At 28.9% G+C, this 230,686-nt stretch carries 189 protein-coding genes (2 of these 189 running past the window's edge); 81 read left to right on the plus strand and 108 right to left on the minus strand.

Features of this window, described 5'->3' with window-relative positions; translation table 11 throughout:
* On the plus strand, positions 1 to 418 hold the 3' portion of the coding sequence (locus tag ACSIGC_RS02760; RefSeq protein ID WP_442266632.1) for a sugar MFS transporter. 893 nt of this gene lie to the left of the window's left edge; 418 of the gene's 1,311 nt are visible here — the last part of the coding sequence; its start codon lies off the left edge, out of view; it ends in the stop codon at positions 416 to 418.
* A gap of 251 nt (positions 419 to 669) precedes the next feature.
* On the opposite strand, the gene blaOXA is transcribed toward ACSIGC_RS02760, so the two are convergent.
* The 3 genes from blaOXA to ACSIGC_RS02775 all read right to left on the minus strand — a co-directional run bounded on the left by blaOXA (position 670) and on the right by ACSIGC_RS02775 (position 4,193).
* Positions 670 to 1,521: a class D beta-lactamase gene (gene blaOXA, locus ACSIGC_RS02765; protein WP_442266633.1), complete on the minus strand. Its 852-nt coding sequence runs from the start codon at positions 1,519 to 1,521 to the stop codon at positions 670 to 672.
* Positions 1,522 to 1,583: 62 nt separating this feature from the next.
* Positions 1,584 to 3,047: an AAA family ATPase gene (locus ACSIGC_RS02770; RefSeq protein ID WP_442266634.1), complete on the minus strand. Its 1,464-nt coding sequence runs from the start codon at positions 3,045 to 3,047 to the stop codon at positions 1,584 to 1,586.
* A gap of 3 nt (positions 3,048 to 3,050) precedes the next feature.
* Positions 3,051 to 4,193 carry a vWA domain-containing protein gene (locus ACSIGC_RS02775; protein ID WP_442266635.1) on the minus strand — a complete coding sequence of 381 codons (1,143 nt, stop codon included), beginning with the start codon at positions 4,191 to 4,193 and terminating at the stop codon, positions 3,051 to 3,053.
* An 80-nt stretch (positions 4,194 to 4,273) separates the two neighbouring features.
* On the opposite strand from ACSIGC_RS02775, the gene ACSIGC_RS02780 reads away from it, so the two are divergent.
* Positions 4,274 to 5,089 (plus strand): DUF1853 family protein, encoded by an 816-nt coding sequence (locus ACSIGC_RS02780; RefSeq protein WP_442266636.1) that lies wholly within the window; start codon positions 4,274 to 4,276, stop codon positions 5,087 to 5,089.
* Positions 5,090 to 5,314: 225 nt separating this feature from the next.
* On the opposite strand, the gene ACSIGC_RS02785 is transcribed toward ACSIGC_RS02780, so the two are convergent.
* Both ACSIGC_RS02785 and ACSIGC_RS02790 read right to left on the minus strand, forming a co-directional pair.
* Positions 5,315 to 6,235, minus strand: coding sequence for an EamA family transporter (locus ACSIGC_RS02785; protein ID WP_442266637.1), 921 nt, complete (start codon positions 6,233 to 6,235; stop codon positions 5,315 to 5,317).
* A 41-nt stretch (positions 6,236 to 6,276) separates the two neighbouring features.
* A complete protein-coding gene (locus tag ACSIGC_RS02790) occupies positions 6,277 to 7,506 on the minus strand; it encodes a class I SAM-dependent rRNA methyltransferase (protein WP_442266638.1) in 1,230 nt (409 codons plus the stop codon).
* Positions 7,507 to 7,649: 143 nt separating this feature from the next.
* On the opposite strand from ACSIGC_RS02790, the gene ACSIGC_RS02795 reads away from it, so the two are divergent.
* On the plus strand, positions 7,650 to 8,867 hold the full coding sequence (locus ACSIGC_RS02795; protein ID WP_442266639.1) for an NADH:flavin oxidoreductase/NADH oxidase family protein: 1,218 nt from the start codon (positions 7,650 to 7,652) through the stop codon (positions 8,865 to 8,867).
* 211 nt (positions 8,868 to 9,078) lie between these two features.
* On the opposite strand, the gene hisIE is transcribed toward ACSIGC_RS02795, so the two are convergent.
* The 12 genes from hisIE to hisG form a co-directional block, all read right to left on the minus strand.
* Complete coding sequence (gene hisIE, locus ACSIGC_RS02800; protein ID WP_442266640.1) at positions 9,079 to 9,666, minus strand: bifunctional phosphoribosyl-AMP cyclohydrolase/phosphoribosyl-ATP diphosphatase HisIE; 588 nt, start codon at positions 9,664 to 9,666, stop codon at positions 9,079 to 9,081.
* A 91-nt stretch (positions 9,667 to 9,757) separates the two neighbouring features.
* Positions 9,758 to 10,099 (minus strand): cyclic-phosphate processing receiver domain-containing protein, encoded by a 342-nt coding sequence (locus ACSIGC_RS02805; RefSeq protein WP_442266641.1) that lies wholly within the window; start codon positions 10,097 to 10,099, stop codon positions 9,758 to 9,760.
* A gap of 198 nt (positions 10,100 to 10,297) precedes the next feature.
* Complete coding sequence (gene hisF / locus ACSIGC_RS02810) at positions 10,298 to 11,053, minus strand: imidazole glycerol phosphate synthase subunit HisF (RefSeq protein ID WP_442266642.1); 756 nt, start codon at positions 11,051 to 11,053, stop codon at positions 10,298 to 10,300.
* Position 11,054: 1 nt separating this feature from the next.
* A complete protein-coding gene (locus ACSIGC_RS02815; protein WP_442266643.1) occupies positions 11,055 to 11,567 on the minus strand; it encodes a DinB family protein in 513 nt (170 codons plus the stop codon).
* 4 nt (positions 11,568 to 11,571) lie between these two features.
* A complete protein-coding gene (hisA, locus tag ACSIGC_RS02820; RefSeq protein ID WP_442266644.1) occupies positions 11,572 to 12,297 on the minus strand; it encodes a 1-(5-phosphoribosyl)-5-[(5-phosphoribosylamino)methylideneamino]imidazole-4-carboxamide isomerase in 726 nt (241 codons plus the stop codon).
* 134 nt (positions 12,298 to 12,431) lie between these two features.
* On the minus strand, positions 12,432 to 12,608 hold the full coding sequence (locus ACSIGC_RS02825) for a hypothetical protein (RefSeq protein ID WP_442266645.1): 177 nt from the start codon (positions 12,606 to 12,608) through the stop codon (positions 12,432 to 12,434).
* A complete protein-coding gene (locus ACSIGC_RS02830) occupies positions 12,609 to 12,884 on the minus strand; it encodes a hypothetical protein (protein ID WP_442266646.1) in 276 nt (91 codons plus the stop codon).
* An 11-nt stretch (positions 12,885 to 12,895) separates the two neighbouring features.
* On the minus strand, positions 12,896 to 13,477 hold the full coding sequence (gene hisH / locus ACSIGC_RS02835) for an imidazole glycerol phosphate synthase subunit HisH (RefSeq protein ID WP_442266647.1): 582 nt from the start codon (positions 13,475 to 13,477) through the stop codon (positions 12,896 to 12,898).
* An 82-nt stretch (positions 13,478 to 13,559) separates the two neighbouring features.
* Positions 13,560 to 14,699, minus strand: a complete 1,140-nt coding sequence (gene hisB, locus ACSIGC_RS02840) for a bifunctional histidinol-phosphatase/imidazoleglycerol-phosphate dehydratase HisB (RefSeq protein WP_442266648.1) — start codon at positions 14,697 to 14,699, stop codon at positions 13,560 to 13,562.
* A gap of 76 nt (positions 14,700 to 14,775) precedes the next feature.
* Complete coding sequence (gene hisC, locus ACSIGC_RS02845; protein ID WP_442266649.1) at positions 14,776 to 15,810, minus strand: histidinol-phosphate transaminase; 1,035 nt, start codon at positions 15,808 to 15,810, stop codon at positions 14,776 to 14,778.
* A gap of 72 nt (positions 15,811 to 15,882) precedes the next feature.
* A complete protein-coding gene (gene hisD / locus ACSIGC_RS02850; protein WP_442266650.1) occupies positions 15,883 to 17,169 on the minus strand; it encodes a histidinol dehydrogenase in 1,287 nt (428 codons plus the stop codon).
* A 196-nt stretch (positions 17,170 to 17,365) separates the two neighbouring features.
* Positions 17,366 to 18,223, minus strand: coding sequence for an ATP phosphoribosyltransferase (gene hisG / locus ACSIGC_RS02855; RefSeq protein WP_442266651.1), 858 nt, complete (start codon positions 18,221 to 18,223; stop codon positions 17,366 to 17,368).
* Between the two features lie 600 nt (positions 18,224 to 18,823).
* Between hisG and ACSIGC_RS02860 the strand changes: the two genes are divergently transcribed.
* The 4 genes from ACSIGC_RS02860 to ACSIGC_RS02875 all read left to right on the plus strand — a co-directional run bounded on the left by ACSIGC_RS02860 (position 18,824) and on the right by ACSIGC_RS02875 (position 25,097).
* Positions 18,824 to 20,455: an ABC-F family ATP-binding cassette domain-containing protein gene (locus ACSIGC_RS02860; RefSeq protein WP_442266652.1), complete on the plus strand. Its 1,632-nt coding sequence runs from the start codon at positions 18,824 to 18,826 to the stop codon at positions 20,453 to 20,455.
* Between the two features lie 745 nt (positions 20,456 to 21,200).
* Positions 21,201 to 21,617, plus strand: coding sequence for a hypothetical protein (locus ACSIGC_RS02865; protein WP_442266653.1), 417 nt, complete (start codon positions 21,201 to 21,203; stop codon positions 21,615 to 21,617).
* A 201-nt stretch (positions 21,618 to 21,818) separates the two neighbouring features.
* Complete coding sequence (locus ACSIGC_RS02870) at positions 21,819 to 22,451, plus strand: hypothetical protein (protein ID WP_442266654.1); 633 nt, start codon at positions 21,819 to 21,821, stop codon at positions 22,449 to 22,451.
* A 195-nt stretch (positions 22,452 to 22,646) separates the two neighbouring features.
* The gene (locus tag ACSIGC_RS02875) at positions 22,647 to 25,097 is read left to right on the plus strand and encodes a T9SS type A sorting domain-containing protein (RefSeq protein ID WP_442266655.1); all 2,451 of its coding nucleotides are present in this window, start codon (positions 22,647 to 22,649) and stop codon (positions 25,095 to 25,097) included.
* A gap of 1,117 nt (positions 25,098 to 26,214) precedes the next feature.
* Here ACSIGC_RS02875 and ACSIGC_RS02880 read toward each other — a convergent pair.
* A complete protein-coding gene (locus ACSIGC_RS02880; RefSeq protein ID WP_442266656.1) occupies positions 26,215 to 26,442 on the minus strand; it encodes a hypothetical protein in 228 nt (75 codons plus the stop codon).
* Positions 26,443 to 27,203: 761 nt separating this feature from the next.
* On the opposite strand from ACSIGC_RS02880, the gene ACSIGC_RS02885 reads away from it, so the two are divergent.
* The 3 genes from ACSIGC_RS02885 to ACSIGC_RS02895 all read left to right on the plus strand — a co-directional run bounded on the left by ACSIGC_RS02885 (position 27,204) and on the right by ACSIGC_RS02895 (position 29,550).
* Positions 27,204 to 27,620: a hypothetical protein gene (locus tag ACSIGC_RS02885; RefSeq protein WP_442266657.1), complete on the plus strand. Its 417-nt coding sequence runs from the start codon at positions 27,204 to 27,206 to the stop codon at positions 27,618 to 27,620.
* A 242-nt stretch (positions 27,621 to 27,862) separates the two neighbouring features.
* Entirely contained in the window at positions 27,863 to 28,897 is a 1,035-nt protein-coding gene (locus tag ACSIGC_RS02890) for a hypothetical protein (RefSeq protein WP_442266658.1), read from the plus strand.
* 152 nt (positions 28,898 to 29,049) lie between these two features.
* Positions 29,050 to 29,550, plus strand: coding sequence for a hypothetical protein (locus tag ACSIGC_RS02895; protein WP_442266659.1), 501 nt, complete (start codon positions 29,050 to 29,052; stop codon positions 29,548 to 29,550).
* 415 nt (positions 29,551 to 29,965) lie between these two features.
* Here ACSIGC_RS02895 and ACSIGC_RS02900 read toward each other — a convergent pair whose 3' ends face one another.
* The 3 genes from ACSIGC_RS02900 to typA form a co-directional block, all read right to left on the minus strand.
* On the minus strand, positions 29,966 to 30,370 hold the full coding sequence (locus tag ACSIGC_RS02900) for a hypothetical protein (protein ID WP_442266660.1): 405 nt from the start codon (positions 30,368 to 30,370) through the stop codon (positions 29,966 to 29,968).
* A gap of 265 nt (positions 30,371 to 30,635) precedes the next feature.
* Complete coding sequence (locus tag ACSIGC_RS02905) at positions 30,636 to 31,790, minus strand: class I SAM-dependent methyltransferase (RefSeq protein WP_442266661.1); 1,155 nt, start codon at positions 31,788 to 31,790, stop codon at positions 30,636 to 30,638.
* 70 nt (positions 31,791 to 31,860) lie between these two features.
* Entirely contained in the window at positions 31,861 to 33,630 is a 1,770-nt protein-coding gene (gene typA, locus ACSIGC_RS02910) for a translational GTPase TypA (RefSeq protein ID WP_442266662.1), read from the minus strand.
* A gap of 176 nt (positions 33,631 to 33,806) precedes the next feature.
* Here typA and fahA point away from each other — a divergent pair, with 176 nt between their 5' ends.
* A complete protein-coding gene (fahA, locus tag ACSIGC_RS02915; RefSeq protein WP_442266663.1) occupies positions 33,807 to 35,096 on the plus strand; it encodes a fumarylacetoacetase in 1,290 nt (429 codons plus the stop codon).
* Positions 35,097 to 35,168: 72 nt separating this feature from the next.
* On the opposite strand, the gene ACSIGC_RS02920 is transcribed toward fahA, so the two are convergent.
* Positions 35,169 to 36,722, minus strand: a complete 1,554-nt coding sequence (locus ACSIGC_RS02920; protein ID WP_442266664.1) for a DEAD/DEAH box helicase — start codon at positions 36,720 to 36,722, stop codon at positions 35,169 to 35,171.
* 55 nt (positions 36,723 to 36,777) lie between these two features.
* On the minus strand, positions 36,778 to 37,182 hold the full coding sequence (gene ytxJ / locus ACSIGC_RS02925; protein ID WP_442266665.1) for a bacillithiol system redox-active protein YtxJ: 405 nt from the start codon (positions 37,180 to 37,182) through the stop codon (positions 36,778 to 36,780).
* A gap of 229 nt (positions 37,183 to 37,411) precedes the next feature.
* On the opposite strand from ytxJ, the gene clpB reads away from it, so the two are divergent.
* Both clpB and ACSIGC_RS02935 read left to right on the plus strand, forming a co-directional pair.
* The gene (gene clpB / locus ACSIGC_RS02930; protein ID WP_442266666.1) at positions 37,412 to 40,015 is read left to right on the plus strand and encodes an ATP-dependent chaperone ClpB; all 2,604 of its coding nucleotides are present in this window, start codon (positions 37,412 to 37,414) and stop codon (positions 40,013 to 40,015) included.
* Between the two features lie 84 nt (positions 40,016 to 40,099).
* Positions 40,100 to 41,394, plus strand: a protein-coding gene (locus tag ACSIGC_RS02935; RefSeq protein WP_442265571.1) for an IS3 family transposase whose coding sequence is annotated in 2 segments (ribosomal slippage) — positions 40,100 to 40,466 and positions 40,466 to 41,394 — 1,296 coding nt in all. Because the reading frame shifts where the segments join, the coding sequence is not laid out codon by codon here.
* Between the two features lie 43 nt (positions 41,395 to 41,437).
* Here ACSIGC_RS02935 and ACSIGC_RS02940 read toward each other — a convergent pair.
* The 4 genes from ACSIGC_RS02940 to ACSIGC_RS02955 all read right to left on the minus strand — a co-directional run bounded on the left by ACSIGC_RS02940 (position 41,438) and on the right by ACSIGC_RS02955 (position 44,999).
* Entirely contained in the window at positions 41,438 to 42,133 is a 696-nt protein-coding gene (locus ACSIGC_RS02940; RefSeq protein WP_442266667.1) for a hypothetical protein, read from the minus strand.
* Between the two features lie 6 nt (positions 42,134 to 42,139).
* The gene (locus ACSIGC_RS02945) at positions 42,140 to 43,285 is read right to left on the minus strand and encodes a serine hydrolase domain-containing protein (protein ID WP_442266668.1); all 1,146 of its coding nucleotides are present in this window, start codon (positions 43,283 to 43,285) and stop codon (positions 42,140 to 42,142) included.
* A 101-nt stretch (positions 43,286 to 43,386) separates the two neighbouring features.
* Positions 43,387 to 44,169, minus strand: a complete 783-nt coding sequence (locus tag ACSIGC_RS02950) for a LytTR family transcriptional regulator DNA-binding domain-containing protein (RefSeq protein WP_442266669.1) — start codon at positions 44,167 to 44,169, stop codon at positions 43,387 to 43,389.
* 14 nt (positions 44,170 to 44,183) lie between these two features.
* On the minus strand, positions 44,184 to 44,999 hold the full coding sequence (locus tag ACSIGC_RS02955) for an RDD family protein (protein WP_442266670.1): 816 nt from the start codon (positions 44,997 to 44,999) through the stop codon (positions 44,184 to 44,186).
* A gap of 21 nt (positions 45,000 to 45,020) precedes the next feature.
* Between ACSIGC_RS02955 and ACSIGC_RS02960 the strand changes: the two genes are divergently transcribed.
* The 11 genes from ACSIGC_RS02960 (at position 45,021) to ACSIGC_RS03010 (ending at position 55,628) form a co-directional block, all read left to right on the plus strand.
* The gene (locus ACSIGC_RS02960) at positions 45,021 to 45,986 is read left to right on the plus strand and encodes a stage II sporulation protein M (RefSeq protein ID WP_442266671.1); all 966 of its coding nucleotides are present in this window, start codon (positions 45,021 to 45,023) and stop codon (positions 45,984 to 45,986) included.
* Entirely contained in the window at positions 45,983 to 46,684 is a 702-nt protein-coding gene (locus tag ACSIGC_RS02965) for a hypothetical protein (RefSeq protein ID WP_442266672.1), read from the plus strand. The genes ACSIGC_RS02960 and ACSIGC_RS02965 overlap by 4 nt, the downstream gene beginning before the upstream one ends.
* Positions 46,684 to 47,892 (plus strand): DUF4350 domain-containing protein, encoded by a 1,209-nt coding sequence (locus tag ACSIGC_RS02970; RefSeq protein ID WP_442266673.1) that lies wholly within the window; start codon positions 46,684 to 46,686, stop codon positions 47,890 to 47,892. Before ACSIGC_RS02965 ends, ACSIGC_RS02970 begins: the two co-directional genes overlap by 1 nt.
* Position 47,893: 1 nt before the next feature.
* A complete protein-coding gene (locus ACSIGC_RS02975) occupies positions 47,894 to 48,892 on the plus strand; it encodes an AAA family ATPase (protein WP_442266674.1) in 999 nt (332 codons plus the stop codon).
* A 6-nt stretch (positions 48,893 to 48,898) separates the two neighbouring features.
* A complete protein-coding gene (locus tag ACSIGC_RS02980; RefSeq protein WP_442266675.1) occupies positions 48,899 to 50,233 on the plus strand; it encodes a DUF58 domain-containing protein in 1,335 nt (444 codons plus the stop codon).
* Positions 50,234 to 50,276: 43 nt separating this feature from the next.
* Positions 50,277 to 50,660, plus strand: a complete 384-nt coding sequence (locus ACSIGC_RS02985; protein ID WP_442266676.1) for a DUF805 domain-containing protein — start codon at positions 50,277 to 50,279, stop codon at positions 50,658 to 50,660.
* 109 nt (positions 50,661 to 50,769) lie between these two features.
* Positions 50,770 to 51,981, plus strand: a complete 1,212-nt coding sequence (locus ACSIGC_RS02990) for a peroxiredoxin family protein (protein ID WP_442266677.1) — start codon at positions 50,770 to 50,772, stop codon at positions 51,979 to 51,981.
* A gap of 21 nt (positions 51,982 to 52,002) precedes the next feature.
* A complete protein-coding gene (locus ACSIGC_RS02995) occupies positions 52,003 to 52,539 on the plus strand; it encodes a hypothetical protein (protein ID WP_442266678.1) in 537 nt (178 codons plus the stop codon).
* Between the two features lie 253 nt (positions 52,540 to 52,792).
* The gene (locus ACSIGC_RS03000; RefSeq protein ID WP_442266679.1) at positions 52,793 to 53,452 is read left to right on the plus strand and encodes a hypothetical protein; all 660 of its coding nucleotides are present in this window, start codon (positions 52,793 to 52,795) and stop codon (positions 53,450 to 53,452) included.
* Positions 53,453 to 53,471: 19 nt separating this feature from the next.
* Positions 53,472 to 54,008, plus strand: coding sequence for a helix-turn-helix domain-containing protein (locus tag ACSIGC_RS03005; RefSeq protein ID WP_442266680.1), 537 nt, complete (start codon positions 53,472 to 53,474; stop codon positions 54,006 to 54,008).
* A gap of 108 nt (positions 54,009 to 54,116) precedes the next feature.
* Positions 54,117 to 55,628, plus strand: a complete 1,512-nt coding sequence (locus ACSIGC_RS03010) for a serine hydrolase (protein ID WP_442266681.1) — start codon at positions 54,117 to 54,119, stop codon at positions 55,626 to 55,628.
* A gap of 109 nt (positions 55,629 to 55,737) precedes the next feature.
* On the opposite strand, the gene ACSIGC_RS03015 is transcribed toward ACSIGC_RS03010, so the two are convergent.
* The 11 genes from ACSIGC_RS03015 to guaB form a co-directional block, all read right to left on the minus strand.
* On the minus strand, positions 55,738 to 56,574 hold the full coding sequence (locus ACSIGC_RS03015) for a mechanosensitive ion channel family protein (protein WP_442266682.1): 837 nt from the start codon (positions 56,572 to 56,574) through the stop codon (positions 55,738 to 55,740).
* On the minus strand, positions 56,567 to 56,902 hold the full coding sequence (locus ACSIGC_RS03020) for a DUF2834 domain-containing protein (RefSeq protein ID WP_442266683.1): 336 nt from the start codon (positions 56,900 to 56,902) through the stop codon (positions 56,567 to 56,569). Before ACSIGC_RS03020 ends, ACSIGC_RS03015 begins: the two co-directional genes overlap by 8 nt.
* Positions 56,903 to 59,593 carry a DNA gyrase/topoisomerase IV subunit A gene (locus ACSIGC_RS03025; protein ID WP_442266684.1) on the minus strand — a complete coding sequence of 897 codons (2,691 nt, stop codon included), beginning with the start codon at positions 59,591 to 59,593 and terminating at the stop codon, positions 56,903 to 56,905. It lies immediately after the preceding gene.
* Positions 59,594 to 59,785: 192 nt separating this feature from the next.
* Positions 59,786 to 61,642, minus strand: coding sequence for a DNA topoisomerase IV subunit B (locus tag ACSIGC_RS03030; RefSeq protein ID WP_442266685.1), 1,857 nt, complete (start codon positions 61,640 to 61,642; stop codon positions 59,786 to 59,788).
* A gap of 193 nt (positions 61,643 to 61,835) precedes the next feature.
* Positions 61,836 to 73,541, minus strand: a complete 11,706-nt coding sequence (locus tag ACSIGC_RS03035) for a T9SS type A sorting domain-containing protein (protein ID WP_442266686.1) — start codon at positions 73,539 to 73,541, stop codon at positions 61,836 to 61,838.
* Positions 73,542 to 73,543: 2 nt separating this feature from the next.
* Positions 73,544 to 75,634, minus strand: coding sequence for a hypothetical protein (locus ACSIGC_RS03040; protein WP_442266687.1), 2,091 nt, complete (start codon positions 75,632 to 75,634; stop codon positions 73,544 to 73,546).
* A 4-nt stretch (positions 75,635 to 75,638) separates the two neighbouring features.
* Entirely contained in the window at positions 75,639 to 80,255 is a 4,617-nt protein-coding gene (locus ACSIGC_RS03045; protein WP_442266688.1) for a hypothetical protein, read from the minus strand.
* Between the two features lie 326 nt (positions 80,256 to 80,581).
* Positions 80,582 to 81,379, minus strand: coding sequence for a hypothetical protein (locus ACSIGC_RS03050; RefSeq protein WP_442266689.1), 798 nt, complete (start codon positions 81,377 to 81,379; stop codon positions 80,582 to 80,584).
* A gap of 10 nt (positions 81,380 to 81,389) precedes the next feature.
* A complete protein-coding gene (locus tag ACSIGC_RS03055; RefSeq protein ID WP_442266690.1) occupies positions 81,390 to 87,836 on the minus strand; it encodes a fibronectin type III domain-containing protein in 6,447 nt (2,148 codons plus the stop codon).
* An 18-nt stretch (positions 87,837 to 87,854) separates the two neighbouring features.
* Positions 87,855 to 90,356: a hypothetical protein gene (locus tag ACSIGC_RS03060; RefSeq protein ID WP_442266691.1), complete on the minus strand. Its 2,502-nt coding sequence runs from the start codon at positions 90,354 to 90,356 to the stop codon at positions 87,855 to 87,857.
* A 207-nt stretch (positions 90,357 to 90,563) separates the two neighbouring features.
* On the minus strand, positions 90,564 to 92,039 hold the full coding sequence (gene guaB / locus ACSIGC_RS03065) for an IMP dehydrogenase (protein WP_442267741.1): 1,476 nt from the start codon (positions 92,037 to 92,039) through the stop codon (positions 90,564 to 90,566).
* A 261-nt stretch (positions 92,040 to 92,300) separates the two neighbouring features.
* On the opposite strand from guaB, the gene ACSIGC_RS03070 reads away from it, so the two are divergent.
* A complete protein-coding gene (locus ACSIGC_RS03070) occupies positions 92,301 to 92,705 on the plus strand; it encodes a DUF1842 domain-containing protein (RefSeq protein WP_442266692.1) in 405 nt (134 codons plus the stop codon).
* Positions 92,706 to 92,779: 74 nt separating this feature from the next.
* Here ACSIGC_RS03070 and ACSIGC_RS03075 read toward each other — a convergent pair whose 3' ends face one another.
* The 11 genes from ACSIGC_RS03075 to ACSIGC_RS03125 form a co-directional block, all read right to left on the minus strand.
* Entirely contained in the window at positions 92,780 to 93,523 is a 744-nt protein-coding gene (locus tag ACSIGC_RS03075; RefSeq protein WP_442266693.1) for a LytR/AlgR family response regulator transcription factor, read from the minus strand.
* Between the two features lie 82 nt (positions 93,524 to 93,605).
* Positions 93,606 to 95,333 carry a tetratricopeptide repeat-containing sensor histidine kinase gene (locus tag ACSIGC_RS03080; protein ID WP_442266694.1) on the minus strand — a complete coding sequence of 576 codons (1,728 nt, stop codon included), beginning with the start codon at positions 95,331 to 95,333 and terminating at the stop codon, positions 93,606 to 93,608.
* Positions 95,333 to 95,851, minus strand: coding sequence for a hypothetical protein (locus tag ACSIGC_RS03085; protein ID WP_442266695.1), 519 nt, complete (start codon positions 95,849 to 95,851; stop codon positions 95,333 to 95,335). The genes ACSIGC_RS03080 and ACSIGC_RS03085 overlap by 1 nt, the downstream gene beginning before the upstream one ends.
* 127 nt (positions 95,852 to 95,978) lie before the next feature.
* Complete coding sequence (locus tag ACSIGC_RS03090; RefSeq protein ID WP_442266696.1) at positions 95,979 to 96,701, minus strand: hypothetical protein; 723 nt, start codon at positions 96,699 to 96,701, stop codon at positions 95,979 to 95,981.
* A 95-nt stretch (positions 96,702 to 96,796) separates the two neighbouring features.
* Positions 96,797 to 99,226 carry a TonB-dependent receptor family protein gene (locus tag ACSIGC_RS03095; RefSeq protein WP_442266697.1) on the minus strand — a complete coding sequence of 810 codons (2,430 nt, stop codon included), beginning with the start codon at positions 99,224 to 99,226 and terminating at the stop codon, positions 96,797 to 96,799.
* Positions 99,201 to 100,568 carry an HTTM domain-containing protein gene (locus ACSIGC_RS03100; RefSeq protein ID WP_442266698.1) on the minus strand — a complete coding sequence of 456 codons (1,368 nt, stop codon included), beginning with the start codon at positions 100,566 to 100,568 and terminating at the stop codon, positions 99,201 to 99,203. The genes ACSIGC_RS03095 and ACSIGC_RS03100 overlap by 26 nt, the downstream gene beginning before the upstream one ends.
* Before the next feature lie 57 nt (positions 100,569 to 100,625).
* The gene (locus ACSIGC_RS03105; RefSeq protein ID WP_442266699.1) at positions 100,626 to 101,732 is read right to left on the minus strand and encodes an imelysin family protein; all 1,107 of its coding nucleotides are present in this window, start codon (positions 101,730 to 101,732) and stop codon (positions 100,626 to 100,628) included.
* 107 nt (positions 101,733 to 101,839) lie between these two features.
* A complete protein-coding gene (locus ACSIGC_RS03110; RefSeq protein WP_442266700.1) occupies positions 101,840 to 103,066 on the minus strand; it encodes a DUF4856 domain-containing protein in 1,227 nt (408 codons plus the stop codon).
* Positions 103,067 to 103,154: 88 nt separating this feature from the next.
* A complete protein-coding gene (locus ACSIGC_RS03115) occupies positions 103,155 to 104,714 on the minus strand; it encodes a bifunctional metallophosphatase/5'-nucleotidase (protein WP_442266701.1) in 1,560 nt (519 codons plus the stop codon).
* 16 nt (positions 104,715 to 104,730) lie between these two features.
* Positions 104,731 to 105,549 carry a hypothetical protein gene (locus ACSIGC_RS03120; protein ID WP_442266702.1) on the minus strand — a complete coding sequence of 273 codons (819 nt, stop codon included), beginning with the start codon at positions 105,547 to 105,549 and terminating at the stop codon, positions 104,731 to 104,733.
* A 9-nt stretch (positions 105,550 to 105,558) separates the two neighbouring features.
* Positions 105,559 to 106,428 carry a hydroxymethylglutaryl-CoA lyase gene (locus ACSIGC_RS03125; RefSeq protein ID WP_442266703.1) on the minus strand — a complete coding sequence of 290 codons (870 nt, stop codon included), beginning with the start codon at positions 106,426 to 106,428 and terminating at the stop codon, positions 105,559 to 105,561.
* A gap of 150 nt (positions 106,429 to 106,578) precedes the next feature.
* On the opposite strand from ACSIGC_RS03125, the gene ACSIGC_RS03130 reads away from it, so the two are divergent.
* From ACSIGC_RS03130 to ACSIGC_RS03140, 3 genes are read left to right on the plus strand one after another with little or no spacing between them, the layout of a single operon-like run.
* A complete protein-coding gene (locus ACSIGC_RS03130) occupies positions 106,579 to 107,139 on the plus strand; it encodes an RNA polymerase sigma factor (RefSeq protein WP_442266704.1) in 561 nt (186 codons plus the stop codon).
* A complete protein-coding gene (locus ACSIGC_RS03135; RefSeq protein ID WP_442266705.1) occupies positions 107,136 to 107,666 on the plus strand; it encodes a hypothetical protein in 531 nt (176 codons plus the stop codon). The genes ACSIGC_RS03130 and ACSIGC_RS03135 overlap by 4 nt, the downstream gene beginning before the upstream one ends.
* Positions 107,653 to 108,732 carry a hypothetical protein gene (locus ACSIGC_RS03140; RefSeq protein WP_442266706.1) on the plus strand — a complete coding sequence of 360 codons (1,080 nt, stop codon included), beginning with the start codon at positions 107,653 to 107,655 and terminating at the stop codon, positions 108,730 to 108,732. Before ACSIGC_RS03135 ends, ACSIGC_RS03140 begins: the two co-directional genes overlap by 14 nt.
* A gap of 3 nt (positions 108,733 to 108,735) precedes the next feature.
* Here ACSIGC_RS03140 and ACSIGC_RS03145 read toward each other — a convergent pair whose 3' ends face one another.
* Complete coding sequence (locus tag ACSIGC_RS03145) at positions 108,736 to 109,401, minus strand: lysoplasmalogenase family protein (protein ID WP_442266707.1); 666 nt, start codon at positions 109,399 to 109,401, stop codon at positions 108,736 to 108,738.
* 34 nt (positions 109,402 to 109,435) lie between these two features.
* Here ACSIGC_RS03145 and ACSIGC_RS03150 point away from each other — a divergent pair, with 34 nt between their 5' ends.
* Positions 109,436 to 110,164, plus strand: a complete 729-nt coding sequence (locus ACSIGC_RS03150) for a head GIN domain-containing protein (protein WP_442266708.1) — start codon at positions 109,436 to 109,438, stop codon at positions 110,162 to 110,164.
* Here the strand turns inward: ACSIGC_RS03150 and ACSIGC_RS03155 are convergent, their stop codons facing one another.
* The 7 genes from ACSIGC_RS03155 to ACSIGC_RS03185 all read right to left on the minus strand — a co-directional run bounded on the left by ACSIGC_RS03155 (position 110,165) and on the right by ACSIGC_RS03185 (position 116,822).
* Positions 110,165 to 110,770: an alpha-ketoglutarate-dependent dioxygenase AlkB family protein gene (locus ACSIGC_RS03155; protein WP_442266709.1), complete on the minus strand. Its 606-nt coding sequence runs from the start codon at positions 110,768 to 110,770 to the stop codon at positions 110,165 to 110,167.
* A gap of 7 nt (positions 110,771 to 110,777) precedes the next feature.
* A complete protein-coding gene (locus tag ACSIGC_RS03160; RefSeq protein WP_442266710.1) occupies positions 110,778 to 111,977 on the minus strand; it encodes a hypothetical protein in 1,200 nt (399 codons plus the stop codon).
* A gap of 62 nt (positions 111,978 to 112,039) precedes the next feature.
* Positions 112,040 to 114,490: a M1 family aminopeptidase gene (locus tag ACSIGC_RS03165; RefSeq protein ID WP_442266711.1), complete on the minus strand. Its 2,451-nt coding sequence runs from the start codon at positions 114,488 to 114,490 to the stop codon at positions 112,040 to 112,042.
* 127 nt (positions 114,491 to 114,617) lie between these two features.
* The gene (locus ACSIGC_RS03170) at positions 114,618 to 115,193 is read right to left on the minus strand and encodes a DUF4252 domain-containing protein (protein WP_442266712.1); all 576 of its coding nucleotides are present in this window, start codon (positions 115,191 to 115,193) and stop codon (positions 114,618 to 114,620) included.
* 83 nt (positions 115,194 to 115,276) lie between these two features.
* Positions 115,277 to 115,801 carry a DUF4252 domain-containing protein gene (locus ACSIGC_RS03175; protein ID WP_442266713.1) on the minus strand — a complete coding sequence of 175 codons (525 nt, stop codon included), beginning with the start codon at positions 115,799 to 115,801 and terminating at the stop codon, positions 115,277 to 115,279.
* Positions 115,802 to 115,846: 45 nt separating this feature from the next.
* Positions 115,847 to 116,326, minus strand: coding sequence for a hypothetical protein (locus ACSIGC_RS03180; protein ID WP_442266714.1), 480 nt, complete (start codon positions 116,324 to 116,326; stop codon positions 115,847 to 115,849).
* The gene (locus ACSIGC_RS03185) at positions 116,313 to 116,822 is read right to left on the minus strand and encodes an RNA polymerase sigma factor (RefSeq protein ID WP_442266715.1); all 510 of its coding nucleotides are present in this window, start codon (positions 116,820 to 116,822) and stop codon (positions 116,313 to 116,315) included. The genes ACSIGC_RS03180 and ACSIGC_RS03185 overlap by 14 nt, the downstream gene beginning before the upstream one ends.
* A 171-nt stretch (positions 116,823 to 116,993) precedes the next feature.
* Here ACSIGC_RS03185 and ACSIGC_RS03190 point away from each other — a divergent pair, with 171 nt between their 5' ends.
* Positions 116,994 to 118,439, plus strand: a complete 1,446-nt coding sequence (locus ACSIGC_RS03190; RefSeq protein ID WP_442266716.1) for a S41 family peptidase — start codon at positions 116,994 to 116,996, stop codon at positions 118,437 to 118,439.
* Positions 118,440 to 118,511: 72 nt separating this feature from the next.
* Here ACSIGC_RS03190 and ACSIGC_RS03195 read toward each other — a convergent pair whose 3' ends face one another.
* From ACSIGC_RS03195 to ACSIGC_RS03210, 4 genes are all read right to left on the minus strand, one after another.
* Positions 118,512 to 119,489 carry a T9SS type A sorting domain-containing protein gene (locus tag ACSIGC_RS03195; protein ID WP_442266717.1) on the minus strand — a complete coding sequence of 326 codons (978 nt, stop codon included), beginning with the start codon at positions 119,487 to 119,489 and terminating at the stop codon, positions 118,512 to 118,514.
* 111 nt (positions 119,490 to 119,600) lie between these two features.
* A complete protein-coding gene (locus ACSIGC_RS03200; protein ID WP_442266718.1) occupies positions 119,601 to 120,896 on the minus strand; it encodes an amidohydrolase family protein in 1,296 nt (431 codons plus the stop codon).
* A gap of 19 nt (positions 120,897 to 120,915) precedes the next feature.
* Entirely contained in the window at positions 120,916 to 123,864 is a 2,949-nt protein-coding gene (locus ACSIGC_RS03205; RefSeq protein ID WP_442266719.1) for an amidohydrolase family protein, read from the minus strand.
* Positions 123,865 to 123,940: 76 nt separating this feature from the next.
* Positions 123,941 to 124,981 (minus strand): VPS10 domain-containing protein, encoded by a 1,041-nt coding sequence (locus ACSIGC_RS03210; protein ID WP_442266720.1) that lies wholly within the window; start codon positions 124,979 to 124,981, stop codon positions 123,941 to 123,943.
* 49 nt (positions 124,982 to 125,030) lie between these two features.
* On the opposite strand from ACSIGC_RS03210, the gene ACSIGC_RS03215 reads away from it, so the two are divergent.
* From ACSIGC_RS03215 to ACSIGC_RS03240, 6 genes are all read left to right on the plus strand, one after another.
* Positions 125,031 to 125,984 (plus strand): patatin-like phospholipase family protein, encoded by a 954-nt coding sequence (locus tag ACSIGC_RS03215; protein ID WP_442266721.1) that lies wholly within the window; start codon positions 125,031 to 125,033, stop codon positions 125,982 to 125,984.
* On the plus strand, positions 125,981 to 126,874 hold the full coding sequence (locus ACSIGC_RS03220) for a DUF72 domain-containing protein (RefSeq protein WP_442266722.1): 894 nt from the start codon (positions 125,981 to 125,983) through the stop codon (positions 126,872 to 126,874). The genes ACSIGC_RS03215 and ACSIGC_RS03220 overlap by 4 nt, the downstream gene beginning before the upstream one ends.
* Before the next feature lie 127 nt (positions 126,875 to 127,001).
* Positions 127,002 to 127,799, plus strand: coding sequence for a TrmH family RNA methyltransferase (locus tag ACSIGC_RS03225; protein WP_442266723.1), 798 nt, complete (start codon positions 127,002 to 127,004; stop codon positions 127,797 to 127,799).
* Between the two features lie 131 nt (positions 127,800 to 127,930).
* The gene (locus ACSIGC_RS03230; RefSeq protein WP_442266724.1) at positions 127,931 to 130,147 is read left to right on the plus strand and encodes a RelA/SpoT family protein; all 2,217 of its coding nucleotides are present in this window, start codon (positions 127,931 to 127,933) and stop codon (positions 130,145 to 130,147) included.
* 75 nt (positions 130,148 to 130,222) lie between these two features.
* Positions 130,223 to 130,672 carry a Fur family transcriptional regulator gene (locus ACSIGC_RS03235; RefSeq protein ID WP_442266725.1) on the plus strand — a complete coding sequence of 150 codons (450 nt, stop codon included), beginning with the start codon at positions 130,223 to 130,225 and terminating at the stop codon, positions 130,670 to 130,672.
* Between the two features lie 34 nt (positions 130,673 to 130,706).
* Positions 130,707 to 131,978, plus strand: a complete 1,272-nt coding sequence (locus ACSIGC_RS03240) for an adenylosuccinate synthase (protein WP_442266726.1) — start codon at positions 130,707 to 130,709, stop codon at positions 131,976 to 131,978.
* A 34-nt stretch (positions 131,979 to 132,012) separates the two neighbouring features.
* On the opposite strand, the gene ACSIGC_RS03245 is transcribed toward ACSIGC_RS03240, so the two are convergent.
* Positions 132,013 to 133,446 (minus strand): pyridoxal phosphate-dependent decarboxylase family protein, encoded by a 1,434-nt coding sequence (locus ACSIGC_RS03245; protein WP_442266727.1) that lies wholly within the window; start codon positions 133,444 to 133,446, stop codon positions 132,013 to 132,015.
* Positions 133,447 to 133,579: 133 nt separating this feature from the next.
* On the opposite strand from ACSIGC_RS03245, the gene ACSIGC_RS03250 reads away from it, so the two are divergent.
* From ACSIGC_RS03250 to ACSIGC_RS03265, 4 genes are all read left to right on the plus strand, one after another.
* On the plus strand, positions 133,580 to 135,205 hold the full coding sequence (locus ACSIGC_RS03250) for an OstA-like protein (protein ID WP_442266728.1): 1,626 nt from the start codon (positions 133,580 to 133,582) through the stop codon (positions 135,203 to 135,205).
* Entirely contained in the window at positions 135,202 to 136,398 is a 1,197-nt protein-coding gene (locus tag ACSIGC_RS03255) for an aspartate aminotransferase family protein (protein WP_442266729.1), read from the plus strand. Before ACSIGC_RS03250 ends, ACSIGC_RS03255 begins: the two co-directional genes overlap by 4 nt.
* Before the next feature lie 178 nt (positions 136,399 to 136,576).
* The gene (locus tag ACSIGC_RS03260) at positions 136,577 to 138,070 is read left to right on the plus strand and encodes a hypothetical protein (protein WP_442266730.1); all 1,494 of its coding nucleotides are present in this window, start codon (positions 136,577 to 136,579) and stop codon (positions 138,068 to 138,070) included.
* Between the two features lie 225 nt (positions 138,071 to 138,295).
* Positions 138,296 to 140,068 (plus strand): AMP-dependent synthetase/ligase, encoded by a 1,773-nt coding sequence (locus ACSIGC_RS03265; RefSeq protein ID WP_442266731.1) that lies wholly within the window; start codon positions 138,296 to 138,298, stop codon positions 140,066 to 140,068.
* 82 nt (positions 140,069 to 140,150) lie between these two features.
* On the opposite strand, the gene ACSIGC_RS03270 is transcribed toward ACSIGC_RS03265, so the two are convergent.
* Complete coding sequence (locus tag ACSIGC_RS03270; RefSeq protein ID WP_442266732.1) at positions 140,151 to 140,489, minus strand: DUF4870 domain-containing protein; 339 nt, start codon at positions 140,487 to 140,489, stop codon at positions 140,151 to 140,153.
* Between the two features lie 250 nt (positions 140,490 to 140,739).
* Here ACSIGC_RS03270 and mnmE point away from each other — a divergent pair, with 250 nt between their 5' ends.
* Positions 140,740 to 142,140 carry a tRNA uridine-5-carboxymethylaminomethyl(34) synthesis GTPase MnmE gene (mnmE, locus tag ACSIGC_RS03275; RefSeq protein WP_442266733.1) on the plus strand — a complete coding sequence of 467 codons (1,401 nt, stop codon included), beginning with the start codon at positions 140,740 to 140,742 and terminating at the stop codon, positions 142,138 to 142,140.
* Positions 142,141 to 142,282: 142 nt separating this feature from the next.
* Here the strand turns inward: mnmE and kbl are convergent, their stop codons facing one another.
* Both kbl and ACSIGC_RS03285 read right to left on the minus strand, forming a co-directional pair.
* Entirely contained in the window at positions 142,283 to 143,479 is a 1,197-nt protein-coding gene (gene kbl, locus ACSIGC_RS03280; RefSeq protein ID WP_442266734.1) for a glycine C-acetyltransferase, read from the minus strand.
* A 10-nt stretch (positions 143,480 to 143,489) separates the two neighbouring features.
* Positions 143,490 to 144,446 carry an NAD-dependent epimerase/dehydratase family protein gene (locus ACSIGC_RS03285; RefSeq protein WP_442266735.1) on the minus strand — a complete coding sequence of 319 codons (957 nt, stop codon included), beginning with the start codon at positions 144,444 to 144,446 and terminating at the stop codon, positions 143,490 to 143,492.
* Between the two features lie 171 nt (positions 144,447 to 144,617).
* On the opposite strand from ACSIGC_RS03285, the gene ACSIGC_RS03290 reads away from it, so the two are divergent.
* Entirely contained in the window at positions 144,618 to 145,079 is a 462-nt protein-coding gene (locus ACSIGC_RS03290; RefSeq protein ID WP_442266736.1) for an Lrp/AsnC family transcriptional regulator, read from the plus strand.
* Positions 145,080 to 145,423: 344 nt separating this feature from the next.
* Here ACSIGC_RS03290 and ACSIGC_RS03295 read toward each other — a convergent pair whose 3' ends face one another.
* The 5 genes from ACSIGC_RS03295 to ACSIGC_RS03315 all read right to left on the minus strand — a co-directional run bounded on the left by ACSIGC_RS03295 (position 145,424) and on the right by ACSIGC_RS03315 (position 156,039).
* Positions 145,424 to 145,615, minus strand: a complete 192-nt coding sequence (locus tag ACSIGC_RS03295) for a YgaP family membrane protein (protein ID WP_442266737.1) — start codon at positions 145,613 to 145,615, stop codon at positions 145,424 to 145,426.
* A 1-nt stretch (position 145,616) separates the two neighbouring features.
* Positions 145,617 to 148,817, minus strand: coding sequence for an efflux RND transporter permease subunit (locus ACSIGC_RS03300; RefSeq protein WP_442266738.1), 3,201 nt, complete (start codon positions 148,815 to 148,817; stop codon positions 145,617 to 145,619).
* 18 nt (positions 148,818 to 148,835) lie between these two features.
* Entirely contained in the window at positions 148,836 to 149,909 is a 1,074-nt protein-coding gene (locus tag ACSIGC_RS03305) for an efflux RND transporter periplasmic adaptor subunit (protein ID WP_442266739.1), read from the minus strand.
* An 8-nt stretch (positions 149,910 to 149,917) separates the two neighbouring features.
* Positions 149,918 to 151,225 (minus strand): TolC family protein, encoded by a 1,308-nt coding sequence (locus tag ACSIGC_RS03310; protein ID WP_442266740.1) that lies wholly within the window; start codon positions 151,223 to 151,225, stop codon positions 149,918 to 149,920.
* Between the two features lie 182 nt (positions 151,226 to 151,407).
* Positions 151,408 to 156,039 (minus strand): fibronectin type III domain-containing protein, encoded by a 4,632-nt coding sequence (locus ACSIGC_RS03315; protein WP_442266741.1) that lies wholly within the window; start codon positions 156,037 to 156,039, stop codon positions 151,408 to 151,410.
* Between the two features lie 671 nt (positions 156,040 to 156,710).
* Between ACSIGC_RS03315 and ACSIGC_RS03320 the strand changes: the two genes are divergently transcribed.
* Together ACSIGC_RS03320 and ACSIGC_RS03325 are read left to right on the plus strand one after the other, a co-directional pair.
* On the plus strand, positions 156,711 to 157,097 hold the full coding sequence (locus tag ACSIGC_RS03320) for a hypothetical protein (protein ID WP_442266742.1): 387 nt from the start codon (positions 156,711 to 156,713) through the stop codon (positions 157,095 to 157,097).
* A gap of 21 nt (positions 157,098 to 157,118) precedes the next feature.
* Entirely contained in the window at positions 157,119 to 158,069 is a 951-nt protein-coding gene (locus ACSIGC_RS03325) for a hypothetical protein (RefSeq protein WP_442266743.1), read from the plus strand.
* A gap of 104 nt (positions 158,070 to 158,173) precedes the next feature.
* On the opposite strand, the gene ACSIGC_RS03330 is transcribed toward ACSIGC_RS03325, so the two are convergent.
* Positions 158,174 to 158,773, minus strand: a complete 600-nt coding sequence (locus tag ACSIGC_RS03330) for an outer membrane beta-barrel protein (RefSeq protein WP_442266744.1) — start codon at positions 158,771 to 158,773, stop codon at positions 158,174 to 158,176.
* 84 nt (positions 158,774 to 158,857) lie between these two features.
* Between ACSIGC_RS03330 and ACSIGC_RS03335 the strand changes: the two genes are divergently transcribed.
* On the plus strand, positions 158,858 to 159,232 hold the full coding sequence (locus ACSIGC_RS03335) for a LysM peptidoglycan-binding domain-containing protein (protein ID WP_442266745.1): 375 nt from the start codon (positions 158,858 to 158,860) through the stop codon (positions 159,230 to 159,232).
* A gap of 60 nt (positions 159,233 to 159,292) precedes the next feature.
* Here the strand turns inward: ACSIGC_RS03335 and ACSIGC_RS03340 are convergent, their stop codons facing one another.
* Together ACSIGC_RS03340 and ACSIGC_RS03345 are read right to left on the minus strand one after the other, a co-directional pair.
* Positions 159,293 to 160,135: a DUF5694 domain-containing protein gene (locus ACSIGC_RS03340; RefSeq protein WP_442266746.1), complete on the minus strand. Its 843-nt coding sequence runs from the start codon at positions 160,133 to 160,135 to the stop codon at positions 159,293 to 159,295.
* 14 nt (positions 160,136 to 160,149) lie between these two features.
* On the minus strand, positions 160,150 to 161,025 hold the full coding sequence (locus ACSIGC_RS03345; protein WP_442266747.1) for a DUF5694 domain-containing protein: 876 nt from the start codon (positions 161,023 to 161,025) through the stop codon (positions 160,150 to 160,152).
* A gap of 210 nt (positions 161,026 to 161,235) precedes the next feature.
* Here ACSIGC_RS03345 and ACSIGC_RS03350 point away from each other — a divergent pair, with 210 nt between their 5' ends.
* A complete protein-coding gene (locus ACSIGC_RS03350; protein WP_442266748.1) occupies positions 161,236 to 162,279 on the plus strand; it encodes a sensor histidine kinase in 1,044 nt (347 codons plus the stop codon).
* A gap of 5 nt (positions 162,280 to 162,284) precedes the next feature.
* Positions 162,285 to 162,992 carry a LytR/AlgR family response regulator transcription factor gene (locus ACSIGC_RS03355; RefSeq protein WP_442266749.1) on the plus strand — a complete coding sequence of 236 codons (708 nt, stop codon included), beginning with the start codon at positions 162,285 to 162,287 and terminating at the stop codon, positions 162,990 to 162,992.
* Between the two features lie 72 nt (positions 162,993 to 163,064).
* Here ACSIGC_RS03355 and ACSIGC_RS03360 read toward each other — a convergent pair whose 3' ends face one another.
* The 6 genes from ACSIGC_RS03360 to ACSIGC_RS03385 form a co-directional block, all read right to left on the minus strand.
* Complete coding sequence (locus tag ACSIGC_RS03360) at positions 163,065 to 163,598, minus strand: hypothetical protein (RefSeq protein ID WP_442266750.1); 534 nt, start codon at positions 163,596 to 163,598, stop codon at positions 163,065 to 163,067.
* A gap of 410 nt (positions 163,599 to 164,008) precedes the next feature.
* Positions 164,009 to 165,184, minus strand: coding sequence for a hypothetical protein (locus ACSIGC_RS03365; RefSeq protein ID WP_442266751.1), 1,176 nt, complete (start codon positions 165,182 to 165,184; stop codon positions 164,009 to 164,011).
* A 203-nt stretch (positions 165,185 to 165,387) separates the two neighbouring features.
* The gene (locus ACSIGC_RS03370; RefSeq protein ID WP_442266752.1) at positions 165,388 to 165,756 is read right to left on the minus strand and encodes a hypothetical protein; all 369 of its coding nucleotides are present in this window, start codon (positions 165,754 to 165,756) and stop codon (positions 165,388 to 165,390) included.
* A 30-nt stretch (positions 165,757 to 165,786) separates the two neighbouring features.
* Positions 165,787 to 166,962 carry a GlmU family protein gene (locus tag ACSIGC_RS03375; RefSeq protein ID WP_442266753.1) on the minus strand — a complete coding sequence of 392 codons (1,176 nt, stop codon included), beginning with the start codon at positions 166,960 to 166,962 and terminating at the stop codon, positions 165,787 to 165,789.
* 89 nt (positions 166,963 to 167,051) lie between these two features.
* On the minus strand, positions 167,052 to 167,801 hold the full coding sequence (locus ACSIGC_RS03380) for a T9SS type A sorting domain-containing protein (RefSeq protein ID WP_442266754.1): 750 nt from the start codon (positions 167,799 to 167,801) through the stop codon (positions 167,052 to 167,054).
* Positions 167,802 to 167,804: 3 nt separating this feature from the next.
* Complete coding sequence (locus tag ACSIGC_RS03385) at positions 167,805 to 168,338, minus strand: ankyrin repeat domain-containing protein (RefSeq protein ID WP_442266755.1); 534 nt, start codon at positions 168,336 to 168,338, stop codon at positions 167,805 to 167,807.
* Positions 168,339 to 168,551: 213 nt separating this feature from the next.
* Here ACSIGC_RS03385 and ACSIGC_RS03390 point away from each other — a divergent pair, with 213 nt between their 5' ends.
* The 3 genes from ACSIGC_RS03390 to ACSIGC_RS03400 are packed head-to-tail and all read left to right on the plus strand — an operon-like array spanning position 168,552 to position 170,170.
* Complete coding sequence (locus ACSIGC_RS03390; protein ID WP_442266756.1) at positions 168,552 to 168,938, plus strand: 6-phosphogluconate dehydrogenase; 387 nt, start codon at positions 168,552 to 168,554, stop codon at positions 168,936 to 168,938.
* Positions 168,931 to 169,482, plus strand: coding sequence for an acyl-CoA thioesterase (locus ACSIGC_RS03395; RefSeq protein WP_442266757.1), 552 nt, complete (start codon positions 168,931 to 168,933; stop codon positions 169,480 to 169,482). Before ACSIGC_RS03390 ends, ACSIGC_RS03395 begins: the two co-directional genes overlap by 8 nt.
* A complete protein-coding gene (locus ACSIGC_RS03400; RefSeq protein ID WP_442266758.1) occupies positions 169,475 to 170,170 on the plus strand; it encodes a cyclase family protein in 696 nt (231 codons plus the stop codon). The genes ACSIGC_RS03395 and ACSIGC_RS03400 overlap by 8 nt, the downstream gene beginning before the upstream one ends.
* A 53-nt stretch (positions 170,171 to 170,223) precedes the next feature.
* Here the strand turns inward: ACSIGC_RS03400 and ACSIGC_RS03405 are convergent, their stop codons facing one another.
* Positions 170,224 to 171,231: a 3-oxoacyl-ACP synthase III family protein gene (locus ACSIGC_RS03405; protein ID WP_442266759.1), complete on the minus strand. Its 1,008-nt coding sequence runs from the start codon at positions 171,229 to 171,231 to the stop codon at positions 170,224 to 170,226.
* 234 nt (positions 171,232 to 171,465) lie between these two features.
* On the opposite strand from ACSIGC_RS03405, the gene ACSIGC_RS03410 reads away from it, so the two are divergent.
* The 6 genes from ACSIGC_RS03410 to ACSIGC_RS03435 all read left to right on the plus strand — a co-directional run bounded on the left by ACSIGC_RS03410 (position 171,466) and on the right by ACSIGC_RS03435 (position 179,995).
* A complete protein-coding gene (locus ACSIGC_RS03410; RefSeq protein WP_442266760.1) occupies positions 171,466 to 172,713 on the plus strand; it encodes an MFS transporter in 1,248 nt (415 codons plus the stop codon).
* Positions 172,714 to 172,790: 77 nt separating this feature from the next.
* Positions 172,791 to 174,677 (plus strand): molecular chaperone HtpG, encoded by a 1,887-nt coding sequence (htpG, locus tag ACSIGC_RS03415; RefSeq protein WP_442266761.1) that lies wholly within the window; start codon positions 172,791 to 172,793, stop codon positions 174,675 to 174,677.
* Between the two features lie 303 nt (positions 174,678 to 174,980).
* Entirely contained in the window at positions 174,981 to 176,300 is a 1,320-nt protein-coding gene (locus tag ACSIGC_RS03420) for a hypothetical protein (protein ID WP_442266762.1), read from the plus strand.
* 115 nt (positions 176,301 to 176,415) lie between these two features.
* Positions 176,416 to 177,120 carry a carboxypeptidase-like regulatory domain-containing protein gene (locus ACSIGC_RS03425; protein ID WP_442266763.1) on the plus strand — a complete coding sequence of 235 codons (705 nt, stop codon included), beginning with the start codon at positions 176,416 to 176,418 and terminating at the stop codon, positions 177,118 to 177,120.
* A complete protein-coding gene (locus ACSIGC_RS03430) occupies positions 177,120 to 178,124 on the plus strand; it encodes a transglutaminase domain-containing protein (protein ID WP_442266764.1) in 1,005 nt (334 codons plus the stop codon). Before ACSIGC_RS03425 ends, ACSIGC_RS03430 begins: the two co-directional genes overlap by 1 nt.
* Positions 178,125 to 178,204: 80 nt before the next feature.
* Complete coding sequence (locus tag ACSIGC_RS03435; protein WP_442266765.1) at positions 178,205 to 179,995, plus strand: DUF885 domain-containing protein; 1,791 nt, start codon at positions 178,205 to 178,207, stop codon at positions 179,993 to 179,995.
* A gap of 94 nt (positions 179,996 to 180,089) precedes the next feature.
* Here ACSIGC_RS03435 and ACSIGC_RS03440 read toward each other — a convergent pair whose 3' ends face one another.
* Together ACSIGC_RS03440 and ACSIGC_RS03445 are read right to left on the minus strand one after the other, a co-directional pair.
* Positions 180,090 to 180,314 carry a hypothetical protein gene (locus tag ACSIGC_RS03440; RefSeq protein WP_442266766.1) on the minus strand — a complete coding sequence of 75 codons (225 nt, stop codon included), beginning with the start codon at positions 180,312 to 180,314 and terminating at the stop codon, positions 180,090 to 180,092.
* Between the two features lie 24 nt (positions 180,315 to 180,338).
* Positions 180,339 to 180,533, minus strand: a complete 195-nt coding sequence (locus tag ACSIGC_RS03445) for a hypothetical protein (protein WP_442266767.1) — start codon at positions 180,531 to 180,533, stop codon at positions 180,339 to 180,341.
* A gap of 330 nt (positions 180,534 to 180,863) precedes the next feature.
* Between ACSIGC_RS03445 and ACSIGC_RS03450 the strand changes: the two genes are divergently transcribed.
* Positions 180,864 to 182,504, plus strand: coding sequence for a helix-turn-helix domain-containing protein (locus ACSIGC_RS03450; protein WP_442266768.1), 1,641 nt, complete (start codon positions 180,864 to 180,866; stop codon positions 182,502 to 182,504).
* On the opposite strand, the gene ACSIGC_RS03455 is transcribed toward ACSIGC_RS03450, so the two are convergent.
* Positions 182,501 to 183,415 carry a glycerophosphodiester phosphodiesterase family protein gene (locus ACSIGC_RS03455; RefSeq protein ID WP_442266769.1) on the minus strand — a complete coding sequence of 305 codons (915 nt, stop codon included), beginning with the start codon at positions 183,413 to 183,415 and terminating at the stop codon, positions 182,501 to 182,503. The two genes, ACSIGC_RS03450 and ACSIGC_RS03455, sit on opposite strands and share 4 nt — an antisense overlap.
* Positions 183,416 to 183,592: 177 nt before the next feature.
* Here ACSIGC_RS03455 and ACSIGC_RS03460 point away from each other — a divergent pair, with 177 nt between their 5' ends.
* Complete coding sequence (locus ACSIGC_RS03460) at positions 183,593 to 184,765, plus strand: nuclear transport factor 2 family protein (RefSeq protein ID WP_442266770.1); 1,173 nt, start codon at positions 183,593 to 183,595, stop codon at positions 184,763 to 184,765.
* Between the two features lie 49 nt (positions 184,766 to 184,814).
* Here ACSIGC_RS03460 and ACSIGC_RS03465 read toward each other — a convergent pair whose 3' ends face one another.
* From ACSIGC_RS03465 to ACSIGC_RS03480, 4 genes are all read right to left on the minus strand, one after another.
* Positions 184,815 to 185,501, minus strand: a complete 687-nt coding sequence (locus ACSIGC_RS03465; protein ID WP_442266771.1) for a hypothetical protein — start codon at positions 185,499 to 185,501, stop codon at positions 184,815 to 184,817.
* Between the two features lie 10 nt (positions 185,502 to 185,511).
* The gene (locus ACSIGC_RS03470) at positions 185,512 to 185,718 is read right to left on the minus strand and encodes a hypothetical protein (protein WP_442266772.1); all 207 of its coding nucleotides are present in this window, start codon (positions 185,716 to 185,718) and stop codon (positions 185,512 to 185,514) included.
* A 112-nt stretch (positions 185,719 to 185,830) separates the two neighbouring features.
* Positions 185,831 to 186,235: a hypothetical protein gene (locus ACSIGC_RS03475; RefSeq protein ID WP_442266773.1), complete on the minus strand. Its 405-nt coding sequence runs from the start codon at positions 186,233 to 186,235 to the stop codon at positions 185,831 to 185,833.
* On the minus strand, positions 186,225 to 186,803 hold the full coding sequence (locus ACSIGC_RS03480; RefSeq protein WP_442266774.1) for an RNA polymerase sigma factor: 579 nt from the start codon (positions 186,801 to 186,803) through the stop codon (positions 186,225 to 186,227). The genes ACSIGC_RS03475 and ACSIGC_RS03480 overlap by 11 nt, the downstream gene beginning before the upstream one ends.
* 135 nt (positions 186,804 to 186,938) lie before the next feature.
* On the opposite strand from ACSIGC_RS03480, the gene ACSIGC_RS03485 reads away from it, so the two are divergent.
* From ACSIGC_RS03485 to ACSIGC_RS03510, 6 genes are all read left to right on the plus strand, one after another.
* Complete coding sequence (locus ACSIGC_RS03485; protein WP_299682153.1) at positions 186,939 to 187,334, plus strand: DUF6249 domain-containing protein; 396 nt, start codon at positions 186,939 to 186,941, stop codon at positions 187,332 to 187,334.
* Between the two features lie 95 nt (positions 187,335 to 187,429).
* Entirely contained in the window at positions 187,430 to 188,761 is a 1,332-nt protein-coding gene (locus ACSIGC_RS03490) for a M28 family peptidase (RefSeq protein ID WP_442266775.1), read from the plus strand.
* On the plus strand, positions 188,761 to 189,330 hold the full coding sequence (locus ACSIGC_RS03495; RefSeq protein ID WP_442266776.1) for a YdeI/OmpD-associated family protein: 570 nt from the start codon (positions 188,761 to 188,763) through the stop codon (positions 189,328 to 189,330). The genes ACSIGC_RS03490 and ACSIGC_RS03495 overlap by 1 nt, the downstream gene beginning before the upstream one ends.
* An 86-nt stretch (positions 189,331 to 189,416) precedes the next feature.
* On the plus strand, positions 189,417 to 192,023 hold the full coding sequence (locus ACSIGC_RS03500; RefSeq protein ID WP_442266777.1) for a zinc-dependent metalloprotease: 2,607 nt from the start codon (positions 189,417 to 189,419) through the stop codon (positions 192,021 to 192,023).
* Positions 192,024 to 192,092: 69 nt separating this feature from the next.
* Positions 192,093 to 192,977 (plus strand): TIGR01777 family oxidoreductase, encoded by an 885-nt coding sequence (locus tag ACSIGC_RS03505; RefSeq protein WP_442266778.1) that lies wholly within the window; start codon positions 192,093 to 192,095, stop codon positions 192,975 to 192,977.
* 83 nt (positions 192,978 to 193,060) lie between these two features.
* Positions 193,061 to 194,355, plus strand: a protein-coding gene (locus ACSIGC_RS03510; RefSeq protein WP_442266462.1) for an IS3 family transposase whose coding sequence is annotated in 2 segments (ribosomal slippage) — positions 193,061 to 193,427 and positions 193,427 to 194,355 — 1,296 coding nt in all. Because the reading frame shifts where the segments join, the coding sequence is not laid out codon by codon here.
* A gap of 59 nt (positions 194,356 to 194,414) precedes the next feature.
* On the opposite strand, the gene ACSIGC_RS03515 is transcribed toward ACSIGC_RS03510, so the two are convergent.
* The 6 genes from ACSIGC_RS03515 to ACSIGC_RS03540 all read right to left on the minus strand — a co-directional run bounded on the left by ACSIGC_RS03515 (position 194,415) and on the right by ACSIGC_RS03540 (position 200,645).
* Positions 194,415 to 195,149, minus strand: a complete 735-nt coding sequence (locus tag ACSIGC_RS03515) for a hypothetical protein (RefSeq protein ID WP_442266779.1) — start codon at positions 195,147 to 195,149, stop codon at positions 194,415 to 194,417.
* A gap of 197 nt (positions 195,150 to 195,346) precedes the next feature.
* The gene (locus ACSIGC_RS03520) at positions 195,347 to 196,654 is read right to left on the minus strand and encodes a dihydrolipoamide acetyltransferase family protein (RefSeq protein WP_442266780.1); all 1,308 of its coding nucleotides are present in this window, start codon (positions 196,652 to 196,654) and stop codon (positions 195,347 to 195,349) included.
* Positions 196,655 to 196,880: 226 nt separating this feature from the next.
* Positions 196,881 to 197,846 (minus strand): dienelactone hydrolase family protein, encoded by a 966-nt coding sequence (locus ACSIGC_RS03525; protein ID WP_442266781.1) that lies wholly within the window; start codon positions 197,844 to 197,846, stop codon positions 196,881 to 196,883.
* A 25-nt stretch (positions 197,847 to 197,871) separates the two neighbouring features.
* On the minus strand, positions 197,872 to 198,462 hold the full coding sequence (locus ACSIGC_RS03530; protein ID WP_442266782.1) for a hypothetical protein: 591 nt from the start codon (positions 198,460 to 198,462) through the stop codon (positions 197,872 to 197,874).
* Between the two features lie 102 nt (positions 198,463 to 198,564).
* Positions 198,565 to 199,263, minus strand: a complete 699-nt coding sequence (locus tag ACSIGC_RS03535) for a response regulator transcription factor (protein WP_442266783.1) — start codon at positions 199,261 to 199,263, stop codon at positions 198,565 to 198,567.
* A complete protein-coding gene (locus ACSIGC_RS03540) occupies positions 199,263 to 200,645 on the minus strand; it encodes a sensor histidine kinase (protein WP_442266784.1) in 1,383 nt (460 codons plus the stop codon). Before ACSIGC_RS03540 ends, ACSIGC_RS03535 begins: the two co-directional genes overlap by 1 nt.
* Positions 200,646 to 200,790: 145 nt before the next feature.
* Between ACSIGC_RS03540 and ACSIGC_RS03545 the strand changes: the two genes are divergently transcribed.
* Entirely contained in the window at positions 200,791 to 203,409 is a 2,619-nt protein-coding gene (locus ACSIGC_RS03545; RefSeq protein ID WP_442266785.1) for a DEAD/DEAH box helicase family protein, read from the plus strand.
* A 53-nt stretch (positions 203,410 to 203,462) separates the two neighbouring features.
* On the opposite strand, the gene ACSIGC_RS03550 is transcribed toward ACSIGC_RS03545, so the two are convergent.
* The 10 genes from ACSIGC_RS03550 to hemA all read right to left on the minus strand — a co-directional run bounded on the left by ACSIGC_RS03550 (position 203,463) and on the right by hemA (position 213,429).
* Entirely contained in the window at positions 203,463 to 204,146 is a 684-nt protein-coding gene (locus ACSIGC_RS03550) for a hypothetical protein (protein WP_442266786.1), read from the minus strand.
* Positions 204,147 to 204,225: 79 nt separating this feature from the next.
* On the minus strand, positions 204,226 to 205,128 hold the full coding sequence (gene hemF / locus ACSIGC_RS03555) for an oxygen-dependent coproporphyrinogen oxidase (RefSeq protein WP_442266787.1): 903 nt from the start codon (positions 205,126 to 205,128) through the stop codon (positions 204,226 to 204,228).
* A 48-nt stretch (positions 205,129 to 205,176) separates the two neighbouring features.
* Positions 205,177 to 205,905, minus strand: a complete 729-nt coding sequence (locus ACSIGC_RS03560) for an EI24 domain-containing protein (RefSeq protein ID WP_442266788.1) — start codon at positions 205,903 to 205,905, stop codon at positions 205,177 to 205,179.
* Between the two features lie 68 nt (positions 205,906 to 205,973).
* Positions 205,974 to 206,573 (minus strand): TlpA family protein disulfide reductase, encoded by a 600-nt coding sequence (locus ACSIGC_RS03565; RefSeq protein ID WP_442266789.1) that lies wholly within the window; start codon positions 206,571 to 206,573, stop codon positions 205,974 to 205,976.
* Between the two features lie 26 nt (positions 206,574 to 206,599).
* Positions 206,600 to 207,625 carry a uroporphyrinogen decarboxylase gene (gene hemE, locus ACSIGC_RS03570; protein ID WP_442266790.1) on the minus strand — a complete coding sequence of 342 codons (1,026 nt, stop codon included), beginning with the start codon at positions 207,623 to 207,625 and terminating at the stop codon, positions 206,600 to 206,602.
* Between the two features lies 1 nt (position 207,626).
* Positions 207,627 to 208,091 (minus strand): protease complex subunit PrcB family protein, encoded by a 465-nt coding sequence (locus ACSIGC_RS03575; RefSeq protein WP_442266791.1) that lies wholly within the window; start codon positions 208,089 to 208,091, stop codon positions 207,627 to 207,629.
* Between the two features lie 11 nt (positions 208,092 to 208,102).
* The gene (gene hemL / locus ACSIGC_RS03580) at positions 208,103 to 209,392 is read right to left on the minus strand and encodes a glutamate-1-semialdehyde 2,1-aminomutase (protein ID WP_442266792.1); all 1,290 of its coding nucleotides are present in this window, start codon (positions 209,390 to 209,392) and stop codon (positions 208,103 to 208,105) included.
* A 211-nt stretch (positions 209,393 to 209,603) separates the two neighbouring features.
* Positions 209,604 to 210,587 carry a porphobilinogen synthase gene (hemB, locus tag ACSIGC_RS03585; RefSeq protein WP_442266793.1) on the minus strand — a complete coding sequence of 328 codons (984 nt, stop codon included), beginning with the start codon at positions 210,585 to 210,587 and terminating at the stop codon, positions 209,604 to 209,606.
* 3 nt (positions 210,588 to 210,590) lie between these two features.
* Positions 210,591 to 212,177, minus strand: coding sequence for a hydroxymethylbilane synthase (gene hemC / locus ACSIGC_RS03590; protein WP_442266794.1), 1,587 nt, complete (start codon positions 212,175 to 212,177; stop codon positions 210,591 to 210,593).
* Positions 212,161 to 213,429 carry a glutamyl-tRNA reductase gene (hemA, locus tag ACSIGC_RS03595; RefSeq protein ID WP_442266795.1) on the minus strand — a complete coding sequence of 423 codons (1,269 nt, stop codon included), beginning with the start codon at positions 213,427 to 213,429 and terminating at the stop codon, positions 212,161 to 212,163. Before hemA ends, hemC begins: the two co-directional genes overlap by 17 nt.
* 212 nt (positions 213,430 to 213,641) lie before the next feature.
* Between hemA and ACSIGC_RS03600 the strand changes: the two genes are divergently transcribed.
* From ACSIGC_RS03600 to ACSIGC_RS03650, 11 genes are all read left to right on the plus strand, one after another.
* A complete protein-coding gene (locus tag ACSIGC_RS03600) occupies positions 213,642 to 214,523 on the plus strand; it encodes a helix-turn-helix transcriptional regulator (RefSeq protein ID WP_299627932.1) in 882 nt (293 codons plus the stop codon).
* Between the two features lie 2 nt (positions 214,524 to 214,525).
* Entirely contained in the window at positions 214,526 to 215,368 is an 843-nt protein-coding gene (locus ACSIGC_RS03605) for an alpha/beta hydrolase family protein (RefSeq protein ID WP_442266796.1), read from the plus strand.
* Complete coding sequence (locus ACSIGC_RS03610; RefSeq protein ID WP_442266797.1) at positions 215,369 to 215,872, plus strand: TrmH family RNA methyltransferase; 504 nt, start codon at positions 215,369 to 215,371, stop codon at positions 215,870 to 215,872.
* Positions 215,869 to 216,507, plus strand: a complete 639-nt coding sequence (locus ACSIGC_RS03615) for a hypothetical protein (RefSeq protein ID WP_442266798.1) — start codon at positions 215,869 to 215,871, stop codon at positions 216,505 to 216,507. Before ACSIGC_RS03610 ends, ACSIGC_RS03615 begins: the two co-directional genes overlap by 4 nt.
* A 10-nt stretch (positions 216,508 to 216,517) precedes the next feature.
* Positions 216,518 to 217,537, plus strand: coding sequence for a ferrochelatase (hemH, locus tag ACSIGC_RS03620; RefSeq protein ID WP_442266799.1), 1,020 nt, complete (start codon positions 216,518 to 216,520; stop codon positions 217,535 to 217,537).
* A gap of 3 nt (positions 217,538 to 217,540) precedes the next feature.
* Positions 217,541 to 218,137, plus strand: coding sequence for a CopD family protein (locus ACSIGC_RS03625; RefSeq protein WP_442266800.1), 597 nt, complete (start codon positions 217,541 to 217,543; stop codon positions 218,135 to 218,137).
* Between the two features lie 46 nt (positions 218,138 to 218,183).
* Positions 218,184 to 218,618, plus strand: a complete 435-nt coding sequence (locus ACSIGC_RS03630; RefSeq protein WP_442266801.1) for a lipocalin family protein — start codon at positions 218,184 to 218,186, stop codon at positions 218,616 to 218,618.
* Between the two features lie 12 nt (positions 218,619 to 218,630).
* Complete coding sequence (locus ACSIGC_RS03635; RefSeq protein WP_442266802.1) at positions 218,631 to 218,993, plus strand: lipocalin family protein; 363 nt, start codon at positions 218,631 to 218,633, stop codon at positions 218,991 to 218,993.
* A 91-nt stretch (positions 218,994 to 219,084) separates the two neighbouring features.
* Positions 219,085 to 219,657, plus strand: coding sequence for a Crp/Fnr family transcriptional regulator (locus ACSIGC_RS03640; RefSeq protein WP_442266803.1), 573 nt, complete (start codon positions 219,085 to 219,087; stop codon positions 219,655 to 219,657).
* Between the two features lie 153 nt (positions 219,658 to 219,810).
* The gene (locus ACSIGC_RS03645; RefSeq protein ID WP_442266804.1) at positions 219,811 to 220,173 is read left to right on the plus strand and encodes a DUF4440 domain-containing protein; all 363 of its coding nucleotides are present in this window, start codon (positions 219,811 to 219,813) and stop codon (positions 220,171 to 220,173) included.
* 237 nt (positions 220,174 to 220,410) lie between these two features.
* On the plus strand, positions 220,411 to 220,806 hold the full coding sequence (locus tag ACSIGC_RS03650; protein ID WP_442266805.1) for a lipocalin family protein: 396 nt from the start codon (positions 220,411 to 220,413) through the stop codon (positions 220,804 to 220,806).
* A gap of 46 nt (positions 220,807 to 220,852) precedes the next feature.
* Here the strand turns inward: ACSIGC_RS03650 and recR are convergent, their stop codons facing one another.
* Positions 220,853 to 221,470: a recombination mediator RecR gene (gene recR / locus ACSIGC_RS03655; protein WP_442266806.1), complete on the minus strand. Its 618-nt coding sequence runs from the start codon at positions 221,468 to 221,470 to the stop codon at positions 220,853 to 220,855.
* 124 nt (positions 221,471 to 221,594) lie between these two features.
* Between recR and ACSIGC_RS03660 the strand changes: the two genes are divergently transcribed.
* From ACSIGC_RS03660 to ACSIGC_RS03680, 5 genes are all read left to right on the plus strand, one after another.
* The gene (locus tag ACSIGC_RS03660) at positions 221,595 to 223,058 is read left to right on the plus strand and encodes an aminoacyl-histidine dipeptidase (protein ID WP_442266807.1); all 1,464 of its coding nucleotides are present in this window, start codon (positions 221,595 to 221,597) and stop codon (positions 223,056 to 223,058) included.
* A gap of 54 nt (positions 223,059 to 223,112) precedes the next feature.
* The gene (locus tag ACSIGC_RS03665; protein ID WP_442266808.1) at positions 223,113 to 223,700 is read left to right on the plus strand and encodes an ACP phosphodiesterase; all 588 of its coding nucleotides are present in this window, start codon (positions 223,113 to 223,115) and stop codon (positions 223,698 to 223,700) included.
* Between the two features lie 31 nt (positions 223,701 to 223,731).
* A complete protein-coding gene (ggt, locus tag ACSIGC_RS03670) occupies positions 223,732 to 225,411 on the plus strand; it encodes a gamma-glutamyltransferase (RefSeq protein WP_442266809.1) in 1,680 nt (559 codons plus the stop codon).
* Positions 225,412 to 225,465: 54 nt separating this feature from the next.
* Positions 225,466 to 225,795, plus strand: coding sequence for a YbjQ family protein (locus ACSIGC_RS03675; RefSeq protein ID WP_442266810.1), 330 nt, complete (start codon positions 225,466 to 225,468; stop codon positions 225,793 to 225,795).
* Positions 225,796 to 226,240: 445 nt separating this feature from the next.
* On the plus strand, positions 226,241 to 226,804 hold the full coding sequence (locus tag ACSIGC_RS03680) for a TVP38/TMEM64 family protein (RefSeq protein ID WP_442266811.1): 564 nt from the start codon (positions 226,241 to 226,243) through the stop codon (positions 226,802 to 226,804).
* A 391-nt stretch (positions 226,805 to 227,195) separates the two neighbouring features.
* Here ACSIGC_RS03680 and ACSIGC_RS03685 read toward each other — a convergent pair whose 3' ends face one another.
* The 4 genes in view from ACSIGC_RS03685 to ACSIGC_RS03700 are tightly spaced (at most 57 nt apart) and all read right to left on the minus strand, a layout consistent with a single transcriptional unit that may run on beyond the window.
* On the minus strand, positions 227,196 to 228,368 hold the full coding sequence (locus ACSIGC_RS03685) for a hypothetical protein (RefSeq protein WP_442266812.1): 1,173 nt from the start codon (positions 228,366 to 228,368) through the stop codon (positions 227,196 to 227,198).
* A gap of 6 nt (positions 228,369 to 228,374) precedes the next feature.
* Positions 228,375 to 229,679 carry an eCIS core domain-containing protein gene (locus ACSIGC_RS03690; RefSeq protein WP_442266813.1) on the minus strand — a complete coding sequence of 435 codons (1,305 nt, stop codon included), beginning with the start codon at positions 229,677 to 229,679 and terminating at the stop codon, positions 228,375 to 228,377.
* Between the two features lie 57 nt (positions 229,680 to 229,736).
* Positions 229,737 to 230,207 (minus strand): SET domain-containing protein, encoded by a 471-nt coding sequence (locus ACSIGC_RS03695; protein WP_442266814.1) that lies wholly within the window; start codon positions 230,205 to 230,207, stop codon positions 229,737 to 229,739.
* 6 nt (positions 230,208 to 230,213) lie between these two features.
* Positions 230,214 to 230,686 carry the 3' portion of a hypothetical protein gene (locus ACSIGC_RS03700; protein ID WP_442266815.1) on the minus strand. The gene runs 208 nt beyond the window's last position, so the window shows 473 of its 681 coding nt (coding positions 209-681); its start codon lies beyond the right edge, outside the window; the stop codon is at positions 230,214 to 230,216.

The following is a 230,686-nucleotide window of genomic DNA, read 5'->3' on the forward strand; positions in this document are numbered from 1 at the left end:
ACTAATTCCTAAATATTTAAGTCAAGGCTTAGCTTTAAAAATAAGTGCCGTTTTAGGCTTAATTTTTACATTCTTAATTATAAATACAACAGGATTTACTTCTATATTATTTGTTGCTGCTTTAGGTATTGCTAACGCTTTAGTTTGGCCAGCAATATGGCCTCTAGCTTTAAAAGGTTTAGGTAAATTTACAAAGACAGCTTCTGCCCTGTTAATTATGGCTATAGCTGGTGGAGCCATAATACCTCCTCTATATGGAAGAATAGTTGATGTGAATAAAAAAGATTTAATTTCTGAAGGAATTAATCAAGTAGAAGCTTTAGCTAGCGCTTCTACGAGTAGTTATTGGGTTCTATTTCCTTGCTACGCAATAATACTTTATTATGCTATTTGGGGACATAAACTAGATTCAAAATAAAAATCCTACATAAATAAAAATTACATATAACTAATTATAACATTATATACACCTGATAAAAAAACACTTACACTCAATATAAGTTGTAAAAAAGATACACTTGAGGTATTTTTGATTTGAAAAAGGAAAATGAATTAGTTAATTAAAAATGAATTAGAAATTAAAAAAAGCTAAAAAGAAAGATATAATTTTAAGTTTGTTTACAAATCGCAAAAAAACTCATCAATAAAGCTATGATTTTGGTGAGTTTTTTATTTTTTATCCAAATAGTTCAAACTCTTTAAAGCTTCCATCGTTATTTTTTTTCTCGATTTTGGAAATAAACTCATATCAAATTCTGGGGAAGGTTCAACATTTGTAGCGAAAAAAATTACATTGTCTTTCTGTTCTACAAAACCTACAAACCACCCATTACTTTTTTCATCTACGATAGACCAACCTGTTTTACCGCTTAACTTATAAACTTCATTATCATTTATAACCATCATTTTTTTCATAATACTATTTGTTCTCTTATTTATTGGTAGTTCAGTATTATAAAAACGACGTAAGAAATTAATTTGTTCATATTGTGTGATTTTTGAGTTTCCTTGAAGCCAAAAATTATCTATTGTAGTAGAATCAAATTTTATATCACCGTAATCTAACTTAGCCAGATAATTTTGCATTCGCTTTACTCCTATTTTCCTAGCAATCTCTTGATAACATGGTACGCAAGAATAATGAAATGCCTTTTTAAATGTTAAATCTTGCTGCCATAACTTGAATCTTCTAGGATTACCATTCCATTTTAAAAGTGTACTATCATTATCTACAATACCTAATTCTAAAGCAATTATAGAGTTTGGTATTTTATAAGTTGATGCTGGTAATTTCCCTGTTTTTGCCCAATTAAAATCATTAGAAAAATATCTTTTCTTATGCACATCGTAAACAAGAATTGAGCCCTTTAATTTTTCTCTATCTAATATTTTCTGAAAAGAAATTACTATACTATCTCTATTAGATTCTTTTTCAGTAATACTTGTTTTTATATTTGTCTTTATTGTCTCTTTACACGATATAATTAGTGAGACAATCATTAAAATTTTAAATACTTTCATCTCAAAATTTAAAAAATAGCTCAGCATAAAAACTGAGCCATTAAAATTTTATATTTCTAGTTTTAGATTCCTCTAATATAATTTGCTAATGGATCATTGAATTGAAAACCTGTAGTAAAACGTTCTTTATTTAAAATTTTATATTCAGACAAAGCCCAAAGAATAAACTCTTTTAAGAAATACAAATCTTCTTTAGGAAATTCAGGTTGATGTGTACTTATTAAAGTATTTAAAGGCGTTATACTATCTAACTGTTCTTTAAAATAAGTATCATCCATATCATCTAATAATTCAATCGCATCTTTTGAATAGAACCATTGAGAAATTCCATCATAAGGAGTTTCCTCATCTTCTCTCTTTAGCTTTTTGATTTCTGGGAAAAGTTCAACAAAAATTGTTTTTACAGCACTGCTAATTAAAGATTGCGCTACAACATCTGCTCCTTCTTGTTCACCTTCGTATACCAATTCTATTTTTCCAGTAATTGCAGGAATTGTACCAAAGAAATCTAATAATCGAATTGATGTTTTATCATCTTCAGTTAACAAACTTCTGCGTTCAGCTGTACTCAATAAATTTTCAAATATAGAAATACTCATACGAGCACTTACACCACTTTTTACATCTACATATTCACTTTCTCTGGCTTCAAAACTAATTTGTTCAACTAATCTTTTAGCTAATTTAGGCACGTAAACAGTGTCTTTTTGTCCTTGTAAAATTTTAGCTTCTTGCTCTGTAATTTTCTCTGCAATATCCACTGATTTCGGATAATGTGTTAAAATCTGTGATCCTATTCTATCTTTTAATGGCGTAACAATACTACCTCTATTTGTATAATCTTCTGGATTTGCAGTAAAAACAAACTGAATATCTAACGGTAAACGTAGTTTAAAACCACGTATTTGGATATCTCCTTCTTGAAGTATATTGAATAGAGAAACTTGAATTCGAGCCTGTAAATCGGGAATTTCGTTAATTACAAAAATACAGCGATTAGCTCTCGGGATCATTCCGAAGTGAATTACACGATCATCTGCATAATTCAATTTTAAATTCATGGCTTTTATCGGATCAATATCTCCAATTAAATCTGCTACAGTTACGTCTGGAGTTGCTAACTTTTCAAAGAAACGTTCATCTCTATGCAACCAAGTAATTGGTGTATCGTCTCCGCGCTCTGCTATTAATTCTTTAGCAAAACGAGACAAAGGATTGAAAGGATCGTCATTAATTTCCGAACCTCCAACAACAGGAATATACTCATCTAACAAATTAACCATTAAACGAGCTAATCTAGTTTTAGCTTGTCCTCTTAATCCTAAAAGATTGATGTTGTGTTTAGATAATATTGCTGTTTCTAGCTCTGGAATTACAGAATTTTCATAGCCCCATACACCTTCAAAAACAGTTTCTTGATTCTTTAGTTTTTTAATTAAATTATTCCTTAATTCATCTTTAATAGAAATCGATTCATAACCTGCTTCTTTTAAAGCTCCAAATGTTTTTATTTCAGTATACTTCATAATTTATATTCCTCGTATTCTTTTTTTTCTATTTTGTTCGTAATCTTCAAAAATCATTTCTCCTAAACCTTTAAGTCCTGTGTAAAATGCTTTTCCTTGATTTGCTTGTGTAAAATGACGGATAAATTGCATTAAATATGGATCTTGAGCGATCATAAATGTAGTAATTGGAATGTGTAATTTTCTTGCTTGAGAAGCCATATTATAGCATTTCTCAACAATGTATTTATCTAAACCATTACTATTTTTATAATATGTTCCATCTGGTAGACGCAAACAACTTGGTTTACCATCGGTAATCATAAAAATTTGTTTATTGGTATTACGTTTTCTTCGTAAAATATCCATAGCCAATTGTAAACCTGCTACAGTGTTTGTGTGATACGGACCGACTTTTAAATACGGAAGTTCTTTTACAGAAATTGGCCAAGCATCGTTTCCGAAAACTAAAATATCGATAGTGTCTTTCGGATAACGTGTTTTTATTAACTCCGTTAAAGCCATTGCTACCTTTTTTGCCGGTGTTATTCTATCTTCACCATACAATATCATACTATGACTGATATCAATCATTAAAACCGTACTCATTTGAGCTTTAAAATTGGTTTCTTCTACAACTAAGTCTTGTTCAGTTAGTGAAAAATTACCTATTCCGTTATTAATTTGAGCATTTTTAATACTCTCTGTCATAGAAATTCGATCTAAAGCATCACCAAAATGAAAGTTTCTCAGTTCTCCTGTGCGTTCATCACCTTGACCTGTGGTTTTCGTTTTATGGTTTCCTAAACGGCTTTTTTTAAGTTTACCGAAAATTTGATCTAAAGCATTCTGACGAATAGCTTGTTCTGTTTTAGAAGTGATTTTTAATTTCCCATCACCATTTCCTGTTCCATCTTTTGGATCATCAAACTCTTCTCGGATGTAACCTTTGTTTTTTAAGTCTTCAAGAAAATCGTCTAAAGTATATTCAGGCGTGGTTAATTTATATTCTTTGTCTAATTGTTTTAACCATTCGAATGCTTCATCGAAATCACCAGAAGTGTATGTGATCAACTCTTTGAAAATATCAAAAAGCTTGTCGAATGGCGGAATCTGCTTTTCTTCAAATTTTTCAAAACGCAGTCCTTTTTTAAACTGATTAATCATACTATAAAAATACGGCTATTTGTATTTTTACACCAAGTTTGAAAATCATAAGTAATATTATTTAGAATTATTTAACATTAATGCATTTTAAAAACAAAGAAATACAATTACAATATCAAGGTTATTTAGAAACAAAACCTTTATGGACAAAAACTTTAAATAATCTTCATCAATTCACTGGTTATCAATTAAATTATATTGATTTATTTAAATTAAAAATTAATGACAATCCTAGACTAGGAAAACTAGTAGAACAATTTGTTTTTAATGAACTTAATGAAAACGAAAGCATTAATATTATTACTGAAAATCTACAAATACAGAATCATAAAATAACTGTAGGAGAACTTGATTGTATACTTTTACAAAACAATATACCTCATCATTTAGAAATCATTTATAAGTTTTACTTATATGATTCTTCTGTGGGAAATTCTGAAATTGAACATTGGATTGGACCCAATAGAAATGATAGTTTTTATCAAAAATATAAAAAGTTAATTCATAAACAACTTCCATTATTATATCACGAAAAAACTATTGAAGCCTTAAAAAAATATAATTTAAATGTAAAAGATATTCATCAGAAAGTACTTTTTAAAGCTCAATTATTTCCTCATATAAATGATTTAGAAAAAGATTTTCCTGTTATTAATAACGAATGTATTGAAGGATTTTATATTTATGAAAAAGAGTTAAATTTATTTGAAGATTGTAAGTTTTTTATCCCAACAAAACACAATTGGTTAGTAAAACCACATTACAATGTAGATTGGTTATCATTTGAAGATTTTAAAGAAAAATTAGCACTGTTTTTAAATAAAAAAAACTCTCCATTATCCTGGTTGAAAAAAAATAATGGCGAGCTATACAAAGTTTTCATAGTTTGGTGGTAAAATCACCACACAGCAATTAAAATATATACTTTTAAATAATAGGTAAATTTTTAAAGTGTTGTACCATTAAAAAAAATGTTCCCCATAATACTGTAACAGTAATTGCAGTATACATTACATAATTCAAAACTTTTTTCGTGTTCATATCAATAAAAAATTTAGTGGATTATATATATACTACAATTCACATTTAAAAATTCCTACCCTACACGAATTATTTTTTTCTTATGTTTTTTGAGAAGGTCGAACTTTTTGTTTAGTAATTCTTTTTCTTGAAGTAATAAAATATACTCCTGTTAATAAAACACAAGAAGCTATTATTGACTGATTTGTAAGTTTTTCTCCTAGAAAATACCATCCTAATAACAAAGCAATTACTGGGTTAACATATGCTGAAGTAGACACTTTCTCTGGTGATACAACTTTCAATAAATAATTAAATGAAGTGAATGCAATAATACTTCCAAACACAATTAACATTACAATCGACCATTGTACTTTATTACTTATTGAATAAATTGAAGTGATATCTTCTCCAAAAACCTGACTCCAAAAAAATAATAAAACACTTCCTATTGTCATTTGATATCCAGTACTTACAAAGAAGTTTTTGGGAAGATTAGCTTTAGAAACAAATACACTACCGTAACTCCAACTTAACACACAAGAAAGAATCATAAAAATTCCTAAAATCATACCTTCTGAAGTAGCAATTGTTTTCTGACTTACTAAAAGATACATTCCTAAAATTCCTAAACAAACACCAATAATCGATTTTTGTTGCATTCTCTTCCCGTCTATTAAACGTAATAAAAACAATACAAATAGTGGTTGAGTAGAAGCTAATAAAGCTGCGAAACCACTATCTACATATTTTAAAGCCCATACAAAAACTCCATTTCCATACACCAAAAATAAAAAACCTGCTATTGTTAAATTTAATAATTGCTTTTTAGTAACTTTTAATGACTTTTTTAAAAGTTTAGCGATAATTAGAATCAATATTCCTGCTACACCAAAACGAATAGATGCTAAAAATAAAGGTGGTAATTCTGCAACTGCAATTTTATTTAATAAATAGGTGGAACCCCAGATAAAATAAATTGAAAAAAAAGATAATAGAATAAGTAATTGTTGTCTGTTCATTGGTCTAAGGTAATGCTTATTCTATTATCAAATTGTATAAATTAATCTAAAAATTGATAATAGCCACATTTTAAATATGCTCCCTCTGGAAAACCAATAGGATGATCGATATCATGGTAAGTTTTAGCATCTATTTTAAATCTTCTTTTTGATGCTTTTAATGTTTCTTCATTAATACTAAAAAAAGTCTCAGCAACAACTCTAGATGAACAAGAAGCCAAAACTAGCAATCCGTTTTTAGCTGTAAGTTGTACACCTAATTTCGCTAATTGTTTATATTTTTTCTCTGCTAAATCAATTTCTGAAGCTTGTTTTGCAAAACTTGGTGGATCTATAACAACAACATCAAATTTCACATTCTGCTGAATTAACTTTCGTAATTCTTCAAAAGCATCACCAGCTATAGTTTTATGAACTCCAGAATAATCATTCAATTTTCCGTTTTCAATAGCAATCTGTAAAGCCTGTTTACTAATATCTAAACTGGTTACTTCTTTTGCTTGATTATACAATGCATGAACTGAAAATCCGCCAGCATAAGAAAACACATCTAAAACACGTTTTCCTTTACTCAACTCTCCTACTCGTTTTCTATTTGCTCTATGATCTAAAAAATACCCTGTTTTATGTCCTTTAATCACATTTGCGGAAAAGTTTACACTGTGTTCTACGAATTGTACCACCTCATCTTCTAAAACCCCATAAATTACTTCTCCGTCTTTCAGATTATGATTTGGAGATTTCTCAACATTTCTACTTAAACGAATCACAACAGTTTCCGCTTTAGAAACTTGCTGTAAACTTTGTAATATATCTTGTAAAAAAGGTAACCAAATTTCAGAATACAATTTCACCACCAAGACATTAGCATATACATCAGCGATTAAAGATGGAAACCCATCATTTTCACCAAAAATAAGTCGGTAACTATTGGTATTTGTTTCTAATAATTTTTGGCGTTTGTTGTAAGCTGTTTCAATTTTAGTCTTAAAAAACTCAGCATTTATAGTAGCTTTTTCATTTTCATTATGAATAACTTTTATTCGAATTGGTGAATCTGCATCATACAAACCAATTCCAACAACCTTATTTCTTTTCTTACTAAAAATAATAGCTAAATCTCCAGTTTTAGGTTCATTGCTAATCTTTTCAATACTGTTTGAAAATACCCAAGGATGCTTTTTTATTACATGCTGTTCTCCTTTACTAGAAAGTTTTACAGCTAGGTTTTTAGGTTTATAGTTAGATACAATGTGTTCACTAAACTTCATAAATCATTCACTAAAAAATGAACTGCAAAAATAGGTATTCATGAAAACTATTCTCTAAACTTTTTCATTTTATATCTGAGTAATTTAGATGTATTAAGTATTTTTAAGAATTAAGTAAATTACATACTTTTTTAATCGACCCAATGACTATACTACAAGATGCGTTAATACTTCCAAACGGAACCACATTAGCTAATAGAATCGCTAAATCTGCAATGAGTGAAAACTTATCTAATAAAACTCACGAACCAACGCCAATTTTAATAAATGCTTATAAAAAATGGGCAAAAAGCGGTTCTGGATTATTAATTACGGGTAATGTAATGATTGATAGCAAAGCTCTTGGTGAACCTATGAATGTAGTTGTAGAAGACAAACGTCATTTCGAAAAATTACAAAAATGGGCAAATTCTGTACAAGGAACAAACACTCAACTTTGGGTACAAATTAATCATCCTGGGCGACAAGCAATGAATCAAATTAATAGTGTTTTAAAAGCTCCATCTGCAATTCCATTAAAATCTAAAGGAAGGAAAAAAGCAACAACTAAAATTCCAAAAGCCTTAACCCACAATGAAATCCTTGATATTGTTAAACGTTTCGGAACTACTTCAAGAATTTTAAAAGAAGCTGGTTTTGGAGGAGTTCAAATTCATGGTGCACATGGATATTTAGTAAGTCAGTTTTTATCACCTTATGCAAATGTTCGAGAAGATGAATGGGGAGGAAGTTTTGAAAAGAGAGCTAAGTTTGTTTTAGAAGTTTATAAAGAAATTAGAAAACAAGTAGGTGCAGATTTTCCGATTGGAATTAAGTTAAACTCTGCTGATTTTCAAAAAGGCGGATTCAATGAAGAAGATTCAATGAAGGTTATTGAGTTGCTTTCTGAAGCTGGAATTGATTTAATTGAAATTTCTGGAGGAACTTACGAAGCCCCTGCAATGATGATGGGAAATCGTAAGCAAAGTACCAAAGAAAGAGAAGCTTATTTTATTGATTATATCGAAAAAGCAAGAGCTATTACTAAAACTCCATTAATGTTAACTGGAGGATTTAGAACCGTTTCTGTAATGCAAGATGCAATTGCTTCTGAAAAATTAGATGTTGTTGGACTTGCGCGTCCATACTGCTTATTTCCAAATATTGGAAATGAAATTTTAAATGAATCTCGATCAACATTTCCTGTAAATATTAATAAAACAGGAGTAAAAGGAATTGATGGAATGATGAATATTATTTGGTATGAAGCACAAATAAAACGCCTAGGTTTAGGAAAATTACCTAAATTAAAACTAAGCGCTTGGTCTGTATTTTTTAATTACCTCTTTTTAATATTCAAGTTTAAGTTAACGAAGAAGTAAGACAATGATTACGTTACTATTAACCTTTTTAACTTTTACTTGCATTGCTATAGTTTATGCAATAATTGATACTATCTATAGAAAAATAATCCAAGTAAAAAACAGACAAAGGAATTCACCGATATATTGTCTTATTTATTTTTGCTGTCGTAACATCTGTTTTTAGAGATTACTTTTTTCTTTGATTATAGTACTAAATAAATAAAAACTATTAATGCCTGCTTTTTAAAACAGCTTCAATGTCTTTTAAAGTAAATCCTTTAGCTTTTAGTAAAATAATGTAATGGTACATTAAATCTGCAGCTTCATTCGTAAATAACTCATCGTTATTGTCTTTAGCTTCAATTACAACTTCTACGGCTTCTTCACCTACTTTTTGAGCTACTTTATTAATTCCTCTTTTATATAATTTGTTCGTGTAAGAAGATTCAACATTGTTATCAATTCTATCGTGGATAATTTGTTCTAACTCATATAAGAAACCTTTAGGAGTTTCTTCAGCAAAACAAGAGGTATTACCTTTATGACAAGTTGGGCCTTTAGGATCTGCTTTGATTAATACCGTATCATTATCGCAATCGATTTGAATATCTTTTACATGTAAAAAATTCCCACTCGATTCACCTTTGGTCCATAATCTGTTTTTACTTCTACTAAAAAAGGTAACTACTTGTTCTTTTTCAGTTTTTTCAAATGCTTCTTGGTTCATGTATCCTAACATTAAAACTTGTAAAGTATTATTGTTTTGAACCACAACAGGTACTAACCCATCACTGCTTTTAGTAAAATCTATTTTCATTTTTATGTTTTTGCTGTCAGGTCAAGCACAGTTGAGACCTACTGATATATTTATTTAAAATACTACCTCTCGACTGCGCTCGAGTTGACATTTATTTTCTATTTAAAAAATTGATATAATTATTTAATAATCCTCTTATTTGTTCTGCTGCTACTGGATTTGCAGAATGTACTTTATATTTTAATTCTGATAAATCTAATCCAGATTCATATACTAACCACTTTGCAGCAGCATATCCATCTAGAGCAACCTCACCATTTTTATCTAATCCAAGATCATTATCAAAACTGATAAACTTTGGTAATCCTTTTTCTTTTATGTAAGTAACAAACGTTTCGTAAGTTCTTACAATATCATAGTCTTTTTCTTCTGACACATCATAAACCATATCTATGGTTCTAATATCATCTAGAAATAATTTTTTCCTTTTCATTTTTATACTTTTAGTATCTATTTTGTCTTGATACAAAACGAATCAAAAAATCAAGACTTATGATAAAAATTTAAGAAAATACTACGGTATTACCTACCACAGATGAAAAGAACTCACTTCGTTCAAACAGCTTTTCATCTTTTAGTCCACTCTGTTACCTTGATTTTCAAAACTTTTATCAAATGTCATTTTTGTACCTCACAAACGAACTGGAATATTCTGATTTTTTAATTCTTGTTTTAACTCAGGAATTGGAATTTCTCCGAAGTGAAAAACACTAGCTGCTAATGCTGCATCTGACTTTCCTTCTATAAACGTATCTACAAAATGTTGCACAGAACCTGCACCACCAGAAGCGATAATTGGAATATTTAGTTCTTCTGATAACCTTGCTAAGGCTTTATTAGCAAAACCTGCTTTAGTTCCGTCATTATCCATAGAAGTAAATAAGATTTCTCCTGCACCTCTTTCTTCTACTTCTTTAGCCCAATCGAAAAGATTTAATTCTGTAGGAATCGTTCCTCCAGCTAAATGTACTTTCCATTCTCCATCAATTTGTTTTGCATCTATTGCTACAACTACACATTGACTTCCGAACTTTTGAGATAATTCATTTACCAGCTCTGGTCTTTTTACTGCTGATGAATTGATAGAAACTTTATCTGCTCCACATTTTAACAATGCATCTACATGTTCTACAGAAGAAATTCCTCCTCCAACTGTAAATGGAATGTTTACTTGTGCGGCAACTTTTTCTACCATTTCTAAAGTTGTTCCCCTATTTTCTAATGTAGCTGCAATATCTAAAAACACCAATTCGTCTGCTCCTATTTCTGCATATTGTTTAGCTAATACAACTGGATCACCAGCATCTATTAAATTAACGAAATTGACACCTTTTACAGTTCTTCCGTTTTTTATATCTAAACAAGGAATAATTCTTTTTGTTAACATGTTACTGTTTATTTTTTACTGTTAAATCGATACCATCATAAAATCCAAGATCTTTATTTTTTAATTGCTTAATCCAAAATGCAATTTGACCAGTATGATAAGAATAATGTTCTGTAACATGTATTGCTATTCCTATTCCTGAAAAATTAAAACCCTGTACTTTTCTCTTTCTCAAATACTCTTCTTGAGAAGTTTCTAAAATGGTACGTTTTGCTTCTTGTACTGTTGCTGAAAGTTTACTCAATAATTCTGCTTTTGTATATCCTTTTTCTGTAGAAAACTCTAAATCTCTATTTCTTTGATCTTCTTTATTCCCTAGAGAAGCAATGGCATACTGAGTTATATTTCCGCAAAGGTGTAAAATCAAATTACCAATACTATTTGATGATTGATTAAAACGTTTCCATACATCTTCTTCAGAAATTAAAGCCAGAGATTTCATATTCATTCTTGAACTTTCGTCAAGTCTAAAAATGATTTGCTCTTTAAATTCATTAAGTAATTCTTCATTCATAACATTAACTATTTGAAACTATAAAATTTTCTAATTCTTTTAAACTAACTCTATTCTCATAGATAGCCTTACCGATAATTACTCCTTCGCAACCTAGTTCTTTAACCTTATATAAATCATCAATTACTGCAACTCCTCCACTAGCTATTAAATTTACTCTAGTTGTATCAAGGATTTCTTTATAAAGTTTGTTTGATGTACCTGATAACATCCCATCTTTAGCTACATCTGTACAAATTACATTTGTAATGCCTATTTCTACATAATCAACAATAAATTCTACTACGTCAACTACAGAGGTTTCCATCCATCCATGTGTAGCTATTTTACGATTTTTACAATCTGCTCCAAGAATTATTTTGTCAGCGCCATATTCTTTAATCCAATTAATAAACACATCAGGATTTTTAACCGCAATACTTCCTCCTGTTATTTGATTTGCTCCACTTTCAAAAGCTATTTTAGCATCTTCATCAGATTTAAGGCCTCCTCCAAAATCTATTTTTAAATTAGTTTTTACAGCAATTTGTTCTAAGATATTGTAATTAACTATGTGTTTTGATTTAGCTCCATCTAAATCTACTACGTGTAAATATTCGATTCCAGCATCTTGAAATTCCTTAGCAACTTCAACTGGACTTTCATTATATATTTTTTTTGTATCGTAATCGCCTTTTGTTAAACGGACACATTTTCCGTCTATAATATCTATAGCTGGTATAATTCTCATTTTGTTAGTTGTTCTTTAGTTTTAGATTTTTGGCTTTTGGCAGTTAGCTACAAGCCTTCATTTTTATAATTACATGTATTATCTGAATAATATCAAACGATAAATGAAATAAATTAACTCCATCAAATTAGTAATTATAATTCCTTTACTACTTCTCTAATTTTATCAATCAAAAAATTGGTCTCTTCTAAATGATGTTTTTCTAATCTTTTATAACGCTCTTCCCTAGATAGAGATTGATCATCTACATACTTTTTAACTTTAATCCATTTATATGTTTCTAAAATGATTTGTTTCTCTTCTTGTGTCATTTATTTAATTATAAAGGTTATTAAAACGAATAATATTATTAAAATAGGATAACCTGTAATTGAAAAATAATACTGATAATCTTTCTCTTCTTTATTCTTAATTGATGCAATAGTTAGTGAAATACCTGCCAGAAATAATATATCTGCTATAATTGATAAAACCAAGATATTTAAACTATGCGTAAAAAAAGGTAAAAAAGCCACACATATATTGATAATAATGATGTACAATAACAGTTTAAAAGCCCACTTTTTATAATTCATTCTACTTTCCATTCTATTTTAAGTTATAAAGCTAAAAAGTTCTTTAAAATCTTTTCTCCTTCTACTCCACTTTTTTCAGGATGAAATTGCGTTCCGTAGAAATTATCTTTATGTAAAGCTGTTGCATATTTTACTCCGTATTCTGTAGAAGCTATGGCGTATTCACAATCTTCAGCATAAAAACTATGTACTAAGTACATATATTCATCTTCTTTTATGCCTTTGAATAATTCAGATTTTAAATCTGTTATCGTGTTCCATCCCATTTGTGGAACTTTAACTTCGTTAGAAAAACGTTTTATATCGACTTCGAAAATACCTAGACCTTTTGTATCTCCTTCTTCTGAAGAATTACACATTAACTGCATTCCTAAACAAATTCCTAAAACAGGTTGTTTTAAAGTTGGAATCACTTTATCTAATCCGCTTTCTCTTAGTTTTTGCATTGCAGAACTTGCTTCTCCTACACCTGGAAAAATCACTTTGTCTGCATTCTGAATTTCAGCTACGTTATTGGTTAACACAGCATCTACTCCCAAACGTTTAAAAGCAAATTGAATACTTTTTATATTTCCTGCTCCGTAATCTATTATTACTAATTTCATTCTTTTTTAGTATTGAGTAATTAGTATTAAGTATTAAGTTTTCAAAATAGTAAACTTTGTACTCAAAACTTAATACTAGCCACTAAAGTAGCCCTTTAGTACTTGGTAAAAACATTTTATTTGCATCACGCTTAACAGCCATTTTCATCGCCTTAGCAAAAGCTTTAAAAATACCTTCTATCTTGTGATGTTCGTTTACACCTTCGGCTTTAATATTTAAATTACATTTCGCTCCGTCTGTAAATGATTTAAATAAGTGGAAGAACATTTCTGTTGGCATATCTCCTATTTTCTCACGCTTAAACTCAGCATCCCATTCTAACCAGTTTCTTCCTCCAAAATCAACAGCAACTTGCGCCAAACAATCATCCATTGGTAAACAGAAACCGTAACGTTCTATACCTAATTTATTTCCTAAAGCTTTATTGAATAATTCTCCGAAAGCAATCATCGTGTCTTCAATAGTATGATGTTCATCTACTTCTAAATCTCCGTCTACTTTGATGGTTAAATCCATTGCTCCATGACGACCAATTTGATCTAACATGTGATCGAAAAACTTTAATCCTGTATCAATATCATTTTTACCAGAACCATCTAAATTCAGTTTGATATAAATTTTAGTTTCGTTCGTATTTCTTGTAATCTCTGCAACACGATCTTCTAACTTTAAGAACTCGTAAATGGCTGCCCAATCTGTACTTGTTAAAGCAATACAACCGACAATTTCTTGTTTAGAAGCTTCGATTTCATCTGCTCCTAATTCTGGATTCTCAGATAAGTAAATTCCCTTTGCTCCTAAATTTTTCGCTAATTCCATATCCGTAATACGATCACCTAAGACGAAAGAATTCTCTAAATCATATTCTTCAGAAAAATAATGTGTTAATAATCCGGTTCTTGGCTTACGAGTCGGTGCATTTTCATGAGCAAAAGTTTTATCAATTACTACTTCAGAAAATACAACTCCTTCTCTTTCAAAAGCTGTAATCACTTTATTTTGTGCAGGCCAAAATGTATCTTCAGGAAAAGAATCTGTTCCTAATCCATCTTGATTGGTTACCATTACTAATTCGTAATCTAGCTCTTCAGCTATTTTAGCCATGTAACGAAATACTTTAGGATAAAACTCTAATTTTTCTAAACTATCTAATTGATAATCGATTGGTGGTTCTATTACTAAAGTTCCGTCTCTATCTATAAATAATACTTTTTTGCTCACTTTATTTTCGTTTTAAAATGTCAGGTCGAGCAGAGTCGAGATCTTAATAACTTCTCGACTCCGCTCGAAGTGACAATTAACTTAATTCGTTTAATGCTTTAATTAATTTATCGTTTTCCTCAGGTGTTCCTACAGTGATTCTAATACAGTTATGAACTACTTTGTTACGGTTTCTAATAATTACCTTTTTTTGTATTAAAAAATCATACGTTTTATCTGCATTATCTACATTCACTAATAAAAAGTTAGCATCTGTAGGATAAATTTTATTTACAATTTTCAATCCAGCTAATTTCTCTCTCAAATTATCTCGTTCTTGTAAAATTGCTTTAATATTTGCTTGAACTAACTCATATGTGTTTAACGATTCTAAAACAGCTTCTTGATTTAAAACACTTACATTATATGGCGGTTTTACACGTTTGTATAAATCCATTAGTTTTTCATTCATATAAGCCGCTCCAACACGAACTCCTGCTAATCCCCAAGCTTTACTGAATGTCTGACTAACAATTAAATTTTCATAATCGTTAATTTTACTAATAAATGATGCTTGTTCACTAAAATCGATATACGCTTCATCTATAATAACAATGCCATCAAAATTATCTAGAATGTATTCTACATCTTCTATATTGAAAGAATTTCCTGTAGGATTGTTCGGTGAACATACAAAAATGATTTTCACTTTCGGGTCATCTAAATACGGTTGTAACTGATTTAAATTAATCTGATAATCATTAATTAATGGTTGTTTGATTAATTCTACATTATTGATTCCTGCAGAAACATCGTACATTCCGTAAGTTGGTGAGAATGTTAATGCTTTATCAACTCCGGGTTTACAAAAGATTCTGTAAGCTAAATCGATAATTTCATCGCTTCCGTTTCCTATAAAAACTTGACTCGATTCAACGTTTTTGATTTTCGCTAACTTTTCCTTGATTTCCCTTTGATGTGGATCTGGATAACGATTTAATGTTCCGTAAGGATTTTCATTCGCATCTAAAAATACATCTGCAGTTCCTTTAAATTCGTCTCTTGCTGATGAATATGGCGTTAGATTTAAAATGTTTTCTCTAACTATATTTTCTAAATTGATTGTTTTCATTATTTACTTGATATGTCAGATCGAGCGGAGTCGAGATCTAAATAACCTCTCGACTTCGCTCGAGGTGACAATTTAACTTTTAATAGAATTTAATCGTAACGCTACTGCATTTTTGTGCGCTTGTAAACCTTCTGCTTCCGCCATTAATTCAATCGCATTACCAATATTGTTTATTCCTTCTTTAGATAACTTTTGAAAGGTAATTTTCTTTACAAAACTATCTAACGAAACTCCACTATAATTCTTCGCATAACCGTAAGTCGGTAGCGTGTGATTTGTTCCTGAAGCATAATCTCCTGCACTTTCACAACTATAGTTTCCTAAGAACACAGAACCAGCGTTAGTTATTTTATCAATGAAATTATCAGCTTTTTCTGAAGCTATAATTAAGTGTTCTGGGGCGTATTCATTACTAAATTCAATACAGGTATTCATATCAGAAAAATATAATGATCTACTATTTTCTAAAGCTTTTTGAGCAATCTCATTTCTTGGTAATTCTGCTAATTGCTTTCCTACTTCTTTGTTCACTTCTGAAATTATAGTCTCACTATCTGATAATAAAATCACTTGACTGTCTACTCCGTGTTCAGCTTGCGATAATAAATCTGCCGCAACAAAACTAGGATTACAAGTTTCATCTGCTATTACTAAAACTTCACTCGGTCCGGCTGGCATATCTATAGCCACTCCAGATTGTTGCACTAATTCTTTCGCTTTAGTAACATATTGATTTCCTGGTCCGAAAATTTTATATACTTGCGGAATAGTTTCCGTCCCATACGTCATAGCTCCAACTGCTTGTGCTCCTCCAACTTTAAAAATTTGAGTTACACCAACTAAATTCGCTGTGTATAAAATTGCTGGATTAACTTTTCCTTCCTTATTTGATGGTGTACATAACACGATCTCTTTACAACCTGCAACTTTAGCTGGAATAGCTAACATTAAAATCGTTGAGAATAATGGTGCTGTTCCACCAGGAATGTATAAACCAACTTTTTCTATTCCTACAGATTTTCTCCAACATGATACGCCTTTGGTAGTTTCAATTTTTTGTGGAGCTTCCTTCTGAGATTCGTGAAACTTTTCAATATTATTTTTTGCTAAAATAATCGCTTGTTTTAAGTCTTCAGATACTTCATTTACTGCTTCTTTAATTTCTTCTTGATTTACAGTTAAAGAAGTTAATTTCACACCATCAAAACGTTCAGCATATTTGAATAAAGCTGTGTCTTTATTTTCTTTTACATCTTCCAAAATATTAGTCACAACTTCATCTAATGTAGATTTATCAAACTGTGCTCTTTTACACAAGTCTAACCATTCTTTCTGATCTGGATTGTCGTATTGTTTCATGATATTACAATTTGTTAAATTATAATTATATATCTACTCTAAATGTCACTTCGAGTGAAATTATTTGTAATGTAATGAAGAATAATTTTTTATCGAGAAGTTTTCGTTAATCGAATTGTTCTCGATACATATTTTATTACGATAACTCTTCATAAAAAACACTCGAACTGACATCTACTTTTTGTTATTAATATTTTTATTGTACCATATTTTCAATCGGACAAACTAGAATTCCTTCAGCTCCTGCTTCACGTAATTCATCAATTACATCCCAAAAATCGTTCTTATTAATTACTGAGTGAACAGAACTCCATCCTTCTTGTGCTAATGGTAAAATAGTAGGACTACGCATTCCTGGTAAAATCTTAGTAATAGTTTCTAACTTATCGTTCGGTGCATTTAATAACACGTACTTATTCTCTCTACCTTTTAAAACTGATTGTAATCTGAACTGAATTTTTTTTAAAATTGCTTCATTTTCTTCAGAAAGTTTTGGCGACTTTACTAAAACAGCTTCCGATTTTAATAAAACTTCAATCTCTTTTAAATTGTTTTTGAATAATGTGCTTCCACTAGATACAATATCACAAATCGCATCTGCTAAACCAATATTTGGTGCAATTTCAACAGATCCGTTAATAATGTGTAAATTAGCTGTAATTCCTTCTTTTTCTAAGAATTTCTCTACAGTTTTTGGATATGAAGTAGCAATACGTTTACCAGCTAATTCCTTTAAACTAGAAATTTCTGATGTTTTAGGTACTGCTATAGAAACTTTACATTTCGAAAAACCTAATTTTTCAACTACTTCGATACTTTCTCCTTTCTCTAGAATTAAATTTTCTCCAATAATAGCAATATCTACAACGCCATCTCTTAAATATTGCGGAATATCACCATTGCGTAAAAAGAATACCTCTAAAGGAAAATTTCTAGCTGATGCTTTTAGTTGATCTTTCCCATTATCGATAGAAATACCTATTGCCTTTAAAAGTTTAAGGGATTCTTCATTTAATCTACCTGATTTTTGAACTGCTAATCTTAATTTACTCATTGTTATTTTGTGTTGCTGTTTGAGTAAATCTTTAGACTCTTGAAAGTTTTATAAACTAAAAAAATCCGTTTGACTTACTCAAACGGATTTTAATTTTATGATTGTTATTACATACATATCACTATCAATTCGCCTGAGTGCAAATATGATGATGATGATGATGTAATTGAATAAAAGTCATTATAATTATTTTTCTGTTGCAAATTTATAAGATATTTTTTAAATCAACCAAAAAAAAGTTCGTAATGTTTTTTATTAAACAATTTACATCGAAATGTTTGATTTTATAACCTAAAAAATTAATTAAAAAATAAACAGTACGATTTTTAATCTCTATTTATGTTGGGTTCAATATGATTAAAAGATGTTAGTTCGAGTATCCCGATGGATATTGAGATGTATCGAGAACTAACTTAGAACCAAAATTGCCTTTCTCGATACGATTTTCTATCGAAAATCACTAGAACTGACAATTTTGACACCATATATTCTTATACAGAACTCACCTTATTTATAGAAATAATTAGTCATATTTTCTACTAAAATTAAAAGATCTACAATTCTAAAATCATTATTTTCGCGACATTATAAAATAACACTATGATATCAGTAGATCAATTAACAGTTGAATTTAACGGAAGTGCTTTATTTAGCGATGTTTCTTTTGTGATTAATGAAAATGACAAAATCGCTTTAATGGGTAAAAATGGAGCAGGAAAATCTACCATGATGAAGATTATTGCAGGATTAACTTCTCCTACAAAAGGAGGAATTCGTTGTTCTAAAGATACAGTGATTGCTTACCTTCCTCAGCATTTATTGATTGAAGATAATTGTACTGTAAAAGAAGAAACTTCAAAAGCATTTAAATCAGTTTTTGATATGAAAGCTGAAATGGATGATTTAAATAAGCAATTAGAAACGCGTACCGATTACGAATCTGAAGCGTATATGAAAATCATAGAACGTGTTTCGGATTTAGGTGAGAAATACTATGCTTTAGAAGAGATTAATTATGAAGCTGAAGTTGAAAAAGCTTTAAAAGGTTTAGGTTTTAAACCTGAAGATTTCGACAGAGCAACTTCTGAGTTTAGTGGTGGTTGGCGAATGCGTATTGAATTGGCTAAAATCTTATTACAAAAACCTGATTTAATTCTACTAGATGAGCCTACTAACCATGTTGATATTGAATCTGTAATTTGGTTAGAAAACTTCTTATTAAACAAAGCTAAAGCTGTTGTAGTCATTTCTCACGACAAAGCGTTTATTGATAATATTACTAATCGTACTATAGAAGTTACAATGGGAACAATTCACGATTATAAAGCAAATTATTCTCATTATTTAGAATTACGAAAAGAACGTAGAGCACATCAATTAAAGGCTTACGAAGAACAACAAAAGTTTATTGCAGAAACCAAAGCATTTATTGAGCGATTTAAAGGAACCTACTCTAAAACCAATCAGGTGGCTTCTCGTGAGCGAATGTTAGAAAAATTAGTTCCTGTAGAGATTGATGAAGTAGATACTTCTGCTTTAAAATTACGCTTTCCTCCTTCTCCAAGATCTGGTGATTATCCGGTTAAAGTTAGTGAATTGACAAAAGCGTATGGTGATCATGTCGTTTTTAAAGAAGCTAGTTTTGCCATTGCTCGTGGTGAAAAAGTATCTTTTGTGGGTAGAAATGGTGAAGGAAAATCTACCATGATTAAAGCTATAATGGGCGAAATTGATTTTGAAGGTGAAGGTGGATTAGGTCATAATGCTAAAGTTGGCTATTTTGCTCAGAATCAAGCTTCGTTATTAGATCCTGAATTAACGATTTTCCAAACGGTTGATGAAGTTGCCGAAGGTGATATTCGTACGCAGATTAAAAATATTTTAGGTCGTTTTATGTTTAGCGGAGACGATTTAGAAAAGAAAGTAAAAGTACTTTCTGGGGGTGAAAGAACGCGTTTGGCGATGGTTAAATTATTATTGGAGCCTGTGAACTTATTAATTTTAGATGAGCCTACAAATCACTTAGATTTAAAATCGAAAGATGTGATTAAAGAAGCCTTATTGGATTACGACGGAACTTTAATTTTGGTTTCTCACGATCGTGATTTCCTACAAGGTTTATCTCAAAAAGTTTTTGAATTTAAAGATCAACGTGTGATTGAGCATTTTGAAACTATTGATGCTTTCTTAGAGCGTAATAACATCAAGGCTTTAAAAGAGATTGATTTGTAAAAATGAATCTCTTTTCTGTGATTTCGACAGTCTAAATCACCATACTTAAAACTAATTTAAGTTTTCTTTTAGTAAAAGCGAAGGGAAACGTAAAAATCTATTAATATAACTTTCGAACATTTTGAATAAAATTCTGTCAATTCGAGTGGTTTTTCGCAATTAAATGAAGAAAAAATGTATCGAGAATAAGAATTTTAACTTCGAAATTGTTCTCGAAACGCTTTTTATATCTCAAAAGCACTACCATCGACATTTTTTAAAACACTAAAAAATAATAATTTATATCAATATGTAAATAACCTATATTTCCTCTCCTTTTCCTTGATGCAAAGGAGTAAAAATCAAGACTGAAAATGATAAGAATTTAAAAATACTAAGGTATCAACAACCACAGATGAAAAGAACTCCCTAAAGCTCATACAGCTTTTCATCTTTCGGCTAACCTTCTACCTTGATTTTTTTAAAATTCTTATCAATAGGTTAAGCTTTAATCTCAGTTAGAGAATTAATTTTTTTCGATCACTATAAATCGAACATTTATTTTACAGTGAAGTAATCTATATACCTGCGAATAAATTATTTCTTTCCATAGATTTTGCGCAGGAAACACAATAAAAAAGATTTGAAAAAAAACTTATTTTTAATTGCTTTTGTATTGTTCTCAATTAATTAATGTCATTAAATGTGTCTGGTCGAGCGCAGTCGAGACCTTTTTATTATTTTTATTGGTATAATTTAAAAACTAATGCTCATAAGTCTTTATTTACGAATCTGGTTTTGGATAACATTTATTAGATATCGTAATAGTTTGCCTACAACTTCTGATATTGAAAATCCTAAAATGGAAATTGAAGGATTTTCTCAGTCTTTTACATATGAAGACGAAGGTCTTGGGGAGGCAAAATGGCCTTTACCTGAAGCTTTTAAATATGTAATTTCTTATCGTACATATTTAGTCATTGGTATAGAAAATGATAAAAATTTCATGCGTTCTAAGCGTTTTGATAGAAGTATTTACACTATGGCTAAGCGTTATTTTCCTAATTGGATTGGCTTTGATCCTCCTCGATGTACTTATAATGCTGAATTATCAGATCGAATGCAAAGAATACGAAAAGTATCTTTATGGAAATTTGAAAAAATGTTCGATGAAGAAATTTAATTTTCCTTTTTAACCATAATTAAATTTAGGTTTTTTTTCACTTTATCACTTATTTACAGATATTCTATTGTTTATTATAAAAAATTTCTTTTCTTTAACTTGTTGAAAAATGAAAAAGTGATAGATACTTCCTCCTATTCCTTTATTTTTCTGAGTTATTTTTTAATAAAAAGTAAGTATATAAGGCTTTAATCGTTTCGTATGCTTAATAAAATTGAATATATAATCAGTTGTGGTGCATTTAAGAGAAACATTGTGAATTTAAATAAAGTACTTTTTCTACCGATTTTATTTTTGTTGTTTTACTGTAATCAGAAACAGGAAAAAACTGAAAACGGACCCCACTCTGAATCTGAATTGAAAACTCAATCGGAATTGGAAACTCGAAACTATAAGAAAGATGTTTCTGAATTTGCTCTGAATTTCTCACCCAAAGGTTCATCTGCTTTAGACTCAATTCCCAAAAACATCATCAAAAGATTTAGAGAATTAAGAACTATTGACAAAAATGCTCACGAAAAATATGTGACTCTGCTTTTCACCAAACTTTATGCTGAACATTTACAATGTTGTCATCAGTCATATGTCATTGAAAATTTCCCAGCAGATAAATCGGAATATGATTTTGATAAATTGACTATGGTAAATGAATTTGCTTTTATGTCAAACTATCTGGACGATGAAAAGTTACCTGAAATTTGGACTTCAGGAATTATAGAAAAATGGTTGACTGAAAACCCTGAATTGTTGGAATTTGAGCCAATTGAAAAATATAACCAATTCATCAAAACAGTATCTGAAAAGATTAAAAATGACGATTATTGGGACAATTAAAAATAAAAAAACGACACCACAACAAGGTGTATAATTAATTGCGGCTGAATTTCCTTTGCGGAAATTTAATCTTATTAATTATCTTTCCGAAACAACGGAAAATGACTCGCGTCTTTTTCCCGCAAAAAATCATACACAAATACGTTGTACATAATATACTCGATAGTAAAAAAAACAAAACCATATTACATAATTATGAAAAACAAATTGCTTATACTATTGTTCATGTCTCAGCTTGGCTTTGGCCAGATAACTTTTGATGAAAAAATTATTGTTGATGAATTTCCTCAAACCAAAAATGCTAAAAACGTATATGTTTCTGATATTGATGGTGATGGAGATAAAGACGTGATTTCCATTTCAGAATCAATATCAACATTTGAGAGAAAATTAACTTGGTTTGAAAATATTGATGGTTTAGGTACTTATTTTAGCCCACACGTTATCACTACATCTGGCAAAATTCACGCTATATATATTACCGATTTAGATGGTGATGGTGATGAAGATATACTTACCACTTCTCTTTTTGAAGGCACAATAAGTTGGTATGAAAACGAAGACGGTTTTGGTACTTTTTCTAATCCGCAAATTATTACTACATCTGGCAATAGTCATTTTATATATGCAACCGATATAGATTTTGATGGGGATATGGATGTACTAGCTATTTCTTATGCTTATAATATGATTACTTGGTACGAAAATACAAATGGACAAGGTGTTTTTGGGAGTCGACAAGTAATGTTAATATCTACTAGTCAAGATATTTCTTCAGCTTATATAGCAGATATAGATAGTGATGGAGATATGGATGCTATTCTAGCCTCTAATTCTGATGATGTAATATCATGGTCGGAAAACATTAATGGTTCTACTTATGGGAACCCACAAGTTATAGATAATTTTGAGGGAATATCTACAAAATATGCAACTGATTTAGATGGGGATGGTGATATGGATATAATTGCTTATTCATATAATCAAGGTAAATTAGTTTGGTATGAAAATACAGATGGGCAAGGCGCTTTTGGAAATCAACAAATTATTGCAAATATTACAGAAGATATAGATATATATGCAGCAGATGTAGATAATGATGGAGATATGGATGTTTTAGTATCATTGTTTTTTGCAGACAAAATAGTTTGGTATGAAAACATAAATGGACAAGGCGCTTTTGGAAGTCAACAAATAATTACCAATAATACTAATACAGCTTTATCTGTATTAGCATCTGATATAAATAATGATGGTAATATAGATGTGTTTTCTGCTTCTAGTACAGATGATAAGATAGCTTGGTACGAAAATTTAGATGGACAAGGCACTTTTGGAAACCAACAAACTATTGGAGCATCTGCTGATGGTGTAAAATCAGTATATTCTACAGATGTAGATGGAGATGGTGATATGGATATAATTTCTGCTTCAGAAAATGATAATAGAATAGCTTGGTATGAAAATATAAATGGTGAATTTAATTATGGGAATCAGCATATTATTACCACAGATGCAATTGGCGCAAAATCTGTACATGCAACTGATTTAGATGGCGATGGTGATAATGATGTGCTTTGCGCTTTTTATACAGGTATAGCATGGTATAGAAATATAGATGGTTTAGGTAATTTTGAAACCATTCAATATACTGGGTATTCTAGTAATGGATATACTTCAATATATTCTTCTGATATTGATGCAGATGGAGATATGGATATTATTACAGCTTCTTATTTTGATAATAAAATAGTTTGGCATGAGAATAATGGCTTTGGAATAATGGTTTCTCAGCAAAATATAACAACAATTGCGGAAGGAGCTAGTTCTGTTTATTCTACTGATATAGATGGAGATGGAGATATGGATGTACTTTCTGCTTCTGAGAATGATAACAAAATAGCTTGGTACGAAAATTTAGATGGACAAGGTACATTTGGCGCACAGCAAATAATTACCACCAATGCATATGGAGCAAGTTCCATTTATTCTATTGATATAGATGGAGATGGAGATATGGATATACTTTCTGCTTCTAGGGATGATGACAAAATAGCTTGGTATGAAAACACAAATGGACAAGGTGTATTTGGTACACAGCAAATAATTACTACCATTGCAGATGGAGCTAGTTCTGTTTATGCCATAGATATTGACAATGATGGTGATAAAGATGTAATTTCTGCTTCTGGAAATGATGACAAAATAGCTTGGTATGAAAATACAAATGGACAAGGTGTGTTTGGCGCACAACAGATTATAACTACTAATGTAGATAATCCATCATCAGTTTATGCTATAGATATAGACAATGATAATAATATAGATGTTTTATCTGCTTCATTTGATGATGATAAAATTATTTGGTATAAGAACACACAAGGAAGTCTTAGTATTGAGGAATATTCTAAAAAAAGTGTTTTAATATACCCTAACCCAACACATAAAATGTTAAATATTAAAACGTTTTCGACTATAAAGGCTATTTCTATTTATGATCTTAATGGAAGGTTATTAAACTCTATACAACTATCTCTTTTGACATTGGATTATCAACTAAATGTAAATGATTTACCCAATTCAATTTATTTTTTAGAAGTAGAATTTGATAATTCAAAACAAGTTATAAAGTTTATAAAGAAATAAAATACTGTGCACAACAAAGTGTATAATTAATTTCTTTTTGTTACTTATTTAGAAAATACTTATAGGCTTATAGGCACTTTATTATTTATTAAATTTATAGCTTAAACCACGCCAACTAACCATACACAAAACCGTTACCCAAAATTAAAACCAAATTTGTGACAGAAGGAAATTAAAAAGAACAAATATTCCTGAGACAAATCAGTGAAAATATATTATTATCAAAGGTTTCATCTGAAATCACTTTCCCTGAAATCAAACCGTATTCTTTTAGTTACTTCTTCTTTATTTCCAATGAATAGGGAGAATTTATTGGTGTTATAGAGGATAGAGGTATAAATGATCTGCATTGTTATATAACAAAAGAATCAAGAAAAAAGGGATATTTAACAAAATCCTTAAAAGAGCCTATTATTCCATATATCTTCTAAGACAACAAAAAGGATTATGATAGACAAAAAATTACAATTGATAAAAATAATCTTAGTGAAACTAATTATTTAAACTCTAAAAAAGTCGCTACAAGTTTAGGGTTTAAACCACTCAATGAAGATGAAACACATTTCGAACTAATTAAAAAGCATTTTGATTGGTCAAATGAAAATATAACAGAGAAAAATAAACTTATAACAAAAGAAAGAACAGAATCATTAAAAGACAAAATCTCAAACCTTTGCTATGAATTTGAAAAGATTTGTTGTGAGTTAGAAATGTCTTATGGAAATAATGATATACTGTTAGAACAGCTTTTAGATATTTCAAAGAATATTGAATATTCAAAAATGAAAGTTGATGATTTAATATTTACGCAAAACAAAAAAATAAATAACGTTAACTAATAACGTGTATGAAGCAAAACTTATAAGTACTTAAGCGAAAGGTTTATGTTTATACATGAAGTACAACAAATTTTAATTTAACTCTTAAAAAGAGAATATAAAATTAGACCTATATGTAACTGAAAAGCTAGTGCGTGAATATCAGTTGCTATTCATAAACAAAACCATTAAACCATTCTATAACCACTATACATTCTAAGCGTTTTAATCATATCTCCTAAAACAAATAAATATTTAGCCCTAGACATATACACGTCAATAAACGAATTGTTTTTGGTTTATATTCGAACTTTTCCAATTAAAAATGTAAGTTCAAACTTATTCTTTAATTTATGAAATAAAGATTTTTGTCGAAGTTCTAAAACATTTTCATGAGGTAGATATTTATAATCATCTAAATCTTTAGCATCTATTTTAGTTACTACAGATTTTTTAATATGATATAACGCTCGAATAGTAATTAGAATTTGTTCAGAATTCTTGAGTTTTAGTAATACAATAGGCACATCATCTTCATTAATTTGTATTTGAAGATTTGTCTGTTTAAAATCAACTTCATCAAAAAAGATCTACTTACGACTATTTCTATAGTCTTTTAATCGTCTAAAAAACGTTTAGATAACTGCTCTTTGGTTAAAGTTTTCTTTTCCATAAATCTCTATAATAATAGAATATTAATTTATACATTTTTGTCAGTTCGAGTGTTTTTTATAGAGTGTTAACGTAGTAAAAAATATATCGAGAACAATTTGTATAAATATAACTTCACGATAGCTCCACTGAGCAATAGTAATATTATAAAATTATTTTTATTAAAATTCTAAATAACCTATATTTCCTCTCCTTTTCCTTGATACAAAGGAGCAAAAATCAAGACTGAAATGATAAGAATTTAAAAATACTAAGGTATCAACAACCACAGATGAAAAGAACTCCCTAAAGCTCATACAGCTTTTCATCTTTCGGCTAACCTTCTACCTTGATTTTTTAAAATTCTTATCAATAGGTTAAGCTTTAATCTCAGTTAGAGAATTAATTTTTTTCGATCACTATAAATCGAACATTTTACAGTGAAGTAATCTATATACCTGTGAATAAATTATTTCTTTCCATAGATTTTGCGCAGGAAACACAATAAAAAAGATTTGAAAAAAAACTTATTTTTAATCGCTTTTGTATTGTTCTCAATTAATTAATGTCATTAAATGTGTCTGGTCGAGCGCAGTCGAGACCTTTTTATTTTTTTATTGGTATAATTTAAAAACTAATGCTCATAAGTCTTTATTTACGAATCTGGTTTTGGATAACATTTATTAGATATCGTAATAGTTTGCCTACAACTTCTGATATTGAAAATCCTAAAATGGAAATTGAAGGATTTTCTCAGTCTTTTACATATGAAGACGAAGGTCTTTGGGAGGCAAAATGGCCTTTACCTGAAGCTTTTAAATATGTAATTTCTTATCTTACATATTTAGTCATTGGTATAGAAAATGATAAAAATTTCATGCGTTCTAAGCGTTTTGATAGAAGTATTTACACTATGGCTAAGCGTTATTTTCCTAATTGGATTGGCTTTCATCCTCCTCGATGTACTTATAATGCTGAATTATCAGATCGAATGCAAAGAATACGAAAAGTATCTTTATGGAAATTTGAAAAAATGTTCGATGAAGAAATTTAATTTTCCTTTTTAACCATAATTAAATTTAGGTTTTTTTTTCACTTTATCACTTATTTACAGATATTCTATTGTTTATTATAAAAAATTTCTTTTCTTTAACTTGTTGAAAAATGAAAAAGTGATAGATACTTCCTCCTATTCCTTATTTTTCTGAGTTATTTTTTAATAAAAAGTAAGTATATACAGCTTTAATGGTTCTGTATATTGAATGAAAATAAATATAAAAATAGTTAGTAATAATTATGAAAACAACAAAAATAATATCACTTCTTATTATAGCTATCCTATTAGGATGTGGTAAAGATGAAACTGAAGATAAAATTAGTAATTGGAATACATATACAGGAGATGTTTGTTTTATTAATCAAAAACAAATTGATAGTTTTGCACAATTTGGATATTACAGAGTAACTGGTTCTGTAAAGATTGGAGAACGTAATTCTTATAATAACCTGATAACAAACACAAAAGGATTAAGTAATCTAAAATACATCTTCGGGGAATTAGAAATTTACAATAACAATTTACTTGAAAATTTAGATGGATTAAATAATATAAAACAAGTAAAATCCATATCAATTCAGTCAAATAATTCTTTAGTTAAAATTGATGGATTTAATGAAATTTATGATGATGTTACATCTTTATATATCACTGACAATTCAAATCTTCAAAGTATTAACGGTTTTCAAAATTTATTTTCATCAAATATATTTATCTCAAACAATGATTCATTGAAGACAGTAAATGGATTTAATGAAATTGATTATATTAGACACTTGCATCTAGAAAATAATGATAACCTTTATGAAATAAGTAAATTAGGTAAACTTAGAGTAATTGGATCTATAAGTATATTAGACCATGAAAACTTATTAAATTTGGATTTTTTATCTGCCCCTTATTCACAAATTGGAAATTTGAAAATAAAAAATAACAAATCTTTAATAAATATTAATGGATTAAATAATATAACACAATCTTATAGTATTACAATATCTAACAATAATTCATTAGAAAATATCGATGGCCTTTCAAATATAAATAAAGTAGGGGAAAAAATTAAGATAACAAGTAATTCATCATTATCAAATCTAAATGGATTAGCTAATCTAACGTACATACATGAGGGTATTACTATTTCCGATAATGAAAATCTTTCAGATTTTTGTGGTTTAGTATCACTAGTAAGTGAAGGAAATTCATCTTTAAATATCCAAAATAACTTATATAACCCGACTATAAATCAAATTTTAAACAATCAGTGTTCTCAATAAATAACTATTGTAACATACTGCATAAATAACAGTAGTAAGAGTTATAAGCAAAAGGTAAAACAAAAGTCAGTTTAAAATCGAAAAAGTCATGAGTAGAATTTCGCTATCCCTCATATCCAAGATCATTATTTTTCAACAATAACGAAACGCATATGAAAAGAATAATTTTTATTTTTATTTTAGTTTTTTCGAATATCTATTCCCAAAATCATTATGTAAAACTACCTTTAACCAAAAACAACTGCCCTACATTCATTATCGAAAAAGAAATTATTGCAAACGAAAATGTAATCGCAACAGCAAAGGAATCAATTGATGAAATAAGCGTTCTAAAAGATAAATCAAATCGTAAAAAACATAAATTCTTCAATCTGACTGAAAATGGAATTATTTTTATTCGTTTAAAACAAAAAATTGCTTTTAAAACACAATCTGAATTGAATGATTTTTTTGGATTAAAAAAAAATAACGAAGTCTATGTGAATGGATATTTAATAGAAAAATCTAATTACAAAATCGCGACTGATTGTATAGTAGAAATTGAATTGGTAGAACCCGATTTAGAAAATAAACTTAAACACAAAGTAGTTAATGTTTGGACTCTAACAAAAGAAAAAAGAATTAATGGTTGTGATAAACATAATGTAAATTAAAAATAACAACTTTACGAAAATTTATAAATGAAATTAAGACAGGGTAGCTGCATTCATTTTTACTCAGAATTACAAAATCCTATATTAAACTTAAAATTATTGTATAATAATTTTAACTTCTAACTAACAGTTATGAGATTTTTTCACTACAAAAACAGAGATCATAAAAACATATAAACCAAATTTATAGTGAAAATATTAATAAAAGGAATTTTTAAAAGATAACATAGAATTCTAATTACTAAAAACCATATGTTATGACAAAAAAATCAAATAACTAACCTTTTAACTATATTTGATTTAAAACATAAAAACAAAGGTAAATTCTATAATTAAAGTTAGAATACAAAAAAACACCTATCATTGTTACATTGAATCGTTACGCATAATAAACTTTACAAAGTTAATAAAAACTTCAAACTATCTCATAACCACTATACATTCTAAGCGTTTTAATCATATCTGTTAAAACAAATAAATATTTAGCTCTGGTCATATACAAATCAATAAACGAATTGTTTTTGATTTGTATTCGAATTATTCCAATTAAAAATGTAAGTTCAAACTTATTCTTTAATTTATGAAATAGCGATTTTTGTCGAAGTTCTAGAGCATTTTCATGAGGTAGATATTTATAATCATCTAAATCTTTAGCATCTATTTTAGTTACTACAGATTTTTTAATGTGATATAAAGCTCGAATAGTTATTAGAATTTGTTCAGAATTCTTGAGTTTTAATAATACAACAGACACATCATCTTCATTGATTTGGATTTGAAGATTTGTCTGTTTAAAATCAACTTCATCAAAAAAGATCAACTTTCGATTATTTCTATAATCTTTTAATCGTCTAAAAAAAACGTTTAGATAACTGCTCTTTTGTTAAAGTTTTCTTTTCCATAAATCTCTATAATAATACAATATTAATTTACACATATGTCAGTTCGAGTGTTTTTATGGAGTGTTAACGTAGTAAAAATATATCGAGAACAATTTGTGTAACTAGAACTTCTCGATACAAAATTATTCTTCATTACATTACAAATAATTTTACTCGAAGTGACAATAGATTATAAATAACTTACTACAGCAACGTCTCTAAATAATGATGATCGATATGATACAGCTCTTTTAAGCTTTCTATCTTTTTATCGATACCTTCTATATCTTTCTTTTTGCTAGACTTACTACCAATCAACATTACATTTTTGTGTGTATGTTCACTGCTAATAAATTCGAAAACTTTAGTATTGTAGTTGAATTTTTCTAAAATTAATGCTCGAATGGTATCGGTAATCATTTCAAATTGACGCTCTTTAAAGATTCCGTATTTTAATAACGGACTCTCCTGCTCTCTACCTTTTACTTGCTGACGTACTTGTTTATGGCAACACGGCGCACAAATAATTAATTCAGATTTTGCCATTAAACCTTTGTAAATCGCATCATCTGTAGCTGTATCACACGCATGTAAAGCTATTAAAATATCTATTTTATCGTTGTCGTATTCTTGTATACGTTGCGCAATAAAGTTCAACTGATCAAAACCACTTTTTTTAGCAATATCGTTACAATAATCTACCAAGTATTCTCTTAGTTCTATTCCTGTTATAGATACATTATACCCTTTTAAATTGACTAGGTAATCGTATAAAGCAAAAGTTAAATACCCTTTACCAGAACCCATATCTACAATTTGTAGTTTTTTGTTCATATCTAAAGAAGCAATTAAACTTTCAATTACTTCTAAATATTTGTTAATCTGGCGATATTTATCAGCCATTTTAGGAATTACTTTATTGTTCTTATCTGTAATTCCTAAAAATTGCAAATAACTACTTGAAAGGTTTATTCTCTTTTCCTTAGGCTTATCATGAATTTCGGGAAGTTTATTTTTAAAACTTGGTGCAGTAGTTCTATAACTTACTTTTTTCTTTTTAGAAATCATAACTAACAAGTCAGATTCCAAAGTAAATAAAGTAGCTGCTTTGAATTTTTCTAATAACAATGTTTCTAACTCTTCAAAGGCTTCTTCTACACTATAATTCTTTGTTTGATCGTTTGTGTTATATCGATACGTGAACTGCAATTGTTTTTGATTTTTGATATTCACCAATCGTACATAAACATTAGGTAAATTAAAGCTTTTACTTATAGGTTTACTCAATGTTAACTTTACAAAATTATCGTTTAAAATTGCTTCTTTTAAAGCTTGAAAAAGTTGTCCAAATTCATTCATTCGGTAAAGGTATTAAAATAAAAAGGTCGCTCAAAAGAACGACCTTTATTACTAATATAATAATTTAGTTTTATCTAAAGTTTATCTTTCTCATTCGTAAACTTTCAGGAGTAACTTCTAAATACTCATCATCTTTGATGTATTCCATACATTCTTCTAAAGACATATCAATTTTAGGAGCAATTTTAACTCCATCATCAGATCCAGAAGCACGAACATTTGTTAACTTCTTTCCTTTAATTAAGTTTACAGCTAAATCATCTTGTTTAGCATTTTCACCTACAACCTGACCTTTATAAATCTCTTGGTTAGGATCGATAAAGAATTTACCTCTATCCTGTAATCTATCGATAGCATAAGCTGTAGCTTTTCCACTTTCTGAAGAAACAATAGCTCCATTTACCAAATCAGAGAACTCACCTTTATAAGCATCGTAACCTCTTAAACGGTGATTTATAATTGCTTCACCTTGAGTTGCTGTTAGTAATTTATTTCGTAAACCTATTAAACCTCTTGAAGGAATATCAAACTCTAAATGTTGTAAATCTCCTTTAGGTTCCATAACTAATAAATCACCTTTACGCATTGTAACTAAGTTAATTGCCTTTGAAGCTAATTCTTCAGGTACATCAATAACTAATGTTTCATAAGGTTCACATTTTACACCATCAACATCCTTCAAAATTACTTGTGGACGACCTACTTGTAATTCATATCCTTCTCTACGCATTGTTTCAATTAAAACAGATAAATGAAGAATTCCACGTCCAAAAACATTAAACTTATCCTCAGTATCAGTATCCTCAATTCGTAAAGCTAAGTTTTTTTCAGTTTCTTTATATAAACGATCACGTAAGTGACGAGATGTAACATATTTACCTTCTTTTCCGTAGAAAGGTGAATTATTAATTGTAAATAACATACTCATTGTAGGTTTATCTACTTCAATACGATCTAAAGCTTCTGGATTTTCAAGATCTGCAATTGTATCACCAATTTCAAAATCATCTATTCCGGTTACAGCACAAATATCACCACTACGAACTTTATCTGTTTCAGCTTTACCCATTCCTTCGAAAACATGTAATTCTTTGATACGAACTTTTTTAGTTGTACCATCTGCTTTACATAACATGTAATCTTTATTTTTTTCTAGATCTCCTCTATAAACTCTACCAATTGCTATTCTTCCTTTAAATGAAGAATAATCTAATGACGTAATTTGCATTTGAGGTGTTCCTTCTCTGTATGGTGCTTCTGGAATAGTTTCTAAAACAGCGTCTAATAAAGGAATAATATTTTCAGTTGGTTTTTCCCAATCTGTACTCATCCATCCATTTTTAGCTGAACCATAAATAGTCGTAAAATCTAACTGCTCTTCCGTAGCTTCTAAAGCAAACATTAAATCGAATACTTTTTCGTGAACTAAATCTGGAGTACAGTTTTCTTTATCTACTTTATTAACTACAACTATTGGAGTTAATCCTAACTCTAATGCTTTACCTAATACAAAACGTGTTTGTGGCATTGGTCCTTCAAAGGCATCAACTAACAATAATACACCATCAGCCATTTTTAATACACGTTCTACTTCTCCACCAAAATCAGCGTGACCAGGAGTGTCTATTACATTAATTTTAACTCCTTTATAATTTACAGAAACGTTTTTAGATAAAATCGTAATTCCTCGTTCTCTTTCTAAATCATTATTATCTAATAATAAATCTGTACGTTCTTTACGCTCATCTAATATTTTAGCCTGGTCTATGATTTTATCAACCAAAGTAGTTTTTCCATGATCTACGTGGGCTATAATTGCTATATTTCTTATGGATTGCATAATGCTACATTAATTTGCCGCAAAAGTAATGTTTCACATTGAATTGCACTAATAATGAAGAACATATTTATTCTTAACATATTTATAGGAAAAATATCTGTATTTTTTAGCCTTTAAAGTTTGTTGTGAATTGAAAAAATATGTAGGTTTGGTGAAACAATTAACTAAAAAACGAAATGGAAATAACAGCCAATAACCCAAATCGTAAATCGTGGTTGAAAGTTGAAGAAACTTCAGATTTCCCAATTCAAAATATTCCTTTTGGAGTTTTCTTAACTCGTGATGATATTATTACCATTGGAACAAGAATTGGTAATTTTGCAATTGATTTAGGTGCTTTACATCAATTAGGGTATTTTGAAGGAATTCCATTAACTGATGATATTTTTTTACAAGATACTTTAAATGACTTTATTGCTGATGGTAGAAAAACTTGGCGATTAGTTAGAAATAGAATCGCTGATATATTTGATGTTAAAAATGGTAAACTTCGTGATAATGCTGATCACAAAGATAAAATCATTTTTAGAATGGATGAGGTTGAAATGCTTTTACCTGTACAAGTTGGAGATTATACAGATTTTTATGCTAGTAAAGAACACGCTACAAATGTAGGTAGTTTATTTAGAGACCCTAAAAATGCTTTATTACCAAATTGGTTACACATTCCTATTGGATATCATGGTAGAAGTTCGTCTATTATCCCTTCAGGAACACCAATTCATAGACCTGTAGGACAATCTAAACCTACTGAAGAAGGTGGTTCTCCAAATTTTGGTCCTTCAAAATTATTAGATTTTGAATTAGAGATGGCATTTATTACAACTGTATCTAATGACCTAGGAGATCGTATTTCAGTTGAAGAAGCTGAAGATTATATTTTTGGTTTAGTTTTATTTAACGATTGGTCTGCTAGAGATATTCAAGCATGGGAATACCAACCTCTAGGACCTTTCTTAGGAAAAAACTTTGCTTCTACAATTTCTCCTTGGATTGTTACTTTAGATGCTTTAGAACCTTTTAGAGTTGACAATCCTAAACAAGATCCACAACCTTTACCATATTTACAACATGAAGGTAAACACAGTTTCGACATCAACTTACAAATGGCTATTCAACCAGAAAATGAGAAAGAAACTGTAGTTTGTAATTCAAATTTTAAATACATGTATTGGACTATGGCACAACAATTAGCGCACCATACTATAAATGGATGTCCTGTTGAAGCTGGAGACATGATGGGTAGTGGTACAATTTCTGGGCCTACTCAAGATAGTTTTGGATCAATGTTGGAATTAACATGGAGAGGTCAGAACCCTATTAAAATGAATGACGGTAGTGAACGTAAATTTATTAACGATAATGATACTGTAATTATGAGAGGATATTCTAAAAATGATACCGTAAGAATCGGATTTGGAGAATGTACTGGTAAAATTTTACCTGCAAAGCCTTTTAAAAAATAAATAACACATTATTTTTAATAACATAAAAAAACCATTTCTAAATAGAAATGGTTTTTTTTATATTTTATTTTTTTACTCTTCTGGGGGTGGATGACCAAAAACTTCCTCATATACATCATCAAAATTAGCTCTAATGTGTGAGTTTAATTTTTTTCTATAATCATCTTGTAACCAATCAATAAAATTATGAGTTGATTTACAAATACATTTAGAATACCTATGAATTCTATCATCTATATCTCCACCTAACTTTTTTGCTAAAATTAAAGCATCAAAAACATCTTCACTATTTTCAACACACATTTTAGTATGATGAATTATAGACTTCTCTAGTACTTTTTTAGAACTTTGACCAGCTTGTATAGTATCAACATAAACTCGTTTTACATCGAAATACAAATCTTCTTCTTTAGTATTAGCAAACTCCTTTTTAACGTCTTCTGGTAATTCATACTTAAAAGTACTTTCAATATCTTCGTCAGTCAATAAATTATCCAAATAGAAATTAGGTGCTCTAAACATTTTTTGCCAATCTAAATCAGCTCCCCAAGGTCCAAATCTGTGAAAGTTATTACCTAAATCTATTACATTAAAATGAGATTTACCAGGAATAATTCTAGAACCACGACCAATCATTTGATAATATAATGTTAATGATTTAGTTGCCCTGTTTAATATTATAGATTGAACAGAAGGTTCATCAAACCCTGTTGTTAAAATACTTACAGAAGTAATAATTGCATTAGGAGTTTGATTAAACCATTTTAAGATAGCATCTCTTTCCTTTTTTGTATTTGTGTTATCTAAATGTGCAATTGGATAACCTGCCCTTTTAAAAGTATCATATACATAAAGTGATGTATTAATACCGTTATTAAAAATTAATGTTTTTGTCCCTTTTGCTCTTTCTTCATAAGCTTGTAAAAGCTTAGATAACATGTTGGAATTAGTATATAAATCTTCAGATGATTTAACTGTATAATCTCCATTAGCTCCAACTTCTAAAGAAGTTAAACCTACATTATACGAATATATATTTGCTTTAGCTAAATATTCATTTTCTATAAGAGTAGCAATACTTTCTCCAACAATTAATTGATCATAATTATCTTTCATAGGCATTTTTATGTTAGAACTCAGTGGAGTTGCCGTAACACCTAATATAAAAGACTTATTAAAAAACTTAAAAAGCTTTGTAAATGAGTTATAGTGTGCCTCATCTATAATTACTAATCCTACATCTGATATATCTAAAATATCATCATTCAAACGATTATTTAAGGTTTCTACCATTGCTACAAAACAATCGTAATCACCTTGATCATCTAATTCCGCCTTACTATCAATAATTTTATTTACTACACCGAATTCTCCTAGCATTCTTGCTGTTTGCTTACACAACTCAATACGATGCGTCATTATTAAAACCTTTTTTTGATAATGCTTTAAATACTGACGAGTAATTTCAGAGAAAATAACAGTTTTACCTCCACCTGTTGGTAATTGGTATAACAAATGATAATTTTCTGGAGCATTTTCAAAACTTTTAAAAATATTGAATAATGCTTCTTTCTGATAGTTATATAGGCTCTTCCCTACTTTATTTTTTGACTCTGTGACGCTCAAAAGGTTAATTTTTTTTGAAAGTTCAAAAATACAACCTATTTGTAAAACCTACATGTTATTTCAGGATTTTTTCTAAATCAATTTGAGTAATATCGTAATGAGAAGCGTGTAAAATAACTTCTCCTTTATTAATTAAAAGAAACTGAGGTGATTGATGCAACACCTGATATTCATAACCTATTTCGTTAGAAACATCTCTATAGTTTAATAAATCTACATAAAAAACATCAATCTTATCATTTAACTCCTTTGAAAAACCTTGATCGAAGTTTTTAATTACAGTTTTACTAATGGCACAACGTGTTGAATGCTTAAAAATCCCTACAGGTTTATTGTGCGATCTTTTAGTAACAGCTTTAATTTGATCAACTGTTTTTAAAGGAATCCAGTTAATATTATTTTGTTTAGTTTCTTTCTTTTGTTCAGATGATTTTTTAAAAAAATTTCCAAAAACTCCCATATCTTACTTTTAAAATAAATTACTTTTAGCGTAGTCTTACTTTTTTTCGATTACTTACAAAGTTACTTTTTTATAAGCTCATGAGTAAAATCTTCAATAATATTCTATTAAAAAACATCTAATAACGACATAATTTCAGTACAAACCAAAAAAACACGACAAAACGACACTATTAACACATTGGAATGTATTTTGACTATTACTGTGTGAAATAAAAAAAGTTGAGAAAATGAATTTTAATAACTATACAATAAAATCACAAGAGACTGTTCAACTTGCGCAACAAATCACGCAAGAATACAATCACAATCAAATTGAGAATGAGCATTTTTTCAAAGCTTTATTACAAGTTGATAAAAATGTATTACCCTACATATTGAAAAAACTAAATGTAAATATCGATTTAGTTTCTCAAGTATTAGAAAAACAGTTAGAAAGTTTTTCTAAAGTTAATGGAGTTGACATTATGCTATCAAGAGAGGCAAATAAAACCTTAAATGAAGCTAGTATTATTGCTAAAAAAATGAATGATGAATATGTATCTGTAGAACATTTAGTTTTAGCTATTTTTAAATCAAAAAGTCAAATTGCTCAGTTTTTAAAAGATCAAGGTGTAAATGAGAAAAATTTAAAAGCAGCTATAGAAGAACTTCGCAAAGGAAATAGAGTAACCTCTCAAAGTGCAGAAGAATCTTATAATGCCCTTAATAAATATGCTAAAAATTTAAATCAATTAGCACAAGATGGAAAATTAGACCCGGTTATTGGTAGAGATGAAGAAATTAGACGTTTACTTCAAATTCTTTCAAGAAGAACTAAAAACAATCCTATTTTAGTTGGTGAACCTGGTACAGGTAAAACAGCTATTGCTGAAGGATTAGCTCACCGAATCATTAAAGGAGATGTTCCTGAAAATTTAAAAGACAAGCAAATTTATTCTTTAGATATGGGTGCTTTAATCGCTGGAGCTAAATTTAAAGGAGAGTTTGAAGAACGATTAAAAGCAGTTGTAAAAGAAGTTACTTCTTCTGAAGGTGACATTGTATTATTTATTGATGAAATTCACACTTTAGTTGGTGCTGGTGGCGGACAAGGAGCAATGGATGCTGCAAATATTTTAAAGCCTGCATTAGCTCGTGGAGAACTTAGAGCAATTGGTGCTACTACTTTAGACGAATATCAGAAATACTTTGAAAAAGACAAAGCTTTAGAACGTCGTTTTCAAAAAGTAATGGTTGATGAACCAGATACAGAAAGTGCAATCTCTATATTACGTGGAATAAAAGAAAAATACGAAACACATCATAAAGTTCGAATTAAAGATGAAGCAATTATTGGAGCTGTAGAACTTTCACAACGTTATATTACGAGTCGATTTTTACCAGATAAAGCTATCGATTTAATGGATGAAGCAGCAGCTAAACTTCGAATGGAAATCAACTCTAAACCTGAAGAATTAGATGTTTTAGATCGTAAAATAATGCAATTAGAAATTGAAATTGAAGCGATAAAACGTGAAAATGACGATTTAAAATTGAAATCATTAAATGCAGATCTTGCTAATTTAAAAGAAGAACGTAATGATATTAATGCGAAATGGCAATCTGAAAAAAGTGTTGTAGATACAATTCAAAAGTTAAAAACTGATATTGAAGATTATAAATTAGAAGCTGAAAAAGCAGAACGTAATGGAGATTATGGTCGTGTTGCCGAACTGAGATATGGTAAAATAAAAGAAGCTCAAGAAGCATTAGAACAACAACAAGAAACTTTAATTAACGAAAGTGATAATGCTTTAATTAAAGAAGAGGTTACTTACGATGATATTGCTGAAGTTGTTGCCAAATGGACTGGGATTCCTGTTACGAAAATGTTACAGTCTGAACGTGAAAAGTTACTTCGCTTAGAGGATGAATTACATAAACGTGTTGTTGGACAAGAAGAAGCTATTGAAGCAGTTTCTGATGCGGTACGACGTTCTAGAGCTGGATTACAAAATCCGAACAAACCAATTGGTTCTTTCCTTTTCTTAGGAACAACTGGGGTTGGTAAAACAGAATTAGCAAAAGCTTTAGCTTCCTATTTATTCGATGATGAAAATGCAATGACAAGAATAGATATGAGTGAATATCAAGAACGTCATTCAGTAAGTCGATTAGTAGGAGCGCCTCCAGGTTATGTTGGTTACGATGAAGGCGGACAATTAACTGAAGCTGTTCGAAGAAAACCATATTCTGTAGTTTTATTAGATGAAATAGAAAAAGCACATCCTGATACTTTTAATATTCTTTTACAAGTATTAGATGAAGGTAGATTAACCGATAATAAAGGCCGTGTTGCTGATTTTAAGAACACCATTATTATCATGACATCTAATATGGGAAGTCATATCATTCAAGAGAAATATGAAACTATGAATGGAGCTATTGAAGCCTCTATGGATTTAGCTAAAGAAGAAGTTTTAGGGCTTTTAAAACAAAGTGTTAGGCCAGAATTTTTAAATCGTATTGATGATATTATCATGTTTACACCACTTTCGAAAGACAATATAAAATCAATTGTTCGATTACAGTTAAATCATATTAAAAAAATGATTTCTGCTCAGAACATAACTTTAGACGCTACAGAGCAAGCTATAACGCATTTAGCCGAAAAAGGATTTCAACCTGAGTTTGGCGCAAGACCTGTAAAAAGAGTTATACAGAAACAAGTGTTAAACTTATTGTCGAAAGAAATTTTAGCTGGAAAAATATCTAATGATAGTCTTATACTTCTAGATGAATTTGATGGAACTTTAGTGTTTCGAAATCCAATTCATGATGAAGAAGAATAAAAAAAGAGGAAGTTTTAACTTCCTCTTTTTTTTATATATTAAAATGTCTCGTCCTGAAATAGCGTTACACAAATTTGTAACCTTATGAACGACAACATTTACCGCAAACGTACTCAGAAAGATTATACGATGAGTTTTAAACTTTCGGTTGTATCGGAAGTAGAAAAAGGCGAATTAACCTACAAACAAGCTCAACTTAAATATGGGATTCAAGGAAGAAGTACTGTTTTAGTATGGTTGAGAAAATATGGTAACTTTGATTGGACTGATCAAACACCATCTAATATGCCAAAATCACCAGAACAAAAATTATTAGAGTTAGAGCAAAAATTACGTCAATTAGAAAAGCAAAACAATCGTTTAAAAGCTCAAGCAGCAGCATCAGAGAAGAAAGCGATACTGTTTGATATGATGATTGATTTAGCTGAGAAAGAGTATAATATTCCTATTAGAAAAAACTCCAAAACCGAGTAATTGATATGTTTGTTTTACAAAAGAAAGAAAGTATTTCTTCTACCTGTAAATTACTTGGGTTTAGCAGACAGGTCTATTATCGAGCTAACTATAGAGTTAAGAAATCTCAATCAATAGCCAATAAGGTTGTTGAATTGGTTAAGCGTGTAAGAATGGAACAACCAAGTATTGGGACAAGAAAACTGTATTATCTTCTTTCGGAGGAATTAAGCAGTTTAGCTGTTGGAAGAGATCGATTATTTGATATTTTACGAGCTAATAAACTATTGATAAAACGACAAAAGAGTTATCACATTACAACCAACTCTCATCATCGTTTTAGAAAACATACTAATCTTATTGAAAATCTGGAAATAAATAGACCAGAACAAGTATGGGTAGCAGATATTACATATTTAGGCAATCGTAAGAACCCTATGTATTTATCATTAATTACAGATGCATATTCTAAGAAAATCATAGGATATCATTTGGATAAAACTTTAGAAGTAAGCTCAACGGTAAAAGCCTTGGAGATAGCTATGAAAAATAGAGTATATCCAGAGAAGGAACTTATCCATCATTCAGATAGAGGATTGCAGTACTGTAGTAACATCTATCAAAATATTTTATCAAAACATAATATTAAATGTAGTATGACAGAATCATACGATCCATATCAAAATGCGATAGCTGAACGGGTTAATGGAATCTTAAAACAAGAGTTCTTTATTGCTACCACAAATCTAGATATTAAGATAATGAAGAAAATAGTAAAGCAATCAATAACTATTTATAACTCTAAAAGACCGCATTGGTCATGTCATTTTAAAACTCCTAACCAGGCACATCAACAAAATAAAATGAAGATAAAATCATATCGAAAAAAAACATCATCTAAAGCTATAGCTTTAGATGATGTTTAATATATTTAATCAATAAATAACTGTAACGGTTATTTAGGACTAGTCAAAATGTATTCTTTCGTATATACTCTATTGTAATTCCTTTATTGTTTTCTGAAATCCCTATCATTTTTAATTCTTTTTCATTTGTTGAAATTTTCCATTTTTCTCTGTTTAGATTCAAATTATGTGGAATAAAAGTAACCTCTGATCTGTGGCCATGAATATGCCAAAACCCCGTTTCTTTATTACCTTTTTCGTCGTATTTCTCATAGATTCTATCCCATCGAATTAACAATTTATTGTATTTCCTTTGTGTTTTTGAATTTGAAACACTCGTTTGTTCCCACATACCTTTAAAATAATCTGCCGGAGACATTGGCTTTTCTGTAATTGGTATTAAAGTAACTTTTACTTCCATCCCATCTTCATTCCTTTTCCAGATCATATTTTCTTTATCAAAAGAAACCAAAAAAGATCCGAATTCATCTGCTAGATTTAACGGGTCTAAAGCTTCATAAGTTTTAGTTTCATTATTATAACTCCATTGTCCTTTAGAATTTTGCAACCACCCATTTCCTGATTCGTAAGATTTATCAGAATTAATTTTCATCCATTTTGCTACAGGTGTTTTACTTCTATTTCCTACCGAAACACTTTCTACTTTCCAAAAACCAATTACCTTTTCTTTTTGCGCATAAAGACTAGTTATAACTATTAAAAATAACAAGACTACTAGTCTATTTTGATATAATTTCATTATTTATTAAATTAAAATTTGAACAATTTTTTGTGCTAAAGCCATTTCATTAGTGTTATTTCCAAGGTTACTTAGAAAACTAATCACATATTCTTGCTTATTTATATTAATGAGTATTGATTTGTAACCATCTGTACTTCCACCATGAATGATATAAGGCTTATTTATTTTTAAATCTCCAATCTTACTTTTTGTATTTGAATCAAAAACGACCCAACCATAACCGTAACTAATATTTTCTGTTTTATTCTGATGATTTTTAATTAACAAACTCAATGATTCCTTAGATAACCAACCGGGATTATCTATTACTTGAGCCCATTTATTTAAATCTAATGGTGTAGAAAATATTCTTCTTCCTAAACTTAAATCTATAAAAGGTGTTTGTAACCATGCTTTACTTTTTTCATCATAACAATAAGCTTTGGCTAACTTTTCTATAACATGATTGTTTTTATCAACTGATATTGTGTTTTTCAACCCTAATGGAATTGTCAATTTTTCTTTTAAAATCTTTTCAAAAGGCATTTTGTAAGTAACTTCTAAAAGAATAGCTAAAAGATGATAAGCAAAATTGCTATAGTAAAACCTTTCATTTGGTGAATGTAGTTGAGGTAATTTGCTGATAAAATTTACATACTCATCATTTGAAAATTGAGAACGTTTAAATTTCAAAAAATTATCCTTTTTCAATTCATTTGAAACACTATTGTAATCTCCTATGCCTGAACGGTGACATAATAAATGATGAAGCGTAATTTCAGAATGAAAATCACCTTGATAATCAAAGTCAATTAAAAGATCTACTAATTTATCTTCTAAATGAAGTAAATTATCCTCAACCGCTTTTAAAACTAAGGCAGCTATCATCGATTTATTCACAGAAGCAATATCAAACTTAGTATTTTTATCCACAGCAATTCCCCAAGTTCTATCTGCTATTCCTAAATAATTTTCATAGATAATTTTTCCCTTTTCTGATATTACAATTCCACCTTGAAATCTATCTTGTGCATATTCATTTGTAAATAACGAATCTATTCGATTTGTAATAATTGAACTATCTCTATTTTTTATTTTTTCAGCTTTTTCTTGACAAGAAAAAAAGGAATAAACACAAGTAATTATGATTATCAAATAAGTCTTTCTCATTTGTTTTTTGTTTTATACAAATATGAAGACTTCTATTTATATTAAGTTATTAAAAAGTAACTTAGGGATTAAAAACGCGTATTTGTGATGAAAGATAGAAGTTAAATAAACGTTCTTTGATATTGTTTAGAGATAGGTATCATTAACTCTAATATTTCAAGATAAAATTTACCTTTTATTTGCTTTACTAATTGAATATTTGATGTGTTTACTAAATAACTTCTATGGCTTCTTTTAATTGTAGGATAATTTTTTAACTCCTCTTCTAAGTTTTTTAACGTTTTTCGTATAAGATGTTCCTTTACTATTCCATTAGATTTATATGTAATCGTTATATAATTACCTGAAGACATTGCACATAAAAAATCTTCCATTTTCACTTTTAACTGATCCTTATCGTTGTCCGATTTTAAGAATAAATATGTAGATAATTTTATCTCTTTTTCTTTAGAAAAAACTTGAATTATTAAATAAAAAGAAAGTGGAAAAAACATCATTAAAGGAAATTCTTTCTGAATTAAAAGATAAGCGTCTATATTCCATTCTTGCCAATTCCAAAAGAAATTAAAAAGTAAGAAAATCAACTGATTCCCTATAACTATTAAACTTAAGTACCAATAAAATTGTTTGCTAAGAGTAATAACTTGAAATCTAGGCTTCACATACGACTCTAAAAAAAATAGATAGGTAAAAGTTAAAACCCCAAAACTTATACTTCTAAATAAATGTGAATGACCTGAATAAGAAACACCTTTCTGAATCCCATACGCTTCAAAAAAATACAAAAAATAAAAAACTGCAATTCCAGAAATTAAACCAAAAGAAATTGGTAATAAACCGAGTAGCTTATCTTTCTTGTAAAATGATTTATCTAAAAGCAACATCAATATAGTAATATTTAATCTTGAGTATAATAATTGAAATCTTTTAAGACCACATCTATAAATTGAATATCTGTAAGTTCTGTTGGTTTTTTAATACTTGTAACTTCCTCTATTTTAGATCGTAATTTAATTAAAGTATTATAATCTTTGCTTCTTCTAGCTTTTACATAAGTATCTTTTATGATTCTGACATCATTATCTGAAAGTTTAATTACATTAGAAAACCTAGGTTTATAATCTTCCTTGATTTCTTCTAAAATAGTTCGAGAAAAACTAGCTTTATCTTTTAAATAAACAACAACTGTATTAGCAGCGAAATCTCCTACTCTTTGATTGTTCTTTGTGAAAATAATTAAAAGAAAACCAGCCATTTTGCCTGCTAAAAAAATAAGATACAACATTACAAAAAACTCTTCTCTCGCTAAATTATCGTAAAAGAACACAAAAATTAAAATGAAAAAATTAAAGTCTACTACACGCATAAACCAACGAATAGTATAATCTAAAAATGATGGTTTAAAACCTTCAAAGTTTATTACTCTTATATTCATTACTTTTTTTCCTAAGGTTTGTCCATTCATTAATACTTCTGAGTATAAAGAATAAAATGTAATAGGCAGAAAAAACAATACTTGTACAGCTATTTTCGACCAACGATCTTGATCTATATTTGAAATTACTGTATCGAAATCTACGAACTTAGCTAAAACGTAGATGTAAGCAATTTTTACGATATTATCTATCACAAAAGCTAATAAACGTTGACCGACATTTGCCATCTCAAAATTTATTTTAACATTTTGTGTAGTATTTACTTGTAGTGTGTTCATACAATTTTTACATTTGTCTCTATGAGAGAGATCGCTTTTATAAAGCAAAATAAAGAAAAATGGCTTGAATTCGAAGAAGTAATTTCAAATAAAATTGAAAAAACTCCTGATGAAATCGCGCACCTTCACATTCAAATAATGAATGACTTGTCGTATGCGCAATCATTTTATCCCAAAAGTAATGTTGTTCCTTATTTAAATAAACTTGCAAAGAGTAGTTACAGCAAAATATATCATACTAAAAAACAAAGTAAGAACACATTTTTCTCTTTCTTTTTAGAAACAGTTCCTTTATTATTGTTTAAGCATAAAAAATACATGTATATTTCTTTTGCTGTATTTTTCACATTCTTTTTTATAGGTTTACTTTCTACATTTAATGATGAAAATTTTGCTCGTGAAATTCTAGGAAACAGTTATGTAGATCATACTTTAGAAAATATAGAAAGTGGTGATGCACTTGCCATTTATAAAGGTGGTAGTACTTGGGGAAGTTTCATAGGAATTTTTAATAATAATCTTAGAGTTGGTTTAAACATGTTTTTATCTGGACTTTTTATTGGAATTGGTTCTGGATATTATATTATGGTTAATGGAATTATGGTAGCTGTTTTTCAGGCTTTCTTTTACCAACACAATTCTTTAGTTGATAGTTTATTAGGTATTTGGATTCATGGTACCTATGAAATATTTGCTATGATCATTGAAGCAGGTTGTGGATATATTATTGGTGCAAGCATCTTATTTCCAGGAGCTTTAAAACGTTTTGAATCTTTTAAAAAAGGCTTACGAGAAGCTTTTTTTATCTTTTTAAGTACAATTCCTTTTACTTTTGCAGCCGCATTTTTAGAAGGGTATGTAACACGACATTATAACAGAATGCCTGCATTCTTCTGTGTATTAATAATTTTATTCTGTTTGGTTACAATTTCATATTACTATTTAATATTTCCATATAAAGTAGCTAAAAAACAACAAGCTATATGATTAAAAAGCTACTCTATTTTATATTCCTATTTATAGGAAGTTTACAACTATTTGCTCAAGAAGAAGATATCTCTTACGAAAGTTTTCCTCCTGAAAATAGTATAGAAAAGCAACGTAATTTTAACGATGATTTATCTTCTAAATATAATTCTGATGATTTTAAATATAAAGATGATGTAGAAAAAAAGCCTAAGAAAACTGGACCAAATTTCCCGTCTACTTTTCTTAGTAAGGTGGTGCATTTTTTTGTAACGATATTTCCTTATTTACTTGCTTTAATTATCATTTTTATTGTTGTAAAAGCTTTAATAGGTGAGGATTTTAAATGGTTCAATGCATCTAGAAACAAAAAAGTCGAACGTGTTTCCATACTTTCTTCTGAAGAAGAATCGTACTTAGAAAATGAAGATTATATCAAACTAATTGCTTTATCTAAACAAAAAGGAGATTATAGAAATGCGACACGTTATTACTATTTGTTATTATTAAAAAGTATGTCTAATAAAGGATTAATTACTTTTGATAAGGATAAAACAAACACAGAATATATTTTCGATTTACAAAAGAAGGAATTAAGAAAATCTTTTTCTTACTTATTATACATTTACGATTACGTCTGGTATGGAGAATTTAATGTTAATCAGACTAATTTTGAGGTAATAGAATCTAATTATGAATCTTTTTTAAAACAATTATAATGCTAAAAAGGACTAAATTATACATAATAGGATTCGTATTATTTTCTATAATTGGTTGTAAAAAAACCAACTGGAGAGAAAACTATCAAGAGCGTTCTAAAGAACCTTTTGGAACATACATTTTTGCCAATGAACTTGAAACCTTATTTAATTATAATGAGTTTACAGTTTTAGATGAGCATATTTACGATTATTTATTAATCAATCCAGTTACTACCAAAGATCAGGCGAACTATGTTTGTATTAAATCTTATGCTTATCAATTAGATAAAAAAACTACCAAAAAACTTTTAGATTTTGTAGCTGTTGGTAACGATATATTTCTATCCTTAAATAGTTTTAATGATACTTTTGAAAAAGAATTAAACTTTAAAACTGAAAATTTAGATAGTACTGTTTATGATATTAAGTTTTTAAAAGAACTTGACGGTACTTTTTATCTCAATAATCAAGAATTTAAAGTTGATAAATTTTATTTTGACAGAAATATTAGAAAGAATTATTTTAAATCTTTAGACAGTACAAAGACTATTGTTTTAGGATCACAAAATGTACCTTCCGAAGGTAAAAAACCAAACTTTATAAAAGTTAGTCACGGAGAAGGAAATGTATATTTACATACACAACCTATTGTTTTTACAAATTATTATCTACTAAAAGATACTGCTCCAAAATATGTAGAAAATGTATTCTCTTATCTTCCAGACAGATCAGTTTTACTAGATACACAAACAAAACGTAGCAAATACAACTATAGTGATGAGCAAAAATCCGCATTACAATTTTTCTACAAGCACCCAACTTTAAAATGGGCGTTATATGTTGGATTTATAGGCTTACTTTTATTTTTATTCTTAAATGCCAGAAGAAAACAACGCGCAATACCTGAATTAAAACCTTTAAAAAATTCAACTCAAGATTTTACACACACTATTGCAAACTTATATTTAAGAGAAGACAATCATAAAGATTTAGTGAATAAAAAAATCACATATTTCTTAGAAAAAGTACGTTCGAAATACCATTTAGACACACAAAATTTAAATTCAACATTTATTGAAAAATTAGCAGCTAAATCTGGTAACACAGAACATACTACAAAATATTTAATTAATACAATTACAACAATTAATAAAAGATCGCAATGCTCACAAGAGGAGTTAGTACAGCTAAACTCTCTTATCGAGAATTTTATAAAAAACAAATAATATGGAAGAAACAACAACTCCAAAAGACGGTTTAGAATTTGAAAACAGAATAGATCTTTCTGAATTACAAGAAAGTGTATATAAGATTAAAAATCAACTTCATAAAGTAATTGTAGGTCAGAAAAATATGATCGATCTATTAATTGTTGCTATATTTTCTGACGGACATGCTTTAATTGAAGGAGTTCCTGGAGTTGCAAAAACAATTACTACAAAATTATTATCTAGGGCAATGGATATTGATTTTAGTAGAATTCAATTTACACCAGATTTAATGCCATCTGATATTTTAGGAACATCTGTTTTTAATGTAAAAACTTCTGAATTTGAATTTAAAAAAGGTCCAGTTTTTTCTAATATGGTTTTAATTGATGAAATTAACAGAGCTCCTGCTAAAACTCAAGCTGCATTGTTTGAAGTAATGGAAGAAAAGCAAATTACAATGGATGGAAAACGTTATCCTATGAGTGCTCCGTTTATTGTATTAGCTACTCAAAACCCTATTGAACAAGAAGGAACTTATCGTTTACCTGAAGCTCAATTAGATCGTTTTTTATTCAAAATTAATGTAGATTATCCTACTGCTACTGAAGAACTAGAAATTGTTACCAGAGAACAAGCCTTACTAAAAGATAAAAAATTAGATAAAGTAGAAAAAGTAATTACTGGTGAAGAGATTCTTAAGTTTAGAGACTTAATTACAAATATCAAAGTAGAAAAAAACTTATTACAATACATTGCTAATATTGTAGTTAACACAAGATCTAACTCATTTTTATTTTTAGGAGCTTCACCAAGAGCAACAATTTCTATTTTAAAAGCTTCTAAAGCATTTGCTGCAGTAGCAGGAAGAGATTTTGTTACTCCAGAAGATATTAAAAACGCTGCTATTCCAGTTTTAGAACACAGAGTAATTGTAACTCCTGAACGTGAAATGGAAGGTGTTACAAGTAAACAAATCATTGAGCAAATAATTGAAGCTGTAGAAATTCCTAGGTAATTGTAAATGAAAACGTTTTTTAACTCTTTATTTTTAAATAATCGCTTTTTTTACGCCTTAGGATTAGTAGTTGCATTATTTATAGTTGGTTTTTTCGTTCCTGTATTTTTTGATGTAGCTAAAATACTACTATTCAGTATCTGTATTTTTACTTGTATAGATATTATACTACTATTTTCTAAAAATAAAGGTATTACTGGAGAACGCTTTTTACCTGAAAAACTCTCTAACGGTGATCAAAATAAGATTACGATCACATTAAAGAACAACTACAGCATAAAAATGAATGCCGTAATCTTAGAAGAACTACCATATCAATTACAATTACGATATTTTAAACTTAATGAACGTTTAAAAAAACAAGAAGAACGAAAAAGTAATTATACAGTAAATCCAAATATTAGAGGTGATTACGATTTTGGTAACATGAATGTTTATGTATCTTCACCATTGCAATTTGCTACTAGAAAATATGTTTTAGGAGAACCAAAAATTATTAAATGTTATCCTTCATTTTTAAAGTTAAATGATTTTTCAATCAAAGCAATTTCCAACGACATCACAAGTCAAGGAAATAAAAAGATTCGAAGAATTGGTAACTCAATGGAATTTGAACAAATAAAAGAATATGTTACTGGTGATGATATCAGAACTTTAAATTGGAAAGCTACAGCGAAGCGAAACCAATTAATGGTAAATCAATATGTAGAAGAGAAATCACAACCTGTATATTCTATTATTGATACAGGTAGACCAATGCAAATGCACTTTGATAATTTAACGCTTTTAGATTATTCTATAAATGCTTCTTTAGCTGTAAGTAACGCTATTTTAAAGAAACATGATAAAGCGGGTATGTTCTCTTTTTCACAAAAAATAGACAATCTTATTGTTGCAGAACAACGTAACTCTCAAATGAATCTGATCTCTGATGCATTGTATAACATTAAAACCAACTTTTTAGAATCTGATTATAGTTTATTATATGCGTCTATCAAGCGAAAAATAACAAGTAGAAGTTTATTAATACTATATACTAATTTCGAAACTTTAGATGCTTTAAAACGTCAATTACCTTATTTAAGAGCTATTGCAAAAAACCATTTATTATTAGTTGTATTTTTTCAAAATACTGAACTGAATAAAATTATAGATCAAAAATCGAAAAAAGTAAGTGATGTATATGATACTATTATAGCTGAAAAATTCATTTACGAAAAAAAACAAATTGCTAACGAATTAAGAAAATATGGTATTCAGTCGGTTTTAACAAAACCTAAAGAATTAACCGGAAACACAATTAATAAATACTTAGAATTAAAATCAAGAGGATTATTTTAATTTTTATCTTAATCAAAAAATTAACTCAAAAACAATAATTATTATGAATTGGTACTTAAAAGTGCTTAAAGATTATGCTAATTTTTCAGGAAGAGCAAGAAGAGAAGAATTTTGGATGTTTACATTAATTAGTTTTTTAATTAACATAGGATTAAGTTTAATTATAGCTGTTATCCCTGAATTATTTATTTTATCTACTTTGTATAGTTTAATTATTTTAATTCCTACTTTAGCTGTAACAGCTAGAAGACTACATGATATCGGAAAAAGTGGATGGACTTTCTTGATTATTTTAATACCTGTTATTGGAATTATCTTATTATTAGTTTGGTGGGCTCAAGATAGTCAACATGGACCAAATAGTTGGGGAGACAACCCTAAAGGAATAGGTAATACTAGAGAAATTGATCAAATAGGAAGATATTAAAATCAAATATTATAAATAGAAATGAGATCGTCCAATTTGGGCGATTTCTTTTTTAACTAGCATTATGTAAGATTTTTTTGTTACTTCGTACTAATACCAAATTTATCTTATGAAATCTTACTTAGCTTTACTCATAGCTGTTATTTTAACTTCTTGTGCTTCTGAAACTAAAATAACCAAGTTAGAAAAAGGAACTTACAGAGCTGCATTACAAATCCAAGATCAAAAAGAACTCCCTTTTATTTTTGAGGTAATTAATGAAAACGAGTTACATGTTTTTAATGCTGAAGAAAAAATAAAAGTTCATGAAATCACTTACAAAAATGATTCTGTAAAAATACAAATGCCATTTTTTGAAGGTTATCTTGTAGCAAAAATTAAAGAGAATAAACTTGAAGGTGAATTTGTAAAATCTAGCTTAGATCGTATTGTTCCGTTTACAGCTCAAAAAAACACCAACCGATTCGCTAATACTTCTAAAAGCGTATTTAATATTTCAGGAAACTGGGAAACAGTTTTTAGTCCTAATTCAGAAGAAGATAAATATATAGCTAAAGGTATATTTAAACAAGAAGGAGATAAAGTTACAGGTACATTTAGAACTACTACAGGAGATTATCGTTTTTTAGAAGGTAATATCAATAATGATATTTTACAACTTTCTACTTTTGATGGCGCTCATGCATTTTTATTCACAGCAAAAGTCACTGACTCTACTATGAATGGACATTTCTATTCTGGTAATCATTGGAAAGAGCCTTTTACAGCAAAACTGAACAACAGCTATGAATTACCTGATGCTGAATCATTAACCTATTTGAAAGAAGGTTATGAAACGATTTCATTTTCATTTCCTGATAAATATGACACTATGGTTTCTTTAACAGATGACCGTTTTAAAGATAAAGTAACTGTGGTTCAAATTATGGGATCTTGGTGTCCTAACTGTTTAGATGAAAGTAAATACTACTCAGAATATTACACAAAAAACAAATCGAAAGGAATTGAATTTGTTGCCTTAGCTTTTGAAGTTGCTAAAACTAAAGAAGAAGCTTTTGAATATTTGAATCGTTTAGAAGAACAAACCAACATCACCTACCCTATTTTGTTAGCTCAATTTGGTTCATCTAATAAAATTTCTGCTCAGGAAAAATTACCAATGTTAAACCACGTTTTATCATATCCAACTACAATTATACTTGATAAAAAAGGAAAAGTGAGAAAAATTCATACTGGATTTAATGGTCCTGCTACTGGTAAATTATATACCGATTTCACAAAAAACTTCGACTCTTTTTTAAACGAATTAGTTAACGAATAATCTGTTAAAAAATAAATGATTATGAAAAAAGAAAATATAACTTATATAACTCATTTAAAAACAGTAATTACTGCGTTAATGTTATTTATCTTTAGCGTTAATACAGTATTTGCTCAAAAAAGTAATGATGATATTTTAAATGAAGTTTACAATAAGGGAAAATCTTTTTCTATTCATATCAAAAATGGAGATTTTGAGCACTTATCTAATAAAAAACCACCAAAAGGCACTTGGACTTATTCCAAATTGATAGAATATAAAAAGAATATAGGGTCTAAAGATATATTTTACGGAAGTATTATTATACCTACCAATGATGAAACAATGTATTCTTATAATTTATTTGCTTATGATTTAAAAAAAGAATTTTATTATTTTGTTGCTATTGTTAGCTATAAAATAGATAATAAATCTATAAAATTTGATAATGGTTTTTTATTTACTGAAAAAGAAATAATAACAAATTGGTGGAAAAATATTGCTGAATTTTATAGAAGTAAAAAAATAGAAAAAATACCTGAATCTTATAAATTAAGGTTTTGTCCTCCACCTCCTTAAAACAAAAAATCAATTTTAGAGTTCTTATAATATGATTAATATAAGTTAATTTTCATAAATATATAACTTTTATAAATTTCTAAATTAATCAGCTTATTTAGTTTATAGCTTATGAGAAAAAAAATTACTTCAATAATATTAAATTACCTTATTACTATGTTGTAAAAGGAAAAATCAACTAAAAATAAACGATTTAAACTTCTCTAAGATTGATGAAAAATCAATTCAAAAAAATAATATTAAAGAAACTTATTTGATTGCTGCATCAGATTTTGGGCAGTATCAAAAGAATGATACCATAAGTGTTTTAAAATATAATAAACACGGAAAACTAATAAATGAATATATAAGAACTAAAGCTTTCCATAACTATAATGTTTCTTATCAATATGGTTCATTAAACTTAATTACTAAAAAAATTCATTCATCAGATTTTACTAATGAATTTGATTTTGTTTATGAGTTAAAACCTGATAGTCTTTTATTATATCAAAAATATAAGAATCAAATCTATAAAAATATAACTGGTAAAATTCCTGTTATTTCAGGAACTTTTAAATTCAATAAACAAGGATATTTAATTGAAAAGTCTCAGTATGAAAATAATGATTTTAATGCAGGAAGAAAGTATATAACTCAATATACTTATGACTCTTTACATCAATTACTGTCTGAGAAAAAGTTTTTAGACTTAAGTATTATTAGTGATTCTGCAAACTATAACTATTATACATCTTATAAAAACATTTTAAAATACTATTATACCGACCGAAAAATAGATTCAGTTATACAGTTTTTTTATTATAAAAATAAAACAAATGAAACCTATAGAATTCTTTATGATAAAAATGGTTTAATAAAGGAAAAAATAAGAGATAGTATTCATATCTTTTACCAACATAATACATTTTAACACCAATTAAATTTCAATAATGTCTAAACTTTTAGCTTACAGAAAAGAATTTAATCTTACACAAGAAGAACTAGCTGAAAAATCTGGAATATCTGTTAGAACTATTCAAAGAATAGAAGCTGGTGCCCCTTTAAAAGGTCATACTTTAAATGCTATCTCAAAAGCTTTAAACATAGACATAGAAAGCTTAAATGGTCAAAAAAATGAAAAAAGTATAAATATCAAACTTATTAAATTAATTAATTTATCTTCTTTACCTTTTATTGCTATTCCTCTAGTAAATATTCTTATTCCATTTGCCATTGTTTATTATAAAAAAGAATACAATCGTTTAACAAAAGAGATTATCTCACTTCAGATATTTTGGACAATTATTTCTACTATTTTAATTCTTTTAAGTCCATTTGCTAATAGACTTTTTTCTTCAGAAATCAGACTAACATTACCAATAATGATTCTTTTAATCTTAATAAACATCACTATCATCTTAGTAAATACAGCAGGATTGGACAAACATCAAAAAAACTATATAAAGCTAAAATTCAACTTTTTATAATGCTTGTCGTGACTTTGTCAGGTTATTTTCGGGCTATTTTCAGGTTTCTTTTATTCTGAATTATAGAATATTGCCTCATCATTTAAATTTTTAATTACAAACAAAATCATGAAGCAATTTTATACTCTTATACTAATTTTTATAGTTCTTTTTTCAACAAAAATAGGAGCACAAGTTTCTAAAAAATCAAAACTATTTAATGAACTAAAACAAATTGATAGTTTATTTTTTGAAGAAGGTTTTAATAAATGTAATTTTTCTCTGTTAGAAAAATATATTGCTACTGATTTTGAGTTTTATCATGATGAAAACGGAATTCAAAATAGAACACAATTTTTCAAAGGATTTAAAGAAAGTATTTGCACTAACACGAATAAAAAACCTATTAGAAAAGTCGTAGATGAAAGTTTAGAAGTTTTCAGATTAAAAAATAATGGTGAAACTTATGGTGCTATTCAAAAAGGAATTCATTTGTTCTACATAAAAGAAACAAACAAAGAACCGTATCTTACCAATATAGCCAAATTTACTTCTCTTTGGAAGAGAGAAAATAAACAATGGAAATTAGCTAGAGTTTTGAGTTATGATCATAAAGAACCTAAAACTAATTATGGTCCGAAATTTACAATTAACTATCCTTCTCCTCTATTTGAAAATGATAAGCTTATAGAAAAACTTCTTAAAAAGCATCAAATTACATCACTATCAATTGGTTATATAGAACAAGCTAAAATTAGACAATTGAGAGCTTTTGGCTATCAAAAAGACCTTGTAAAGACTGATTTAAACAGTATTTATAAAGTTGCCTCTTTAACCAAACCTATAGTTGCAAATGTTATACTTAAACTTGTTGATTCAGGACAAATTGATTTAGATGAACCTCTATCGAAATATTATATTGATTCAGATATAAAAGATCATGAATTTTTACAAAAACTTACAGTTCGTAATATATTATCACACCAATCAGGATTACCAAATTGGAGATATTTAACACCAAACCGAAAATTAAGTTTTATAAGAGAACCTGGAACAAAATGGGAATATTCTGGCGAAGGATTTGAGTATATGAGAAAAGCTATAGAGAATAAATTACAAAAGCCTTTTGAACGTATTGCAGAAGTATTATTATTTAATCCTTTGAGAATGGAAAACACATCTTTTAATTGGAATTCGAAAATCAATGAAAATAATTATGCTATAGAACATAACGAAAAGAATAAAGCAATAACTTTTGAAAAATACACTTCGGTTAACGCTGCTGCCAATTTATTAACTACAACAAAAGATTACTCTAAATTTTTAGTTCATCTGTTAAACGGTGCAGGAATTTCTAAGTCCTTATATCAAGAGTTTATAAAACCACAGTCAAGAGAAAAGGAAGGAATATTCTGGGGTTTAGGTATGCAAATCCTACCTAATTTAAAAAACAATGAAACTGTTTTAATGCATACTGGTGGAGATTATGGAACTAAAACCATAGCTTTAATTTCTTTACAGTCTAAAAAAGGAATTGTAATACTATCTAATTCTGAAAACGGAATGAAAATATGGCAAAAACTATTACAAGAATATTTTTCTGATTTTGGTAATGAAATTATGGATAGAAATATGAAGTAAAGATAAAAAGCAGAGAAGTTTTAAATTTCTCTGCTTTTTGATTTACTACTTTGGTAATTCTACCTCTTCATTCCATATATATTTTAAAAACCATTGCCAAATTGACTTTTTAATCGATTCTCTCTACTTTATTAATTGGGATAGGTAAATCAACTCCTTCTTTAATAAAACGCTTATGAACAGCTTCTTTTAAAGCACATTTCCCTCTAAATTCTTGAAATGGTTCGTTCATCCAAACATAAGCTCTCATATGAATATAGGTTTCATGAATATCAATTACACGAACATCAATGCTATCACTAGATTCAGTTTCCATAACCATTGGAAGTTTTACTGCTTCTTCTTGAATAATCTTACGAGCTAAATCTATATTCGCTCGCAATCCTATTTTAAAATTATTGAAGCTTAGCACGTGAGAATCCTCTATAGTATGATTTAATACAGAATCGGTACTAATTACAGAATTTGGAATGATTAAACGTTTATTTTCAAAATTGTTAATTACTGTGTGACGTAGAGTTATATCTTCAACAATACCAACTCTAGCCTCATCTAGTTTAATATAATCACCAACTCTAAAAGGTTTAAAAATTACGATAAAAGCTCCGGCTATTAAATTCGATAAAGCTGCTTGTGCAGCGAAACCGATGATTGCAGCAATAATACCAGCTCCTGAGAAAATTAGTGTTGCCTTACTTCGTAAAGTAGGTACGGTCATTACAATAAAAAACAAGGTAAATATTCCTACAAAAAATTTTACTGAATTGCGTAAAAATTGAATACTTGTTCTACCAAAACGTTCAGTTTTTTTTGATTTTATAACTATTAAAATTATCTGTCGTATTATTCTGGAAATACCCCAAGAAATTAACAAAACAACAAAAATGTATATAGTTATACCTAAAGGGCTTTTTAAGTCAAAATCGTATGTGAGAAGTTTATCCAATTAAATTTTTCTTTTCAATAGTATTTGTTCTTATATACAAATATAAAGGAAATGTAAATGCTACCGCTACGATGAAGGTTAATGGTATTAAAACCCACCAGTATTTAACTTTCAATTTGATTGCATCTGGTATGTAAAAGGCAAAAAAAGTTAAAACAACTACTAATAAATCTGCACTTAACGACTTACCCGCAAAATTGACTTTTGCATCTGCAAAAAAGTTCAAAAATGATGGATCAGCTGCTGTTTGAAAATATTGGATATTGTAATACCATGTGTAACACATACCCAATATTGCCAAGAATAAGTACAAATACTTTAGTTTCATTTAAAATAATGCTGTTTGACTTTCATTATCACCTTCTTTCTTCTTTTTAATTGCTACTTCTAATGCTTTACGTGCTTTTTCTTTTTTATCTAAAGATTCATCTGCTTCTGTGACATTAGTATCTTCAACTAACTCTTCTTCATTTACCTCTATATTTTCAACCTTTTCTTCTTCAGGTTCTTCATAAGGTAATGATTCTAGAGTTTTAATCGTTCTAATTTTAGCCGCTGTTAATTGATTTCCAATTGCTTTTATACCTTTTACAGAAATAAATTCTTCGAAATTTACTTTCATACTTGGTAAAGCTCTCTTAGAAAAAATCACTTCTACCATAGGGCGATAATCTGTTACTACAATCTGTAATTGTGACTTTTCGTGATCTGTGATAAATATTTCTTCTTTATCTGTGCTTTCTAACAAGAAACGCTTCACATAATAACGCTCTTTATGTCCGTCGTAGTAAATAGCAGAAATTGGTTTATTAGGTTTCCATTTTTCTAAAACAATCATGTCGTTATCAAAATGCATTGCTAAGTCTGGTGTTACAGCTTTAGCTTTACCCGATTGCTTTACAATTAAGATTTTATCTTCAGCTTTAAACTCTCCTAATAATTCACCTCTTTCGTCAACATTCAAACGTCTAACAGTATCATCAAACCAAATCTTACGCGGTTTTAATGTTGATACACCAGCCTCTTTAAATTCTACTTTTTTAACGCTATGTTTAGTAACTAAATTACCTCTAACACTTCTACCTTTAATTGCCAAATCGGCAAAATCTAAATCCCATTTTAGCTTTTTAACACTTCCAACGGCTCGTAATAAAATAGTAACAACTTCTGCTTCTCCATTTGGATTTGCAGAGAAATACAATACTTGAGAACCTTTATTTCCGTTCGTTAAATCGTATTCACGATCTCTAGTTATAGAAGTTACATTAAAACGTTTCATATAACTTGGTCCACGAGTACCATCTTTATAAATCAAATTATAAACTGTACGTTTATCTTTTTTCTTGAAAACTGCTACATGGATAATTCCTTTACCAACAAACGTTTTAGAATCTACTTTGGTAACTTGCATGACACCATCTTCGCGGAAAACAATAATATCATCGATATCTGCACAATCTGCAACAAATTCATCTTTCTTTAAAGATGTCCCGATAAAACCTTCTTCTCTATTCACATAAAGTTTTGCATTGCGCATTACCACTTTTGTAGCGACAATGTCATCGAAGATTCTGATTTCAGTTTTACGCTCTTTACCTTTTCCGTATTTATCTTTTAGTTCTTTGAAGTAATCAATAGCGAATTCGATAAGATTATCTAAATATTCTTTTACCTCTGCTATTTTCTCTTCTAAACTTTCTATGAATTGTTTCGCTTTATCAATATCAAACTTAGATATTTTCTTAATTCGAATTTCAGTAAGTTTTACAATATCATCTACAGTAACTTCACGTTTTAAATGCTTAGTATGAGGTTTTAAACCTAAGTCAATTGCTTCAATTACGCCTTCCCAAGTTTCTTGTTCCTCAATATCACGATAAATTCTATTTTCAATAAAAATTCTTTCTAATGAAGAAAAATGCCATTGCTCTTCTAACTCATTTAATTGAATTTCTAACTCTTGTTTTAATAAATCAACAGTGAAATCTGTAGAACGTTTCAATACATCAGAAACACCAATAAAAATAGGTTTGTTATCTTCAATAATACAACACAATGGAGAAATTGAGTTCTCACAATTTGTAAAAGCGTATAATGCATCTATCGTTTTATCTGGAGATACATTTGGTGGTAGATGCACCAATATTTCTACATTAGCAGCTGTATTGTCTTCAATCTTCTTGATTTTGATTTTCCCTTTATCATTTGCTTTTAAAACACTATCAATAAGCGAAGAAGTTGTTGTTCCGAAAGGAACTTCTGTAATTACTAACGTTTTTTTATCTAACTGAGAAATTTTTGCTCTTACACGAACTTTTCCTCCACGCTTACCATCATTATAATTGGAAACATCCGCAATTCCTCCAGTTAAAAAATCTGGAACTATAGTAAAGTTTCTTCCTCTAAGATATTTAATCGAAGCATCGATTAACTCATTAAAATTATGTGGTAAAATTTTTGTAGATAAACCTACTGCAATACCTTCTGCTCCTTGAGCTAATAATAATGGGAACTTTACAGGAAGATTTACAGGTTCTTTTTTACGACCATCGTAAGACGATTGCCATTCGGTAGTTTTAGCATTGAAAACAACATCTAAAGCGAATTTAGATAAACGTGCTTCGATATAACGTGAAGCTGCAGCTCTATCTCCTGTTAAGATATTACCCCAGTTTCCTTGCATATCTATAAGCAACTCTTTTTGTCCCATTTGCACCATGGCATCTGCAATAGAAGCATCACCGTGTGGGTGATACTGCATGGTATGACCAACAATATTAGCTACTTTATTATAACGTCCATCATCTAAATCTTTCATAGAATGCATGATACGACGCTGTACAGGTTTAAATCCGTCTTCTATAGATGGAACAGCACGTTCTAAGATTACATACGAAGCATAATCTAAAAACCAATCTTTATACATTCCCGTAACCTTAGTTATGGTCTCTGTGTTTTCTACTTGGTTTTCGTTTGTTAATTCTTCGTCGTGTTCGTAATTATTGTTTTCTTCGCTCATGTATTATAAACGTTTGTACATTTTTGATTTTTTTACTTTTTTGATCTTAACAATATAAAAATAGCTAGACCTATTATTGTTATAAAAGCTGCATAGTTACCGTCATCAGTAATCTCGTTGAAATTTATTGAAAATAACATTAGAAAAATAAAAAAAAGAGCTATTAATATTAAGCCTCTATTTAATTTCATTTTAACTTTCTTCTATTAAATCTTGTTCAACTTTTAGATTCTCTATAATAAACTTTTGACGATCTGGTGTGTTTTTTCCCATGTAAAATTGTAACATTTGATCGATAGACATTTCTTTATCTAACATCACTGGATCTAAACGAATATCTTCCCCAATAAAGTGTACAAATTCATTCGGAGAAATTTCTCCTAATCCTTTAAATCGTGTGATCTCTGGTTTTCCTCTTAACTTGGCAATAGCAGCTTGTTTTTCTGTTTCAGAATAACAATAATGCGTTTCCTTTTTATTACGAACTCTAAAAAGTGGTGTTTCTAAAATATATAAATGTCCTTCTTTTATTACTTCTGGGAAGAATTGTAAGAAAAATGTAATTAGTAATAGTCTAATGTGCATTCCATCGACATCGGCATCAGTTGCGATTACAATGTTGTTGTAACGTAAACCTTCTAATCCGTCTTCTATGTTTAATGCCGCTTGAAGTAAGTTAAATTCCTCGTTTTCATACACGATTTTCTTTGTTAAACCATATGAATTTAAAGGTTTTCCTTTTAAGCTGAAAACCGCTTGAGTATTTACATTTCTAGATTTTGTAATAGATCCAGATGCAGAATCTCCCTCGGTGATAAATAACGTTGTATTTAAATAATCTTCTTTCTTAGTATCTCCAAAGTGAATTCTACAGTCTCTTAATTTTTTATTGTGAAGATTTGCTTTTTTAGCTCGATCTCTTGCTAACTTTCGGATTCCTGATAATTCTTTACGCTCTTTTTCAGCTTGTAAAATCTTCTTTTGAAGCGTTTCTGCAATAACAGTATTCTTGTGTAAGAAATTATCTAATTTTGTTTTTACAAAATCATTAATGTAAGTCCTTACAGTTGGTAATCCGTCTCCCATTTCGGTAGAACCTAATTTTGTTTTCGTTTGACTTTCGAAAACAGGCTCCATGACTTTAATGGATATTGCTCCAATGATCGATTTTCGAACATCTGATGCTTCAAAGTTTTTTCCGTAGAACTCACGAATCGTTTTTACAACAGCTTCTCTAAATGCAGCTTGGTGCGTACCACCTTGAGTTGTATTTTGTCCGTTTACAAACGAATGATATTCTTCTGAATATTGAGTTTTGCTATGTGTCATAGCAATTTCTATATCATCTCCTTTCAAATGGATGATCGGATATAACATATCCTCAACATTGTTATTATCTTCTAAAAGGTCTTTTAATCCATTTTCTGAATAATATTTTTCTCCGTTAAAAACTATAGTCAATCCAGGATTCAGATATACATAGTTTTTCAATAAACGAATTACATATTCTGGACGATATTTATAGTTTTTAAAGATAGCATCATCTGCAATAAAAGTAACCTTCGTTCCTCTTCTTCTCGTTGTTTCCTCTAAAAGATCTTGATTGGTAAGATTTCCTTTTTCAAATTCAGCAGAAGCTGATTTTCCATCACGCGTACTTTCTACACGGAAATATGTAGATAATGCATTAACAGCTTTGGTACCAACTCCGTTTAATCCTACAGATTTTTTAAAGGCTCTACTGTCGTATTTTCCTCCGGTATTCATCTTAGAAACTACATCGACGACTTTTCCTAACGGAATACCACGACCGTAATCTCGAACAATAACTTTATTACCTTGGATAGATACTTCGATTGTTTTTCCTGTACCCATAACAAACTCATCAATAGAGTTATCGAGTACCTCTTTTACTAAAATGTATATTCCATCATCAGGAGAAGAACCATCTCCTAATTTACCAATATACATACCTGGACGCATACGGATATGCTCTTTCCAGTCGAGTGATCGTATATTATCTTCGGTATATTTAGTTTCTTGCGCCATAAAATCTGAGAAAAATGAAGTGTATGCTAAAATAAGATTTACCTAGAAAAAATAAAAAACTCTGTCAACATAGTTATTAACAGAGTTTTTAATCCTTTGATTATTAATATAAAAGAAATAAAGTATTTTAAAATAAAAACTCTGTTAACATGTCCACTAACAGAGTTTTTTATTTAAAAATTTATATAATTTATTATCTAATGATAATCTTTTTAACCATTTTTTCGTTTTGAGTTTCAATTAATACAAAGTATAAACCTGGTACCATACTTAAATTATAATCGATCTTGTATTCTTTTTCATTCTCAACTTTCTTATAATCGATCATATCGTTACTTAGTAAACTATAAATCTTAACACTTACATCACTCTGTTCTTTTAACTCTAAATCTAAAGCAAATACTCCAGAAGAAGGATTTGGATAGATATTAAAATTAGTGATTAATGGAGTTTGTCCATTTGTTCCCTCAGAATCTGTACCATCACCTATTTCTTTTTCAGTAATTATTACAGTTTTTGTTTGGAATGCTTCACAATCTCCTTTTTTAGTGTATAAAGTTATTTCATACTCTCCTACTTCTTCAAAATAAAACTCAACAAATTCGTCTGTTTTTTCATTAAGTTTAACATTTAATGGTAAAATCCACTCTGAATCATCTGGAGCCGGATCACTTACATTTACAGCCACAATTGGCTCATTTACAAAAGCAATTGAAGAAACTAAGAAATTTGATGAAATATCATCTTTAGAGCGTTTAATTTCAATTTCGTCTGTAATAATACAACCATCTTCATTAGTTATCACAACAGAATATATTCCTTCTTCAGATACTTCTATTACACGTTCTGTGCTAGATAATCCGTTAGTAGAAGACCATTCATAAGAAACACCATTATCTATTGTAGCATTTAAAACATAAGTTTGATCTTTACATAAAGTAACATCCTCTCCTAAAGAAAATTCAATCTCATCTGGATTTGCTAAAACATAAGCCTTAGAAATTTTACAACCTTTACTATCTGTTATAATTACTTCATAAGTTCCTGAAGTTAAATTATTATTAGTATTAGTTGAATTTCCATTGTTCCATTCATAAATATATGGAGGCAATCCTCCTGATACTTCTATTTTAATATTACCATTACTTCCATTAAAACATTTTGGATCATTTATTTGTTCTGTACTGATAATTAACTCTGGTGGTGTTAATAATTCAATTTCTTTAGTCACAGAACATCCATTTATATCTACAACTGTTACTTCATATAATCCTGAAACTATATTATTTAAATCTGCTGTCGTTTCTCCATTGTTCCAAATATATCGGTAAGGAGCTGTTCCTCCTTTAACTGTACTTGTTATTGTCCAGTCATTTCCTATTCCACATGATACATATGATGACGCTAATGTTAACTCAAGAATTTCTGGTTCTGTAAATTTAATCGTTGAACTTCGAACTGTATTTCCGTTAGCATCTTCGATTTCTACATAATAATTACCTGGTGATAAATCTGAAAGAATATTTGCTGTACCTATTACAGTAGACGATGATTCTTCATACCATCTATATGTATAATCTTTAATTCCTCCTCTTACATTAGCCTCTACTGAACCATTGGATGAACCTTTACAGCTGATAATTGATAATTGAGTTAATGATACTTCTAATAAATCTGGTTGCGTTACTTCATAATCTCGAACTAAACGACATCCTTTTGTATCTTCTACAATTAATTGATATTTCCCTGATGGAATATTTTCTAAAACAGTAGTGTTCCCTCCAATTGAAACTCCATTTCCATCAAACCATTGATAAACATATCCTGGAGTTCCTCCTGTTAACTCAACTCTAATTGATCCATTTGATAATCCGAATCCACTTACATTTTCTATAGATTCATTTGTGAAATTAAACTCTGGTGGAGAAACTAAACTAACATCGTCTTTAATACTACAGCCATTAGCATCTACAACTGTTACTTCATATAATCCTGAAACTATATTATTTAAATCTGCTGTTGTTTCTCCATTATTCCAAATATATCGGTAAGGAGCTGTTCCTCCTGTAACTGTACTTGTTATTGTCCAGTCATTTCCTATTCCACATGATACATATGATGACGCTAATGTTAACTCAAGAATTTCTGGTTCTGTAAATTTAATAGTTGAACTTCGAACTGTATTTCCGTTAGCATCTTCGATTTCTACATAATAATTACCTGGTGATAAATCTGAAAGAATATTTGCTGTACCTATTACAGTAGACGATGATTCTTCATACCATTTATATGTATAATCTTTAATTCCTCCTCTTACATTAGCCTCTACAGAACCATTGGATGAACCTTTACAGCTGATAATTGATAATTGAGTTAATGATACTTCTAATAAATCTGGTTGCGTTACTTCATAATCTCGAACTAAACGACATCCTTTTGTATCTTCTACAATTAATTGATATTTCCCTGATGGAATATTTTCTAAAACAGTAGTGTTCCCTCCAATTGAAACTCCATTTCCATCAAACCATTGATAAACATATCCTGGAGTTCCTCCTGTTAACTCAACTCTAATTGATCCATTTGATAATCCGAATCCACTTACATTTTCTATAGATTCATTTGTGAAATTAAACTCTGGTGGAGAAACTAAACGAACATCATCTTTAATACTACAGCCATTAGCATCTACAACTGTTACTTCATATAATCCTGAAACTATATTATTTAAATCTGCTGTCGTTTCTCCATTGTTCCAAATATATCGGTAAGGAGCTGTTCCTCCTGTAACTGTACTTATTATTGTCCAGTCATTTCCTATTCCACATGATACATATGATGACGCTAATGTTAACTCAAGAATTTCTGGTTCTGTAAATTTAATAGTTGAACTTCGAACTGTATTTCCGTTAGCATCTTCGATTTCTACATAATAATTACCTGGTGATAAATCTGATAATTGATCTGTAGAACCTATAATTGTAGACGATGATTCTTCATACCATCTATATGTATAATCTTTAATTCCTCCTCTTACATTAGCCTCTACTGAACCATTGGATGAACCTTTACAACTGATAATTGATAATTGAGTTAATGATACTTCTAATAAATCTGGTTGCGTTACTTCATAATCTCGAACTAAACGACATCCTTTTGTATCTTCTACAATTAATTGATATTTCCCTGATGGAATATTTTCTAAAACAGTAGTGTTCCCTCCTATTGAAACTCCATTTCCATCAAACCATTGATAAACATATCCTGGAGTTCCTCCTGTTAACTCAACTCTAATTGATCCATTTGATAATCCGAATCCACTTACATTTTCTATAGATTCATTTGTGAAATTAAACTCTGGTGGAGAAACTAAACGAACATCATCTTTAATACTACAGCCATTAGCATCTACAACTGTTACTTCATATAATCCTGAAACTATATTATTTAAATCTGCTGTTGTTTCTCCATTATTCCAAATATATCGGTAAGGTGCTGTTCCTCCTGTAACTGTACTTGTTATTGTCCAGTCATTTCCTATTCCACATGATACATATGATGACGCTAATGTTAACTCAAGAATTTCTGGTTCTGTAAATTTAATAGCTGAACTTCGAACTGTATTTCCGTTAGCATCTTCGATTTCTACATAATAATTACCTGGTGATAAATCTGATAATTGATCTGTAGAACCTATAATTGTAGACAATGATTCTTCATACCATCTATACGTATAATCTTTAATTCCTCCTCTTACATTAGCCTCTACTGAACCATTGGATGAACCTTTACAGCTGATAATTGATAATTGAGTTAATGATACTTCTAATAAATCTGGTTGCGTTACTTCATAATCTCGAACTAAACGACATCCTTTTGTATCTTCTACAATTAATTGATATTTCCCTGATGGAATATTTTCTAAAACAGTAGTGTTCCCTCCAATTGAAACTCCATTTCCATCAAACCATTGATAAACATATCCTGGAGTTCCTCCTGTTAACTCAACTCTAATTGATCCATTTGATAATCCGAATCCACTTACATTTTCTATAGATTCATTTGTGAATTCTAATTTAGTAGGCTGAGTAATATTAATTTCATACTCAGAATTTCCAGCTGCATCAGTAGCTAAACAGTTATTTACATCTCTTACTTGAACTTTATAATCTCCTTTAACAAGATTTTCTATTGTAATAGAGTTTCCAGTAATTGAAGTCCAAGTAGTATACCCTGAAGTATTGGTGTATCTATACTCATAAACTCCTGTTCCTCCTGTAACGTCAACCTTAAAACTAGCATTACTTGATTCAAAACAAGATGCATTAACTTGACTAATCGATACTTCTACTTTTTCTGGCTGAGTAACTGTAAATATTGAACTCTTTTCTTCAATACCTTCTGCATTACTCACAATTACATAGTAATTACCAGCTGGAATATTTTTTAACTCTTTATCTGATCCGATTTCAGAATTTGTTGTTGCATCAAACCATTGGAATCTATTTCCTCCTGCTCCTCCAATAGTAATTACATCTAAAATAGCATTACTTTCTCCGTAACAGAAAATCTCTTGTGTTTGTTGGATAGAAACTAATAACTCTCCTGGATTTGCTAAATTATAAGTCTCTGAAAGGACACAATTCTTAGCATCAGTAATTGTAATTGTATATATACCTTCAGATAAACTCTCTATTTTACTTGTTTTATCATTAGTTGACTCGTCTAATATAGTTGAACCAGATTCATTTTCCCAAACATATTTGTATGGTGCTTCGCCTCCAACTATTATAACTTCTATATCACCATTATTTACAGTATCAGAAGTTGGACGCGCTAATTTTACTTTATCAATCGCATACTCCTCTGGTTGATTTATTATAATTTCTCTTTCAACAGAACAACCATTTGCATCAGTAATAATGACATTATAAATATCTGATTGAATATCATTTAATATATGAGAATCTATACTAGAATGAGCCCACTTATAAGAATATGGTCTAACACCACCTGCTACTGTTATTTCTATAGCCCCATCGGAACCTTTGTAACAAGTAACATCTGTTGTTTTTACATTTGTAATTTCTAAAATTGGTGGCTCTACAATAGTAACTTCTTGTGCTACTTTATTTCCGTTTTTATCTTCAACACCACTAATATTCAATAATTCTGATGTAGCACTTAACTCTAAAGTCTCTCCTTTTTCAATCCATGAATATGTATAAGGTTCAACTCCTCCTGTGACATTAGCTATTGCTGTTCCATTTTGACCAAAACAAGGAATATCATTTTTATTAATTCTAACTTCTAATTCTTCTGGTTGGTCAATTGTATAAGTAGGATTTGGCGTAATTTCACATCCTTTTGCATCAGTGACTTTAACTGTATATACTCCAGCTTTAACTCCCGTTAAATTAGCAGAAGGGTTTGATAAAGTAGCATTAGAAGCATCAGTCCATTCATAAGTGTAAGGTGAAGTTCCGCCTTCTACTTCAATAGAAATACCTCCATTAGATAAATCGAAGCCACTTACATCTGTGATAGTATAATCTTTTATACTTAAAGCTGCTAGTGGTTCAGTTATAACTATCTTCTTTTCAAACTCACAAACTAAATTCTTGTCGATTACTTTTACTATATATTCTCCTGCTTTTAGTCCATTAAGCTCATTTCCTGATGATCCATTACTCCAACTATATGAGTAATCTCCAACTCCTCCTGTTGCTTCAACTTTAATAGATCCGTCTTCTCCTCCAAAACATGAAACATGAGAAACTGTAGTATTTGACTCTGTAATTTCTAAAACTGGTGGCTCTACAATAGTAACTTCTTGTGCTACTTTATTTCCGTTTTTATCTTCAACTTGAATGATATAAACTCCACCACTAATATTCAATAATTCTGATGTAGCACTTAACTCTAAAGTCTCTCCTTTTTCAATCCATGAATATGTATAAGGTTCAACTCCTCCTGTGACATTAGCTATTGCTGTTCCTTTTTGACCAAAACAAGGAATACCATTTTTATTAATTCTAACTTCTAATTCTTCTGGTTGGTCAATTGTATAAGTAGGATTTGGCGTAATTTCACATCCTTTTGCATCAGTGACTTTAACTGTATATACTCCAGCTTTAACTCCTGTTAAATTAGCAGAAGGGTTTGATAAAGTAGCATTAGAAGCATCAATCCATTCATAAGTGTAAGGTGAAGTTCCGCCTTCTACTTCAATAGAAATACCTCCATTAGATAAATCGAAGCCACTTACATCTGTGATAGTATAATCTTTTATACTTAAAGCTGCTAGTGGTTCAGTTATAACTATCTTCTTTTCAAACTCACAAACTAAATTCTTGTCGATTACTTTTACTATATATTCTCCTGCTTTTAGTCCATTAAGCTCATTTCCTGATGATCCATTACTCCAACTATATGAGTAATCTCCAACTCCTCCTGTTGCTTCAACTTTAATAGATCCGTCTTCTCCTCCAAAACATGAAACATGAGAAACTGTAGTATTTGACTCTATAATTTCTAAAACTGGTGGCTCTACAATAGTAACTTCTTGTGCTACTTTATTTCCGTTTTTATCTTCAACTTGAATGACATAAACTCCACCACTAATATTCAATAATTCTGATGTAGCACTTAACTCTAAAGTCTCTCCTTTTTCAATCCATGAATATGTATAAGGTTTAACTCCTCCTGTGACATTAGCTATTGCTGTTCCTTTTTGACCAAAACAAGGAATATCATTTTTATTAATTCTAACTTCTAATTCTTCTGGTTGGTCAATTGTATAAGTAGGATTTGGCGTAATTTCACATCCTTTTGCATCAGTGACTTTAACTGTATATACTCCAGCTTTAACTCCTGTTAAATTAGCAGAAGGGTTTGATAAAGTAGCATTAGAAGCATCAGTCCATTCATAAGTGTAAGGTGAAGTTCCGCCTTCTACTTCAATAGAAATACCTCCATTAGATAAATCGAAGCCACTTACATCTGTGATAGTATAATCTTTTATACTTAAAGCTGCTAGTGGTTCAGTTATAACTATCTTCTTTTCAAACTCACAAACTAAATTCTTGTCGATTACTTTTACTATATATTCTCCTGCTTTTAGTCCATTAAGCTCATTTCCTGATAATCCATTACTCCAACTATATGAGTAATCTCCAACTCCTCCTGTTGCTTCAACTTTAATAGATCCGTCTTCTCCTCCAAAACATGAAACATGAGAAACTGTAGTATTTGACTCTGTAATTTCTAAAACTGGTGGCTCTACAATAGTAACTTTTTTATATGCTACATTTTCATTCTTATCTTTAACTGTAAGTACATAATTACCAGCTCCTCTATTTAAAAGTTCAAAAGTATTACTCAACTCTGTTGATTCACCCTCTTTTTTCCATGAATATACATATTCAAATACATCGAACTTAACACCTCCTGAAACTTTTGCTGACAAACCAACTGATTCATCACCATTACATTTTATTTCTCCTGTCTTAACTATTTCATCAATAACTAACTTTTGAGGTTGATTTATTGTATAAAGCTCAGAAAGTACAGTACATTTTTCATTTGTTAATGTTAATTGGTAAGTTCCAACTTGAACATTTTCAAGATTCTTTTCTGTACTTATAATGTTGGTTTGGTCTTTTAACCTCCATTCATATTTATAATTAGTAGTAGTTCCTCCATCAACTTCAATTACAATACTACCATCTCCTTTTTCAAAACCAGTTAAATCTTTTATCTCTGCTTTTGTTACTTTTAATGCTTTAGCAGGCTCGGTAATTATGAATGTTGAAGAAGCCTTAGTACAAATATTTTTGTCTGTAACTTCAACAAAATATTCTCCTGCTTTAAGATTATTAATGTTTTGATCTGTATTTGTGTAATTCGTATCTCCTTTTTTAATCCATTTAAAAGAATAAGGTTCAGTTCCTCCAGATGTATCAAAAGGCATACCTCCTACGACATCTATTTTAATTTCTCCATTACTTCCGTTAAAACAGAAAACATCTATTTTTTCTTTTAAAGAAATTTTAATTTCTGAAGGCTGATTTATACTTATTGTTTTAAATGTGGTTATTCCTTTAGCATCTTTAATATCGATTCTATAATCTCCAGCTTCTAAACCTGATAATCGATCTAATTTTAAATTACTAGAATTTAGTAAAGTGTATGTACTTCCATCTAATTTATACCATTTATACTCAAAATCTGAAGGTGAAGAATTAATTGGATATCCACCTTCAACTTTAGCAAATAATTCTGCTGAAGCTTCTCCATTACATTGAATAAATTTTGTTTGAGTTAATGTAACACTAAGAGGTAATGGCTCTTTTACCTCATAATTAGCCGTAACAAAACAATTATTATTAATCTTATCTTTAACTTTTACTGTATAAATTGCAGCAGGTAAATTAGAAATGATAGCAGAATTTGCTCCGGTAAATGCCCCATCTTTATTGCTAATCCATTCATAATTATAGTTACCACTTCCTCCTGTTACGTTTACAGAAATAGAACCATTACTTTGATTAATAATATCGTTATGGATAATACTTGGAGAACCAAGTACTAATTGTGAAGGTCTATTTATCGTTACAGATTTTGGAGCGCTTATACAGTTTAAATTATCTTTAATAAAAATTTGAAAAGTTCCATTACTTCTATTAACAATAGTGTTATTATTTAAACTAGAAACTGGTTGAAAATTAGTTGTATTACCTATTGAAAATTCATAAGGTGCTTTTCCTCCTGTAATTAATAATTCTATTTTACCATCATTTAAATTATAACAACTTATATCTGTCTTTTTTAATGTGAAACTTATTAATGAAGGCTCTCCTAAATTTACACTAGTACTAGATTTAGAAATATATGAATCATAAACTTTAACATAATAATCTCCAGATTTTCCTTCGAAAGTAATTGTATTTGATCCAGAAATTAGGTTATTATTTTTATACCATTCAAACCTGTATGTACCTTTTCCTCCTGTAGGATTTGCTTTTAAAATTCCTTTTTCTCCATTACAAGTTATTGGTTTTTGTATAGTAACAGAAACTTTTAGCTCTTGAGGTTGTGTAACAATAATCTTTTTAGTTACTATAGTACAGTTATTTCTATCTTTAATTGTAGCTATATAATCACCAGCATATAACCCAGTAATTGTTGCTCCTTCTTTAGATATACTAACACCATCTTTTATCCAAGTTATTGTATAACTATTAGTTCCTCCACTAACATTTAAACTAATACTTCCCAAGTTTTGATTATAAACATTATTATGAGTTACACTAGGGTTTGGATCTACATATAATTCAGGGTTTTGATCTATTTTTTTAGATTCAAAAAGTTGTGATGTACAACTAGGTATATTTTTATTTCTAACTTTAAACTTATATCCAACAGAAGAGGCTTTTACTGAAAAAGAGTTTTCATCTTGCCATTTTATAGTTCCTGATTCGTAAATTCCATATTCGTAAATTATTCCGGATTTTCCACCCTCAGCTACTACTTTAAGTGTAGCATTTTCTCCATAACATTTTATAGGAGATACGATTACTACATCTTTAATAACAATTTCAGACGCTTCTTGGACAGTAATACTTTTTGTTCTTTCTCCATTTCTTGAGTCTTTAATAATTACTGTATAAGTACCTTTCTTTAAATTTTCAGTAATTGTAGATGATCTAACTACATTATTTATAGTTTTTAATGTTGTTGTTCCTCTTTTTATAATTACCGTATATTTTTCATAACCTCCTGAAATATTTGAAATAGTTAATTTACCATTTCCTTCAAAACAATCTGCTTTAATTTGAGTTAAAGAAAAATCAACAGGATCTGGTTTTATTATTGTAGGTAATGTAAACTCTTTAGAACAATTGTTAGCATCTGTATATTTTATGATGTGTGTACCTGCTGGTAAATCTGTTATTGTGAAACCACTTGCAGCTCCTAATTTCTCAGTTGTTACCGTAGAAGTATTACCATTTAATATAATTATATATTTATATTTATTACCACTTAATCTTGTACCTCCAGTTACACTACTTATATATATAGTTCCGTCATTATTATTTACAGCAGAAGGATGAGTAACCGCTGAAGATGGTACTGCGCTTTGTACTATTTGAGTTGCGGCATTAATCGTAACATTCTTTACAATTTCAATATTACTATCATTTCTAGCTTGACAATTTTTAGAGTCTAGTATAGTAACCCTTTTGTTTCCTGGAGATAAATTTTCTATAATAGTTTCTGCTACTCCTCCTACAGAAGAAGTTGAAAATGTTTTTTTGTAAGTTCCGTCAACATAAACTTTATAAGTATCTGAGCCTCCTGAAGCTTTTACTTTTATTTGACCATCATTTTTCCCAGGACATGTTTCATTTTGATTTAAAGTTACCGAAAGAAAAAGTACGGGTTTAGGTGTTCTTATTTCGTAAAATGAATTTCCGTTATTTGGAAATTTTAAAGCCTCACAATTCTGCACTAAGTTTCCAAAACTATTTCTTCTATAACCAGTTACTTCTATATAATAATCACCATCAACAATTAAATTACCTAACCTATCAGGATGAGTATCCCTTTGCCATGAATAACTATATGTACCATCACTTTCTTCATTTAAAGTAGTTATATTGGTATTTACATTCCATGTAACAATTGAGTTATCTTGAAGTTTCTTCTTTAATGAGATATTTATTTCTTCACTATCAAATAGTTTTCTAGCAAAAAATAAAGTAAAGTTTTTTACTTCATCATAAGAACAGCTAGGCGAATCAAAAGTTGGTGGTTTTGCTGCTTTTGGAGGCTCAGGTAAAAATTGAAGTGTTAATATATTTGAAATATCATTATCTCCATTACATGAGGGATTCATTCTTACTCTTATTTTTTTATTATTAAGAGCTTTATTTTGATCTACTTCACTAGAGTAAAAATCAGATAAACCTAGAGAAACACTACTTTGTCCAGTGATAGAACTTAAGCTTCGCCATATTGATCTAGGATAGTATTTTTCTCCTGTATAATTATTATAAGCATTTAAAGCTTGAATATATCTATCGTACCACCTTCTACAACCTGGACTTGGTTGTCCTCCTCCTAAAATAGGTACGCGATTTACTAACTCTTTTTCAGCATCTTTTTGATTCGGAGGAGCACTTCCTGTTCTTGGTAATATTGGATTTCCTGAATCATTATTAAGGGTTTCACATTCAGCATAAACTTCGAAAGCAGTTTCCATAGCTATTTGTAAAGCTTCATACTCATCCGTTTTAGTTAATACAGTATTAACATTATCTTCAAACTCCCATCTATAAATATTATTTTTATGAATATTATCAAAGCCAGGTATTGAATTTATTGCTATTTTATCATTTTCACATACTAGTTTTGTTATATTAGGAGAAGAACTATCTGCATATGAAAGTTTAGTTACAGGTGTTATTGTATACTTAAAATAACTATGGATAGTTCTTAAGTTTTTCCTCATAAACCCTGATCTTGATCCTTCAAAACACGGATAATTAGTTATATCAAATCTAACATCAGAATAATCTCCGGAGTGGCATCCTCCCCAACTATTTTCATCATTAACATATGATGTAAATCTTACATAACTAATCTTGTCATTATTTTGAAATGTTATATCTTTAGTTACATCTATATTAGAAAAATAACTTTTAGGCCCAAATTTTTCTAAAACTACTTTTTGTCCACTATTTAAATATGCTGCTAATTCATAATTGTTTCTACTAGTACAAATATCTTGAAGTTGTGTATGTTCTAATCTAAACCTATACGTCAATTTATACTCTTGCGAGAATATTTCCAATATGGAAAACAACAATAAAATTAATAGTAAATTTCTTTTCATAATCAATAGTTTAATTCAATTTTTTTAATAGGTGATTTAGCTCCAGATGTAAAAACAGCCTGAAGCAAATATTCATAGTTAGTATTGATTAACAGCTCTTTATCTTTAAACTTAGTAGTGTTTTTATCAAAAATTTTATACATAGTAGGTTGTTTTCCTTCTTCTCCTTTGTATAAAATAAACTCTTCGATATTTTCAACAGAATATTTCCAATTCAGATTGATAAATTTTTCTTCTCTATTAGCAAAAGCCTCGAATTTATTAATCTCTGGTTTAGGCAAATTATCTGAAATTTTCACTTTCAATGGAGTAACTGGTTCAGATTCTAACCCTGAATCATCAACAGTTAAAATTGTATATAAATAATTTTTACCAACTTCTGTTTTAGTGTCTGTAAATTTATTATTAGGTAACATAATTGTTGCTAAAAGTTGCCATGGTAATTCAGTACCTCTTTCTTTTCGGTAAACTAAAGTACTTACAGCATCTTGACTAGAACTCGTTACCCATGTTAATATTACTTTACTATTATCTACATTAAACGAAGAAAAAACGGGTTGTGAAGGAGGAACAATATCTGGTCTTTTCAATTCTAAAACTTCAGAAAAATTTGAAGGATTATACCTTTTATCTAAAGCCTGTATTTTGTAATATATCTTCTTATTTAATGTTTTAATATTGATAGTATCTACAATTTGATTATTTTTTATGGGTTTAAAAGTGATTTGAGTAAACTCATCGTCTTTTAAATTTGCTCTAAAAACTCTATACCCAAGAAAATCTAATTCTGTATTTTGCTTCCAGTTTAATGTAACAATACCTAGCGTATCTATTTTTCCAACGATCTCAATTGGAATTGCAGGTGGTGTACTATCATCTGGCTGAATCATTTTAGGGAAAGATTCTCTTCTAGTTCCATCTGTACCAACAGCTACAACTTTATAGTAATTAATTGGCTTTAAATTTGCTAATTTTATACTTCTTGTTCCCTTACTTATCTGATTATTAACTAAGAAATAATTTCCTTTAGGCTTATCTGATCTTAATAATTCAAATTGTTTTAAAGTTTGTAAACCTTCTTTAGGAAATTCCCATTGTAAAACTACCGTTCCGTCTTCTAAAAATTTATTTTCAGTAATAAAAGGATTATGAATTAATGGAGTTATTCCTTTTCCTGAAACAATATTAGAATAAGGACTTTCGATACCAAATGGAGATATTCCTTTAATTCTATATTGATATGTCTTATCATTTTGAAACAAACTATCAACATACATCATTCTATTAGAAGGTTTTACTTCTCTTTCTCCTAAATTAGTTATAGGTGTATTTGATAATGGTACAAATGTTTTTCCTAAATCTTCAGATTTTTCAATAATATAATTGGTAAAAAATCTCTTAACTATAGCATAATTCCATGTTAAAATTGCTGTTTTATCTTTAAAAACTCCAACAAATTCTTTTGGCTTTGGTAACGGTCTTTGATCTGATAATCCTAAATAAACCCCGCCATGTTTAATGCTTACCTTTACTTTTGGTTCAGCTACCTTTATTGTATATAAATATCGTTCACCTTCTTTAACTGTGCTATCAACAAAAGCTAAACCTGAAAATTTAGCTACTTCATAATCTTGATCAGCAGCATACATAGCAAAAATAAAACGTTGTTCTAATACTTGTGCTTGATTTAAAATACTAATAATACCATTACCTCCATTATTCATTTCAACATCAAAATTATCTCCATATAATGCTTGAGCAGCAATAGCGGCATTTGTGTTTTTTTGAGTAAATTCTTTCCACTCCATCATTGGTTTAGGTTTTAATGGAGTTGAAGTAAGTTTTTTTAATATAGGATTGTCTAAAATCTCATTATTGGACACTATAGTTTTCCTTTCAATAGTAAAACCATATTTGTTTGCTTTTTTCCATGCTGAAGGAGTATTGACTCCCCAACGAAGCATTATCGAATTTTCGTTTACAGTTGCAATAGCTTTTACACCTGGTTCTTCTGCTACGATTTCTTTTTGTGAAAAAACATTATTAATTTTAAATATTATTAATAATAATGTTAACAACCTATACATCTTCATTCCTCTAGTCGTTAATAGGATTTACATATTTAATTACTCTTTCTTTTCCTTCTTGTATACCTCCTGGTAAAACATATTTAAAAGTAGTTTTATACTTACCTTTTCTCATATAAGGAAATGCTTCAGAAAGCATTTTTCTATATCTTGGATTACTTCTCCATGCTATATTTGAATTCAATAATTGATATGATAAATCTTCATAATCATACCAATAATAGTTTGTTAAATTATAACTGTAAGGAAAATATAAACTTGTTTCACCTGTATACTCATTTTCTAAATATGTAATATACCAAGCAAGTGGTTGCAAGGCTTCTACTGGTGGAACTCCAATTTCTTCCGTCTTTCTTGTTACTGAAATTTCTCCTTCAAGAGGATAATTAGCATACAATAATGGATAAATTGTTTTTTTATAATATGAATCATCTAAAACTGCAGTCGCTACAACAACTGGTTTGCCTGCAGTGTACTCATTCCCCACTAATTCAACCAGATCAAATGGTTCATTTTGTTTAATACTTGCAAGCAAGCTAATACCATAAGGATATATAACATGATCATATAAATCTTTTGTAATATTAATGGAGTTCATCTTTTTATTGAATGTATCGTAATTACTAGTTTCAAATTCATACACTAATAATTCTCGTTCTCCATCTTTTGTAACATCTCCATCTGCTTGTTTAGATTTAACTTCTACAGAATTTTCTGAACTATCATCTAAATCTTTTTTGTTATATGTTTCTGATATATTATCTCCTACTGAACTTCCTTCAGAAATTAACTTTATACTAGTAGTATAAGCTGTACTATTGTTCATTCCTTCAGGCAATTGGAATACAATCTGTTTTTTTGCAGAACTATAGGTAAATGATTTTTTTAAAACATTTCCAGTTTCAGAAGACATGAGCATTGTTTTATCCCAATCTGGAACTGCATCAAATAAATAACTTTGACCTCTTTTTAAATTAATATATCCTTTATTATACTCTTCAATAAAGAAGTTTTTTTGACCTAAAATTGGATACATATATTCTATGTTTGTTAAAGGAATTGTTTTAGGAGCTTCTCCAGTAGTAAAGTTTACTTCTTTAGTTTCAAGTGCTCTTTTTCCACCAGATTGCATCACTTCCCAACGACCATTTTTAAACTCCTCAAAGTGTAATTGTATAAATGCTTTTAAATCTGAATTAGGTGGTAAAATTTCATGAGAATAAAAAGCTGCAGCATCATTATTATTACTCCATTTTACTTCTCCTTCAATTTTTTGTCCATCTTTAGTTATGGAAAATTCATCCATTAATATTTTGTACTTTCTATCTCCTGTTTCATCTGGTAATTCAAAAACTTTATTTACCTGTAAATTAAACACAGCTTGAGGAGCAGCAAAAACATCAACATCAACGCTTCCATCTTTAGGTTTTAAATCACTGATTACTACAATATCATCAATAGGACTTCCTCCAACAATTTCACATTTTTCCCCAAGTTCTACTTTAAATCGGAAACTACCTTTAATCAGTCCTCCTAATAAATTGAATTTCCCTCCTAAATATCCTCTAAACCAAGATGGGTTCGGAAGTTTTGCTTGTAATAATACAGCTCCTCCTCCACTAATAATTGGAATTTTAGTTTTAAACCCAAATAATCTAAATGTTAATCCTAATTCTCCTTGGAGATATGCATATGCCTGACCATTTGCATACCAACCATTCATACCTATAGGCTCTGAAGATCCTTTACAATGAGCATCCCCATAATCTTTTACCATAATATCGAATCCTACACCTGCATCAAACCTTGCATAAAAAATTAAAAATGTTAAATCTCCTGTTGTTACACTTAAACTTGCTCCAAACGCTAATCCTTTTCCAGATTCAAGATTATTAAGCTCTCTCATGTAATCTAAATCGGCTATATCTAAACCTAAAATATCAGCTACTTGTGGTGGTGGTGGTGGACTTCCTGGTAAATTATCTCCAGTCATAAAATAAGCCCCCATTTTCATCTCTAACAATACTAGATCGATAGTAATACCTATTCGATCTTGAGGTGTACCAATTAATAAATGCCATTCATCTGGAGACGCATAAAAATCTAACCAACCTGCTCTACCGTAATTTCCGACTCCTCTAACAATACCTAAGTTAATATAAACTTCTGCAGTAGTTTGAAAGATATCATTTACAAAATCGTAACCTATATATAAGCTAGCTGCAATTGCTGCTGATGTTTCCTGTGCAGGTAAATAAGGATTTTCAATATCTTGAGAAACTTTATCTAAGTTTCCTATAACATCATCATAAAAGCTATCTGGTAATGGAGATACTAACTCTCCTTTTCCTTTTAGGTATACTTCTTGTAATCCTCCTCGACGATTAAATGCCATTCCAAATTCAACAGTAGCGTGAAATAAATCTTCAGAATTTTGTGTAATAATACCTACTGATGCTTTCATTCCGAAAGCATTATCTTCATAAGGTTCGTAAATTACACCAGAAGTTGATGCTCCAATTTGTTCGTAAGCAGCGTTATTTTGATTACTTACACCAGCCATCTTCATTCTGTTATATAACCCTCCTCCGAAGGTATTTAATGCGAATCCTGTAAAAATTGGAACCCCTGAAGGAATAGTTACTTGACCATCTGCAAACCAATATCTAAATTTTTCTGTTCGTCCAAATAATGCTTTTACGTCAACTTGGAAACCTTCTAAACCTTTATTAAATGTAGCTCCTACCGCCCCAGCAAATCCAGTTCCATAGGTAGGATCGTCATCAAAAATAAATATAGCTCCTCTTAATTGTGTACCAGCCACATCCATTTGAATGAATAATTTTTCTAAAGTAACTCCATCAAATTTCCATTTTCTATCTTCTTGTTTTGCTTTAATTACAAGTTTACTTGATCCTCCATTTCCACCGTCAGACTCTGAGGTTAAATTAACAGAAAGATCTATAATTAAATCTGCTCGAGTATCAGTTGGGGTTCGTAAGCCTATTTCATTAATCGTAACCGGGAAACCGGCGAGTCCGAGTTTCCCTTTGGTTCCAAAATATTCGACGGAAAACATGGGGGATTCAGTTTGAATCACCATTTTTTCAAATACTATTCCCTCAAAACTGATCGAACTATCTTTTTTATCTTTGTTCGGCTTATTAGGTTTTTTCTTCCCTGGTGATGTTCTAATTGTTACAGATCCATTTAATGAAGCTTTAGGTCTGAAATCACCATTTTTGACATGCATCTCTATAAAAGAATCTTTAGTTAAGTGAACATCTGCCGCATCCCAAAGATCAAAATTGATTTCTTTCTCAGTTTCAACTCTTAATTTATATTCTCCTGGTTGAAAAACAGCACTATATTTTAAGCTATCTAGTTCTGAAACAGGTAAAACTAACTTTCCATTAAAAGCTCCAGCCTTTAAATTATTAGTTTCAATATCTAACATAAAATAATCCAAAGAAAAATCCCAACCGGAAGCATCACCTTCATTTAAACTTAAAATATTTTCACCAATAAATTTACCGGTTATTCCTTGTCCGTCGATAATAAGATCTGTGGCACCAAATCCAATTCTATCTTTACCGCCACCTTTAATTTTAAATTCTGGCGGTAAAATTACTTTCAAAGATTTTACATAAACTCCCCTCCATAAAGTAGGTTCTTCTTTGTAATATTTATTTAAATATGCTGCTGGTGTTGCTTCGTCATTTCGCAAATCACTAAAATCGAATACAGCTGTATTTAATTGAAAAGTAGTTCCTTCTAACCCTTTAACTCCAAACTCAGGTAATGAAATGTTAACAACCATATCATTCCAATCTGAAATTGAAGTTTTAAAATCGGCTTCTACATAACCTATCTTTTTCTTTCCATTTTTGTCTACAGGGTGTAATAAACCATTTGCAAATTTGATATTCGCATCTAAACCTAATTCCTTAAAACCAGAACAGTCAATAATTGCGTATGTTCCAGGTTGTTCAAAACTTCCTTTTAATGTAAGTAATATTGAACCTTTATTAAAATTTGTCGTAAACTGTGAAATTAAATGAAGTTTCGCATCCCCTATAATACCTCCTTCGTGTGATAATTTTACATTTGAAGCACCAAGAATTAATTCTTGCTTTCCTCTTTTTTCATTTTTACTAGGAAATTCTATTTTTAAGAATACTGTTAACTCCGTAAATGCAGGTTTGAAAACAGCTTTTGCAATTCCCATGGTATATTTTACATTACTAATATTCATAGGTTTTGTTGCCACTGGTAACTGTGCTAAACCATCTTTAGTAATGACATCAATAAAATTCCCTGTTTCTTCAATTACATCGAAGGTGTTCACAGCCATATCTAACCATTTCTTATTTTTTGTAGAATCGTTAGATATAAATTGATAACCTTCATCAGTAAAACGTTGCTCTTTTACAGGAGTAAAGTTATCTTCTAATTTATCGAATTTGGATAAAGATTTAAAGCTACGAAATTGTTTATTAGAATTAAGTTTTGTCGCTTTTAACTTAGGTGTTACTTCAGTTTTCTTAACAACTTTTAAACTATCGATGTAACTTTTACTATACTTTGTTGTAGCAAAAAGATTTGCACCTACAATAAGTAATAGCAAAAAAAATAGGGGTAATTTTTTTTTCATATACTTTTAAAAAACTTAAAATTTTCTTCTTATATCAATTAATAATCTTACAATTATTGCAACATATACTTTATTAAAATGCCTTTATCGAATTCCCCGTTTTGAATTGGACTTGGTTTTTAAATGATTACAATAGCGTTTTAATGCTATTATTAAAGTTCTAAATAAATTTATTTAGAACTATGTTAAACTACGACCATGCTGTTTAGTCGATTTTAACAAGGTGCAAATAAAGTTAAAAAAAACTGAAAATCATAATTTTATGTTAAAACGATGTGATTAAGACTTAAAAAGTTACTTTAAATAATTCCATCATTTTTCATCTGTTCATATTCAAATGAGCGGATTATATTATGATTAATCTCTGAGAAAATTATGTTTTTGACATTCAAATTTTCTATATCCTTTTTTATTTCTTCACTTACAATTATAGTATCTGGTACTCCCCATAAAACATCATAATCATATTTATAAACTTCATTTTCAAATTCAAAATAATTTTTCAATTCAAAACCATTTTTAGACAAATAACTTCCTATAGTTATTTTTTTACTATTGTTTCTTTTAACTTCATTATACTCTACTCTATTTTCAATAATCCCCTCAGTATATTTCTCTATAGTAACTCTATCTCCATTGTCATTTCTTGTCTGTTGTATGAATGTACATTTAGAAAAATCTACTATCTCATTTTTTGAAAAGTTATCTCCTATCATTTGTAACAAAAAATAATCATAATTAATTTCCTTTACATAATCACATTTTAAGTCTATTGGATAAAATCGGTGTGGTGGTAAATTATAATTTTCAAGAACCTTTTTAATTGATTTACTTATTATCATTACTGCTCCAACTTCTGGATTATTACCTCCTAAAGTAAAATCATCAGACCAAGTAATCGCATCTACAAAAATAGTATCTCCCTTCCATAATTTTTTGTTTTCATAACTATCTATCATGTCCATTTTCAATGGAAGCATTTTTTCATTAATAAACTCTTCTTTACTTTTAATTGTAGCTAAAACATCGTTAATTTTATTACCTTTTAGAATAGCTTTCCATTGAAAAGTATTAGGTGATAACATATAAAATTTCATTATTGATTTTTTAATTATTTAACATTTCTCTTAGAGTTGGAATATCAATTATATTATTAACTTTTGTTCTTATCCAATTTTCACTGAGCTTTTCACCCGAACCTATAACACTCTCTTTTACAAGTTTTTCCTTAACCTTCTCTACTATTGTTATTATATCTCTATCAATTTGGTTTATTGCATCATCTACGGATCCTTCTCTTTTATAAAATCTCCATCTTTCATTAATAACAAAAATCAATGCATCATTGTAATCTTTATGAGAAGCATGTACACCCCAATCATTCTCAAACTTTTCTAACATTATTACATTTAATAGCGAATCTTCACCATTTAAAGCTATTCTAGTATTACCTAATTTTTCATACCATTTTCTAAAGCCTTTTGATTTTAATAACTCTATTACAAGTATATGATGAGACTCAAAACCATTGAATTTTTTACTTTTCTTTAATGCATCAAAAAATTTCTTTGCTTTTTTACTACCTCCTTTAGTTTCTTTAAGATATGTTTCTAGTGTAAATATTTTACCATCTATTTTTACTTCATAAGCTTTAATCAAATCATCAAAAGAATTACCAAATGCAAAATCAGGTTTCCCTTCACTAAAATATTTTAACAACTGCTTAAATGTATTACCAGCTACATTTTTTGCTCCATCAGCATATTTTGCGCAAATTACATATCCAAATTTGTCTAATAACTTATGTAAATTATAATCACGTAATCCATAATTAATAACTACGTCTTCTATTTCTAATTTTTTCTTTGAAATAGCAGCAATATCCTTGAAATTATACTGTGAATTTACTTCCTTTTTATATTTTTTTAATTCTAACCAAATATCAATAATATCTTCACTGTTATCAATTTCTTTAAAGTTTTTAATGTTATTAATCAATAAGTCATCATTATAAACCTTCCCACTAGGTCCTGATTTAACTTTCTTGCTTGCTACACTTAATTTAGTAGTGCTTATAGCTTTTAAAAATTCGTTTTGTAAATCTTTCTCTAATTTATTAAACCTTTCTAAAACGACTGAAAATCCTTCTAAATTTGACAAACTTTTACCTAAATCTGGGTTTGACTTTTGTAATACTTTCCAAGAATCAATATGAATTTCAGAAACTTTATCCAAATTTTGTTGTAAAAGTTCTTCTTTTTTTATTCTTGGGCTTTGTAATACCTTTTTATGTAATAAATCAGCAACAAACTTTCCTCTTTCTTCTATATTATCAAACTTATCTTCTACTTTTTTAGCTAAATCTGGGTAATTTTGTAATAATTCTGCCCAATTAATTTCATCAATTGTTCTTGTAGATAGTTCTAAAAAATCATCTGCATAGACTACATCATCTAACTTATCAGCATCTGGTCCTCTTGGCCTAGCATTTTCTGGTAGAACTTTTTCTTGTCTATTCGCTCCTAATTCATACCATTGGGTACTTCCATTTGGTTGCCTTGGTACTACAGTAACTAAACCATCATTATGTACTCTTATATATCCATCAGTAGCTTGTACTGTAAACTTATCACCTAATTTATTGGCAAAATCTTGAGCACCTTCAAGGTTTGTACATGATAATAATCTTACTTTATCTGCATTTGGATGATTGTCTTCTAACCACTTTTTAATATTTACAATATCAGTTACTTCATTACCATCTACAATAATTTTATTATCAGCACCATGTACAACTATATCAATTACATTATCTACAGTTTGAGATTCAATTGCTTGAAGTCTTTCTGTAGTTTTTCCTAGATCACCTCCTAAAACTAACATATGATTAGCTGCAGAAATTTCACCTACTCCATCAATTATATCAGCAACAAAACCTTCTGATCGTAATCTATTTCTAGCATCTTGTACACTTTTTCCAGCTATTTCAGTTAATAATTCTTCTCCTTCCGCTAACTCTTCTTCTGCTCTCTTTATTATATATTCATATGATTCATCTGCTTTTTTGAGCTTTGCTAACTTATATGATTTAATTAGCTTTGTTCCATATTGAGCATAACCGAACATTGCTACACCAAATGAATATTCAAGGACTCTTCCTGTGTCTTTATTATATGTTGCAAAAGCTAACCCTACAAAATCAAAAACAGTATCTAATCCTACAGGTGCAAAGAATAATGAAGCTGCATCTATCATACCGTAGATAACTTCATTCGGATTTATTTCTCCATCATAAAAATGCTTCTTTGTATCTAACTTGCCATAAGAGTCAAAAGTATAAGCTATACTAACTAAGAAATCGAAATTTTCATCTTTATCAAAATGAAAATTTGCATATTTCATTTGTAAACCATTATCAAATGTTTCATTGGTTATGTATACTTCTCTTAATTGTATTTCTCCATTAACTTTCTCGAAATAATCTTTATTATTATTTTCTATGGCCTCAGCATCTTTATCTTCAGCTTCTAAAATTAGAGTATCATACTCTTTCTTCCATTTTATAAACTTTCTTTCATACTCTAATTTTTTTGGTATTGATGCATCTTCTTTAGGTTTATCTCCTACTTCTGTCTTTTTATCTCTTAACTTTTTCTCTATTAATTTTAAGTATGGTGACTTTAATGTAGATAATGCATTAATTAAAGGAAAGCCTCTTACATTATTTCTTGACTTTCTTTGAAGTGTATGAACAGAAAAATCAGATTTTATTACAGTCGCATATAAATTTAAAGGCTTTTCGATCGTTTTGAATACATTTATAATATCGGTAAATGGGGAATCACCTTTTTCTACTTCGCTTGGTAAAACTATATTAGATGAATTTTGTCCATAACCTATATTGTAACATACATCATTATTAAAAAGGCCAACTCCAAAAATTGATTCATAATTAGATGATGATAATACTAAATGAACTACTTTCTTTCCATTAATAAACGCTTGGTTTTCAACAATACTTTTTTCTGCCATATCACTTAATAAAGCAGTTGGAATACTAGTATTAGTTGACTCTAATTGTAAAAAACTTACTACAAAATAAGTATCGGTATAATGAGCTAATAAATGTAATTTATCTTCTAAAATTTCATAATTTTTAGCAGCTTCTAAAGCATTAATATCCTTACCGTTGATAAATTGTAAATGACTGAAATTACCCTTATCTCTAGTCTCTATACTAGATGTGTTCTCTATTTGTGCTAGAGCTGTACTTAAAGATTCATTTAATTTAGCTTGATACTTATCTAATGAAGACACATCTTCTTCTTTATCATAAGATAGAGCTACAAAACTATTACAATTACTAGTTTGTTGAGTTTGTGAACTACATTTTATTAGTGTTATTTTAGATCTTAAATTTTCTGCTACTATTGGATTTTTTCCTTTTTGTCCTTTAACATTTTCCCATTTAGCTTTATAATAAGAATTTTTACCACAAACTCCGTTAAAATTAAAGACTGCAATTGAATCGTTGTCACTTAAAATAGAAGTTTTTAAATCATAGAATTTTTTCTCTTTATTAGAATAATATCCTTCAAAAGATCCTTGAGCATTAAATTTAGCGTAATAATATATACTATTATCTTTATCCTTTGTGATTTTAAAGCCAGGTACAGAACCTTTTACATACTTATCTCCTTCTACTTTATTTGCTATAGACTTAGTGTTTGGAACTGTAAATGCTTTCCAGTCAGGAGTTAACCAATACAAACCACCTAATTCCCCATCTTCATCATCTTGGAACCAGTAAATTTGAATTCCAGGAGCATGCATTTTCTTCCAATCTAAATGATTTAATACTGTTCCATCAGCATTATCCATTAAAAAATCTGTAGCTCCTTCTGGTGTACCAAACTCTTCCCATGGATGTTCTAAACCAAAAATACCGTGACCTAATTCATGAGCCAATGTTTTAGCACGCATCTTATCATCGCTAACATTAGCATCAAACACGAAACCAAATTGACGCTTTAAAGGCATAAACCCTTTAACATCAATTTTGTTTGTTGAAATATCAGTAACTAAAACATAATATGACTTCTTATTATAAAATGTTTGTCGTTTAATATAGTTATTGAAAAACTTCTCACTACTAGTGTAATTAGACAACATATTACTATCACCAACTTCTATTTGACTGTTTTTATCCCAGTCATAAATTTGATCAAGTGATATATTCTCAACAAACTGGATGTTTAATCTTACACCCGATTTACTATATATTTCTGTAACCTCATTTTTTAACTTACTTAATTTATCTTTTATTTCTGATTCTGAACCGCCCTTAAAAACAGGAACCAATGTTACATTAATAGGCTCTAACTTATCTGAAGCCAAATGTGTCACTAATAAACTTCCTGCAATATCAAATTTCTTTGGATCTTCTTTAGAACGAATTACCGCAACAATTTCTTCATCTGCATAATCGAACTTACGTTCTAATTCTAAATCTGCAGTATTAGTAGCATCATCCCAACGAAGAATATTTACCTTAGCTCCTTCTTTAGTTTTGAAAATAATACTATCTCGTTTAATAGAACTATCTGTGATTTCAACTTTAGCTTGAATAATATCCTTCCCTTTATTATCGGAAATTGCTTTATAACCAATATGATATTTACCACCATTATGTGCTAAAGATTTATAATGCTCATTTAACTTTTCATAAGAACCTTCTGGTTTTTTATCGAAGTAATAAAATCCAGATCTTTTAAAATATACAACTACTCCTTTAGCTGTAATTGCATTATATTCTCCGTCTGAATCAACTCCATTAGTTGTTTCATTAGTTACAGCTCCTCCTTCTGCAGCTTCACCTTTTGTTATTTTTCCATCTTCACCATAAGACCAAACATCTCCATTGGCATCTGTAACTGTAACATCTGTATTACCAGGTATAACAGCTTGATCTGGTTTCCCATCTTTATCTACTCCTGTGACAACTAATGCTCCATTTTCATCAATGGTAATTTCTGTAATTACAAAATCAACTTTAACTCCATCTTTATCAGTAGAATCTCCACTAATAGCTTCAGCAATATCAATATTAACATCTACCGTCATAGAAGCTCCTTCTCCAAATTTAGGATCATAAAGCGTTACAATTTCTCCTTCTGCTAATTGATTAGAAGAATTGACTAAAATTCCATTGAAAGTAACTGCAAACTTTGCAAAATTTAAATATGGAATAGAAACAAAACCATTTCCTGAAATTACTCCACTAGATTGACTCGTAATATTTGTTAGAGTCACTTTAAAATCTCCAGCAGTAATTTGATCTCCAATATATAAACCTGGGTGTGGTTCTCTATTTGAAATTGCAATCGCATCTGGGACAATACCACAATTGTAATTCGCATCTTCATTAGTCACCATATCTGTGGTGATATACTGAGGTTCTGAATAGTTACTGTATTGATACGTACATTTACCTTTTATTTTATACTCATATGTAACACCAGCTTTTAAATTCCAAATTGTTGCCCAACTACTATTTGTTTTCTTTGTAAACCAATGTGCTTCTGGATTATCTGCTTCTCGGTATGCAATAATATATTCTGAATGTATTGTAGGATCTTGATCCCAGAACACATTTATCTTTGAGGTTCCTTTTGCTTCTGCACTTACATTCTCGGGAACTAAACAAGGAGCTGTTCTTGAAAACCAAAAAATTTCACTAAATCCTTGGTTTTTAAACAACCCTATTTCTTCTAATCCTTGTAAAGCTTTAGCTTTAACTCGCCAAGCATATTTTTTACCAGGTAATAATTGCGGTTTGTCTGGACCGTAAATTAAGGTTGTTCTTCTTGTGGTTTCTTCATAGATAGGTGCTTGAGATAAAAAAGCTGTTTGCGGATTTACATTATTATCCCAAATCTCTACTAAACTAAATTCATATTCAACATTACTAACGTTAATGTGACGTGGTGTCCACTGAAAAGCAATATTTTCAAAATCAGTTGGTTCTATATTAGTCCCGTTCTGAGGAAAATTTAAAATAGGTGGTTCATTTTTGAATATGAACACTGTAGCACATTGTTTTGCGGAAAGTTTTGCTCCTGAAGCAAAATCGTAAACTTCAAAACAGAACTTATAACTTCCTTCAGGAATTGGTCTTCCATAAACTACAGAACTAATCCCTTGAATATTCTCTAGTTTATAATAAGGTGCTAATTGTGTATTTGTTAATGTTAATGGAATTCCTCCTTCAATAAAAAGAGGTTCAGATCCAAGAACAAAATCTTTGCTAGTGAAATTTATATTTCCACCTTCAAAATATGTTTTCAAACGAATTTGACGACTTGCAACAGTTAAATCATTTAAAAATATTTGAACTGTTACTGGGCTGTTTAAACTTGTTTCATCTGCATAGTTATAAAAGTTAACTGGTGCAGGAGCGCTTACTCTTGGTACAATTCTTACAGGAAATTGTTGAGCAAATGTTAGTTCTAACAGAAAAAATAAGGCAAATAAAAAGCGTAGCTCTTTTTTCATACAATTAAGGGATTACTATTAATTTGTGTCCATATACTTTAACTCATATTGATCTTTATCAATATGACTTTCTGATTCCTTAGCAAAAAAATCGACAATTAATGCTTCCAAATATAATTTTATTTTTTGTTTTTTTTCTTTCATTTTTAACATTTTAAAAATTTTGGATGCGTGTTTATTTCTGAAGTCTTTGATTAAGTTTTTATTTTCTTCTAAAGTTTTAAATGAATCAATTTGTCCTAATTCCGATAAAATCCATCGGTGTACTAGGAGTTTTTTATGAGACTTATTTAAAACTTTATCCATGTGTTTATATTCTTTTTGAATTTCTTTAGGATAAGAAGCTATATCTTTTTCACTTTTATTCCATAACATATGCTTCACTATCTCTTTTTTATTCTGAACAAATTGTTTTTCTATAGCATAATCTGTTCGTTCTGCACTTCTATATACATCTCCAATAGCTAAGAATAACAGCTTATTGAACTCGCGCATATTTTCTTTAGTATTATATAAATCACTTAGCAATTGTATTGCTTTAATTTTATAAGCTTTATTGTTTTCTTCTTGTGCTATTTCTGCTTTTTCTTTTTTCAACTCTTCCATTATATTATCTGGAGTTGTTTCGAAAAGTGGTGAATTTATTAATGTTGTTATTTGATAATCTACTTCAGGAATAGTTCCGTTATATAAAGAATCTCTAAACTTAAATCGAATTGGTTTTTTAATTCTTTTCTTCTTTGCTTTTTTCTCCTTTTTAGCTTTTACTTTGTTCGTTTTTGGCTTTCTTTTTCTCTTTCTAAACCTAATATCTTTAGAATTAAATAAACCAAAACTATAATTGTAACCGAATGTTAATGTGAAATTTTTACTAGAAGCACTTGAAATGCTATTTCTGAATTGAAATAAAGCATTTAAGCTAAAATTATGTTGCTTTTTATACACATATCTTCCACCTAATCTTAGGTTAGCTACCTGACCTTGACGCTCTCCATCGGTTAATGTTTCGTTATAACTAACTGCACTATTTATTTTTAATGTCTTTTCAAAAAATCCTTTTGTAGCACTTACAGTAGGCCCAAGAATTAAAGTATTAGATTCTGCTAATTGACTTAAACTAGTATTAATTGCTCCAGATATCGATAAATCTGTTTCTGGATAAGTTAAAGTATAAGCTGTGTTAGCATTATAAAAAGCAGAATTATCTTCTTCTCTTATTTCATCTGCTATTTTATTTACCGCATCTTGATACGATAAATTAAAGTTTAAATTTTGTTTGATATTTGGTGTATCTTCTAAATTGTAATTTACATTCAAGTTTGCATTCTGAGAGATCTGTGTAATATTATCTTGATCGAGCTGTTCTTCTATTTGATTTACGCCATTAATAAAATCGAATTGATCTTTAATATTTGTAAATGACTGAAAATTCGAATAACTACCTGTTAAGTTTAATTTATCACTAGCATTATATGCTGCATTAAAAGACATTACTAGCCGATTTAACTGACTAGCTTTAGTATCATGTAAATCATCTTTTTGTAAACCAGCATTCATATTTAAAGCTAGTCGATCGTTAAAAATCGTTTGTGAAGCGTTAACCGTAATATTTTCTAAATCGTTATTAAAAAAATATCCTCCAAGTGTTTTATAATTAGGATCGATACGTTCATATCCTAATCCGATTGCGCCTTTTCCAACTTGATAATTAAAGTTTAAATTAAAGGCTTTGTAATATTGTGTAGTTGGATTACTATTTACCAAAAAAGAAGCAAAATGATCACTTTCACCTACTACTCTAGTATCTTCTGTTAGTGCAGATAAAGCTACTTCTGCTTTAAAATTAATTTGTTTATTAATATTAAAATCTCCATTAAAACTAATAACTGTATTGTCTTTAGGTAATATTTCTGTTTCAATAGGAATAGGATTTACTAAAGAATTTACATCATCCCTTGCTTTAAAGAATATAAATCCTAGTGTTGCAAAATCAAATTTATATGAAGTATTAAGGCCATAACCCATTCTCTTGTAATTAGCTTCGCCATTAATGTTTTCTTCATTAAATTCTCGTTCTTTTAGTAAGCGACCATACATTACACTTACTTTGAATTTATCTTTTGGGGATAAATCTAAACCTAAACCAGTAAATTGATGTCCGTTTAATGTATAAGGAGAAAACGTCATACTTACATCACCAATATGAGCAGTTATCCACTTGTAACTTGGGTGTAGACTTAACCTGTTAAATGTAAAGGGATTGTTCGTTTGGAATTTACTATTAGAATACGAAAAAGAGAATGGAACATTATACACATCGCTAATATTCAGGTTTACATTTCCTGATAAAAAATATGTAAATGGTTCTCTATTTGCGTCCCCTGCGTAATAAACCGAATTTACTGCTACCCCCCCAGATAACTTAAAAAGTGGTGACTTTCCTATTTTTTCTAGGTTTTGGGATGATGAAAAAAGAGAAAAGAAAACAACTTTTAAAAATACTATTTTCTTAAAATTCAATAGACAACTAATTTCGCGCAAAAAAAAAGATTTTTTTGCTAACAAAAAAATCTTTTCTGAAGTTTCTTAAATATATGTTAAATCAATTTTGATTATAATTTTAAGATTCTTTAGTAATCGTAAGATATTGAGAGTGAATTCTATTAAAATAAAAAACCATTGAAAAATTATGTTTTCAATGGTTTTCAAGTTTATATGTTTAGTTTATTACCTTCTACTATAATTTGGTGCTTCTTTTGTAATTGTAACATCATGTGGATGACTTTCATTAATACCACTTGACGTAATTCTTACAAACTTTCCATTTTCCTTCAAAGTATCAATATCTTTAGCTCCACTATATCCCATTCCTGCACGTAGACCTCCAACAAATTGGTGAATACTTTCATATAACTCTCCTTTATAAGGAACTCGTCCTACAATTCCTTCTGGAACTAATTTTTTAATATCGTCTTCAACATCTTGAAAATAACGATCTTTAGAACCTTTTTTCATAGCTTCTACAGATCCCATTCCTCTATATGTTTTAAACTTTCTCCCATCGAAAATTATAGTTTCACCTGGGCTTTCTTTAGTTCCTGCTAATAAAGAACCTAACATAACACAGTCAGCACCAGCTGCAATAGCTTTTGGAATATCACCTGTATAACGAATTCCTCCATCAGCAATTACTGGCACTCCAGAACCTTTTATTGCTGCAGCAACTTCTAATACTGCAGAAAATTGAGGAAAACCTACACCAGCTACAACTCTTGTTGTACAAATAGAACCTGGGCCAATACCAACTTTAACCGCATCAGCTCCTGCTTCAACTAAATATTTAGCTGCTTCAGGAGTAGCAATATTACCAACTACAACGTCTAAATTAGGAAACTTAGCTTTTACTTCTTTTAATACAGACACTACTCCTTTTGTATGTCCATGAGCTGTGTCAATTATTACAGCATCGACTCCAGCATTTACCAATGCTTCTGCTCTATCTACAGCATCTGCTGTAACACCTAAAGCAGCCGCTACACGTAACCTTCCTAAACTATCTTTATTGGCAATTGGTTTTTGAGTCGTTTTTGTAATATCTCTAAAAGTAATTAAACCAACTAAAACATCATTATCATTTACAACTGGTAACTTTTCAATCTTATTTTCCTGTAAAATAATTTCTGCTTCTTGAAGTGAAGTTCCTTCAGCTACAGTTATTAAATTTTCAGAAGTCATTACTTCTGTAATTGACCTATTATTATTCTTTTCAAAACGCAAATCTCTATTCGTAACAATACCAACTAACTTTTTCCCCTCATCAATAACTGGAATTCCTCCAATCTTATGCTCTTTCATTGCAGATTTAGCATCTAAAACAATTGCATCTAAAGTTAGAGTAATAGGATCTATAATCATTCCACTTTCTGCTCTCTTCACCTTTCTTACTTCTTTTGCCTGCTTTTCTATAGTCATGTTTTTATGTAAAACACCTATACCTCCTTCTCTTGCCATAGCAATAGCCATATCACTCTCTGTAACTGTATCCATAGCAGCGGAAACTATAGGTACATTTATTGTAATATTTTTTGTGAATTTTGTTTGGATGTTTACTTCTCTAGGAAGTACTTCTGAATATGCAGGTACTAATAAAACATCATCGTATGTTAAACCTTCGCCTACAAATTTATTTTGGTGAGCATTCATATTGCAATCAATAATTATCTTGTCAATTAATTGCATGCAAATATACTACTTTTATTGTAACTTTTAGTTTACCTTAATGTTAATGATTAAGATTTCCTTTTATGAACTAATTCTAAAGCGCTCATTCTCGATATTTATACACTTAAGGAAAAAACAAATTTTAAAGTCGAATTTAAAAATAACTTCGTTGTTGTTAAATAACTGGATTATCTATTTCAGATTATAATTTTAAATTAACTAACCCGAAAACCAAAACTTAATATGGCTACTTTAAAAGAACCAAAATCATTACTCGACACTTCTTATCTTGCTAAAGGAACTATTGGAAATGTAGGAATGCCTGGAGCTCCAATAGCTCAATACTCCTTAGTTGTTTCTACTGAACAAGAAACCGTATCTGGAATTGTAGAAATTACTCAAGCTATTGATAGCCCTACAATTAAAGTTAATGTAGCTGGGAGATTACGACATACTGGCTATGGTAACATTACACAAATTATAGATTTAAAAGGTGAATATGTTGTTTCTATGACTCCTCCTGCAATAGGTAGTTATTTGGAAAAATTTGAAGCGTACTTAGATGTTGATAATGATTGGAATGGAACAGGTGGTTTTTCCTTTGGTTTTCAGAAAGTGAATAACGTTCCTGTAAAATCAGTAAAGTAAAAATAATTTAGGGGATTATAAATTTTAAGGTAATACTTGGAGATACTTATTTTCCTTGTATTACCTTATTTTTTTTATCTAAAAATTGTATTATCTCTAATAAATGCGTTTTTGTACCGTTCACTAAAAGGAATTTTTTCTAAATTATTTAGAATAATCAAATTATCTTCTAAATAAATTTCTTTAATACTTCTAATGTTAACTAAATAATTTCTGTGTACTTGTCTGAAATTATCATTATTCAACATTTCCTTCAATTTCACTAAAGATAACTTTACCAAATACCTTCCTTCACTACATTGTAAATTACAATATTTTTCTTTTACATCAATAAAGTTGATTGAATCTACATCTACTTTAACAACACTTCTTTTATGTTTAATAAACAAGTATTTTGGACTTAACACTCCATTATCATCTCCAAAGCTTATACTATTATTTTGATGATAACAAGATTCTATAGCTAATTCTAAAGAATACAACAATTCTAATTTATTGTATGGCTTTAAAAGATACACCAATGGATTTGTCAATTTAGCTTCATCAAATATTGCTCGACTTTGCATACTTGTTAAAAATAAAAAAGGAACATCTATTCCTTCTTTATTTAAACGTTGAGCAAATTCAATTCCTTCTGGTTTACCATCGATCATAATATCTAGAATGATAACATCAAAGAAACGATTTTTAATTTCACTTTCAGCTTCAGCAAGATTTCTAGCTCTTGTAATATTATATTCATGCTGATGTAAAAAATCGACTAATTCTTGTGCTTCTTTATCTAAATCTTCTAATAATAATAATCGAAGGTTTTTCATGTAATAATGATTTATACTATAAAAGTATAAAAAAGTTGATAAACTCTAGTTTGTTAATCACAAATAAAAGAAAGTTATTTATTTATTCGTTTACAATTGGCAATTGAATCGTTACTTTTGTTCCTTTACCAACTTCACTATCAAAAGATAAAATTCCTTTATTCTTTTTAACTAAAGTTTGACATAAGATTAATCCAAGTCCCACACCTTCAGAACGATCTATCTTATCGATACTTACACCTTTTAAAGCATTAATTTTCTCTAATCGATCTTTAGGAATTCCAATTCCTGTATCTTGAATAGATACATAACTGTAATTTTCATTATCTACACCAATTTCTACGGTGATTTTACCTTCTCCGTTCATGTATTTTACTGCATTATCTAAAAGATTACGCAATACGATCTTTATAGATTCTCTATCAGCATTTACAATTGAATTTTGAATATAATTTGTGGAGATTTCTATAGCATTAGCTTCGATAAGATTTTCGTAATCATATAAAACATGTTCAACAATTGGTTTTAAAGGATACGCTTTTTGCGCGAAAACCATTTGATTACTTTGCTCTAAAGACCAATGCAATACATTGTTTAATAAATGACTAGTGCTTTCTGTAACTGTAATAGCTGTATTATTTGCTTCTTCAATCGCTTCTAAATTATTATCAGCGATATGTTTTTTTAATTGTTCATGCTGATATTTAATCGTATTCATTGGAGAGCGTAAATCGTGAGAAACTACAGAAAAAAGATAGTTCTTGGTTTTGTTTGCAATAGCTAAATCTTCTTTTTGCTTAGTAATTAAAACATTTTGTTTTCTTAGTTTAGAATAGAAAAAACCTAAAGCTCCAATAAATAACATCAAGCCAGAAGCTCCAAAAAGCAGTCCACGTTGAACTGCTTCTTTTTGCTTTATTTCAGCTTCTTGCACTGCTATTTCTTTATCTTTTTGAGCTACCGTTAGTTTTTTATCTCTATCGGCTAATTCTATAATTCGATCGCGATTCCAAATAGAATCTTTCCATTTATTATATTCCTGATAATATTCTACACTTTCTTTATAGCGTTTACGATTACGTTCAATAACCGCCATATTTTGTGCTGTTAATTGTTTTAGGTCCAAATCAGAAAATGATTTTGCCATTTTGTAAGCATCTTCAAACAATGGTATTGCCTCATTATCTAGATATTGTTGGTAATAAATGTTAGCTAAATCAATTTTGGTTCGAATAAGAGAGCTCTTATCTTTTTTATCTAATAGAAATATCTCTTTATCAAAATATTTTTTTGCTTTATTATAATCTTTCATGTGGATATAACAAACTCCTATATCATGAAAAGCATTACTCCTTATTATACTATCAGTTGTAGATTCAATATTATTTTCCCAATCCAAATAGTATTCAATAGATTTCTTATAATCTTTTAAATTTAGATGTAACCAACCTAATTTTAAATTTTTTAGATTTTTAAAATCTGATTGATTTGATATATTATCAAAGTTATTTAAAGCTTTCTTAAATATTTTTTTGTTAATTGCACTAACACCTTGTATATAATTTAGAATATCCTTTTCTTTTTGTGAATCAGCTGTGAGTATTGCTTTTGAGCTAAAAATATAACATGAATCATAATTTGATTTAGTATAATAATCAAAAGCTTTACAAAAAACTTTCTTTTTAGGGGAATTACATAAAACTTTAGAACTATTTAGTAACTTATTATACTCCCCTATTTTTTTTGAAACATTCTGAGAATTGACTACATTAATGGATATAAAAAAGAATAAAAAAAATGAAAATTTCATTATTTTTTTGGAATTGAAGGGGCAGTTACTGTTCCTCTACTTAATTCTGGATCTAAATCACCTTGGGCTAAGAATAATACTTCAAAATTACTATCATCATTTACTGTATAATTAAATTCTAATGCATAAACTTCACATTCGTATGAAGAAGCTCCTTGAGCATCAAAATCATAACAAACTGCAAAAGCACGAGTTGTAAATTCTGTATTAGTTGATTGCACCATATCCGCATTAGTAATATCCTCAAAATTAGCTAAAACAACAGTAGCACTTTCTGTTGTTCCTTTTAAAGGCACTGCTTGTGCTGGTGTAAAACCTGAATAATTTCCTTGACAAAAATCTGTTACTGACTTTGGAACTAAGGTTCCTGTTGGAATATAACATAAAGCGTAAACAGAGTAATTGTTGTTACCGTTACTAAAAACTGTTACTGCAGGATAGTTTGAATTTGGATTGTAATTTACTGTTGTGTTTAATTTAGTTAACACTGGGTTTGCTCCTATTGTAATAGATGCCATAGTTTTTAAAATTGTTTGATTAGAAAGACTAAATCTACAATAAAAATTGAAAAAAAAGTAATTTTTTCATCAATCTAACCTAAAGAAAACAATATTGTAACGTAAATTAAAGAATCACAACAAATTATTAAGATACCTTATCGTATTTACTTTGCCAAATATACTTGTTGAAATTCTTACCTAAAGAAACTCCCCATAATAAACTTAAACCTACGGCTCCTTTGAAATAGAATAGAAATAAAACTATAAAATAACTGATAGAGGAATGTTCTCTGAAGAAAAAAGTGTGTGTTGCTATTGAAAACAAAAAGCATAAAGCTAATAATGTAAATATGAAATTATCTAAATCTTTTATAAACCAAAATTTAAGCTTTCTGAGTGGATGTAAATCATTACCCCATTTATGAATTAAATAGTAATAACCATTTCCCATAGGTGCAAAAAGCATTGGATCATCTGCCTTTTTTAATCGAAATAATATTGAAGGTGCAATTATTTTAAAACCTTGAAAATTTGTATTATGAGTTCTCTCTAATTCGTGTATTTTGGTAATTGTCTCTTCAGGAAAGTCTCCTTTAAAAAAACTCGTATCAAGAAAACGAAGTCGATAATCAATACATATTTTTCGTATTTGTTCTATGTGAAAAATAGCATTAGAATCAACAAAATCAATATCAAAACGATTTGTGTTTTCTATATCACTTTCTTCTTTTAATTTATCTTTTGTAGCTGTTCTGGCTGCATCTAAATCAGAGAAAATTTCTTCTATCCAAAAATCTATAGAAGAATTCTTAAGTTCTTTATTTCTTAATTTAAGTAATTTTTCTTTTAAATTAACCGGATGTAACATGATAACTATCTATTTACCATAAAAATACAACAAAAAAACCAGCGTAAGATCACACTGGTTTTTTCGGTTTTATTTAGAAATATTCTAAAGAATTTTTAGAATTTAAATTGTAATGTTGTGTACCAATTTCTTGGTGCAGAAGGAATAATTCCTGGCCCTGGATATCCTGTTGCTCTTCTTGTAAAATACACTTCATTTAAAGCGTTATTTACACCTACTTCTAATTTTAAGAATTTATATGTGTATGAAGCTGAAAAATCTAAAATACTATATGCAGGAATTGGCCCACGAACAGCATTAGAATTATCTGGTGTAGCAGAATTATTAGCATCGTTGAATTGTTCTGATAAATATGAATATTGAACACTTGTAGTAAAATCCTTATATCCAAATTTTAATCCTGTTTTTAAATTTACATCTGGTACAAATTCTACTTTGTTACCTTCAATATTATTTTCTCTTGAAGAAGTGTATTCAGAGTTAATAAAAGAAGTATTTATAAATGTATTTAAACTATAATCGTTTGATAAACTAAATACTTTTTTAAGATTAACATCTAATAAAGATTCCACACCTATAATTCTTGCTTCACCAACATTTGTTCTTAATTGACCAACAGTATTTAAAGGTGGAATTGTAGTTGTAAAGTCTCCTATTCTATTATTATAAAATAAAGCGAAACTGCTTAAGTCGTAAGAAATGAATCGGTTTAAGTTTCCGCGAACACCTAAATCTATTGTAAAACCTTTTTCGTCTTCTAAATTTGGATCTACTGCGTTAGATGGATTTACAATGTTTACATCGGAAAACGTAATAGAACGATAGTTTTGTGAAACATTACCGTAAACTTCTAAAACATCATTCGGTTTATAACTTAAACCTAATCCTAATAAAACAAATGAGCGGCTTTTAGTAAGATTATCTGACTCTTCTACTGTTCCGATCGGATTTCCAGCAGCATCTGTATTTACACGTCTTCTAAAACCATTACTTCCTGTATTAATGTATTCGAAACGAAAACCTGGGGTAATAGAAAATTGATCACTTACATAAAAAATATTCTCTCCGAAAACAGCTATATTTTCATTCGGATTCTCAAAGTTTGATTGAAATGTGAAGTTCGGAAATTGATCTAAAGCTGAACTAAAATTCGCATCACTTCCATCTGTCCCTGGACCTTGAATAGATGTATTATCTGCTTTATAATATTTAGATCCTAATAAGTAAGTTGCTTTCTTTCCAAATAAAGTATATCGATCTAGAAAGCGAGCTTCAAAACCAAAATTATTAAAATCACTACTTAGTAATTCTCTAGCTCCTAAATTGTCAGGTAAATCAACTCTCCTATCTCTAAAACCTATAGCTTTTCTCGAAGCATTTAAACCAAAGAAACTGAATGTAAGTTTTGTGTTTGTAGAAAAATCATGAGTATATTTTAGGTTATATAAAAACCAATCTACATTAAACCAATTTCTTTCTCTATTACTTTGAAAAGGATCTTCAGCAAACATTCTGTCCGTTAAACCACCAGCTTGTTGTGATAAATAAGTTAAATAGGTTACTTCACCTTCTATCTTAGATTTATCGGAAATTTGATATCCTAAATGAGTGAAAATGTTTTTTGAATTAAATCCTGAATTTGGTCTGAATCCATCTCCTTGTTTGTAATTATAAAAAGCATAATAACTTAATTTGTCTGATGTACCTCCAACACTGGTAAAATTTGTAAATAAATTAAAACTCCCTAGTGTACTTCTTGAAACAATTTCGAAAGGTTTATTTGGATTTGGCTTCTTCATAACGAAGTTGATTAATCCACCAAATTGAGTTCCATATTGTAAAGAAGCAGCTCCACGAATAACTTGTATTTCTTGAACTCCTTCTGCTGCTGGTGAATAATAACTTTCTGGATATCCTAAAACGTCTGCACTAATATCATAACCATTCTGACGTGTATTAAAGTTTGAAGTTCTATTTGGATCTAAACCACGACCACCAACATTTAATTGTAAACCAGCATCATCATTTTCAAAAATATTTAAACCAGCGACTTGATTATACAATTGTCTGGCATTATTTGCTGCCAAATTTGCTGTTGATTCTGTAACTAAAATAACTTCTGTCTTTTTTCCTGCATAAATAGCTGTACCTTCAACATCTTTAAGTCTTTTTAGTTCGAAAGCTTTTCTCTTTTTAGCTGTTATTTCTACTTCTGATAATTCTTCAGAAAAAGAAGCTAGAATGATATTTACATTCTCGTTTGCTATTAATTTTTTCTCTAAAAGCTCATATTCGTCTAAATAGAAAATAACTTGAATTTGCGTTTTATTTGATGTAAACTCAAACTCCCCTTTGTTATTAGTTTCTGTTAGTACGTTTCCTGAACTATCTAAAAGCTGTACTTTTTGTAAAGCTTTTTTATTCTCATTTGTAACCGTTCCTTTGTAGCGCTGTTGCCCAAATGCGCATACTGAAACTAGAAATACTATAATAAAACAACTATAATCCTTTAATCTTAATCTCATTTGTAAAAGGTAAAATCCAATATTTATGTTTGAAACTGTTTTTTTCTTTATATAAATCAACTTTAGCATCTATAAAACGTTCGCTAGAACGTCCGTTTAATGCCACATAAGAGTCTGCATATACTTCAACATTCTTGTGCCCTTGTTGCGTAAAATGATCTCCTAAAAAGTGAGCATATTCTATAATAAAATCAGGTTGAAAACTCATTTGTTTTTCCTGAAAAGAGGTTAAAAAATCTGTATTGTCAACGTAAAAGAATTGTTTGGTTTTTCCATCAACAATTTTAAATGTGGTGTATCCTGCTTTTTCCATTAACATTACACGCCAAGAGAATCGATATCCTTGTTCTGTCCAAAATAATTCCCCAGGATACAATAAATATCTCCATGGCAATAAAAGTTGTAAAACTAGAAACACACTAACAATCTTTAAAGTAAATGTTCTTCTAAATTGAAAAATTTCAATTTCTTCTATGTTATTTGTTTTTAATCTTAGCTTACTTTTTATGAAAGCAATTATTTTTTCATGAAAAGATGCGCTAAAAAATATTAGCGTAGCAACGATCATGATATAAGGAAACATTCCTATCGGAAATAAAATCCTTGTAAATACATGAAAAAGAACAACTAGGAAAAACCCAATAGTTCTTGTTCTTTTAAATAATAATAAAAAAGGTATAGATAAATCATAAATAGCTCCACTCCAACTCATAGCAAAATGAAACCATTCTTGTTGCATTAGATTATTTCCAATTAAAGGCAGGTCGTATTTAGAAGGTAGCCATATTTTTAAAGGTTGTGCCCTAAACAACCAATCGGAATTTAATTTGGCTAAACCAGCATAAAAATAAACAATTCCTAAAAGGAGTTTAATACTATCGATTGTCCAATTCGGTATCGTTTTGTATGATTTTTTATTGAAATAGTTATCTAATGAAAAAGTTGCATTTGCAGGTAAAAAAATAAGTAGAAAACTAAGAATACTTATAAAATAATAATGATTAAGATAAGTTGTCTTATCCATTAATTCGATATAAGTAAAACTTAAAAAGAAAGTAATTATTGACAATCTATACTTATAACCTACAGCAACTAATAATGCTGAAATTCCGCAAAGAATAAAGAGAAAGTAAGTATAATTCCCTAACGGTTTAATCCAGCTGAAGCCATAAAAAGAAAAGAAAAACTTAGGTTGAATATATAATTTCTCTATCCATCCGTTGTACCAAAACCTAATGATACTGATACACATTAACAACCCGAAAAACAAACGGAAAGTTGCCAAAGGAGCTGCACTAGTCTTTTTTAATATGTAATTATTTAAAGTCAATCTCTTATACACAAAAAACTGCCTGAGTTAACAGACAGCTTTTAATATTATACTTAGTAATTTATATTTTTAATCTCCATCAGCATCAACAAAGTCAACACTTACATTAAATACCTGTAACATATCTACTTTTAACAGTACAACTGCTTTTTGTAATTCGTCATATGCTTTTAACATTTCTGTATTATTAGAACTTACTTGATTGAAAAAATTATCATCTAAAGTTTCAATTTGTGTTTTTGCTAAATTCAACTGATTTTCTATATCTGTTGCTAATGTTGATTTATTCAAGCTAACTAAATAAGATTTAAAACTAGCTCCATTTGTACCAATATAACCGTGTCCAGTGAAAACATCTTGTACAGATTTTAATCCTTGTAATGCTAATTTTTTAGAAATATCTTTCTTATAAAAAGCTTCAACTTTTTCTGGTAAAGCTGTATTAGAAAAAACTCCTCCAGGTATCCCAAATTTATTTGCTCTTAATCTTTTTTCGTAGTAAAAAATAAAGTCATTTACTAATTTATTAAGTGCACTAGTTGCAGTATTAGAAGTACTTGAAATAAACTGAGTTCTATAACTTCCTTTCCAATCTGATACAATATCGCTAGCTATAGTACTCATTTTTTCTACAATATCATTTACATATTTTTTATATCCTGCAGCATTTACATCAGTAGTAAATTTTTCAAGTATTGCTGTATCATCTGCTCCTATAGCGTTAAATAAATAATCTAAAGCTGGTAAACCTTGAGCATCGTGATTATTTGGACTATTAAAATCGTAAGTTCCATTTGTAATGTTGCTTTCAATATCTGCAACAGTTACTGGAAAAATATTAAAATGGTTTACAAACTGTAATTCTTCAGCCTTACCAATATCGAACATTGAAACACTTTGCCAAATCATATATGTTGACTCCCAACTTGATCTAACCTGATTTAATGTAGTGACATTTGGAGTTGCAGTAAAACTAATAGCATCTGTTTTTAATTGAGCTAACCTAGTTTCTAAGGTTTCAAAAGCAGGAATAATTGTGTTATCTGCTAGAAAGGTTAACAAAGCTCCTCTATCGAAATTATCTGTATTATTATTATCCCCAGGATCTTGTGAATTATCAGAACAAGATAAGATTAACAAGAATGAAATGAATAGTATGGAATATTTTTTAAACATATAAAAAGTTATTTCTATTTATTCTAAATAAAACTCCCGCAAAGATAAAAAGTAGCTATGAATCTAGCTACTTTTTATAAATTTATTTTTATTTAGAATAATTTTAATTAACTACCTGCTTGAGCAACAGTAAAATCAAATTTATCTGCAATTGCATCAGAAATTTCATCAAGAGTAGCGTTAGTTACATCCCAAAAACCATTTCCTTCTAATAATTTGTTTGTGAAACCAGTAATTTCAGTAGTTGTAAAATAAGGAGCATTAGTAGAAGTATTACGTGTAAAACGTAAAGACTCTATAAAACCGAAGCCTTCAGATAAATCATGGAAAGCAGAAGCTTTATCTGTTGCTAAAGTTAATTTAGCTTGTTGTAAATAATATACAGCTCTAATTGCTATGATTTTAGAAACTTCATCTCTAATGATTTTAGCTTGTGCTTCTCTTTCTGTATAATTTTTTACAACAATAGCTTGTCTTCCTTTTTTGAATGCATCATATATTTTCTTAGATATACCAGTAAAGTCTGTGTCTCCTTCTACTCTAGAAACATACTTACTTAAAAAGCTATCTGCATTATATTGTGGGTTTTCAGCATTATCTGTTCCATATAAATAACCAAAAGCTTCATCCCATTTATGTTCCATATTAGTGTAATTCTTATCTGTAGCTAAAACTTGATTATCATTATCTGCTACATTAGTTCCTTCATCTAAAACAAGAATACCTAAATAATTGTTTAACATTTGGTCTACCATTAAGGCTCCAATTAAAGTTTTATTAATTGCCTGATTTAATTCTAAACCTTTTCCGTTTACTAAACGATTAGATCCACCACCTGCTTCTTGAATTCTTCCAGCAACACCTTCAGCTGCGTTAGTATTCCAGTTAGGAAAAACTACGTCAACTTGCTCTTTAATCCATCCATCAAATTTTTCTTTGATTGCAGTTCCTTCTACAACATTTGAAAAGAAATAATCTCTAGAAGCTGCTGTTTTACTTCTAATACTTTTTGAAGAAGCATTTAAATCAGTATTAGAAAAATCTGCATTTCCTTCTACATGAGCAAACATACCATCTAACATTGCTTCAGTAGTTGTAGGAATTGCTGTACTTGAAGGGTCATTTTTTAATGCACTGATAAATTCTTCAGCCATTTTAATTCTAGTAGTTTGTCCTGAGTAACTTACTGAAGTACTACCATTTCTTTCGAACTTATATGTATCTGGAGCGACTACTTCTGCATCAGGATTATCAGGAATATTATTGTTATCATCTGAACAAGAAACAAACAATAAACTTGAAACTGTTAAAGCAGATAAAAAAACTTTCTTCATTTTATTAAGACTTATTTTAAATAATTTAACGCAAATATAAGATACGTTTTCATCTAAACAAATTTTATTTAGATTTATTTAAAATAAATTATTTTGACTTTAAAAACTCAATAACAGCTTTTCTAACATCAATAGCAGTTTCGTTAGATTTAGGTTCGTAAACATCTAATACTTGAGGGTTAGAATTCTTTAAAAAAGGAATATCGAAACCTTTTAATAAATAATCGGAAGTAGCAATAGTGTAATCTTTATTAGGGTCTATCTTTTGTTCTTTAACTAACCAAAAACCACTATCATTTCTAGTTACATTAAAACGTTGTAAATAAGCACCTGTACCCGAAGCTTTATCACCAAATTCTAATACTTTTTCTAGTAAATCTCCCTTTAACTTAACTTTTAATACTGGACCTCCGTAAGGAAGAACTCTAAATATATCTACAGCATTAATATTTCCTTCTAAAACATCGTCTATTCGAATAGATCCTCCATTTACAAAAGCACAATCAATATTCTCATTTCCATAAGATTTACTCATAGATTCTGCAATAATTTTACCCATATTAGTTTGTATTGATCTTATGGGTGTATCTCGTGCATCAAGAGGAACTTTGGTTTTATATATAATTTCTTCAGGATTGGCTATAACATCCTTAATTTTTATATTTAATAGATTTTGCCATTTTTTAACAACAGAGTTCACGTCTTCGTCAACAGGAAAATTATCGTCTATAATTTTTAATTCAGACTTAAAATTTAATTCTTTAGTATCTGTATTAAATTCAAAACGATGTATATATACTGTTTTTGCATTAGCATCTGCTTTAGCAATATATGTATTTCCTTCTTTAACATACATATTGTTATGCTCGTGCCCGCCCATTATCAAAGGAATATTAGGTAATAATTTTGCTATTTCTTTATCTTCTTCAAGCTTTACATGAGTTAAACCTAAAATAAAATCGACCTCATCTTTTAATTCATTATAAGTTCTTTCAGCTTCAACATACATATCTGAATAAGAAACATAATTTCTTGGATTAGAAGGAATACAAACACTAATAAAACCTATTTTAACTGACTTCTCTCCTATTCTAAACTCTTGAATATAAGTTTCATTTACTGCTTCTTTTTTTCCCTCTATAACTTTATGAAAAAAGTGATTTTTTCCATTTTCTTTATGAAAAACATTTGCACTTATCCATTCAAAATGGCTTTCATTTAATCTATTTTGTAGATCATTATAACTTAAATCAAACTCATGATTTCCAAACGCTACTAAATCAAAATTCATAGCATTCATAACTTCCACCATTTGCTTACCACGAACACGTTCACCATCTACTTTCATTGTTCCTAAAAGAGAAGGGTTTAAAAAATCACCAGCTAAAACTAACATTGAGTTTGGATTTTCTTTTTGAAGTTGTCTGTAAAGAGCAGAAACTCTTGCCATTCCTCCATATTTATTTCCTTGAATTGGCGCTATTTCGTAAACATCATTCAACTGTAAAATTGTAAAATAAATATTATTATCTTTCTTTATAAACTTAAAATCCTGAGAAGAAGTCAAAGGATTTGATATAGATTTACATGAATTTAGAAATACAATACAAACGATACTGAATTTCAAATAAAAAGTAATACGCTTCACAGCAATTGATTAAAAATTATTCGTATTTTTTTATGTTTTTTCTAATCACTTTTCTGTAGTATACAAGTTCTTCAAACTGATAGAAAAAATTAATTTTAAGTTCTGAAACTGTTTGAGGATTTTCAATTTTTTTTCCTAAAACAAAAGCAGTCCAACTTTCGGCAATATCTTCCTCTGGACTCTCTGCTGCATAATCTGTAATAAAGTCATTATAATTATCTTTATATAAACCATACAATTTCTCTAAACAACTTTTTTGTTCTGTATAACAAAAATTTCTTTGAATATAATCCCATTCTTTAAGTAATGTCCCATCCCAAAATTCTTCAACAAATTTATTAAGATAACTTCTTTTATTTGTTATACCTTCAATAGTTACATAAGGTTCATTTGGTCTTTGATTAGTTTTTTTTCCTGGTGTAATTTGTGTGTGATTTAAAGTAAGTAAATGGCCAAACTCATGAACTAATGTATAAATTGATTGATTGATTCTTGTTTTATCTTTACTTGTAAAATCTACATCGATAGGATCTATAACTAGTTGCCATTCCGTATTTTTATCATTTAATGCACCTAAAGCACCTGTTTTTTCATCTTCACCATCTGTCATTAAAACAAGTCTTTTTATATATTTTTGTGTAATTCTTTTAGGAAAAATACTATAAAAAACACTCCAGTTGTAACGTGCTATACTTGTTTCCTCATCATTGCTTTCAATAAAAATTCCATTTCTAATTTCCCAAGAGCCTAGAGTCTGACTGTCTCTATCTGAGGGATCAGCAATATGCGGCGTTAAAAAACCAATTAAGAATGTTATTAAAAAACTAAATTTCATTTATCTAGACTAATAATTATGATTAAAAACGTCTAACACTTTATTATAAGAACTTTCAAAGCTCATTGGTTTAATATTAGTTTCAATCTTATTGGCAGTAAAATAAGAAAGCATTTTCTCTGTGGGCATATTTCCAGTTAAATCATCTTTTGCCATTGGACAACCTCCATAACCTTTAATAGCGCCATCGAATCTTCTACAACCTGCTTTGTAAGCGCTATCAATTTTTTCAAACCAAGTAGTAGGTGTGGTATGAAGATGAGCTCCAAACTCTATATTTGGGTAACTTGGGGTTAGATTTGAAAATAGATAGTCAATAACATTTGGGGTTGAACTACCGATCGTGTCAGACAAAGATACGATTTTAACTCCCATATTTGCAAGTTTTTCTGTCCACTTTGCGACAATTTCTACATCCCATGGATCTCCATAAGGATTTCCAAACCCCATAGATAAATATGCCACTACTTTTTTATCATTTTTTTGCGCGATATTTAAGATATCTTTTAAAACATCTATAGATTCAGCTATGGTTTTATGTGTATTTCGCATTTGAAAGTTTTCTGAAATAGAAAAAGGATATCCTAAATAATCTATTTCTTGAAAAACAGAAGCATCATTAGCTCCTCTTACATTAGCAACTATAGCTAACAACTTGCTTCTAGTAGAAGATAAATCTAACAAATTCAACACATCTGCTGTATCCTTCATTTGGGGTATTGCTTTTGGAGAAACAAAACTTCCAAAATCTATAGTATCAAAACCTACTTTTAACAATGAGTTTATATATTTTGCTTTAACCTCTGTAGGAATAAAATGACTTTTTATTCCTTGCATGGCATCCCTTGGACATTCTATGATTTTTACTTCTTCAATCATTATGCCAAATATAAATATATTTTAATATTAATTCTTTAATCTAGAATGTTAAATAGTAATGAAAAACATTAATTATTTAATTTTATAAAAATTTTTAAAAAAAGTGTAACAATGAAAATACAACTAAGTCTTTGAAGTATAATTTAGAAATTGAAAACACCAGATCTACATATTAATCAACTACTAAAACGCTGTCAGAAAAACGATTCATCTGCTCAAAAGGAAATATACAAATTGTATTATAAAGCGATGTATAACTCAGCATTTAGAATCTTAAAAGATGAATTTGAAGCAGAAGATTTGATGCAAGAAGCTTTTTTAACAGCATTTACTAAACTAAATAGTTTTAAAGGAGAAGTAACATTTGGTGCTTGGTTAAAACGAATTGTTATTAATAAGAGCTTAACTCAATTGAAAAAAAACAATAGATATCAAGAGGTTAAACTTGAAGTAATACCAAATCAACCTGAAGAAAATGATAATTTGAATTATGATAATTTAAATATTAAAGATGTTTTAAGTGCTATTCAAAAATTAAAAGATAATTATAGAGTTATTCTTACATTAAATTTGATTGAAGGATATGACAACGAAGAAATCATGCAGATCTTAAATTATAGTAATGAAAATGTTAGAACAACAATTTCTAGAGCAAAAAAGAAATTAAAGGAAGTTTTAAGTAAAGATATTAATAGAATTAATGTAGTATGAAAGATAAATTCGATGATTTTTTTCTTAATAACGATTTCGATATAAATGAACCTCATTCGGGACATGAAGATCGTTTTTTAAGAAAATTAAGTAGACAGCAGAAAAGTAGAAGAAGAATTTCTTGGACATGGATGAGCGCCGCAGCTTCTATTCTACTATTAGTTAGCTTTTTTCTAGGAAAATATACAACGCAAGAAAATCAAGTGCATTCTATTTTTCCTGAAATGGCAGAAACAGAAACATTTTTTGTAAACACTATAGCACAAGAATTAACGGAAATAGAGAAATATAGGAATATTGAAACTGAATCTATTATTGAAGATGCTTTAGATCAAATTGAAGAATTAGAAGATCAATTTCAAAATTTTAAAAAAGATTTAAAAGTAATTGGTAACGAAAAACAGGTTATTAAAAGAATGATAAATAATTATCAACAGCGTTTACAAATTTTAGAACACCTTTTATTTCAATTAGAATATATAAAAAACCCTAACAAACAAAACGATAACAACAATGAATTTATATAAAAATATACTAATCTTATTTTATTTGGTTCCTTCCTTAGTATTTGCCAACTCTATTAAGAAACACGAAAAAACAAAAACTATTAGTAAAAAATTCTCGGTTAATAGTAATGCTACTTTATATGTAAAAAATAAATATGGTAATGTGAATGTTACTACCTGGGATAAAAATACTATTGAAATTGATGTTAAAATCACTGTTAAAGGGAATGATATAGATAAAATTGAAGATAAACTTGATGCTATTCGAATAAATTTTGAAGCTTCAGAAAACTTAGTTGAAGCTAGAACAATTATTGAAAACACAAAATCTAGCTGGAGTTTTTGGGGTAAAAGCAACAACATAAATTATAAAATTAATTATTTTATAAAAATGCCTTTAACTAATAACGCTGATCTAAATAATAAATATGGAAATATTGAATTAGACATCATTAAAGGTAAAACAAATATTAATTGTGATTATGGTTCTATTCAAATTGAAAAGTTATTAAACTCATCAAATTCAATCTCTCTTGATTACTGTGAAAGCTCTATCATACAATACATGAAATCGGGAAGTTTAAATGCTGATTATTCAAAAATTACTATTCAAGAATCAGAATACATAAAAGTTAACGCAGATTACACTTCTGTAAATATTGGTAAAGTAAATGATGTAGTTTTTAATTGTGATTATGGTAGTATTTCTATTGATGAAGCTGAAAATATCGATGGAAATTCAGATTATGCTAGTATGCGCATAGGAACTCTAAGAAAAAATTTAAAAATAAACACAGATTACGGTGGCTTAAAAGTAAAAAATTTAATGTCTGGTTTTGAAAACTTTACTGTAAATGGAAATTATGCTGGAATTAAAATAGGAACCTCAAGTAATAACAATTTTAGCTTTATCATTAATTTAAGTTACTCTGGTTTTAAATACCCAGAGAAATATGTAGAAACACATAAAGTTGTAAGAAAAACTACAAATAAATATTACGAAGGAGTTTTCGGTAAAAGAAAATCAAACTCTAAAATAAATATCAAATCAGATTACGGAAGCGTTTCTATACGATTAAACGATTAATTGTTACCTCTTTAAAATCATTGATCTAAAAATTAAATATCTACCAACATAGTACATCAAATGATAAATCACTATGTAATATGGACTAGGGCTTATATAATTAGAAATAGCTGTAAGCACATCTGCTACGGGAAAAATTAACACACCTAAAAAAAAATATAAAGCTTTAGAATTATTTTTAGTCAATAAATTTAAAAAAGCAAATAAAACAAGAGATATAGATACAATTCCCATAGTAAAAACTAATAATTGTACATCGTTTACATATTCATAAAGTATCAGATAAATCATTGAAAATATAAACAAAAAAGGAATTGCATAAAGCAAAAGCGTTTTTAAAGAATGTTTTAAAATAGAATGATATATTATGATAATATATAAAAATCTATTTAACACTAATAGAAATAAAGCTTCATGATAAAAGTGAGCTTCAAAAACAAAAAGTGAATCAGAAACTATAGAAAATAATAAAATTACGACATACCAATAATTAACTTTTGGAGTAGTTTCTAAATACAAAAAAGATAAAGACAATAAGGCTGCGAGTTTTACAGCAAACTCAAAATTCAAATCTTCTATAGTTACAACGTATAAAACTAAAAGAGAAGCTAAAATATATAACGTTGTAAAAAGTGTAACATTTTTCTTATTTGTATGTCTTTTTCTCAAATGGAAGTATTAATTGTTTAAAAATAAAAAAAAAATGAAAAAATTACTATTAACCTTATTTATTTTAACTGTAACAACAAACCTTACTGCTCAAAGTTGGTGGAACTCAAAAAAAATTAGAGGAAATGGAAAAATTACAACAGAGAAACGATCTGTAGGAAACTTTGACGATATTAATGTTGGGGGTTCTTTTGATGTTGTTCTTGTTGATGGTCGTGAAGGAGAAATTACTATTGAAGGAGAAGAAAACATCATTCCCTATATTATTACTGAAGTTAGAGGGAATACATTAAAAATAAAAACAAAAAAAAATACGAATTTAAGATTCAATAGAAAATTAACAGTTACTGTAGCTTTTGAAAAGATTGATGGAATAGGACTTGGAGGATCGGGTAATGTTCGTTCAGAAAAAACTGTTACTGGAGAAAAAGTTAGTTTATCTATTGGGGGATCTGGTAATATTAAAGCAAAAATTAAAGCAAGTACTTTATCAACATCTATTGGTGGATCTGGTAACATTAGAGTATCTGGTTCAACTAACAATTTTAAATGCTCTATTGGTGGGTCTGGTAATATTAAAGCTTACAATGTAACAACCAAAACTTTAAAAGTGAATGTTGCTGGTTCTGGAGATATAGAAGCTACAGTTAAAGAAAAAATTAAAGCTACTGTTGTTGGTTCTGGTAGTGTTTATTACAAAGGAAATCCAAAATATATTGATACACATTCAATGGGATCAGGAGACGTAATAAAAAGGGATTAACTATCTTATTATTGTTCTAAAAGTTAAGTTTATTCTTGGACGGTGAACTTTTTTAGTTGGTGGAAGACGATGTAACCAATGTGTTTGTGTTTCATCTTTCATCACCAATAACGAACCATGTTGAAGTATTTTAGAAACTACTTCCTTGGTTCGTTTATGTTTAAATGCAAATTTTCTTTCAGCACCAAAAGTAACTGATGCTATTGCCCCATTCTTTTTTAAATCTTTTTCTCCGTCACTATGCCAAGCCATTCCTTCTGAACCATCATGATATAAGTTCAATAAACAAGAATTAAATGTTTCTTTAGTAATAGATTCTATAATCTTTTTTATTTCTAATAATTCGTTCGTAAAAGGCAATGCTACTTTGGTAATATTCGAATAAGAATATTCAAATTCCTTTTCACCAAACCATGCCACTTTTCTTTTAGTTGTGATTAATTTTCCAAATATTATAGCTTGATCTTGTTTCCAAGGAATCCTATTCAATAAATAATCATAATAAATATCTGCTTCTTTTTTCTTAAAAGCATGCCCATAATAATGAACTGTACCTCCTTCTGGAAGTAAATTTACTAATTGATTCGTCTGTGAAAAGAGATCCATATTTAATTTAGTCTCTAAATTTATTCCTTTTAAGTATATTCTTTAATCTCAATTTAATATCACTACCTGTGTCATATATCATTTGTTCGTTAGAAGGAAAGTTTACATGTTCTTTTTTTGTTAAATTAAAAAAATCCTCTTCTAAAGCACGTTTATCTCCATCATAATCTGCATAAAAGTGTTCAAAAACAAATTCACTATTTAAAGGAAATTCATCAAGTAATTGTTTATTTATATTATCAATATATCGAACTACACCTACTACTCTACTAGTTTTATATTGTTGATATTCATAAAATGTACAGCGAACAGTTTTATATACATCTTTTTTAATTTTTCTACCAGAACTATCTTTTACATAATTTCCTTTATCATCTTTTACATATATATACCCGGTCTTTATTTCTCTTTCTTTAATTAACTCTTTCTCTTTTATTTGTTCAGGAGATACTTCAATTCTTATAAAACTTAATTCTAAATCAAAATCATAGGAAATGTTTCTTATTTTTTTTGCATGGTAGGTTGTCCAAAAATCATTTAGTCCATATGTATCAATAGCTAATAAGTCATCTTCTAATCTTCTTGGAATTACTTGATCTGTTTCATTAAATACCTTTATAAAAATATAATCTATCCCTTTTCTATGTGCTTCCTCCATATAAGAATTTAACTCCTTATAATTAGGATACATTCGATTAATATTTTCAAATTCTTGATATGCCTCCCTATATTTCAATTTATTATTCTTTCCTTTATCAAAAACAGAAACAGCATTTACATATAAATACTCAGTATATTTTTCTTTAACTTTTATAATTTGATCATCATAATTAACTAAGTTAAAAACAACATTTTTATTCGTATTTAAATTTTTTAATGGTAATAGTGGTTTTATCCTTTCTTGCCTATCATTTAACGATAAATAAAGATTATAAATTGTTCTTAAATTACTAGGTCTGTTTTCTTTATTTAAAAATGAAATCTTAGCTAAATCTTTATCAACAGCTTTCTTATATGCTTCTTGTAGCATAATTATATAAGGTTGATTTTTCTCTTTTGCTTTATCTTTTTTTAACTTATTAATTGATAGAGAAATTGCTTTTTCATAATCTCCTGAATTAATGGCTTTTTGAGTAGATTTTATGCTATTACAAGAAGTAAGTAAAAGAAGTAAAAATGCAATTAAAATGAGTAGTATTTTGTTCATAAACTAAATTTAATTCTGACTTATTTCCCAAAAGTAATGCCAAAAAACAAATATTACTCAACTTATTTTACTAACCTAGTTAAAGCTTCTTTAATAATACCTATATTTTTTTGTTCATTAGGTTTATTAGCCGCTTTTTGAGTTTGAACCATATTGCGCATTAACTCTATACCTACATTATTAAAGCCATATTGTTCATATTGTTTTCCTTTAGAAACAATATCATTTACTAAATTTTGAATAGCTTTTGAATTATTACTTTTTGTAATTTTCTCATATGCTTTAGTATACAAACTTTTAATATTTTTATCCTGACTTAAATACATTCCTGTAATTACATTACCAGCTATAAAAGTTAATTCACTCTCGTCATTTTCTTCTAAATAAATACGAGTTAAAGGTGTTGCAATTACCTTTTTAACTCCTTCAGAAAGTTCTTTAGATTTGGTGTAAGCTAGTTTTTTATCTATATAATACAATGCAACCAAAGCATTACCAACCACTGAATATGATGGGCTATTTAATGCATTTTCAAAAATAGGTTTTAATTCAGGTTCTGTTAATTTTCCTAAAGTTTCAATAGCAGCTGCCTGAACAAGTGTTTTTGAGTCATTCACAGCCATTTGTTTGATTTTATCGATAACCTTACGCTTACTATATTTATTAATTAAATTAATATTTTGAAGTGCTAAAATTCTCAATTTATAGAAAGGATCATTTAAAACACCTGCTATTGCATTAAAAGATTTATTATCGATATGTTGAGACTTTGCAACTTCTAATAATGCTTCTCTTTTGTGTCTATAGTTTTTTGCATTTTTCAACTGAAAGATATAATCACTTAAAATTTTGTTTTCACTAATATCACATAACAAAACACCATCTGCATTAATTTGAACTAACTTTGGTTGTGTTGTATAAGATAAATTAAAAGATGTCTCTTTTCCATTTACAAAAACAGTATGACGTTTTACTTTATTTTTTTCAAAAACATCTATAGTTAAAGGAAATTGAAATTCTTGATCTTGGGTTTGATACACATTAACAGTAACCGTTTTTCTTAAATCATTGTAATCGTAAGAAATATCTAATTTAGGGTGTCCTTTTCCGAAATACCATTGATTAAAAAACCAATTTAAATCTTTACCTGTAATGCTTTCTAAAGCTAATCGTAACTCATGAGCTTCACCTGTTCCGTATTTATTATCTGTTAAATATTTATTTAAACCTTCAAAAAAAGCTTTATCTCCTAGATAGTTTCTTAGCATATGTAAAATTGCTCCACCTTTATTATAACTAACAGCATCAAACATATCTTCTTTATCATCATAATAAAAACGAACCAAATGTTTATCTGGATTATCTCCTAATTTATATGCTTGAATATCTTCAAATAAATGTGCCTCAGCCTCATCTTTACCGTATTTATAATCTAGCCATAAATATTCACTATAATTCGCAAAACTTTCATTAACTGTTAAATTACTCCAACTTTCTGCAGTTACTAAATCACCAAACCAATGATGAAACGCTTCATGTGCAATTGTAAGTTCTTGTACATTTTGATCTATTAATTGCCCTGGAGTTTGATATGCTTTTTCTCCATGAATAACAGCTGTAGTGTTTTCCATAGCACCACTTACATAATCTCTACCTACGATTTGCGAGTATTTATCCCACGGATATTCAATTCCTGTAATTTTAGAAAAGAATGCCAACATCTCTGGTGTGTTTCCAAAAATATCTTTTGCATAGGGAACATATTCTTTTTCTACATAATAATCTACTGGAATATTTTTGTAAGCATCTTTTATGATTTCATACTCTCCCACTCCTATAAAGAATAAATAAGGAGCATGTTTTTGAGTAAAATTCCAATAATCTGTTCTTGTTCCGTTACTATTTTGAGTTTGATTTTCCAATTTTCCATTGGAAAGAGTTTTATATTTTTTTGGAACTGTAATATAAATCTCTTGTGAAGTTTTTTGATTAGGAGCATCTATAGTAGGAAACCAACAACTACTTGCTTCGGTTTCTCCTTGTGTCCAAATTTGAGTTGGTTTATTTTCATCTTCTCCTTTAGGATTAATAAAATATAAACCTTTTACCGATGTTATTGCCTTACTTCCTTTTTGTTTTACTCTTTCTGGTTGTGCAGTATATTTAATATAAACCGTTAGTTTTTCATCTCTTACATAAACTTTAGGTAAACTTATTTTTAAATTATAACCATCATACTTATATTTTAAATCTACATTATTTAATGTAACCTTATGAATCAACATTGCTTTGGCATCTAACTCTAACTCATTAGAACTATAAAAATGAGGCTTTACTGTAATCCAAGCTTCACCATTCATTGTTTGTTTCTGAAAATTAAAATCAACTTTTAATTTCGTATGTTCTAAGTTGAAAATCTTATCTCTCTCGCTCCTATATTCAGATAAACTTTGTGAAAATCCTTGATAAATAAAAGAACTACATAGTATAAGCACCCAAAAAATATTCCTCATAAAACTTTATGTATTTGATCAAAAGTACTAATTAAATATTGTATTGCTGTTAATGGCTAGTTAAAACAAAACACCACAACATTTTCAAAAAAGTTGTGGTGTTTCTAAAATCATTTTATAAGAAAGTTTACTCAATAGGATCTACTCTTAATTTTTCTGTTTGAAATTCTCCTCCGAACATATCTTTTATCATTTCTAATTCTTGTCCTTCTTCACTCTTTTTGATATTTTGGATCATACTTATTATTTTATTTGGATTCATATCTTCTCCTAAAACTCTAGCGACTCCAAATCCAAAATTCTTTGCATAAACTACAGCAACAATCTCATCAATTGCATCTGTATCTCCAGAATAATACACGGTAGCTCTCCCTCTTTTATCATTAGCTCTAAATAAAGATTTATAATCTGTATTTTTCATGATTGTTTTCAACCTCTTATTCTCTAATTTTAGTTCTTCCTCCGTAGCATTCTTCTCTGGTAAAAAAGCTAAGTTTAACTTTTTTATACTCTGAAAAGTTTTTTGATCTTCTTCTGAAGTATCTTCAAAAAAAGAACCTAGCATACTTGTAGAAACATCTAATCTTGTATAACTCGTATTATCTTGAGATTTAATCAAATACGTTTGTAAACTTTCTTCATTCTTACAGGAAACAATGGTAAATACAATAGATAAAACTGTAAACAATAATATTTTTTTCATAGTATACTTCTTATAAATTAATTGATAAAAACATAGCCTAATTAAAGGCTATGCTATGTTTTATTTGTAACAAACTGAAAAAATTATTCAGCTTTTTTTTGATAGTCGTTAGCTATTTTAGATAACTCATTCATATTAATTTCTCCTGTTAAAGAAATGATTGTTGAAGATGGTAAATTTTCTTTACCTCCTTTAATTCTATCATTTTTATCTAAATCTTTTACAAACATTAATACTTCACTAACAATATCTTTATTTTTTGTAGCTTTTATATAAATCTTTACTCTAGATCCTTTATCCTTAATTCTCATTAACTGAGTTAAATTAGAATTTTTTATAGCCTTATTTACCATTTTTTCCATGTCTGCAGCAATACTTGCATTTTCTGTAGAAAACACCTTTAACTCCTGAAGGCCTTTAGCTGTATTAAAAAATTCCATTTCTTCAGATTGAGAATCTGGAAACTTACGAATTAGATCGAATAAATCTTTAGTTACAACTACTACAGATACATCTTCTAAATCTTCTAACTTATCAAACATAGAAGATTGACTAAATCCTATATTAGATACAAAAGCTAATGCTAATAATATGATTACTTTTTTCATGATATTTACTTTTTTGACTTGGTTTTACTTTGTTTACTTTTCGAATTAATTATTTATTTTTTTTATAGCTGTTTTTACAGCTTTATCGTAAGTGTCTAACTTTGCTATCGCTTCTGTACCTTTTTTATAATTATTAGACACAGAATATAATGCTTCGTTACCTTTATTTAAGTTATACGATACCATTTTTAACGCCTTTTTCACTTCTGCTATTTGCATTTCGGTTTTACGTTTTTCTACAATATCATAACCTGTATACACACTCACTAACAAAGCGATTGATGCTGCTACTGATAACCATTTAAAGTTCTTACGTTTCTGTTTCTCAGGTTTTAACTCAATGGTTTTAGTAAAAGTTTCATTCCGACTTTGTTTAAAATACCCAAATAACATACCATACTCTTCAAGATGCGCTGGTATTTCATCTCTTTTGGTAAAATAATTTCTTAAAACAGTTTCTTCTTGAAGTGTTGTTTCTGCATTTAAGTATTTTTCTAATAACTTTTCTATGTTAGCTAACTCCATAGTTATGTTGTTTAATTAATGCTTCTCTTATTGTTTTTCGTGCTCTTGATAAAGCTACCCTTACTGCGGTTGGTTTCATATTCACCATTTCGCAAATTTCATCAAAATCATATTGTTCAATATCTCTTAACTGAATAATGATTTTTTGTTGTTCAGGTAAGTTTTCAATGAGCTTGTGTACTTGGTTTACACTATCTTTATATTCTATTTTCTTATCTAACGTTGTATCTTTTTCTTTATAATTACTATGTACTAAAGTTAAATTACTAGCTTGTTTAGATTTTAATCTATCAAAACAATAATTTTTTGTCATAGTCATTGCAAAGGCTTCAACATTTCTGTAATCAGCTAATTTATCTTTACTTCTCCATAACTTAAAATAAAGTTCTTGAGTAGCATCTTCAGCTTCTTCCGTCGACACAAGCAATCGTTTTGCTAAACGAAAAACTTTATCTTTAAATGGTAATACAACTTTTAAAAAGTCTGATTGGTTCATTGTCTGGTTACTTAAATTTAATAAAGCTGTAAATCTGTATTAATTTCTACGACAAATTTATCAACTTTACACCTTTACGACGACACAGTATTTTATTTGTTACAGAAAAAGTTAAAATAAATACTAAGTTTTATTTAAATTGCGTTAATACTAAGGATTAAACTTATTATAATGAAGAAATATTTTACATCAAAACTCTTTTTGCTTTTATTAATTTCTATAACAATAAGCTGTAGTAAGTCTGAAGACATACCACAAGATATTAAAATTAATGATTTTGTATGGGGAGGACTAAACGCTTATTACAAATGGCAAGGTGAAGTTCCTGATTTAGCTGATAATAAATTTTCAACTCGTGAGCAGTTAAACAACTACTTAGCTGGTTTTAATGCTCCTGATCAATTGTTTAATAGTTTACTCCACAGACCAGGTGACGTAGATCGTTTTTCATGGATTGTTGATGATTATGTTGCTTTAGAAAATTCTTTTCAAGGAATAAGATTAACAAGTGGGATGAAATTAATTGGTGTTCGATACAGTGATAACCCTGATAATATTTTTGTTGTAGTAAGGGATGTCGTTTCAGGCTCTGATGCAGACACTAAAGGAATTACCAGAGGAATGATTATTAACGAAGTTAATGGTACTCAATTAACTTCTTCAAATGTTAATGATTTATTTGCCCCTGATTCTTTCACTATTTCTTTAGCAGATTATAATGGAGGAAATCCTATTACTAATGGAATCACTTTTGATATTGTAAAAGGACAAATACAAGAAAATGCTGTGAAAATTGCTAAAGTAATTACACAAGGGGCTAACAAAATGGGTTACTTAATGTATAATCAATTTTCTGTTCCTTATGATGGCGATTTAAACAATGCCTTCGCCACTTTTAAAAATGAAGGCATCACAGATTTAATTGTAGATTTAAGATATAATGGTGGCGGTTCAGTTAGAACTGCAACTTATTTAGCTAGTATGATTAGTGGACAACCGAACACTAATATTTTTTCCCAACAAATTTGGAATGATAAAGTAATGAATTCCATAGATAGAGATGTTTTTCTTAACTATTTTACAAATCGTATCCAAAATAAAAATAGTAACGGGCAAGTTATTTTAGATGAACCGATTAACACTGTTAATATGTCTTCTGTATATTTCATTGTTACAGATAGAACAGCTTCTGCTTCAGAACTTGTTATTAATGGTTTATTACCTTATATGGATGTTAACTTAGTTGGAACTAAAACAGTCGGCAAACAAGTAGGATCCATTACTTTATATGATTCAGACGATTATACTAAAACTGGTCCAAATTTCAATAACAATCATACTTGGGCAATGCAGCCAATAGTGTTAGAAATTCAAAATAAAAATGGGCAAAATGAACCTAACGGTTATACACCAGAAGTAATTATAGAAGAAGATGTTGCTAATTTAGGAGTACTTGGAGATCCAACAGAACCTTTATTAGCTAGAACTATTGAATATATCACAACTGGATCTAGAGGAAGTTCTATATTCTCTAGAAATTCTTCCTTACAAAAACCTGTATGGAATTCTGAATTGAAAAATCTAGATTATAACAATATGTATATTAACTTAAAATAAAATACAGGTAATTCATTATAGAAAAAATCCAGCTATTAGGCTGGATTTTTTTATTACAATGTTTTGTTATTTTTATTTGATTAAAATCTTTTTAGTTCCTGCTGTAGATTTTAAAATATAAAGTCCTTTACCTAATCCTTCAGTTTTAATTTCATTCATAGAATTAGCTTTGTATTCTTTTACTTTTTTTCCTAACATATTGAAAACAACGATTTGTATCGGAGTACTAGTAATTTCACTATTAGTTAAGTCATTCGTGCTAATTCTACAAGAATAAGGACCAACTAAATTGCTTACAAATAAATCATCATCGGCGTCTTGATCTTGAAAGTCTGAACTGCTAATTACTTTATAATATGTTCCATTAATTCTATAACTTTTACCTACAGTTAATTTAGAAGAAAGATTTTCTAAATTCAATTTATAAGTTCTAGAAATATAATTACTACAAGGAGAACTTACTCTACCTAATTTATGAAATCTTTTACAGGCGAAATTAATAGCAGAAGAATGATGAGTTCCAAACCAGTTTTCATCAGCATCCTGATTCGATGTATTCGAGATGCTAGTTACTTTGTAATATTCATTATCAATAATATAAACATTTCCAACAGAAAGAGTTCCTGTCCAATAGTAATTAGCTTTTATATTTTCTAAAACTCTATTCGTACAAAAGTTTCTATTTGCTTCTGTATAAGTACTTCCTAATCTAGCAACTCGAATGTATTTTTTACATTGGTAACTTGTAATTGGAGTTGGTTGAGCAGACACGGTCCAATCGTCATCTGCGTCTTGTTCATAAACATCTGTTGCTTGAGTTACGATGTAATATTTTGAGTTTGTGTAGTACAATGAACCAACATTTAATTTAGATGATAATCCGTAAAAGTTAATTTTTCTTGTACCACTAACAACTAAGCTACCAGAATAATAATCACAAACTGATTTAGCCGTGGTTCCCAAAATTTTTACTCGATGATATTTAGCTTGAGCCAAAGAGGTTAACGCAACAAATAATGCAAAAAAGAGTGTAAGTGTAGTTTTTTTCATAATAAATAATTTCCTACTAAAATAGAAGCTAAGATTTAGCATTGGATTAATTATATATTATGTAAAAGTTATAAAAGAATAAAGCTCGGAAATTTCCGAGCTTTATAGTAATTATTGGTTTTTATATTTGTTGGAATAACGTTTCCAGAGTTTAGTTTGATGAGTTTCTAAACTAATTTTTCTTCCTTGAATAAAAGCTTCAGAAATGATATTAGTTCTCATATCTAAAGCATCACCTTCAGAGATAAATAAAGTAGCATCTTTACCAACTTCTAATGTTCCTGCTATAGCATCAATACCTAATATTTTAGCATTATTACTTGTTATAAGCTGAACAGCTTGCTCTTTATCTAAACCATAAGCTGCATAAGTTCCTGCATAAAAAGGTAAGTTTCTTGCGCTCATACGTTCCATATCACCTTCCATTCCTAAACCAACTAAAATACCTTTTTCAGATAAAATTTTAGCCATTCTATATGGTAAGTCATAATCTTGATCTTCACTATCAGGTAATCTATGAGATCTTTCAAGAATTACAGGAATGTTATTGTTTTTAATTAAATCTGCAACTTTATGTGCTCCATGAGCTTTCACTAAAACTACATTTTTAATGTTTAATTCATTAAAATCATTAATAACATCAACAATTGCTTTTTCTCCATTAACATGAACAAAAACTTTTTGAGTACCATTAAAAACATTCTTTAAAGCTTCATAAGGAAGGTTTTTAGGAGTTTTATTTCCAGAAAGATAAATTTTAGCTTTTTTAAAGAAGTTTTTAATTCTATCTGTTGCTTCTTTATAATTTTTATTAGGTTTTAAACCTCTGTCTTCTCCTAACCACCAACGTCCAAAGCTAAAAGTAGAAGGCCAATTAATATGAATCCCGTCATCTAACTTTATAGCAGCATCTTCCCAGTTCCAAGCATCTAACTGTACAACAGTTGAAGTTCCAGAAATAGTTCCTCCTCTTGGAGCAACTTGAGCCATTAATACTCCATTTGGACGCATTGTTTCAATAACTCTACTTTCTGCATTATAAGCAATAATACTTCTAATGTGAGGTAAAAAATTACCAACTTCATCAAAATCTCGAGTAGCTCTTACGGCATCAATTTCAGCTAAACCTAGAGAAGTATTGGCCGCAATAAATCCTGGATAAACGTGTTTTCCATTCGCTTTAATCACTTCTCCTTTTTGTTCAGAAGCATTATTGTTTCCTACATATGTAAGTTTTCCATTAGAAAAAACTAACAAAGAGTTTTCGATAACTTTTCCATTACCGATATGTGCTGTAGCACCTACAATAGAATAATCTTTTGTTTGTTTAGATGCTGGTGTTTGTTGTGCATTAATATTTCCTAGAATAAAGAAACTTAATACAATAAGTATAAATTGATTTTTCATTTTTTTACTATTTAAGTTCTTATTCGGTATCACAGTGGAATAAAATTTTGTGCTTTCTTGATGGTTTTTGAGTTGGAGCTCCTCCAATTTTCTCTTTTAACATCATCGAAATTAATTTAGCGCGTTCTGCTTTTAAAGCTTTACGTTTTTGTTTGTCTGAATTAATATCAAAATATATAGCACCTTCTACAATAGTTTGTTCTGCTTTGGCATAAATAGATAACGGGTTATCACTCCAAACTACAATATCAGCATCTTTACCAACTTTAATACTTCCTGTTCTTTCATCTAAGTGTAATAACTTAGCAGGATTAATGGTAACTGTTCTCCAAGCTTCTTGTTCTGTTAAACCACCATATTTAACTGTTTTTGCAGCTTCTTGATTTAATCTTCTAGACATTTCTGCATCATCTGAATTAATTGCTACAGTAACACCTTGTCTGTGCATAATAGCAGAGTTATAAGGAATTGCATCATTTACTTCATATTTATATGCCCACCAATCGGCAAAAGTAGAACCACCAACTCCGTGTTCTTTCATTTTATCTGCAACTTTATATCCTTCTAAAATGTGTGTAAAAGTATTTACATTGAAGTTGAATTGCTCAGCAACTTTCATTAACATGTTTATTTCAGATTGTACATAAGAGTGACAAGAAATGAAACGTTCTTTATTAATGATTTCAGCAATAGTCTCTAACTCAATATCTTTACGATAAGGTTGTCCGCTTTTCTTTTTAGCGTCGTATTCTTTAGCGCGTTGAAAATAATCGATAAATACTTGTTCAACACCCATTCTTGTTTGTGGGAAACGAATAGTTTGACGATCACCCCAGTTAGATTGTTTTACATTTTCTCCTAAAGCAAACTTGATGAATTTTGGAGAATTTTTATAAATCATATTTTCTGCATTTTCACCCCACTTTAGCTTTATGATTGCAGATCGTCCTCCAATTGGGTTAGCAGAACCATGTAAAATCTGAATAGAAGTAACACCACCAGCTAAGTTTCTATAGATATTAATATCATCAGGATCAACAACATCTTCAATAGTAACTTCAGCAGTAGAATTATGTCCAGCTTCATTTACTGCAGATGTAGCAATATGTGAATGTTCATCAATAATTCCTGCAGTTACAAACTTTCCAGTTCCATCGATAGTTTTAGCACCACGTGCAGATAAGTTTTTACCAATCTGAGAAATTTTTCCTTCTTTAATTAATATATCAGTATTATTTAAAACCTGATCGTTTTCACTAGTCCAAACGGTAGCATTTTTAATTAAAATAGTTTGTTGGTTAGGTTTTACTGAGTTTCCTAAACCAACATTCGGATAGCTAACAGCAACAACTTCAGGAGACTTTTTATCCGACTTTTTACCTTTTTTCTCTTTATCTGATTTAGTCTCTTTTTTTGTAGCTGTCCATGTTACAGCATTTCCTGAGTTATCTTCACCTGTTCCATTGAAAGAATCTTTATTAGATTCTATTTTACCTACTAAACGTAAAAATTCATTTTCGTCGTTAATTGATAATTGAATCCAATTGTCTTTAAAAACAAAGTTTGATTTTAGTTTCTTTTCTCCTTTTTTAACTTCTGCTTTCTGTTTTTTTCCTTTTCCAGAAATTAGTAATTCGTAGTTCTTTCCATTAGAAGTTAAAGAATAGTTTCCGGTAATATCTGTAATTCCCATATCGTTAATCACATTTTTATTACCTAAAGTCCAGTTTTCATAAACTGTTGTTTTTTCATCAAAAATATCACCCGAAGTGATTAAGAAATTCGCAAAACTACCAGTGTTTAAGTTACCTACTTTAGTTTCTTTTAAAATTTGAGCAGGAATTGTAGTTAAAGCTTCTAAAGCTTTAGTTTTATCAAAACCATGCTTTATAGCTTTCATTAAATTAGCTCTAAAAGCTTTTGGAGACTTTAACTTGTGTGTAGTAAGTGCGAACGGTATTCCGTTCTTAGCTAGAACTGCTAAATTACTAGGTTCTTGATTCCATTTACGCATGTCACGTAAAGAAATTACATCTGCTAAAAACTTATTACTTACGTCATAAGCTTTTCTGAAATTGATAGGAATAATAAGTGTAGCATTAGTTTTTTTAATATCATTAATTCTTTCAAATTCATCACCACCACCTAAGATTGTATATTGAATTCCGAATTCATCACCGATTTTGTCTGCTCTTAAAACATCTAAATAACTACCTGCATTAAAAATTTGAGGTAAGTTTTTTTTCTGGTTTAAAGCTTCTAATGATAAATCTTTATTCTTAGCATTTCCTTTAGCATACCAATCCGCATCTAAATAAGTTTGACGCAATAATGCCATTGCACCCATTTTTGAAGTAGGGTAATTTTGTCCAGATTTTTTACTTTTAGAAAACGATAAATGATTTGTAGTTTTAGCATTTAAAACTCTATATGCTTCAGAAGAATTAGGACTTAATGAAACTAAAAGTCCGTTTCCTTGCATAATACCATCTTCAGAGTGAGTATTTACAACACCGAAACCTGCATTTATTAAGGCTTTTGCTTTTGCTGTATCAAAGTTAAATTCAGAATGAGGATTAGTTTCTGGACGAATATGATCGTTCCAGTAATATCCTTTTCTAGAAGCATCATATTGAGGAGATCTTCCAAAGTTTCTATTTCTTTTTGGTTCAGCAATACCGAAACTAGAATAAACATCGATAAATGAAGGATAAATAAATTTCCCTTTTAAATCGATAACAGTTGCATCACTTGGTATATTTACTCGTTTTCCAACATTAACGACTTTTCCGTCTTTTACTACTAAAATTCCTTTTTTAATAGTATTAGCAGGGGACACATAAATTGTAGCATTTGTAAATGCTGTTGTTGTGTTTTTGGAAGTTTTTACCCCAGTATTTATGGGGAAGTATTCTTGTGAATATCCGAAAATAGCCCACAAGAATAGGAGTAGTGGTAATTTTTTCATTATGAATTGATTGATTTTTACGTTAAAAGTATTTAATTAATCTTAAAACGATTTTCCTTTAACATAAAATTAAGATTTAGTGAATCTTAAGCAAACCAATTTTTTTATTACCAGTTAACCAAGCAGTATTAGAGTTTACGAACTGAATAGCGTAAAAATCTTTAGTATCATTATCAATCCATGTGTTACCTCCATCTGTACTATATGAAATCCCAGTTTTTCCGACCGTAAATATTTCTTTGGTTTTTCCATTTGGTACATACTGAATACAGCTTTTGTAGTTTGGGTTTATATTATCGGCAATGATTTCCCAAGTTTTACCACCATCTTTTGTTATGGCTTTATTTTTACAATTGTCGTTAGGTTTTGAGTAATTTCCACCAATAATAAAACCATTGTTTTTGTCATAAAAATCAACAGAATAAATTCCTTGAGGACCATCACCTTGTACAATTGGAGTATCGTAAGTTTTCCAAGTTTTACCTCTGTCTTCTGATTTTAAAACTCTAGCTTTTTTCCCACCAGATACGATCCAAACGGTATCATTAATAATTTTAATATTCGTATTGCTTGCAGCAAAAAAAGCTTCACCATCTTCAAGTTTTGGTAAATTTTCACATGATATTTTTTTCCAAGAATTACCCCCATCATTTGTTATAATTATAGAAGGACATGCTTCTGTAGGGTCGCCAACTGCTATTCCATCTTTTCCATTTTTAAAAAACTTCATGCTATCATAAAATACTTTTTCATGTACTTCTTGATATACAATTTTATGATTTTCATCTTCAATTTTATATAGTAAAGCAGGGTTAGCGATACTTAAAGCAAAATAAGAGTTACCATTAGTTGTTAGACTTCTAAAATGAGGAATTATAGAATCTTGATATTTGATTTTAAATTTTGACAATCCTTTTTCTAGATTATAATTACCAATAACACCATTAGAACCTGCAAAAACTAAATTTTGTTCATCTACAGCAACTAAAGATCTAATGCTTGTACTATCGATAGTAAATTCTTTTATTTCAATACGACTTATGTTTCGAGAGGTGTTTTTTTCTTTACAAGAAATTAATAATAGAGATAAGAAAATTATAATAAGTTTACCTTTCATTTTTTTGATATTTTTATGGAATTAAAAATAGGTAAAACATTTCATCTATATGAATGAAGATCAACATAACAAAAAAGCTTTAGTAATTTCTGGTGGAGGAAGTAAAGGAGCATTTGCTGGAGGTGTAGTTGAGTTTTTAATGAAAGAGAAGCAAAAAGATTACGATTTATTCTTAGGAACATCTACAGGAAGTTTAATGGTTTCTCATTTAGCAGTTGGAATGATTGACGAACTTAAAATGTTGTATACTAATGTTAGTCAACGAACTATTTTTAGTAACAATCCATTTAAAATTAGAAATGTACATGGTGTTAAAGTCGTTTCTATTCGGCACAGAAATACTTTTTGGAATTTATTAAATGGGCGTAAAACTTTTGGTGAAAGTAAAAATTTAAGAAAGCTAATAAGAGCAAATATTACACCTAAAATGTATGAGATTATTAGAGAGCAAAATAAAGAAGTTGTAGTAACAGTATCTAACTTAACTGCAAATGAAATTGAATATAAATCTATTTCAGAATGTTCTTATAATGATTTTTGTGATTGGATTTGGGGGTCTTGTAATTATGTGCCTTTTATGAGTTTACTAGAGAAAAACTCTTGTCAATATGCAGATGGAGGTTTTGGTTGTTTAGTTCCGATTAGAGAAGCTATATTAAGAGGTGCTAAAGAAGTTGATGCTATTATTTTAGAGACAGAAGTAAACCAGATTAACAGAATGCCGTCTAAAAATCCGTTCTCTTTAATGTTAGATGTTTTTGGTTTTATGTTGGAACATGTAGAAAAGCATAATGTAACTATCGGAAAGTTGTCAGCAAAACATAAAGATGTGAAGTTGAATTTATATTATACGCCAACAGTTTTAACAACGAATTCGTTAGTTTTTGATAAAAAACAAATGACTGGTTGGTGGAAACAAGGTTTTGAATATGCTAAAATGAAGGATTTGGCACTTATGAATGATTTTAGACCAGATTTAATTGATAAAAAAAATAAATCATGAAGTTTGGAAAAGTAGAACAGCCAGAACTTGTTGATTTTTCTTTTCCTGATACCCATCAAGATACTATTCGTTTACTATCTGGATTTAATAAAGAAAAAGATTTATCTGCTTATGTTGGATGTGCAAAATGGAATAGAGCCGATTTAAAAGGTTTTTACCCGAGAGGTACAAAAGATGAATTAATATATTATTCAAGTCAGTTTAACTCTATAGAATTGAATGCAACTTTTTATAGACAATTTCCACCAGAACAATTTGAGAAGTGGAAAAATAAAACTCCCGATGGATTTAAATTTTTTCCTAAGTTAACTCAAGATATTAGTCACTGGAAAAGATTAGAAGGTGTAGCTGATTTGGTAAATTATTATTTAGACGCTGCTACTAAGTTGGATGAAAAGTTAGGAACTATTTTTTTACAGTTGCATAGTAATTTTGCACCTAAAAACTTTTCTAGACTTGAAAATTTTGTGAAAAGTTGGCCTAAAGAAATTCCATTAACTGTAGAGTGTAGACATACCGATTGGTTTACTGATCCTGAAATTTCAAAAGAATTTTACAATTTATTAGAATCAAATGGCGTGTCTAATACTATTGTTGATACAGCTGGAAGAAGAGACATGATGCATATGCGTTTAACCAATAATGAAGCTTTTATACGTTATGTAGGAGCAAATCATTTATCAGATTATAAACGTTTAGATGATTGGGTAAATCGCTTAGAACAATGGGTTAATTTAGGTTTACGCAATATTCATTTTTTTGTGCATCAAAATTTAGAAGTTGAATCACCTTTATTGGCAGCATATTTTATTAAAAATTTAAATAAAAGGTTAGGAATAAGTTTAAAAATACCTAACCAAAAAGAAGAACAACAATCTTTGTTTAAATAAAAAGCTCGGAAATTTCCGAGCTTTTACGTTCCTTTTCTATTCTATTAATTTTTCCCAATTAATTTGTTAGCAATATAGTTGTACATCTAAGTTTATAAAATCACCACAAATAGGTATTTTTGCCATAATGAAAAATATATCAAGTTTACAGAACCCATTCATTAAAAATCTCTTTAAACTTCAAGAAAAGTCTAGAGAACGAAAAAAACAAGGACTTTTTATTGTTGAAGGACAACGAGAAATTACTTTAGCCATTAACGGTGGATATATTATTGAAAATATTCTTATTACTAAAGATATTTTCCAAGAAAAAGAGGAACTTGTTGAAATTCTGAAAACAATTCCAACTATAGAAATATCAAAAGAAATTTACACTAAATTAGCTTATAGAAATTCTACTGAAGGTATTATTGCTGTCGTAAAAACAAAAAACATAGCTCTGAAAGATTTAAAACTACCTTCAGAAAACCCTGTAATTCTAGTTATGGAGGGAATTGAAAAACCAGGAAATATTGGTGCTATGTTGCGTACTGCTGATGCTGCAAATATTGATGCTGTATTTTTAGCAGATTCAAAGAGTGACTTATACAATCCTAATATTATTAGATCTAGTGTTGGTTGTGTGTTTACCAATACCATTATAACAGATTCTTCAAAAAATATTATTAATTTTCTAAAACAACAAAAAATTAATATTTACAGTGCAACACTTCAAAACTCTAATTCATATCACTTAGAAGATTATACAAAACCTACTGCAATTGTTGTTGGTACAGAGGCAACAGGTTTAACACAAATTTGGAGAGAAGAAGCTACACAAAACATAAATATTCCTATGCAAGGTAAAATAGATTCTATGAATGTTTCTGTTGCCTGTGCTATTTTAATTTTTGAAGCAAAAAGACAACGTAATTTTTATAGTTAGCAAACAAAAGTAATTCCCTTTATTTTAAACCAATATGAATTACTAATCAAAACTTAAACATTTTTGTGTAATACAAATCTTTATAGTAATTTCACTTTAGAATCTTATTTTGTATAGAAATACCCCTGTAAATGAAGTATACGGCAACTGTAGAGGAAGAAAACAAAGAAATCGCAAATAGATATAAAGATTTACTAAAAGGCACGTATCAAACTTTATCTGAAAATGATAAAAAATTAATACGCAAAGCTTTTGAAGTTGCTGTTGAAGCACATTCTAGTCAAAGAAGAAAATCTGGTGAACCATACATCTTTCACCCAATAGCAGTTGCAAAAATTGTTGCTTACGAAATTGGTCTTGGTGCAACTTCTATTGCCGCTGCCCTACTTCACGATGTTGTAGAAGATACACATTATACAGTTGAAGATATGGAGCAACTTTTTGGTGAAACCGTAGCTCGTATCGTTAGTGGTTTAACCAAAATTTCTCGTTTAAAACAAGATCAAGATTACTCTATACAAGCAGAAAACTTCAGAAAAATGCTATTAACATTACATGACGATGTTCGTGTAATTTTAATAAAAATTGCCGATCGTTTGCACAACATGCAAACTATGGATGCAATGCCACCACATAAACAAGTTAAAATAGCTTCTGAAACATTATACATTTACGCTCCACTTGCACACAGATTAGGGTTATATAACATTAAGACAGAACTTGAAGATTTAGGATTAAAATATACTGAACCAGAAGTTTACAACGACATCTTAATCAAAATAAAAGAAAGCAAAGAAGAGCAACAAAAATATATAGATCTTTTCAACTCTAAAATTAGAGAAGCCTTAGATAAAGAAGGATTTAAATATGAAATAAAAGGTAGATTTAAATCTATATTCTCTATCAGAAGAAAAATGCGAAAGCAGAATGTTTCTTTCGATGAAGTTTATGACAAGTTTGCAATTCGAATTATCTATACACCTACTTCTAATGATGAAAAGTTCGATGCTTGGAAAATTTACTCAATTGTAACAGATTTTTATAAACCCAATCCTGCTCGTTTAAGGGATTGGATTTCTCAACCTAAATCAACAGGATATGAAGCATTACATATCACTGTAGTTGGACCAGAAGCTAAATGGGTAGAAGTTCAAGTTCGTTCACAAAGAATGGATGAAATAGCTGAAAAAGGTTATGCTGCCCATTTTAAATATAAACAAGGTAATATTCGTGAAAACGGTTTAGAAGGTTGGTTAAATAAACTTAAAGAAACCTTAGAAAACAATACGTTAAATGCTGTAGATTTTGTTGAAGATTTTAAACTTAATTTATATGCTAAAGAAATTTATGTTTTTACTCCTAAAGGAGATTTAAAATCTTTACCAAAAGGAGCCTCTGCTTTAGATTTTGCATTCGCTATTCATACTGATGTCGGATTAAAATGTAGAGGCGCAAAAGTAAATGGAAAACTTGTACCGTTAAGCTATGAATTAAAGAGTGGTGATCAAGTTGATATTTTAACTTCTGCAACTAACAAACCTAATTCTCGTTGGTTAGATTTTGTAATGACAGCAAGAGCTAGAACAAAAATAAAATCTGCTCTTAAAGCTGATGAAAAGAAAATTGCTGAAGAAGGAAAAGCAATTTTAATGAGAAAATTAAGACATTTGAAGATAAACTATGATGAAAAATTAGTTCATGAAATAGCAAGTTTCTTTAATCTTCAAACTAGCTTTGATTTATTCTTTAGAATTGGTAATGGTGCAATTGACAATACTCAACTTAAAGAATTTGTAGCACAACGTTCTAGTCCAATTATAAGTTTCTTAAAAAATCCTTTCAAAAGAAATTCTCACAAAAACGTTACAGATAATGAAGAAGTAACCGACAAATTCGATGCATTAGTTTTTGGTCAAGATGAAGAAAAATTAGAATACTCACTTTCTGTTTGTTGTAAGCCTATACCAGGTGATGCAGTTTTTGGATTTGTTACTATTAACGATGGAATTAAAGTTCATAAAAATAATTGCCCGAATGCCATTTCCTTACAATCTAATTTTGCATATAGAATTATTAAAGCAAAATGGATAGATTCTACAAAACAAGAATTCTCTGCTATTTTAAAAATTAGTGGTGTAGATAACAAAGGAATTGTAAATAATATCACAAGAATTATTTCAAGCAACATGAATGTATACATTAATAGTATTAACATTTCTGGAAACGCAGGTGTTTTTGATGGAAAAATTTCACTCACTGTAAAGAATAGAAATCAGCTAACTAAGCTGATTAATAACATTAAAAAAGTAGATGGTGTTCAAAAAGTAACACGTGTTAATACTTTGTAAATATTATTCCTTACGTCATTACTTTTTATATCAAGAAATAAACGTAAATTTGTCCTTTGGTAAAATTCTAGATATATGAGTAGCACGGCTGAAAATCAAGAAATCGTAAAAAAAGTTTTCACTTCTTTCTTAGAGGAAAATAAGCACCGTAAGACACCTGAACGTTACGCTATTTTACAAGAAATTTATGATGCCGATGAACATTTTGATATAGAATCTTTATATATTAAAATGAAAAATAAAAACTATCGTGTTAGTAGAGCAACATTATACAACACTATGGATTTACTTTTAGATTGCGGTTTAGTTCGTAAACATCAGTTTGATGGGCAATCTATGGCACGATATGAAAAAAGTTACTTTGATAAAAATCACGATCATGTAATTTTAACAGATACAGGAGAAGTGAAAGAATTTTGTGATCCAAGAATTCAAATTATCAAACAAACTATTGAAGAGGTTTTCAATATTGATATCCATAACCATTCTTTATACTTCTACGGAACTAAGAAAAAACCGAATTAAACTTTAAATACACATAACACAACACACTAATATAATGGCAGTAGATTTATTACTAGGCTTGCAATGGGGAGATGAAGGTAAAGGTAAAATCGTTGACGTCCTTACTCAAAATTACGATATCATCGCTCGTTTTCAAGGTGGCCCAAACGCTGGTCATACTCTAGTTTTCGATGGAAACAAGTATGTTTTACATACTATTCCTTCAGGTATATTCCATAAAACCGCTTTAAACGTAGTTGGTAATGGAGTCGTTATCGATCCTGTAATTTTTAAAAAGGAATTAGAAAATTTAGATCAACATAATATCAATTATGCTGATAAACTATTAATTTCTAGAAAAGCACATTTAATTTTACCAACACATAGATTATTAGACGCAGCTTCTGAAACTTCTAAAGGAAAAGCTAAAATTGGTTCTACTTTAAAAGGAATTGGACCAACTTACATGGACAAAACTGGAAGAAACGGAATGCGTGTTGGTGATTTAGAATTAGATAACTGGAAAGAAAAATATAAAACATTGACAGAAAAGCATATTAAAATGCTTAATTTCTTTGATGTTGATATTCAGTATGATCTAGATGAATTAGAGCAAGAATTCTGTGAGGGAATTGAAAAATTAAAATCATTACAGTTTATCGATTCTGAAGCGTTTTTAAACAACGCAATGAAAGAAGGTAAAAAAATTCTAGCGGAAGGTGCTCAGGGATCTTTATTAGATATCGATTTTGGAACATATCCGTTTGTAACTTCAAGCAATACTACAGCTGCTGGTGCTTGTACTGGTTTAGGTGTTGCTCCAAACAGAATTAAAGAAGTTTTCGGAATTTTTAAAGCATATACTACTAGAGTTGGTTCTGGACCATTTCCAACAGAGTTATTTGATGAAGTTGGAGAAACTATGGGAAGAGTTGGACACGAATTTGGTGCTACAACTGGTAGACGAAGACGCTGTGGTTGGTTAGATTTAGTAGCTTTAAAATATGCTGTTGAAGTAAATGGAGTTACTCAATTAATGATGATGAAAGGTGATGTACTTTCTGGTTTCGATACTTTAAAAGTTTGTACTGCTTACAAATATAAAGGAGAAGAAATTACACACTTACCATATAATATTGAACCTGAAAATGTAGAACCAATTTACTCTGAATTTAAAGGCTGGGAAGCTGATTTAACTGAAATGACAAATGAGGAATCTATGCCTAAAAACTTAGTAAATTACATCAACTTTATTGAAAAAGAAACTGGTGTACCTATCAAAATTGTATCAGTCGGTCCAGATAGAAAACAAACTATCTTAAGATAATTCAAAAAAAAGAGTTCTATTAAGAACTCTTTTTTTATTTAGTTATTGAAGTTTCAGTGGCATAATTTTCACATTGATGTAATGTTTCTAAAACATCCTCTAATGTTGTTCTAGGATTTATTAAACACATTCGTAAGACAACTTGTTTATTTAAAACAGTAGTTACAAAAACTGCCTCCCTAGAATCCATTACTTTCTTAGAAATTTCTTGATTAATTCTATCAATTTCTTCTTCAGAATACTTTTTGTCAATCGGATTATATCTAAAATTAATTACAGCTAAAGTAGCAGGAGAAACAACTTCCCATACCCTACTCTTTCTTAAATAATCTTCTACTTTTTCTGTTAAATCAATATTATATGTAATTGCTTTTCTAAATGCTTCTAATCCATAAGTTTTAATAGACATATAGAATTTCAAAGCGCGTAAACGTCTAGTTAACTGAACTCCATAATCATAAAAATTAATTTCAGATTCGTTACCTTCAATATCTCTTAAGTACTCAGGTTTTTCACTAAAAGTACTGCTTAACCAAGAAGCATCTTTTACTAATAAACAACCAATTTCATATGGCTGAAAAAACCATTTATGAGGATCTACTGTAAGAGAATCTGCTCTTTCTATTCCTCTTAACATACTTTTTCCTTTTTTTGATAAAATAGCTGCACCACCATAAGCTCCGTCAACATGCATCCAAATATTTTCAGCTTCACAGATATCTGCAATTTCATCTAAAGGGTCTACTGTTCCAGTATTAGTAGTTCCTGCATTAGCTATAAAACAAAAAGGTTGCAAACCTTCTAACTTGTCTTTTGCTATAGCATTTTTTAATTTATTAACACCTAATCTGAATTCAAAATCAGTAGGGATAATACGAATTTGTTCCTTTTTAAATCCTAGTACTCGAATTGCTTTAATATTAGAAGAATGTGCTTGATCTGAAAGATAAATAACTGCTTTAGAAAAATCATCTCCACATTTTTGCCTCCTCGCTGTTACTAATGCTGTTAAATTAGCCATAGAACCACCGCTTGTAAAAATCCCGCCACCTTTTTTGACAGGGAAATCATACATTTTCAACAACCAATTAATAGTTACTATTTCTAATTCTGCAGCTGCTGACGACACCAACCATCCTCCAGAAAAAATATTGAATCCAGTTGCCAGAGAATCAGACATTGTACTAATAAAATTACTTGGCCCAGGTACAAATGAATAAAACTTAGGATGTGATGCAATAGTACTATTAGGTACCACATTCTGCATTACGAAATCTAATATTTCATTAGCATCTGTTGGGTATTCTGGAGCTTCTTGTAAAAATATAGCATCTAATTCTTTACGATTCTTAAATTCTGGAACAGGTTTTTTTTGATTCATCTTGTCCCAATGTTCAGCTATTAAATCAACTATTTTATATCCATAAGACTTCATATCTTCTAAAGATAGATCGAAGTAATTTTCCATGTTTTTTATTTAATTTATTACAAAATTATACTTCTTTTAACGAATACAAATAGTATTTCAAACTAATTTTATAACATCATTTAGAAATTTGGCATATTCTTTTCTTTATTTTTGTGCATTAAATTGAAAAATTTTGAAGAGAATACTTCTTTTTATTTTAATAATAACTTCATTACAAATTTGTTCTCAAAATAAGAGAATAAGAATACTTTCATCTAAAATTTCAACATTTGATGAAAAAAGATGGCCTGGAGCAACAATATTAATTGGTAATGTTAAAGTAGCTCATGAAGGAGCAACTTTAGATTGTAAACGCGCACTCTTATATAGAGAGCAAAATATTTTTAAAGCTATTGGTGAAGTAGTTATTGAACAAGGAGATAGTATTATCCAATATTCAGATTTTGCAAACTACGATGCAAACACTAAAATTGCAAAATCATGGGGTAATGTGGAAGTTAACGACAAAGAAATGAAGTTAACTACTGACACCTTATATTTTGACAGAACAAATCAAAAATTATTTTACCCAGCAAAAGGAACTATAAAGGATAAAAAAAACACTTTAAAAAGTGATAGAGGAACGTATTATTTAGAAGAAAAAAAGTTTTCCGCAAAAACTCAAGTAAATGTTGTTAACCCTGATAATGAACTAAATTCAGATCATTTAGATTATTACACAAATACAAACTTAGCTTATGTTTACGGGCCATCAACAATCTTTAACTTTAAAGATAGTACTAAAGTTTATGCTGAAAAAGGTTTTTTCGATACCAATACAGATATTTCATACTTTGTAAAAAACGCAAAACTCTTTTTAAAAGACAGAACTGTAGCTGCTGATAGTTTATATTACGATAAAAGAAAAGGGTTTGCATCAGCTAATAATCGAATTAAGGTAATTGACACTGTTCAAAAAATGGTTATAAAGGGAAATTATGCCGAAATTTTTGAATTAAAAGATTCTATGTTTATTATAAAGAAACCTGTAGCAATTTCTATCATGGAAAAAGATTCTCTTTACATTCATGGTGATACAATTTTAGTTACTGGAAAAAAAGACAACAGAATTGTTAGAACATACCATCATGTGAAAATTTTTAAATCAAATTTACAAGGTAAATGTGATTCCATTCATTCAAATCAAGCTACAGGATTAACACGAATGTTTAAAAACCCTGTTTTATGGTCTGGTAAAAGTCAAATTACAGGAGATAGTATTCAATTTACAACTCATAAAGAAACAAATAAGTTAGATTCTTTACGTGTTTTAAAAAATGCGTTTGTGATAGAAAATGATTCTTTAGATCCTAAAAACTTCAATCAAATAAAAGGAAGAGATATCTTTGGAAAATTTGAAAATAATAACCTAAAAGTTCTTTTAGTAAAAGGAAATGCAGAATCTTTATATTATAATAGAAACGAAGAAACTTTAAAGTTAGAAACAGTTACTAAAGAAATAGCTAGTGATATAGAGTTTTTATTAGAAAATAATGAAGTTATTCAAACGAAATACTTCAAAAAATCAGAGGGAAAAACTTATCCTCCATCTGATTTCCCTAGTGATAAGGCAAAATTTACTGGTTTTATATGGAGGGAGGATGAACAACCTAAGGTAATGGAAGATATTTTTAAAAAAGAAACTCAAAAAGTAAAACCAAAAACTAAAGTAAATTCTGCCTTACAAAAAGCTAAAAAACAACTTTTCAAAGAAAATAAAAAGCGTGATCTACAACAATTAAAGGAAGAAGAGGAATGAAAAAAGATTTTTTAAAATATCAAGGGCAAACTACACCTCACCCTCTAAGCATAGAAATATCTCACGCATCTGGAAGCTATATATATAGTAACGACAATAAAACTTATTTAGATTTTGTTGCTGGTGTTTCTGCTAATAGTTTAGGTCACAATAATCTTATTGTAAACAATGCTATAAAAGAACAAATAGATCAATATACACATGTTATGGTCTATGGAGAATTTATTCAAAAACCTCAATTAGAACTTTGCAAAGCTTTAGCAAATACATTACCTGAAGATTTATCCTGCGTATACTTAGTGAATTCTGGTACAGAAGCAACAGAAGGTGCTTTAAAATTAGCAAAACGTTACACAGGCAGAACAGAAATTATTGCTGCAAATAATGCTTATCATGGAAATACTGCTGGAGCTATGAGTGTTTGTGGAGCTGAAGAGCAAAATAGAGCTTTTAGACCCTTAATTCCTGGTAGTAAGTTTATACAATTCAATAATGAAGATGACCTGAAAAAAATTACTTCCAAAACTGCTGGTGTAATTTTAGAAACTATTCAGGGTGGTGCTGGTTTTATAACCCCAAAAAATAACTTCTTAACTAAAGTAAAAAAACGTTGTAAAGAAGTTGGGGCATTATTAATTCTAGATGAAATACAAACAGGAATTGGAAGAACCGGTAAATTTTGGGGATTCGAAAATTACAATGTTACTCCTGATATTATAATTACAGGGAAAGGTCTTGGAGGCGGAATGCCAATAGGAGCTTTTATTTCTTCTAAAGAGATTATGGATTGTTTAAAAGATAATCCAAAATTAGGCCATATTACAACTTTTGGCGGACACCCTGTAATTGCAGCAGCAGGTTTAGCAACTGTAAACGAAATTATATCAAAAGCTTTAGCCAAAGAGGCTATTAGAAAAGAACAATTGTTTCGTAAACATTTAAAACACTCTTTAATTAAAGAAATCAGGGGAAAAGGGTTAATGTTAGCTTTAATTGTTAACACTCCTGAAATTGCAAATACAATTGTTTTAAATGCTTTAGAAAATGGTTTAATTTTATTTTGGCTTTTGTATGAAAAAAGAGCTGTGAGAATTACTCCTCCACTCACAATTTCTGAAGAAGAAATTATTAAAGGCTGTCAAATTTTAACAGAAATTTTAGACAATATAAAAATGTCCTCAACGTTAAATTAATACTTTATAGTTGATTGGGGATTTTATTAACTATTGAAATCGGTTGAGAAGTTTTTCTTGGCCGATTTTTTTTATTACAAACAAACCTGCTTTTAATCCCCTTTTTCAATCTCTTAAGGCAAAAAACTAAAAGTCAATCTATTTTAAAATTATTTTTAGTAAACAAACTAATATAATCATGGCTTTCAAAAAAAATAAATTCGAAATAACACTTTTCTTAATCTTTACAATTTTTATTTATGTTGGATGTAAAAAATCTAAACCTTTAGACATCGATATATCTTATAAACTACCTATAGATGTTCCAATAAATGCATCACAAGAAGAATTAGCCAAATTTGCATGGCAAGAATTTTTTGCTTTAAATTGGAAATCTTCATGGGAAAAAGATAATTTAAGAACAAAACCAGATACTAAATGGAATTACAAAACCGATAACGGAGATAATTTTTTAAGTGTATGGGAAACTTATATTCATAGATCAGAATTAAGACCAGCTAATGGTAAAAGAACAAAAGATCTTAGCAAAGGGAAACCTTATTATACTTTTGTTGACTCTACAACTGTAAATACAATGAACCCTATTGAACTTAATAAATATTGGAATCTACTAGACGAAGACAATGAAATTGGTTCTGCTTATGTATTTGCTCATAAAAATAAATTTGAAGTACTTTACGCTGCTAAAACTAACTTAATTGAATATAATTATCTTAAAAAGTATTTCCCTACAGATTCTGAATTATATAAAGCAGTTGACAAAAGTACTGATAGCACCTCTTTTAGAAAACGTTTAAAAGAATTAAGCTTAAAACAAATGTGTGATTCCGATCTAAACAGTATAGATGGATATGTATGTTTACCTTGCTCTAAAGATTCTCAAAATGAAGGAGCTATAGAAATAAAGCTTGCCTTTAGGGAATTAGATCCTTTAAAAGATGATGTTTCTAGGTATATTGTAAAAGAAGTAGTTTACTTCAAAGAATCTGTTGTGAACAATCAAAAATATTCTAATGCATTTACAAAACAGTTTGCTCTTATTGGTATGCATATTATTAGAAAAACAAAAAACCATCCAACATTCATTTTTGCTTCTTGGGAACAAATTGATGAAAGAAATAAAAATACTCAAACTATAGGAATAGACGCAGTATCTGTTAACGGTAAAGAATATACTGATGTCGATCCACACAGATTAAATCCTGTTATTGAAAGAGTAATTCCTGAAACAATTCAAAAGATTAATAAAAATGTACATAATAAATTAATTAAGAATAATAATAAATCAAAATGGCAATATTATCAATTAATTGGTGTACAAGGAAAACCAATAGACTATAAAGATAGAAATAGTGATAATAATTACTTTATGGCTAATTATGTAATTGAGTCTGATCTTAAATTAACCAACTTTCATGGTTCTTTTGGAGATCCTTTTAATACGAAAATAAAAAACATAATTTCTAATGGAAAGGAATTTAATATGGGAGGTTGTATGGGGTGCCATGGTCAAGGACAAACGACATTCGGAACTGATTTTAGTTTTTTATTAGATAGTGGTGCTGGAAAACCTGTAATTAGACCAGATTCTTATCAAACATATCAAGAAGCTATTACGGAAGCTCAAAAAAATGAAATTGAAGAAATTATAAAAGAACTTGAAAAACAGTAAAAACATTATTTATAAAAGTTAACCTGAAATTTTTAGAAATTTCATGCAAAAGCTATAGATAATTATGAATTTAATTACATTTTTATAATCGATTAAGAAATTTTCTTAGTCGATTTATTTACATATGTTAAACAATACGTTGTAAAACCAAGCAAATCAAGCAAAAACATTTTTTGCCTGAACAAGTTAATTTGTTTAATTTGGAACACACAAATTTAGGTTTATATGTCGATTGAAATTACGCGTTTATTTGACTTTCCATATTACCAATTGGAAAAGTACGATCTTGAAAAATCACTAACTACAAAATATAACGGAAAATGGGAATCCGTTTCTACAAAAGAATACATTGATAAAGCTAATGCGATTAGTCGTGGACTTTTAAGATTAGGGGTAAAACCTAATGATAAAATAGCTATTATTTCTACAAATAACTGTACAGAATGGAATATTTGTGATATTGGTATTTTACAAACTGGAGCTCAAAATGTTCCTATTTATCCTACAATTTCTAAAGAAGATTATGAATATGTTTTAAATCATTCAGAATCTACATATTGTTTTGCTTCAGACGAAATGATTATAGAAAAACTAAATCAAATTAAAGGAAATACAAAATTAAAAGGAGTATTTACTTTTAATCAAATTGCAGGTGAAAAAAACTGGACTGAAGTTTTAGATTTAGGAAAAGATGAAAGTAATCAACAAGAAGTTGAAGATAGAAAAGCAAATGTAAAACCAGAAGATTTAGCTACGCTAATTTATACTTCAGGTACTACTGGTAGACCTAAAGGTGTAATGCTTTCTCATAACAATATTGTATCTAATGTTTTATCTAGTTCATTACGTGTTCCTGTTGATCAAGGTCAAGGTAAAAGTTTAAGCTTCTTACCTGTTTGCCATATCTTCGAACGTATGATATTGTATTTATATCAATACTGTGGTATTTCAATCACTTTTGCAGAATCTATTGAGAAGTTAAGTGAAAATGCTCAAGAAGTAAAACCTAATGTGATGACTGCTGTTCCGAGACTTTATGAAAAAATTTATGATAAAATTTATGCTAAAGGAACTGAATTGTCTGGTATTAAAAAAGCTTTATTTTTCTGGGCAATTGACCTTGGTTTAAAATACGAACCATACGGAGCAAACGGTTGGTGGTATGAAAAACAATTAGGAATAGCTAGAAAACTAATATTCTCAAAATGGCAAGCTGCTTTAGGAGGTGAACTAAAAATAATGGTTTCTGGTAGTGCAGCTTTACAACCAAGATTAGCTAGAGTATTTGCAGCTGCAGGAATGCCTGTCATGGAAGGTTATGGTTTAACTGAAACTTCTCCTGTTATTTCTGTGAATGATGAAAGAAATGGTGGATTTAAAATTGGGACTGTAGGTCGTTTGATAGAAGGAGTTGAAGTTAAAATTTCAGAAGAAGATGAAATTTTAGTTAAAGGGCCTAACGTAATGATGGGATATTATAAAGATCCTGAAAAAACAGCTCAAGTTTTAAAAAACGGTTATTTCCACACTGGAGATAAAGGAAAAATAGAAAATGGATTTTTAAGTATTACTGGTAGAATTAAAGAAATGTTTAAAACTTCTGGTGGTAAATATGTTATTCCTACACTTATAGAAGATAAATTAAAACAATCTCGTTTTATTGAACAAGTGATGGTAGTTGGCGAAGGAGAAAAAATGCCAACAGCTTTAATTCAACCAAATTTTGACTTTATTAAAGAATGGGCTAATCGTAATAATATTAACTCTTCTTCAGAAAAAGATTTAGTTGCTAACGAAAAGGTTATCGCTAGGATTCAAGAAGAAGTAGATGATTGTAATTGTAACTTTGGAAAATGGGAGCGTATTAAACGCTTTGAATTAACCCCAGAACAATGGACAATCGATGGAGGCCATTTAACCCCTACAATGAAAATGAAACGTAAAGTCATTAAAGAAATTTATAAAGATCTTTATGAAAAAATGTACGATAGATCTTAAAATTAAAAAACCTTTGAATTTAAATTCAAAGGTTTTTTTGTACAAAATTTTAATTTAACTATTTGTCAACTTAAAATAAGTTTTATTCAATAAATTGTATACTAAAAGGATAATTCGGAGCTTCATTATTTGTTGCTTTAATAGCATTTATAATCGGGAAAATAAAATAAAATATTCCCAAAAGAATAAATCCTAAAATTCCTAATCCAAAAAACAAAATCAAAGGAATACATAATAATGCATATATAAACATCGATATTCTAAAGTTTAAAATAGCTTTGCCGTGTTCATCCATCCCTTCTACTTCATCTTTTTTAACCATCCAAATAATTAAAGGAGCAACAAAACCTCCGATAACAGTAACTAAATCTAATAATTGACTTAAATGTGTAATTGCTAATAATTCTTTATTTCTTTGCATTTTTTGTTGTTGTTTACACTTATTAGACGTAAGGTTTATCGTTTTGTTACAAAAAAATAAAATGATTATTTGTAATTTATAAATAAACTGACATCAAACAGAATTCGTTATAGTTTTCCTTCATAAATTCCTATTTATAAGAGTAATGAGATTCCGAAATAAATTTTTAATAATGCAGAAACTATATTTCTAAGAAATCTTAAAACTAAAATTGTATTGAACTGTAGTATATTTGCATAAAAAATACGTTTTGCAAACACTAATTAACGATACAATTGTTGCCTTAGCTACTCCTTCTGGAGTTGGAGCTATTTCTGTAATTCGACTTTCTGGTGAAAAGTCTATTGAAATTGTAAATCAATTTTTTACTTCAGTTAAAAAAAACAAATCGTTATTAGATCAAAAAACACATACGATTCATTTAGGTCATATCACCAATAAGGGAAAGATTGTAGATGAAGTTTTGGTTTCTGTTTTTAAAAACCCAAACTCGTATACTGGTGAAAATGTAGTAGAAATTTCTTGTCATGGTTCTGTATTCATTCAACAAGAAATTTTACAACTATTTTTAAGTAACGGATGTAGAATGGCCGATAATGGTGAATTTACCATGCGTGCTTTTTTGAATGGTAAAATGGATTTAAGTCAGGCTGAAGCTGTGGCAGATGTGATTGCTTCTAATTCTGAAGCTTCGCATCAAATGGCTATCCAGCAAATGCGTGGTGGAATTACCAATGAATTGAAAGATTTACGTGGGCAGTTACTTGATTTTGCAGCTTTAATTGAATTAGAATTAGATTTTTCTGGTGAAGATGTTGAGTTTGCAGACCGCACGAAATTCCGAGAATTGGTGACTAAAATCACATCAGTTTTAAAACGTTTAATTGATAGCTTTGCTTTTGGAAATGCCATGAAAAATGGAATTCCGGTTGCAATTATTGGTGAGCCAAACGTAGGAAAATCTACACTTTTAAATGCTTTATTAAACGAAGAGAAAGCAATTGTTTCTGATATTGCTGGTACTACAAGAGATGCTATTGAAGATGAAATGATTATTGATGGTGTGGCTTTTCGTTTTATTGATACTGCTGGAATTCGTGAAACTGAAGATATAGTTGAAAGTATTGGTATACAAAAAGCGTACGAAAAGGCGGATAAAGCTCAGCTCGTTATCTTTTTAGTAAACGCAGAGGAGGCTATCATTAAATCCTCTAAATTACTTTCTGAAATCACTAAAGTTAAAGATCGTTTTTCACATAAACGTGTACTAACTATTGCTAATAAGATTGATAATATTTCGGAAGATAAACTATCAGAATTGAATTATTTACTTCCTGATGCTCTGCTGTTATCTGCAAAACAAAAAATAGGTGTAGATTCTTTAAAAAGTGAATTGACTTCTTTAGTGAATACTGGAGCTTTAAGTAATAATGAAACTATTGTGACAAATTCTCGTCATTTTGAGGCTTTAAATAATGCTTTAGAGAGTATTCAATCTGTTGATAATGGAATAGAAATAGGAATTTCTTCTGATTTATTTGCTATTGATATTCGAGAATGTTTACGTCACTTAGGAAATATAACAGGTGAATATGACGTAGATAAAGATATTTTAGGTCATATTTTCTCTAATTTCTGTATCGGTAAATAGATTTTCTTTCTTTTAGTTATACTTTACTTTTTCTTTAAAAAAGAATTAAACATAATAAATCAAATATTAAGTTTAATTCTTTCTTATCTATAAGTAGAATAAAAATTGACCAGTATTTAAAACTTATTTTTTATTAAAAAGTTTAGTTTATTACTTTAAGTTCCTTACCTACTTTTACAAAAGCTTCGACTGCTTTATCTATATGAGCTTTTGTATGTGCTGCTGATAACTGCACTCGTATTCTTGCTTTTTCTTTAGGCACAACTGGATAGAAAAAACCTATTACATAAATACCTTCATCTAACAATTTACTCGCCATAATTTGTGATAACTTTGCATCATATAACATTACTGGAACAATTGCTGCATCGGCACCAACTAAATCAAAACCAGCTGTTTCCATTTTTGTTCTAAAGTAATTTGTGTTTTCTTCTAATTTATCTCTTAACGAAGTATCATTTTCAAGTATTTCAAAAACTTTTAAAGATGCTCCTACTATTGCTGGTGCTAATGAGTTAGAGAATAAATACGGTCTTGAACGTTGACGTAACATATCAATAATCTCTTTTCTTCCTGTAGTAAACCCTCCCATAGCTCCACCTAAAGCTTTTCCGAGAGTTCCTGTAATGATATCTACACGTCCTAGTACATCTTTTAGTTCTATTGTACCACGTCCTGTTTTTCCTATAAAACCAGAAGCATGACATTCATCAATCATTACTAATGCATCGTACTTGTCTGCTAAATCACAAATTTTATCCAACTCAGCAACTACACCATCCATAGAAAATACACCATCTGTAACAATAATTTTAAAACGATGATTTTGTTTATTAGCTTCAATAAGTTTAACTTCTAAATCTGCCATATCATTATTAGCATATCTATAACGAGCAGCTTTACATAATCTAACTCCATCAATAATTGATGCATGATTTAGAGAATCTGAAATAATAGCATCCTCTTTGGTTAATAAAGGCTCAAAAACACCACCATTAGCATCAAATGCTGCTGCGTATAAAATAGTATCTTCACAATGAAAAAACTCTGCAATTTTATCTTCTAATTGCTTGTGTATATCTTGTGTACCGCAAATGAATCGTACTGAAGACATTCCGAAACCGTGAGTGTCTAAAGTGTCTTTTGCTGCTTGTATAACTTCTTTATTATTTGATAAACCTAAATAATTATTCGCACAAAAATTTATAACTTCTTCTCCTGTAGACACTTTAATTACCGCATCTTGCGAAGTTGTAATAATACGTTCTTCTTTATACAAACCATCATTTTTAATAGTTTGTAATTCATCTTGTAAATATTTTTTAATATTTCCGTACATTTTCTACAGTTTATATTGTTAATGAATGATAGTGTACTTTTAATTTTTCTATCATAATTTGAGACATCGAATCTAAATCGAACTTAGGCTTCCAGTTCCAATCATTTCTAGCATTACTATCATCTATACTCCCTGGCCATGAGCTTGCAATGTGTTGTCTAAAATCTGGTTTATAGCTTATTGTAAAATCAGGATATATTTTTTTTATAGAGTTAAATATTTGCTCTGGTGTAAAACTCATTCCTGCAAGGTTATACGATGTTCTAATTTTAATGTTTTCTGAAGGTGCATCCATAAGCTCTATTGTAGCACGTATAGCATCATCCATAAATATCATAGGAAGCTCTGTAGATTCATTTATAAAACACTCAAAACTTTCTTCTTTTACTGCTTTATGATAAATATCTACAGCATAATCTGTAGTACCTCCACCTGGTAAAGATTGATAACCAATAACTCCAGGATATCTTAATGAACGTACATCTAAACCATATTTTTTAAAGTAATAATTCGCCCAATTTTCGCCAGCACCTTTGCTAATACCATAAACTGTTGTTGGCGTAAGGTTTGAAAATTGTGGAGTATTATTGCTCTCTACATTAGGACCAAAAACTGCAATTGAACTTGGAAAGAATACTTTTTTTATATTATGAAGTCTAGAGGCTTCTAATACATTAAAAAGTGTTTTCATATTAATATTCCAAGTTTGTAAAGGTGCTTTTTCTCCGTTAGCTGATAATATGGCTGCTAGGTGGTATATTTGAGTTATTTTATTTTCAGAAATTAAATCTACTATAGCATCATAATCTGTTGCATCAAGTGTTTCAAAACGTCCTGTAAATTCTGAGTTTTCACGTAAATCTGTCGCGATTACATTATCAACACCCCACTTCTCTTGAAGACTATCAGTTAACACAGACCCTAACTGACCACTAGCTCCTGTTATTAATATTTTTTCTCTAATCATTTTTAAAAATTATACAAATACAAAATTAGAACATTAAAACCTAAAACAGACTAATAATTCGATAAACAACAAAAACTAAGTTGTTTATTTTGTATTTTATCATTTTTAAAGAATAAAAATCTGAAATAAAATTGTTTTAATTATATTAGCAGGAAAAAATCATATAAAATTATGGATCTAATTGATGAAGTTGATTTAAAAATATTAAGGATTTTACAAAAAAATTCTAAAACAACAAATAAGGAAATTGCAAATAAGTTAAACCTGACACCTTCGCCTATACATGAAAGAATTAAACGTTTGGAGAATAAAGGATATATAAAAAAATATGTAGCAATTTTAGATAAAGTACTTTTAAATAAACCCATTACTGCAATATGCATGGTCTCATTAAGATATCATGATGAAGGTTTTATTGATAAATTTGACAAACAAATAAAAGAGTTAAAAGAAGTACAAGAATGTTATCACATGGCTGGTAAAGTCGATTTTTTTTTAAAAATAAATTTAGAAACTCTAAATGCTTACCATGAATTTGTAAGACTTAAATTATCTAAAATAGAAAATATTGGTGTTTTAGAGAGTTATTTTGTTCTTAAAGAAATTGTTTCTACAACAGAATATTCATTTTAAAGAAACTAACTTCAGATATTAATTACATCTATACTTTATTTTTTATTTTAATTAAATAAAAGAAAACAAAATCTTACACCATTACTCCACCTCAAAATACTACAAATACTAATTTTAATTACGATCTCACTTTCTGTATTGGGAAGTAAATTGTTTTTTTAATCACCTTATAAAAAAACATAGATATATTATTCAAAAAAAGGAACTTAGAGTTCCTTTTTTTATTTAAATTTTTATCCTTTAAATTAAGGATATTAAACATTTTATTAAACTATATCGTGATTTAGCAAACAAACTTAAAAAGTTCTTTTTCTAAATTAAACACATATTTTTTTAGAGACTATTTATTCCTTTACTTTAAAAACTTTTCTAAGAATATCATCCATTAAACACCATTTACTAAATGATGATTGTAGTAGATTCATCCCTACAAATGCAGTAAGCCATAACCAATTTTTATTCACTTTTACTGCTAGAACTAAACTAACTAATATAAATATACCTGCTATTGCTCTAATGATTTGTTCTCTCTTCATTTTACTTATAATTTTTACGTTCTATTAAATAATATACTAATGGAACAACTAATAATGTTAATATTGTAGCTGTAATTGTTCCTCCCATTAAAGAAATAGCTAATCCTTGAAAAATAGGATCAAAAAGTATAACGAAAGCCCCAATTACTACTGTTCCTGCTGTTAAAAGAATAGGTGTTGTTCTTACAGCTCCAGCTTCAATTACTGCTTGTTTCAAAGGAATTCCTTGATCTAATCGTAGATTAACAAAATCTATAAGTAATACTGAATTTCTTACCATTATTCCAGCTAAAGCTATCATTCCAATAAAAGAAGTTGCAGTAAAATAAGCATCCATCATCCAATGCCCTAAAATTATCCCTACCATAGATAAAGGGATCGCAACCATCATAACTATAGGTGCTTTAAAATTTTGAAACCATCCAACAATAAGCATATAAATAAGTATAATAGCTCCTAAAAAAGCTGAACCTAAGTCTTTAAAAACTTCTAAAGTAATCTGCCATTCACCATCCCATTTAACGGTATAATCTTCTTCAAGATCTGGTTGATTCATATACAATTCATTCAATTTGTAACCACTTGGCAATTTAATCTCCTCTAATTTATCTCCCATTCCTAAAATTGCGTAGGCAGGACTCTCTAATTCTCCAGCCATGTCTGCCATTACATATACAACACGCTTTTGATTTTTTCTATAAATACTTTTATGGCTTGTATTTTCTTTAATTTCAACTAAATCGCTAATTGAAATCATTTTACCGTTTTTTGATTTTATTTTTAAAAGTGATATATCATGAATTGAAGACTTTTCTTTTTCATCTAACACTAAGGATATTCCAACTTGATTTAAAGCTGTTTCATCAAATAAATTAGAAATTGAATTGTTAGATAAAGCCATATTCATTGTATATACAATTTCTTGAGGAGCTATTCCAAATAACATTGCTTTTTCCTTGTCAATTACAAATTCATATTCTGTTTGATTATCTTCTACCATCCAATCAATATCTACAACATCATTTGTATTCTTTAATATATTTTGAATACTACTTGCTATCTCAATTTGTTTCTCATAATTCGGGCCATAAATTTCTGCAACTATTGTTGACAAAACTGGTGGTCCAGGAGGAACTTCAACTAATTTTATATTAGCTTTAAATTTATTTCCAATAGATTGAATATCTGATCTCATTGACTTTGCTATTCCATGGCTTTGGATTGATCTTTCATGTTTATCCTTTAAATTTACCTGAATATCAGCCATATTACTTCCTCCTCGTAAATCGTAATGCCTAACTAAACCATTAAAAGTAATTGGTGCAGATGTACCAACATAACTCTGATAGTTTACAACTTCAGGTCTTGTAGACAAATACTGAGAAACCTCTTTTGCAACAACAGCTGTACGTTCTAAAGTTGTACCTTCAGGCATATCTATTACTACTTGAAATTCATTTTTATTATCAAACGGTAACATTTTTACAGCTACAGATTTTGTAAAAAACATAGACATTGAGCCTAATAAAAATAGAATTGTTGTTCCTAAAAACAACCAGCGTTTAGTTTTATTTTCAATTAATGGACGTTCTAGTTTTTCATACAGTTTATAAATCAATGTGTGTTGCATCGCTTTGGTTTCATCTTCTTCAAATACTTCTATATTTTTATTCTTTTCTTTTAAAAAGATATAACCTAAGTAAGGAGTAATTGTTAATGCCACAAATAATGATAAAATCATAGCTATAGAAGCTCCTATTGGCATTGGACTCATATATGGGCCCATTAATCCAGAAACAAAAGCCATTGGTAATACAGAAGCTATTACAGTAAATGTAGCTAATATTGTAGGGTTTCCTACTTCGTTTATAGCATAAATTGCAGCTTCTTTAAACGGTAAACGTTTCATTTTAAAATGCCTATGCATATTTTCTGCAATAATTATACTATCATCAACAACAATACCTGTAACGAAAACTAAAGCAAATAAAGTTATTCTGTTTAAAGTATAATCAAGCATATAATAACTTAATAATGTTAATGCAAAAGTAATTGGCACAGACAAAAAAACTACTAAACCACCACGCCAACCCATTGCTAACATTACTACTAAGGTAACGGCTATAATTGCTCCTATAAGATGCATTAATAATTCTGATACTTTTTGAGAAGCAGTTTCACCATAGTTTCTTGTAATCTCTACATGAACATCATCTGGAATTAAGCTTTTTCGTAAATGTTGTACTTTATTTAAAATAACATCTGCAATTTTCATTGCATCTGCTCCTTTACGTTTAGCTACAGAAATAGTTACTGCTGGATATTCTGATTTATATTTTAAAGATTTTTCACTTGCTTTACCAAATCCAAAGTTCACATAATTCTTAGGGATTTCTGCACCATCTATTATATTAGCTATTTGTTTTAAATATATTGGTTGGTTTTGTTGTACTCCAACAACTAAATTCTTTACATCTTCAACTGATTTTAAAAAGCTACCTGTGCTAACTAAAAATTCCGTATCATTTTTATCATAACTACCCGAATTCATTTGCTGATTATTAGCAATAATCATTTTTGAAATTGATAAAAAATCTAAGTCACTAGAAGCTAGCTTATCTTTATCTAATACAACTCTTATTTCTCTATTTCTACCTCCTATTTTATGAGTAATTGCAACATCTTTTACTTTTTCAATTTCATCTGTAAGTTCTTGTGCTATTTGTTTTAATTGATAATCATCATAATTTTCACTCCATAAAGTTAATCCTAGCATTGGAACATCATCAATAGCACGTGTTTTTACTAAAGGCATAGTTACACCTTTTGGCATTTGATCCATATGCTTATTAATTTCATTATATAATTTCACATAAGAACGTTCAATATCTTCACCTACATAAAATTGAACTATAACCATTGCTTTTTCTTTCATAGAAGTAGAATATACATACTCTACTCCTTTTATATTTGATAGTAATTTTTCTAATGGTTTTACTACTCTAGACTCAACTTCAGCAGGACTAGCACCTGGATAACCTACAAATATATCTGCCATAGCAACATCTATTTGAGGCTCTTCTTCTCTTGGAATTAAAAATGAACTATATACTCCAATTATCATAAACACTATCATTAATAAAATAGTGAGTTTAGATCCTATAAAACCTTTAGCTATTCTTCCTGCTAAACCATCTTTCATAATCTTAACTTTTAAAGTTTATTGAATTGAAATTTTTGCTCCGTTATATAATTTTTCTTCAGAAGAAATAATATAACTTTCGTTTACAGATAACCCCGATAAAACTTCTACCTGATTTCCATAAGTTCTTCCTAGTCTTAACCAACGTAAAAGTGCTTTACTTCCTGTGCTTACCGTATAAATCCCTTTTAATTGCCCTCGTTTCACAATAGCTTCTTCTGGAATTAAAATCATTGCAGTACTATCTGATTTTTCAACAGGAAATTGAACGGATACAAACATTCCTGATAAAATATTTATATCTGTTTTTTCTAAATTAATTTTAACTAAATATTGACCACCTGTATTTTTTGCAGATGTACTAACTTCTGATACTTTCCCCTTTATTGTTTTATTTAATGTTTTTACTAATACATTAACAGTAATTCCTTTTTCTATTTTAGAAATTTCAGACTCAGGAACCATTGTTATTACCTCAAAATTTCCTTTGCCTTCTAGAGAAATTAAAGGTTTTCCAGGATTTGCCATCGTTCCCTTTTTAATAAATTTATTTGTAATAACTCCAGAGAATGGAGCTTTAATATTCGAATATGAAAACTGAGCATTTATCTCATTTTTTATTTGTTTTACAGCTTCTAGATCTGCTTTTGCAATATTATAATACGATGTAATATCATCAAACTCCTTTTGAGATACACTCTTTTGTTCTAATAATATTTTAAATCGTTTATAATCTTTTTCTGCATTTTTATACCCAGTTTCAGCCTTTAAAATATTAGCGTTAATTTGTGCTTGTTTAGCTAATAAATCAGTATTATTTATCGTTAAAAGTAGTTGTCCTTTTTCTACTTTATCTCCGACATTTACATATATTTTGTTCACAAACCCCATTATTCTAGTGCTTAATTCTGCACTATTTTCTGCTTGAATTTTTCCACTTGTTGTTATATAAGGAGTATTGGAATTTCCTGACACTTTGCTAATTTTAACAATAATTGGTAAAGTTTTATCTTCAACAGATTTCGTTTCACCTTTACCACAACTTATTAATAAAATAGATGTAAATATTAATATATTATATATAGTTTTCATAAAACTGATTATTCTTTAGTTAAAAATTCTAAATATGATTTTGTATAATTGTATTGATATACAGTTTGATAATATTCTAATTGTTTCTTTGCATATAATGCTTCAGCAACTAATAAATCGGTTGTTTTTTCTAATCCTTCTTTAAAACGATTATTTCGTATTCTTAATACTTCTTTAGATTGTTCTAATGCTAGTTTTGTAAGTATTAGTTGTTCATTAACATCACTTAATACTCTTTTTGTTTTATTCAATTCTAATTCACTTTCGGCTTTGTATTTCTGATATTCTAATTGAGATTTTTCATACTTTGCTTTACTATTTTGAGTTTTTGCAAATCTTTTTGAACCTTTAAAAATATCCCAACTTAATTGTAGTCCAATAATATAGCCGCTAGCATCAATATTAAAGAGGCTATCATCATAAAACTCATAACTTCCAAAAGCATTTAATCGAGGTAAAAAACTCATTTTATTTGCTTTATGTATTTTATTGTATGCTTCAGAAGCTAACTCCATTGCTTTAACATCTGAACGGTTATTTGAAACAAAATATTTTTTAGATTCGTTTAATTTAATTACCACTAAACTATCTGAAGGCTTGTAAATTACCTCTTGATTTTTATTCATTAAAAAAGATAAATAATCTGAAACATTTTTAATATTACTTTTTGCAGTTTGCAATTGATTTTTCACCTCTAAAACTCTAACTTCAATTGCTAAAACATCTGCTTTTTGTATATAACCTTGTTTAAAAGTATTTTCTGCTAATTGTAAATTTGCTTTAGCTGTTTCTAATGCTTTTTCTAAAACTGATACTCCTTTATAAGCTAATTGTAATTGCATGTAAATCTTTTCTACTTCAAACAATAAATACTCTTGAGTTCGTTGTGTTTGAAAACTTACTGCATCCATTTTAGATTTAGCAGCTTTTCGTTGATAAACTCCATCAATATTTATAAGTGGTTGTTGAATTTCAATTTTAGTGGCAAAATTCTGAGTCCTGTATGGATTGTTTAATAAAACAGGATTAAAATCGGTTTGAGTTAATATCTCTTGATTTAGTTTAGATCCAAAAGCCATTAAAGGATTTGTTGTTAAAATACCTGTATGACTTGCTGTTATATTTGGTAAAAAAACAGCTTTTGTTTCATTAAACTCTGCTTTAGCTTGTTCAAAATTTTGCTGTGAAATTTTTATAGATCTGTTATTGGTTTTAACTTTATTTAAAACTTCTTTTTTGGTTATATAACTTATTTGCTGTGCAGAAGCAAATGAGTAAAACCCAATTAAAAAAGCACAACCTAATATTTTCTTCATATGTAAAAATTTGAGGTGTAAAATTAGTTTAGTTTTTTTGTATAAAAAGCAACCTTTGTTACATAAAAAAAAGATTTTAAAACTTTTACTATTTTGTTCACTAAATTTCTATTTATTCTTTTTAAATAAAAAAACCACTCAGCAATTGAGTGGTTTGATTGATTTCAAATTATTATATTTTTTTATTTTTTTACAATCTTTCTTATTTCTTTGGATAAATTTGAATGTATTTCTATTAAATAAATTCCTTTTGACAAATTATTCATAGTTACTTTCATATTACGAGTAGAATTTTCATAACTCTTTAATAATCTACCTTTTAAATCATAAATTTTAATCAACTCTAATATTGAATTTCCTTTTATATTAAGCTCATCGAAAACCGGGTTTGGATAAATTTCCACGCCTGTTAAATTAAAATCATTATCTCCTAAAGTAGATACTTTTCTAAAACGTAAATTATCTATAAAAATACTATCTTCTACCTCTGCTACATCTCCTCTATTTCTACCTAAATATTGTAATGAAACTCTTATTTTATTACCAACATAAGCTGATAAATCAATTTCTTTTTGAATCATTTCTTTATCATTATTTGAATAAAAGTTTTCGATTATATTTCCATTTACAACAACTCTAAATATAGATTCTTTTGAGGTATTAATATGTTTTTGAAGTATATCGAAGTTCATAAAAAGAGATTCTAAATCTGTAGCATCAATTTCAAAATTGGCTTTAGAAATATTATTTTGATTTTTCTCCCAACTCATATCTTCATCATCTGTTTTAAACCAACTATCAGCTTCTGCTCCACCAGACATTTTTATCATTCTATTGCCTTCTTTTAAATATAATTCAGAAATTGAATTTTCTGTATGCTCTAAAATGATACTTTTAGGTATTTCTTCTGATTCAAAATCATACACAACTTCCTCATTATTATCTAGTTTAATTGCTAAATCATAAGCACTATCCATTTTAAAAGAATCTACAGAAATTGTATGTACAGGTGATGAAAAGTTAAAATATAATCCAAAAGTATATTGCCCAGAAACCACAGGTGTAAAAGTTGTATTTATAGTATGATAATCATAAAAGCCAAAATTAAAATCTGAAAAATAATTAAGAAAAATATCTAAATCTTCATCTCTATTACTCATTCCTGTTCTAATATCTACACTTTGAAAACTATAATCTCCGGCTTCTTTTCTTATTTTAAAACTAAGATTATAAGTTGTTCCAGCTTCTAAATCTAGCATTGGTGTTTTTAATGACGCTTTAACACCATGGTCATCATAAGTTACATGTAAATAATGTGTATCTTCATCTCCAACTTGATAATCGCTTAAATTAGTATTACTAGAAACCCAAGTTGAATCTCCTGTCATACAATTTGGAAAAACTCCTTGACCATAATTACTCATTGTATTAAAGTTCTCTTCCCATGGTATATCATACACCATACAACTTGTACTCAAAATTTTAGTAGTAACTCGTTCACTATATGAAACTGAATCACATTTTGTTCTTATATAAAACTCATATTTTGTATCTGGGTTTAAACCTGATATTTTATATTCTTTATTATTTGTATTTACCTTGATACCTGTACCTAACTGAAAACCTTCTAATCCATATTCTATTTCAAAAGAGCTATTATCACTTTCCCAACTTAAAGTAATACTATTATCAGAAATTGATTTATTTCTAAAATTAATTGGTTCAAGACAGTCTGGTTTATTATTGTAAGAAAAATCATCTAAATGGATATATGATAAATTATTATTCTGATCGTGCATTATTGCTATATGCTTATCTGTACCAGTATATGTAGAAAAATCTATTAGAAATTCTTTACCAAATACAGGAATTTCGTCTGCCTTAATTTTCACGAAAGGAGTGAAAGTTTTTCTGTCTTTAGGATTAGACATTGTACCAATTACAATACCACTTAAATTATTGTTATTCCCCTCATAATCATTCCTTAACCAGAATTTTATAACTTTATCATTATCTAAATCTGCTAAAAAAGGAGAAGTAATTATCCCAGCTAATTTACCTGAAGATGGATGATGATTTAAATACGCTACATTAGGTTTAGAACTTGGTCTAAAGTAACTTAAATCAGTATTAAAAATCCCTGAAACTCCACTTTCAGAAGGAATCCAACACAACGAACTTAAATCATTACTGTTATATTGATCGAAATTTTCATTAAAAGGAGCTGTTTTTACACAAGTGATTCTAAATAAATATGGCTTACTCCAATTACTATTTTCATTCACAGAATTACAATTAGCTCTTACATAAAATTCATAATCTGTAAAAGTATTTAACCCTTCTAAAACAAAAGGATTTGTAGATGCTATGACTCTATTACCTGTACCAATATTAAAGCCTTTCTCTCCATATTCTATTTCCCAACTTTCTGGCACTTGATTTCTATTATTATCTTTCCATGATAATGTAGCTTTTCCTTCATCTGATTGAAAAGCTTGTAAATTAGTTGGAATTACACACCCTTTTTCAGTGTATTCAAAATCATCTATAAGTAATAATTGTCTTCTATTACTTGCTGCTTGCTTTATTCCTATATATTCATCTGTTAAATTATAATCAGAAAATTCAATTTCAATTTTCACCCATTCATTTTCTCGTTCACTAGCGTTAGTTATAATATGATAAGGTGTAAATGTTTTATAATCATCTGGATCGGATAAGGTACCTATAATAATTTCATTAGGAGAAGCATATGCGCTAGCTTTAACATACAACCAAAAAGAAATTTTCTTATAATTATTAAAATCAATTAACCTTGGTGAAACCAATACTATTTGATCTGAAGCCTCATTTCCATAAGGATGACTTACTTCATTAAAGATTTTCACACAATTAGAACCGGAATTTGGAGTATATGGAATTGGCGCTACATTATCAACAACCAAAGGGCGTGAAATACTATCATCCCAATACGAAGAACCTGTTCCTGTTGGCCATAAACTTGTCCAACACGATTTTAAAAAACCTTCATTTTGATTCTCAAAACTTTCAAAATATCCTACTTCTACTCCTTCGCATTTTGTTGTAAAACTTTGCTTTGTAGACCAATTACTAAATGAAGTTCCACAATTAGCTCTGACATAAAAATCGTATTTAACCTCACTTTGTAAATTATTAATTGTTGTTTGGCTATTATTTGATGTAATTGTAATACCATTTCCTAAAGTAAACCCAGAAACTCCATATTGAATTTCCCAAGAACTTGGACGAGATTCTTCATAAGTTTCCCAAGTTATATCTACTGTATTATATTTCTCTTCTATCACTTTTGGATATAAAGGTTCTGAACAATCTGGTATTTCTTCATAAAGAAAATCATCTATAAAAAATTGACTTCCTCCGAACTCATCTCCATGTCTAATAGCTATATAACTATCAGAACCTGTATAATTATTAAAATATATTGTATGCTCTTTCCATTCTACTTGAGGTCTTCCGTTGGCTATCAATTCGTTCATCTGATCAGGAGCAATTGTTTCAATTAGGTTAAAAGTGCTAATATCATTAGGATCTGACATTGTTCCTACATGAATACTTGACTTATTATAATCTATTCTACTATTTGATATTAGATTAAATTTTAATCTTTTCAAGTTGTTTATATCAGATATTTTTCTTGAAACTAAATAAATATCAGAAGGTTGTCCTGTTCTAGAGTCGCTAAAATTATGAAAATACACAAATTGATTTCCTGTTTTTGCTTTTATTTCATAATCAAAAGAACCTACAAAGGTACCTGTAAACCCAGATCTATATTCTTTTGCTATTCTTATATCTTCTGAATTATTAGCATTTATTACTGTATTCCAACATGGACTTAATTTGTTATCGAAAGTTTCAAATGATTCGAAATAACCAGCTGTTTGTGAAGTACATGCTGAATAAAAGTTTATCTCTTCTGACCAATCAGAATACAAACCATCTACATCACATTTTGCTCTAACTTTTGCTTTATACTCAGTTCCCTCTAATAAATTATTAATAGTAATATTTTCTGATCTAGAAATAATCGTTTTTTTCGTTTGAGGCTTACCTATCTGTTCGTATTCTATTTCCCATTCAATTTCTGTTCCTGTTTTACTCCAATTAAGCTCTACACTACTATCTAATACATTATTTACGATTAACTCATCCGGTTTACTACAAATAACAGATTGGCTATAAGAAAAATCATCAATATAAACTGCTATATTAGGACTATTTTCTTCTGAGACGATAGTAGATCGCATTACTTGAAAAGCTATATACAGATCAGTTTCATTATAATTTTCTAAAAAAACTGCTCTTTTTTCCCATGTACCATTTGGAACTTCACCTTTTATAAAATCTAACATCTTAAAAGTATCCCCATCATCAGGATCACTCATCGTTCCAACTCTTAACGTAGCATTTCCAGGGTAATTATTAATATAAAACTCTATTTTTTTATCTTTTGATAAATCAGAAAACAAAGGTGATACTAAAAGAACTTCCTTTGTATCGTAAGTATTATCATATAATAAGGCTGAATTACCTGTTCCACCTGTTCTATCTAGGTTTGAAAGAACAAAACCTGCATAAGGAACATCTTCTCTAAACTCATAAGCTCTCCAACAATTATCAAGAGTATTTGTATTAAAATCGTAAGTGTAACCAACAGTAAAAGATTCAACACAATTTGTACTGCTTATTCTATTTTGAATATTGTTTTGTGATAAAGAAACTTTTGATAAAATAAAAAATATAAGAAGAAAAAGGGAAAGTTTAATTTTCATGTTTTTTTTGCGCAAAAGTAATTATTCTATTGAATTACACAAAGTTGAAAGCAAACCTTTTTAATGTTATAAAATAGATTCTTAAATAAAAACAATTACAATTAATAAATAATCTGTTTTCTCTATATATCTTTATTCATTTGAATTTAGTCTTATCATTTAAATTTTAGCAGATTTACTACTTTCCCTCTTCTTAAAAAGAAACAGAATTAATGAGTTTTAATAATAAATACATTCTTTTCTTTTTCTTTATTATGAATTTAACCTTTCAAAATAAAAGGGTAAACTGTTTAAAAATGAGTTATTAAACCCCAAAAGATAGAAAACTCTTCAAGAAATAATAGTAACTTTAGTAATTCAATATAAACTATTTAATAAAACTTAAAAAATCAATTGATTATATGGATTTATCTTAAAAATAATAACTTATAAACACACTATTTAGATTAATGATATTGTAACGAATTTTATTTAAACCTTTACGCTTCTTGTTTTAAAGTCTTCGAATATTAATTCTCTCTATATATACTTCACTCATTTAAATACTTTTAAGCAAAAAAACGTGTATAATGAAAAAGTATTATGTTCTTAAATCTTCATAACTGTACTCTGTTTTTTTATTATCAATAATACTAAACATTAAGAACTAAACTATCACAAAGTATATAATCATGGAAAAATTAATAACCATTAACAATCAACACAATTCTTTAGACACACTATTTGAATCTCTTAAAACCATATCTGATTTCGATTGCTCTAAAGAATATGATAGATGGGAAATGAGAACTGAAACTAATGGAGAAATGGCTAAATGTATAGTTCTAAAAAAAAGTAATATGCATGCTATTAAAATTTATTTTATTAGTGACAATACTCTAAAAATAAATCATATAATTCCTAATTCAATTATGAATGCATACTTTGGCAAAAGTCAAAAAGCGAGAAAAGATATAATTGAAATAGTCACTGGAAAAATAAAAGAAATACTACTTGCACCTTCACAACAAAAAGCTTTTAATGAATTGGAAAATGAAATTATTAAAGTAATAGTTTAATTTTAAAATTAAAAAATTATTATGATAGAGTTTTTCAATCAATATTCTATTGTAAAATGGATATTAGTAGGATTTGGAATATTATATTTTTTAGATAAATATGGAATATTTAGTCCAATAGATAATCTTATAAATAAAATTGGAAAGTATCATTTTAAAATGTACAGTCATTTAAACAATCCTAAACTAAAACAGATTATCAGTTATTTCAATACAAAACAATTTAATAATGTCGAACAATCACTAAAAAGTATGTCTCCTAGTTTTCGTTCTTTTGCATTTAAAAGTTTAGGACAATATGGAAATTTAGAAATTAGTGATGAATGGTTACAAAAAGATAATCAAAATGATTTACCAAGAATAATTAAGGCTTATCAATTAATCCATAAAGCTTGGGAAATTAGAGGCAGAGGCACTATAGATACTGTCTCTAATCAAAAACAAATTGCTTTTAAAAAACATTTAAAAAAAGCAGAGTCACTTCTTTTAGAAACCAATAAAAACACCACAGTAAATTCTTTTCATGCAAATAGTGTAGCTTCACTACTTAAAATATATAAAGCTATAGATGTAAATAGAAAAGAAGTTCATCAATTATTTGAAACAGTTGTTCAGGAATTCCCTAATAACACTGAAATTAATTTTAATTACTTTGCTTTTGTATCACCAAAATGGGGAGGTTCTGAAGAGGAATTAAATACTTATTTAAATACATTAAACACTAAATCATCTTTCATCCAAACATTAATTTTAGCACAATATTATTTTGATTTAGTTCATTTATATGATTATGAAGATAATGATAAAAGAATTGAACAATTCATTGAAGAAATTAAAATTGCGAATTTCCATGAAGATGAATTATATCAATACGAATTATATCTACTAGCGTACTGGATTTCAAATAATTTGAAATTAAAAAAATTAGAAAAACATTTCAAAAAAACACTAGAACCTTATTGGGAAGACTAATTTTTTTAACAACACTTTATAAAAAAAGCAACGAAATTAATTTCGTTGCTTTTTGCTTAATGTTATTCTTCGCTATCTTTACTAAGAATTCATTTAAAATACTTTTAGAATTTATAAGTTAATCCTAAAGCAATAGTTGATAAGTTCATGTTAAACACAAAAGTATTTCTAGCTCTTGCTCCATCAATATCATCTTTAGAACTATTAAATCCTAAAGCCCCAACTGAAGCGTTTAAAGCAAAAGAATTTGAAATAAAGTAATTAATACCAGGAGAAACTACGATTCCAAATGTATTAGTATCTGGACTAAAATTATTGTCTTCACTAGTGTTAGCATAAAATACATTTCCTTCTAAAGTAAAAGAAAATCTTTGTGCAGGAGTAAAGAAATAGTTTACTCCAGCTGCAACTCCAAAAGTATCTCTAGAATTAGCAAACCCTGTTACATTAATAATATCCAATGAATTATAACTTAACTCTAACTGTAAAGCTAAATTTTCAGTAATAAAATAACCTGCAGCAGGTGCGATAGTAAAACTCCCTAAACTATCATCAATACCTGAGATTGATGTATTTGTATAACTAACACTACCTGTGATAAAAAAATCTTCTTTTTCAAAGCCTCCAATAGCTTCTTTTTCTTGAGCATTTAAATTTGTGAAACCAATAAAACCAGCTGCTAAAGCAATTAATAGTTTTTTCATAATAATTTGTTTTAATTTTTAAGGCGGCAAAAGTATCATTTTTTTTATATTTAGGGTAGTAATTAATTAAAAAATACAATAACGATGAAAGCAAAGTATCAAAGTGTTTTAAGCTTAGGTGAACAATTAGAAATTAAAAATGGAGATGTAAAAGAAGAAAATGGAGTTTTACATATTTCTGGTACAGCAAAAAATCAATATGAGAAAAATCTTCTTTGGGATGAAATTAAAAAAGTAGGTGGCGAAGCTCCTGCTGATATTGTTGCTGATATTTCTGTTGAAGATACTTCTGTATATGCTAATCACACTGTACAAAGTGGAGAAACTCTAGGAAAAATAGCAAAACATTACTATGGCGATGCTATGAAATACAAAGAAATTTTTGAAGCTAACACAAATATCTTAAAATCTGCAGATGTAATTCATCCTGGACAAGAGTTAGTTATTCCAAACCTATAACAAATAGAATTACTAACAACTACGATAAAAAAAACCTCGCTATTTCGCGAGGTTTTCTTTTTACTTTAAATACTCAAATGTATTTACCATTTTATATTTCGGACTTCTACTTATAAAATCTCTAAAAAATGCAGTATGGCTTGCTCCCATTAAAATAAAAACTCGATCTTCCTTTGTTAATTTAATCCTGTTTAAATTCGAATACATTCTTAAGTTTCTCTGATAATATTTTGCTGCTTCATCAGCTCCTTCAAAACCGTTTTTTGTACCTGCATGTGTTAACATGTCTGCATTCACTGTAATTAAAAAGTCTAAATATAAATCGTGGTTAGATAATTTTAATTGATCAAGTAAACTTAGGTTATCGCTATTAACTTTAAGGTTTGTATGAAATGGAATTGGGTTTTTATAATATTTATACAACATTTCTTTATCGATCTCATTATTAATTTCTCCTCCAATTTTATAGTTATAACTCATTTTATGATCGATTCCGTAAATTCTTTTAGTTCCAGATAATCTTCCTAATTCATAAGCTAATAATTCCACTTCATTCGGATTTTTAAACTTCATATTTGGATTCTTTACATATTCCTTATATAAAGATTGTAGTTTTTCATCATATTCTGGTCTCATTTCAACTAAAATAACTGTTGGTTTAAACTTAGCAAGCATAGCTGCTATTTTGTGTACAGCTTTTTGATTATCTTTATTATTCTCATCAAATTCAGTTTTGTTTTCATCTGAAGTTTCTCCCATATGAAATGTTCCAAAGTTTAAAACTTCTATCTTCTGAACCTTACTTTCTAACTCTTTTCTATCTGCTTCAAAATTTATGTCTTGACTAAATCCTAATGTTCCTAATAATAATTGCCCTATAGTTAAAATCTTAATTAATTTCATCTTTCTTTATGTTTTTACTGGTTAATAACTTGTTCTAATGTTGTCATTTTAAAATCTACTGAAGCTTTAGCTAAAAAATTTAAAATTGGTAAATGACCTGCGCCTATCAATACGAAAACTTTATCTTCTCCTGGAATATTAATATTTAGTAAGTTTTGAAATATTCTTAAATTTCTACTATACCACCATATTGCTTTATCTGCTCCGTAATAATCATTTTTTTCACCTTCTCCCATCTTAAAATCACCGATCAAATAGTGTCCGTGACTTTGATTTACGACATCTTTATTATTTAAAACTCTAAAAAATTCTAATAAGCTTACCTCTGTTTTTAACTTGTCTTCTTTTTCATATAAACTGAAATACGTTTTATCTATATTCATTTCTCTTTTTAACATTTTCCCACCTGCCTTATTAATAAAATAAGCTTGTTTTTCTTTGTGTTCTTTTTCCGTTAAATCACTTTTAAAATTTCTAGCAGAAGCATCTATAGCATATATTTTTTTGTGACCTAGCAATTTCCCCAACCTGAATCCTATTTGATAAATTTCATTCGATTTCAGTTTAAAATTTCCTTTTAAATAAGCATTGTATAAAGAATCTAACTTTTTTTGTTTTGATGCTCTCCACTCTACAGCAATTTTTGTTGGTGCAAATTTTTTAATCGTTTTTAATAGCTCTTTTAATTCTTCTTGTTTTTTTTCAGAGAAAATATTCACTGAATGCTTTTGTTTATATGTGTCTAATCCTGGATTTGCAAAATGAAATGATCCTAAAATAAATACATCTGAAGTTTTAATTTCTTTAAAATGTTCTTCTATTAATTTTTTCTGACTAAAGACTGTTTGACCTAGCAAACAGATTGTGACTATAATAATTCTGATATACATGAGGTATGATTTTTAAATTCAACACTTCAAAAGTATTTTTAATCTAACCCGCATTTTTTAAAATTCCACTAAGTACATTTTCTACAGTATAAACTCCTTGTTTTTTTACACTTTCGATTTCGTTGTGTAGTTTTTGGAGTTCATCCTAAAAAACAGGAATTAGATGGTAAACTAACTTTGCAACGTAACTTTAATAACTACATTTGAAGTATGGAAATAAAGAATCAACTTAAATATCACTTCCTTTTTGGTTTTGTTCTTGTGTTTATGAACATCTTCAGGAAGTATGTAACACTAGGGCATGAAACTTTTATAAATCAGTTTAATGTTTTCGGAATTGTTTTAACTACTACTTATTTTATTACTTTTTTTAGTGTTTACGTCTTAAATATTAAAGTAATTTGTCCGAAGACTTTAGCGAAAAGAAATCTTTCCTATTTCTTTATAGGACAAATTTCTTTATTCTTTATTTTTCCAATAATTCGTTATTTTTTAGAAGAAATCATTTTATACTCAATAACAGGATTTCACAACTATTCTGAGCAAAGTCGTACTTTTTGGTATTATATTTTCGATAATTCATACTATAGTTTAAAAGTTATTCTTTTTAGTACGTTTATCTATTTACTTTTTGTGTTTTTAAAAAATAAGGATAAAATTTACTTGTTAGAATTAGAACAACAAAAAGCAGAATTAGGTGCTTTAAAAAACCAATTAGAACCTCACTTTTTATTCAATACACTTAATGTTTTTTATTCTGAATTAGCAGATACACAACCAAAAACAGCTAAAGGAATTCATAAATTGTCAGAATTGTTACGCTATTTAACTTACGAAGCGCAAAAGGACTATATGCCTTTACATAATGAGATTAAGTTTATTAAAGATTATATGTATTTCTATGAAAAACGTTTTGAAGATAATTTATTTGTAAACTTATCTATTAAAGGAGAAATTGGTAACCAAGAAATCCCTTCGTTAATGCTTATTCATTTTATTGAAAATATTTTCAAACACGGAATAGTTAATGATCCGAGTTTTCCTGCAGAAATAAACATTGAAGTAACAGAAAATCATTTGGAATTAAAAACTAAAAATAAAATTGCTTTCGTTAAACATTATAGTTCTAAAGGAATTGGTAGAGAAAATTTAAAAAAGCGTTTATCTCTTTTATTTGATAATAATTATATTTTTGATTTTACTGAAAATGATGTAGAATACAGTACTCATTTACAAATCCCTTTAAAAAAATAAATGCGATGCAAAAGTTAAGATGTTTATTAGTTGATGATGAAGCTCCTGCAATTCGATTATTAGAATCGTATGTAAAAAAAGTTCCTTTTTTAGAATTAATTGCCGCTACTACAAACCCAATAGAAGCTTTAGGCATTATTGAAAAAGAAGAGTTAGATGTAATATTTCTTGATATTCAAATGCCCACCATAACAGGAATACAATTATCTAAAATCATAAAAGATAAAATTAATGTGATCTTCACAACTGCTTATCCGCAATTTGCTATAGAAAGTTACGAGTTAAATGCAGTTGATTATCTTTTAAAACCTTTTGAGTTTGAACGTTTTTATAGCGCTATTTTAAAAGTGAAACCTAATGAAATTCAAAATACAACAACAAACAGTGGTCAGTTTACCTTTATAAAAACTGATGGAAAAAATAATTTTGAGCGAATTTATACCAAAGATATTATTTATGTTGAAAGCTTAAAAAATTACGTTTCTATTCATACTAAAGAAAACCAAATTATTACTTACAATACTTTAAAACATTTTGAAAATGAGCTTTCTTCAAAACAATTTGTAAAAATTCATAAATCATATATTGTAGCTTTAGAACATGTAATTAAAACTGATTCTTTAACTGTTTATTTATCTAACGGAAATAACCTTCCTATTGGAGATACTTATAAAAAGCAATTCTTCGATAGTATCAACAAGTTTATACTATAAAAAGAGGCAATAAACCTCACATATTACCTCTTTTAAAACAAGTTGAGTTTAAACAAATCTAAAAATTCTGTTTTATGATTTTTGCTCCATTACAGCATAGTAAAAAGCTATACCTACTGGAGAACCAGCCGCAACGAATCCTGATGAAACTAACTCTGCTGAAATTCCTCTAGGAAATTTCTTTCTTAACTTAGCTATTGCATCATCTATTGCTTTATTAATATCTGAAGAATTATAAGCATAACCAGTAACTTGATTATCATTTGTAGCTGCTTTTGCTAATAATTCTATGTTTGGAGTTTTATCTAAAGTCTCCATTACATCATGAATTGCTATTCTTTCTGTTCCATTAGCTGTTTGAAATTGAATATAATCTAAATCTGTTGAATAAGGAACAGTTTTCTGAACTGTATAAGGGAAATATCCAATTGCAGCACATGGACTCCCTACAACCATATATATAGGTGGGTAAATTGTAGCCATAGATGGAGTAATTTCTATATTACAATAACCTTCTTCATGTCCTTTAGCTACTATAGTAACTTTATTATCATTTCCAATTCTGTATGCATACACAGATTCTGGGTATAAAATTTGAGAATTCATTTTTTTTATTTGTAGGTTAATTAATAATTATCGAGTAGCTACTTCGAGTTTTACAGAGCTTAACTCTCTATAATATTGCACATTACAAAATTGAGCTTTTTGCAAAGTTTTTAGAAAAAAAAGGTGATATATGTATTTTTTTTGTGTTTAAACGATAAAAAAAAGAGCACAAGTGTATTTCGGCATCATTATTGTTAACATATATTTAACTAAAAACTATTACAATGGAGGTATCAACTACTATTAATCTGGAGGGGGATATTGCTATGAACAGTTAAGAAAAAGATTAAGAAAATTAAAAACCGAAACACTAAATATGTTTCGGTTTTTTAATGATAAAAATTTAAAAATAAAAAAACCACATTATAACAATGCGGCCTTTTAGTAATCTTCAAATAACGATCTTATTTCTATCTTCTACTTCTTACTACTCTAGATCTTGAAGTATTTCCTTTTAATCTATTAGAACTTACATTTCTAGTAACTTTAGTTTTTGTTCTTGTAGAGTTTCCTCTATTATTATATCTCGTATTTTGAGCCCTTTTTACTGTACTTGCTGTTCTTGTTTCAGAGTAACCTCTTGTCTTTTTAGGTTGAACTTTTCTTGTAACGCTTTTGTATGTTCTACTCTTAGAATTAGATTTGTTCGCTACAGAATTTCTATTTCTTGTATTAACTTGAGCTCTATTTCTAGAAATGTTTCTAGTTGTTCCTCTATCTCTAGAAACTATTCTTGTGTTTCTAGTAATAGTACGAGATCTATCAATACTTCTATTCGTATTTCTAGCTACTCTAGAGCTGTTTCTGTTAATTCTACTGTAATTACGATCATTTCTTTGATACATAGTTCTTCTATTATCTCTAGATCTATATCTTACATTTCTAGCATTAGCTACCCTTCTACCTCTATTGAAGTTTGTTACCGTTGCGCCTGGTCTACAGTAAGCTCTATTTCTGTAAGATCTTGCATAATAGCCATTGTAATAATTGTTTCTATATACTGAATAAGAAAATCTGTATGGTGAATAAAATCTTCTATAAGGACGATCCCAAACTACACATCTATCTACTACTGGTACAGAAAAATATCTGTGATAAGGCCTGTATACATAATATCTGTTATAATTATTAATATAACCTGAACAGTTTAAAAAATCTCCATAAGTATTATAGTTTACAAATAATCCTCCAACTCTAGATACTCGTCCCCAACGATTGTAACGTATGAAAACATCTCCTGCTTGAGCAATTCTTCCGTAGTGGTCATAAAAAATTGGAATATCTTCAATTTGTACTACTGCTCCATAATCATCATATTGTACGAATGGATCGTAATTGTAACCTGAATTAAAGCTAATATTAACTCCTGGTCCATTAACGTTTATGTTTACGCCTCCTCTTGAATTATTTAAATAAAAATCGAATTGTCCGTCTGGATATACAGCAAACTCTACTCCTCCTTCGTTAAAGATGAATGATTTACCGTAATTATAATAACGTGCTGTTGTATTTGCACTCGTTTCTGACGCATTAGCTGAAAATATTGCTAATAAAATTCCCGTAACTAGTAAAACAAATTTCTTCATACTATTTGATTTTAAATGCATATCATTATTTTGATATACACTTACATAATACCAAGTAGTGTGCCAAAAAATTAAATTTCACATATTCTTAAAGTTAACAAGCTTTATTTTATTTGTATTTTCTCTTACGTCCTAAAACCTAACAGCTTTAAAATCAATAAAAAACATTATTTAATAATATACTAAGATTTTAATCACTTTTATTATTCAAGGATTGTATTATCATCTTCTAATACTTGTCTTACAAAGTTTTTATCAATATTGTAATTATTCAACTCCATTCTTTCTAGGAATTTTTTCGGAAATTTAATATTGTGTTCAGTCAAATAGTGATTTAACCATTTTGGCCAAATCCAATATCCATCTGAAAAATAATTGATTGGACCAGCGGGTTTATTACAAATTTCACATTGTTGAATAGTTGAAACTGTAGAAACTTTATAGCCATTATTCAGGTATTTTAAAATTTTATCTTTATTTTTTATTAAATCAGAACTTAATGCATCTTGATTAATTTTTCCATCTATTAAAATAAAATTTAAAATATCTTTTATTATATATTCCTTGTTCATTATAACTTAAATCCCCAAAAAAATGTCCTCTTAATAATTTCTATATTGTTTTGATTGTTCAAAAACAGTTGAAAGAATTTTATGCTCTTGTTCATCATAAACAACATTTCTTCTTTTCATAACCACTTCTGCAACTTCACTTACCTTACTCATTTTGTACTCAGTAAAACCAGAAGCACCTCCCCAACTAAATGATGGTATAAAGTTTCTAGGAAATCCGCTCCCAAAAATATTAGCAGAAACTCCTACAACTGTCCCTGTATTAAACATTGTATTAATCCCACATTTAGAGTGATCTCCCATAATTAAACCACAAAACTGCAATCCTGTTTTAGCAAATCTACCTGTTTCATAATTCCATAATCTAACTTCTGCATAATTATTTTTCAAGTTAGAATTATTTGTATCTGCCCCTAAATTACACCATTCTCCTAACACAGAATTTCCTAAATAACCATCATGACCTTTGTTAGAATTACCAAAAAACACTGAATTATTTACCTCTCCTCCTACTTTACAAGACGGTCCTAAAGTAGTAGCTCCGTATATTTTAGCTCCTAGCTTTAAGACTGAGTTCTCACACATTGCTAAAGCGCCTCGAACCATAACACCCTCCATAATTTCAGCATTTTTCCCAATATAAATTGGTCCTGTGGTAGCATTTAAAGTTGCAAAAGTTAATTTAGCTCCTTCCTCTATAAAAATATTTTCTTTTCCAATACATTGAACTGTATCTGGAATAGGTTGAGATTCTCTTCCTTCTGTTAATAATTCGAAGTCTTGACGAATAGCTACATCATTATTAGAGAAAATATCCCAGGTATTATTAATTTTTATAATATTCTCTTCAAACTCTATTTGTGTATAATTATTAAAATCAACTTCTTCTTGTTCTATTACACTATAAAAAGCAATAACATCTTCTCCTTTAAAAATAGCTTCATTCTTCTTTAATTTTTTTACCATATCTACTAATTCAGAAGTTGGCAAAAAAGAAGCGTTTAACATAATATTCTCTTCCATTTCTACCATAGGATATTTATCTTCTAAATATTCTTCTGTTATTGTAGTTGTTGTTAATCCTAAATACTTTTCCCATTTTTCTCTAATCGTTAAAATACCTACTCTTATATCTGCAACTGGTCTTGTATAAGTAAAAGGTAAAAGAGAAGTTCTCACATCTCCATCAAATAAGATATAATTCATTTTAATTATTTTTTTGAAGTAGCACAAACTTACAATAAAAAACCGATTGTTATTTACAATCGGTTTTTATATAATTATATAAATTCATATTACTTTTTTAAAATCTTTTTCATTCCTAATTTATCTTCAGATTCTAAAATAAGTGTATAAAAACCTGCTCCTATTTCTGAAAAATCTATTTCTTTATCTAACTGAGAAATTTTTCCTGATTTAATTATTCTACCTGAGAAATCGTAAACTTTAATTTTAGCAGAATTTACATCGAAAGGTAATTTAATTTGTATATTATTTGATACTGGATTTGGAAACGCTTCAAAAATTAAAGTTTCAAATTCTTCTTTTCCTAAAGTAACACCTAAAGTAGTTGCTCCTCTGTTTGAACCTCCATGATAACCATATGTCGTTGATGTTCCAAATGCCCAAATAATATCTATACTTCCTACATTATTACTAAAAATAAAGTCATTAGAATCACCAGTATTATTTGCTCTTGTTGCTGTTATTGTTCTAATACCTCCCGAGACGGTATTAGAAACTAAGTTCCAATCTTGACTTGCATCAGCTGGAGGCAATTGATTACCTACAGTTTTAGCATCTGTGATTGTTGTTCCATCTGTTCTGAATACATCTGTACTACTAAACATATTAGTAGCATTATTATCAAATCCAACTGCAAACCAAGCATTAGAAGGTCCTGTTAAAATTAAAGTTGTTGTTGTAGCATCCGTTTCAATATTTACACTTAAATCATCTTTTAAAACTTGAGTTCCTGTAGAAAAAGTTTGAGCAAATGTTATATTAGAAATTAATATAATGATGACGAGTAATTTTCTTACCATAATTTAGCTTTTAAATAGAGTTAATAATTTTTGATTGTTTTTTAAAGTTGCATAATCTTTAGCTGTATTACCTCGATTATCTTTTATATCGTATTTAGCACCAGATTTAATCAATTTTTCAGCAATTTGGTTAAGATTAAAAATTACAGCATAATGTAAAGCAGTAGTTCCATTAGAATCTGAAATATTAACATCTGCTTCGTGAGATAATAAATATGTTACTAATTCTTCATTCTTTTTTACAACTGAAGCCATTAACGCTGTTCCATAACCATTATTCAAATTAATATTACTGGATTTATCTACTATATATTTAGCTACATCATTATTTCCACTGTAACATGCCAAAATGAGCGGTGTATAACCCGCCATATTTTTTTTATCAATTAATTCAGGTTTTTCTTTTAAAATTTTTTTCATTTCTACTAAACTCCCAGATCTAGCTACAGAAAAAACATCTTTATTTTCTTCCTGTGAATATGAACTTATACTTAATAATAAAAAAAGAGTAAATTGTAATATTCTATAGTTTTTCATTTCTTATAAATTGGTAATAGTTTTTATTAAATTAAACATCAGGAATGAAAATAAATAAAAACCTGATTTTAATTAAATTAAATCTGTTTAAGAAGAAAAAAACAAGGTTAAAAAGGAAAAAACAGCTTTGAAAATTACGTTAAATATTGGTTAATTAATTTTTTATTTTGTCGTCTCTCCAAATAGGAATATTTTTAATCATAATTTTGTCTTATGAAAAAAACTCTATTTACAATTCTTTCAATTATTTTATTAATAGCTGTGGCTTATTACACTTTTATTTATTACGTTCCATACAGTGAAGGTGTTCGTTCTGGAGAGTTAATAAAATTTAGCAGAAAAGGAATTACTATTAAAACATGGGAAGGAGAAATTAGTCAAGGTATCTCTGGAGCTCAAATTTTCAGTTTTTCAGTTGAAGATAAAGAAAAAGAAGCTATCAAAAATCTTCAAAAATATCAAGGTCGATATGTAAAACTAACCTATAAAGAAAGATTTGGAAAGTTTTTTTGGCTTGGTGATACTAAATATTTTATAACTAAAGTAGAAGAAGAAAACTCTCCTCACTTTAGTGGTTTAAGATCTAAGAAAGATGAATAAAACATACAAACACGTAGAAGATACGAGAATTACAATCTCTGAATTAATGTTACCCTCTCATGCTAACTTTAGTGGAAAAATTCATGGAGGTTATATTTTAAACTTAATGGATCAAATTGCTTTTGCTTGTGCATCTAAATATTCTTCAACATACTGTGTTACTGCTTCTGTAGATACTGTAGATTTTTTAAATCCTATTGAAGTTGGTGAGCTAGTAACCATGAAAGCCTCTATTAACTATGTAGGAAAAACTTCTATGGTAGTAGGAATTAGAGTTGAATCACAACATATTCAATCAGGAAATGTAAAACATTGCAATTCTTCATATTTTACTATGGTTGCAAAAGATGATAATGGAAAAAATGTACCTGTACCTGGTTTAATTTTAAATAATGAGTTGGAAATAAGGCGTTTTTTAAAAGCAATAAAACGCACAGAAATGAAAAAGATAAGACAAAATGAATTTGATAGAGATGATTTTATTCCAGAGAATTATTTAAAAGACTTAAAAAAATATAACGTGAAAATTGAGTTAAATGGTTGAAATAATAGATCTCAGCCAAGAGATATATGAAGGAATGCCTGTATTTAAAAGTTTACCACAAGTAAAAATGCAGGTACATAATACGCATGAAGAATGGAATAACGAGATTAATCCTACAACCAAAACTCCTGCTGTATACAAATTAGAACTTGGAGAGCATACAGGTACTCATGTTGACGCTATAAATCACATGGCAAAAGAACATGTCGGAAAATCTATTGATACTATGCCTTTATCCATGTTTTATACTGAAGGAATATGTTTAGATCTTTCTTACAAAGGGTTTAAAGAATTAATTACTTCAGATGATTTGGAAAAAGCATTAGAGAAAGAAAGTTTATCTATAAATAAAGGAGACACTGTTTTAATTTATACAGATCATTATAGAAAAGCTTTCAATACTGAAAATTGGGAAAACGGACCTGGAATAACCGCTGAATGTACAAAATGGTTAGGAAGTCAGGAAATTTCAGCATTTGGCGTAGAAACTATGTCACCAGGAGTTCCAAAAATTTCAAATAAAGAAGTACATTATATCTGTGGAAAAATGGGATTTACTCATTATGAAAACATGATCAATCTTCATAAGCTTGTTGGTAGAGGAAGATTCCGTTTTATAGCATTACCTTTAAAAATAAGAGGTGGTACTGGTTCACCCGTAAGAGCTGTTGCCATTTTTAACGAATAAAAAAAGTCAAAGTTTATTTAAACTTTGACTTTTTTTATATTATTTGTTGTTATCTACCAACGAATCACAACTGATCCCCAAGTAAACCCACTACCAAAGGCTGCTAAAACAACTAAATCATCTTCCTTTATTTTATCATTCTCCCATGCTTCTGTTAAAGCAATAATAATAGAAGCTGCAGTAGTATTACCATAATGCATAATATTATTATAAACTTTATCATTAGATAGTCCGAACTTCTTTTGAATAAATTGAGCAATTCTTAAGTTAGCTTGATGAGGAATTAACATATCAATATCTTCTTTCTCTAATCCATTTGCAGTTAATCCTTCAATTATAGCTTCAGAGAAACGAACTACAGCATGTTTAAATACAAACTGTCCATTCATATGTGGATAATAAGAAGTGTCTTCTGGATCATTAGCTTCAATTATTTCGGGAACCCAACGATTTGTTGATGGTCCTATTAAAGCTAGCTCTCTTGCATGTTTACCTTCAGAATGTAAATGAGAAGATAAAATACCTTTCCCCTTTTCTTCTGTTCTAGATAATACTGCTGCTCCAGCTCCATCACCAAAAATTACAGTAACACCCCTACCTCTTGTTGATTTTTCTAAACCTCCTGAATGATTTTCGGACCCAATTACAAGAATGTTTTTATACATACCTGTTTTAATAAATTGATCTGCAACTGATAAAGAATAAATAAAGCCAGAACATTGGTTACGCACATCTAATGCGCCAATAGTAGGCATATCTAACATGTCTTGAATTTGTACTCCACCACCTGGGAAATACATATCTGGACTTAAAGTAGCAAAAATGATAAAATCAATATCATCTTTAGTTAATCCAGCTCTTTCAATAGCTATTCTAGCAGCCTTAGCTCCCATAACAGCTGTAGTATCTTCAGTTTTAGGGTCAATCCAACGACGTTCTTTAATTCCTGTTCTTTCTTGAATCCATTCATCACTTGTCTCCATCCATTGGGTTAAATCGTCATTAGTAACAACATTTTCAGGAACATAATATCCTAAACCCGTAATTTTTGAATTATACATATGTAAAGTTATAATTTTGTTGTTTGCAAATAAAAAGCCTGTAAAAGTATGAATTTTATCATTTTTCTACAAAAATGTTAAAAGACAAAATTCATAAAATGCCATCATGTCAGTAGAATAACGATGAACTTAAACTCGAATGAAAATAAAAACTTTTTATTTGCTATATTTTTTTTACCTTTATTTATCGCCTCAATTTTTAAGATAAAAACAAAAATTTATCACACTAGTTTAATGAACTACAAAAAAGCAATACAAATTATTTTTTTGATTTTAGCTGCAGAAATTATTTATGCATTGCCTTTTGTTTTACTTAGAATTTTTAGGCCAACATTTTTAAATGCTTTTAACATTACCAATAAAGATATTGGAATTTGTTATACTTTATATGGAATTACAGCAATGATTTCTTACTTTTTTGGAGGCCTTATTGCTGATAAATTTCAATTAAAGTATTTAATGAGCATTGCTTTATTTTTAACTGGTTTAGGTGGGTTTGCTTGGGTTTACTACCCTTTTCTTTCAACTTTATATATATTATACATTTACTGGGGAATTACAACAATACTTCTATTTTGGTCTCCATTAGTTAAAGCAACTCGTCTTTGGGGTGGTAAAAAAAATCAAATTCTCGGTTTTGGATTATTAGAAGGTGGTAGAGGAATTGTAGCTGCTTTAATAGGCACAATGGGAGTAGTTATTTTATCATCTATTACTGATGAAAGTTATTCTAAATTATTTTTACAAAGTGCTATGAATAAAGTTTATTTAATAACTTCTGCACTAATAATGTTAGTCGCTTTTTTAATGTTATTACTTCCTAATTTTGGTGATCATTCCAAAATAAAAACAAATAATAAACATCAATATAACATATTAAAAGCTTTACGTTATCCTGTTATATGGATATTAATGATTATTGTTTTAACTTCATATATAGGCTTTAGAATTGCTGATATTTTCACACAATATGCTAGTGAAATTTATGGATATAATTCTAAAGAATCTGCTGAATTAGGAACTTTTATATCGTATATAAGACCTGTTATTTGTTTACTTGTAATATTCTTTGCCAAAAATTCTAATCCTTCTAAATGGTTGGTTATTGGTTTTTCTACAATGGTTTTAGGTAGTTTGCTTTTTATTTTTAATATATATATCCCACATTTCACTTTACTACTTCCTTTAATAAGTTCTTTAATTGGAGCTTACACTTTAAGAGTTTTATATTTTACTGTGTTAGAAGAAGCTAGAATTCCTATTACCATGACTGGTACAGTTGTGGGTATTTTATCTGTTGTTGGTTTTTCTCCTGATGTTTTTTTAGGTCCAATTGAAGGTTATTATTTGGATGAAGTTGGAGGTGTCTTGGCTTATCAATACTTATTTATTTTCTTCTTAGTTAGCTCTTTAATAGGTTTATTTGCTTCTATATTATTTAACGATTCTTTAAAATCAAAAAATAAATTCCTGTCAACCTGACATTTTTTTAATATTTGGTATTTTTTTTGAAAAGCTAACCTTGAAAATTTAGAATAAAAAATCAAACACATATTATTATGAGTAAAGGAAGTATTAATGTATCGGTGGAAAATATTTTCCCGCTAATTAAAAAATTCTTGTATTCAGATCATGAAATTTTCTTACGTGAGTTAATTTCAAATGCTACAGATGCAACAACTAAACTAAAACATTTAATTTCTATTGGAGAAGCTAAAGTTGAATATGGCAATCCACAAATAGAAATTAAAATCGACAAAGAAAATAAAACGCTTCATATCATAGATCAAGGTTTAGGTATGACAGCAGAAGAAGTTGAAAAATACATCAATCAGATTGCTTTTTCTGGTGCTGAAGAGTTTTTAGAAAAATATAAAGACTCTAATAATGAAACTGGTGTAATTGGTCACTTCGGATTAGGTTTCTACTCTGCATTTATGGTTGCAGATAAAGTTGAAATAATTACAAAGTCTTTTAAAGAAGAAACTGCTGCGCACTGGACTTGTGATGGTTCTCCTGAATACACTTTAGAAGCACATGATAAAACAGAAAGAGGAACGGAAATTATTCTTCATATTTCTGAAGATGAAAAAGATTTCTTAGAAGATTCTAAAATCTCTGGATTATTAACGAAATACAACCGTTTTAACCAAATTCCAATTAAATTCGGAACTAAAACTGAAACGTTACCATTACCTGAAGGTGCTGCTGAAGATGCTAAACCAGAAACAAAAGAAGTTGATAACATCATCAACAATACAAATCCAGCTTGGACAAAAAAGCCTGCTGATTTAGAAGATCAAGATTATAAAAACTTCTACAGAGAATTGTATCCAATGCAATTCGAAGAACCTTTATTCAATATTCACTTAAATGTTGATTATCCATTTAACTTAACTGGTATTTTATATTTCCCGCGTTTATCTCAAAACATGGATATTCAAAAGGATAAAATTCAATTATACCAAAACCAAGTATTTGTAACAGATAATGTAGAAGGAATTGTTCCTGATTTCTTACAAATGCTAAAAGGAGTTATTGATTCTCCAGATATTCCATTAAACGTTTCTCGTTCTTATTTACAAGCAGATGGAGCGGTAAAGAAAATTTCTGGTTATATTACTAAAAAAGTAGCTGATAAACTTTCTTCTTTATTCAAAAAAGATCGTGAAGATTTCGAACAAAAATGGAACGATATTAAGGTAATTATAGAATATGGTATGTTATCTGAAGATAAATTCTTCGATAAAGCTAAGAAGTTTGCCTTATACCCTACCGTAAATGATACTTTTTTTACTTACGAAGAGTTAGTTGAGAAAACAAAAAACTCTCAAACTGATAAAGATGGAAATCATATCATTTTATACGCAGCAAATAAAGATGCTCAACACAGTTACATTGAAGACGCTAAAGCAAAAGGATACGAGGTTTTATTATTAGACTCTCCAATTGTTTCGCATTTAATGCAAAAATTAGAAACATCTTCTGGCGATGCTAAATTACAATTTAAGCGTGTAGATGCAGACCATGTAGATAATTTAATTAAGAAAGATGATACTGTAATTTCTAAACTTTCAGATGAAGAAAAAGAGAAATTAAAACCAGTTATAGAAGGTGCTGTTAACAATTCAAGTTATACAGTTCAATTAGAAGCTATGGATTCTACTGCTTCTCCATTCTTAATTACTGTTCCAGAATTTATGCGTAGAATGAAAGAAATGAGTGCAACTGGTGGCGGAATGATGGGAATGGGTAATATGCCAGAAATGTATAACCTTGTGGTAAATACAAATCATGAATTAGTATCTGATATTTTAAATGCCGATGAATCAAAACAAAAAGAATTAATTTCTCAAGCTTTTGATTTAGCTAAATTATCTCAGAACTTATTACATGGTGAAGAATTAACAAACTTTATTAAACGTTCTTATAGTTTAATTAAATAAGGTTAAAACTTTTATAAAACTATAAAAATCTCTTTGTGAATAACGAAGAGATTTTTTTATTTCTTAAAAATTAAAAATCCAAAACATTAAGGAATATTATAAACCTTTTAATGTAACATTAATAGATGATAAAAGAATTGCGATAAGTATGTATTAATTTAAAAGAAAGAACTATTTTATATGATCGTCATAAAAATATTTTAATTCAAAATTTAGACTCATTACTTTATAAAGATTAGACTATTTACGAAACGAGTTTTTTTGTAACATTGCGACCTAAACCAATACTAATCTATAAAAACTATGAAAAGCAATTACACTAGTATCAAGTTTAAACAATGGTTAGATAAACTCCAACAAGAAAGTTGGCAATTGGAATTATTAATTTCTGGTTTTGCTGTATTAGGTTTATTCAATGCTTTTTTTCCACTTAGGAAAAGATTAAGAGAAGCTGGTGCTGTAGATAGTCCTTATGAATTTTTCTACTTTGTTTTATTAATATTCAGTTCTATACTTATTTTAAACCTTATTATTCATGTAATCTTAAGAGGTATTTGGATTGGAGCTATTGGTTTACGATATATTTCTGGAGAAATAGATTACGACAAACTAAACTACAGTAAAAAATTCACCAACTATTTAGAAAAAAAAGTAGGTCCGTACGACAAATATGTTTCTAACTTGGAAGATTTATGCAGTATAATTTTTGCTTTAACATTTATCGTTCTATTCTATTTTTTAGCATTCTTCATATGTATAATTATCCCTGGAATAGTTATCGGTTTTTTATTTAGTCCGACTAGTGAACCAACATATACTCAAGAAGTAATTGGTGGTAGTATTATATTTACAATAATAACAGGTGGACTTATTGTTTTCATTGATTTTATAACTCAGGGTGGTTTAAAAAAGAAAAAGTGGACTTCAACTTTATATTTTCCAATTTATAGATTCTTTAGTATTATAACTTTATCTTTTTTATATAGACATTTAGTTTATAATTTTTTAGATAATAAATTCGGAAAACGCATCTTGTTTTTCTTAATTCCAGCTTATTTACTAATAATTACTATAAGTACTATTGAAAATACTCAATCAAATTTTTTTGATAATTACACTCGATCTAATACAAATTACGCATACAAAAACAACTATCTTAATTTACTGGAAGACGATGACTTTGTAAGAGATGTTGCCATACAATCTAGAATTGTAAATGATACTTACTTAAAAGTATTTATTGTGTACAATAGTAGAATTGAAAATATTATTCTAAAAAAGAATAAAACTTTAGTTCCTGAAAAAGACTCTAGAGGAATGAAAAGTAAGATAATAACAATTCGAAGAGCTAAAAACAAGGAAGATTTAAATTCTTTACAAACAGAATATTTAAATACCTTTAAAAAAGTATATAGCCTGATGATTGATGACACAAAAATTGAAACTGATTTTATTGCTACTAAAGTGAACGATTTATTAGGTTTTGAAACCATTCTTCCATTAAAAAATATACCAGAAGGAAAACACAATTTGAGAGTTACAAGAATTAACTTTTCTAAAAAAGATGAATCTGAAATTAATGAAAATATAATTGATATTCCTTTTTGGTATTATAAAAACTAAATTTAACAACACTTTATTTTTACTAAACCAAAACACATAATCACTCATTCGTTGTTTTGGTATTTTGTTATATAATTTAAGTTTGAAAAGATTTAAACTTAAATTATATAACGCTATGAAAAATAAAATTACCTTAGAAATTAAAAAACCTTGCTCACAAAAATTTAGTGAATTTACAAAAACAAATTCTGGTGGTTTCTGTAACTCTTGTAATAAAGAAGTTATAGATTTTACCGGTATGAGTTCTAAAGAAATAATTCAATATTTCAAAAAAAACTCAAATCAAAAAACATGCGGTCAATTTTTAAATCGTCAAATTTCTTCTCCATTTATAGAATATCAAAATAACAAAACAAATCATTTTTTAAAAAGTTTAGGACTAACAATACTTTCTTTATTTACTTATAATAATATTGAAGCTCAACAAATTAAAACTCCTACAGAAATAACTCCTATACAAATTAAAACTAAAGGGGTTAACACTAAACAACCAACATTTAAAGTAAAAGGATTTGTTTCTGATGAAACTGGTCCACTTCCTGGTATTTCTATTTATTTAGAAGGATCTACTATAGGAACAGAAACAAATATTGAAGGACATTTTGATTTTCCTAAAAAGCTAAAGAAAGGAGATGTTTTAATATTTAGCTTTATTGGTATGGATTCTAAAAAAATTGTTATTGAAAACCAGAAATATTTGACTAATTTAGAATTGAATGTCAAAATGGAATCAAATAATTGTTTATTACTAGGAGAAGTGACAGTTAAAAAAGTATTCACTTCTAAAAAGAAATTCTGGAAAAGAAAATTAAAAGAATAATGAAACAGTATATTCTACTTTTAATTTTCTTATTTACTATAAAATTTTATCCGCAAGTTTCAGATTTCAATCATATAAATTTTACCGTAGCCGATAATACAGCAAAATTATTAAAGGGAGAAAGTATTAAAAATCTTCCTTTATTAACTTATAAACTAACCAATAAGTTAAATACAGACGTAGAAAAGTTTAGAGCGATTTATTTTTGGATATGTAATAACATTAGTAATGATCATAATAGTTTTCTAATAATAAGTAAAAAACGTAAAAAATATAAAAACTCACCTAAGAGTTACAAAAAATGGCATAACAAATACAAGAAAAAAGTTTTTAAAAAACTACTAGAACAACAAAAAACAATTTGTACTGGATACGCTTATCTTCTTCAACAAATGGCTTTTATTTCTGGCTTGGAATGTAAGATGATTGATGGATATGGAAGAAACACAAATTCTAATGTAGAAAACCTTGGCATTCCTAATCACACATGGAATGCCATTAAACTAAATAATAAGTGGTATTTATGTGATGCAACTTGGGCTAGCGGATATGCAGATGAAAATTTTAAATTTTTAAATGATTACAATGATGGCTTTTTTTTAACTTCTCCCCTATTATTTGCCAAGAACCATCATCCTATTGATAAAAAATGGTTACTTAATATTAAACAAACTAGTGATCAATTTACTTCTGCTCCACTTATATATAATTCCGCTTATAAATATAAAATAACACCTATTCTTCCAGAAAATCTATATACAAAAGCAACAAAAAATAAATCTTTACAATTTAAATTTAAAACTATAAAACCTGTTAATACAAATAAAATTTCTTTAATCTATTATGATGCTAGTAATACCGAAAAAAAACTTAAACTACGAAATGTCAGAATAAAAAATGATTCATTAAAATTTGAAGCTTTATTTCAAAAAAAGGGAAGTTATGATATTCATTTAAAAATAAATAATGAAATTTTAGTTTCTTATTCTGTTTATGTTGAATAAATAATATAGGTTTTGTTAACATTTAAAGCATCCTTTATTACTTTTCCTATATTTGTTAAGTATCACAAATAAATTATTTAATGAGAAAATTAGTCTTTTCACTAGTTTCATTTACTTTAGTACTTGTTTCTTGTAAAACTGAACCTAAAAAAGAAATTATTAAAACTTCTATTCCCAATACAGCTTTTAATAAACTTTTAAAAGAATATAATGAAGGGAAATTAGAATTAAATCCAATAAACGCAACTTATGCAGGAGATTATCGTTTTAACGATAAATTCCCTAATTTTTTATCTGATTCATACGCTTTAAAAGCAAAAGATTTCTTCACAACATATAAAACTAAACTTAATGATTTCTCTACAGATTCTTTAACTGAAAGTCAGCAAATGAGTAAAGCTGTACTTGCTTGGGATTGTGATATGATGTTAAAACAAATGAGTTTTAAAAATGATCAGTTACTTCCAATTAATCAAATGTGGACAATCAATCTAACTGTTGGTCAACTAGCTAGTGGAAGTTCTGCACAACCTTTTAAAACAGCTCAGGATTATTATAATTGGATAAAACGATTAGAAGGTTATCATACTTGGCTACAAACGGCTCAAGAAAGAATGAAACAAGGAATTAAAGAAGGTTTTGTATTACCAAAATCTTTAATAAAAAAAGTAATTCCTCAGTTTAAAGTTTTAGCAGAAACTAAAATTGATCTGCATTTATTTAATACTCCTTTTAAAAGTATTCCGCAAGAGTTAGATGCTACTGATATTAAAACAATTAAAAAACAAGCTTCTATAATTTTAAATGATAAACTAATTCCTTCTTTTAAAAAAATGTATGATTTTTTAAAAACACAATATTTAAATGCTGGTTTAGATACTAGTGGAATTGATGCTGTTCCAAATGGAAAAGAATATTACAAACATTCAATAAAAAATTATACTACTACAACTATGACTGCTGATGAAATTCATGAGTTAGGTTTAAAAGAAGTTGCTAGAATTTTATCTGAAATGGAAAAAGTAAAAAAGGAAGTTGGTTTTGAAGGTGATTTAAAAGCATTTTTCAATTATGTAAGAAATAATAAAAAATTAATGCCTTACTCAGAACCTCAGCAAATTATTGATAACTTTAATACTATTCATAAAAAAATGAAACCTCAGTTAGAAAAGTTATTCGACAACAAACCTAAAACAGGTTTTATTGTTAAACAAACTGAGAAGTTTAGAGAAGCTTCTGCAAGTGCAGAATATAACCCTGGTTCATTAGACGGCACACGTCCTGGTGTATTTTATACTCCAATTCCAGATGCAACTAAATACAATGTTTTTTCTGATGAAGCTTTATTCTTACATGAAGCAATACCTGGACATCACTATCAAATTTCTTTAACTCAAGAAAATGAAGATTTGCCAGATTTCAGAAAAACTCTATGGTATAGTGCTTATGGTGAAGGCTGGGCTTTATACACCGAAAACTTAGGTAAAGAATTAGGATTATATACAGATCCTTATCAATATTTTGGAATGTTAGGAATGGAAATGCATAGAGCAATTCGTTTAGTTGTTGATACTGGGTTACATTCAAAAGGATGGAGTCGTGAAAGAGCTATTCAATATTCTTTAGATAATGAAGCAGAAAGTGAGGCTAGTATCATTTCTGAAATTGAGCGCTATATGGCAAATCCAGGCCAAGCTTTATCATATAAAATAGGGCAGCTAAAAATTCTTGAATTACGTGCTAAAGCTAAAAGAGAATTAGGGGATAAATTTGATATTCGACAATTTCACAATCAAGTTTTAGAAACTGGATGTATCCCATTAGCCTTATTAGAAGCTAAAATTGATAAATGGATTACCTCTTTAAAATAAAGATGATTTTATAAAAATTAAAGAAAAAGAGAAGTTTAATAACTTCTCTTTTATGTTTAATATAAATAAATTAAATCTTGTATAACCGTAGAATTTAATTCAAACAACACTGATTATTTAAAATGGTTCCTTTACAAATTTTAGTTCCAAAAAAAACTCCACATGGTGTTCCGTTTATATTTCCCATTGAAAGTACATTCGACTGGCTAGAAGAATAGCATGTACCTGGTATACAAACTGGAGGTCTTGTTCCTCCTTTTATCTCTTTTTGAGATTCTTTACTTATTAATTTTCCTAAAGTTAATATTGATTTTTTCATATTTAAGTTTTTATAATTTATACATTACATTCCCCATTCATTAGCATACCATTCTTCAAAAGAACACATAGCACATCTTCCAAACTGATTCATACATGTCATAAATCCACATGGATTTCCTCCAGGACTTTCATCAGGGTTTCTTAATCTTCCTCCTTTTATTTGTTGTTGACTTTCTTTGCTTAGTGCTTTTCCTAAGTTTAATATTGATTTTTTCATTTTTATAATCTTTAGTTTAAAATAAGAACCTCACTTATTTTAAAGACACGAGGTTATTAATGTCTTTTTTCGCGAAAAATAATGTTGGGAATGTCTTGCAATAATTTCCTTTTCGATTCAAAGAAAAATCAACTATTTAAGGTTTGCAAAAAGTGTATGCATAGTTTTATAAATTTAGGCAAGTTAAATCTCTTAACCTCAGCAAATACAATAGTTCTATCGCTATTCTTTATAAAACCTATATTTATAAATTTAGGTAAATCTTTATTTTTTAAAGTTTTTATATTTCAAAAATTGAGTAATTTACACCTAATTAACCTTTAAAATTCTATGAAAAACTTCGTTTCAACGATTGTATTTATTTTATTCTATAACTTTGGATTTACTCAAATATCTAATGCCTCTTTTAAATCTTTAACAGGAAAATCTTTACATGAATTAATTCATACTTATAAACTAAGAATTCTTGCTGGAGACAATTTTAATGTTCATAATGAATTACAAGAACTTTGGAAAAAAATTGATAGAACAAACAATCAATCTTTAAAAAATGACTTTCATTTTTTAAAAACGATTATTGTTATGAAAAACTTGAGTTTTAAGGATAATTTAAAAAATGTAAACGCATATAAAAGCTACATAACATCTACAAACTACATAATTAATCATCCATATTTAGCCAAGTTAGAACTACTTGAAGCTTTTTGCCATTTTTATAAAGGTAACTGGAAAAAGGCTTTAACAAAATTTGAAATTAGTAGTATGCTAGCAAAAGAGGAAAACGATTTAATTATTGAAGCTAAAGCTCAACTTTATGCAGATTATGTTTTGTGTTATACACTTTATGAATCTTTAGGTTTCAAAAGAATTAAAAAACTATATGATCGACTTAATACTACAAACATTCCATATGCCATTGAGAAAGATGTTAATTTAGTACAAATAGAAATTACAGAGCTTATTTTTAGATTTTATAAACACAATAAGGAATATGAATTAGACACTTTAACTAAATATCAAACATTACATAAAAAACATATAAAAAAAAGTAAAAGCAAACTAGCTTATGTAAAAATGTACTTAATGGAAGCTTACATCGCTGGAAGAAATAAAAAGTTTGAAAAATCGAAAACATATTTAGATAGTGCAAGACAACAACCTTTAGATTTTTATAACAAAGGGTTAGAAGCAGATATACTCTATCTATTAGGCGATTATAATGGTTCTATAAAAGTTTTAGAAAGTTTCAGTTATTTTAAAACTAATCAAAAAGTTAATCCTTGGACCAAATCTGAATTAAATCTATTAGCAAATGCTTATGGTGAAGTTGGAAATTATAAAACTTCTAACAAATATTATAAAGATCATATCGAAGCTTCTAATCAATTAAATACTATTACAGATTCTATCTCGAGCCATGTTACTAAACGTGAAAGTGAAAAATTTCAAATTGAATTTGAAAAACAAAATAAAACAAGTTATACAAATACAACTAAAATTATTTATCAGATAATCTTCTCTCTGTTTTGTCTCATTATTACTATCTCTTTCCTTTTCAAAAGGAAAAAAAATAACGTATTACATAAAAAAATAACCAATCATAAAAAAAATTCTATACTAAAAAAAGAAACTATGATTGAGATTATTGAAAATTTAGAACTTCTAGAAAAAGAAAACTTCTATTTGAATTTAAACTGCAATGCATACAATACTGCTAAAAGAATAAACACAAACACAACTTATTTATCTAAAGCAATAAACGCTCATTATAAAAAAAGTTTTAATGACTATATCAATACTTTAAGGATTGAATATATTCTTGAAAAACTTTCTCAAGACAAGCGTTATAAATCATATAGTATAGAAAGTTTAACTAAAGAATTAGGTTATAAGAGTTCAGATTCTTTCAGAAAAGCATTTAAAAAACAAACAGGAAGTTTACCTTCAAATTTTATAAAAACCTTAGACTAATCTTTATTTTTAATTTTTTTAAAAACTTTAGCTACTTCTAATGGTCGATCTGTTGCTATAATATTTGCTCCATTTTTTATGTATGTTAAGTATACTTCATCGTTACCTTTAGCTACAGCACTTTTATCTAAATTCCCTAATGTTCCTAAAATTGTTTTAATGCCTTTTTCTTTTAAACTATTGTAATGGGAAAGATCTGGTTGTCTTGTTCCTACAAAACCTAATAATTTTTCTGCTGGTAAATTTGCTTTTTCTATTTGATCTATTGCTCCGTTATTACCAGCAGAAACAGAAATAATCATTTCCTTATTTAATTGGTGAATTAGTTTTGCATCTTGAATTCGATAGGTAATAATAGCAGCATAATCTACAGCATTATGTTTCTCTACAAAATCAACTACTTTGTTAAAAGGTACTCCTCTTTTTATATCTAAAGTAAATAATACTTTTCCTTTTCCCCACGATAAAACTTTATCTAACGTAGGTATTTTAAAATTAGTTTCTTTCCCCTCATTATCTACTAAATTTAGTTTTTTAAGCTCTTCATAAGTTTTATCCTGAACATTTCCATATCCTGTAGTGGTTCTATTTAAAGTTTTGTCATGCATTAAAACTAATACACTGTCTTTACTCATTGCAACATCACATTCTATTACTACTGGTGTGTATTTCGTTATATTTTCAAAAGTTTCAATTGCATTCTCTGGAAAACCAGGATAAGGTCCTCCTCTATGTGCACTAATTAATGGAATTGGATTATTACTCCATGATTTAAAAGAAGTTATTAATCTTACATTATCTTTTTCTTTTGTTGAAATCTCATAAACATGATGATTCGACTCATTTGTTTTACAAGTAATTAAAGATAAACTTAAAATAAACAATACTATTTCAACTTTAAAAAACTTCATACTCCTATATTTATATCAGTTATCAAATTTACATTTCTAAAAGCTAAATTTATGTTTAAATTATATTATGTTTTTATAAATTAAAACGAACTATTTTAATCTAAATTTTACACAATCTCATCGTAATTTCTCTATTGAGATGAGTTTTATTACCTTTAAAGCTTTAAAATCACTCTCATGAAAAAGTTAATCTTATGTATTCTTCCGTTTTTTTCATTTGCTCAAGTAAACACAGAAGTACATTTATTTGATATTCAAAAAAAAGAAAATGAATGGATAGTTTCTAACGGACGAAACATTTCTAACAATAAAGCATACGATAACCAACCTCATTTCTACGATGAGAATACAATTATATTTTCTTCAACTAGAAATAAACAAACAGATATTGCTAAATATAATATTAGAACAGGAAAAGTTACTTTTATTAATAACACACCAAAAGGAGGCGAATATTCTCCTCAACGCATACCTAATTCTAAAAATATTTCTGCTGTAAGGTTAGATATAGATGGAAAACAACGTTTTTATGAATATGATTTTAATACCGGTAAAAACAAAGAGCTTATTAAGGATTTAGTAGTTGCTTATCCGGTTTGGTTTGATAAAAACACTTTAGTTTCTTCTGCAATTGTTAATGATTCTTTAGAGTTAAATGTAACAGATATAAAAGCTCAAAAAAGCACAGCAATTATAAAAAATGTGGGAAGATCATTTCATAAAATTCCAAATTCAGATTTGATAAGTTTTACAAAAAAAAGTGATCAAATATGGCAGGTTTGGTCGTTAAATCCTAAAACTTTAGAGAAAAAATCTATTACAAGTATTATGGAGAATCAAGATATGTGTTGGTTACCAGACGGCACTTTATTGATTCCCAATAAAAATGTAATTTTTAAATATCATCCTAAGAAAGATCAAGGTTGGTCTTTATTCCATAGATTTACTAATGAAGAAATTAATAATATTTCTAGAATTACAGTTAATAAAAATGGAACTCAATTGGCTATTGTTGCAGAAGAATCACCAAGACATATTGTGCAAAAACAGTTAGAAGCTTATAATAATAGAAATTTAAAAAACTTTTTAGCAACTTTTAGCGAAGATGTAAAAGTATACACATATTTAGATAAATTAAATTATCAAGGGAAGAAAAAAATGGAATTGGTCTACGGACCAATGTTTAATAGTGTAAAAGATTTAAACTGTAAAATTTTAAATCGCATTATAAAAGGAAATAAGGTAATTGATGAAGAACAAATTACTATAAATGGTAAGAGTTTTAAAACTGTTGCTATTTATGAAGTAAATAATGGTAAAATAACTACTGTACGTTTTTTAAGACAATAAAAAGCCTCCAAAAATGGAGGCTTTTTAAGCTTAGAAAATAATTTTTATTCTATTCTTCTTTTTTCTTGGTGTTCAGTTTTTCTAGTTTTTCTTCGCTTTTTACTAATTTAGATTTCATTTTTAACACTTTTTCATCGTGCTTTTGTATTCTCTCTTCTATTTTGGAAACCTTTTCCATTTTTTCTTTATACTGATCTTCAGTAATCTCTCCAGATGCCTTTTGTGCTTCTAAACGTTCTTTTGTTTTAGCAATTTTAGTCCTTGCTTTAGTATTTTTATCTTCAAAAAAAGCAATCTTTTCTTTCTTATTCTCTATTCTTTGCTGAACAGCATTAGCTTTTTCATTTTTAAAAACTTTTTTCTTAGCTTTTAATTCTTTACGTTTTTCTTTTGTTATTTCTTTATGAGCTTCAAGTTTTTCTTTCAATTCTGGATTTGCTTCTAAATATGCCTTTTTTTCTTCTTTAGACATATCTTTCATTTTTTCTTTATGATCTCCTAAAATTTTATCCTTTTCAACTTTTAATTCTTTTTTCTCTGCTTTAATTTCTTTTTTCATCTCTTTTAACTCCTTCTTTCTTTTTTTAGCTTCAACTTTCTTTTCTTTGAGAGCTGCTTTCTTTTGTTTTACCAACTCTTTTTTAGCTTTTTTCTCTTCTTTAGATTTCTTTTGTGCGTTAACAGTACTTACAAAACTTATAAGTAATGCTACTAATATATATTTTGAAAATTTCATTCTTTAAATTTTATAAGTTATCTAATGCTTTTAATTCATTCTCTATCTCTTCAGCTTCTTTTTGTAACGAATCAACATTTTCGTCAACTTCTTTACTAACAGCTTCTATTTGTTGTTCTAGCTCTACTGCTTTCTTTTTTTCCTCTTCTGCTTTCTTATCTCCGCAAGCAAAAGCAATAAAAGAGAACATTAATACGATTAAAAAGTTTTTTTTCATAAGGATTATTCTTTATTAATTACTGTTGTGAATATAATCATTTTTTAACAGTCTTAAACAAAAAACACTCACGAAAAAAACTTAATCATCTAATAAACAAACATTAAAGTTTTCATATATTTTCAAAACGTTTCTTAAAGAAATACAATTGGCCTAAAACTAAAAAAGTTAAAATAGTAATTAGATACATGATATTTTTAGGAATTGAAACTGATTCAAAAACATTGAATAATTCAAATTCAGGAAAACTTAAACTGAAATTTATTTTTGAAAATATACTAGTTGAAATACTAATTAAAAAAACTAAAAATCCAATAAATAAAGCCAATAACACCATCCAAACTTTCCTAGATATTAATGGCGTGTATTCAAAAACCTTTGCACTTTCAGCTTCTTGTTGGATAATAGTATCCATTACAGAATTTGTAAAATTAAAAGAAGGTACCTCTCCTTGAATTTCTTTAATATACTTTTCAGTAAATCTTTCTAATGATTTTTGCTCTTCATTATGCTCCATAATTAATCAATTCAGATTTAACATTCTCGTTAATAATCGATACTAATCTTTTTCTTGCTCTATGTAAAGTAACTTTAATATTAGATTCTTTAAGTTCTGTAACTTCTTTAATCTCTTTTAAATTTAATTCATCAAAATAAAACATCCATAAAATAGAACGCTCTTGTTCTGGCAGTTTATGCAAACATTTCTTCAACAAATCAGTACGTTCTTTTTTTGTTATTTGTTCTAAAACATTATCTGTGCTTCTTACTTTGTTTTCCGTAATTTCATCAATAACATCAATAACATACTTTTTCTCATTTTTCTTAATTGCATCTAAACAATTTCTATATGCAATTTTATATAACCAAGTAGAGAATTTAGATTCTCCTTTAAACTTACTTAAATTTTTAAATGCTTTGATAAAAGTATCTTGAGAAACTTCTTCTGCTTCTTCTTTATTTTTAAGCATTTTTAAAGCTAAACTATATACCATAACTTTATATTTCTCTACCAAAAAAGCAAAGGAATTTGTGTCACCTGTTAAGGTTTTATCAATATAAGTTTGGTCGTTTTTAATAGTCATTTATCGTAAGACAGGCTACAATTTAAAAAGGTTACAAAAAACTTTCATATTTTTTTTGAAAAAAGTTGTAACCTTTTTTGAAACACTCAAGTCTCAATTACAAACACAATAAAAAACATTTAAAATATATTACATATGGAAGTTGCATTAGTATTTATCTTTTTCTTTGCAGTAGTTTTCGGAATCTTTTATCTATACTTCTCTACAAGAAACAGAGAGCGTTTAGCTTTAATTGAAAAAGGCCAAGAAGCAAAAATATTTTCAATAGGAGAACGAAAAAGATCTACTTTAACAGGAAGAATCATCATCTTAAATTTTGCCTTATTGTTAATGGGGATTGGTGTTGGAATTTTACTAGGATCTATTTTAAGTTATTACTTTGCTAGTCCATCTAAAAATTTTATTGATGGAAGAATTGAAGATAAAATTAGAATTACAGAACAAGTTTTCTATACTTCTTCTATTTTCTTATGTGGTGGCGGAGCCTTACTTTTAGGTTTCTATTTAACAAAGAGACTAGATAAAGAATAAATTAAACATACAAACAGAATCTGTTAAAGAGAGTGTATTACAAGTACACTCTCTTTTTTGTTTTGTATTTTTAGAAAAACAAACTTAATTACAAAATGAACAAATACTTAACTATAATTACTCTATTCATAACCTCATTTTCTTATAGTCAGACTGATACAAAAATTTATGATATTATAAACGCTATATCTACCGATAGAATTAAAGCAGATATTAAAACATTAGCTGATTTTGGTACTCGTCATACTTTAAGTGATACGGTTTCTAATACAAGAGGAATTGGAGCTGCACGAAGATGGATTAAAAATGAATTTGAGCAGATTTCTAAAAAATGTAACAACTGCTTAGATGTTTTTTATCAAAAAGATTTAGTTAAGAAAGGAACAAATCAAAGAATTACAAAAGACGTTTGGGTTGTAAATGTTGTAGCTATTCAAAGAGGAACTAAAAACCCAAATAATTACATTGTTATGAGTGGAGATATAGATTCTCGTATTTCTGATCCGAATAATTATACTGATGATGCTCCTGGTGCTAATGATAATGCTACAGGAATGGCCGGTGCAATAGAAGCTGCTAGGGTTTTAAGTAAATATAAATTTAATAATAGTATTATATATGTTGGTTTATCTGGTGAAGAACAAGGTTTATTTGGAGGAAAAGGATTAGCAAATTATGCTAAAAATAAAGGTTGGAATATTGTTGGGGTAATAAATAATGACATGATTGGTAACATTAAAGGAGTAGATGGAGTTATTGATAATAGAACATTTAGAATTTTTTCTGAACCAACTCCTCCTACAGAAACTGCACAACAAAAAAGAGCTCGTCGTTTTTACGGTGGTGAAGTTGATGGAATTTCTAGACAATTAGCTCGATATATTTATAAAACTACAAAAACCTATATGCCTGAAATGAATCCGAAGATGATTTATAGATTAGATCGTTTTGGACGTGGTGGTCACCATAGACCTTTTAACGATGTTGGTTTTGCTGGAATTAGAATTATGGAAGCTCATGAGAACTACACACAACAACATCAAGATATTCGTACAGAAAATGGTATCGAATATGGTGATAAATTCAAATTTGTAAATTTCGATTATGCCAAAAAATTAACTGCTGTAAACGCTATAAACTTAGCTAGTGTTGCTTCTGCTCCACCTTCACCAAAAAACGTAGGTATTGGAGGAATTGTTGAAGCTGCTGCTAAATTTAAATGGGATCATGTAAAAGGAGCAAAAGGTTATAAAATTTATTGGAGAGATACAACTTCTCCTACCTGGGATCATTTTAAATATGTAGAAAATGTGAATGAATTTGTACTTGAAGGAATTGTTGTAGATAACTTCTTCTTTGGTATTAGTGCAGTTGGTGAAAATGGATATGAAAGTATTGTTAGTTTTCCATCTAAAATAATTCGCTAATGCCTGAAAAAATACAATTATACTTTAAAGAAGATAAAGAATGGTATAATTGGTTATTAAAAAATCATGATACATCTCAAGGGGTGTATTTGATTTTTTATAAAATTGAAACAAAAATTCAATCGATGCGTTGGGAAGAAGCTGTAAAAGTCGCTTTATGCTTTGGTTGGATAGATTCTACTGTAAAGAGTTTAGGTGATGGAAAACGACATCAATATTTCTGCCCAAGAAAACCAAAAAGTGTATGGAGTAAAGTAAATAAAAATTATATTGAAGAATTATTTACTTTAAAACTACTACATAAAAGTGGCTTAGAATCAATAAAAATTGCAAAAGAAAACGGAAGTTGGTTTGCTTTAGATGATGTTGAAAACTTAATAATTCCAGAAGATTTACTGAAATCATTTAAGAGAAATAAAGAAGCTTATACAAACTATAAAAATTTTGCTCCTTCATATCAAAAAAGTTATTTATACTGGTTATTTCTTGCTAAAAGAGAATCTACTCGTAAAAATAGAATTGAAAAAATCGTAACACTTTGTAAACAAAACATCAAAAAAATCAGATAACTATTTATTATATCATTAACAATTTTTTAAAAATTTTAATAATATTTTTACAAACCATTAAATAAATCATTTAAAAATATAGTAAAATGTTTACAAAAAAACCAAGACTAGTATTATCTATCTTCTTGGCATTATTGCTTTTAAGCGTTAATGACATTAATGCACAAAGAAGAAAAAAGAAAAAAGATAAGGAAAAAGCAAAGTTGGAAATGCCTAAAAAGCCTAAGAAAAAACCAACAAAAACAATAGCAGACTTAACTAAAAAAAGCTCAAAAATTGAAGGTTTATTTACCATTTTTCAAGATTCAGTTACTGGATCTGTTAAGTTATTGGTTAAAAAAGATCAGTTAAACAAAGACTATATTTATTTTTCACAAATTGCTGATGGAGTTACTGAAGCTAATGCTTTTAGAGGATCGTATAGAGGATCTAGTGTTTTCAATATTAAAAAGTACTTTAATAAAATTGAATTTGTAGCTCCAAATACATCTTTTTATTTTGATGAAAATAATGCTATATCTAAATCTGCGGAAGCTAATACAAGTGATGCCATTATTACAAGCGCAAAAATTTTAGCTTCTGATGACAAAAAAGGAGAATACTTAATTGACGCTAGCAGTTTATTCCTATCAGAAGCACTTACAAGGGTTAAATTTCCTAGTTTTCCAGGTAGATCTCCTTTTGCATTTAAACTAGGTCGTTTTGATAAAAATAAATCTAAAGTAAATTCAATAAAGAATTACCCAGAAAACACCAATATTAAAACAGAATATGTATATAATAACCCAAGTGTCTTAAATGGAGGAAGCTCTGCTATTAAAGACGGAAGATATGTATCTATTAAGGTATTCCATACTTTTATGAATATGCCTGACAACGGGTATGAAACTAGATTTGATGATCCTAGAGTTGGTTATTTTACTACAGAGGTAAACGATATGACTAGCACTGATGCTATTAATTATAGAGATTTTGTTCATAGATGGAGATTAGTAAAAAAAGATCCAAATGCTGCAATTTCTGAACCTGTTACTCCTATTACTTGGTGGATTGAAAACTCAACTCCTCTTGAATGGAGAGAAACTATTAAACAAGGTGTTTTAGCATGGAATGTTGCTTTTGAAAAAGCAGGATTTAAAAATGCAATGGTTGTAAAAGTTCAACCTGATAATGCTGACTGGGATGCTGGTGATGTAAGATACAATGTTTTACGTTGGACTTCTTCTCCTAATCCTCCTTTTGGTGGATACGGACCTAGTTTTGTTAATCCAAAAACTGGAGAAATCTTAGGTGCAGATATCATGTTAGAATATGTTCATTTTACAAACCGAGTTCGTTTAGATCGAATTTTTAATGCTGCTACTTCTTTTAATTCTGAAGAAGAAACTCATAAAAACGTATTCTTAAATAAAGATAATCACATGTTATGTTCTGCAGGACATCTTATGCATGAAAACACTATGTTTGGTAAAACTGTGTTAGCAGCAACTGGAGCAACTGATATGCAAATGGAAGGTATGAAGCGTGAAGCTATGATTGCTTTGATTATGCATGAAGTTGGACATACTTTAGGTTTAAACCACAATATGAAAGCTAGTCAATTATTTTCACCTGCTGAATTAGCTAACCCTGAATTTATTAAAGGAAAATGCTTAACTGGTTCTGTAATGGATTATGCAGCTATTAACTTAACTTTAGATCCAGCTAAACAAGGTCAATATTATGATACTGCTGTTGGACCTTACGATGTTTGGGCAATTCAATTTGGATATACTCCGTTTAGAAACAAAACTGAAATGGATGCTTTATTAGCTCAATCTACAAAACCTGAATTAATTTTTGGAAATGATGCAGATGATATGCGTTCTCCTGGTAAAGCAATTGACCCAAGAGTAATGACTGGTGATTTATCTAATAATCAAATTGCTTATTCAATAGATCGTATCAAGTTAGCTAATAATGTTAAGAAAAACATCAAATCTAAATTAACTAAAACTGGTAAATCTTATCAAGAATTAAGAAATGCTTATTATGTATTAAGCGGACAAGCAGCTAGAGCTGGAGATGTAATTTCTAGATTTATTGGTGGTGTTTATGTTGATAGAGCTATGGCCGGACAACAAGGAGAAACTCAACCATATACTCCTGTAAGTTATACAGATCAAAAAAGAGCTATGAATGCTTTAAAAACGTACATTTTTGCTCCAAATGCATTTAAAGCTCCAAAAGAGTTATATAACTATTTAGCTAGACAAAGACGTGGTTATAATTTCTTTGGAGGACCAGAAGATCCAAAAATTCATGCACAAGTTTTATCTTACCAAATGAGAGTTTTAAGTCATATTTTACATCCTAATACTTTACAACGTATTAGCGATTCTGAATTATATGGAAATCAATATCGTCTTTCAGAATTTATGACTGATTTAAATAACTCAATTTTCAAAAATGACATTTATGGATCTGTAAATTCTTTCCGCCAAAATCTACAAACACAATACACAAAAATGTTATTAAATATGGTAAGCGGAAAAGCAAAAAACAGATTTACTAATGCTTCTAAAGCAATGGCTTTATACAATTTAAAAAACATTAAATCTTGGGTAAGTAATGGTACTGGAAATATTGCTACAAAAGCACATAAAAACCAGTTAAAATTATTAATTACAAATACTTTAAAGGAAATAAAATAATTTCATTTTAAAAGAACATAATTTAAGAAAACCGTAGTAAAAAACTACGGTTTTCTTTATTTTTACTGTATGGCAAAAATCTTATTAACTGGAGGAACTGGGCTGGTAGGAACACTACTAGAACAAAAATTAAAAAAGAACAATCATGAAGTAATTATTCTTTCTAGGAACCCCAAAAAAAAACATCATTTTAAATGGGATGTTAAAAACAACTATGTTGATCCTAAAGCTCTGGAAAATACCGATTTTATTATTCATCTTGCCGGTGCAGGTATAGCTGATAAAAAATGGACTAATAAACGTAAACAAGAATTAATAGACAGTAGAGTTTTATCTGCAAACTTATTATATCAAAAGATTAAAGAATACAACACTTCTTTAAAAGGTTTTATTTCCTCTTCAGGAATTGGATATTACGGAGCAATTACTTCTGAAACTATTTTCAAAGAAGAAGATCAACCAGCTAAAGATTTTATCGCCAAAATATGTATTGAATGGGAAAATGCAGCTAATCAATTTTCAAAAGATAATATTCCTGTTACTATTTTAAGAACTGGTGTCGTTTTAAGTAAAGATGGTGGTGCTTTAAAAAAAATGAATACTCCACTATTTTTATCCGCTTTAGGAAAAGGAGATCAGTATATTCCTTGGATTCACATTGAAGATTTATGTGATATGTATGTTAAAGCAGTGGAAGATCAATCTTTTAATGGGATTTTTAATGCAGTAGCACCAGAGCATCAAACCAATAGTTCATTCACAAAAACTTTAGGGAAGGTATTAAAGAAATTTGTTACTCCTTTTAATGTTCCTAAGTTTGTTTTGCAACTAGTTGTAGGAGAATTGGCTGTTATTGTATTACAAGGAAGTAGAGTTTCTACAGAAAAAATTAAAAAGTATTTTTCTTTTAAATACAAAGAGCTAACAAAAGCTTTAGAAGAAATATATCAATAAAAAAAAGAGCTGTTTTAATAAACAGCTCTTTTTTTATATTGTTTGTCTCGTCCTGAAATAGCGTTACACAAATTTGTAACCTTATGAACGACAACATTTACCGCAAACGTACTCAGAAAGATTATACGATGAGTTTTAAACTTTCGGTTGTATCGGAAGTAGAAAAAGGCGAATTAACCTACAAACAAGCTCAACTTAAATATGGGATTCAAGGAAGAAGTACTGTTTTAGTATGGTTGAGAAAATATGGTAACTTTGATTGGACTGATCAAACACCATCTAATATGCCAAAATCACCAGAACAAAAATTATTAGAGTTAGAGCAAAAATTACGTCAATTAGAAAAGCAAAACAATCGTTTAAAAGCTCAAGCAGCAGCATCAGAGAAGAAAGCGATACTGTTTGATATGATGATTGATTTAGCTGAGAAAGAGTATAATATTCCTATTAGAAAAAACTCCAAAACCGAGTAATTGATATGTTTGTTTTACAAAAGAAAGAAAGTATTTCTTCTACCTGTAAATTACTTGGGTTTAGCAGACAGGTCTATTATCAAGCTAACTATAGAGTTAAGAAATCTCAATCAATAGCCAATAAGGTTGTTGAATTGGTTAAGCGTGTAAGAATGGAACAACCAAGGATTGGGACAAGAAAACTGTATTATCTTCTTTCGGAGGAATTAAGCAGTTTAGCTGTTGGAAGAGATCGATTATTTGATATTTTACGAGCTAATAAACTATTGATAAAACGACAAAAGAGTTATCACATTACAACCAACTCTCATCATCGTTTTAGAAAACATACTAATCTTATTGAAAATCTGGAAATAAATAGACCAGAACAAGTATGGGTAGCAGATATTACATATTTAGGCAATCGTAAGAACCCTATGTATTTATCATTAATTACAGATGCATATTCTAAGAAAATCATAGGATATCATTTGGATAAAACTTTAGAAGTAAGCTCAACGGTAAAAGCCTTGGAGATAGCTATGAAAAATAGAGTATATCCAGAGAAGGAACTTATCCATCATTCAGATAGAGGATTGCAGTACTGTAGTAACATCTATCAAAATATTTTATCAAAACATAATATTAAATGTAGTATGACAGAATCATACGATCCATATCAAAATGCGATAGCTGAACGGGTTAATGGAATCTTAAAACAAGAGTTCTTTATTGCTACCACAAATCTAGATATTAAGATAATGAAGAAAATAGTAAAGCAATCAATAACTATTTATAACTCTAAAAGACCGCATTGGTCATGTCATTTTAAAACTCCTAACCAGGCACATCAACAAAATAAAATGAAGATAAAATCATATCGAAAAAAAACATCATCTAAAGCTATAGCTTTAGATGATGTTTAATATATTTAATCAATAAATAACTGTAACGGTTATTTAGGACTAGTCAGTTTTTATAATTTCTACTTTTTGGTTGTAGTCATTAAAATTTTAGAATTCACTTTTTGTCCTTGAACCTTTATAATTAAGTCCATATCCATATCTTTCATGTTTCCTGTTTCTCTATTAATAGTTCCTTTACCAGAAATAGCATTTTCTTCTCCAGAAATAGATCCAGAAACCTTAACTTCAACATTATCAGAATTAATAGCAGTAACTTCATACACATAGTCCATTTTACTACCTTCTTTTGTAGATTTCATTGCACTCCAAGTTGATCCAACAGTAACCTCTTCTTCAGGAAGAACCATACTACTAAAATTATCTTGGAAATCTTTTACATTTCCGTTACCTGAAATCACTTTAGTATTTATCACATTACCTCTTTTATCATATTCGAAAGCAATAAGCGTACTTAAAAGATCTTTCATTGATGAATGTGCACCTTGAGCAAAAGCATCCATTTCAGATTCTTTCATATTAGAATCGTATTTCATTTGCTGCCCCATTGCATTCATATCCATTTTTACATTTTTAAAAGAAGCTTCAGTTATAAAACTTTTTTCTTTTACTTCTGTTACTTTCATTTCCATTAGCATTTGAATATCTAACTTCATCATCTCTCCCATGTCTTGATTCATTTTCAAAGCGACTTGATAAACATCTCCTTTTTCATAGTTTAGACGTAATAAAACTTTTTCTTGTGAAAAACTTAAAGCACTAATTAAAAACACAAAGGCTACAAGTATTTTTTTCATTATTTAATAATTTTAGTTTGATCGCCAAAAGTAATAAAAAGAAACTTGTTCAATTAGAGTTAAAAAAGCATATCAAATAAAATTTTGTTTTAAGAATTATTTTACAAGTCGTAAAAAAAAATTGGTTATAACTCAATAATGAGTAATAACCAACCTCTATAAACATTAAATAAATGCTTTTATATAAAGTATATTGCTTAAAAATCTTGATTAGGATCCCACGCTTCAATGATATCTTTAAATGTTTTGATAAACATACCTCCTAAAGCTCCATTTACAACTCTATGATCATAAGAATGAGATACAATCATTTTATGACGAATACCAATTAAATCTCCTTGAGGAGTTTCGATAACAGCAGGTTTTTTAATAATTGCTCCTAAAGCAAGAATAGCAACTTGTGGCTGGTTAATAATAGGTGTACCTGTAATACTACCAAAACTACCAATATTGGTAACAGTATATGTTCCTCCTTGAATATCGTCTGGCTTTAACTTATTAGCTCTTGATCTAGTAGCTAAATCGTTAACTTTTTTAGTCATTCCTACTAAACTTAATTCATCAGCATTTTTAATTACTGGTACAATTAAATTACCGTCAGGAAGCGCAGCAGCCATACCTAAATTAATATTTCCTCTCTTGATGATCTTATCTCCATCTAAAGAAATATTGATCATAGGATGTTTCTTTATTGTTTGTGCAACGGCTTGCATAAAGATTGGAGTAAATGTTAACTTCTCTCCTTCTCTTTGTTGGAAAGCGTTTTTAACTTTATTTCTCCAGTTTACAATATTTGTTACATCGATCTCTATAAAAGACTGAACGTGTGGAGAAGTTTGCACTGAATCTACCATGTGTTTTGAAATCAGTTTCCCCATTCTACTCATTTCAATAATTTCATCCTCTCCACTCATTGTAATTGGAGCAGACTCAACCTTTTTAGGTTTTTCAATATCAAATTGAATAGCATCGTTAGTTTTTACAGGAGCTTTACCTCTATTCTTAACATAATCAAGAATATCGTTTTTAGTAACTCTACCATCTTTACCTGTTCCATTAACTCTTTCTAATTCAGAAAGAGCAATACCTTCTTTCTCTGCTATGCTTTTTACTAATGGAGAATAAAAGCGATCACTAGATGAAGTATCTATAGAAGTTACAGTTTCTTTAGCAACTTCTACAGTTTTTTCTACTTCAGCAACTGCTTCAGAAGTAGTTTCCTTTACTGGTTCTGGTTGCGCTACAGCATTTCCTGAATCTTCACCTTCTACTTCGATAATAGCTATAGTTTGACCAACTTGAACTACGGCATCTTTTTCAAATAAAATTTCAACTAATTTTCCATCTACTTCACTAGGAACTTCACTATCTACTTTATCTGTTGCAACTTCAACAATAGTGTCGTCCATTTCAATAGTATCTCCAACTTCTTTTAACCATGAAGTTATCGTTGCCTCTGCAACACTTTCACCCATTTTAGGAAGCTTTAGTTCGAATTTTGCCATAGTATTGATCGTTTTTACTACGCAAAAATAAGAAATAAAATTTATTTATTTATTATTAATTCCAATGCAAATTAATGTTTTTATTACGAATACCATAAAAAACATCATTTTGACCACCTTTTTTTTAAGTATTATTTAAGAAAATTATTTTTTTTAAAACACTAATAAACAATTCACTAATGAATTTCACTTTACTTTACACCTTATAAATCAAACATTTAATCAACTAATTATTTTTTACCCATTTCATAAAGTCAAGAAAAACGGTATTCCAATGCCTTTTTTTCTTCCCATTTGGCAACTTTTCATTAAAGCTATGATCTAAATTTGGATATACCTTAAATGTTAGGTTTTCTTTTTTGTTTCTTATAAATTCAACAGGAATTAAATAAGTGGATTCTATTGGAACTGATATATCTTTAGCTCCCATAGCTACATACAATGGAACATTAATTTGTAATAAGTTTTCAATTGGTGGCTCTGAAAAATAATACCATCTTTTATAAGGATGTCCGTACCATTTTTTATGAATTGAATCTTTATTTTTTACAATCTCTTTATATTTCACAAATAAAGAATCCATCTGTTTTAAACCTTCTTCTTCGGTTAATTTTCCTGTTAAAACATCCTTTCTTATAAATAAAGGAAAATCATACCATTGAGAATTTCCACTACCTGACCAAAACCCTACATGTGTTATTTCTTTATTAATTGAACCTACTTTTGCTACCACATCACTTCCTTCAGAATGTCCTATTACTACTATCCGTTTTGGTCTTTGAATGTAATTTGTAAGTATATCTTTTATTACTTTATCTATTTGATAAGCTCTGTGTTTTAGAGTCATTGTTTTGTGATAGACTTCGGGTGCTTTAAACTCTTTTTTTGAATCAACACAAAATGGAATATATGTTTTTGAAACGATAAAAAAAGCATAGTCATCTGGTATCTCTTTCAAATCAAAAGGCATCGTACTTCCTCTATATCGAATTCCATTTTCTTTAAAAAAACTGTAAAACGGTTTTGAACTTGATCCATGAATAAACAGTAGTATGTTCTTTTTTGAAGAAACCTCACCTTTGGAATAGACATGATAATTAATCGTATCATTATTACTTACAAAGGTGAAGTGTTTAAACATATTAATTTTTTCACATTGTGCATGAACAGATAATAGTCCTGATAGAATCATAAATACTATCCATAGTTTCAAAATATTAATATCTTTCATCTGATTCTTCTTCTTTTTCTCTTTTTATTTCTTTTAGATTTTTAATTGAAGCTTCTAATTCTCTTTTGGCTCTTTCTAATCTTGCTTCTGCTCTTCCTATAGAATTCTCTCTTCTACTTTCAAATGTATGTCTTTTGTGTGATGATATAAACTCTTGTAAATCTTCTCCTATCGACTTTATTTTTCTATAAAAACTAGAATTCGTTGCTTTTTTATCTAAGTAAATTGATAATCTATTTTTTGATAAAGTACATTCAAAAATTACTTCTCCATTTTCTACAATTTCCCACAATAACTCTCTTCTATTCTTTTTAACTTTAATATTATCTAAAGCATCGGTAAGAATATTTTTAACTCCATCTTTTTTTGATGAATGAAACTTAGATCTGAATTTGTATTGTTTTTTTGAATCTGAAACACTTGTTGAACTACTAACTCTAGATGATGATGTAGTTACTTCTGTATGTGAATTTCCTGAACTTGGAGCTTGTGGAGGAGTTGGAATTTCTGGAGTGTTTTGTGCACAAGCACTGATTGATATTAAAATTGTTACTAAGGTTGCTTTAATACATTTCATAATATTTAGTTTTTAATTACACTCCAAAATTAGTTGGTATTAAAAACTAAACCTGAGTTTTTTACTCTGTTAACCTAGCATTAACCTACTTAAACAACTGTATTAACTTATCTTAAATTCGAGCCCAATTCCTCTTGAACTTTCTATAGTTATAGCTGAGTCTTTTTTGAAATATTTACGAAGTCTGCTGATAAAAACATCCATACTTCTTCCAGAAAAGTAATCGTCGTTTTTCCATACAGCTTTTAATATTTCTTCTCGTTTTAACATTTGATTCTTATGGTCGAATAAAAACTGAATTAAACTAGCTTCTTTTTCTGTTAATTGCTGAATTTCATTTTCGAAAACTAATTCTAATCGTCTTTGGTTAAAGCTATAATTTCCTATTTGAATAACACCTTCATTAACAACTTTAATGACACTGTTTGTCGATCTTTTTATGATATTATTAATTCTTAATACCAATTCATCTGCATCAAAAGGTTTTACGATATAGTCATCTGCGCCTAACTTTAATCCTTTTAATCGATCTTCTTTTAGTTTTCTTGCAGTTAAAAAAATAAAAGGAATTTCTGGATTTACCTCTATTACTTGTTCAGCCAATGTAAATCCATCCATTTTTGGCATCATTACATCTAAAACACAAATATGAAAACTACTCTCTTTGAATTTCTCTAAAGCTTCTTCACCATTTTGAGTCCAAACTACAGTGTAGCCAGACATTTCGAGATATTGCTTCAAAAGATTACCAAAATCTACATCATCTTCTGCTAATAAAATATGTTCTTTTGTTTGAGCCATTAATCTAAAGGTAATTTAATATTAAAAGTAGTTCCTTTTCCTTTTTCACTTTTTACTGAAATTGTTCCGTTATGTGCTTTTATGATTTGATTGCTATAATACAATCCTAAACCCAAACCTTTCACATTATGAATATCTTTATTTTCAGCTCTGAAAAATTTATTAAAAATCTGTTGAATATCTTTCTTTGAAATTCCAATTCCGTTGTCTGCAATTATAACTTCAACGCCCTTATTATGATTCAGTTGAACTTCTAATTCAGTTCCGCCATACTTTACAGCATTTTCTAAAATGTTAGACAATACAGTACTCATGTAAAATTTATCGACTTCAATTAAAACATCATAATCACACATAACATTAGTTAAAGTAATGTCTTTATTAGAGATTAAAAAATCGTCTACAATCTCTAATACAAAATCATTCAGATTTACAGTTTCCTTTTGTAATTCAATTTCATTATAACCTAAACTATTATTTAATACTTGATCAACTAGTTTTTGTAATCTTATATTTTGCCTTTCTATAGTTTCTATCGTTGATTCAACAAAATTATTTTGCGCATTAATATCTTGTTTTTTCAACATTTTTGTTGCTAAGGATAAAGTAGCCAAAGGTGTTTTTAATTCGTGAGTGATGTTATTAATAAAATCTGTTTTTACATCAGCTATTTTCTTCTGAGTTATTAAATTTTTTATTGAATAATAAAAGAGACCTATCACAAAAAGGAAAATACAACAAGACGAAATAAGTAATCCTCTCATTTCGTTTAATATGATTGAATTTGCCTCATCTATATTCATGTAATTTACAGTTTTAAAAACTACATCATAATTTCCTTTTTTTAATTCTCCTTTAATTTTTCTTTGAAAAGTTCTATTCGTTTCCCAAGTAGAAGTACCTAATCGTAACTCTGGATCATTTTGAAATTCATATCCGACTAACTTAAATTTACTTGAATTTTTATCATAAAAAATAGTATCGGTTTTTAAACTATCTACTAAAATTATACTCTCTAAAATCTTATGATATTTTAAATCGAAATTTAAATTTTTAGACTTCATTTCTTTTTCATATTCTACAATAAATCTTGGATTTAAAGAATCATTTATTTCACGTAATCTATTAAGCAGCTTTTCTTTTGGGAGCATTTGAATACTATATGCATCTAAATCTTTTAGAAAAGTATTAGAAATAGCATCACTAATTGAATCTATTGATGTCCCATAATTTCCAATTTTCCCTACCATTTCGCTGGTAGTATCAATTAATGCTTCTTTCCTTAAATCATAGGTGTTTTGAATTAGTCGAGCTTGAATTAGCGATAAAGCTATTAATCCAACAATAGAAGCTACAACCAATAAAATTATTTTTCTAGACATCCTTCAAAAATAACATTTGTTTCTATATTCTTTAAGTTAACAACCTCCATTAACCTTCAATTAACTTAAAAAAATTGTGTGATTTTTCTAATTATCAATAAGAACATATAATTTCGTTTTATTATTTTGAATCTATATAATAAATATGTCACTAAAAAAATTGCGCTTTAAATCTCAGTGGAGACCATATCAAGCAAAAGTTTTACAGAATTTTGATAAACATATTGCTGATAATCATTTTCATATTGTGGCTCCACCTGGATCTGGCAAAACTATTTTAGGTATAGAAGTTATTCGAAGAATTGGTAAGAAAACTCTAGTTTTAACTCCAACATTGACTATTAGAAATCAATGGAATGATAGATTACAAAGCTTTTTCACTGAAAATAAAGACTTTGAAGATATTTCATTTGATATTAAAAATCCGTCTACTTTAACTTTCTCTACTTACCAAGCTTTACATAGTTTTTTTAAAACTTTTGAAACTAATGAAGCCTACTTTGATTTCTTTAAAAAAGAAAACATAGAAGTTTTACTATTAGATGAAGCACATCATTTAAAAAATGCTTGGTGGAAATGTTTATATGATTTAAAAGAAGAACACTTACAAACTGTTGTAGCACTAACTGCAACTCCTCCTTATGACAGTGAAAATTCTGAAATACAAAAATATTTTAAGCTCTGTAATGAAATTGATGATGAAATTGTAGTTCCGGATTTAGTTAAAGAAAAAAACCTAGCTCCTCATCAAGATTTAGTGTATTTATCTAAACCAGAAGATGAAGAAGTGAAGTTTATCACGCAATTTAAAGAGAAAGTTGATCATTTTAGAAACTCTTTAACTTCAGATTCAACATTTATAAACTTTATTAAAAAACATCGTTTTTATGAAAGAACAGAGAGTCAACTTGAAGAAATTTATAAGAATTCGAATTTCTTTTCTTCAATTTTAATTTTTTTAAATGCTTGTAAAGAAGAAATTCCAATAGAAAAATTAGAAATTTTAGGCTTTAATAAAGAAGAAAACATAGAATTTCCTGAGTTATCAAATTATTGGATTGAAATCTTACTTCAATTTTTATTAGTCACAGATAGAGAAACTCTAATAAAACATGAAACATATTTAAATAAGCTTGAAAAACAGCTTCGTTTACTTTCTATCTTTAGTAAAAATAGAGTCAATTTTACAGGAGATGATTTTGTATATAAATCATTAAGTAATAGTCCTAGTAAATTAAAGAGTATCGTTGAAATTGTTCGACAAGAGCAAAAGAATTTAAAAGATGATTTACGTTGTGTAATTCTTACCGATTATATTAGAAAAGAATATTTAAACTTACCTAATAATGAATATGAAAATATTCAAAAGATGGGAGTTATTCCTATTTTTCAACGTATAAAAAATGTCATATTTTACACAAAATCTCTAGCAGTTTTATCAGGTTCTGTAGTTATTATTCACCAAGAAATTATTCATGAAATAGAACAAATTGACACTCTTGAAAATTACACAATTACTTATCTCGAATCTGATGAAAATTTTGTTTTAATTTCCTCTAAAAGCTCTTCTCAAAAAAATATTGTTGAAGTTATAACTCAACTTTTTGAAAACGGTCATATAAAAGTACTTATTGGTACAAAATCTCTTTTAGGTGAAGGTTGGGATGCTCCAAGCATTAATAGTTTAATCTTAGCTTCTGTTATTGGGTCTTTTGTTTCTTCAAATCAAATGCGAGGAAGAGCAATTCGAGTTGATAGTTCAAACCCGAATAAAGTAGGTTTAATATGGCATTTAGCTTGTTTAGATCCTACCAATGAAAAAGGAGGTAAAGATTTTACTGTTTTAGAAAGAAGATTCAATTCTTTTTTAGGTATTAGTAATGAGGAAAATGATATTATAACAACGGGATTAACAAGATTAAATCTTCCTCATAAAATTTTCACTAATGATGTTGAAGGTTTAAATAAAATCACCTTAGAATTATCGGAAAATAGACAGGAAATATCTCAAAAATGGGAAAAATCGATTTTTAAAGGTAAAAAAGTAAACAAACAACTAACTTTTTTAAATCCTAGAAAAAAGACTAAACCTAAAGAAGAAGATTATTTAAATGCTATTTTTTATAGCTTAAAAGAAACATGGTTAATTGTATTTTTAATTGTCATATTTATCCCTGTTTTATTTATTATTGATGATTCTAGAGTTCTTAAAGTTATAAGTATCTTATTAGTAAGTCTTATGATTTGGTTATTTTTTACTTCAACTAAAATCATAAAATCTTTCTTGAAATTCGGAGTTGCAGATAAGAAAATTCACAAAATAGGTTTAGTTATATTGAAAACTCTTTATGAATTAAAAATGATGAGCAGTCCTAAAAATGTTGTGAAATTAAAAACAAAAATGCAACAAAATGGTCAAGTTGTTTGTACAATTCATGGAGCAAACCGATTAGAAAGTAAATTATTTATAGATGCTTTAAATGAAGTTTTATCTCCTGTAAACAATCCTAAATATTTAATATGTCGTTCTACATGGGTTTCAAAACGATTTAAGAAAGAACATTTTTTTACAGTCCCTGAAATATTTGGAACGAATAAGGAAAATGCTTTAGAGTTTCAAAAGCAATGGAATTCTTATATTAATAAAGTTGAACTTTTATATACTAGAAATGTAAAAGGAAGAAAATCTTTATTAAAAGCAAAACTTCAAGCAGCAAAGAGAACACATAAAAAACTGACTAGAAAAAATATCATCTGGGGATAAAAAAAAGGATTACTTTACTAGTAATCCTTTTACTGTTTCTTATTTTAAATACACTATGGAATTAAAACTAATTTAAATCTTCCATTTGTTATTACAACTTTATCATTCGGGTCATTTTCATTATATAATGTTACAGAAAAAACACCTTCAACATTCTGTCTAACAACAGCAAATGAACCTGCCGACTGATTAATTCCTTCGCTTTTTGTAATTTCAAAGTAATTGTTACTTAAATCACTATTGTAGGTAGTATAAACAGCTGCATCTGAATTTGCGCTAGGTAGATAATAAACACCTACTTTTCCTCCATTTTTATCCTCATCTCTATTATCTTCAGCAAAATCGTATTCTTTCTTTGGAAAAAGAGAATTAAATATTTCGTTTTGAGAATTTGTATTTCTACAAATGTGCATTCTATTAAATTCAAAACCAACTGTTGGTAAAGATTCATTATGAAATGGATATAAAGAGAAATCATAAGAAAACCCATTATCTTCTGAATAAGCACACGTAGATGAAGATGTATTCGTTCTTACAATATCGTAAGTTTGAGTAGTATTGCTTAACTCTTGTCCATAAACAAAAGGCTCTCCATTTATTTCTCCTGAAATAAACCATAAATAACTATCACTATTTACACCATCATTTTCTTCTTCACTAGAACAACTTAATAAGGTAATACATAGCAATAAACTCAAAAAATGAGTTAAGTTCTTTTTCAAAGTTTCTATTTTCATAATTAATAATTTAAAATTCGGGCAAAAGTATTAATTAAAAACTCAGAATAAAAAATGTACTCAATTAATATTTAAAAAGTTAAACCCAATTTACAGGTTTTGCCAAAACTTTTAATAAATCTGCTTCTTTTGTGCCTTCTTCTGGAACATGGTTATATTTCCATTGAACTTTAGGTGGTAAACTCATTAAAATACTTTCTATTCTTCCATTAGTTTTTAACCCAAATAATGTACCTCGATCGTGAACTAAATTAAACTCAACATAACGTCCTCTTCGTACTTCTTGCCAATCTTTGTGTTCTTGAGTATACTCAGTATCTTTTCTATTTTCAACTATTGGAACATAACTATTTAAGAAACTATTACCAATTTCAGTAACAAAATCATAACGATTTTGCATAGAAAACTCTTCTGTTTCTTTCAAATAATCAAAGAACAATCCACCTACTCCTCTAGCTTCATTTCTATGAGCATTCCAAAAGTAATTATCGCAAGTTTCTTTAAATTTAGGATAAAAATCTATGTGATGTTTATCACAAGCTTCTTTACAAACTTTATGAAAATGTTTTGCATCTACTTCGAAAAGGTAGTATGGAGTTAAATCTTGCCCACCACCAAACCATTGTGTAACTATTTCTCCTTTCTCATTGTACATTTCAAAGTAACGCCAATTTGCATGAACTGTAGGTACAAAAGGATTTATAGGATGTAAAACTAAACTTAAACCACAAGCAAAAAAATTACCTGTTTCAACTTTAAATTGTTTTCTTAATACTTCTGGTAACTCTCCATGTACAGCAGATATATTTACGCCTCCTTTTTCAAATACATTTCCATTTTCAATCACACGAGTTCTTCCTCCTCCTCCTTCTGTTCTCTTCCATAAATCTTCTTGAAACTTAGCTTTACCATCTATAGTTTCTAATTTTAAAGTAATGGTATCTTGTAATTCTTGAATGTATGCGTAAAATTGATCTTTCATTATTCTGTTAAATATTGAAAGACAAAAATACTGATAATAGTATATTAATTACTGTATTTTTTTCATGGTTTCTGTAGTTGCAGCTGTTACTGAAAAAGGTAATACTAATACAACTCCAATAATTGGAATTAAAAGAAATAAAATAAAGATTATTCCATTTCCAATAGCTGTACCTTTATTCTTTTTTACAAATTTTATACTATCTCTGTATTTATAATGACGTTCTAATGTGTAATCCATATTTCCAAAGCCAGCATAATAAGCTTGGACTAAAAACAATGCTATAGAAGAAAAAATACCGATTAAAGGAATAAATCCTAAAATGATAATTAGTAGTGTTAATAATAACTCTCTTCCTAAATTTCTTAAACTAACTCGAATACCTCTAGCTAATGATTCTGAGAATGTGCTTTTTGTATGTTGATGTTTCTTTCCATAAAAATGTTCTTCAATTTTGAGAGAAACTGGACTCATAAATGGAGAAGATAACGCTAAAACAATGTGCTTATATAAAATTAAACCAATCGCAACTATAGCAATTCCGCTTAAAAAATTCCCTATGGTTGTAAAAGTTTCTTTTCCAAATTCCCAAGGCCACAACTTAGCAATATAATATCCTAAATTATCAGAAAAGAAATAAGAAAAAGATCCTATTATTAATGCTGTGATAACACTAATTACTACTGGAATTAGAAAATATTTCCACAAATTCAATTTTTTGATGATGGCAAGAGCATCGAAATATGCTTTAATAGCGTTTATAGTTGATTGTATCATAGCTAAAAAATTAAAAAACCTCTTTCAAAATTAAGAAAGAGGTTTTAAATATTGTGAGTATTTAACTACTAATTTAGTACTTGACTAATAAAAGCTTCTAATTCAGAAACATTTGTTGCTGTTGCTTCATCTTTACTTACAGTTTTAGTAGGAATTGCGGCTCCTCTTTTAACATCAATAAATTTTTTAGTCTTGTCAATTAAATAAGCTGTTGGATAATCTAATTTATGTATAAAACCACTAATATCTAAATTACCTTTTTCAACTTTATCAGCATCTCCAGCAGGAACTAAAACAATTCTTTTGTCTAATTTTTCTTGTATTCTTCCTAATTTATCTTTCTTGTCCCAAAAAATCATTAGAAATTCAACTTTATCATTATATTTTTCTACCATTTGATTTAAAGCTGGAATCTGTCCAAAACAAGGAGCAGACCATGTCGCTGCAGCAATAAGTACTATAGGTTTTTTAATTTCTTTTGTACTTATCACTTTATCTTCGTTAGTAGTAAAGTCGTAGTTTAACAAATAACTATCTTTTATACATTTATTGATTAGTTCGTCTGAAGATTTATCTGCACAACTATTTACCGCTTGATTGTAGTATTTTTTTTGTGCAAAAACACTAGACGTAATTATAATCAATACTAAAGTTACTAATCTTTTCATGGGAATCTCGATTAATTTTAATTTTATTATGGTTTGTATTCTTTCACTGCATCAACAAATGCTTTTGCGTTTTCTAGAGGAATATTAGGTAAAATCCCGTGCCCTAAGTTAACAATATATTTATCCTTTCCAAAATTGTTGATCATTTCTGTTACCATTTTTTTTATTTCATTTGGTGGAGAAAGTAATCTAGAAGGGTCAAAATTACCTTGTAAAGTAATATTTCCCCCTGTTAAATATCTTGCATTTCTTGCGGAACAAGTCCAATCTATCCCTAATGCAGAAGCTCCTGATTTTGACATTTCGTTAAGTGCAAACCAACATCCTTTACCAAATGCAATTACTGGAACCTCATCTTTTAACGCTTCAATTATGTCATTAATGTATTGCCATGAAAATTCTTGATAATCTACAGGAGATAACATTCCTCCCCAAGAATCAAAAACTTGTACAGCATTTACACCTGCCTTTACCTTTGCTTTTAAATATGCAATTGTGGTCTCTGTTATCTTCCTAAGCAATTCGTGTGCCAAAACTGGTTGAGTGAAACAAAATTCCTTAGCTTTATCAAAATTTTTAGACCCTTGTCCTTGTACCATATAACATAAAATTGTCCAAGGAGAGCCGGCAAAACCTATTAATGGAATTTCATTATTTAACTTTTCTTTAGTTGCTTTAATTGCATCCATGACATAACCTAGTTCCTCATTTACATCAGGAATAATTACCTGATCTAAACTTTTTTTATCACGAATTGGGTTTGGTAAATATGGGCCAAAATTAGGTTTCATTTCAACTTCAACATTCATTGCTTGAGGTACTACAAGAATATCTGAAAACAAAATTGCAGCATCCATACCATACCTACGAATTGGCTGTACAGTTATTTCTGAAGCTAATTCAGGAGTTCTACAACGTGTAAAGAAATCGTATTTTTCACGAATTTCCATAAACTCTGGTAAATATCTACCTGCTTGTCTCATCATCCAAACTGGTGGTCTATCTACTGTTTCTCCTTTTAAAGCTCTTAAAAATAAATCGTTTTTTATCATATTATTTCTCGACAAAAATTATATTCTTGTCTGTTTTATTAATTGTAACTATATGTATTGGTTGTGTAATTGCCATACCTACCATATCTGTTGGTTTAGGTCCATTACTACTAATTACAATTTCTAAAGTTTTATTTTTCTCTAAAACTTCATTGATTTTAATCGTAAAACCTGTAGTATTCCTTACATTATCTATGGCAACAATTACATTTTTTCTAGAAAAATCTATATTTGTTTCAAATCCTTCTGAAATATTATTTGCTGAGTTTAACTTTAACAAAAAAGATTCCCAATCTTTAATTGACTGAATAACAATGTTTTCTTTTTTAAATCCTTCACTCCCTGCTCCAGTTAAAGTTCCCTCATACAGGTTTGTCATAACTTGTTGTTTTTCTATATTATTATTCACTTTTGTAGAACAAGATAAGTATATAAAGAAAGATAATATTAAACTCAATAATTTCATGATTCGTTTTTTTACATTTCTGAAACTGCTTTTAATGCGTTGTCTAACGCTTTCTTAGTTTTACTAATATTCTTTTCAGTTAAAGCACTAGATAAGAACCAAGCTTCGAACTGAGATGGAGGTAAAAATATTCCGTTTTTTATCATCTCCCAGAAAAATACAGCAAACTTTTTAGTATCAGAAGTTTGTGCTTCTTCAAAATTAGTAACTTTTTTATTAGTAAAAAAAGGATTCATCATAGAACCAAATCTATTCACCGTAACATCTACTCCATATTTTTGAGCTGATGATAAAATCGTTTCTTCTATTTCTGCTCCGACTGCATCAAATTGCTTGTACGGATTTTGCTTTTTTAATGTTGATAAAGTAGCAATACCTCCAACCATAGCAATTGGATTACCACTTAATGTTCCTGCTTGATACATTCCTCCTAATGGAGCTACATTTTCCATAATCTCGTTTCTAGCTCCGTAAGCTCCAACTGGAAAACCTCCACCGATAACTTTACCTAAACACGTAATATCTGCTTCTACTCCTAAAACTTCTTGAGCTCCACCAAATGTAGAACGGAAACCTGTCATTACCTCATCAGCAATAAGTAAAGCTCCGTTTTTATTAGCTAATTCTTTTAAATCTTTTAAGAAGTTATTTTGAGGAATTACAACTCCCATATTTCCTCCTACAGGTTCAATAATTACTCCAGCTATATCATCATGCTTTTCGAAATGTGCTTTAACACTTTCTAAATCATTATAATTTGCGATTAAAGTATTTTTTACTGCTCCTTCTGGAACACCTTTACTACCTGGTAAACTTAAAGTTGCTAAACCAGAACCTGCTGCAACTAATAACGAATCTTGGTGACCATGGTAACAACCAGAAAACTTAATAATCTTATCTTTTCCTGTATAAGCTCTAGCTAAACGAATTCCACTTAAAACAGCTTCTGTACCGGAGTTTACAAAACGAACCTTATCCATTCCTGGAAAAGCATCACAAACTATTTTAGCTAGTTTAATTTCATTTTCTGTTGAAGCTCCAAAAGAATATCCGTTTTTTAAAGCCTTAGTTACAGCTTTTTGTACTTTCTTATGACGATGACCTAAAATCATTGGTCCGTAAGACAACACATAATCGATGTAAGAGTTTCCATCTACATCGATAATTTTACTTCCTTTAGCTTTATCTATAAAAAGTGGATTTCCACCAACAGAAGCGAATGCTCTAACTGGTGAATTTACTGCTCCAACTAAATTAACTAAACCTTTATTATATAGTTTTTGTGATTTTTTGAATTTCATTAAACTTTGAGTTTTTTTATAAAATATCTGTAAGAAATAACATTAAGAATGATCAACAATAAAATTCCTATTACTGAAACTTTTAACCATAACAGGATATCATGTACACCTGGAAATAAGAATTTTACAATACTTTCACTAAAAAGGATGTAAATTATTGATAACAATATAAATGTTAAAAAATGATATGTTATTAATTTAATCTTCAATTTTATTTTCTTTCTAAAAGAATTTTAGCAACTTCTTTAGCAAAATAGGTTAAGATAATATCTGCTCCTGCTCTTTTAATACTTAATAAGCTTTCTAACATTACTTTCTCACCATCTAACCAACCTTTTTCTGCTGCTGCTTTAAGCATTGCATACTCTCCACTTACATTGTAAGCTGTGATTGGCACATCGTAGTTATCTTTTAGTAACTTGATAATATCTAAATATGCTAAAGCTGGTTTTACCATAATCATATCTGCTCCTTCTTGAATATCTAAATCTGCTTCTATTAAAGCTTCACTAGTATTAGCAGGATTCATTTGATATGTTTTTTTGTCTCCGAACTTTGGAGCCGAATCTAATGCATCTCTAAACGGACCGTAGAAAGCACTTGCATATTTTGCTGTGTACGACATTATAGAAACTTGTGTATATCCAGCTTCATCTAAAACATTTCTAATATATCCTATACGACCATCCATCATATCAGATGGACCTAAAATATCTGCACCAGCTTTTGCTTGTGCAAGAGCCATTTTTCCTAAAATCTCTAAAGTTTCATCGTTAAGAATTTCTCCGTCCTCAACAATTCCATCGTGACCATCACTTGAATATGGATCCATAGCAATGTCCGTCATTAAAGCAATTTCAGGAAACTTAGATTTGATTTCTTTTAATGCCGTATTATATAAACTCTCAGGGTTATATCCTTCAGTTGCATATTTATCTTTTTTGTCATCTCCTAATGAAGGAAATACACAGAATCCTTTAATTCCTAAATCTACACACTCTTGAATTTCTCCTAAAAGTAAATCCAACGAATAGCGATAAATACCAGGCATAGAAACAATTTCTTCTTTCTTTCCTGAACCTTCAATAAGAAATACAGGATAAATAAAGTCGTTTACAGATAAGATAGTTTCTTCTACCATAGCTCTTATTGCTGCAGACTTACGATTTCTTCTTGGTCTTCTTGTATTTAACATATACTAACTCTTTACGAAGTGTAAATTCACTAATTCTAAAATACTTTCTACTGTTGGAACTTTGGCAACTTGTACCTCTTCAAAGTATTTAGATGCTTCTTTTGCTGTAGTTTCTCCAATACAAAAAGCGATTTTATCTCCTTTATTCTCTTGCATGTAGCTTTCTACAGTAGAAGGACTGTAAAATAACACTCCGTTTACTGTTTCATCTACTTTAGCTGGACTATACATTGTTTTGTACGCCTCTATTTCATTAACAGTAATATTATTTTCTGATAAAACTGTTGGTAAAGTATCTAAACGTAAATCGCTACAGAAATAAGTTACGGTTTGTCCAGATAATTCTTCAGATAAATAAGCTGCTAATTTTTTAGCATTTCTTTCTGAATTTTTAACCTTACCTATTTTCTGCTCTATTAATTTCTTTGTTCTTCTACCTACACAGTAGATATTTTTAAACTGTAATTCTTCTCTTGTAAAATTATGAAGTAACGCTTCTACTCCATTTTTACTTGTAATAATTACATGTTCTAATTCTTGTTTAACTAATTTAGGAGCAATTCTATTAAATCTAATTTTGATAAAGTCGCTATCCTCAACTTTTATAGATTCTGCAAGAAGATCTTTTTGTGCTTCAGAAAGTGCCTTTGTAGAATAAATTGAAAAATCTTTATTTACAACAACATCTTCACTCATTAAATCTTTCCCGCCTCTATCTAAAATATAGTTTGCACAATCTTTGGCTAAATATTTTCTTTTGATTAAAGGAACAGTTCTTTGGACTTCTATTTTTTTCTTTCCGTCTCTACTTAATAAGATTCCTTTGAATTCTATTTCTTTATTTACCTCATCAATTCTTGCAAAACCTCCGATTGGTGCAGTACAACCTCCTTCTAATCTATTTAAGAATTCACGCTCAATAGCTGTACAGATCTCAGTATCCTTATGATTTAAATAAGAACATGCTTCTCTGATATCTTCGTTTTCTTCTAAAGCAGTAATCATTATTGCTCCTTGAGCTGGAGCAGGGATCATCCAAGATAAATTAACAGCACCTTTTGGTCTTTTTCCAATACGTTCTAATCCTGCTGCTGCAAAGATAGCTCCGTTCCAATCGTTATCTTTAACCTTTTGTAAACGTGTATTTACATTACCTCTTAAATCTTCTACGCTATGCGTTGGATAACGATCTAACCATTGAGCTTTTCTTCTTAAGCTACTAGTAGCAATAACTCCTTTCGGTTGTGCTAAAAACTCTTCATTGTCTTTTAGTACTAAGATATCGTTATGATTTGCTCTTTTTAAAACCGCAGCTTGTACAATTCCTTCTGGTAAAACTGTAGGAACATCTTTCATAGAGTGAACAGCAATATCAATTTCATAATTCAACATTGCGATATCTAAATTCTTAGTAAAGATTCCTGTAATTCCTAATTCGTATAACGGTTTATCTAAAATAATGTCCCCTGTAGATTTAATAGGAACTATTTCTGACTGATAACCTTCTTGGTGAAGTAATTTTTGAACTTTTTTAGCTTGCCATAGTGCTAATTCACTATCTCGAGTACCAATTCTAATTATTTTTTGCATCTATTGTTTCTAAATTTGTGCCAAACACTTTTGCCATAACTTGAATACTTTGATTAACAGATGTATTCTCTTCTTTTAAGTGTTTTACAAATTGTGTAGTAATTTTCTGTATAAATCTTGATGTGATCGCTTCTGCTTGATCAATATCAAAGTTAGATATTTTCTTTTTATGAAAGTTTATCTCGTCTTGCTGAATTGCTTCTAGAGATTGTTTTAAAGCATTAATTGCTGGTGTAAAACGACGGTGATTTAACCACTCGTTAAACTCTTGTTTGTGCTCACTTATAATTGCTTCTGCAACTGGCACTTCTTGTTTTCTTACAGTTAAAGTTTCATCTGTAACTTTAGATAATTCATCGACATTAATTAATGTTACATTATCTAATTGCTTTACTTCTTCACTAACATTTGCCGGTACAGATAAATCTAAAACTAATAAATTTTTACCAGAAGTAATATTTTCTTTAGTGATTGTAGCTATTGACGCTCCTGTAGAAACAATTAAAATATCTGTATTTTCTATTTCAGATGTTAAATTATCTAATTTAGCTTTTTTAATAAAGTCGTAATCTTTAATAAACTCATCAACTTTCTCCTCTGTTCTATTAACTAAAGTTACTTGTTTGTTTTGAGTATACTGCGCTAAATTTTTACACGTATGTTTTCCCATTTTTCCTAAACCATAAACCAAAATGTTTTTTGAATTATAATCTGGAAGATTTTTGATTAAATATTGAACTGCTGCATACGATACCGATGTTGTACCTGAACTTAACTTTGTTTCGTTTTTAACTCGTTTACTCGATTGTAATACTAAATTAATTAAACGTTCTATGTAAGCATTAATAGTTCCAACTTCTTTGGCTTGCTTAACTGCCATTTTTAACTGACCAACTATTTCGTAATCACCTAAAATCTGACTTTCTAAACCAGTCCCCATTCTGAATAAATGGTTCACTGCTTCTTGATTTTGTTGAATTGTAGAAATACTTCTAAACTCTTCTACAGTACCTTGAGAATATTTACATAACAACTCTATAAGTAAACAAGGCCTCGGTGCAAATCCAGAAATTTCTGTTCTATTACAAGTAGATAACACAAAAATTCCATCGAACCCCATTGATTTTGCCTCTTCTAATAACGAAATTTGATCTTCTTTTGATAAAGAAAATTTTCCTCTCGTTTTTGCATCTGCTTTAACATAGCTTACACCAATATTGTAAAAATTTTTGTGCTTTGTATTCGTCAACATTCAATAAATATCTAAAATCCCGACAAAAATAGAAACTTACTTTAGATAAAAGTATCGCCAAAAGAACTTAAAATGTCGATTTTTGTCTTTATCGTTATTTTTTTCGTAAAACACCTGATTTTCTTTATTTTTGCAGTAAAATCAATGTTTACAAGTTTTTTTATATAGAATCATTCTAAATAAAAATGTTTTATTCTTAAACTTAATATCGTTTGAAAAATATCGCTGAAAGTACTTTTAATGAAACCAATCTTGAAAACGGTTTTCTACTCTTAGAATTCATAAATGATTCTATGGAAACACAACGTTTTGAGAGAGATATAGATAATTCTTTTATCCAATTACACTTTTCAATTCATGGGAATTCTAAGTTTCACTTTAATGGAGGCACTTATACTTTAGATGTTTTAGAAGAACATTCTATTCTATTGTATAACCCGCAACAACGATTACCGCTTAATCTTGAAATTAAACCTAAAAGTGCTTTAGTATCTTTATTAGTATCAATTGAAAAGTTTCATTCTTTATTTTCTACAGAAGCAGGTTATATTCCTTTTTTAAGTGAAGAAAATAAGAATAGGAAATATTATGATGATTCAATTATTAAACCCACAGTACTTATAGTTTTAAAGCAATTGATTAATGCTAATGTGAATAGTTCTATTCGAAACTTATATATAAAGGGAAAGATTTATGAACTTTTAAGTTTACACTTTCAAAAAGACGAATCTATCGAAGGAGAATATTGTCCGTTTTTAGTAGATGAAAGAGACGTTTCTAAAATTAGAAAAGCAAAAGATATTATTATCTCTCGTATGGCTGAACCGCCAACTTTACAAGAACTTTCTAATGAAATAGGTTTAAATCTTAAAAAATTGAAAGAAGGTTTTAAACAAGTTTATGGAGATACTGTTTATAGTTTTTTATTCGATTATAAAATGGAACATGCAAGAAAACTATTAGAAAGTAATCGCTATAATGTAAACGAAGTGGGGTTACAAGTTGGTTATAGCACCGCAAGTCATTTTATTGCTGCTTTTAAGAAGAAATTCGGTACCACTCCGAAGCAATATGTGTTATCTCTCAATTCTTAATTATGGAAGTTTTTGAAATAACAACTCCGCTTGGTCACGCTATAAGTCTTACTGAATTCTCTAGCAAATCGAATAAAAACAAAGTTGTTTTGATATGTTCTGCAACTGGAGTTTTACAAGGATACTATCAGAAATTTGCCTCATTTTTAAGCTCTAAAGGAATTACTGCATATACATTCGATTATGCTGGAATTGGAGCTTCTAAAAAAGACAACTTAAAAGCTTTTGATATTTCTCTTACCAATTGGGCGATTAACGACATTAATAGTGTCTTACATTATATCAAAGAAAAACATCCAGAAGCTAAGATAGATTGTGTTTGCCATAGTATAGGCGGACAAATCTTAGGATTAACTCCGGCTAACAAATACATTAATAATGTAGTTTTAGTAGCTAGTCAATCTGGTTATTTTAAACATTGGAAAGGTTTTGGTAGGCTTCAAATGTATTTTAACTGGCATGTTATTTTTCCAGTTTTTACGACTGTATTTGGATATTTACCAAGCAAAAAAATAACAGGAATGGAAAATCTTCCGAAGTCAATGGCACAAGAATTTGCAAGCTGGGGACGCAAGAAAGATTATTTATTTCATTACAAGAAAAAAGAAGAATTATATCATCATCAAATAAAAGGTAAAGTCACATCTTACAGTACAGACAATGATACTTTTGCTCCTAAAAAAGCAATTGATTGGATGACTAAAAAATACTTTAATGCAGAAATTATCCGTAAACATTTAACTCCAAAAAACTATAACGTTGATAACATTGGACACTTTGGATTCTTTAAATCGAAATTTAAAGATAATTTATGGAATGAGTTCTTATTAGATTTAGAAATTTAAATGAAACAACTGACACATTACGAAATAGAAAATAAAACAAAAGAGTTTCCTATAACGATAGTTTGCGATGCCATTAGAACACCAGAAAATATAGGAATGTGTTTTAGAATCGCAGAAAGTTTTGGTGTACAACAAATTTATTTGCACGAAAGTTCACCAGCTTTAAACAATAGAATTGTAAAAAAAACAGCACGAAATACAATTCAACAGATTCATAATGAAACCTATTCAGATTTTTCTGAGTTAATCGCACAATTAAAAAAAGAAGGAAATACAATTGTTGGTATCGAAATAACTGATAAAAGCATAAATATTCAAGATTTTGATTTTAAAAATCATGAAAAATTGGTTTTACTTTTGGGTAGCGAACGAAATGGTATAGAACATATTGATTTGGTAGATGCAACTATCTCTATCCCAATGTTTGGAAGAAATTCTAGCATGAATGTTATTCATAGTTTAGCTATTACTTTATATGAAGTTACTAATCAATTGAATGAATGAGAGAAGTTTTCAAAAGTAGATTAACTAAAATGATAAAAAGAGTTTTTTACATTTTGATTTTAGTATTTATTCCTTTAAAAATACAATCACAAGATTTAATTAAAGGGCAATTATTTATTTCTGAAAGTTTCAAAAATCGTTTTCCAAAAGTACATGTGTCAATAGAAGGTTTTACACAACGAAAATTAGTAGATCAAAATGGTTTTTTTGGACTCAAAACAGAAAAGGAACAAGATGAATATCTTATGAATTTTGAGATTAATGAAACTGTCTTTAAAACCTATATTTATAAAGATATTTGGAGGAAGAGAAAAAGACCTAAACGCATTTCTTTATCTAAAAAATGTATTATAGGTAGACAAAAAGCTTTACAAGATCAAAAGAAAAACGACCAAAAATTATATGTATTTCAAACAGAGAAATTATCTCCAGAAGATTTAGATGTTCAATTAGAATACAATTTTACTTATGTTATAGTAAACATGGACGAGATACATAATTTTTATTGTTATAAAAAGTATAATGATAGAATATTTAAATGTCTTGTGTTAAGCAAAGATGTTTCAAAATATATAATAAATAAAAATACAATTGGATTAGATGAGGCCAAAATAAGCGGACCTTGTCTCAGATAAATTATAAAGAATGAAAGGAGTATTATTAGTAAACTTAGGATCTCCAGATAGTACAGATCCAAAAGATGTAAAACGATATTTAGGAGAGTTTTTAATGGATGAACGTGTGATTGATTTTCCGTATTGGTTTCGTTCGTTCTTAGTTAAAGGAATCATTTTAAATACGCGTCCGAAAAAATCTGCTGCTGCATATAAAAAGATTTGGTGGGAAGAAGGTTCGCCTTTAATTGTACTTTCTGAACGTTTACAAGAAAAAGTACAAGCTAAAACAGATCTTCCTATAGCTTTAGCAATGCGTTATGGAAACCCTTCAATCAAGCAAGGATTACAAAAATTACATGATAAAGGAGTTACAGATGTACTTTTAGTTCCTCTGTATCCACAATTTGCTATGGCAACTACTGAAACCATTTTGGTATTAGCTGAAGAATTAAGAAAAGAACATTTTCCTAATATGACATTGACCAACCTTCCTTCTTTTTACAATAAAAAAGAGTACATCAGTGCATTATCAAATAGTATAAAAGATTATTTATCTGATAAAGATTACGATCATATTTTGTTCTCTTATCATGGAGTTCCAGAAAGACATATTCGTAAATCAGACATTACTAAATCACATTGTAAAATTGATGGAAGTTGTTGTAATACACAATCTGCTGCGCATAACTATTGTTACCGTCATCAATGTTTTCAAACCACCAAAAATGTTATTACTGAATTAGGTTTAGATGAAAACAATGTTACAACTACTTTCCAATCTCGATTAGGAGTTGATCCGTGGTTACAACCTTATACTGATAGAACAATTATTAAAAAAGCCGAAAAAGACGGTATTAAAAAATTAGCAATTGTAACTCCTGCTTTTGTTTCAGACTGTTTAGAAACTTTGGAAGAAATCGCCATGGAAGGTAAAGAAGAATTTGAAGAAGCTGGCGGTGAAGAATTCTACACTGTTCCTTGTTTAAATGATAATGAAGAATGGGTAGATGCGTTAGCAAAATGGATTCATGAATTTGAAAAAAAATAAATTATGAGCTTTGAATATTTAAAATCTCTTCACATAATTTTTGTAGTCACATGGTTTGCAGGACTATTCTATATAGTTCGTCTTTTTATATATCATTCAGAAGCTGAAAAAAAAGACGAACCTGCAAAAAAAATACTGCAAGATCAATATAAATTAATGGAGAAAAGACTTTGGTATATTATCACCTGGCCTTCAGCTATTTTAGCTAGTGTTTTTGCTTTTTGGATGCTAATAGAAAATCCTGGCTTTTTATACGCTTCGTGGATGCATGTTAAATTATCATTTGTTTTAGCTCTTTATTTTTATCATGCTGCTTGTCATGTAATTTTTAAACAACTTCAAAAAGATATTATAAAATATAATTCATTCAAATTAAGAATTTGGAATGAAGTTGCTACAATAATTCTTTTTGCTGTAGTATTTTTAGTAGTATTAAAAAACGCAATTAATTGGATTTGGGGTGTTATAGGAATTGTATTAGTTTCAATACTTTTAATGCTAAGTGTAAAATTATACAAAAGAATCAGGAATAAAAAAAGTTGGGATAAATACGAAAAAGAGCTTATTGAAAACAATAAAAAAACAGAAGATACAGTTTAAAAATAAATACCTATATTTCGTGAAAATTTTAAAAAATCCCCTTATTATGAAAAAAATTATTATTCTTTCATTAACTTTTTTATGTCTAATTTCTTGTTCTTCTAATGATTCTGAAATGGTAGATCCTGATAACGGAAATGGAGTTATAACAGACAATAATGGAGGTGATAATGAAACAAAAGATCCTATAATTGGTACTTGGTCTTTATTTTTAAGTACAGATGGTGTAGAAGTAGATAATTGTTTAAAAAAGACGACATTTATTTTTAATGAAGATAATTCGTATAATCAAATAGAATTCAACACTGTAAACAATAATTGCGATGAAATCTTAAACGTTACAGGTGAATGGACAAGTAAAAACAACAATGTTTATGAATTAAGAAGAGATGGTTATACTTCTGGTCCTGATGTTAGCTTCGAATTTTCAGATGACGGTAAAACTATGATTGTAGTTCGTCAAACTTATAAGAGACAATAAAATATTAAAAAAATGAATAAATTTATTTGCGCTTTATTTTTTTTAGCCCTTTTTAGTTCGTGCTCAGGTGATTCTAATGAAGAAAATATTAATGACCTAATTATTGGAACATGGAATTTATTCTCAGTAGATGGCACAGAAGTTACAGATTGTGAAAAGCAATCAACTATTACTTTTAACTCAAATAAAACCACATCTTCTGAAACTTTTCAAGATTTGAACGGAACATGTATTTCAATTAGAGGTGAAAACACATGGGAAAATAAAGGTGATGATTTATACAATTTTAACAATATAGAATCAAAAATTGAGTTTTCTGACGAGAATAAAACTTTTAGAATTGTCAGTGGAAATACAGTTTACAAAAAACAATAAATAAAAAAAGAGAGTGTTAAATCACTCTCTTTTTTTATAAAATTATAATATTTTACGCATAGTAGTCGCTGGTAGTAATTAAAAACAAACGATGTATCAATCATTAAAGAACACATTTGAGGAAATCTTAAAGATATCTAACGAAGATTGGGAAATATTTAAATTGATACTTGAAACAAAAAAATTAAAGAAAAAGGAATATTTATTAAAGCAAGGTCAAATCTGTCAGGGTATTTTCTTTTTATCCAAAGGTTTAATCCGAACTTTTCACATAAATAATGACGGAAAAGAGATTAATACTTCGTTTTATTTACAAAATGACTTTCTCCGAGAAATTGAAAGTATGACTAATAATATTCCTTCTGTAAAAAATATTCAGGCAATAGAAGACAGTACAGTTTTTTACATCGATAAAGACAAACTGACAAAACTTTATGAAAAGTCAGTCTTTTACCAAAAAATGGGAAGAATGATATTGGAAAAACTAATTATTAGCGAACAAAAATACTCATCGCTTCAAATTAGCCATTCACCGAAAGAAAGGTATTTATATATTCTTGAAAACAATCCAGAATTAGTTAAGCGTATTCCACTTCAATATTTAGCATCATACTTGGGAATAAGTAGAGAATCTTTAAGTAGAATTCGGAAAAGAATTTCATAAATTATTTTGTGACTAACGTCAAAAGAAATGAAAATTATTCATCGTTTCTTTGTCGAGGACATAAAAACTAATATTATGAAACACTACTTATTATTTGCTTTAATAAACACAATTTGTTTTTCAAATTGCAAGGCACAAAACCAAAACGAAACTATGGAAAAAGAAATTAAAAATATCGTACTTAATTTAGAAAATGCAACATCAGAAAGGAATATTTCAAAAATAAAAGAATATTTGCATAAAGATTATCGAGTAGTTGCTAATAGGTTTAAAGGTTCAAAAACTACAACAATCATCACAAAGAAAATGTATCTTGAAATGATGAAAGGAAACAAAATTGGCGGAACTTCTTATCAAACAGAATTTAAAAAAATAAGTATTACAGAACATACCGCAATTGTAGATGTTCTTTTCAAGTCCGATAAGTCATCCAATATGCATAAATACTTGATTTTAATACAAGATGAAAATAATAATTGGAAAGTAGTAAGCGATATTCCAATTGTGATAGAGTAAAATTGAAGCGGTAAATAACTACTACCAACAACGTGTATAAAACATAGCAATTATATACCAAATTTTTTATTTAGTTATATTTGTTAAAATAAATTAAACGTAAAATAAGAAATTCGGCTCGTGCTAAACACTAAAAGTTAGCGTTTATTTATATACTACGTTTCATAGACAAAACGTTGTCTTTTTTGGTAAAATTTAATTAGATTTGCCCCTCCTAAATAAATTATTAAATACATTATGAAAAAACTATTATCAATCGCAGCAGCTCTTTTATTAGCTGTTTCTTGTTCAGATGATGACAACACGGTAACTGATCCTATCATTGGAACTTGGAAATTAGAAAAACAAGTTACACAAGACAACGGTCAAACTATTGATGAAACTAATGAGTGTACTAAAAAATCTACCTTAGTTTTTAATAGTGACGGTACAACTACTAGTGAATTTTATGGAGGTACTGACGCTACAAATTGTAATTCTGATGGAGTAGATAAAGGTACTTGGAAAAGTAATGGAAGTGGTGTTTATGAGTTTTTAGAAGATGGAGGAACTACTCCAGATGTAATAACTATTAATTTTACTGATAACAATACTAAATTTACTTTTGGTTCTGTTACTTGGAAAAAACAATAACAATACAATAACTCCCAATAAAAAACGCCTAAAATTAGGCGTTTTTTTATTGTTTTAAACTATTTTCAAATGGTATTCGATTAATAATACTTCGTCCAAGAGTAACTTCATCTGCATACTCTAACTCATCTCCTACTGAAATTCCTCTAGCTATTGTTGATGTAGTAATAGCAAAATCTTCTATTTGCTTATAAATATAAAAATTTGTTGTGTCTCCTTCCATTGTAGAACTTAAAGCAAAAATCAATTCTTTCACTTCTCCTCTTTTCACTTTTTCAACTAAAGGCTCTATATTTAAATTTTGTGGTCCAATACCTTCTATTGGTGAAATTTTTCCTCCTAAGACATGATACAAACCTCTAAATTGTCCAGTATTTTCAATTGCCATAACATCTCTTATATCTTCTACAACACAAACAATTTCTTCTTTCCTGTTAGAATTACTACAAATATCACATAACTCTGTATCGGAAATGTTATAACACTTTTTACATTCCTTAACTTCTGTTCTAAACTGTGTTAGTGCAGTTGTTAAATACTTTGTATTATCCGAAGGCTGTTTTAATAAATGTAAAACTAAACGTAAAGCCGTACGCTTTCCGATACCAGGTAATCTGCTAACTTCATTAACAGCATTTTCAAGAAGTTTAGATGAAAAATCCATATTGCGAAATTACAATAATCTAAGAGAAAGACACAACATAAAAACAAATCATCTAAACCTTAGAATAACTTCTTTAAAAACACCAAAAAACGTACCTTTGATTCATCAAACAAAACTAAAAAGAATGAGTTCAGAAATAAGAAATATTGAACCTAAAGTAGTATGGAATCACTTTGCTGATTTAAATGCAGTTCCTCGTCCTTCAAAAAAAGAAGAGCGAGTAATTCAATTTATGGTTGATTTTGGTAAAAAATTAAATCTAGAGACTTTTGTTGATAAGGTTGGAAATGTAATTATTCGTAAGCCTGCAACTTTAGGAATGGAAGATAGGAAAACAGTTGTAATGCAAAGCCATTTAGATATGGTACATCAAAAAAATGCAGATACAAGTTTTGATTTTGACACAGAAGGAATTAAAATGTTTATTGATGGAGATTGGGTAAAAGCAGAAGGTACGACTTTAGGAGCTGATAACGGATTAGGAGTTGCTTCTATTATGGCTGTGTTATCTTCGAATGATATTACTCATCCTGCAATCGAAGCTTTATTTACTATTGATGAAGAAACTGGCATGACTGGTGCAATGGGACTTGAAGGCGGAATTTTAACTGGTGATATTCTTTTAAACTTAGATACTGAAGAAGATGATGAAATTGGAATTGGTTGTGCTGGTGGTGTAGATATTACTGCAACAAGAACATACGAATCAGAAAATACCCCAGAAAACACAACTGCTTTTGAACTTTCTGTAACAGGGTTAAATGGGGGTCATTCAGGAATGGATATTCATAAAGGTTTAGGAAACGCCAATAAAATAATGAATCGTTTATTATTTGACGGGTTTACAAATTATGGTTTACGAATTTCCGAAATTAATGGAGGTAGTTTACGTAATGCTATTCCAAGAGAAAGTTTTTCTACTATAGTTATAGACACAGTTTCTAAAGACCCCTTCTTATTTGAATTAAATGAATTAATAAATGAAATAAAAGGTGAGTTTGCTTCTTTAGAAGAAAACTTAACTATTGAACTTAAAGAAGTAGAAACTCCAGAAACTGTAATGGACTTAGGTGTTCAAATCGGTTTAATAAAATCTATTTATGGGGCCTTAAACGGAGTTTACCGTATGAGTCCAGATATTAAAGATTTAGTAGAAACATCTAATAATGTAGCTCGTGTAATAGTTAAAGATGGAGCTATTAAAATTGGATGTTTAACACGTTCTTCTTCTGAAACAAACAAGTGGGATTTAGCAAATTCATTACGTTCTGTTTTCGAATTAGCTGGATTTGATGTTGAATTCTCAGGCTCTTATCCTGGTTGGTTACCAAATACAAATTCAGATATTTTAAAAATACTAAAGTATTTATATATAGAAATGAATAATGCTGAACCACATGTAGCTGCATGTCATGCTGGTTTAGAGTGTGGAATTTTAGGTCAAAATTATCCTGAAATGGATATGATTTCTTTCGGGCCAAATATCAGAGGAGCACATTCTCCAGATGAAAGAGCTCAGATTTCATCAATGCAAAAATTTTGGAAGTATTTATTAGAAATTCTAAAAAACATACCTAAAAAGGATTAATGTTAAAAAACCACAAACAAATTTTGTTTGTGGTTTTTTCTTTACATTTAGCCTATGAATTTTTTGGCTCATCTCTATTTATCTCCCCCAAACAATACTGAAATTATGATAGGTAATTTTATTGCCGATCATGTTAAAGGGAATAAATTCAAGCATTTTCCAGAAGACATTCAGCGAGGCATTTATCTTCATAGAGCTATTGATACATTTACAGATTCAAACGAAATTGTCCGTATAAGTAAACGTCGATTACATGAACGTTATGGACATTATGACGGGATAATAATAGATATTTTTTACGATCATTTTTTAGCTAAAAATTGGAGTGATTACTCACAAATTCCTTTAGATGTTTATACCAATAGTATTTATCAATTATTTTTAAATAACGAAAAAATACTTCCTGAAAAAACACAAGAACTACTTCCATATATGATTCAGTATAACTGGTTATATAATTATCAATTCATACAAGGAATTCAAGATGTTTTAAATGGAATGAACAGACGCACTAAAGGAAAATCTCAAATGAATTTAGCTATTGAAGATCTTCAATTATATTATACAGATCTTGAAAATGATTTTCAAGCCTTCATGTTTGAATTAATCAATTTTGTAACCAATGAAATCGACAAAATATAATTTTTTATATAATCAAAAAACCTTCAATCAAATGAAACAAAGTTTTGCTTTTCTCTTATGTATAACATTATTCTTAAACTGTAAAAAGCAACCAGAAATTGGCTTAATCACAGAAAAAGCTATGGTTGTTTCTGCTAGAGAAGAAGCTTCTAAAATAGGAGCTAATATTCTTAAAAAAGGTGGTAATGCCTTTGATGCTATGGTAGCTACTGAACTAGCCTTAGCAGTTTCTTTTCCTTATGCAGGAAATATCGGTGGCGGTGGTTTTATGGTTTATAGAAAAAATAATGGTGAAATTGGTGCTTTGGATTATCGAGAAAAAGCTCCTTTAGTTTCAACAAAAGATATGTACTTAGATTCTCTAGGAAATGTTATTAAAGGAAAAAGTACAATTGGAGCAACAGCAGTTGGTATACCTGGAACTGTTGCTGGAGTTTTTGCTGCACATAAAAAGTTTGGTTCGCTTCCTATAGAAGAAATTATACAACCGGTTATCAATTTGGCCAAAAAAGGTGTTGTTGTAACTCAAAAGCAAGAAAATCGTTTAAAAAAGCATACACCAGATTTCAGAAAAGCAAATGCTGAAACTATTTTATTAGATAATAATTGGAAAAAAGGCGATACTATAAAATATGTTTCTCTAGCAGAAACATTAACTCGAATCCAAAAAAATGGTCGAGATGAATTTTACAAAGGGGAAACAGCAAAAATATTAGCTAAATTCATGCAAGAAAACGGAGGGTATATTACTGAAGAAGACTTAGCCAAATATGAAGCTAAATGGAGAACTCCGATTGTATTCAATTACGATGATTTAAAAATTATTTCTATGGCTCCGCCTTCTAGTGGAGGAATTTGTTTAGCACAAATTATGAATGCTATTGAACCTTATGATTTAGATAAATATGGACATAATTCTGCTAAATCTATTCAAGTAATTACTGAAGCTGAGCGAAGAGCTTATGCTGACAGAAGTTTTTTCTTAGGTGATCCTGATTTTGTAAAAATTCCAAAAGAAACTTTAATCAGTAAAACTTATAGTACTTCTAGAATGGAAAACTTTTCTTTTGATAAAGCTACTTCTTCTAGTGATGTTTCTCATGGTAATATCACATTTTCTGAAAGTAATGAAACTACCCACTACTCTATTATAGATCAATTCGGAAATGCAGTTTCTGTAACTACAACTATTAATGCTGCTTTTGGTTCAAAATTATATTGTAGCGAACTAGGTTTCTTTTTAAATAATGAAATGGATGATTTTAGTAGCAAACCTGGGATACCAAACATGTTCGGTTTAGTTGGCGCAGAAGCTAATAAAATTGAACCTGAAAAAAGAATGCTAAGTTCTATGACACCTACTATTGTTGAGAAAAATGGAAAATTATTTATGGTAGTTGGAACTCCTGGTGGTTCTACAATTATCACTTCTGTTTTACAAACAATTTTAAATGTTCATGAATATAAAATGGGAATGCAAGAAGCCGTAAACCAACCTCGTTTTCATCATCAATGGTTACCAGATGTTATTAAAATGGAGCCCAACGGCTTTTCCGAAGAAATTAAAAACAAATTAAAATCTTTAGACTATAAACTAGATGAAACTAACTCACCTGTAATTGGTAAAGTCGATGCTATTTTAGTACTTCCTGATGGCAAATTAGAAGGTGGTGCAGATCATAGAGGTGATGATAAAGCTGTTGGTTTTTAAATATTCGAATGTAACAACACATTCTTTTCTACTACTAATATCAAAATATTAATTATGATTTTAACAACAACTAACTCAATTGAAGGGCACAAAATAACTGAATATAAAGGAATTGTAACCGGTATTTCTTACAATTCATCTTACAATTACAACGGAACTAAAATGTCTTTTAAAGATATGTTTAGTATGAAAAAGTATTATGAAGCTTATGAATTAGGTTTAGAAGGCATTAAAGAAGAAGCTTTTCAAAAACTAAAAAACAATGCTGAAAAGCTAAATGCTAATGCTGTTGTGGGAATTAAAATAGATATTGAAACTGTATCTAGTTCTAATGTTTTAGTTGTTTCTATTACAGGAACAGCTGTACGAATTTCTCCTAAATAAAATATAAATGTCAACCAGATACGAACGCAAAAGAAGAAAAGCTAATAAATTAATTATTGGCTTTTTTATTCTTTATAATATATTGTTAATCTTAATCAATCTCAATCTATTACCTCTGTTTGATATTTATTTGTTCTTTCTATTTTTTATATACTCGCCTTTAGGACTGATTTTAATCGTTATACTTTTTTTGTTTTTAGTAATTACAAATGGAATAAAAAGTAAAATCGTTTTATATGGTTTTTATTTAGTACTACTTTCTATTTTATTGGTATTCTTTACCCCTAAATTATTATTTAACTGATAACTAAGTCATTTTACACTTTTTAACTACAATTTCTTTATTTTTAAAACAGAAGTAACATTTCTTTTAAATGGTCGTCTTATCAAGTAAATTCTAGAAATAGAATAATAATTGCACTATTAACCTTTTTTGAAGAAAACTATGTTAAAGACAGGAAAAAAAATCTTTTATATACTATGGGGAGTATTACTTATTTACCTTTTATATCGCTATGTAAAAAATCCAGAAATATTCTCTGTAGATTACATCAAAGACTTCATTAGTTCTTATAAGGGACAAATAATGACTGTATATATTCTACTATCACTTATACGAGGATTTTTCTTAATTCCGAGTACACCTTTTGTAATTACTGGAGTTTTATTATTTCCAGATCAACTACTCTTGGTATTAATTATATCTATGGTCGGAATTATGTTATCTGCCACATCTTTATATTATTTTGCAGATCTCTTAGGTTTTAGTGAATATTTAGAAAAAAAATATCCTAAGAAAGTTAAAAAATGGGAAAGCAAACTTCAAAGTTCAAAAGCTACATATTTAGTGTTTGGCTGGTCATTTTTTCCTTTAGTTCCAACTGACATTATTTGTTATGTTGCCGGAATTATTAAAATGCCTTTTAAATATATGTTTACAGGTGTATTCTTAGGGGAATTAATACTAGTCACCTTTTATGTGTATTCGGGTAATATGCTCAAACTATAATATACTTTTCTCTCTATATACTCTTAAATCAGTTTTTATAAGTATCGGAACTTCTCGATACCTTACTACAACTTGTAGCTAGTTTTTGAGTACTTATGAAATACTTAGCCTATCAAAATTTAAATAATCAGCTAAATACTTTAGAGGAATTGTATAAAAATCTTTAACTAGTAAATTAACTACTGAACTAGAACAATTAGATAAACTTAGAGAAAGTATACTTATAGCTATAAGGTTTACTACTTGAACTTAAAGTAAATTAAAAACCACTAAAAACTCTGTTTTATAATTTGAGTTTTTGATGGTTGTTTTTTTATATTTTAAAAGGATTAATTAATGTAATTTTCTTCATCTATTTAGTTAGTTCTCTTAATAAGAGAAATGATTTAATTTACATATTTTGGCTGTAATCTTCCAAAAATGTAGGAAATGACATTTTTCCATAAGTTTCAGGATCTATAGATTTTGCAGTTTCATAATCTTTACGTGCGTATTCCCAATCTTGGATATATGAATAATCAATTGGTGCTTTAGGTGGATTAGGTAATTTCTTTTTTTCTTGACCTTTAGGTTTCGAATCAATAGCTTTTGCTTTTGGTCTTTCATCTTGAATTACATGGCTGGCTGTGTTGCTAATACTTATATTCCCTTGAACATCTACAGGCTCTGAAGTAGGATGCATAAATACAGGATCTTTACCATCTAAAGCATATTCTAAAACTAATTTATCTCTCATATCTACTTCTGCTAAATAATCACTACGCTCTCTATTTTCTGCACTATCGTGTGTATAAATTGCTTTTGTTATATCTCCATGTGTTTTGTCTTGTAAATCTTCCTTTCCTATACTAGAAAAATAAACTCCTCTACCATAATGAGTGGTTTTAATTCCTGCATCTACAGAAGGATACATCATTTCGGTATTATTCATTCCTTCTGCACCTGCTTTAGTCGTAAAATGAGTAAATGTATCTTTAGAAGCTATTTTTACGGTTGGGTATTTATTATTATGCTTTTTCATAAAATCATTTTTCTCCTTGCCTTTAAGTTCTTTAGGTAATGGAGGTAGCCAATTAGGATTGGCTCTATTATAGGGATCACGTTCTCTTGCCCCCCAACTTTTATGAAAATCATTTTCTATTGGTTTACGAGAAAAGTCAGGTTCAGGTTGAAGTCCTTCGTACATGATCTCTGGATTGATTTTAACAACACCATCGTCTATAATAGTTGTTGGTGGCTCGTTCATTAGATACTCTAATTTTGCAGCAATATTAGGATGGCTTTCTGCATGTTCTCTTATTAAACTTTCAAATTGTTTTTGTGATAGTTCATCTGTCTCAACAACCTTTCCATCTCCTAATTTAACTTTACGCAGTTGCATTACATTTGAATTATTTATATGTTGATCTACAGAATGTTTCTTCATTAATTTCCTTTGAGTAATGGTTTCTGATCGATTATCCAAAAAACTGACACACTGCTTTACTTTATTAATCTTTCCTGCAACAGAATTAGCAACGGTATTACTTTTATTCTCTTTAAGTTTATTTGTTTTTATATACATATATCATTAATTTAAACCAAGTGTCATTCTGCTTCCGTTTGTGTTAATCGGAGTAAAGCCTGCATTTATTAAATCGCTAATCTCTTGCCTTGTACCATCATATTCTCTATCATCTCTAGGAGGGTAACGTCTTTGTACAAAATCATTAAATGATTCTCCTTCTTGTCTTTGTCTAGTCCAAGCATTTACCATATTATGGTTTAAGGTTACTCTATAATTTGCTCTTTCTTCTCCTTCTTGTGGTATTCCATTTATAAATCCTTGGATAAATTGTCTATTTCTTTCTTCATTAAATTCTTCTGCTTGGTTATATAAATGTCCTGTTAAAAAAGTTGGTAATTCACCTTGACCTTCATTGTGTTCTTGCTCTAATACAGGTCTAAGCATATTCATATTCGGATACCTATCACTATCTGTTCCTATTGCTAAATGCTGTGGATTCATTGGTAGTACAGGATAGTTATCTTGATTCTCAACTAAATCTTCTACAAACCTTCCTGTTGGAGTATTAATTAGAGTCCCTAAATTATCCCTCCTTTGCTGTGGATCTCCTTGTAGAGCATTAATTATCTGTAATGGATTTTCTTGAGGTAAAACCTGGTTTCTTTGATCCAATTCATCAACTATTGGTAGGTTTAAATTACCCCCTAATCCTGGTTCTTCTTCATCTCTAAATAAATTATCTCCATATAGACCTCCAATTCCCCCTCCTAATAATGCCATACCAAGCCCTAACAGAGGATTTGCTCCTGCTAAAACGAAACCGGCTAACCCTCCAAATGCAGCTACTCCTTTATTAAACATCTGAACAGGAGTTCCACTTGTAGTCTCTTTTTTAGCTAATTGAACAGAATTGCTTATTTCTGTATTCAATGCTTTTGCTCCCATCACATCGGCTTCAGTTTCTAAACCTACATTATCATTAACTTGTGCTCCATTTACAGCAGTGGTCGGTTGTACTCTACCTTGTTTTTGTTGTACTACATGCCAAGCTTCATGTGGTACATGTTTTTCTTGTCCGCTAGCCACATGAATATCGGTTCCTTGTGCGTAGGCATGTGCATTTAACTGCGCTGGTTTATCGGAATTGTAATGTACCTTTACATCATCCATTGCATACCCTGACAGATTCTCTATTCCTGCTTTTAAATTGTCTGACAATCCTGTATTATTCTCTTTTTTTTGCACTACAGAACTTGAACGATTATCGATTAAAGAGCATCCGTTAGAACCATTTTCTTTTCGCTGACCAATATGTTGGCTAACTGATATTTTGGTTTCTTTTCTTTGAATTTGAGCTTGTTTTTTCACAAGAGGAATGTTTTAATTATTATTCTCTGTCATTATTTTCTTTCTCGCTAGTTGTATCTACATATCTTTATACGAAGACTTACTTTTAGCGAAATACGGTCCAGCAGTATCATAATCTGTGGTAATTTCTTCTCCTTCTTTTATGGCTTCATTTGTTTTAAGAAAAAAGTTAGTTCCTTCTTTCTTTATACTTGCATTTGCATTTTTATTGGATTGATGATTTATTAAAGCCCCAAAATCACTCGTAATATCTACTCCTATATTTTTATCTAATGAGGCTACTTTACCTAATTTTTCTTCTTTTTTCAAACCTTTACCTGCCATAACTCCTTTGCCATGTATTGGTGAATTATCTATAAACCATTTCTTATTTTTAAAAGATTCAGGCAAACGATCTTTATTCCACATTTTTAATTGTTGCGTTGTCTCTAATCTATTATCTGTTATACTTAACGGGCTATGAATTCTAGATGACTCACTAGTTTTTTGCGTACTATTTGACTTTGTATGTTTTAAGCTCTCGTACATACCTTATTAATATCCACTTGAAGGATCAAACTGTTTTTCGAGAGCTGCACTATATTGTTCAACAAATTCTTGCGGATTCTCTTTAATAGAATGACCAACTCCTTTAGCTAAAGAAAAACCAGCACCAACTCCGTGAAGTAAAACACCACTACCAAATCCAGAACTTGGATTCCTCCATAAGTCTTTTCCAAATGCTTTCATTAAATCCATATGTCCAGAAAATTCCACTCCGTATTGTTTAGACATAGGTAATCCCTCTGCCCCATGCATTGCTGACAATTGTCGTTGAAATGCCAGAATAGCTTCAGGACCTACTGGCTGCCTTAATAAAGATTGTGCTCCATTTTGACCTGTTATCATTTCTGCCATATTAGCTGCTAATGTATCTTCTCCCGTTCTATAAGGTTCTACAACTTGTTGCAATTCTTCTCTTCCTTTTGGTAACTCTCCAAAACGTCTTGCAAATGGTAATAATTTTT

Origin of the sequence: Tenacibaculum aquaeponti, assembly GCF_052084715.1 — a bacterium.
GTDB lineage: Bacteria > Bacteroidota > Bacteroidia > Flavobacteriales > Flavobacteriaceae > Polaribacter.

What these genes read in the sequence shown, in the direction of transcription:
- ACSIGC_RS03450 (WP_442266768.1), top strand. Translation starts at nt 180,864, where the DNA reads ATGAAAAACTTCGTTTCAACGATTGTATTTATTTTATTCTATAACTTT.
- ACSIGC_RS02865 (WP_442266653.1), top strand. Translation starts at nt 21,201, where the DNA reads ATGCTCATAAGTCTTTATTTACGAATCTGGTTTTGGATAACATTTATT.
- ACSIGC_RS02890 (WP_442266658.1), top strand. Translation starts at nt 27,863, where the DNA reads ATGAAAACAACAAAAATAATATCACTTCTTATTATAGCTATCCTATTA.
- fahA (WP_442266663.1), top strand. Translation starts at nt 33,807, where the DNA reads ATGGAAATAACAGCCAATAACCCAAATCGTAAATCGTGGTTGAAAGTT.
- ACSIGC_RS03695 (WP_442266814.1), bottom strand. Translation starts at nt 230,207, where the DNA reads ATGTACGAGAGCTTAAAACATACAAAGTCAAATAGTACGCAAAAAACT.
- ACSIGC_RS03230 (WP_442266724.1), top strand. Translation starts at nt 127,931, where the DNA reads ATGAAGTATACGGCAACTGTAGAGGAAGAAAACAAAGAAATCGCAAAT.
- ACSIGC_RS03120 (WP_442266702.1), bottom strand. Translation starts at nt 105,549, where the DNA reads ATGAAATTTAGTTTTTTAATAACATTCTTAATTGGTTTTTTAACGCCG.
- ACSIGC_RS03535 (WP_442266783.1), bottom strand. Translation starts at nt 199,263, where the DNA reads ATGGCTCAAACAAAAGAACATATTTTATTAGCAGAAGATGATGTAGAT.
- ACSIGC_RS03410 (WP_442266760.1), top strand. Translation starts at nt 171,466, where the DNA reads ATGAACTACAAAAAAGCAATACAAATTATTTTTTTGATTTTAGCTGCA.
- ACSIGC_RS03160 (WP_442266710.1), bottom strand. Translation starts at nt 111,977, where the DNA reads ATGAACAAAATACTACTCATTTTAATTGCATTTTTACTTCTTTTACTT.
- ACSIGC_RS03125 (WP_442266703.1), bottom strand. Translation starts at nt 106,428, where the DNA reads ATGATTGAAGAAGTAAAAATCATAGAATGTCCAAGGGATGCCATGCAA.
- ACSIGC_RS02780 (WP_442266636.1), top strand. Translation starts at nt 4,274, where the DNA reads ATGCATTTTAAAAACAAAGAAATACAATTACAATATCAAGGTTATTTA.
- ACSIGC_RS03055 (WP_442266690.1), bottom strand. Translation starts at nt 87,836, where the DNA reads ATGAAAAAAGAGCTACGCTTTTTATTTGCCTTATTTTTTCTGTTAGAA.
- ACSIGC_RS02860 (WP_442266652.1), top strand. Translation starts at nt 18,824, where the DNA reads ATGATATCAGTAGATCAATTAACAGTTGAATTTAACGGAAGTGCTTTA.
- ACSIGC_RS03380 (WP_442266754.1), bottom strand. Translation starts at nt 167,801, where the DNA reads ATGGTAAGAAAATTACTCGTCATCATTATATTAATTTCTAATATAACA.
- hemB (WP_442266793.1), bottom strand. Translation starts at nt 210,587, where the DNA reads ATGTTAAATACAAGAAGACCAAGAAGAAATCGTAAGTCTGCAGCAATA.
- ACSIGC_RS02955 (WP_442266670.1), bottom strand. Translation starts at nt 44,999, where the DNA reads ATGAACACACTACAAGTAAATACTACACAAAATGTTAAAATAAATTTT.
- ACSIGC_RS03665 (WP_442266808.1), top strand. Translation starts at nt 223,113, where the DNA reads ATGAATTTTTTGGCTCATCTCTATTTATCTCCCCCAAACAATACTGAA.
- ACSIGC_RS03445 (WP_442266767.1), bottom strand. Translation starts at nt 180,533, where the DNA reads ATGAAAAAATCAATATTAAACTTAGGAAAAGCACTAAGCAAAGAAAGT.
- ACSIGC_RS03615 (WP_442266798.1), top strand. Translation starts at nt 215,869, where the DNA reads ATGAGAGAAGTTTTCAAAAGTAGATTAACTAAAATGATAAAAAGAGTT.
- ACSIGC_RS03505 (WP_442266778.1), top strand. Translation starts at nt 192,093, where the DNA reads ATGGCAAAAATCTTATTAACTGGAGGAACTGGGCTGGTAGGAACACTA.
- ACSIGC_RS03215 (WP_442266721.1), top strand. Translation starts at nt 125,031, where the DNA reads ATGAATGAAGATCAACATAACAAAAAAGCTTTAGTAATTTCTGGTGGA.
- ACSIGC_RS03420 (WP_442266762.1), top strand. Translation starts at nt 174,981, where the DNA reads ATGAAAAGCAATTACACTAGTATCAAGTTTAAACAATGGTTAGATAAA.
- ACSIGC_RS03520 (WP_442266780.1), bottom strand. Translation starts at nt 196,654, where the DNA reads ATGGCAAAATTCGAACTAAAGCTTCCTAAAATGGGTGAAAGTGTTGCA.
- htpG (WP_442266761.1), top strand. Translation starts at nt 172,791, where the DNA reads ATGAGTAAAGGAAGTATTAATGTATCGGTGGAAAATATTTTCCCGCTA.
- ACSIGC_RS03370 (WP_442266752.1), bottom strand. Translation starts at nt 165,756, where the DNA reads ATGAACAAGGAATATATAATAAAAGATATTTTAAATTTTATTTTAATA.
- kbl (WP_442266734.1), bottom strand. Translation starts at nt 143,479, where the DNA reads ATGTACGGAAATATTAAAAAATATTTACAAGATGAATTACAAACTATT.
- ACSIGC_RS03290 (WP_442266736.1), top strand. Translation starts at nt 144,618, where the DNA reads ATGGATCTAATTGATGAAGTTGATTTAAAAATATTAAGGATTTTACAA.
- typA (WP_442266662.1), bottom strand. Translation starts at nt 33,630, where the DNA reads ATGCAATCCATAAGAAATATAGCAATTATAGCCCACGTAGATCATGGA.
- ACSIGC_RS02895 (WP_442266659.1), top strand. Translation starts at nt 29,050, where the DNA reads ATGAAAAGAATAATTTTTATTTTTATTTTAGTTTTTTCGAATATCTAT.
- ACSIGC_RS03090 (WP_442266696.1), bottom strand. Translation starts at nt 96,701, where the DNA reads ATGTTACATCCGGTTAATTTAAAAGAAAAATTACTTAAATTAAGAAAT.
- ACSIGC_RS03180 (WP_442266714.1), bottom strand. Translation starts at nt 116,326, where the DNA reads ATGGAGTTAGCTAACATAGAAAAGTTATTAGAAAAATACTTAAATGCA.
- ACSIGC_RS03035 (WP_442266686.1), bottom strand. Translation starts at nt 73,541, where the DNA reads ATGAAAAGAAATTTACTATTAATTTTATTGTTGTTTTCCATATTGGAA.
- ACSIGC_RS03345 (WP_442266747.1), bottom strand. Translation starts at nt 161,025, where the DNA reads ATGTATATCAGAATTATTATAGTCACAATCTGTTTGCTAGGTCAAACA.
- ggt (WP_442266809.1), top strand. Translation starts at nt 223,732, where the DNA reads ATGAAACAAAGTTTTGCTTTTCTCTTATGTATAACATTATTCTTAAAC.
- ACSIGC_RS03270 (WP_442266732.1), bottom strand. Translation starts at nt 140,489, where the DNA reads ATGCAAAGAAATAAAGAATTATTAGCAATTACACATTTAAGTCAATTA.
- ACSIGC_RS03175 (WP_442266713.1), bottom strand. Translation starts at nt 115,801, where the DNA reads ATGAAAAAAGTAATCATATTATTAGCATTAGCTTTTGTATCTAATATA.
- ACSIGC_RS03075 (WP_442266693.1), bottom strand. Translation starts at nt 93,523, where the DNA reads ATGAAAAACCTTCGATTATTATTATTAGAAGATTTAGATAAAGAAGCA.
- ACSIGC_RS03460 (WP_442266770.1), top strand. Translation starts at nt 183,593, where the DNA reads ATGAAAAAGTTAATCTTATGTATTCTTCCGTTTTTTTCATTTGCTCAA.
- blaOXA (WP_442266633.1), bottom strand. Translation starts at nt 1,521, where the DNA reads ATGAAAGTATTTAAAATTTTAATGATTGTCTCACTAATTATATCGTGT.
- ACSIGC_RS03630 (WP_442266801.1), top strand. Translation starts at nt 218,184, where the DNA reads ATGAAAAAAATTATTATTCTTTCATTAACTTTTTTATGTCTAATTTCT.
- ACSIGC_RS03525 (WP_442266781.1), bottom strand. Translation starts at nt 197,846, where the DNA reads ATGATTCTATCAGGACTATTATCTGTTCATGCACAATGTGAAAAAATT.
- ACSIGC_RS03355 (WP_442266749.1), top strand. Translation starts at nt 162,285, where the DNA reads ATGCAAAAGTTAAGATGTTTATTAGTTGATGATGAAGCTCCTGCAATT.
- ACSIGC_RS03110 (WP_442266700.1), bottom strand. Translation starts at nt 103,066, where the DNA reads ATGAAGAAAGTTTTTTTATCTGCTTTAACAGTTTCAAGTTTATTGTTT.
- ACSIGC_RS03340 (WP_442266746.1), bottom strand. Translation starts at nt 160,135, where the DNA reads ATGAAATTAATTAAGATTTTAACTATAGGGCAATTATTATTAGGAACA.
- ACSIGC_RS02970 (WP_442266673.1), top strand. Translation starts at nt 46,684, where the DNA reads ATGCTAAAAAGGACTAAATTATACATAATAGGATTCGTATTATTTTCT.
- ACSIGC_RS03150 (WP_442266708.1), top strand. Translation starts at nt 109,436, where the DNA reads ATGAAAAAATTACTATTAACCTTATTTATTTTAACTGTAACAACAAAC.
- ACSIGC_RS03085 (WP_442266695.1), bottom strand. Translation starts at nt 95,851, where the DNA reads ATGGCATCTATTACAATAGGAGCAAACCCAGTGTTAACTAAATTAAAC.
- ACSIGC_RS02985 (WP_442266676.1), top strand. Translation starts at nt 50,277, where the DNA reads ATGAATTGGTACTTAAAAGTGCTTAAAGATTATGCTAATTTTTCAGGA.
- ACSIGC_RS03325 (WP_442266743.1), top strand. Translation starts at nt 157,119, where the DNA reads ATGATAGAGTTTTTCAATCAATATTCTATTGTAAAATGGATATTAGTA.
- hisA (WP_442266644.1), bottom strand. Translation starts at nt 12,297, where the DNA reads ATGAGAATTATACCAGCTATAGATATTATAGACGGAAAATGTGTCCGT.
- ACSIGC_RS03440 (WP_442266766.1), bottom strand. Translation starts at nt 180,314, where the DNA reads ATGAAAAAATCAATATTAACTTTAGGAAAATTAATAAGTAAAGAATCT.
- ACSIGC_RS03500 (WP_442266777.1), top strand. Translation starts at nt 189,417, where the DNA reads ATGTTTACAAAAAAACCAAGACTAGTATTATCTATCTTCTTGGCATTA.
- ACSIGC_RS03265 (WP_442266731.1), top strand. Translation starts at nt 138,296, where the DNA reads ATGTCGATTGAAATTACGCGTTTATTTGACTTTCCATATTACCAATTG.
- ACSIGC_RS02995 (WP_442266678.1), top strand. Translation starts at nt 52,003, where the DNA reads ATGAAAAAAGAAAATATAACTTATATAACTCATTTAAAAACAGTAATT.
- ACSIGC_RS03240 (WP_442266726.1), top strand. Translation starts at nt 130,707, where the DNA reads ATGGCAGTAGATTTATTACTAGGCTTGCAATGGGGAGATGAAGGTAAA.
- ACSIGC_RS03010 (WP_442266681.1), top strand. Translation starts at nt 54,117, where the DNA reads ATGAAGCAATTTTATACTCTTATACTAATTTTTATAGTTCTTTTTTCA.
- ACSIGC_RS03295 (WP_442266737.1), bottom strand. Translation starts at nt 145,615, where the DNA reads ATGAAGAGAGAACAAATCATTAGAGCAATAGCAGGTATATTTATATTA.
- ACSIGC_RS03475 (WP_442266773.1), bottom strand. Translation starts at nt 186,235, where the DNA reads ATGGAGCATAATGAAGAGCAAAAATCATTAGAAAGATTTACTGAAAAG.
- ACSIGC_RS03455 (WP_442266769.1), bottom strand. Translation starts at nt 183,415, where the DNA reads ATGAAGTTTTTTAAAGTTGAAATAGTATTGTTTATTTTAAGTTTATCT.
- guaB (WP_442267741.1), bottom strand. Translation starts at nt 92,039, where the DNA reads ATGAATGCTCACCAAAATAAATTTGTAGGCGAAGGTTTAACATACGAT.
- ACSIGC_RS03405 (WP_442266759.1), bottom strand. Translation starts at nt 171,231, where the DNA reads ATGTATAATTCAAAAATTACGGGTTTAGGATATTATGTTCCTGAAAAT.
- ACSIGC_RS03635 (WP_442266802.1), top strand. Translation starts at nt 218,631, where the DNA reads ATGAATAAATTTATTTGCGCTTTATTTTTTTTAGCCCTTTTTAGTTCG.
- ACSIGC_RS02950 (WP_442266669.1), bottom strand. Translation starts at nt 44,169, where the DNA reads ATGTTGCTTTTAGATAAATCATTTTACAAGAAAGATAAGCTACTCGGT.
- ACSIGC_RS03195 (WP_442266717.1), bottom strand. Translation starts at nt 119,489, where the DNA reads ATGAAAAAAACTACACTTACACTCTTTTTTGCATTATTTGTTGCGTTA.
- ACSIGC_RS03610 (WP_442266797.1), top strand. Translation starts at nt 215,369, where the DNA reads ATGAAACAACTGACACATTACGAAATAGAAAATAAAACAAAAGAGTTT.
- ACSIGC_RS03185 (WP_442266715.1), bottom strand. Translation starts at nt 116,822, where the DNA reads ATGAACCAATCAGACTTTTTAAAAGTTGTATTACCATTTAAAGATAAA.
- ACSIGC_RS02885 (WP_442266657.1), top strand. Translation starts at nt 27,204, where the DNA reads ATGCTCATAAGTCTTTATTTACGAATCTGGTTTTGGATAACATTTATT.
- ACSIGC_RS03605 (WP_442266796.1), top strand. Translation starts at nt 214,526, where the DNA reads ATGGAAGTTTTTGAAATAACAACTCCGCTTGGTCACGCTATAAGTCTT.
- ACSIGC_RS03350 (WP_442266748.1), top strand. Translation starts at nt 161,236, where the DNA reads ATGGAAATAAAGAATCAACTTAAATATCACTTCCTTTTTGGTTTTGTT.
- ACSIGC_RS03675 (WP_442266810.1), top strand. Translation starts at nt 225,466, where the DNA reads ATGATTTTAACAACAACTAACTCAATTGAAGGGCACAAAATAACTGAA.
- ACSIGC_RS03155 (WP_442266709.1), bottom strand. Translation starts at nt 110,770, where the DNA reads ATGGATCTCTTTTCACAGACGAATCAATTAGTAAATTTACTTCCAGAA.
- ACSIGC_RS03330 (WP_442266744.1), bottom strand. Translation starts at nt 158,773, where the DNA reads ATGAAAAAACTATTAATTGCTTTAGCAGCTGGTTTTATTGGTTTCACA.
- ACSIGC_RS03645 (WP_442266804.1), top strand. Translation starts at nt 219,811, where the DNA reads ATGGAAAAAGAAATTAAAAATATCGTACTTAATTTAGAAAATGCAACA.
- ACSIGC_RS02825 (WP_442266645.1), bottom strand. Translation starts at nt 12,608, where the DNA reads ATGACACAAGAAGAGAAACAAATCATTTTAGAAACATATAAATGGATT.
- ACSIGC_RS03260 (WP_442266730.1), top strand. Translation starts at nt 136,577, where the DNA reads ATGGCTTTCAAAAAAAATAAATTCGAAATAACACTTTTCTTAATCTTT.
- hisIE (WP_442266640.1), bottom strand. Translation starts at nt 9,666, where the DNA reads ATGAAAATAGATTTTACTAAAAGCAGTGATGGGTTAGTACCTGTTGTG.
- ACSIGC_RS03565 (WP_442266789.1), bottom strand. Translation starts at nt 206,573, where the DNA reads ATGAAAAGATTAGTAACTTTAGTATTGATTATAATTACGTCTAGTGTT.
- ACSIGC_RS03465 (WP_442266771.1), bottom strand. Translation starts at nt 185,501, where the DNA reads ATGAAATTTTCAAAATATATATTAGTAGCATTACTTATAAGTTTTGTA.
- ACSIGC_RS03495 (WP_442266776.1), top strand. Translation starts at nt 188,761, where the DNA reads ATGCCTGAAAAAATACAATTATACTTTAAAGAAGATAAAGAATGGTAT.
- ACSIGC_RS03425 (WP_442266763.1), top strand. Translation starts at nt 176,416, where the DNA reads ATGAAAAATAAAATTACCTTAGAAATTAAAAAACCTTGCTCACAAAAA.
- ACSIGC_RS02875 (WP_442266655.1), top strand. Translation starts at nt 22,647, where the DNA reads ATGAAAAACAAATTGCTTATACTATTGTTCATGTCTCAGCTTGGCTTT.
- ACSIGC_RS03020 (WP_442266683.1), bottom strand. Translation starts at nt 56,902, where the DNA reads ATGAAACTAAAGTATTTGTACTTATTCTTGGCAATATTGGGTATGTGT.
- ACSIGC_RS03210 (WP_442266720.1), bottom strand. Translation starts at nt 124,981, where the DNA reads ATGAAAGGTAAACTTATTATAATTTTCTTATCTCTATTATTAATTTCT.
- ACSIGC_RS03480 (WP_442266774.1), bottom strand. Translation starts at nt 186,803, where the DNA reads ATGACTATTAAAAACGACCAAACTTATATTGATAAAACCTTAACAGGT.
- ACSIGC_RS02795 (WP_442266639.1), top strand. Translation starts at nt 7,650, where the DNA reads ATGACTATACTACAAGATGCGTTAATACTTCCAAACGGAACCACATTA.
- ACSIGC_RS03560 (WP_442266788.1), bottom strand. Translation starts at nt 205,905, where the DNA reads ATGATACAATCAACTATAAACGCTATTAAAGCATATTTCGATGCTCTT.
- ACSIGC_RS02790 (WP_442266638.1), bottom strand. Translation starts at nt 7,506, where the DNA reads ATGAAGTTTAGTGAACACATTGTATCTAACTATAAACCTAAAAACCTA.
- ACSIGC_RS02785 (WP_442266637.1), bottom strand. Translation starts at nt 6,235, where the DNA reads ATGAACAGACAACAATTACTTATTCTATTATCTTTTTTTTCAATTTAT.
- ACSIGC_RS03515 (WP_442266779.1), bottom strand. Translation starts at nt 195,149, where the DNA reads ATGAAAAAAATACTTGTAGCCTTTGTGTTTTTAATTAGTGCTTTAAGT.
- ACSIGC_RS03315 (WP_442266741.1), bottom strand. Translation starts at nt 156,039, where the DNA reads ATGAAAATTAAACTTTCCCTTTTTCTTCTTATATTTTTTATTTTATCA.
- ACSIGC_RS03625 (WP_442266800.1), top strand. Translation starts at nt 217,541, where the DNA reads ATGAGCTTTGAATATTTAAAATCTCTTCACATAATTTTTGTAGTCACA.
- ACSIGC_RS02940 (WP_442266667.1), bottom strand. Translation starts at nt 42,133, where the DNA reads ATGAAATTATATCAAAATAGACTAGTAGTCTTGTTATTTTTAATAGTT.
- ACSIGC_RS02980 (WP_442266675.1), top strand. Translation starts at nt 48,899, where the DNA reads ATGAAAACGTTTTTTAACTCTTTATTTTTAAATAATCGCTTTTTTTAC.
- hemA (WP_442266795.1), bottom strand. Translation starts at nt 213,429, where the DNA reads ATGTTGACGAATACAAAGCACAAAAATTTTTACAATATTGGTGTAAGC.
- ACSIGC_RS03680 (WP_442266811.1), top strand. Translation starts at nt 226,241, where the DNA reads ATGTTAAAGACAGGAAAAAAAATCTTTTATATACTATGGGGAGTATTA.
- ACSIGC_RS03685 (WP_442266812.1), bottom strand. Translation starts at nt 228,368, where the DNA reads ATGTATATAAAAACAAATAAACTTAAAGAGAATAAAAGTAATACCGTT.
- ACSIGC_RS02775 (WP_442266635.1), bottom strand. Translation starts at nt 4,193, where the DNA reads ATGATTAATCAGTTTAAAAAAGGACTGCGTTTTGAAAAATTTGAAGAA.
- ACSIGC_RS03360 (WP_442266750.1), bottom strand. Translation starts at nt 163,598, where the DNA reads ATGAATTCTCAAATTTTATACCCAGAATCTGTGTATGCATACAGAATT.
- ACSIGC_RS03385 (WP_442266755.1), bottom strand. Translation starts at nt 168,338, where the DNA reads ATGAAAAACTATAGAATATTACAATTTACTCTTTTTTTATTATTAAGT.
- hisC (WP_442266649.1), bottom strand. Translation starts at nt 15,810, where the DNA reads ATGAAAACAATCAATTTAGAAAATATAGTTAGAGAAAACATTTTAAAT.
- ACSIGC_RS03300 (WP_442266738.1), bottom strand. Translation starts at nt 148,817, where the DNA reads ATGAAAGATGGTTTAGCAGGAAGAATAGCTAAAGGTTTTATAGGATCT.
- ACSIGC_RS03540 (WP_442266784.1), bottom strand. Translation starts at nt 200,645, where the DNA reads ATGTCTAGAAAAATAATTTTATTGGTTGTAGCTTCTATTGTTGGATTA.
- ACSIGC_RS03545 (WP_442266785.1), top strand. Translation starts at nt 200,791, where the DNA reads ATGTCACTAAAAAAATTGCGCTTTAAATCTCAGTGGAGACCATATCAA.
- ACSIGC_RS03485 (WP_299682153.1), top strand. Translation starts at nt 186,939, where the DNA reads ATGGAAGTTGCATTAGTATTTATCTTTTTCTTTGCAGTAGTTTTCGGA.
- ACSIGC_RS03575 (WP_442266791.1), bottom strand. Translation starts at nt 208,091, where the DNA reads ATGAAATTATTGAGTTTAATATTATCTTTCTTTATATACTTATCTTGT.
- ACSIGC_RS03310 (WP_442266740.1), bottom strand. Translation starts at nt 151,225, where the DNA reads ATGAAGAAAATATTAGGTTGTGCTTTTTTAATTGGGTTTTACTCATTT.
- ACSIGC_RS02905 (WP_442266661.1), bottom strand. Translation starts at nt 31,790, where the DNA reads ATGAATGAATTTGGACAACTTTTTCAAGCTTTAAAAGAAGCAATTTTA.
- ACSIGC_RS03255 (WP_442266729.1), top strand. Translation starts at nt 135,202, where the DNA reads ATGAAAAAAGATTTTTTAAAATATCAAGGGCAAACTACACCTCACCCT.
- ACSIGC_RS03190 (WP_442266716.1), top strand. Translation starts at nt 116,994, where the DNA reads ATGAAGAAATATTTTACATCAAAACTCTTTTTGCTTTTATTAATTTCT.
- ACSIGC_RS03205 (WP_442266719.1), bottom strand. Translation starts at nt 123,864, where the DNA reads ATGAAAAAATTACCACTACTCCTATTCTTGTGGGCTATTTTCGGATAT.
- ACSIGC_RS02945 (WP_442266668.1), bottom strand. Translation starts at nt 43,285, where the DNA reads ATGAGAAAGACTTATTTGATAATCATAATTACTTGTGTTTATTCCTTT.
- ACSIGC_RS03025 (WP_442266684.1), bottom strand. Translation starts at nt 59,593, where the DNA reads ATGAGCGAAGAAAACAATAATTACGAACACGACGAAGAATTAACAAAC.
- ACSIGC_RS03320 (WP_442266742.1), top strand. Translation starts at nt 156,711, where the DNA reads ATGGAAAAATTAATAACCATTAACAATCAACACAATTCTTTAGACACA.
- hemL (WP_442266792.1), bottom strand. Translation starts at nt 209,392, where the DNA reads ATGAAATTCAAAAAATCACAAAAACTATATAATAAAGGTTTAGTTAAT.
- ACSIGC_RS03390 (WP_442266756.1), top strand. Translation starts at nt 168,552, where the DNA reads ATGAAAAAAACTCTATTTACAATTCTTTCAATTATTTTATTAATAGCT.
- ACSIGC_RS03165 (WP_442266711.1), bottom strand. Translation starts at nt 114,490, where the DNA reads ATGAGGAATATTTTTTGGGTGCTTATACTATGTAGTTCTTTTATTTAT.
- ACSIGC_RS03170 (WP_442266712.1), bottom strand. Translation starts at nt 115,193, where the DNA reads ATGAAAAAAATATTATTGTTTACAGTTTTATCTATTGTATTTACCATT.
- ACSIGC_RS03235 (WP_442266725.1), top strand. Translation starts at nt 130,223, where the DNA reads ATGAGTAGCACGGCTGAAAATCAAGAAATCGTAAAAAAAGTTTTCACT.
- ACSIGC_RS03105 (WP_442266699.1), bottom strand. Translation starts at nt 101,732, where the DNA reads ATGTTTAAAAAATATTCCATACTATTCATTTCATTCTTGTTAATCTTA.
- hemH (WP_442266799.1), top strand. Translation starts at nt 216,518, where the DNA reads ATGAAAGGAGTATTATTAGTAAACTTAGGATCTCCAGATAGTACAGAT.
- ACSIGC_RS03305 (WP_442266739.1), bottom strand. Translation starts at nt 149,909, where the DNA reads ATGAAAACTATATATAATATATTAATATTTACATCTATTTTATTAATA.
- ytxJ (WP_442266665.1), bottom strand. Translation starts at nt 37,182, where the DNA reads ATGGGAGTTTTTGGAAATTTTTTTAAAAAATCATCTGAACAAAAGAAA.
- recR (WP_442266806.1), bottom strand. Translation starts at nt 221,470, where the DNA reads ATGGATTTTTCATCTAAACTTCTTGAAAATGCTGTTAATGAAGTTAGC.
- ACSIGC_RS03430 (WP_442266764.1), top strand. Translation starts at nt 177,120, where the DNA reads ATGAAACAGTATATTCTACTTTTAATTTTCTTATTTACTATAAAATTT.
- ACSIGC_RS02770 (WP_442266634.1), bottom strand. Translation starts at nt 3,047, where the DNA reads ATGAAGTATACTGAAATAAAAACATTTGGAGCTTTAAAAGAAGCAGGT.
- ACSIGC_RS03050 (WP_442266689.1), bottom strand. Translation starts at nt 81,379, where the DNA reads ATGAAATTTTATATGTTATCACCTAATACTTTTCAATGGAAAGCTATT.
- ACSIGC_RS03095 (WP_442266697.1), bottom strand. Translation starts at nt 99,226, where the DNA reads ATGAGATTAAGATTAAAGGATTATAGTTGTTTTATTATAGTATTTCTA.
- hisD (WP_442266650.1), bottom strand. Translation starts at nt 17,169, where the DNA reads ATGAAACAATACGACAATCCAGATCAGAAAGAATGGTTAGACTTGTGT.
- ACSIGC_RS03435 (WP_442266765.1), top strand. Translation starts at nt 178,205, where the DNA reads ATGAGAAAATTAGTCTTTTCACTAGTTTCATTTACTTTAGTACTTGTT.
- ACSIGC_RS02975 (WP_442266674.1), top strand. Translation starts at nt 47,894, where the DNA reads ATGGAAGAAACAACAACTCCAAAAGACGGTTTAGAATTTGAAAACAGA.
- ACSIGC_RS03200 (WP_442266718.1), bottom strand. Translation starts at nt 120,896, where the DNA reads ATGAAAAATCAATTTATACTTATTGTATTAAGTTTCTTTATTCTAGGA.
- ACSIGC_RS03365 (WP_442266751.1), bottom strand. Translation starts at nt 165,184, where the DNA reads ATGAAGAAATTTGTTTTACTAGTTACGGGAATTTTATTAGCAATATTT.
- ACSIGC_RS03470 (WP_442266772.1), bottom strand. Translation starts at nt 185,718, where the DNA reads ATGAAAAAAAACTTTTTAATCGTATTAATGTTCTCTTTTATTGCTTTT.
- ACSIGC_RS03030 (WP_442266685.1), bottom strand. Translation starts at nt 61,642, where the DNA reads ATGGCGCAAGAAACTAAATATACCGAAGATAATATACGATCACTCGAC.
- ACSIGC_RS03005 (WP_442266680.1), top strand. Translation starts at nt 53,472, where the DNA reads ATGTCTAAACTTTTAGCTTACAGAAAAGAATTTAATCTTACACAAGAA.
- ACSIGC_RS03375 (WP_442266753.1), bottom strand. Translation starts at nt 166,962, where the DNA reads ATGAATTATATCTTATTTGATGGAGATGTGAGAACTTCTCTTTTACCT.
- ACSIGC_RS03400 (WP_442266758.1), top strand. Translation starts at nt 169,475, where the DNA reads ATGGTTGAAATAATAGATCTCAGCCAAGAGATATATGAAGGAATGCCT.
- ACSIGC_RS03530 (WP_442266782.1), bottom strand. Translation starts at nt 198,462, where the DNA reads ATGAAATGTATTAAAGCAACCTTAGTAACAATTTTAATATCAATCAGT.
- hisG (WP_442266651.1), bottom strand. Translation starts at nt 18,223, where the DNA reads ATGAGTAAATTAAGATTAGCAGTTCAAAAATCAGGTAGATTAAATGAA.
- ACSIGC_RS03285 (WP_442266735.1), bottom strand. Translation starts at nt 144,446, where the DNA reads ATGATTAGAGAAAAAATATTAATAACAGGAGCTAGTGGTCAGTTAGGG.
- ACSIGC_RS03040 (WP_442266687.1), bottom strand. Translation starts at nt 75,634, where the DNA reads ATGAAGATGTATAGGTTGTTAACATTATTATTAATAATATTTAAAATT.
- ACSIGC_RS03640 (WP_442266803.1), top strand. Translation starts at nt 219,085, where the DNA reads ATGTATCAATCATTAAAGAACACATTTGAGGAAATCTTAAAGATATCT.
- ACSIGC_RS03225 (WP_442266723.1), top strand. Translation starts at nt 127,002, where the DNA reads ATGAAAAATATATCAAGTTTACAGAACCCATTCATTAAAAATCTCTTT.
- hemC (WP_442266794.1), bottom strand. Translation starts at nt 212,177, where the DNA reads ATGCAAAAAATAATTAGAATTGGTACTCGAGATAGTGAATTAGCACTA.
- hemE (WP_442266790.1), bottom strand. Translation starts at nt 207,625, where the DNA reads ATGATAAAAAACGATTTATTTTTAAGAGCTTTAAAAGGAGAAACAGTA.
- ACSIGC_RS03660 (WP_442266807.1), top strand. Translation starts at nt 221,595, where the DNA reads ATGAGTTCAGAAATAAGAAATATTGAACCTAAAGTAGTATGGAATCAC.
- ACSIGC_RS03220 (WP_442266722.1), top strand. Translation starts at nt 125,981, where the DNA reads ATGAAGTTTGGAAAAGTAGAACAGCCAGAACTTGTTGATTTTTCTTTT.
- ACSIGC_RS03650 (WP_442266805.1), top strand. Translation starts at nt 220,411, where the DNA reads ATGAAAAAACTATTATCAATCGCAGCAGCTCTTTTATTAGCTGTTTCT.
- ACSIGC_RS03335 (WP_442266745.1), top strand. Translation starts at nt 158,858, where the DNA reads ATGAAAGCAAAGTATCAAAGTGTTTTAAGCTTAGGTGAACAATTAGAA.
- ACSIGC_RS02870 (WP_442266654.1), top strand. Translation starts at nt 21,819, where the DNA reads ATGCTTAATAAAATTGAATATATAATCAGTTGTGGTGCATTTAAGAGA.
- ACSIGC_RS03080 (WP_442266694.1), bottom strand. Translation starts at nt 95,333, where the DNA reads ATGAAATTTTCATTTTTTTTATTCTTTTTTATATCCATTAATGTAGTC.
- ACSIGC_RS02965 (WP_442266672.1), top strand. Translation starts at nt 45,983, where the DNA reads ATGATTAAAAAGCTACTCTATTTTATATTCCTATTTATAGGAAGTTTA.
- ACSIGC_RS02805 (WP_442266641.1), bottom strand. Translation starts at nt 10,099, where the DNA reads ATGAAAAGGAAAAAATTATTTCTAGATGATATTAGAACCATAGATATG.
- ACSIGC_RS02830 (WP_442266646.1), bottom strand. Translation starts at nt 12,884, where the DNA reads ATGGAAAGTAGAATGAATTATAAAAAGTGGGCTTTTAAACTGTTATTG.
- ACSIGC_RS03490 (WP_442266775.1), top strand. Translation starts at nt 187,430, where the DNA reads ATGAACAAATACTTAACTATAATTACTCTATTCATAACCTCATTTTCT.
- ACSIGC_RS02990 (WP_442266677.1), top strand. Translation starts at nt 50,770, where the DNA reads ATGAAATCTTACTTAGCTTTACTCATAGCTGTTATTTTAACTTCTTGT.
- clpB (WP_442266666.1), top strand. Translation starts at nt 37,412, where the DNA reads ATGAATTTTAATAACTATACAATAAAATCACAAGAGACTGTTCAACTT.
- ACSIGC_RS03245 (WP_442266727.1), bottom strand. Translation starts at nt 133,446, where the DNA reads ATGGAAAATTACTTCGATCTATCTTTAGAAGATATGAAGTCTTATGGA.
- ACSIGC_RS03135 (WP_442266705.1), top strand. Translation starts at nt 107,136, where the DNA reads ATGAAAGATAAATTCGATGATTTTTTTCTTAATAACGATTTCGATATA.
- ACSIGC_RS03140 (WP_442266706.1), top strand. Translation starts at nt 107,653, where the DNA reads ATGAATTTATATAAAAATATACTAATCTTATTTTATTTGGTTCCTTCC.
- ACSIGC_RS02815 (WP_442266643.1), bottom strand. Translation starts at nt 11,567, where the DNA reads ATGAATGAAGAATTACTTAATGAATTTAAAGAGCAAATCATTTTTAGA.
- hisH (WP_442266647.1), bottom strand. Translation starts at nt 13,477, where the DNA reads ATGAAATTAGTAATAATAGATTACGGAGCAGGAAATATAAAAAGTATT.
- ACSIGC_RS03550 (WP_442266786.1), bottom strand. Translation starts at nt 204,146, where the DNA reads ATGAAAATAGAAACTTTGAAAAAGAACTTAACTCATTTTTTGAGTTTA.
- ACSIGC_RS02960 (WP_442266671.1), top strand. Translation starts at nt 45,021, where the DNA reads ATGAGAGAGATCGCTTTTATAAAGCAAAATAAAGAAAAATGGCTTGAA.
- ACSIGC_RS03070 (WP_442266692.1), top strand. Translation starts at nt 92,301, where the DNA reads ATGGCTACTTTAAAAGAACCAAAATCATTACTCGACACTTCTTATCTT.
- hisF (WP_442266642.1), bottom strand. Translation starts at nt 11,053, where the DNA reads ATGTTAACAAAAAGAATTATTCCTTGTTTAGATATAAAAAACGGAAGA.
- hemF (WP_442266787.1), bottom strand. Translation starts at nt 205,128, where the DNA reads ATGAAAGATCAATTTTACGCATACATTCAAGAATTACAAGATACCATT.
- ACSIGC_RS03395 (WP_442266757.1), top strand. Translation starts at nt 168,931, where the DNA reads ATGAATAAAACATACAAACACGTAGAAGATACGAGAATTACAATCTCT.